We start from the raw sequence: 230,686 nt of genomic DNA on the forward strand, positions 1-230,686 counted from the left end.
GCCATTGTTATGCTGGGTATTCACGCTTGGCTGGGTGCGATGGTGTTTTTATCACTGGGCATCAGCATGATTTGGCCGAACCTCTTTTACGGAAGAGAAGCCACCGAACGATTCAAGCGGTGGTTCGATTTTTTTTGCCGGTGGTTATGACAAAGACGAAGCAGCCAAGCCGCGCTTGGCATTTGAACGTCAAACCTTTCGCGCCCAGCTGCCGAACATCACATCGCCGATGTACACACCTGAAGAGGCTGAACGCTCCTGATCCAGCCGCTCTTGCAGCGTTTCAATGTCGACTTCGCTTGCACTGGCTACTCCCAGTGCAACGATTCGCGGCAGGCAGGCACGCACAATGTTGCCTAGGGCGTAAGGCGTATCGGGCGTTTGGAGCACGCATTCGGCCCGCACGCTTTCCACGGTCAAGCCTGCCTGCGTAAAAATGCCATGCAGGTTGAAACCGATGTGCAGGTCTGCCCCTTCACGAGCGATCATTTCCTGTAGCCAGGTTTGCGCTTTCTTATGCAAAGGGAAAGGCGCCAGGCTTGCAGGCACCATCGTCGTATCGTGTTCCTGAAAGAGCACGACGCCACGGGGGCGCAAATACTTCGACAGCGTACGGACCGTTGCCACCGGATCTTTCTGATACATCAGGACGCGTCGCCCGACAATGGCGTCAAACGTACCGATCGAGTCCGGCAGGGCCTGTAGTTCGTATTGCAGAAATGTGGCTGAGGGCTGGTCGTGTGCCGCGGTTCGCTGGCGTGCAATGGCTATGGCTGAAGCGTCATGATCGACGCCAACGACCTCTCCTTCTTTTCCCACCAGATCGCACAACAGAAAAGTCACATCGCCCGAACCGCAGCCCACGTCCATTACTCGCATGCCTTTTCCGATGCCCGCGTCGATCAGCAACCGGGTGGTGAAATCAGGTTTCATGCGTGTCTCAGCCCTTCGCGCCCAATAGCGCTTCATCCTTCGCCACTGCCCGCTTATAGGCATCACGGCTCATCAACTTCTCGGCGTAAGCGAGAAACGCAGGCCTGTGCGGCAGGGTTTGCAGCCCCAAACCCCACCCGATGTGGGAGCCAACATAGACGTCGGCAGCAGTGAAGCGCTCTCCGGCAATAAACGGATGCGCCAACACCGCGCGCTCAAGTTGGTCAACGGTACGCTCGTAGCTTCCGTAACCGAAGAAAAACTCCTGCTCCGGCTTCGGGTTAAAGCCAGCACGGTGATTGGTAACAGCCTGTTCCAGGGGCCCCGCGGCAAAAAATAACCAGCGGTAGTAGGCCGCTCGTTTTGCCGCTGCAGGCGCCAATTCGGCCGCGGGGAAGGCGTCCGCCAGGTACGCACAGATGGCGGCAGTTTCTGTTATGGTTTGCCCGTTATGCACGAGGGCAGGAACCTTCCCTATCGGGTTCACGTCGCGAAAAAAAACGACGCGTGGATCATCTGCGTTATCCACCGTTGGCACTGCCAGCGCAGCACCGCCCCACCGATCAGCCTGGCTGGTCGGCTGGTAATCCAGAACGACCGACTCATACGCGCAGCCGATTTCTTCGAGCATCCAGCGCACCATGCGGCCGCGAGAATTGGGGTTGGTATAAAACGTCATTGTCATCGAGAGCCCCTCCTGGCTCGGTTGGTCGATAACAATGGTAAGGGCGAAGCTGCACTACCCCTTCGGCGGTGTACGCCAGAATACTCGCCAAACGCGCCATCTGTGGGGCGTCGCATCACGCATTGCCGCTCACCTGCGGTTCGGAGCATATAAATGTCGCACCTTCACACCAGCGCCGAGCGGTGTAAATTGCCCCGGGTTTTCTGGCAATCGATAGAGCAACTGGGGTTGGCCCCATCATTGATTCAGCGGCACGCCCAACTGCCCCATGACCTTCACCTGAACGAAGCCGCTGTTGTCAGCACGCATCAGCTCTTTGCCGTTTGGAACGCCATTGAGGCACTTTCCGCAGACCCCGCGTTCGCGATCAGGATGGTCCGCGATACGCCCAGTTCGAAACATAAACTGGCATTTCTGGCAGCGTTATACGCGGCCAGCTTTCGCGATGGGCTTGCAAGGCTTTCACGCTTCAAGCGTCTATGCAGCCCCGACCAGATTCGCATCGAAGAGCGCCAAGGCAAGGTGTCATTCACCATTGAGTGGCCTTCTGGCACAGGGCCGGCGCCCTATCTCTCGGTCGAGGCCTCTTTCGCGTTGGTACTGGAGCTCGGTCGACGAGGCACCGGTAAACACATCAAACCTGTGGCGTTGAGCTTGAGACGACCGGCGCACACCCTGGAAACTCACTCGAGCTATTTCGCTTGCCCCATTCACTATGGGGCAGCTCATGATGAATTGACGGTGAGCGCCGCCGACCTTGATCTACCGTTTCTGGAGCACAATCCGGAAGTGATGGACATGATGGCGCCCGGCCTGACTGCCGCAATGAGGGAGATAGAAAGCCCCGTTGGATTCCGCGAGCAGGTAATCGAAGCGCTGAAAAAAGCGTTAGGGGACGGACGGCCAAGTTTGCGGTACCTCGCCCGAGAACTGTTGCAGAGCGAGCGTACGTTGCAACGACGCTTGGCCTCGGAGGGCACATCGTTCAATGCGATGCTCAACGAGGCCCGGCGCCAAGTGGGCTTTCATCTGCTGGCGAACACGGCCCTCGAGCTGAAAGAAGTGGCGTATTTGCTCGGTTACGAGGACGTCAACTCTTACTATCGGGCGTTCCGGCAGTGGGAAAAGGTGTCCCCCGGTCAGTGGCGGCTGCTCAATACTTGACCCTCCCACCCTCTTTTGAGGGGCTATTACTGAGCCCGGCTCATGATTGCATTCTGCCTGAGGCCATTATCGCCGAGGGTCCCATCACTTACGCTCATCGCTCGTACGATTCGTTAGCACGCACCGTGCGTGTGATCTCAAGTGGCGGTGGTGTAGTACCGCGTCATTTCGCCCCTGTAGCAACGCAAATTTGCGAAAGGAGATGTGGACTTGAACCCTCAAAACCCTCCCGAAAACGGATTCAAGCTGTCCCGACGGCAAGTCCTGGTAAGCACAGCCGGCACAGCAATCACGGCCGCTCTAGCGTCAGCCGACAATTCGCAAGCGGCAACCGTCAGCCATTCTTCTGCAAAGGCTCCAGCCAGCTCGCAAGTGACGTTTACGCTCAACGGCCGGCGCTACACGCTCGATGTGGACAACCGGACAACGCTGCTGGATGTTTTTCGTGAGCGCCTGCACCTGACGGGTACGAAAAAGGGTTGCGACCACGGCCAGTGTGGCGCCTGCACAGCCATTGTCGAAGGCCGACGGATTAACACCTGTCTCACCCTCGCGATCATGCACGAGGGTGACAGCATCACCACTATCGAGGGCCTGGGCACCCCGGATCATCCACACCCGATGCAGGCTGCATTCGTGAAGCATGATGGGTATCAGTGCGGGTATTGCACACCCGGGCAAATTTGCTCAGCCGTTGCGATGCTTGAGGAAATCAAGGCCGGCATCCCTAGCCATGTCACGGAGGATCTGATCGCGCCGATGCAATACACGGCTGCCGAAATGCGTGAACGCATGAGCGGTAACCTCTGCCGCTGCGGTGCTTACTCGAACATCATCGATGCCATTCAGGAAGTCGCTGGGGGCGCGGTATGAAGTCTTTCACCTATGAGCGCGCAACCTCCCCTGAAAACGCCGTCGCAGCTGCCGCGCATACGCCGGGCGCGCGGTTTATTGCCGGTGGCACCAATCTGCTCGATTTGATGAAGCTGGAAATTGAAGCGCCCGAGCACCTGATCGATGTGAACGGCCTGGCTTTCGATACGATCACCCCTGCCCAGGATGGTGGACTCAGAATCGGAGCCTTGGTACGAAATACCGATCTGGCCGCAGCTGCAGAGATTCGTAGAGACTACGCGGTGCTGTCAAAAGCGCTACTCGCTGGAGCCTCAGGCCAACTTCGTAACAAAGCCACGACGGCAGGAAATCTCCTGCAGCGCACCCGCTGCCCCTATTTCTACGACACCCATCAGCCCTGCAACAAACGGCGCCCCGGTACTGGTTGCGCAGCGATCGGTGGCGTCAGCCGTCAGCAGGCCATCATCGGGGTCAGCGACACCTGCATTGCCAGCCACCCGAGCGATATGGCGGTGGCCATGCAGGTGCTGGGGGCAACGGTGGAAACATTGACTCCAAATGGTCAAGCCAGGTCGTTTCCATTGACTGACTTGTACCGGGCGCCCGGAGAAACGCCTCATCTGGAGACCACACTGGCTGCGGGCGAGTTGATCACTTCAGTGGTTCTACCGAAGCCCGTTGGCGGCAAGCACATTTACTACAAGGTCCGTGACCGTGCGTCCTACGCGTTTGCGCTGGTCTCCGTCGCAGCCATAGTGCAGCCGGACAAAACCGGTCGCGTCGCACTGGGCGGAGTTGCCTATAAGCCGTGGCGCAACGAGAAAGCAGAAGCCCTGCTTCCCGAAGGCGGAGAAGCGATGGCGAACGAACTGCTCGCAGAGGCACGCCCCACTGCTCAGAACTCGTTCAAGGTAAAACTTGCGCAGCGCACTATCTCGATGGCGTTAGCTCAAGCCGCCTACTGAAGCAGCCCATAAGCCAACCGCTCTGCCTGCGCGCCTGACGGGGAACCCGGCCCATGAAATTCGATACGCCAGCAACCATCAACCCTATCGACCAGTTGAAAGTGATTGGAAAGCCTACCGACAGAATCGACGGCAAGCTCAAGACGACTGGAACCGCGACCTATGCCTATGAACAGAACGCAGCAGTTACCAATCCGGCTTATGGCTATGTCGTAGGCGCAGCAATAGGCAAAGGGCGGATTTCGTCAATCGACTCGACGCAAGCGAGACAAGCCTCGGGCGTTATTGCCATCGTTACCTACGAGAACGCGGGAAAGCTCGCTAGAGGCGAATTTTATGTAAGCCGGGCGTTGGCAGGGCCAAGGGTCGATCATTATCACCAGGCTGTGGCCATTGTCGTGGCTGAAACATTCGAGCAAGCCCGGGCTGCCTCTGCGTTGCTTCGCGTGTATTACGTCCGTGAAGCCGGAACCTTCGAGCTGGCCGCTGCGAAGGACTCGGCTCGGACGCCACCGCCAGCGGCGTTCGGACCACCCGCGCAAACGCTTGTTGGCGACTTCGAAGGGGCTTTCAAGGCAGCACCAGTGACGGTTGACGAGACCTACTCTACACCCGACCACGCCCACGCGATGATGGAACCGCACGCCACTATCGCGCAATGGCAAGGTGATCGACTGACCCTCTGGACTTCGATCCAGCAGATGAACTGGGGCGTTCGCGATCTGGCGAAGACGCTAGGTATAGCGAAGGATAAGGTTCATTTGATTTCGCCCTATATAGGCGGTGGGTTCGGGGGCAAGGGCACCATCCTCTGTGATGCGGTACTCGCCTCCCTTGCTGCACGCGAAGCTGGACGGCCAGTGAAAGTAGCGTTACCCAGACCGCTCATGTTCAACAACTTGACCCATCGGCCAGCAACCATTCAACGGATCCGGATTGGCGCCCAACGCGATGGCACCATCACGGCAATAGGGCATGAAAGCTGGTCGGGTAACCTGGACGGTGGACGTACCGAACCGGCAACCGCATCGACTCGCGCGCTGTATGCCGGGGCAAATCGTATGACTCGCTTGAAACTGGCCGTTCTCGACCTGGCCGAGGGCAATGCCATGCGGGCACCCGGTGAGGCGCCGGGAATGATGGCGCTCGAAATTGCCATGGATGAGATGGCTGAAAGACTCGGCATTGACCCCGTCAAATTTCGAATCATGAACGACACCCAGGTCGATCCCGAGCAGCCAACAAGGCCTTTCTCGAAACGTCAGCTTGTAGAGTGCCTAAGCAAGGGCGCGGAGCACTTTGAATGGAGCAGGCGAAGCGCAGCACCAGGTAAAGTGCTACGAGACGGATGGTGGGTTGGGATGGGTATGGCGTCTGCCATACGGGGGGCGCCGACAAGCAAATCGGCTGCGCGTGTCCGCCTGGATCGACAGGGCATCATAACCGTCGAAACGGATATGACCGACATCGGTACGGGTACCTACACGATCATCGCTCAGACGGCTGCCGAGATGATGGGCGTTGGTGTTGGCCAAGTTGTGGTCCACCTAGGTGACTCTCGCTTTCCCGAATCGGCAGGTTCAGGCGGGCAATGGGGTGCTGCGTCGTCCACGGCAGGCGTCTATGCAGCCTGCCTCAAACTCAGGGATGCGGTCGCCGAAAAGCTCGGCTTCGACCCCCAAAAAGCCGAATTTACAGAGGGTGAGGTACGCGAGGGCGAAAAACGGGTTGCACTCGCTCAGGCCGCAGCCCATGGAGACCTTCATGGCGAAGACCTCATGGAGTATGGCGACCTTGCGAAGCAATACTCACAACAGACCTTCGGTGCCCATTTTGTCGAGGTCGGCGTAAACGCTGCCACTGGCGAAATTCGCATCCGTCGTCAGCTGGCAGTGTGCGCGGCTGGAAGAATCCTCAACCCCAAAACCGCTCGAAGCCAGATCATCGGTGGCATGACCATGGGAGCGGGAGCCGCGCTTATGGAGGAAATGGTCGTCGACCATCGACTGGGCTTTTTCGTCAATCACGACCTTGCAGGTTACGAGGTGCCGGTACACGCCGACATTCCCCATCAGGAGGTTATCTTTCTCGATGAGGTAGACCCGTATGCGACACCGCTCAAAGCGAAGGGCGTGGGCGAATTAGGTATTTCCGGTGCCGCCGCCGCAATTGCCAACGCGATTTACAACGCAACCGGCGTGCGTGTCCGAGATTATCCGATCACCCTGGATAAACTCATCGATCACCTCCCCCACTACGCTTGATACTCTATGGCAATCACGGACTCCTCAATGCAACTGAGCCGAACGAACCTGGCTGACATCGTCTACTTCCTCGCCATCGCCCGGCATCAAAGTTTCAGCCGTGCGGGCCTGGAAGTCGGGATAAGCGCCTCTGCGCTCAGCCATGCCATGAAGGGGCTTGAAGCAAGGCTCGGTGTCCGGCTGCTGAATCGGACAACACGCAGCGTCACATTGACGGCCGCAGGCGAGGAGTTGCAAGGGCTCATCAGTGCTCCTGTGAACGACATCGGGCAAGCCTTGGAGGCATTGAACCGCTTACGCGACGAGCCTGCGGGGCGCATTCGGCTTAATGTATTGAGCGACGGAGCAGAGCTATTACTGGGGCCAGTACTGCCGGTTCTCGTAAAGCGCTATCCCAAGATCGAGATTGATCTCACGGTGACGAACAAAATGATCGACGTGATCGGGGATGGCCACGATGCAGGGATTCGCTACGGTGGCACTGTACCCGAGGACATGATCGCTCAGCGGCTATCACCGGATGTCCGCTGGAGCGTCGTCGGCACTCCCGAATACTTCGAACGCTATGGCGTCCCTCGGCATCCCGAGGACTTGAACGATCACCGGTGCCTGCGCATCCGTCTAGGCAATGCGCGCCTATACCAATGGGAGTTCATCAAAGAGGGCGAGAAGTTCGAAGTCGATGTGCCTGGCGCCATCACTCTGGACGAAACACGTATCGGCATTGCGTTGGCCATACGTGGTGCGGGTCTGATGTACGTACCGGAAGCGATCATCGCACCACAGGTTGCGAATGGCACCGTGATACCCGTCTTGCAGGATTGGACCTATACCGATCCTGGCTTCCATATCTATTACTCAAGCTTCAGGCAACTGCCCGTCGGTCTTCGGCTACTCATAGAGTTGATTCGCGAGCTTGAACCGATGGGCGCCCTGCCCTGAAAACCGCCGGCCTGAGCTATCAGGTGGCATAACGCTGGGGTAACTTCGCAGCAGAGGCGTGGGGTGTCTCGCCGCCGGCATCCAGGACAAAGGCATGTCATTCACGCGACGGTGTAACCGCCGTCGACGGCTAACGCGTGACCAATTACAAAGCTCGCCCCAGGGCTACACAGCCACAAAACAGCATCTGCAATTTCGCGGGCCTCACCCAAACGGCCGATAGGTTGCAGTTTCATTAGCTCGGCCATCGCATCGGGCTGGGTTTCAAGCATGGTTGAAACCATGGGCGTGTTGATTATCCCTGGACAGATTGCATTCACCCGGATCCCTCGGGCTGCGTATTCCAGTGCCACACTCTTGGTCATTCCGAGCACGCCATGCTTACCGGCGTGATAGGCAGAACGTCCAGCGATACCCACCAGGCCACCCAGCGATGAACAATTTACTATTGCGCCTCCCGTGCCTTGTTCGCGCATGTGCAGGAGTTCGTATTTCATGCAATTCCAGACGCCCCGCATATTCACCGAATTCACTGCGTCGAAGTCCTCGCCGGTAGCATCGGCGACTTCAGCCACAGGGCTCTGTATTCCCGCATTATTGAATGCGAAATCAAGCTGCCCATAGACGGCCACGGTGCGCTCGACCATGGCTTTTACCTGCGCTTCGTCGGCAACATTGCAGCAGACCGCCATTGCATCGTAGCCATCGGCGATCAATTGATCCGCCGCCTGCGCCACCGCCATCTCATTTATATCCGCCATAACTACGCTTGCACCGGCCGCAGCAAAAGCTTTTGCGGTTGCCAGTCCCATGCCCGAAGCGGCGCCCGTTACCAATGCAACACTCTTCTCAAACGAATACACAACTGAAGAATTCATCAATAATTTTCCTATCAAGCCATTTGAAAATCCCCACACAGGGTCGCCACTGACGTTAAGCCAACGCCCCTCGAACAACTACCGCCAAACCGCTGATGAACCAATGAGCTCCGCTCAGTAATCGACTGTCGAGAGTTTTACGTCGCAGGATGCGCGCTCAACGCGCATTCATGAGCCCAGTTCAGCGGTTCATCCTCTTATGGCCTGTACTCGCTGAACTCACGCTGGGATAACCTCGGGACTTCAATTTCCATTACCAAACCGCTGGCCGGCGAGTGCAGCCAGAGACGCAAGACAAAAAGAGCGAAAGCGCAATGGGCAATGCCACTTCTGATAATTCGCTAACGGCCCAGCCAGGGGAGGCGTTGGCGTTGCAAAGCCAGGGCAACAGCCTTCGGACTCTGCTGATCCTGAGCATGCTCATGGCGTTCGCCTCGATCTCAACCGACCTGTACCTGCCTGCGATGCCGGCGATGGCTGCGGCACTACACGTCAGCGGGGGAACGCTGGAATTTACCGTCACTGGATACCTGATCGGCTTCAGCTCGGGGCAGTTGTTCTGGGGGCCACTCAGCGACCGATTCGGCCGTAAAACTCCCGTGGCGATCGGGTTGGTGCTGTTCATCGTGGGGTCAGCGGGCTGCGCGTTGGCCACTGACGGCATGCAGATCATAGCCTGGCGAATTGTTCAGGCACTGGGAGCATGCGCCAACGTCGTCCTCGCCCGTGCCATGGTTCGGGATCTCTATCAAGGGCGCATGGCGGCTCAGAAGATGTCTACGCTCATGACCATCATGGCCGTAGCGCCGTTGGCAGGGCCAACGCTAGGCGGGCAGATATTAAGGCTGGGATCGTGGCAGGCAATATTCTGGACCCTTGTCTTGATAGCTATCGCTACCTTGGCGAGTTTGATCCTTCTGCCCGAAACATTGCCTTTTAGCCGCCGTAGCCCTGCTTCCCTGAAAGAAATCGCCATTCGCTATGGAAGCTTTTTCCAGGACAGACGCTTTCTCGGCTACACCGCTGCGGGCGCGTTTTTCTATGCGGGAACATTTGCCTATATCGCCGCATCTCCCTTCGCCTACATCACCTTTCACGGAGTATCGCCACAGCTGTATGGCGCGCTCTTTGCGTCGGGGATCATTGGAATGATGGCGACGGCGCAAGTGAACGCAAGGATGCTGAACCGTTATGACACCCATACGATGCTGCTGATAGGCAGCGTTATTTCGGCTATCGCGGGGTTAATGCTTGCCTTCAACACAGGGGCAAACTGGGGTGGCCTGGGGCTGATGATTGCCTCCTGCTTACTGTTCGTTACGGCGACCGGCCTGGTGCTTGCGAACTCGGTGGCGGGCGCCCTGAATCGCTTTCCAGAAGCCAGTGGATCGGCATCTGCCTTGGTAGGAGCGCTGCAATATGGTTCGGCAATGCTCGGTTCCGCCGTTGTAGCCATCTCTGCCGACGGCACCCCTTGGCCGCTTGGCTGGGTACTCGCTGCGTGTGGGGTTGGCTGCTTTGTGTGCGCTGGCTGGGTTTACCGAGTGGAGAGGCGTAAACCCTAGTCAATCCGGGGTAGCAAAACGGTAGGTCGACACCGGGACCTGGTTATTCAGACAAATTCGGCCGACGGTGAACGGCTGCTTGGGGTTGTGGATTCAACCAGTGGACGCAAAGCACCGGCATCGACAAAATCGTGGATTGGATCAGAAGGCCACAGCACGAGTTGAACCTGGACTACCCTTGTACCGACCTTCATACAACAAGCCAGGCCACGCCACCGGTGCATAGGTACCCAGGCAGCAGCCGGCGAACCCGGGAGTTCCAATGGCCACTACCTACTTCAATGTCCGCGACTACGGCGCGGTTGGCGATGGTGTTACCGACGATACCCACGCTATTCAGGCAGCCATTGATGCCGCCAGGGCCGCCGTCGAGTCCGCCGACGCGATAATCGATGCCGAGGTGTACCTGCCTGAAGGCACGTACATCGTCAGCGGCAATCCTGAGCTGAGCGCCAGCAGCTGCTTGCAGCTGTATAACCGGGTGACCCTAGGCGGTGACGGGGCCGACGCCACCAGCCTAAAGCTTGCCGATGGCTGGGACAAGCCCGTTACCGGTATCGTGCGAACCGCCGGCGAAACACAGCACGTTGGCGCCCATGACCTCACCATCGATGGCAACAGCGCGGGCACCAGCGGGCGCGTGGATGGCTTTACCACTGGCGGGGAGAACCTGCGTGACAACCCGGACACAGGCGTCAGCCTCAGCGGTGTGGCGCTGGTCAATTGCAGCGGCAACGGGCTCAACGCCCAGGAGAACACCTACGGCCTGAGCGTTACCGATTGCGTGGCCAAGGGCAATGGCCTGGATGGGTTCTTCGCCCACTTGGTTGGCCAGTTCAGCGAATACGTAGACGCCGGCGGCTTCCAGGACAACCGCAGCGAAAACAACGGCCGCAACGGCTTCACCTTGCTGCTGGACAACTACGAGACCACCCTGGCCGACAACGACGCTGCCAACAACAATGGCCGCGGCCTGCTCATCCAGGGCCCTCCGGGCGAAGAGCCGAACGGGCGGGTGCAGATCACGGGTGGCGAGGTGTATGGCAACAGGGACGAAGGGGTGCTGCTCAAGCTCACTGACCAGAGCCGGGTCAGCGGCGTGACCGTGCACGACAATGGCGGCGCGGCCGTAGGCGTGGTCGGTAGCTCGGGAAACACCATCTCCGGCAATACCCTCTACAGTAACGTGCTGGACCATGGCAACGCGGAGGTGCTCATACAGGCCTCGGACGACACCGATGTAACCGCCCTGGGCGCGGCTCAGGGCAACGTGGTGTACAACAACATCATCAGCAGTGGCAGCGCCAGCTATGCGGTGGCCGAGCGCAATGAAGACCCTATTGGCTTCAACACGGTGTTTGATAACTACTTCAGCCGCCTGGGCGATCCCGCCACGCTGTTGTATGGCATCGACAGCGACGCCTTCGGTAACCACCTTGGCCTGGTTGTAACCGGCACCGCCAGCAGCGACCTGCTGCGCGCGAACCCGATAGCCGACACCCTGCTCTACGGCGGTGCGGGCGATGACCGCCTGGTTGGCGCTGCCTATGACGACCTGCTTTACGGCGGCGCCGGCATCGACCGGCTGACCGGCGGCACGGGCGCGGATACCTTCCGCTACACCAATGCCGGCGACAGCGTACGCGGTGCCAACGACGTGATCACTGACTTCAAGCCCGGCGAGGACCAGCTCGATGTGGCCAGCCTGGGCTTCAGCGGCCTCGGCAATGGCCACGATGGCACCCTGCGTTTGACCTATAACGCCAGCCTGGACCGCACTTACCTGCGCAGCCTGGACGCTGATAGCCAAGGCCACTACTTCCAACTGGCGCTGGCGGGCGATTACCAGACGCGGCTGCATGCCGGTGACTTTGAAACGCTGATCCAGGGCACCTCCGGCGCGGATGTCTCCACTGGCAGCACCGCCAATGAAACCCTCGTCGGCCTTGCCGGGGCTGACACCCTCAGCGGCGGCGGGGGCGCCGATTACCTCATCGGGGGCGCCGACGCGGACCGGCTCACGGGCGGAGGAGGCGTGGACACCTTCGTCTTCAGGGCGGTGACCGACAGCTACACCAACCCCACGCTGGGCGTGCAGGCCAGCGACGTCATCACCGACTTTGACTATGACACCGACGTGCTCGACCTCTCGGCCCTGGGGTTCACCTCCCTGGGCGACGGCCATGACGGCACACTGACCTATTCCAGAAACGGCTCGTCACAGTCCATCACCCTGCAATCGCTGGATGCCGATGCAAACGGCAACTTCTTCAAGCTGGTGCTCGAAAACGAGACCTACATCAATAACGCAGCCATTCGGTTTGGCGATCCGGTCGCCACCCATTTCAATCAGCAACCCGCCAGCTACGACGATTACTCCATCGACTCGCCAACCACCGGGGACGACACCGTCGTCGGCTATTACAGCGACGACCGTATCAGTGGCCTGGCAGGCAACGACACCCTGCGCGGTATGGCCGGTAACGATACGCTCGCAGGCAATGCCGGAGCCGATTTCCTGGATGGCGGCAGTGGCAATGACACCTTGGTCGGCGGCAGCGGTAATGACACACTCAGCGGCGGCGCCGGGGACGACTTGCTTACGGGAAATACTGGCGTAGACCAGCTGTTTGGGGGTTCGGGCGCCGATACGTTCCGCTATATCAGCAGCGCCGACAGCCTGCGCGGCGCCAGCGACATTATCGAGGACTTCTCAGGCCAGCGAGACCTGATCGATGTGTCGGCCCTGGGCTATACCGGCCTGGGAAGTGGCCACGATGGCACGCTCAAAGTCAGCTACAGCGCCGCGGGGGACCGTACTTATATCAAGGACTTCACCACCTTCGGCGACAACGGCCAACGCTTCGAGATTGTTTTGGCCGGGGACCACAGCCACGACCTGGGCGCGGACCAGTTCGTATTCGCCGATGCCGGTCCTGAGCTGACGCTGCTGGGGGTGTAGGGCACTTGTGAGTTACCCATGGGGATCAATTGGCGCAACACAGACCAGTTGAATAGCAGCATCCGCCTTCATCGCTCGATGGACAGTGTTCGCGTCAAAGGCCGCTGCTGCCAGGTATCGTCATTTGAACCCACGCTGAGAATGACGCTTAGCAGAGGGACATGCCTGGGGGTGAACGGCAATCAGACGACTGCTGCGACTTGCGGAAGAGCTCGCTAAGGGTCGATACCCTTATTAGCCGTGGCGCTCCAATCAAACCTGGGATATCGAGGCAAGGTACAGCTGAAATGCAGGCTGACCACCTAAACCTTGGCACTAAAGGCTTCTGAGGCCGCTCGGCGTCTCGATGTAGGCCTGCAAACCATATCGCTCACCGCGCAGAACAGTGACCGGCCCGGAGAAGCCAATAGCCTCCAAATTCTGTTCCACTAACTCCGAGTCAGGATGAGTGATTTCCAAGCGTTGCAATGCACAACCCTTATCGACCATCCCCTGCACTGGATGCGTCGAGGCTCCCCAGTCGATCAGGCTGGGGATAACCCCTTCCTGAGGTAAATGCCCGTCAGGTTGAATCGAGATAGTCCAGGACAGCGTTCCCCTGCTCATCGGCTCGACCTCTCCAAAAACCTTCCGCAGCCTTTCATCTATGTCAGCCAGGTGCTCTGTACGTGCTACCCAGTGCGCCAGATAAGGAGCGGCCTGTGCACTCAGCTCATCCAAGCCGAACCACCGTGGTCTAGTGGGTACGGGAGCAGCATGGTCAGGGGCAATGACCTCGAGATAGAAATGCTCCCCCAGCCGCAGCAGCAGATTATGCGTACTCATACGTGCATGCTTACCACCGGGCTGCAACTGCACACCCAGCGCCTGCTCGACAAGTTCCGCGCCTGATGCAAGCGTGGGTGACACGATGATCAGATGATCCAGGGTGGAACGCCTCATATGCACAGCTCCAGACAGGGCTCAGGCCGTGGGTTGGCTTTGCAGCAGCGGATACAGCGATAGCACCAGCAACGCCGCCATGCCCCAGTTGAACAGGCGCAACCAGCGGGGCACCCGCAGCACGTTACGCAAGGCGCTGCCGAAGCCTGCCCATACGCACACGCTGGGAAGGTTGACCAGCGCAAACACCGCGGCAATCACCAGCACGTTATAAACGTAGCCCTGAGCCGGAACATAGGTGGTGATAGCCCCCACGGCCATCACCCAGGCCTTGGGGTTCACCCACTGAAAGGCGGCGGCGCCCAGGAAGGTCACCGGCTTGCTGCCCTGCCCGCCCGCCTCGCTCATGCCCCCGGAGGTGGCGATGCGCCAAGCCAGGTACAGCAAGTAGGCCGCGCCTGCCCAACGCAGGGCGGTGTAGGTCCAGGGCACGGCGTTGAAGATTTCCCCCAGGCCCAGCCCCACCGCCACCACCAGCAGCATGAACCCCAGGCTGATGCCCAGGGCGTGGGGAATGGTGCGCAGGAAACCGAAGTTCACCCCCGAGGCCAGCAACATGGTGTTGTTGGGGCCAGGGGTGATCGACGAGACAAGGGCGAAAAGCGCGAAGGCAGGCAGCAGGTCAAGGAGCATATCCGTATGTTCTCTAGGAGTTGTAGCGTTGACAGTACCTCACAACGTGCGCGGCGGGACCGTACAGCGGCGTATGGATTCACCGCTACACTTGTTGCATTCAGAGGTTTGGCGTTGGCCCTTGAGCATGGTATGTGGAGCTGAGCTTGGCACAACCTCCGCCAACCTTCATCCTGACCGCCGCGCTCGCCAGGAAGATTGCACCATGCTGATTGCCCACCTCTCAGATCTGCACATCAGGCCCAAGGGCGTGCTCTATCAGGGTTTGGTCGACTCGAACAGGATGTGCGAGCAGGCGATTGCACACCTGAATCTGCTCAGGCCCCGCCCCGATGTCGTGATAATTACCGGCGACCTGGTAGATGAGGGCCTACCGGAAGAATACGAAATGGCGCGGGCGTTGCTGGCGGGTATCGAGCAGCCGTTGTTGATGATTCCCGGTAACCATGATGATCGGGCCTTGCTGCGTTCTACCTTTTCGCAACCGTCCCTCTCTTCAACCGCAGGGCCTATGCACTTCATTGCCGGCGACCTTGGGCCGGTGCGGATCATTGGAGTGGACGTGACCGTGCCAGGGGAACACCACGGCGACATGACCGAAGCGGCTCGGCTCTGGCTCGATACAGCACTCGCCGAGGAGCCCGCGCGCCCTACCCTGCTTATGCTTCACCAGCCGCCATTCCTAAGCGGCATTCCCTATATCGACACCTATGCCTGCCGAAACGCAGACAGGCTTCGCGAGGTCGTGCAGGGCTATCCCGCGATAGAGCGTGTGGTGTGCGGGCACATCCACCGCTCGATGCAGCTACGTTTTGGCGGAACAGTTTTGTGCACCGCCCCTAGTACCACCACTGCAATCGGGCTGGCGCTGGATGCTGAAGCTGAAGAGGCTTCCTATATCGAACCGCCTGCGCTGCTGCTCCATCATTGGAAACCGGACACGGGGCTGATTACCCACTGGGTTCCCATCGGCACGTTTCCCGGGCCACTGCCATTTGCCTGAGTGGCCAGCCGGATCGCTCGAAGCCCCGCAATCACAGCGTGGTGGTCTTCCCGTTGCGATCCAGTTCAAACACCTTGTTGCCTTGCAATGTCTCTTTCAACCAGCGCTCAGCCTTGCCCAAGGGCCTTTGGCGGGCCCATAAGAGGTCGACCCCAATTTGCCAATCGGTATGCGGGTAGGCCGAGAGTTGCAGTTCTACCAATTCGCCGTCGGCCAACTCACGTTGTATGAGTTGACGGGGCAACGTTGCCCAGCCGAGCCCGGCTCGCACCATTTCCAGCAGCACCGGGTAGCTTTCCGCTTGCCACAATTGGGTTGAGCAGGTATTCGCTGCTGGGCAGTTTGCTTGCGTGGGCACTGAAGGCCAGGCGCCGATGGACGTGAAGGTCGTCGAACGTCACGGTATCGAGCTGCGCCAGCGGATGGCTGGGATGGCACACGTGCAGCATGATCAATTTGCCCAATTGCTGGAACTCCAGCTCCTTGGGATAGCCCGGTTGTGAAAACGCCACGCCGAGCACCGCCTCGCCACTGCTTACCAACTCACTGACGTCGCCATGGACCGGATGGCGGATGATCAGGTCGACAAAGGGAAACGCCTGCTCGAACGCCTTGAGGGCCGGCATGACCGGCCCGTACGGCGTTTCAATGGCCAGCGTAAGGCTGGGCTCCACGTTTTCCGAAAGGCATTGGGCATGTGCCTCGAAGGTCATGCACCGCTCGAGCACGGCTTCGGCCTGGATCAGCAGTTTATGGCCGCTGGCGGTGAGTTGCGGGCTGCGGTTGGTGCGGTCGAAAAGGTCGACGCCAAGGTCGGTTTCCAGGTTGGCAATCGCTGCACTGATGGTCGATTGAGTCTTGCCCAAGGCACGACCCGCCGCGGAGAACGATCCGCTTTTAACCACTTGTATAAACATCTGCAGTTGGTCGACTGAGAAGCGCAACGGTATGACTCCTGCTCGTGAAAGGCGGTTCATATAAGGGCCGCCTGATTGTGCCGCCTGCGCACCATCGAAAAAAGCGATAGTTGCCAATTTGTTTCATCGCTGAAAACGCTCGACCATGGCCCCGCATCCCATCGGGCTCCCGGGCCAAACCCTCCCTGTATCCCCCGAGCCCTGTCCCCAATCCCTCCATATGCTGCACTTCAGGAGCTTGTGACATGAATACACAACGCATTCATCCGGTGGACGAGGTTCTGCCCTTGCGGCAACTGGTCACGTTCGGCTTGCAGCATGTGCTGGTGATGTACGCCGGGGCAGTTGCGGTGCCTTTGATTCTGGGAAGCGCGATGGGGCTGAGCTCGGCGCAGATCATTTTGCTGATCAATGCCAACCTGCTCACTTCCGGTTTAGCCACGCTGGTTCAGACGCTCGGCTTCTGGAAGTTCGGTGCGCGCCTGCCCTTGATCCAGGGCTGCTCGTTCATTGCGCTTGCACCGATGATCATGATCGGCAAAGAGTTCGGGCTCAGCCAGATCTTCGGCGCGGTGATTGTCGCAGGCTTCATTACCATTGCGTTGGCACCCGTATTCAGCCGCCTGCTTCGCTTCTTTCCGCCGGTGGTCATTGGCAGCCTGATCACGATCATCGGTATCTCGCTGATGCCGGCTGCGGCGATCTGGCTGGGGGGTGGCAACCCGGACGCAGCGGATTTCGGCAGCCCGGCCAACCTGCTGCTGGGCCTGGCCACGGTCAGTGTCACGCTGGTGGTTTACGCCCGGTTCAAAAGCTTCATCGGTAACCTTTGTGTGCTGATCGGTTTGTTCGTCGGCAGCCTGATCGCGGCAGCCTGTGGCATGACTCAGTTCAGCCGGGTGAGTGAAGCAGCCTGGTTTGAACTCAGCGCACCGATGGCATTCGGGGCACCGGAGTTTTCGCTGGCGCCCATCCTGATCATGACCTTGGCCATGCTGGTGATCATGGCCGAGACCACCGGCAACTGCCTGGCCATCGGCAAACTGACCGGCAAACCGACCACTCAGCAAACGTTGGGCAATGCGTTCCGCGCCGACGGCCTGTCGACCATGGTCGGTGGCTTGTTCAACAGCTTCCCCTACAACGCGTTTACTCAGAATACCGGCCTGATTGCGCTATCCAATATCAAGAGCCGCTTCGTCGTGGCCGCCGCCGGCGCAATCCTGGTGCTGATGGGGCTGTTCCCCAAGCTTGGCGCGTTGATCGCGGCGGTGCCCACTCCAGTGCTGGGTGGCTGCGCAATCGTCATGTTTGGCATGACCACAGTGGCGGGGATTCAGGAACTGTCGCGCGTGCAGTTCGAAGGCACTCGCAACGGCATCATCGTCGCGGTCTCGGTCAGTGTGGGTGTGCTGCCGATGTCCTTTCCGGCGCTGTTCGAACACGCCGGTTCCACACTGAAACTGGTCCTGGACAGCGGGATCTTTCTCGGTGCGCTTACGGCGATCGTGCTCAACGTACTGCTTAACAATGAAAAAAAATTGACCGACGACGTCGGCGTCTCAACGGCTGAACTGGCCGATTGAATGTTGTTTTCCCACTGCCCGGAGTTACCCATGAATCAATTCACTCAGCTCATTCCCGCTGGGGTCAGCGAGCTGGACCTGGCATTGCTGCGCCAGGCCATCACCTTGTCGCAGGCATCGAAACAGCGCGGTCGTCATCCGTTCGCAGCGTTGGTCGCTGACCGCAACGGCAAGGTCATTGTCGAAGCGGGCAACAACTCGATGCCGCCGGAGGGCGATCCTACCCAGCACGCCGAACTGGTCGCGGCAGCCGCCGCCGCCAGGCTTCTATCTCCGCAGGAGCTTGAACAATGCACGCTGTACACCAGCGCCGAGCCCTGCTGTATGTGCGCCGGCGCGGTGTATTGGACTGGGATTGGGCGAGTGGTTTATGCCTTGTCAGAGCACGCGCTATTGGAGCTGACGGGTGATCATCCCGAGAATCCCACCTTCGCCCTGCCCTGTCGCGAAGTATTTGCCAGGGGCCAGCGCAAAGTGAGTGTATTGGGCCCGATGCTCGAGGCCGAGGCCAGCGAACCCCACAGGGGGTTCTGGTCGTGAAGGGGTCTTGAACGGAGGGGCCTTGAGCGGGCCAACGCTGCCAATTACGACACGAAAGCCACAGCACATTACCCCAGGCTTCAACACGCAGGAAGTTTGGCCACCACCTTGATCTCGAAGTCGAAGCCGTACAACCAGGTCACTCCTACGCAGGTGATAGTCGGGAACGGCGCCTGCCCCCAGTATTCAGGTACAACTTGCCATATGGTTTCGAACCTTGATTCGGGGTTCACGATAAATACCGTCACGTCGACCACGTCATCGAACGTGCAGTCGGCGGCGGCGAGTACCGCGTTCAGGTTGGTGAAAGCCAGCCGCACCTGGTCGCGCAAGTCCGGTTCGGGGGAGCCATCTTCGCGGCTGCCAACCTGGCCAGAAACAAACAGCAAACCATTGCTGCGCACGGCCGGCGAGTAACGATTGCGCTCGTAAAGCGCTTGGCGGCCGGCGGGGAAAACAACATCGCGCTGGGTCATGGCATTAGCTCCATCAGGGGGTCGGCTGACCCGTTATCGACAATGGAGATACGGTAGAAGCTTGCTACCCCGGGATAAACGCGCAACCCTCATTAGCACTATTTGCGTATGCCAAACAATCCCCGTTCAAGCGAGGTGTCGATGGACCGTTTCGATGCAATGCAGGCCTTCGCTCGAGTGGTAGAGACGGGCAGTTTTACCAAGGCGGCCACTACCTTGCACATGAGCAAGACCACGGTGACGCAATTGGTGCAGCAACTTGAAGCGCGCCTGCGGGTAAAACTGCTGAACCGCACCACGCGCAAAGTGAATATCACCGCCGACGGCGCGGCTTATTACGAGCGCGTGGTGCGCCTGCTGGCCGATCTGGACGACGCCGAAACCGGGCTATCCAGTGCCGCCACCGCGCCGCGCGGGCGGCTGCGCGTGGACGTGCCCAGCCCGTTTGCCAGCCATGTGCTGGTGCCGGCGATGCCGGAATTCCACCGGCGCTATCCGGATATCCAGATCGACATGGGCGTGAGTGATCGCATGGTCGATATCATCGGCGAAAACGTCGATTGCGTAGTGCGCGGCGGCGAGCTTACTGATCAATCGCTGATGGCGCGCCGCTTGGGCAATCTACAGCTCGCGGTATATGCAGCGCCGAGTTATCTGCAACGGGTCGGCACGCCCAGCCACCCGAGCGACCTGGACGGCACCGATCATCGAGTGATCGGTTTTCTATGGGCGCGCACCGGCAAGGCCCTGACCTATACCCTGCGCCGCGGCGCAGAAAGCGTGAACGTGCAGGGCCAGCCGGTGCTGTCAGTGGATGACGGCAATGCCTATCTCGCCGCAGGCGTGGCCGGGCTGGGAGTGCTGTGGCTGCCGGATTACATGGCCAAGGCGCCCCTGGCTCGGGGAGAGCTGGTGCCGCTGTTCCAGAATTGGCGCCTGGATGCCATGCCGATGTATATCGCCTACCCACCCAACCGGCACATCAGCCTCAAGTTACGGGTTTTCATAGACTGGGTCGCCGAACTGTTGCCTGCGTGATCTGACCGGACCTTCCAATGAGGTAGCCACCGGGGCGCTATCGCTCGGCGCGCTGCTTGGCGACCTGCTCGGCAGTGGCCTGGCCCTGCTGCGCGCCGAACAGTGCGATGACATGATTGGCCAGTTGAGCGATTTCGGCGTCGGAGTATCGGTCAGCGAAGGCCGGCATCGCCTCCTGGCGGTCGCCTACGCGGAGCCTGCTGCCGTCGAGGATCGCCTGAACCACGCTGCGCGCCGAGGGGTCATTCACTGAGCGCGTGCCTAGCAGGTCGGCATAGTTCGATTGCCGCCCCTGGCCATCCCACAAATGGCAGCCAGCGCAGTCGCCAGCGAACAACCGCGCGGCGGGATCTGCATCACCTTCAACAGCCACCGGTAGCCCACTGCCCGGAATGATTTGGCGAGAGGGCTGCAGGTTGACCGCACTGCCCTCCTCCGAGGCCTGTGCGGGCACCGAAGCCAAGTAATGCGCCATTGCCGAAATATCCTCGGCGCTCAGGTACTGCAGGCTGTTCTCGATGACGGCCGCCATAGGCCCGGAGGCAGTGCTCCGGCCCGGCGCATGGCCACTGCTCAGGTATTGCTCAAGTTGTGCCAAGGACCAACTGCCCAGCCCGGCCTCACGATCGGCGCTGAGGTTGGGCGCTACCCAGCCCTCGATTTCGACACCCGCCAGGTATCGCCCGCGGCTCATCGCGAACCCCAGGTTACGCGGCGTGTGGCATTCACCGCAGTGGCCGAGCGCGTCGGTCAGGTAGGCGCCGCGGTTCCACTGGGCGCCTTGGCTGTCGACCGGCTGATAACGCTGGTCGCGGAAAAAAACCAGGTCCCAGAGGTGCAGGCCCCAGCGCTGATTGAACGGGAAGCCGATGGCGTTGGCGCGTCGTGGTTGGTCAACCGGCGGCAGGCTGAAGAGGTAAGCCTTGATCGCCAGCAGGTCGCGGTCGCTCACACCTGAGTAGGAGGTATACGGCATTGCCGGGTAGAGGTGGCCTTCCGGCCCGACCCCTTGCCGCACGGCACGAATGAAGGCCTCATCCGACCAGGCGCCGATCCCGGTGACAGGGTCTGGAGTAATGTTGGTCGAATAGAGCGTGCCGAAGGGCAGTGCGAACGCGCGGCCACCAGCGAACGGCCGACCGCCTTCGGCTGTGTGGCACGCCACGCAGTCGGCCGCCCGTGTCAGGTACTCACCGCGCTCAACGTCGGTGCGCAGCTGCGGCGGCGCGCCGTCCACCGCCGCCATGGCCAAGCTGGCCTGTGGCTGCGGCGTTCCAGCCAGCATCAGCACCGCCGCCACCGCCAAGATGCCGCCCGCTGCCAGCCATTTGAAGGTCGTTTTCATGTACACGCACCTGAGAGTCAACGGCTCATACCTTTGCGGACAGGCGTATGGGCAACGTATAGAAGCGCCTGCCGGTGGCGGCGTGTACGGCGTTTACAAAGGCCCCACCAACTCCCGCCGTACCGGCTTCACCCACGCCGCCCGGCGCCGCAGTGCTGGCAACGATGTCCACAAGGATCTGCGGCGCCTGATTCATCCTCAGCACCGGATAATCGTGAAAGTTGCTTTGCTGGACCTTGCCGTTCTTCAGCGTGATGTCGCCAAACAACGCCGCGCTCAATCCGAAATTGATACCGCCTTGCATCTGCGCCACAACGGTGTCCGGGTTTACCACCACACCACAGTCCACCACGCAGATCACACGCTGCACGTTGATGGTGCCGCCAGGTAAAACCGTGAGTTCAACCACCTGCGCCATGTAGGTATCCCAGGCATTGAGCAAGGCGATGCCACGGCCACTGCCCGCCGGCAAGGGCTTGCCCCAGCCGGCCAACTCGCCAACACGCCTGAGCACTTCATGAGCCCTGGCATTTTTACCCAGCATCGCCAGGCGGTAGGCCAGAGGGTCCTGGCCAAGGCGGGCGGCCAGCTCATCGATAAAGCTTTCCAGCACCACCAGGTTCCGGGTAGCCCCTACGCCGCGCCAGAAGCCGGTGACGACAGGGCCGTCCTCCTTGATGAATTCGGAGCGGTAGTGGGGAATATCATAGGAAAACTGCGTAGAGCCTTCGGCGGAGTTCCCGTCCAGGCCATCCTTGAGCGCTCCCGGCGCCCAACGTGCCAGGTTGGACGGCCCGGCGATCTTGTGAGACATCGCGACCGGAAAGCCGTCCGGGCCCAGGGAGGCTTGCACCGAGTGGGCATACAGCCCACGAAATATCCCTTGGCTGATGTCCTCCTCGCGGCTCCAGGTGATCTTCAGCGGCGCGTTTACCTGGCGACCGATCATCACGGCCTGCTCGACGTAGTCCGTCTCCAGCCGCCGACCGAAAGCACCGCCCAATAGATACCCCTGGAGGCTGACCTGTTCCACAGGCAGCCCAAGGATCCGCGCTGCGGCGTCCCGGGCCCGTGCCGGAACCTGGGTGCCCACCCAGATGCGCGCCCGCGCGGCTTCTATGTGCACGGTGCAATTGATCGGCTCCATGGGTGCATGGGCGAGCATGGGGTTGTAGTAGGCTGCTTCCACGCGCTGAGGGTCTGCGGCAATCACCTTCAGGGCGTCGCCGTCGTTACGCGCCAGCACCCCTGGCCGGTTCAGCGCGGCCTGCATGGTGCCCAGCAGGTTGGCCGTTGTCAGCCCGGCGTTTGGCCCGGGCGCCCAGGTGATGTCCAGCGCCGCCAATCCTTGGCCGGCATACCAGGTGTTGTCTGCCACTACCGCCACGGCGTTGGCGATCTTGATCACCGCGCGCACGCCTGGAAGCCGGAGCGCGCGCTGTTCGTCCACGGCGGCCACGGTGCCACCCAGTTCAGGGCAGGCGCGGACCATGGCGAAGAGCATCCCGGGCAGCACCGTGTCGATCCCGAACAACGCGCTGCCATCGACCTTGCCGGGGGTATCCAGGCGCTTTTGCGGCTGGCCGATCAGGCGAAACTCACTGGCGGGCTTGAGGGTGATCGCGGTCGGCAGCGGCAAACGCGCGGCAGCGTCGGCCAATTGGCCATAGCGCAATCGCCGCCCGCTGGCGGGATGGATGACCTCGCCCCGCCGGGCCTGGCATTCGCCGGCGGCAACACCCCAGCGCTGTGCAGCGGCGTCGATCAGGATCATGCGCGCGGCGGCGCCTATTTCCCGCATGGGCTGCCAGAGTGTCCTGATCGTCAGCGACCCTCCGGTGAACTGATCCATGCGCGGCCCTCCGTACAAGCGGGCATTAGGCGGCGCGTGGCGCAGTTGTACCTGGTCAAGGTCGACTTCAAGCTCTTCGGCGATCAGCATCGGAAGCGAAGTATAGGTGCCCTGGCCCATCTCGATCTTCGCCATGGTCAGCGTGATACGGCCAGTGTTATCGATGCTTACGAAGGCGCTGGGCTGGAACGGCGACGACTCCGCCGCTACCACGCTCGAAGGCATGAAGCCAAACCCCACCATCAGCCCGCCACCGAGCGCGACACCTGCCTTGAGCAGGCCGCGGCGGCTGAGGTTCACTTCGGGAAGGTTCACGATGCTCATGCCTGCTTCGACGCCTGCAGCCGGGCCGCGTGCTTGATGGCATCACGGATGCGAGGGTAGGTACCGCAGCGGCAAATGTTGCCGCTCATGGCATTGTCGATGTCTGCATCGGTGGGTTGGGCCGTGCTGGCCAGCAGCGTGGCGGCCGCGACGATCTGGCCTGGCTGGCAGTACCCGCACTGCACCACTTCGACGGCCAGCCAGGCGGCCTGCACCGCCTGGCCTGCCGCAGTGGCGCCAATGCCTTCGATGGTGACGATGTGCTTGCCTTCCAGCGAACCTACCGGCAGCACGCAGGCGCGCTTGGCGTGGCCGTCCACCTGCACCGTGCAGGCCCCGCAGAGTGCCATGCCACAGCCGAACTTGGTGCCCGTCAGCTGAGCCACGTCTCGCAGCACCCACAGCAGCGGTACATCGGGGGTGACGTCGAACTCACGTGTGCTTCCATTGATCATCAACTGGACCAACTGGCTCACTCCTGCAAAGGTCGGACTCTGGGCTGTTGCATACGCCACTGTACGTGCAGCCCTGTCGTCGCCCGTAGCGTGTTTGTGCTGAGGATGGAAGCCGATTGCTTTTATTCGAGCGCGGCAGGCTTCGGATTGGGGAGCGGCCGGCCGTCACCGGCGACAAGGTAGCCGCCGTCAGGAACGATTTTGCTCACCGCAGGCCATAGCACAGGGTGTCTATCAGGACCGTTGGGGCGCGCCCTACAGTACAAATGCCGTGGAACGTCATTCCATACGAGGCCGCAGATGGACGTGCTGTCACCACCGTTTTCTCGATGTTCACCATCGCCATCCTGATCTCTTTCTTCACGCGGCACCTGTCTTGATGCCCGTGGCCACATGTTCTGAAAAACAGCGAGGCGCACAATGAAAAAGTACACGGTATCGGCCAATGGCATCCGCCAGTTCGTCATCGAAGAAGGCGACGGCCCGCCAGTGGTATTGCTTCATGGTTTTCCGGAAACCAACTATGCGTGGCGCTACCAGATCCCGGCGCTGTCCAAACATTACCGAGTGATCGCCCCCGACCTTCGTGGCTACGGCGAAACCGACAAACCCGCAGGCGGGTATGACAAGCGCAACATGGCCAAGGACCTGCACGACCTGCTCGGCGAACTGGGCGTGTCTAAAATCGCGCTGGTGGGCCATGACCGGGGCGCCCGGGTCGCCACGCGCTTCGCCAAGGACTATCCGCAACTGGTAGACCGCCTGGTGGTGATGGACAACGTGCCCACCCGGATCGTCTCCCGAGACCTCAACGCCGAGGTGGCCAAGGCGTACTGGTTCTTCCTGTTCCACCTGGTCCCCGACCTGCCAGAGGCCCTGATTGCTGGCAAGGAAGAAGTATGGCTGCGCTATTTCTTCTCGGACTGGTGCTTCGATCCCACGACCATCTCCGGCGAAGCCTTCGACACTTATGTGCGGGCGTACAAGGCACCCGGCGCGGTACGTGGCGCCATGGCTGACTATCGCGCCAATGCGGTGGACGTCGCCCAGGACCAGGAAGACGCCGACGTGAAGATCGCCTGCCCGGTCATGGCGCTGTGGGGCGCGGACTTCCATGCCGTGGGCAAGCTGTTCGACATGGCCAAGGTATGGGCGGAAATGGCCGACAGTCTTGAGGCCCATCCCATCGCCAACAGCGGCCACCTTCCACAGGAAGAACAACCGGAAGTGGTCAACGGGCTGTTGCTGAAATTCCTCGAAGGCTGGCGCGGTTGATTCCTCAACGAAGGCAAAGGAGGCACCACCGAGGCTTTGACACCCCCACCCCAGCACCTCACTGTCGCCAGGGCTGGGCTTTATAGGCGTGTGGCATCAGTCCCAAGGCAGTACAAAGTCCGCCCGGTCCTTGTAGCGCTCTATTAAACAGGCGTTAGGTTCGTCCACTGTTTCAGCCCATGCCTGTGCCTGGGAACGGGTACGCCCGTAGCGCTGATGGCGCTCTACCAGGCGCGCCATCCGCGTTGCGCTGTCCACCTCAACATACCATCGGTCGTCGAAGAGCCCGGCGATCCGCGCCCAAGGGCCTTCAGGCAGCAATAGGTAGTTGCCTTCGGTGATCACCAATTGGACGTCGCGCCTTACCGGGATGGCGTTGGCGATGGGTTCTTCTATCCCCCGGGCAAAATGCGGCAGGTAGACGATGTCATCCTCACAGGCCCTGAGCCTCAGCAGGGCAGCCCGGTAGCCGTCCACGTCAAAGGTATCGGGGGCGCCTTTGCGCGCCTGTCGCCCGAGCCGCACCAGTTCCTGATTAGCCAGGTGATACCCATCCATGGGCGCTACCACTGCTCTTGGTCCCAACGCGGTTGCCAGCAAGTGGGCTACCGTGGACTTGCCAGAGCCAGGCGTGCCGGCGATGCCTAGCAGCGCACGCCTTCCGCTACGCATCAAGGCTTGTGCCCGTTCGAGGGCATGGGAGGGTAGCTGCAGGTTCAATAGCGCTGTCATAGGTTAGGTCCTTCTCTGTGCCGAATGGCTCGATGCGCTTTGATCCGCCAGCCGAGGGCGCCTGCATTCGCCGCTGTTCTACCGTTCCGAAACCATTGGTAGATTCCCGCGTTCTCCCCTGATACTCGGATTAGCCTGGTCACTAACGGTTCGGAAAACATGCTGATAAGCTTAGCCTGCAGGCCTGGCTGATGGCCTGCCTCGGCAGGCACGCTACCAAATCAGGCCAATACAGCCGCTCTAACCCGCGCTTCGCATCGACTGCGCTGATGATTACTATCGAGCGGCCCGCCTCTGGCCTTGCCTGAGTGCCCTCTATAATCCCCTACCCTTTCATCCCCCGCTTCCCCGCTCGCCCTCGGGCGACATTCTTTATCGGAACCGCACCATGCCAACCTCCAGTCAGGCCCCTCGCGGCCTACCCGAACATAACCAACAAAGCGTGAAACAGCAGTGGCTGGCGATTCTCTCGGTCGCCGTGGGCGCTTTCGCCTTGGTGACCAGCGAGTTTCTACCCGTAGGTGTACTCAACGATGTGGCCAGCGACCTGGGCATCAGCGCCGGCCACGCCGGCTTGATGGTTACCCTGCCTGGCATAGCCGCCGCCCTCGCGGCGCCCTTGCTGTCCGTGGGCATCGGCGCGATGGACCGGCGTTATCTGCTGATCGGCCTCACGCTGTTGATGGTCATCGCCAACTCGGTGGTCGCCTACGCCAGCGACTTCAGCCTGCTGCTGTTCGGTCGTGTACTGCTGGGTGTGAGCATCGGCGGCTTCTGGTCCACGGCCATTGCGCTCAGCGGCCGCCTGGCCCCCAAAGGCGTGGGTGTGGCCCAGGCCACCTCATTCATCATGGCCGGGGTGACCCTGGCGACCGTGCTGGGCGTGCCTGTGGGCACCTGGCTAAGCGGCCTGATGGGATGGCGCATGACCTTCCTGGTTACCGCGCTGGTCGGTGTGCCTGTGTTGCTGGCGCAAATCCTGCTGTTGCCGCGGCTCAACCCCGACAAGGCCATTCGCATCAGTGACCTGCCAGCCTTGTTCATCAATCCGCAAGCGCGGGTTGGGCTGATCGCCGTATTGCTGATTGGCCTGGCGCACTTCGCCGCGTACACCTATGTGGCGCCCTTCTTCAAACAAAGCGGTGGGTTCGATGGGCCGACTATCGGCTCGCTGTTGTTGCTTTATGGCATCGCCGGGGTTGCCGGTAACGTGTTCGCAGGCTTCGCCGCAAACCGCAGTGTGCGTTACACCTTGTTGCTGGTTGCGCTAATGATCGCCACCAGTACCGCCCTGTTCCCCTACTTCGCCACCGGCCTTACCGGCGCGGCCATGTTGATCGCGCTGTGGGGCTTTGCCTTCGGCGCCTTCCCGGCCTGCGCTAGTATCTGGATGTTCGTGGTAGCGCCCAAGGATGTGGAACGTGGGATGCCGCTGTTCGTGGCCCTGTTCCAGGTGATCATTGCTGTGGGTTCGTTCTTTGGCGGGCAGATTGTCGACCAGCTCGGTAGCTCAGTGCTGATGAGCCTGGCCACCGCCTTGGTGGGCTGCGGTTTTGTGTTGGTATTGGTCCTGGTGCGTAACGTCAGCAATAGCTTGGCGGCTCAGGCCCAGTAATGCTCAAAGCGGAGGGGCGAAGGCCTCCTCCGCCAGCGCTCACACGGTCTTCAGGCGCCGAGGTGGAGCAGCCCTCGAAAAAGATTTAAAAAATCTCTAGACGACCGGTCTAATCAGGACTAATGTAACCCCCACACCACCTCACAGCAGAAAGGAAACCGCGATGAAAACCCCGACCAGGCTGGCTGCCTTCATCTCTTCACTGGCCTTCATGGCCCACATGGGCGTCGCCTCCGCACAAGCAACATCGGCAAGCACACCCGCCAAAACCGTGGTGCTGGTACATGGGGCATTCGCCGACGGCTCGTCCTGGAACAAAGTCATCCCTTTGCTGCAGCAAGCCGGGCTGAAGGTGATCGCGGTGCAGAACCCGCTGGACTCGCTGGCAGGCGATGTGGCCTACACCAACCGCGCTATCGCAGACGCCGAGGGCCCCGTGGTGCTGGTTGGCCATTCCTGGGGCGGCGCTGTGATCACCGATGCCGGTGCGAACGAGAAGGTTCACTCCCTTGTGTATGTCGCCGCCTTCGCACCCGCTGACGGCCAATCTGCGCTGGACACTACCAAAGGCTACCCGCACAGCCCCGGGCAGGCTTCGTTCGTGAAGGACCAGGCCGGCTACGTGAAAGTCAGTGATGAAGGCGTGGCCAAATTCTTCGCTCCCGACCTTTCGCCCTCGGAACAAGCCCTTGTCGCTGCGGGCCAGGGCGCGCTGAACAGCCATGCGCTGGGCGAACCAGTGCAACATGTGGCCTGGCACAACGTGCCCTCCTACGCCGTGATCGCCACCAAGGACGCGATCATTTCCCCGCAACAGCAAGCCGACCAAGCCAAACGCATGAACGCCGTGTCCGTGGACGTGCCCTCCAGCCACGTCGCGATGCTGTCGTATCCCCAGCAAGTCGCGGACCTGATCATCAAGGCCGCCAAGTGACTTTTTATTTAGCCGATCTCTAGACGACCGGTCTATTCAAACCCTGAAACACTTGTTCTACTACAAACCACTCACTACAGGAAACGCAAAATGAAAATCCTCATGGTTCTGACCTCGCATGACACCCTCGGCAACACCGGTCGCAAAACCGGGTTCTGGCTCGAAGAGCTGGCAGCGCCCTACTACGCGTTCCTCGACGCCAAGGCGGACCTTGTCCTGGCGTCGCCCAAGGGCGGCCAACCGCCGCTCGATCCGAAGAGCAACGAGCCATCCTTCCAGACAGACCTCACCCGCCGCTTTGAAGCCGATGCCACCGCCACCGCCTTGCTCGCCAGCACCGTGCGCCTGGACAGCGTCTCGGTAGCCGACTTCGACGCCGTGTTCTATCCCGGTGGCCACGGCCCGCTGTGGGACCTGGCTGAAGACCCTACTTCCATCCAGCTGATCGAGGCGTTCCAGGCGGCCGGCAAACCTACGGCCCTGGTGTGCCATGCCCCTGGTGTGCTCCGCCATGTGAAAAACCCCGATGGCACGCCGCTGGTGCAGGGCAAAAAAGTCACCGGCTTCACCAACACCGAGGAAGAGGCGGTAGGCCTCACCAACGTGGTGCCCTTCCTGGTAGAGGACGTGCTCAAGGCCAACGGCGGCGTGTACTCCAAGGGTGCGGACTGGGCTTCTTATGTGGTCAGTGACGGCCTGCTGATCACTGGCCAGAACCCAAGCTCGTCCAGCGAAGCGGCGAACGTGCTGATCAACCAACTGGGAGCAAGCAAATGACTAACGTATCCCGCAGCGCAGTATTCACAAGCCTGTTCGACGGCCCGTACTACCTCAGCATCGCCGGCAAGCTGGTCCAGGCCGAGGATTCGTTCGACGTCATGAACCCCGCCACCGGCCAGGTGCTGGCCAGGGCCCCCGCCGGCACGCCACAGCAACTCGACGACGCGGTAGCCGCTGCCAAAACAGCCTTCAAGTCCTGGTCGGCGCTGAGCTATGACGAGCGCGAAGCCTATCTGGTGGCCTACGCCGATGCGCTGGAAGCACATCGGGACGAGCTCGCCGTGCTGCTCACGCTGGAGCAAGGCAAGCCTTTGAAAACCATGGCCGAGCCTGAGGTTGACCAGTCGATTTCCTGGATTCGCCAGATCGCGGCGCGGCGTATTCCGGTAGAGATCGTTGAAGAGAACGACAGCCATATCGTGGAGTTGCACCACACCCCATTGGGCGTGGTCGGCGCGATCACACCGTGGAATTTCCCCGTGCTGCTGGCGCTGTGGAAAGTGGCGCCGGCGTTGCTGACCGGCAATACCATGGTCATCAAGCCCTCGCCGTTCACCCCGCTGACCACCTTGCGTTTCGGCCAGATCGCTCAATCGGTGCTGCCTGCCGGCGTGCTGTCCGTGGTGTCTGGCGGCAATGAGCTCGGCCCGCAAATGACCGCACACCCGGACATCGCGAAAATCAGCTTCACCGGCTCTACCGAAACCGGCAAGCACGTGATTCGTTCGGCGGCGGGCACGGTCAAGCGCCTTACCCTGGAAATGGGCGGCAATGACGCCGCCATCGTTCTGCCCGACGCCGACTGGAAGGCCGCCATCCCCCAGCTGTTCTGGGGCGCGGTTGGTAACTCCGGCCAATGGTGTGTCGGCATCAAGCGGCTGTATATCCATCGCTCGTACCACCAGGAATTTGTCGCCGCATTCGTGGACTATGCCCGGCAGCAGAAAATGGGCGATGGCCTCGACCCGCAGGTCACTGTAGGCCCGGTGCAGAACAAGATGCAGTTCGACAAGGTCCGCGAGTTCCTGGACGACATCAAGGCCAACGGCCAAAAGATCGTGCTGGGCGGCGAAATCGACGAAAGCCGGGCGGGTTACTTCATCCCTGTCACTGTGGTGGACAACCCGCCGGAACAATCCCGGATTGTGCAGGAAGAGCAGTTCGGCCCGATTGTTCCGATCATCGTGTATGACCATGTAGATGATGTGGTGGAGCGTGCCAACAACAGCCCGTACGGGCTTGGCGGCTCGGTGTGGGGCCGCGATACCAGGGCGGCGGTGGCGGTCGCCAATCGGTTGGAAACCGGCATGGTGTGGGTAAACGAAATACATACCCAAGGCGTGGACGTTCCTTTCGGCGGCCATAAGCAATCCGGCGTGGGAACCGAGGGCGGGCACGAAGGGCGCCTGTTGTTCACCAACCCCAAAACCGTGCTGATCAAGAAGTGAGCCTGTGCACGGCCCCTGTCGCAGGGGCCGTTCGCTACCTTGCCCTGCCTGGAGACCGAATCATGCTGGCCACCGCCCAACTACCGCTCGCCGAGCCGGTGCCTGTTACAGCAAAAGAAGCCGCCCCGCACTTGACCCTCTGCGCACCGGCGCGCCTGCCAGCGGAAGCGCCCTCGCTGCTCGTTGCCATCCTCTGTATCACGCTTGTCGCCGTCACATTGCGCCCCGCGATCGTCTCGATCGGGCCGCTGTTGCCGTCGATGATCCAGGCGTTCGGCCTTTCCCATACTCAAGCCTCCCTGCTCACCGCCATCCCTACGCTGTTGATGGGGGTGATGGCCCTGCCGGCGCCTTGGCTGGCGCGGCGCTTCGGGCGCGATCGGGTGATCCTGGCCGCCCTGGCGGTGCTGCTTGCCGCCACAGCCTTGCGCGCCTTTGCCGGCACAATCGCCACACTCTTTCTGACAACCGTGGGTATTGGCGCGGGCATCGCGGTTGTCGGCGCGCTGCTGGCCGGCTTCGTCAAAGCCAGTTACCCGCGACAGGCCGCTGTGCTCATGAGCATTTACGCCACCGACCTGGCGTTGGGAAGCACGGTAGCCGCCGCCATCACCGGCCCGGTCGCGGTGGCCACCGGGGGCTGGAAGCTCGGTGCCAGCCTGTGGGCGTTACCGGCCATCGGTGCGATCGCCGCCTGGTGTTTCGTGGAGCGCCGCGGGCTTTCGCCAAGGCAAGATGGCCAGCAGCACCCGCGCTATTCAATGCCGCTGCGCAACCCCACCGCCTGGCTGATCGCGTTGTTCTTCGCCAGCAACAACATCGTGTTTTATGCCTACATCTCCTGGGTGGCGCCGATGTATGTGGAATACGGCAGAACACCGAACATGGCCGGGCTGATATTGGCCAGCTTTACCCTGGCGTTCATGATCGCCAACCCCGCTTTCGGCCTGCTCAGCCGAAAGGAAGACCGGCGCGTCGCCTTGGCGATCAGCTCGGGCATCTCTCTGGTTGGTACCCTGGCTATCGCGATCGCCCCCAATGCCATGCCGTTTCTGGCAATACCCATGGTGGCGTTTGGTGCTGGCGGCGCGTTCACCCTGGGGATGACGCTGCCGCTGGACAACGCCAAAAATGCCGAAGAAGCCAACGCCTGGAACGCCTTCATCCTGCTGATCAGCTACGTGGTTGCCGCGGCTGGCCCGTTGTTGATGGGGTACCTGCGGGACGTGACGGGAGGCTTCGAAGTGTCTCAATGGCTGATGGCAGGCGTAAGTGCGCTGATGTTGGTGGTGACGCCGTTTCTCAAGCCTCACCACCTCAAGGTGCGCCGGGGCGTGCTGAACGGCAAACTGCACACCGCGCAACCTGGCGCGCCCGCTTTGACCATCAACGGCTGATTCGCGCCCGCACCATGTCCAGCAGGTGCTCCCCTACGTCGGCTATCCCCTTGTTCTGCGCCACCACTTGCGCCCCTTCCAGCAAGAACGTGAGCTCCCGGGCCACAGCCTCAGGCCCGGGCAGTTTCGCTTGCTCACACAGCCCCACCAACCGCTCGAACTGGCGCTGCTTGTGGGCTTTGATCAGCAGGGGTGCGGGATGCTGCGGGTCTGCGAGCTCGGCGAGGCTATTGGTGAAGGGGCAACCCCGGTAACCCGCCGCAGCAATGTCACCCGCAATGAATTGCGCAAACCCTAGCAATTGCTGAGCGGGCTGCTCGGGCCATTGCGCGGCAAGATCGTCCAGTACCGCGCTGTAATGCTCGGTGAGCAATCGCAGCCACTCCATGACCAGCACATCCTTGGTCTGAAAATGCCGGTAAAGGGTCATCTTGGTCGAGCCGGCCTCGGCGGCAATGGCGTCCACGGTCACCCGGGTGATCCCTTGCTCCATGAACAGGGCATGCGCGGCATCCACGATACGTTCCCGGGGCGGCAATTGCGCGACGCGGGCGGGGCGGGTGATTTGATTCATGAGGGTTGGCTCGGTGATCTTTGTGCTTGACACAGATACTACCCAGTATCGCATGATACTAACAAGTATCACTCGATACCGATCAGTATCACACCGGAGCACTTATGAACCCGCACGAATACGCCGAACACGATGCCGTAGGTTTGGCACAGCTGATCACCGATCGGCAGGTCACCGCGGAGGAAGTCCGACACGCTGCGCTGGCCGCCATTGGCGCCATCAACCCTTCCATCAACGCCGTGATTGAAACCTGGGATGACGAAGCCGTGTCGGCATCCGGTGCGTTCCAAGGTGTCCCCCTGCTGGTGAAGGATCTGGGGTTGACCGTACGCAACCGGCCAAACGAATTGGGGAGCCGGCTGGCACACGGCTGTGTCGCCGCTGAGGATTCGGAGCTGATGGCGCGCTTTCGCCGGGCGGGCTTGGTGCCATTGGGGCGAACCACTACCCCGGAGCTGGCGGCGAGCACCACCACTGAAAACCGCCTGGATGGCCCCACGCGCAACCCCTGGGACGTGAACCGCAGCGCTGGCGGCTCCAGCGGCGGGTCGGCCGCGGCTGTGGCGGCGGGGCTGGTGCCGATTGCCCATGCCACCGACGGCGGCGGGTCGATACGTGTGCCCGCAGCCGCCTGCGGGTTGTTTGGCCTCAAGCCCAGCCGGGGGCGCCTGCCCATGGGGCCTACGGTAGACGAGGTATGGGCGGGGCTGGCCGTGCATGGCGTGCTCAGCCGTTCGGTACGGGACACCGCCGCCTTGCTCGATTGCCTTCACGGGCCGGCCATGGGGGACCCGTTCCATATCGCCCCGCCAGCCCGGGCCTACGCATCACTGCTCGACAACGCGCCCAGGCCGCTGCGGATCGCTGTGCAGGATCGGCCCCTGAGCGGCCAGGCGATCGCGCCCGAGGTGGGCGCTGCGCTGGAACAGGTGTGCCAGGCGCTCGAAGCCTTGGGCCACCGCGTCACGCCGGTGGCCGCCAACATCGGCGTGAGCTGGGAGGCGTTCGTGGAGCTCAATGCCCGCTTCTGGTCCAGCAACACCGCCGCGTGGATCGACGCGATCGCCGGGGCGACTGCTCGCCCCACCGATCACAGCACCCTAGAGCCCGCTACGCTGGCCCTCTACCAACTGGGCCGAGAGTTGACCGCCGTCGAACTGTTGGACGCCATGCACGAGCGCAACCTGGTTACCCGGCGCATGGGCCAGTTGTTCAGTGACTACGACGTACTCCTTACGCCCACGCTGCCAGACGTTGCGCCACCGCTGGGCCAATACAACAGCGGCCAGGAAAAGCTCGACGGGCGTGGCTGGATGCACCGTGTCTTCAATCACTCACCGTTCACTGCGGTATTCAACGTGAGCGGTTGCCCGGCCATGTCGATGCCGTTGGCAGAGAGTGCCTCGACGGGGCTGCCTATCGGGCTGCAGTTCGGCGCGGGATACGGGCGCGAGGACCTGCTGCTGACGCTCGCGGGGCAACTGGAGCGCGCCTTGCCCTGGCAAACCCGACGGCCTGCGGTGTGGGCCGGGCACCCCTGATCAGCCGGTTCACGGACGGCGCTGAGGTGGCAGCATGCGCTCGAGCATACCGTCGCGGCGTACCGCCACATGCCAGACAGTGGCAAGCACGTGCAGCGCGATCAATCCATACACTGCGAACTGGCACCACACGTGAATCGTGTCGGCGACCAGCCCCAGCCCATCGTTGCGGGCAAAGCCGGGCAGCGTGATCGCGCCGAAAAAAGGCACGCCCTGGCCGTTGCCTGCCATGAGGTAGCCGGTGACTGGCATCACTAGCAGCACCGTGTACAACAGGGCGTGATTGAGCCAGGCGATCCGTGACATTACCCGGCCGATGCCAGACGGCATGGCCGGGGGACGGTGCCGCCAGCGCCAGGTCAGCCGCAGCACTACCATCAAAAATACGCTGATGCCCATGGACTCATGGGCCATGTACCAGAACACCCGCACCGGCCCCGGCGGAAAATTCTCCGCAACCCATACAAACGGCAGCAACAGGCAAAGCGTTGCAGCAGTGAGCCAGTGCAGCGCCTGGGCCACGCCGGTGTAGCGCTCCATCGGTTGCAGAGCTAAGCCGCCACCGGCGCCGCTGCGCCGATCAGCTGGATCGCTTCGTCTTCAACGAGCCCGGCGAAGGTGATATTCAAGCCCCCGTACCTCGAATGATCGCCGAGCACGGCCACTTCGAACCGTGCCCCATTGGCATCTGCATCGTAGCTCTTCAAATAGGTCAGGGTTTTGGCCTCGTTGGTAACCACTGCCAGCGTACCGTTGTGGCCATCGCCCAGGCGGGTGAAGCCGAGTGCGGAGACGTCGATCGCGTCGTCGTAGGCCGCATAGTCGACGATCCGGTCGGCATGGCTCCGCGCTGCCGTGCGATAGCTGTCGGTCAGCGCCGCAAAGTGAAACACATCCTTGCCGCTGCCGCCTTCAAGCCAATCGCGGCCAGCCCCACCGGCCAGCACGTCATCCCCAAAGCCGCCCAGCAGTCTGTCCGCACCGCCAAGGCCTTGGATGATCTCGGCCCGCGCGGTACCTGTGAGGTGGTCCGCTGCGTCGGTGCCTTCGCGCAACGCCTTGCTGAAGAGGATATTGCGCTCGGTCAGCGCGCCGTTCAGGTCCCCATTCAGCACTACCTCGAAGCGCTGCCCATCGGCATCGGCATCCAGGCTTTTCAAATAGGAACGGGTGCCCGCCTCGTTTACCTGCAGGGTCAAGGTACCGCCCCGGCCGTTGCCCAGGCCACTGAACCCGAGCGCGGACAAGTCGAGCACATCCACCGTAGGGTCAAAGTCGGTAATACGGTCGCTGTTGGCAGTAGTTGCGGTCCGGAAGCTATCAGTGATTTCCTGGAAGCGGAACACATCAGCGTCCAGCCCTCCGCTGAGCACGTCCCGCCCTTGCTGGCCATCGAGCAGGTCGCGGCTGCCACCGCCGGACAACACATCATCGAAAGACGCTGTGCCGATCAGCACGTCGGCGCTGGTACTCCCCACCAAGTGTTGGTAACCGTCATTCGGGTTGCCAAAGGTCGTGTCCAGGCTGCCGTCGGTGTTCAATTGCACCAACGCCAGTACGCTGCCGTCGGCCGTGGTGTTCAGGTTGCCGGCGAGCAGTACCTTGCCGTTCGCCAGCAGGGTCATGTCCGCGATAGAAAACCCGTCCCCCGCGAACGGCAAGGCCACGCTGCCGTCGGAGCCGAATCGGCTATCCACAATGCCATCGGCATTTACCCGGGTAAGTACCGCCACGCCATCCTCACTGCCGGCCACCAGGATCTTGCCGTCAGCCTGTAACACCATGGCCTCCGCGCGATAGGCCAGGACCAGTGTTGCGTCGCCGCCGAAGGTGGTGTCGGCGGTGCCGTCGGGATTTACCCGGGTGAGCGTCGCGCTCCAAGTGGAATCGGTGAAGTCGAAGGCTGAGGCCCAGACCAGGATTTTACCGTCGGTTTGCAACGCCACATCAATGGGGCTGAGGCTGCGGATGCCCAACGAGGCGGGCAAGCTCAGCACGCCTGCCTCCCCGAAAGACGCGTCCAGCACACCGTTTGGCGCGAACCGGGCGATGTACACCTCGCCGGAGGAATACGTAGCCCCGGCGAAGAAACTGCCATCGCTTTGCACGCTGAAAGACGCTTGGTTCCCGAGCGAGTCTTCCCAGTTGAACGGCACCGAGGCGGTGCCCGCCTCCCCAAAGCTTGAATCCAGCCTGCCGTCGGCAAGAATGCGGCTTACGGCGGCAACGTATTCATCGCCCTGGCGAACGTAGTGGGCCTGGAGGTACTTGCCGCCCGGCTGCACCGCGCCGTTACCGCCGGACTCCAGGTCCAGCTCTACCGGCAAGAGGGTTTTACCGTCCTCGCTGAAACGGGTGTCCACCCCACCTTTGGCCGTGAACTTGACGAGGCAGCCGGTGAACGCCGAGTCCTCTTCCCCGCCCAGGCCCAGCCGGCTATACCCGGCTAGCCAGATCGCCCCGTTGGGGTCCAGCGCAAGGCCGGCGGCACTGTCCGCCCCTGCCACACCTACCAGAACCGTGCCGGTGGTCGTCGAGGCTTTGTTGTTCGATGCTGCTGTATGGCGCATGTCGTATTCCTCCTGAGGCGACCGCCTGGTTGTAGTCGTTCGGTGGCTTCGCCGTCAGCTCAGCGTAGATCCTCGCAACCTCGCCATAGCCGATTTACGAATCAAAGGTGGTGCCTTCTATCAGTCGGCCGCAACCAATGGAGGCACACTCGAAAATAATGCTTGCGCACTAAATAATTGAGAGCTAGATTAAAGCCATCTGGTTAGCGCGCAAAACTTTAGCGCTACCAGCGCTTACTATTTTCCCTACGACTATCAGCAAGGAGAGGCACCATGAACGTTCTCTATACCGCAGTTGCAACCGCTACCGGTGGCCGCGATGGCCGTGCTGTTTCCAGCGACAAAGTCCTCGACGTGAAACTGGCCACGCCCAAGGCGCTAGGCGGTGCTGGCGGCGAAGCCACTAACCCCGAGCAGCTGTTCGCCGCCGGTTACTCCGCCTGCTTCATTGGCGCGCTGAAATTCGTTGCCGGCCAACGCAAGCGCAGCATTCCGGCCGACGCGTCGATCACCGCAAAAGTGGGCATTGGCCAGATCCCCGCCGGCTTCGGGTTGGACATCGACCTGGAAATCAACCTGCCAGGCCTGGACAAGGCAGAGGCGCAGGAGCTGGTAGAAGCGGCTCACCAGGTGTGCCCTTACTCCAACGCCACCCGCGGCAACGTTGACGTTCGCCTGCATGTAAGCGTGTGATCCGGCGCTGCCGCCGGCTAGCGGCTAGGCAGCGGCCAGCAAGCCCCTGATGAACTGAGCAAACGCCTTGATGCGCGCCGACTCACGGTTGATCGGCAGGTACACCAGGGTGATAGAAGCATCGACAGAGGCCGGATTGATCTCGTATTGCGCAAGCAAGCGGGTCAACCGGCCTTGTTGTACGTCCTCGGCTACCAGCCAATCCGCCAGCAACGCCACCCCCTGCCCCGCTATCGCCGCTTGCCGTAGCACGTCGGCGTTATTGCTATGGATGCGCCCCTGCACCACCACCGGTATCGCCTCGCCCTCCACTTCAAAATCCCAGCCTCTGAGCGGGCCGCCGTAATCAAACTGGAGGCAGCAGTGGTTGGTAAGGTCGCCGGGCTCCGACAGGGCGGGGTGCTGCTCCAGGTACACGGGGCTTGCCACGAGCCAGCGCTGGAAATGGCCGATCGGGGTGCAGACCACGTCGTCGCTATTGACGGTAGAGCCCAGGCGCACGCTCAAATCGATGCGGTCCTTGAACAGGTCCACGCGGTCATCGGTGAGGTTGAGGCTTACGTCCAGCGCCGGGTGGTCCGCCAGAAAGCGCCCAAGGTGCGGAGCGATCACGCGGCGCCCGAACTCCACGGGCACGCTGATCCTGAGTTTCCCCCTGGCTTCGCTGCCCCGGTCCGTCACTACACTGTCGGCAGCGGCGAGGGCATCGAGAATGGCCACGGCTTTTTCGAAGTAAGCCTGGCCCAGGTCCGTTGGCTTGTTCTGCCGTGTGCTGCGGGTAAGCAGCGTGGTCCCCAGTTCCGATTCCAACGCTGCCACCTGGCGGGTAACGGACGACGTGGCCACGCCCAGCTTGCGTGCGGCTGCGGAGTAACCGCCGCAGCGCACGGTTTCGACGAACATGCTCAAGGCGAGAAACTTATCCATTTGTTTGCCCCGGTGGCTGAGGGCCCCGAGGCTGTAGTGGATGCTATCGAGTGTCAAGGCCTGTTGGTTTTCTTCAGCAGGAAAATCAGCAGCGCCAGGCCTGGCATCGCCGCCGCGCACAGCACAGTCGTGACCCAACCGAAGTGCTCGTAGATCGGGCTGGCCAGCAGCGAGCCCAGTGCACCGCCCACGAACACGCTGGTCATGAACACCGCGTTGAGGCGTGCCCGGCTGTTGGCGTCCAGGGCGTAGACCTCGCGCTGGCCAAGCACCAGGTTGAGCTGCACTGCAAAGTCCAGCGCGATCGCCGCAGCCACCAGCCCCAGGTAACCCAGGCCCGGAACGCCACCGATCAGCAACGCCGCCGGTGCCAGCACGAGTGCGAACAGCGTACTGATGCGACCGTGCCCGGCGTCGGCAAGCCGCCCGGCAATAGGCGCAGCGATTGCACCCACCGCCCCTACCAGCGCGAACAACGCCACACCGTTCTGGCTGAAGCCGTAATGGCGGATCAGCTCGATGGGAACGATGGTCCAGAAGAAGCTGAAGCTGGCAAAGAGCAACGCCTGGTAGAGCGAGCGCTCACGCAGCACCGCATAGCGCCGGGCCAGGCTGAACACCGAGCCGATCAGCCGCACATAAGTGGTGTGATGGTTCGGCAGCCGTTTCGGCAGCAGCGCGGCAACCAACGCCGCGATCACCACCATCAACACGGCGGCGCTGTAGAACACCCCTCTCCAGCCCAGGTACTCGGACAGCAGGCTGGAGATCGGGCGTGCCAGCAGGATACCGAGCAGCAGGCCGCTCATGATGTTGCCCACCATCCTGCCCCGGCTGCTTTCCGGCGCCATGTGCGCCGCCAGCGGCACCAGTATCTGCACGGCCACGGAGGTGAGGCCGATCATCAACGAAGCGACCAGAAACACCGAAGGGGACGTCGCACTCGCCGCGGCGACCAGAAACAGGCTGACCGCCAAGGTGAAGCCAATCACCAGCCGCTTGTTCTCCATCAGGTCGGCCAGCGGCACCAGGAACAGCAGGCCGGCGGCGTAGCCAAGCTGCGTCAGCGAAACGATCAGGCTGGCATGCTCGGGAGAAAGCCCGATGCTGGGCGCGATCAGCTCGACAATCGGCTGCGCGTAATAAAGGTTCGCCACCACCGCGCCGCAGCAGAAGGCCAGGAATACAACCAGCGCCGTGGACAGGGTGGCTGGGGCATCGGTATGCACCGACGGTGAAGCAAGTGTGTGAGGGCTGCTCGCGGGCATCACCATCTCTCCGGCTTGAGTGAATATTGAGTCACAAGCCTAGGGATGCAGGGTGAATGTGGGAATACGAACCTGGCGCAACGCACCTGAGCGTGATGCGCAATGGTGGGTCACAGGGCAGCCTATTCCTTGGCTGCGCCGGATGGCCGGCGTAAGCCAGGGAATGGACCGCCACGTACTTGCCGCCGCAGGCCCTACACCGCGGCGAACATCACATTCTCGTCATTCAATAGCCCGCCCTGATCGCCAAGCAGCTTGAGCTCGAACCGCGCGCCCTGGTTGTCGGGGTCCAGGCCTTGCAGGTAGGTGGTATCAATGTCGGCGCGGTAGGTCACTTTTAGCGTGTCGCTGTGCCCGTCGCCCAGCCCGGTGAAGCCCAGCGCTCGCAGGTCCAGCATGTCCTTGCTGGCGGTGAAATCCTGCACCGTGTCGGCGCTGGACGCACTGGTGGTGCGCTGGCTGTCGGCGATGCTGGTGAAGCGGAACACGTCCTCGCCCGAGCCACCCGACAGCTGATCGGCGCCTTTGCCTCCGGTGAGTACGTCATCCCCAACGCCGCCTGCCAGGCGGTCGTTACCCGCGCCGCCACTGAGCCTGTCATTGCCGGAGCCGCCGTTCAAGGTGTTGTCCGCGGTGCTGCCGGTCAACGTACGGTCCTGCGTGGGATAGCTGCTGGTGGTCCCCTCCCCGGCCGGTTTGGCGAAGATCACGCTGGTGGCGGCGGCGAGCACGTCCAGCACGTAGTGGTCGATCTCTATCTCGAAGGCATTGCCGTTCGCATCGGTTTCCAGGGACCTGAGCAAGGTGGAGCGGCGCCCGATGTCCTGCTCCAGGAGCAAGGTGTTGTCGTAGCCATTGCCCAACCCGGTGAAGCCCAGCGCGCTCACATCGATGCTGTCATTACCCTGAAGGTCGAAGTCGACAATCAGGTCACGATTGGCGATGCTGCCGTCGGCACCGCGCAGGCTATCGCTCAAGGCCCGGTAAACGAAGGTGTCACTGCCATCACCGCCGGTAAGGCGGTCGCCGCCCTGATCGCCGAACAGCCGGTCTTCGCCGGCCTTGCCGTCCAAGGTGTCGGCCCCTTTTGCGCCGAACAAGGACTCGCCCGCCGCAGTGCCCTTGAGCGAATCAGCGCTGTCGGTGCCTTGCTCGAACTGAACGAAGGGGAAGTCATTCATGCGTGACTTGTCGCCGCGCATCTGGAACTCGAAGCGCCGCCCGTCTTCGTCGGCGTCGTAGTTTTTGAAGTAGGTCACGTTCCTGGCGCTGTCGTACAGCGCGGCCAGAGTGCCGTCATGGCCATCCCCCATGCCGCGGATACCCAGCGCGGTGAGGTCCAGGCGATCCTCGAAGCCGGTGAAGTCGACGATCAGGTCCGAGTGGGCCGACGTGGCCGTGCGATAGCTGTCACTCAGGTTGTCGAAGCGGAACACATCAGCCTCCCAGCCACCGGTGAGGCGATCCCGCCCGGCGCCGCCCACCAGCACATCCATGTTGTCGCGGCCACCCAAATGGTCGTCGCCGTCGCCACCAAACAGCCGGTCCCGGGCACCCGTACCGGCCAGCGCATCCTTGCCGTCTCCGCCATAGGTATCGACGAAGGCCTGGTTGCGCGCGAATACGCTATGGGGCCCATTAGGCGAGATGGGCCTTGCGATCAGGCTGATCACGTTATCCGTAACGGTATTGGTAGCGTAGCTGCGGATGTCTTCGGAAATACCGATCGAGCTGCCGGGTGAATTGAGCCCGCTTATCTGGTTCCACTGCACCAGGTTGTCGTGGCTGCGTGCGGCGGCAATGTAATCCCCACCCCCCAGCTGAATTTCGCTGCCGCTGCTACCTATATTGTTGGCCAGCAAGCGGTTGTGCGTGATCTCCCCATCGTGCGTGTTCAAGGCGTAGATCCCTTGAGCCAGGTTGAGGGTCACGTCCAGACCATTGCCCCGATACCCGCCGATGTTTTCCAGGCGCACCCCTACCTGGCTATTCCACTGGGCCAAGCCGCCGTTCAATTCCAGGGCGCTGTCTTCGCTGTCGCCCAAGCCACCCGCCCCAAGGGAGAAGCCGTCGAGGGCGTTGTAGGTGGCATCGCTGTCCTGCACGCGAATCTCACCCGCCAGCGTATAGCCATTGCCCAGGTTGAGAGTGGCGAGGTTGTCCTCGAACAGGCTGTTCACCAGGCCGTCGGCGATAAAGCCGTCGCTGCCGTTGTTCAACGCGCTCGAGGCCCGCACCTCGACCTGGCTGCCCAGGCTGCGCAGGTCGAAGCCATAGCCGCTGGCTTCGCGCACCTCCACGCTGTCGATCAGCACGTGGCTGCTGTCGCCGTTCACGTATCCGTCCACGCGGCCGGTGGTAGAGGCATTGTTGCCGTCCAGCGTCAGGCGCGTGATGCCAATCCCGTCTCCGGCGCCACGCACAAGACCGGCCGCGCCGTCTTCGCCGTCCATCAGTTTGAGCTGGGTGGTCGCTGCACTGGTTCCGGCCAGGGTCACGCCCGCCTTGAGCAGCAGGCAGCCTTCCTGGGCCGCGGCCGAGGACGAAACCCGGTACGTGCCAGGCCCCAGCAGCACTGTGCCGCCGTCCACTGCTGCGGCGTCGATAGCCGCCTGTAGGGCCTGGGTGTCGTCGGTGAAGCCGTCGCCCTTGGCGCCGTAGTCTTTCGCGTTGAATACCGTTGCCATGGTGTCTCTCCCGGGCCACCGCGCGCGGCATGAAAGGAGGTGACACCGCAGCGAGCGAGGTGCTTATACGGTAGAAGACCGCCGCCCTCGCGCCGCCTGTTCGGACAGATGGCCATGGCGTACCTCTTCGCCGGTTTTCACCGGTTCCCACAAAAGCCTTCCGCTCGCGTTACTCGTGGGCAGCGGCCTGCTGCGGCAGAAACCAGTTCAGCACCAGCGCGCAGATACCACCGGTGGCAACGCCCGATTCCAGCACATTGCGCAGCGCTGCTGGCATGTGGGCGAGGAATTCGGGCACCTGTGCCACGCCCAGGCCCAACGCGAGAGATACAGCGATGATCAACAGCGCGCGACGGTCCAGGTCGATGCCTGCCAGGATATTGATGCCTGAAGCCGCGACGGCGCCGAACATCACCATGGCGGCACCACCAAGCACAGGCTCCGGCACGGCCTGGATTACCCCGGCCACGGTGGGGAACAGGCCCAGCACCACCAGCATCAAGGCGATCCACCCGCCAATGCTGCGGCTGGCGATGCCGGTGAGCTGAATCACGCCATTGTTCTGGGCGAAGATCGAGCTGGGGAAGGTATTGAACACACCGGCCAGCAGCGAGTTGACGCCGTTCACCAGCACGCCGCCCTTGATACGCTGCATCCATACTGGCCCTTCCACAGGCTGGCGGGACACCTTGCTGGTGGCGGTCACATCGCCGATGGCCTCGAGCGAAGTGACCAGGTAGATCACCAGCATCGGGATGAACAGGCCCCAGGAAAAGCTCAGGCCGAAGTGCAGCGGCGTAGGCACCTGAAACAGTGCGGCCTGGTGCATGCCGGTGAAGTCCAGGCGGCCCAGATAGCCGGCCAGGCCGTAGCCCACCAGCAATGCGATAACGATCGCCGCGCTGCGCATCCATACCAGCGGGATGCGGTTGAGCACTACGATCACGGCCAATACCACGCCCGACAGCAGCAGGTTTTCGCCATTGGCGAAGGTGCCGTTGGCCATGGCGCCGAAGCCGCCGCCCATGCTGATCAGGCCGACCTTGATCAGGGTAAGGCCGATCATCAGCACCACGATGCCGGTCACCAGCGGGGTGATCAGCTTCTTGATGAAGGGCAGGATGCGTGAGATGCCGATTTCCACGAACGAGCCTGCGATCACTACGCCGAAGATGGCTGCCATCACCCCTTCCACCGGAGTGCCCTGCTTCACCATCAACGCACCGCCGGCAATCAGCGGCCCCACGAAATTGAAGCTGGTGCCCTGCACGATCAACAGGCCTGCACCGAGCGGGCCGAAGCGGCGGCATTGCACGTAGGTAGCGATACCGGACACGATCAAGCTCAGCGAAACAATCAGGTTGGTGTCCCGCGGCGAAACGCCCAGCGCCTGGCAGATCAGCAAGCCAGGGGTAACGATCGGCACGATGATCGCCAGCAGGTGCTGCAGCGCGGCAAAAAAAGCCGCCAGCGGCCGTGGCCGGTCATCAAGGCCATAGATCAGCTCACCACTTTGGGTGGCCGGCTTGTTAGGGGTGTTGGCAGGTTGCATGGGAAGGCCTGGGCAGTAAAAGGCGCGGATTCTACAGAGGGCCGGGGAAAATTCTCAAACGGCAAATGCCAGAGCGGGCCGGCAGCGGGATGCCGGCGGTCAAGGGTCGCCCATCCGGTGGTGCTCCAGTAGAAAGTCCACGAACACCCTTACCCGCGCGGGCATTGCGGGCCCGCCCACGAATACGGCATGGATCGGCTCCCGGTCACCCGGGTTGAACCCCTCCAGCAGCGGCACCAGGCGCCCGTGTTTCAAATCTTCGGCCACGGTGAAGGTACCGATGCGCGCAATACCGGCGCCCAGCAAGGCCAGTTGCGCCAGCGCTTCACCGCTGCTGCATTCGATGCTGCCAGCGACCTTGAGCGAGAAGGCCAGCCCCTCCCGCACGAATGGCCAATCCGTGGTCGCCCGACGAAAGTTGAACCGCAGGCAATTGTGCCGGCCAAGGTCTTCGGGCTGTTGCGGTTTACCGTGGCGCTCAAGGTAATCCGGCGAGGCCACCACCACCTGGCCGGTATCGCCAATGTAGCGGGCGGTGAGCGGGCTGTCCGGCAGGTGGCCGAACCGCAGGGCCACGTCGGCTTGCCCGGCAAGGATATCGACCACCTCGTCGCCCAGCGCGAGGTCCACGCGCACTTCCGGATAGCGCTGCGTGAAGGCGGCCACCAGCGGTACAACGGCAAGCCGGCCATGACCCAGCGCGGCGCTGACCCGCAGCCGCCCCTTGGGTACGCCCTGAGCGGCAATGGCCTCTTCCACTTCCGCCATGTCTGCCAGGATGCGCCGCGCACCGCGTAAATAAGCCTCCCCTTCTGCGGTAAGCGTAAGGGCACGGGTTGTGCGCAGCAGCAGCCGGGTGCCGATTCGCTGCTCAGTGCGCGCGATGATGCGGCTGACCGCCGAAGGCGTCAGCCCCAGCGCACGCCCGGCGGCCGACAGGCTACCCGCCTGAACCACCCAGGCGAACACTTCCATTTCCCCGGACCGGCCATTGAAATCCATCTGTGCCTCCAGCGCAAAAGTGCTTCCCTTTTTGACGGCCTACCGCGCCATTTACCCGGATCGTACCATCTGGCGCATAGATAAGGAGCCGCTCATGCACATTAATCCCCCGCTCACAGCGCTTGCCATCGGTGCCTTTGGCATTGGTGTCACCGAGTTTGCCCCTATGGGCATGTTGCCCAGCATCGCCACCGACCTGGGAGTGTCCATCCCCTCGGCCGGCCTGCTCGTCAGTGCCTACGCCCTGGGCGTTCTGGTTGGCGCCCCGTTGATGACCCTAACCACGGGCAAGATCCCCCGCCGGTGGTTGTTGATCGGGCTTATGGCCATTTTCACCCTGGGCAACCTGATGTCCGCGCTGGCCAGCGATTATCAAAGCCTGCTCATTGCTCGTGTGGTGACCTCGCTCAATCACGGGGCGTTCTTCGGCGTGGGCTCTATCGTGGCCGCCAGCCTGGTGCCGCCCGACAAACGCGCGGGCGCAGTAGCGGCGATGTTCATGGGGCTCACCGTCGCCACGATTGGCGGCGTGCCGCTGGCCACCTGGTTCGGCGAGCTGTTGGGGTGGCGTACTGCGTTCGCCGGGATCGCTGGCCTTGGGGTGATCGCAATGGCAGCGCTGTGGATCGCGTTGCCCGATGTACCGCTGCCGAAAAGCGACGGCGTACTGGCCGAAATTCGTGTGCTGGGCCGCGGGCCCGTGCTGGCAGCACTGGCGCTGACGGTGGTGGGCTCCGGGGCGATGTTTACCGTGTTCACCTACATCGCGCCTATCCTGCATAGCCAGACGGGTGCTTCCACGACGTTTATCACCGGCATGTTGGTGCTGTTTGGAGTGGGGCTGACGTTGGGCAATATCTGGGGTGGCAAGGCGGCGGACCGTTCCGTGGACCGTACCCTGATCGTTTCGTTGGCGGTATTGGTCGTGGTATTGCTCGCGTTTTCAGTGATCACGCGCTGGGCCCTGCCGACCGCGCTGGCAGTGCTGGTATGGGGCGTCGCGAGTTTTGCGCTGGTGCCGCCGTTGCAGATGAGGGTGATGGAGGCCGCCAAGGCTGCACCCAACCTGGCATCCGCTGTGAACATTGGGGCCTTCAACCTGGGCAACGCGATCGGGGCGGCGCTGGGCGGCGCCGTGATCGACGCCGGGCTGGGGTATCCGGCGATCTCGGTGGCTGGCGCGATAATGGCGGCGCTGGGCCTGGTAATGGTCGTGGCGTTTGCCTGGTGGGGCCGGGAACAACGGCAGGGGCAAATGGGCGAAACGGTGCGCCTTGGTGAGGCAAGGTAACGCAGGCCGCACCGACAAGGCGCAGCGATCCTCACCAGCCGCCAGGTTTCAAGCGAAAAACGGACGCTCTACAGACTGGCACAGATATTTCATAGTATTTCACCAACCCCGCAAGCCGGACTCACCTCCTTAAGCCTTGCTACATCCGCGCAGCTCGCTGCGCCAGGTACCGAAGCCTGATCAACCCTTTGCCGGGTAGATCGGGCTTTTTTTATGGATAACAGTCATGCTCGATGCTCGCCCCGCTGTCACTGTCGGCTTTCTGCTTTCCACCGAGGGCACCTATCGACGCATGGGGCGCAGTGCATTGCAGGGCCTGCAGGATGCCCTTGCCGAGCTCAACGCCGAAGCACACCGCGATGTTCGGCTGCAGGCCATTTGTGTGGACCCCAAAGGCGAACCCGCCGAGTACAGCCGCGGCGTAGCGCGATTGCTGGGCGCTGGGGTGAGGCACATATTCGGCACCACGCTCTCGGCCAGCCGCAAGGAGATCATTCCGGACCTGGACCAGCACGGCGCCCTGCTCTGGTACTCCAGCCCCTATGAAGGTTATGAGAGCAGCGAGAGCGTGTTGTATCTGGGGGGCTGCCCCAACCAGACGCTGTTGCCGCTGCTGCGGTATGCCCTGACCCACTTCGGGCGCGGTGCGTTTTTGCTCGGCTCCAATTATGTCTGGGGCTGGGAAAGCAACCGTATCGCCCGGGAAGTACTGGAAGCCAACGGCGCCCAGGTGCTGGGCGAAAAATACGCGCACCTTGGCGCCACCCGCTTCGAGCCGCTGGTAGAAACGCTGATGCGAGAGCAGCCGGCTTTCGTGCTGAACAACCTGGTGGGCGAATCCTCCTACGCTTTTCTGCAGCAGCTGGACCGCGCCTGTACGCAACAGGGGCTGCGCCTGCCAGTGCTCAGCTGCAACCTTACCGAAGCCGAGCTGGATGCCGTGGGCCCGATGTACGCGCTGCGGTTGCTGTCGTGCGGGCCGTTTTTCGAAGCGCTCGACCGCGCCTTTTGCGCCCGGCAACAGGCTCATGGCCCGCGCCGCTGTTCGCACTACTACGCTGGGGCCTACGCTGCGTTGCGGCTGTTCGCCGATGCCTTGCAAGCCTGCGGTGACGCCACGCCCGCCGCGATCTGCGAACACCTCCATGGCCACGCGATGGCCAGCGTGCTCGGCACCTTGAGTGTGTCACCGCGCAATCATCACAGCGCGCTGGGCAGCCACATTGCCGAACTGCGCGAAGGCAGCTTCGAAATCGTGCATTCGGCGGCGCAACCGCTGGCCGCCGATCCCTACCTGACCGTTACAGATCTACACGCGGATGTGGCCGACCGACACGTTCGCGGGGCACCGCATTTGAGGATCGTCAAATGAAAGCACGCGCACTTCCCAACCTGGGGCAAGGCCACCTGCTATTGATCGACTGTGATGAACGCAGCCAGGCCAGCCTTGGTAAAAGCCTGCAGCGCCTGGGCATTCAAAGCCACGCACTGGAACAGGACGCGCCCTGCGACACCGCTGGCTGTTTCGCCGCCATTCTGGAAGTGGAACATTTCGCCAGCCCGCTGGCGGTGCAAGCACTGAATGCAGCTGCCATTCCTATCGTCGCGCTTACGGCGCATGAAACCCTGTCGCAGATCCAGCGAGCGTTGCAGCTGGGCGCCACTGCCCTGCTCAACAAGCCCATCAGCCAGGGTTCGGTGTACACAACACTGATGATGGCCGTGGGGTTACGCGACCGGCAGCGTGCAGACGCCGAGGAGCTGGCAACACTGCGCCAACGCCTGGCGCAACGGCCGCTGCTGGGGCAGGCACTGGCGCGTTTGATGGTGACTCAGCACATCGACGAGGCCACCGCGTACGAACGCTTGCGCACGCTGTCGATGCAGCTCAACCGCCCCATCGAAGCCCTGTGCGCAGACATCCTTGCAGTACGCGACGAGGGCCGGGCATGAACACGCTCAAGGCGTTGTTGCGTCGGCCGACCGTGGCCGTCTCGCTGTTGTTCATCACCGCCGTGGTGGCGCTGGCCGTACTGGCGCCCTGGCTCACGCCATTCGATCCGGACGAGCAATTCGTCGAGGGCCTGTCGCTGGAAGGCGCACCCCTGGCCCCTGCCACCCCGTACTGGATGGGCACCGACCTGCTGGGTCGAGATCTTTTCTCAAGGTTGATTTTCGGGGCGCGCACGTCGTTGTTCATCGGCGTGCTGGCCAACGGGCTGGCCGTGCTGATCGGCACACTGGTGGGGCTCACCGCAGGCTTTGTGCGCGGCTGGCTGGGCAGCGCACTGATGCGCCTGACCGACCTGATGATGGCCTTCCCTGCCTTGCTGCTGGCGATTGCCCTGTCGGCGATTTTCCAGCCCAGCGTGTGGATCGTGGCCATGGTGATCGCGATGGTGAACTGGGTGCAGATCGCGCGGGTGATCTACGCCGAAACCGTGGCCCTGAGCGCCCGTGATTTCGTGGCGGTGGAACGCACCTTAGGCGCCAGCTCGCTGAGGATTCTGTTCTCGCACCTGCTGCCGCACTTGCTGCCGACCATCCTGGTGTGGGCTACGTTGGGCATTTCCACCACGGTGCTGCTGGAGGCCACGCTGTCGTACCTGGGCGTGGGCGTACAGCCGCCTACGCCCAGCTGGGGCAACATCATCTTCGAAAGCCAGACCTACTTCACCTCGGCGCCCTGGCTGGTGTTCATTCCGGGCGCGGCGATCATTCTGCTGTCGCTTGCGTTCAACCTGGTCGGCGACGCCCTGCGCGACGAACTCGACCCCACACTCAAGGGGCGCCGCTGATGCTGCCGTTCATTTGCCGCCGGGTGGGCTATGCCCTGCTCATTCTGCTGGGCGTGACCCTGATCACTTACCTGTTGTTGTTCCTGCTGCCCGCCGACCCTGCCCGGCAGATCGCCGGCCGCAGCGCCACCCCGGAAGTAGTCGCGGCGATCCGTGCGCAGCTAGGGCTGGACCAGCCCTTCTATCACCAATACCTGAGCTACCTGGGCAACCTGCTGCACGGCGACCTGGGCCGCTCGTACATCCAGCGTACCGCGGTCAGCGAATTGATCGGCGCACGGCTGCGCCCTTCGCTGGAACTGATGGCAGCGGGCATCGGTTTCGAGCTGTTGATCGGCATCAGCCTGGGCATGCTCGCGGCGCTCAAGCGCGACAGCCTCGCGGACAAACTGCTGATGGCGTTCTCGTTCGTGGGCGTGTCCGCGCCGCAATTCATCGCCGCGATGCTGTTTCTGTACTTCTTCGCGGTGCAGCTGGGCTGGTTCCCGCTGGGAGGCTATGGCGGCGTGAGCCATCTGATGCTGCCGGCGCTGACCCTCGGCTTGCTGGGCAGCGGCTGGTACTCGCGCATGGTGCGCTCTTCGATGATCGAAGTACTGCATCAGGATTTCATTCGCACCGCCCGCGCCAAGGGCCTGAGCCGGGCCCGTGTGGTGTTCGTTCACGTACTGCCCAACGCCATCGTGCCGGTGATCCCGATGATCGGGATCGACATCGGCGTGTTCATGGGCGGCCTGGTGGTGGTCGAGTCGGTGTTCGGCTGGCCGGGCATCGGCCAGTTGGCCTGGCAGTCGATCCAGCAAGTGGATATTCCGGTGATCGTCGGCGTTACCACACTGTCGGCGGTGGCCATCGTTCTGGGCAACCTGCTGGCGGACCTTGTAATCCCGCTGGTGGACCCACGCATCGACATCAAGCGGCACTGAATCTGTCAATAAAACGGGGGCAAACATGAAGATCAAAGCGCTGACCCTGGCCATTGCGGCCACGCTGTTCGCCACGCCGCTGTGGGCCGAAACGCCTAAAAGCGGCGGCAATGTGGTGGTGACCTACCAGAACGATGTGGCCACCCTGGACCCTGCCATCGGTTACGACTGGCAGAACTGGTCGATGATCAAAAGCCTGTTCGGCCGGCTGATGGACTACAAGCCCGGCACCACCGAACTGGTGAAAAGCCTGGCCGAGGACTACAGCGTATCGCCCGACGGCACGGTGTACAGCTTCACCCTAGTGAAAGGCGTGAAATTCCAGAACGGCCGCGAGCTGGTGGCCAGCGACGTGAAGTACTCGCTGGAGCGCGCCGTCAACCCGAAAACCCAGAGCCCGGGCGCCGGGTTCTTCAGCTCCATCGTGGGCTACGAGGACGTTACCGGCGGCAAGAGCGAGACGCTCAGCGGCATCAAGGTGATCGACGACCAGCACCTCACCATCACCCTCAGCGCACCCAATGCCACCTTCCTGCACATCATGGCCATCAACTTCGCCTCGGTGGTGCCCAAGGAAGCGGTGGAAAAATGGGGCGCAGATTTCGGCAAGCACCCGGTGGGCAGCGGCGCGTTCAGCCTGGCCAACTGGCAGCTGGGGCAAAAGCTCGAACTGGTGAAGAACCCGGACTACTTCCAGAAGGGCTTGCCGTACGTAGACAAGATCACCTTCGAAATCGGCCAGGACCCCACCGTGGCCCTGCTGCGCCTGCAAAAGGGCGAAGTGGACATCGCCGGCGACGGCGTGCCACCCGCGCAGTTCCTGCAGTTCAAGAACGATGCGGCATCCAAATCTCTCGTGGTCACCGGCAACCAGCTGCAAACCGGGTACGTCACGCTGAAAACCACCCTGCCGCCGTTCGATAACCTCAAAGTGCGCCAGGCCGTGAACATGGCCATCAGCAAGGAGCGCATCGTGCGCATCATCAACGGCCGCGCGGTGCCCGCCAACCAGCCGTTGCCGCCCGCCATGCCCGGTTATGACATCCAATACAAGGGCTTGCCCTACGACGTGGAGGGCGCCAAGAAGCTGCTGGCCGACGCCGGCTTCGCCAAAGGCTTCGACACCGAACTGTACGTGATGAACACCGACCCGCAGCCGCGCATCGCCCAGTCGATCCAGCAGGACCTGGCCAAGGTAGGCATCCGCGTGCAGATCAAATCCCTGGCCCAAGCCAACGTGATCGCGGCGGGCAGCTCGAAGGACCAGGCACCGATGGTGTGGTCGGGCGGCATGGCCTGGATTGCGGACTTCCCGGACCCATCCAACTTCTACGGCCCGATCCTGGGCTGCAGCGGCGCGGTGGACGGTGGCTGGAACTGGGCGCTGTATTGCAACAAGGCGCTGGATGAGCGCGCCGCCAAGGCCGATGCCATGGCAGCGCCTGAACAGCAGGCCGAACGCACCGAGGCCTGGAAAAAGATCTTCACCGACGTGATGGCCGACGCCCCCTGGGTGCCGATCTTCAACGAGCAGCGCTTCACCGTGCGCTCCAAGCGCATGGGCGGGGACGACGCGCTCTATGTAGACCCGGTACACGTACCGGTGAACTACGACTACATCTGGGTGAAATAAGCCCTTTTTCTGAGCCGCAAGCTTGCCGTGGCCTGAACCAGAGTCGCCCCGCGTACAGGCCACTGCCATCATCGTATCGAGGACCGCTTCATGTGCCAGAACTGCCTGGTCAAGACCATCCACAGCGTGAACAGCCACTTTGGCTGGGACAACAGCTTCACCCCGGTGGAGCGCGTGGCGCCCGGGGCCATGCTGCAAATGAACTGCCGGGATTCGTCCAACGGCTACTTCACGGCCCAGTCCCAGGTGGCGGACGTGAGCACAATGCCGTTCGATCAGATCAACCCTGTGACCGGGCCGATCTACGTGGAAGGGGCTCAGCCCGGCGACATCCTCAAGATCACCCTGGACAGCTTCAAGCCCGGTGGTTTCGGCTGGACGGCTAACATTCCCGGCTTCGGCCTGCTGGCGGACCAGTTCCCCGACCCCGCCCTCGCCCTATGGCACTACGACACACAAACTCTGGCGCCCGCGGCATTTGGCGAGTTCGCCAAGGTACCGCTCAAGCCATTCGCCGGCACCGTAGGCGTGGCGCCCGCCGAGGCCGGGTTGCACTCGATCGTGCCGCCGCGGCGTGTAGGCGGCAACCTGGACATCCGCGACCTGGCCGCAGGCAGCGTGCTCTACCTGCCAGTGGAGGTCGAAGGCGCGCTGTTCTCCATCGGTGACACACACGCGGCGCAAGGCGACGGCGAGGTGTGCGGCACGGCGATCGAGAGCGCCATGGACGTGGTGGTGAAACTGGACCTGATCAAGCAGACGCCGCTGGCTACCCCCCGCTTCAGCACTCCAGGCCCGGTGACTCGCCACCTGGACAGCGCTGGCTACGAGGCCTTCACCGGCATCGGCCCCGACCTGATGCAGGCCGCCCGCCAGGCGGTGGCCAACACCGTGGACTGGTTGTGCCGCGAACACGGCATGCCCGCTGAACAAGCCTACATGCTGTGCTCGGTGTGCGGCGACCTGCGGATCAGCGAAATCGTCGATCTGCCCAATTGGGTGGTGTCGTTCTACTTCCCGAAGGTGGTGTTCAATTGATGGCCACGCCCGTACCCAGCCTTTCCGTGGAACGCCTGAGCATCGACGTGGGCGGCGGCGCCTCGCGCAGGCGGGTGGTCGACGAGCTGAGCTTCGCGCTGTATCCGGGGCGTACCTTGTGCATCGCCGGGGAATCGGGCAGTGGTAAATCGCTGTCGTCGCTGGCGATCATGGGCTTGCTGCCCAAGGCCGCAAGCGTGCCGGGGGGCGCGATCCTGTTCGGTAACCGCGACCTGCTGAGCTTGCCTGATCGCGACATGCAGGCTTTGCGTGGCAAGCGTATCGGCATGATCTTCCAGGAGCCGATGACCTCCCTCAACCCACTGCTCACTGTAGGCCAGCAGCTGGCCGAAACCCTGCGCCGCCACGAAGCCATGGGCCGCGCCGATATACGCAGGCGTTGCCGCGAGATGCTGGAAGCGGTGCGCATGCCCCAGGTAGACAAGCGCCTGACCCAATACCCTCATGAATTGTCTGGCGGCATGCGCCAGCGGGTGATGATCGCCATGGCGATGCTGTGCCAGCCCCAAGTGCTGATCGCAGACGAGCCCACCACCGCGCTGGACGTGACCATCCAGGCGCAGATCCTGGAGCTGATGCGCGAACTGCAGCAGCAATTCAAGACTAGCCTGCTGCTGATCACCCACGACATGGGCGTGGTGGCCGAGATGGCCGACGAAGTGGTGGTGATGAACCAGGGGCGCGTGGAAGAGCACGGCAGCCTGGAGCAGGTATTCACCGCTGCACAGGCCCCGTATACCCGCAAGCTGTTGGCCGCCGTGCCGGTGCTGGGCACTACCCCGCCGCCGGCCGCGCTCACCGAGAAACCAGTGGTGCTGGCCGTACAAGACCTGAATGTGCGCTTCGCCTTGCGCCATGGCTGGTTCGAACGGCCACGCACCGTGCACGCGGTGGAGGGCCTGAGCTTCGAGCTGCGCAAGGGCGAAACCCTGGGCCTGGTGGGCGAAAGCGGCTGCGGCAAATCCACCACCGGCAAAGCCGTAATGAACATGCTGGCCTACCAGGGCAGCATCAAATTGCTTGGCCAGGAACTCAACGGCCTCACCGGCGATGCCTTGCAGCGAGTGCGACGTGACGTACAGATGGTGTTCCAGGACCCCTACGCCGCGCTCAACCCGCGCAAGACCGTGTTCGACCTGGTTGGCGAGCCCCTGTTGATCCACGACCGTACGCCAGAGCCCGAGCGGCGGGCACGCGTCGCCGAGTTGCTGCAACAGGTAGACCTGCCCGCGGCCTCCATGGAGCGCTACCCGCACCAGTTCTCCGGTGGCCAGCGCCAGCGTATCTGCATTGCCCGGGCACTGGCGCTGAACCCCAAGGTGATCATCGCCGATGAATCCGTTTCCGCGCTGGATGTATCAGTGCAGGCCCAGGTGCTGGAACTGCTCGAACGCCTGCGCGCCGAGCATGGCTTGAGCTACCTGTTCATCTCCCACGACATGGCGGTGGTGGAGCGGATCTGCCACCGCGTAGCGGTGATGTATGCCGGGCGGATCGTCGAGATCGGTGCCCGCGACCAGGTGCTGCACAACCCTCAGCACGCCTATACCCAACGCCTGCTGGCAGCGGTTCCCGTGCCGCAGGTGGGCCGCCGACGGGACTTCAAAAGCCTGCTCAAGGAGTTCGTGCCACCCAACCCCATCAAGGACGCCGGCTTCACCGCCCCGCCGCAGCGTTTCTCGCCGGTGGGGGCCGACCACTGGGTGGCGATGGAGTGAGCGGGCCGCCATCCGTCCACGAGGAATAACGCTGAACTAAACGGCGTTGTTTGCCGGGCTGTCTATTACCGAGAGAAGCAGCCCGGAGCGCGCAGGGGATGGATGTCTTCAGAATCGAATTCATGAACGGGGAATGGACGCTGCTCAAGGCCCATGGCTATAAACCCTTGCTCACCGCCGCGGAGCAAGCCACGTTGATCGAGCATGTGCTTACGCTCACACATGGCCAAGGGGCGGTGATCCGCTTCGACGCCGAGGGCGGTGTGCGCGAGCTTCGTGTGGGGGCAATTGACGAAGAGGAACCGGGCTGACCGGTGAAGCCGCTAACATGGCGTGCATTCAGGTTCCCAAGGCCAACCACCGGAGCGCTCTACCACCGTGATCATTCGCCCGCAAAACCCCTCCGCCGCCACCCTGCTGTTCTCACTCAAGGGCTCCATCATCCCGGCCATCTGGCGCAAGGTGCTGTTTACCGTGCTGGTAAGCGCTGGGGTGGTGGCGGTGCATGGCACATTCTTCAGTTTCAAGTTCATCCTTACCGCCACCCCCTTCACCCTATGGGGCCTTACGCTGGCGATCTTCCTGGGGTTTCGTAACACCGTGGCCTACCAGCGCTATTGGGAAGCTCGCACATTGTGGGGCGAGTTGCTGATCGTGAGCCGTAACCTCACCCGCCAGACACTCAGCCTGATGCCAGCCCTGAGCGCGGCGCCTCGCAAGGCGCTTGCCTTGGGCCTGGTGGGCTTCGGGTACCTGCTCAAATTCCAGCTCAGGGGTGAGAACGCCGACCTGGCGCTGCTCGCGCGCCTGGAAGTGGACGCCGCACTGCTGAACAAGCAAAACCCCGCCAGCGCACAACTGGGCCGGCTAGGCCCGCAGTACCTGAACGCCGCCCGCCATACGCAAGCCAGCGACGTGGCCCAGATGAACATTGACCAACAACTGTCACGGTTGAGCTATGTACTCGGCGGCTGCGAGCGCATCAAAGGCACGCCCATCCCCTATCCCTACATACTGCTGCTACACCGCACAGTGTATGTGTACTGCTTCCTGCTGCCGTTCTGCCTGGTCGACAGCATCGGCTGGTTCACTCCTTTGGCGGTGTGCATCCTCAGCTACACCTTCTTCGGCCTGGACGCACTGGGCGACCAGATCTCCGACCCGTTCGACACCTTGCCCAACGACCTGCCGCTGGATGCCATGTGCCGGAACCTGGAAATTGCCGTGCTCGAATTGCTCGACGAGCCTACGCCCGAGGGGCTAAGGGCGGTGGATGGCGTGTTGCTATAGCAATTATCTCCGAAGCGCCAAAAAGCCGACATGCACGTCAGAATTATGTCCTAAACCGCTTCAGCCACCTCGTACATACCAGAACTGCCGCCAGCATACCGTCGCATTAATGGCCAAATGCCCAGTATGGTGATTTATTTGACGCGCCCGTCTAATAACTGAAATCCGCCCGTGAACTCTGTCATACAAAGTCGGTACCAATTGTCGACATTTTGGCATTGATCACTATTTTCCTCCCCGGGCGGACCAAGCACATGATCTTCAACGTAAAGGACTTCGGCGCCGTAGGTGATGGCGTCACGGACGACACCGCAGCCATTCAGGCAACCATTGACGCCGCAGCGGCGGCCGGCGGCGGCACCGTTTTCGTACCAACCGGGACCTTTATCGTTTCCGCCGGGGAGGAGCCTTCCGACGGTTGCCTGATGCTCAAAAGCAATGTGTACATGGAGGGCGCGGGCGCGGGCCTGACCACGGTGAAAGTAGCGGATGGCTCCGACACCAAGATCACCGGGGTGATCCGCTCGGCCTATGGCGAGGAAACCCACGACTTCGGCCTTAGTAACCTGACCATCGACGGCAACCGGGACAACACCACCGGCAAGATCGACGGTTGGTTCAACGGCTACATCCCTGGGAAGGACGGCCACGACAGCAACGTCACCCTCAGCGGCGTGGAAATCAAGGACTGCTCGGGCTACGGCTTCGACCCCCATGAGCAAACGATCAACATGCTGATCGAGAATTGTGTGTCCCATGGCAACGGCCTCGACGGCTTTGTCGCGGACTACATGATCGACACCAAATATGTGAACAACGTGGCGTACGACAACGACCGCCACGGGTTCAACATCGTCACCAGCACCAACGACTTCACCATGACCGGCAACGTGGCCTACGGCAACGGCGGCAACGGTATCGTGGTGCAGCGCGGCAGCGAGAACATCCCTTCGCCCTACAACGTCACCATCGAAGGCGGCGACGTGTACAACAACGGCGCCGAAGGCGTGCTGGTGAAGCTGTCCAGTGACGTGACCGTGACCGGTGTGAATATCCACGACAACGGCGGCTCGGGCGTGCGCATCTATGGCAGCACCGATGTCACCATTACCGGCAACACCCTGACCAACAACGGGCTGAAGGCACCGGTCCCGGAAGTGGTCATCCAGAGCTATGACGACACCGCCGGCGTGTCCGGCAAGTTCTTCCCCGGCAGCGACAACCTCATTACCGACAACACCATCACCGGCGGCGCTAATTCCACCTATGGGGTGGCCGAACGCAACGAAGACGGCACCGACCGCAATACCATCCTGGACAACGACATCAGCCATACCACCAAGGGCTCCACCCTGACCTACGGCGACGGCACCACTGTGGGCACCACACCGCCGGATACCGCGCCGCTGGGCACCGCTGGCGACGACACGCTGGTCGGCACCGCGGGCAACGATACCCTGATGGGCCTGGCCGGCGCCGACAAGATCAACGGCGGCGCCGGCAACGACATCATTAACGGCGGCACCGGCGTAGACACCCTCACCGGGGGCGCCGGGGCCGACACGTTCGCATTCACGGACCGCCTGGACAGTTACCGCAACTACAACACCGGTGGCGTTACCGCTGTGGACCTGATCAGCGACTTTGCCGCTGGCGAGGACCACATCGACCTGTCGGCGCTGGGCATCACCGGCCTGGGCGATGGCCGCAACGGCACCGTTTACCTCGCGCTCAATAGCGCAGGCGACAAAACCTACGTCAAATCCCTTGAGGTCGATGCCAACGGCAACCGCTTCGAGTTGGCACTGGCGGGCAACCTCCTGAACACGCTCAAGGCAACGGACTTTATCTTCGCCACCGCGGCGCCGGTGAACCATGCGCCAGTGGTCGCCGCCCCTCTGGCCGACCAGAGCGCCACCGAAACATCGCCGTTCAGCTATACCATCCCGGCCGGCGCCTTTACCGACGCGGACAACGACACACTGACCTTCACCGCCACCCTGGCCGACGGCAGTGCCTTGCCAGCCTGGCTGAAGTTCGACGCCGCCACCCGCACCTTCAGCGGCACGCCGGATTCGAACGCGGCGGGCAACTTCAACGTGATTGTCACCGCCAACGACGGCAAAGCCGGCACCGTGACCGACACCTTCGCGCTGGCGGTGCAAGACACACCTGCCGCGCCTGATACTACGCCTAAGGTGATCACCGGCACTTCCGGCAAGGACGCGCTGGTGGGCGGCGCAGGCGATGACGTGCTGATCGGCGGCGCCGGGAGCGATACCCTCACCGGCGGCGCCGGGGCGGACACCTTCCGCTTCACCAGCGTAACCGACAGCTACCGCACCGCCAGCACCAGCTACGCCGACACCATCACCGACTTCACCGTGGGCGTGGACAAGATCGACCTCTCCGGCCTGGGCTACACCGGGCTGGGCAACGGCTACAACGGCACGTTGCTGCTGCAGTACAGCGCCAGCGCCAACAAAACCTACATCAAGAACTACGACGCCGACGCCAGCGGCCAGCGCCTGGAGCTGGGGCTGACCGGCAACCTGGTGGGCACCCTGACCGCGTCGGACTTCATCCTCGGCGCCACGCCTCCGATCAACCATGCCCCCGTCGTGGCCGCCCCACTGGCCGACCAGAGCGCCAAGGAAGCCACGCTGTTCAGCTACGTGATCCCGGCAACCAGCTTCACCGATGCCGATAACGACACCCTGACCTTTATCGCCACCCTGGCCGACGGCAGCGCCTTGCCAAGCTGGCTGACGTTCGACGCGGCCACCCGTACCTTCAGCGGCACCCCGGATTTGAATGCCGCCGGTACTTTCAACGTGACCGTGACCGCCAGCGACGGCAAAAGCGGCACCATCACGGATACCTTTGCCCTGGCGGTGGAAGATACCCCCGACACCGGAAACAAGGTCATCACCGGTACCTCAGGCAAAGACACCCTCACCGGTACCGCAGCCAACGAGCAACTGCTCGGCCTAGCCGGGGTGGACACCCTCAATGGCGCTGGCGGCAATGACATTCTGGTTGGCGGCGCCGGCGCGGATAACCTCACCGGCGGCGCGGGCGCGGATATTTTCCGCTTCACCAACCTCACTGACAGTTATCGTAGCGCCACCACCAGCTACAGCGACCTGATCACGGACTTCGATGTCAGCCAGGACAGGCTCGACCTCGCGGGCCTAGGCTTCAAGGGGCTTGGCAACGGTTACAACGGTACCCTGCTGGTGCAGTACAACAGCAGCAATGGCCGCACCTACCTGAAAAGCTACGATGCCGACGCCAGCGGCAACCGCTTCGAACTCGCATTGCAGGGCAATTACGCCACCACCCTCACCGCGGCGAACGTGATCTTCAATAGTGGTTCGGTACCCGCCAATGCGGCCCCGGTGGTCTCCGACCCGCTGCAGGACAGCGCAGCGACCGAAAACAGCCCCTATACCTACACCCTGTCGCAGACGGCCTTCACCGACGCCGACAGCGATACCCTCACCTACAAGGCCACGCTGCAGGATGGTACCGCCCTGCCCGCCTGGCTGACGTTCGATGCCAATACCCTGACCTTCAGCGGCACGCCAGTGGACGACGCCGCGGGCGCCTATAACGTGCTGGTGACCGCCACCGACCCCAAGGGCGCGTCCGCCAGTGACGTGTTCGCCCTCACCGTGGCCGCCGCGCTCCCTACAACCATCACCGGCACTGCTGCAGGGGAAACCCTGAACGGTACCACCCACAGTGATCTGATCCTGGGGCTGGATGGCGCCGATACCCTTAAAGGCAACGCCGGCGCCGATGTGCTGGATGGTGGTGCGGGCCGCGATACGCTTACCGGGGGCGACGGTGCGGATACCTTCCGCTTCTCGGCACTCACCGACAGCTACCGGGACTACGACACTGGCGGTATCACCGCCAGCGATACCATCACCGACTTCACCGTGGGCGTGGACAAGATCGACGTGAGCGCGCTGGGCATCCTGGGCTTGGGGGATGGCAGCCACAACACGCTGTACATCACCACCAGCGCCGACGGCAGCAAAACTTACATCAAGTCGGCCGAGTCCGATGCCGACGGCAACCGTTTCGAAGTGACGTTGCAGGGCAATTATTCTTCCACCCTGAGCACCAGCGATTTCGTGTTTGCCGAACGGGCCCAGCAAGACATTCTGTTCCTTCCAACCCTGGGGCAATCCAACGCGCGCATGCTGCGCATGACCGATGACGATGACCAGTCGGGCATCACCGAACTGGTCAACGACTTGAGCAAGTACACCACCTACGACGTGCGCAGCCAGTTCACCGACGCCGATGGCAACGGTATCGACATCGCCGTGGGCGGCAGTACGGTGAACGGCTTGTCGACCGGCAACGAGGAACAGCTGCGGCTGTCGTGGTGGCTGACCGACACCAACCAGCCGGGCCCTGCCCTGCTGCGCGCCGTTGGCCTGCTGAAAGAACAGCTGGCCAGCCTCACGGCAACCGACAACGTGACCATGGGCATCATCTGGGGCCAGGGCGAAGAAGCCGCCGGGGAAATCGGCCGGTCGGCTGACGTGGCAGCTGCCACCGCCGCGTACAAAGCCGCCACCTTGAAGGTGTTCGATTACCTGCATGCGCAGCTGGGTGACTTCAAGGTCTACATCATGGAAACCGGCCACTACGACGCGGACGCCGCGCGGGTGCGTGGCTATGACGAAACCACGATCGCGCAGATCCAGAACGGCCTGGTGGCCGTGCGGGCTGCTCAGGAGGCGATCGCGGCGGAGCGCGCCGACGTGGCACTGGCGGTGGACTACACCGACCTGCCGTTGCGCGAGGAAGCGGACCCTGTGACCTACCCGGACGATGTGTGGCACTTGCATGAAGAGTCCGCCGAAATCGTGGGCCAGAGGCTGGCCGATTACATCGCCTCCGACCTGGGCTTCCAGGGCGATGCGACCGACAACCGCACCGCGCAAGATGTGTACGACGAGGTGGCCGCCCAGAAAGGCGGCAACATCCTGGGCACCGACCTGGACGACACATTGGTAGGCAGCGCCTACAACGACACGCTGGACGGCGACCTGGGCGCAGACACCATGACCGGGGGCGACGGCAAGGATGTGTATATCGTCGATAACTCCGCTGATGTGGTGATCGAGACCAACGCTTCCACCAGCCAGATCGACACCGTGCAGGCCTCGGTGAGCTGGACGCTGGGCAACAACGTGGAATACCTGGTGCTCACCGGCTATTCAGCCATCAACGGCACAGGGAACGCGCTGCGCAACTTCATCACCGGCAACGACGCGGCCAACGTGCTGGACGGCAAGGGCGGCGCCGACAGCATGACCGGCGGTGACGGTTCCGATACCTACTACGTCGACAACGCCGACGACACCACCGTGGAGAAGAACAGCGACAGCGCCACCGGCGGCATCGACACCGTATACACCAGCCTCGCCACCTGGACCCTGAGCAGCAACGTGGAAAACCTGGTGATCAATACCATCGGCGCAGCCAACGGCATCGGCAACGCGCTGGACAACACCTTCGTGGCCGGCGCGGGCAACAATGTGCTGGATGGCCGCGATGGGATCGACACCGTCTCATACGCGTACGCCACCCAAGGGATCACTTTGGCCTTGAACACCACCGCTCAGCAGAACACCGGTGGTTCGGGGCTGGACACGATCAAGTACATGGAGAACGTGATCGGTAGCCTGTACAACGACAAACTGACCGGCAGCGCTGTGGCTAACGTATTGGACGGCGGTGCGGGCGACGATGAACTCAATGGCGGTGCCGGTGACGACACCCTGATCGGTGGCGCCGGCAAGGACACCCTCACCGGCGGCACGGGCGCGGACGTTTACAAGTTCAATGCCTTGGGCGACCTGGGGCTGGGCAGCCTGCGCGATGTAATTTCGGGCTTCAAAACCAGCGAAGGCGACAAGATCGACCTCAGCGGCCTTGATGGCGACACGGCCACCGCAGTCAAGGACGGCTTCACGTTCATCGGCAGCGCGGCGTTCGACAGCCACAACGCAGCCGGCCAGTTGCGCCTGGAAAACGGCATCCTGTACGGCAGCGTAAACGCCGACGCCACTGCCGAGTTTGAAATCCAGTTGGTGGGCGTGACTACGTTGCACCAGAGCGACTTTATGGCGTAATAACGCGGCGTATCCGTTCTCGGGTCGGCACTTACTGCCAGCCCGGGAACGGACGGCCTGCTGTAGCACCCGCTGCCCGCTGGAAGCAGTGGCTTGGTATGGCCCCTCCCCTCCCCCCTCTGCCTTATCTCTGAGCCAGGCACTAATGGCCCCGCGCCATATAGCCGTCGAGCAATCAAACGCACGTTCGACAAATTATTGACTTTATTTTGAACTTTTTAATAAACCGTCAAAAACCCCTACGCAGAGGGCTCGCGGACAGGTATCATCTTGCCATCATTCGATTCCCAAGGAGGGAGAACGTGAACTCGAAAATAGTAGCGCTGGTGGCTTTAAGTGCGTTTGCCTCTTCAGCGGGTGCAGCCGACTTGAGGTTGCGCAACGTGCAGTTGGTGGACGCTGGGCACGTTACGAGCATCGTTGGAACCGTGGTCAACGCTTCGGACCATATGGTGAAGGGCGGCTACCTGGACCTCGAAATTACCCGCAAAGGCAAGGTTGTCGCCCGGGAAACGGTTGAAGTCCCGGATATGGATGCAGGCCAGGCCTGGCGTATCTGGCAACCCGTTCAACACGGTGATTCTTCTGCTGGGGTTGCGGTTCGCGCGCGCGATCCTGGTATGCGCGTAACCGGCTCTGTCGTGCCGTACCCGGGCACAGTAGTGGCGCAATAACCCGCCTGTGCCTTCAGCGACCTGATAACCAGGCCTGCTCAGCCAGAGATCCCTGGAAGAACCCCGTTGTAACAATGGAATGAATGACCATGCCTTTAGCCGCGATCATGTACGTCAGCCTCTGCGCTTCCCCTGGCCATTGCGAGCCACGGCAAATAGCCTACAAGCCCAGCTCGGGCTCTGCACGCGAAGAGCAGATGCGTGAATGTGAAGACGCCAAGCGAAACATCACGCTGTACCAGAACGACCCCACGCGCGTTTACGTGTGCGAATACCGGAAAAAGCAAGTAATGGCTAACGCTGCCCCGGCTACAGACAGCGAAGCCTCTCGTCAGCACCACGCGAATGTCGCTGCTGCCGACTAGTTCAGCTCAGGCCACCTTGATTACCACTTTTCCAAACGCGCCGCGTGCCAAGTGCTGGAATGCCTCGCGGGCCTTGTCAAATGCATAGACATGGTCAATTACCGGGTGGATCGCGTGCTGGTTCAGGAATGCGTTCATCCGGTCGAACGACGAGCGAGGCGCTACTGCAATGCCGCGGATGGTCGTTTGGCGGAAGATCATCGGCATCAGGCTCAGCGTAGTGGTCTGCCCGGTAAGAAAGCCGATCTGCGCGATCTTGCCAGCGGCTTTGGTGGCCAGGATCGATTGGTTCAGGCCTTCACCGCCGGCGACGTCCAGAAGGAGGTCCACCCCTTTGCCGTCGGTGAGTTTCAGCACTTCCTTTTCCCAATGCGGGAAGGTCCGATAGTTCACGCCGGCCACTGCGCCGAGTTTTTTCACCGCCTCAAGGTTTTCATCGCTGCTGGACGTCACAATCACCTTCGCGCCTAGTGCGGTTGCCAGCTGTACAGCGAAGACGGACACGCCGCCCGTGCCCTGCACCAACACGGTCTGGCCCGGTTGGACCTGGCCGTAGTCGACCAGCGAATACCAGGCCGTGAGCGCCGCGATGGGCAGCGTCGAGGCTTCTTCGTCAGACATATTCGCTGGCGCTGCCACGGCGCTTTCTTCGTGGATGATCATGTATTCGGCAAGGCCACCTGGCAGCGGCATTCCGAAGCAGAAGTCCGGTTCGTTCGGCCCCGGCTCGCCGTCGATCCAGCGGGAATAAAGGTGAGAGTTGACGCGATCCCCCACCTTGAATCGGCTTGTGCCCTCCCCGACCGCGACCACGGTACCCGAAACGTCGCTGACCGGGATCAGTGGCTTGGGTACCAGGTGGGGTTCATAAATCCCGTCAACGATGGCCTTGTCACGGAAATTCAGCGATACCGCACCGATCTTTACCAGCAGCTCGCCAGATTGGGGTTCCGGGGTGGCGGTTTCGCCAAGCACCAGGTTATCAAGACCGAAATCATTCAGAAGCCAGGCTTTCATGGGTTTCTCCCGTGAGTGAACAGTGGCGACATTGTTTCGGAGTGAGGCGGGCCGATAAATGCCGGGGATGACACAGGATTGTTATGCCGCTCGGCAACAATCACACTAAGGCCCTGCGTTTGACCGGCAACAAATCTACGCTGAGGGAGATGAAATGGAGCTGCTCCAATCCATGCAAGTGTTTGCCCGGGTGGCCGAGGTCTGCAGTTTTACCCGCGCGGCAGACGCCCTTCAGATCAGCCGCCCGCAGGTAACGCGTGCGATACAGGAACTGGAAACCTCTCTTGGCGTGCGGCTGTTCCAACGCACCACCCGAACAGTGCGGCTTACCTCCGAGGGCGAGCGATTTTATGAACGGGTTAGAACCCTCCTTGGCGAGGTCGCCGAGGTCACGGCAATGTTCGCCGCGCCGGGTTCGAGCCTGCGTGGCCGATTACGTGTCGATATCCCTACCGCATTTTCGCAACCCGGCCTGATAGACAGCTTCCGAGCCTTCAATACCCGGTATCCGGCCATCGAGCTGGCGTTAGGGGTCACTGATCGAACGGTCGACCTTGTGGCCGAGGGCGTGGATTGCGTGCTGCGCATCGGTGAGTTGCCCAGTTCAAGCCTCGTGGCCCGCCGTATCGGCCTGGCAACCATGGTCACCTGCGCGGCACCGCGATACCTGAAGGAATATGGCGAGCCCAAAGTACTGGCGGACCTCGACACACACCGCGGCGTTACTTTTCTGTCCGGAAAGGACCAGCGCCCCCAGGCCTGGCAATTCAAGGATAACCACCGCGAGCACGCCCATATCAGCCGCCAGGGCATTACCGTGAACGAGTCCAACGCCTATGTGCAATGCGGCGTGGCGGGGTTCGGAATCCTTCAGGCGCCGGGCATCGCCCTGGAGCGTTTTCTCGCTGACGGCACCTTGGTTGAAATACTACGGCCCTATCGCCCGCACCCACGGCCGGTATCCGTGCTGTATCCCAGCCGCTCGCACCTGGCGCCGCAAGTGGAGGCATTTGTAGAGTGGATACGCGAGGCGTTTCCAAAGCTCTATGGACGCTGGCTTGAGCAGTGAATAACGCTATGGCCGAGGCAGCCCCCCGCTCGAACTAACCGGGCGCAACGTCGACCCTTCAACCGCCTGACCGCAAAAAATAAATTTGCGCACCTGCGCCTGCCTGCTACATTCATCATAAATACGTTATATATCGTCATGCTTTTGATTGAGCGTATTGACTGGCTTCACAGTGCGTGTCACTGCCGCCTGCCACGGCGGCCCCCAATAACGAAAACAATCGGGTGGGCATATGCAGGTTTCAGAAGGGCATTCCAAAGAACTCGCGCGCAAGCTGGGCTTCTGGCCTGTGCTGGCGATCGCGGTGGGCACAACGGTGGGTTCGGGTATTTTCGTTTCAGTAGGTGAGGTGGCGAAGGCGGCAGGCTCACCGCTGCTCACCATCCTTGCCTTTGTGATTGGCGGGCTGATCGTGATCCCGCAAATGTGTGTGTACGCCGAGCTGTCTACCGCATACCCCGAGAACGGCGCCGACTACATCTACCTGAAGAAAGCCGGCAGCAGGCCCTTGGCCTTTTTATCCGGCTGGACGAGTTTCTGGGCCAACGACGCGCCTTCGCTGTCGATCATGGCCTTGGCCATTGTGAGCAACCTGAACTTCATCCTGCCCGTAAGCCCCTTGGCGGGGAAACTGCTCGCCACTGCCTTGATCCTCTGCTTCATGCTGCTGCACCTGCGTTCCGTAGAAGGTGGGGCAACCTTCCAAACGCTGATCACCGTGGCCAAGATCATCCCCTTTACTCTCGTTATCGGCCTGGGGATTTTCTATATCAACGGGGCAAACCTTACTGCTCCCGTAGTTTCCGGGCCTACCCTGGGCGCAGGTGCAGGCTTGATGGCACTGCTGGCCGGCATCTCCGCCACCAGTTGGTCCTACACCGGAATGGCCTCGATCTGCTACATGACTGGCGAGATCAAACAGCCAGGCAAGACCATGCCGCGGGCGTTGATTGGCTCCTGCTTGCTGGTGCTGGTGCTCTACTCGCTGCTGGCGCTGGTGATCACCGGAATGATGCCCTTCGACCGGCTGCTAGGCTCTGAAACGCCCCTGTCAGACGCGGTGACCTACCTCCCTGCCCTGGGTAACGTGGCGGGGATATTCATCGCGGTCACGGCAATCATCGTGATCCTCGGCTCGCTGTCCAGCTGCGTGATGTACCAGCCACGGCTGGAGTACGCCATGGCCAAGGACAACCTCTTCTTCAAGTGCTTCGCCCACGTACACCCGCGCTTCCACACGCCGGACTACTCCATCGTGCTGCAGTGCGCGCTGGGTATCGTGTTCATCTATGCCTCCAACCTCACCGCGCTGCTGGGCTACTTCACGCTGGTGATGTGCTTCAAGAACACCCTCACGTTCGGCTCGATCATCTGGTGCCGCCGCCAACCGGATTACAACCCCCTGTGGCGCACCCCGGCTTTTGGTCTGATGACCTTCCTGGCCTTGGCGTCGAGCCTGATTCTGGTGGCTTCCACATTCGTATGGGCGCCGGTTCCCGGCCTGGTGTGCGCACTTGTGGTGATTGCGACCGGCCTGCCTGCCTACGCGTATTGGGAGCGGCGGAACAAGCGCCTTGCCGCCCTCGAAGTACAACCGACCTGATCACCCCTGGAGAGAACGACATGCTGGATATCGATAAAAGCACCGTGGATTTTCTGGTCACCGAGAACATGGTTCAGGAGGTCCAGAAGGTGCTGGCCGTGGACGTACCCAAGGTCAAGGCCATCGTCGAGCAGATGCTCGCCCGCGGTGTGGACCGCTTCTATTTCGTGGCCTGTGGCTCGCCGCTGAACGCCGCGCAGACCGCCAAACACTTGGTGGACCGTTACTCGGGTTTGCAGTGCATGGCTTATTCGGGCTGGGAATTCTGCGACAACACCCCTTACCGGCTGGACGAGCGCTGCGCGGTGATCGGCGTATCGGATTACGGCAAGACCGAAGAAGTGATCGAGGCGCTGCGGATCGCCAAGGCGCGCGGCGCGCTGACCGCGGCTTTCACCAAGCGCCCCGACAGCCCCATCACCGAAGTGGCGGAACAGGTGGTGGCGTATGAAGCCGATTGCATCTGGGAAATCCACCTGCTGCTTTGCTACACCGTGGCACTGGAGATGATCAACCGGCTGGAGCCCTCCCCCCACCCCGACGTAGCCAGGATTGCCCGCGAACTCCAGCAACTGCCGACGGTACTGGGGGAACTGGTGCGGGGTTGGGAAGAAAAAGGCCGTGCGCTGGGCGAGCGCGCTGCCGCTTGGCCCATGATCTACACCGTTGCGGCGGGCCCATTGCGACCGCTGGCCTACAAGGAAGGTATCGTGACCCTGATGGAATTCACCTGGACCCACGGCAGCGTGCTGGAGAGCGGTGAGTTCCGCCATGGGCCGCTGGAAGTGGTCGAGCCCGGCGTGCCTTTCCTGTTCCTGCTGGGTACCGATGAAAGCCGTCATACCACTGAACGCGCCATCAAATTCGTGAAGCAATACACCGACGCCGTGATCGTGGTGGACTACGCCGAGATCAGCCACGGCTTGCACCCTTGGCTCGCGCCCTTCCTGATGTTCGTGCCGATGGAGTGGCTGTGCTACTACCTCTCGATCTACAAGGACCATAACCCGGACGACCGCCGCTACTACGGCGGCCTGGTGCAGTACTAAGGGGGCTCGGGGCGGCGTGGGTCGCCCCGTATCTTTTCTGCGAGGGGGAACAGTCATGAAAAGCCTGGTAACGGTTGGCGATAACTGTATCGACGTGTACCCGGCCTTGGGCCGAGGGTTTTCGGGGGGCAATGCGGTCAACGTCGCGGTGCACTGCAGCCGGCATGGGTTAAGCCCTGCCTATGTGGGCTGGGTGGGCGAGGACGACTATGGCCGGCAGTTGCGCCGTGAGATGGCGGCTGAAGGGGTGGATGTGAGCCACGTGCACAGCCAGCCTGGCAGCACCGCGCAAACGTTCGTGGAGCTGCTGGGCAGCGATCGCGTGCTGGGCGATTACCATGAGGGCGTGATGAGAAGCTTTTATCTGACCGATGAAGATCTGGCCTGGATCGCACGGTTCGACATGGTGCATGCCGGCATCTGGGGCCATGTGGAGCCTTACCTGCCCACGCTTAAATCGTGGAACAAAATCATCAGTTTTGATTTCGCCGACAAGTGGGACAGCCCGCTATGGGGCACGTTACCGCCAAGCCTGGATTACGCATTCGCCTCGGCGCACGAGGACACGCCCCAGCTGCGCGCCCGCCTGCGCGAAGTGGCATGCATGGGAGCAGGCACTGTGATTGCCACGCTCGGCGCCGGGGGCAGCCTGGCCTATCGCGGCGAGCGGTTTTACCATCAGTGCGCGATACCTGTGAACATCGTCGACACCATGGGCGCCGGCGATGCCTTTATTGCCGGTTTTCTAAGCGCAGTCGCCAAGGGCGCGGCCCTTGAGGAGGCGATGAGGCAAGGCGCCTGTGGCGCCGCGTTGACCTTGCAGTGCCAGGGTGCCTGGGGCTGAACGCCGGCCGGGGAAAAACTGGCGGCAAGGGCGCCGGCCTTTATACTGGCCGTTGTGTTCGTGATCCAACAAGGATGGTCCATGCCCAGCTTGCAACGCAACTCGTCCCAGCGGCTTTATGCGGTGGTCCGCCAGCGGATACTCGAGGCCATCGAGCAGGGCGTGTACCCGGTGGACGGGCAGATCCCCACAGAGCCCGAACTCTGTGAGCTGCACGGCGTGAGCCGGATTACCGTGCGCAAAGCCATTACCGACCTGGTGAAAACAGGTGTGCTCACCCGGCTGCAAGGCAAAGGCACCTTTGTGCAAGGCCGAAAGGTAGAAAACGCCCTGCTCACCGTCAGCGGCTTCACCGATTTCGGCGTGGCCCAGGGCAAGAACACTCGTGAAGAAGTGATCAAGCAGGAACTGATCCCGGTTGACGACTATGCCCAGCGGCTGGACGTGCCCGACGGTGGGAGGCTGTTCAAGCTGGTGCGGGTGATGTACCTCGAAGACGAGCCGCTGTTCATCGACCATTCCTACATCCCTTTGGCTCGCTACCCTGAGTTCGACCAGCGCTACCGACCCGGGGGCTCCACGTACCAGCTGTTCGATGAAGGCTACGAAACCTGCGTGCGCAGCGACCGCAAGCTCATAGATATCTACACTGCCACCAAGGCCGAAGCCAGGTGGCTGGGCTGCGAACTCGGCGAGCCGCTGTTTCGCATCAGCAAAACCGCCTACGACCAGGACGGCCGCCCCGTGCACTGCTCCGAACTGTATTGCCGCGCCAATCGGGTGAGTTTGACCATCGACAATACTCACCGGTGAAGGGTTGGCGCGGCTGCTGAACCGGTCGTTGGCCTGTTCGTTCCGGGTTTCACCCGGTCCCACAGCTACCCTCTCGCCACCTCCCCGAACCGCTCCACCCGCGCCGGGGTGCGCTGCATCAGCACTTTGCCGCTGCGGATCGAGGTCAGCACCTGCCCCTGGCTGCGGACCATCTCGTAGTCGTCCGGCGCGGACAGGATCACCAGGTTCGCCGGGCGGCCCACTTCAAGCCCGTAGCGCTCGCCCAGGTGCAGGGTGCGTGCGCTGTTGTCGGTGATCAGGTCGAGCGACCGCTGGAGGTCTTCGTAGCCAAGCATGTGGCAGATGTGCAGGCCTGCTTCGAGGATGCGCACGATATTGCCGTTGCCCAGCGGGTACCACGGGTCCACGATTGAATCCTGGCCGAAGCAGATGTTCATGCCGGCGCGATCGATCTCGGCCACCCGGGTAACGCCACGGCGTTTCGGGTACGTGTCGAAACGCCCTTGCAAATGAATGCTTTCCGTAGGGCAAGAGACAAAGTTGATCTTCGAGGCCTTGAGCAACCGGAACAGCTTGGAGCAATAGGCGTTGTCGTACGAGCCCATGGCCACGGTGTGGCTGGCCGTCACCTTTTCGCCCATCTCCCGCACCCGCGCCTCTTCGGCCAGCACTTCGAGAAACCGCGACTGCGGGTCGTCGGTTTCATCGCAATGCACGTCCACCAGGCAACCGGTGCGCTCGGCCAGGTCCATCAGGAACTTCACCGATTCCACGCCCTGATCCCTAGTGTTTTCGAAATGCGGGATACCTCCCACCACATCCGCGCCCATGGCGATCGCTTCCGTCATTAACGCGCGGCCGTTTTTGAAGGACTCGATGCCTTCCTGGGGAAACGCCACGATCTGCAAGTCGATCAGGTGCCGCGCCTCCTCACGCACCTCCAGCATGGCTTTGAGCGCGGCGAAGGAAGGGTCGGTGACGTCCACATGGGTACGTACATGCTGGATACCATGGTCCACCAGCATATCGATGGTGCGCCGGGCGCGGACCTTGGTGTCCTCGTGGGTCACCACCGCCTTGCGTTCGGCCCAGCGCTCGATGCCCTCGAACAGGGTGCCGCTCATGTTCCAGGCCGGTTCACCCGCCGTCAGGGTAGCGTCCAGGTGAATATGCGGCTCAACGAAGGGCGCGGTGACCAGGTTCTGGTTAGCGTCCAGGTCGCTGCCGTCGTTCGGCTGGATTGCCGTGGGTTGGGAAACGATGGCCGCAATCCGCTCGCCGTCGAGTTCAATGCGATACAGGCCAGTTTTGCCACGCAGGCGGGCGTTGAGAATATTCATGCTAACTCCTTGGTCGGGGCTTCGGTCGTGTGCCAAACCAGCAGCGCGACAGAGGCATTCATTCGGAAAAGAGGGTCGTCCAGCGACTGGCCACTTCGTTGTTCGATACGGTCCAGGCGCTGGTTGAGGGTGTTGCGATGGATGCCCAGCCGCCCGGCCGCCATCAGCGCGTTACCGTTTTCCTGCAGCAGCGCATCCAGGGTCTCGATCAGCGTAAAGGGTTGCTTGCGTGAGGTTTCTATCAATGCGCCAAGGGTGCGTTGCACAAAGTGGTCGATCACCGAGCGGTCACCAATGGCCTGTAGCAACCGCAGCACCCCAAGCTCGCTGAAGTCGCAGAACCCATTGGCAGGCTGCAGGTGCTCGGCCACATCCAGTGCCTGGCGCGCTTCGTTCAGGGCTTGACGATATTGGCCGCAATCGCCTGCAGGGTTCGCCACGCCCATGAACAGCGTGAGGTCACCGATGACCGGAGCCAGCGCTCTGTAAAGCCTCAGCAGCTCGGCCCGCAGGGTATCGGCGTCAGGCAATAGCACAATGAACAGGTCGCCCTGCTGCACCACCGGCAGCGGGGCGGGAAAGGCACGGTTCCAGGCTTCCAGTTCATCGCGCAACGTCTGGCGGATGTGCTGCAAGCGCTGCTCGGCTACCGCCGGAGTGTAGCGTTCGAACAGCATAGCCACCGACGACAACCGCAGCGCTACCAGGCGACGCGGCCCATCGACTGGCAATCGAGCATGCTCGGCGCGTTGCCGGGCGATGGCCAGGCTCGGGTAATCGCCACTGAGCAACTGGCTGAGGATATCGTGCCGGGACCGCTGCGCCTGATCCATGTGCACCAATGCCGTACCGATCGCGTGGGTGACCACCACCATTTTCAACAGGTAGGGCTGCTCGATCAGCGGCAAGCCGAGTTCGTCAGCCCGCTCGATCACCGCCGCCGGAATGCGCTGAATGAACGTCCCTCCCGTAAGGATCACAAGGCCGGCGATGCCCACGGCAACGCCATCCTCGACCAGGCTCAGCAGGTTCGCTTCATCACGGGTGTGGTTGATGCCCGTGACAAACACCAGTTCGTTCCCGATCACCCACTCGGCGATACCCTCGTTCTCGGCCACGTAGGGCCAGCGCACGCTGCGGTGCAACTGGTTGGCGCCGGCACGCACGGCCAGCTCTTCCAGCCCAGGCAGCTTGAGGATTTCTGCAACCGTGAGGCACATTGATCCCCCTGCAGGGCCGGCATTTCAGCGCGACGGCCGGTGAACTGAAGCAGCCCGATGTAGCACACCGCCGCCACTGCAATGCCTACCAACGGGGCGACCCAGGGCGAGCAGTACGCAAGCACCGCCCCTACGCCATAGGCAGCCAGCCCCTTGATGTTGTAGCGCGGCAGGCTGGCAGTAGCCAGCAACGGGTATTTACCGCGGTGGCGGTACCAGAAGTCCGCCATGATCACGCCACCCACCGGCGGGATGATCGAGCCCAGCAATACCAGGAACGGGATCAGCATTTCATACATGCCGCCGATGGCGAGCACCACGCCCAGCGCGGCGGCCAGGAGGGTCATGGTGCGACGGCGCTCACTGCGCAACAGATGGCATGCCGCGGCAGAGACGTTGTAAATGGTTGGCCCCTGAATCGTCCAGAGGTTGAGGCACAGCATGATCACCGCCGCGAACGACAAGCCCTGAAGGATCATCACCTCAACGATATCGGCCTGCTGGTACACGATGGCGCACCAGGCGCCGGCGACCACCATCAAGCCGTTACCGATCAGAAAGCTCACAACGCTTGCGATGATCGCCACACGCCCGGTGCGCGACAGGCGCGTCCAGTTCGTGGCCTGGGTAGCGCCGCTGGCGAAGGTGCCGAACACCATCGTAACAGCGGCGGAGAACGTCATCGTCTCATGCGGGATAACAGCGGCCAGCCCTTGAAAACCGCCGGCGTGGCCTGTGGCGATGTACATGGAAACCATCAGCAGGATAAACATCAAGGGCACCGATACCCGAGAGAGCACATCCAGGCCTTTATAGCCCACGATGGCGGTGATGCTGAAGCCAAGGCCGAACAGCACCATCAAGGGCGTGGTGAGGCCCTCGGTAAGGCCGAGTATCTTCACCAGCACGATCGCGACGGTCGCGGTCCCCCAGGCGTACCAGCCCAGCTCGGCGAAACCGAGCAAAAAATCCGAAAGCCGGCTGCCCGCTTCGCCAAAACAGAAGCGCCCCATCAGCACCGTGTTCAAACCGCTGCGCGAGGCGATGAGGGCAAGGCCCGCCGCATAAAGCGCCAGAAGGCTATTGCCGATAAAGGCGATCCACAGCATGTCCGTGAAAGCGAAGGCCATGCCCAACTTGCCACCGGCAAACATGGTGCCGGTGAAAAAGGTGAAGCTGAACAGCACCATGGAAATGGACAGCAGCCCTTTCCTGGCAGACGCGGGGGCCTCGCTTAACGGGAAATCTCCTGGTGAGCTCATTCTGTTCTCCTCTCGGGTGCGGGGTGGGTAACGAAGCGCATCGAGAAGAGAGCAAATCACAGGCCGTTTTGAGAAAAGCCTGAAATACCGAAAAATGAAGCAGTACCGACTGGAAACCCTGTGCAACAAGCACATTTTCCTTGGTTAAAAACATTTCCGCTGTGCGTGACGCCCTGCTTTGAGTCCATACCGCACCAATTGGGGACCTCGTTCAAACCCCGCGCCCTGGCTCACACGCACCGGTAGAACGTTCAGGCCGTTTCCAGCTGGGCTTCATACTCAGCCAGGTACAAGCCGGCCAGCGCTTCCTTTTGCTGAGGATCAAGCAGCTTGCCCGCCGCCTGAAAGAACTTGTGCTCTTCTTCCTTCAGGTGATGGTGCACTTTGTCGGAGAGCTTTTTGGCCGTAGCCAGCCAACTGGGGCTGGACATCTCGGTGCCGTCCAACTCCTCCATCATCTCGTCCATTTCGTGATGCTCGGAGATCGCATGCCTGCTGAGGTCAACGCCGTTGTCATGGGCCATCAACGGAATATAAAAGCAGCGTTCTTCTGCCGTTTCGTGCGCCTGAAGCTCGGCCTTCAATCGCTGGTAGGCTTCCTTGCGTTCGCTGCTGTCACCATGGGTTTGCAGCAGCGATTCAGCGTAGCCCCTTTGGCGGTCGTGACTTTCTCGTAATGCTTCGAAAATATTCATATCAACCCTGGTTATGCCTCTGATGGCGAGGCGTTAGACCCGGCCTGACAGGCGGCGTTCGCAGCTCGCGCTGCGACCTTTACGCCGAGCCCACCCCTACACCTGCATCGCCCACCCTTCCACATCCATCGCAGCCTGGCGCAGGGCTTCCGAGCGGGTGGGGTGTGGGTGGCAGGTCAAGGCGATATCTTCGCTGGAAGCCGAGAACTCCATGGCCACGCAGTATTCGCCGATCATCTCGCTCACCGACGGCCCTATCATGTGCACACCCAGCACGCGGTCTGTTTCTGCGTCGGCGAGTACTTTCACGAAGCCTTCGGTTTCGTGATTCACCTTGGCCCGGCTGTTAGCGAGGAACGGGAATTTGCCCACCTTGTAGGCACGGCCTTCAGCCTTGAGCTGTTGCTCCGTCTTGCCCACCGTGGCCACCTCCGGCCTGGTATAGATAACGCTCGGGATAGCGTCATAGTTGACCTCTGCCTTCTTGCCATGGATGCGTTCCACGCAGGCAATCGCTTCGTCTTCGGCCTTATGGGCCAGCATCAGGCCGGTTGTTACATCGCCGATCACCCACACGCAGTCAACGCCCGCTCCGTAGTGCCCATCATGGGCCAGCACGCCGCGTTGCCCGAGCTCAAGCCCGATGCTTTCGAGGTTCAACCCTTCGGTGTAGGGCTTGCGCCCGATGGCCACCAGCACATAGTCCGCGTCCAGCGGGATCGCATCGCCTCCCGCAGAGGGCTCGAGCGCCAGGGTCACGCCGGAATCGCTGGCAGTGGCCGAGGTCACCTTGTGGCCCAGTTTGAAGGCCATGCCTTGATTGGCCAGAACCTTCTGAAAAGCCTTGGCGGTTTCATCGTCCATGCCCGGGCAAATCCGATCGAGGTACTCGACCACGGTGACTTTTGCACCCAGCCTGCGCCACACAGACCCCAGTTCCAGCCCGATCACGCCAGCGCCGATCACCACAAGGTGCCCGGGCACTTCGGGGATCGACAGCGCGCCGGTGGAATCGAGAATGCGCCGGTTGTCGATGTTCACCCCGGCAAGCGGCGTGGGCACCGAGCCGGTCGCGATGATCACATCCTTGGCCTGCAACAGCTGCTCGGTGCCATCGATGGAGGCGACCTGTACCCGCCCCTGGCCGTCCAGCCGGCCCCAACCTTTGATCCAGTCCACTTTGTTCTTGCGAAAAAGAAACTCGACCCCTTTGGTAAGGCCGTTCACGCCTTCGGCCTTGTGCGCCATCATGCGTTCGAGGTCAAGGGTGGCCTGCCCTACGATGCCCATTTGAGCAAAGGCGCCCGAGGTGGAATCCTCATAGGCTTCGGAGGCGTGCAGCAGCGCCTTGGAAGGGATGCACCCCACGTTGAGGCACGTGCCGCCCAAGGTTTCACGACCCTCTACGCAGGCAACTTTCATCCCCAACTGCCCCGCCCGAATGGCCGCGTTGTAGCCACCGGGGCCGCCCCCGATAATCACCAGATCATAGTTGCTCATGTGCACCCTCGTCAGTCGCCATGGACGGTCATATGTCAGCCATAATCTATAAGAGCACACAAAATACCGTTGGGGAAAGTGGCTGACGCGGTATTGATCCTCTCCCCACGGTCATGGGAGTTAGTGGGCAGCCATGGTGCAATGGCGCAACGATCGCACCACGCGCTCGCATCGGTCTCCAGTATTAAACCAAAGCCTTGCTGGCCGGTGTCTGTTCGGCGATATCTTCTGTCAAGCTAGCGATAGACAGCCACGCTGTGGCGGTGTCAGATTAACCAGGTTATTTGAGTCGCCACCACCCCCCAGAACTTTCTTGCCCCGGCATGGAAAGATAAACTGTGACCGAATATATTATTCAGAACAACTTACAAGGAGTAACACCCGGATATTATCATTTAAAAATCGCCTGGCACGGCACTTGCTCAGAGGAAACTATCCTTCACGCACTGTGAGAACTTCCTATGAGTACCGAGCATGTTTTAGCCAACCCCGCCGAAGTTAGAACATTAAGCGCACGCTGGTATCAGTTGGTTATCGGCATTGTATGCATGATGGCGATCTCAAGCCCTCAATATGTCTGGACACTGTTCACCGGGCCACTCACCGAGAAGCTCGGCGTGTCGCTGGCGCAGGTTCAGGTCACCTTCTCTTTACTGATCATACTGCAGACGTTCTTTTCCCCCGTTCAGGGCTACCTGGTGGATCGCTTCGGCATCCGGACCCTGGTGGGCCTTGGCTGTTCGTTGTCCGGGCTGAGCTGGGTGCTGTCGAGTCAAGCCTCATCGCTTGGCATGTTGTACCTGACCTATGGCGTCATCGGCGGCCTTGGCACCGGCATTGTATACGTGGGTATCGTCGGCTTGATGGTGCGCTGGTTTCCTGACCGCCGTGGCCTGGCGGCAGGCGCGGTGGCAGCCGGGTACGGCATGGGCGCGATGGTGACCACGTTCCCCATCAGCAACAGCCTGAAAACCGCTGGCATGGAAACCACCTTGCTGACCTTTGGCCTGGCCTTGGGCGTGGTCGGCCTGCTGGCGTCGCGCTTCCTGCGCCAGCCACCGACCAGCATGTCTTCTGGGGATGCCGCCCTGGTGGCGGCACAGACCGTTGCCGATACCAGCCCTAAAGTAATGTTGAAGACACCGGTGTTCTGGCTGATGTTCTTGATGTTCACCTTGATGTCCACCTCGGGCCTGATGGTGACCTCACAGATGGCAAGCTTTGCCAAAGACTTCGGCATGACCACGGTCATGGTGATGGGTATGGCTGCCCTGCCCTTGGCGATGACCATCGACCGGATATGCAACGGCCTTACCCGCCCGTTGTTTGGCTGGATTTCCGACCGTTACGGCCGGGAGAACACCATGGCGCTGGCGTTCCTGTTCGAAGGCATCGCCATGACCCTCTGGCTATGGACGAGTGATAACCCGGTACTGTTCGTACTGTTGTCGGGCGTAGTGTTTTTAGGCTGGGGCGAAATATTCTCGCTGTTCCCCTCCACCCTCACCGATACCTTCGGTACCCGCCACGCCACCACCAACTACGGCTTCCTGTACATGGCCCAAGGCATTGGGGCCATTTTCGGCGGGCCGGTTGCCGCCCTGCTGCATCAATACACGGATAGTTGGTACCCGGTATTTGCCGTAGCCATTTGCTTCGACATTGTTACCGCGTTGCTGGCGTTCTTTGTTCTCAAACGCATGCGCGCCAACTGGATCGCCAGGCACGCACTTTGATCACGTACCGCTGAATCCGTTAATGAAACAAGGAACAACTCAATGTTGAATACCACACTTGCTGCCCGTGGCATCGCTGTCGCCCCTCACAGCCTGGCGGCGCAGTCGGCCTTGGCTGTGCTGCGTGAAGGCGGCAATGCTATCGAAGCGATGGTGGCGGCTGCGGCGACCATCGCAGTGGTTTACCCCCACATGAACAGCCTGGGCGGCGATGGCTTCTGGCTGATCATGCCGGCAAACGGGGCGCCCGTGGCCATCGACGCCAGCGGACCGGCGGGTAGCCTGGCTACCCTTGCCCGCTATGCTGGCAAGAGCAAGATCCCAACCCGCGGTGCCGAAGCAGCGGTCACCGTGGCCGGCACCGTTGGTGGCTGGCAGGAAGCGCTGGCGGTGGCCGCCGAGCTGGGCGGCACCACGCCGTTGCCGCGGTTGCTCGAGGACGCTATCTACTACGCAAGCGCGGGCATACCCACTACCCCGTCGCAGCACCTGGCCACGTCTAGCAAGCTGACTGAGCTGCATGGTATTCCCGGTTTTGCCGAAACTTTCCTGCATGAGGGTGCGCCGCCTGCCGCTGGCAGCCTGTTCACGCAGCCGCGCCTGGCGTTGACGCTACGCACCTTGGCTGAAGCGGGCCTGGACAGTTTCTACCGAGGCTCGCTGGCCGATTCCATTGCTGCCGACCTCAGCGCGCTGGGTTCGCCCGTCACCCGGGAAGACCTAGCCAACTATCGCGCCAGGCGCGTACGGCCGCTTGAGCTTGCCCACAGCGCTGGCACTGTGTACAACCTCACCCCGCCCAGCCAGGGATTGGTATCCCAATTGATCCTGGGTATCGCCGACCACGCAGGCCTTGGCGAATATCAGGCAGACAGCGCCGACCATATCCATACCCTGGTCGAAGCCACCAAGCTCGCCTTCGCCGTACGGGACGAACACATCACCGACCCTGCGCACATGACCATCGACCCACAAGCCTGCCTGGCGCCGGATTACCTGCAAGCACTGGCGAGCCGGATCAACCCGCAGTACGCAGCGCCCTGGGGTGAGGGCAAGGGCCCGGGAGATACTATCTGGATGGGCGTGATCGATAACGACGGCTTGGCCGTGTCGTTCATTCAAAGCATCTACCACGAGTTTGGCAGTGGCATCGTATTGGCCGAGTCGGGGTTGAATTGGCAGAATCGGGGTGCATCGTTCAGCCTCGACCCCAGCCACTTGCTGGTGCTCAAGCCCGGCAAGAAGCCCTTCCATACCCTCAACCCTGCGGCGGCTCGCTTGAACGACGGTCGCATGCTGGTGTACGGCACCATGGGCGGCGACGGCCAACCCCAAACCCAGGCCGCGGTATTCAGCCGCTACGCCGTGTTCGGTCAGCCCCTGCAACAGGCCGTAACCGCGCCGCGCTGGCTGCTGGGCCGAACCTGGGGCGAAAGCTCCGACAGCCTGAAGGTCGAGTCCCGGGTGGACGGCGCCGTGATCGACGAGCTCAAGGCGCGCGGCCACGACGTTGAAGTGCTTGGGCCCTTTACCGAGACCATGGGGCATGCCGCCGCCGCAGTGCGCTTGCCTAACGGCTCGTTCGAAGGCGCTTTCGACCCTCGCGGGAATGGAGCCGCCGCAGGTTACTGAGGGCGGCTTCAAGGAGCGTTACGCGCGACGCATCATCAACAGCGCCACCACCACCGCCAGGGCGGCGATCAGGGTGGCGATGATGCCGATCGAGCCCAAACCATAGTGGCCAATGCCAATACCGCCCAAGATCGCACCCAGGCCAATGCCTGCGTTGGCCGCTGAAATGTTCATGGTTGCCGCAAGCGCCTGGGCCTGTGCACCGGCCTGCATGACCCGCACCTGACACACCACAAACAGCGCGGTGTAACCGATACCCCACGCGACCAGTGCGACGATCAGCCAGAGGTGATACGGCGCCAGCGGTACCGCTGCCAGCATGCCGGCACCCGCCAGCACCAGGAACACTACCATGGCGGCCAGCGGCTTACGGTCGACCATGCTGCCACCCAGGTGATTACCCACCATGCCGATTGCACCGAAGCCCATCAGCCACCATCCCACCTGGCTGGCAGGCACCCCGCCCAGCCGCTCGAGCACGTCGGCCAGATAGGTGTACGCGGTGAACAGCGCGGTGAAACTGAGGATCGACAATAGCAGATGCGCCAGAAAGCGGGGCTGCCCCAGGATCGCGGTCTGCTTTTGGTCGGGGTTGGTGCTGGCAGACACAGGCAGTGTCGGCATCACCAAGTGCATCAAGGCACCAATGAACAGCGCAATGGCCGCCAGTATCCAGAAGCTTCCCCGCCAGCCCACGGCATCTGCCGCCAGGGTACCCAGCGGTACGCCGAACACCAGCGCTGCGGTAATACCGAGGTACACCCGGCCTACGGCCTTGCCCGACTGGCCTGGGCCTGCAAGCTGCCCTGCCGTTTCGCTGGCGGTACCCCAAAACACCGGCAGCGCCAAGGCGGGGATGAAACGGGCAAGCGCCAATACCCAGATATTGGTGGACACCGCTGCCAGAACGTTGGACGCCGCAAACACCATGAGGATGACGGTGAACAGCTTTTTGCGTTCCACGTGGGCCAGCTTTGCCGTGAGCACCGGCCCGAACAGCATCACCGTAAACGCGAACAAGGTGACTACCTGCCCCGCCAGGGCGATGGAAATGTTCAAGTCCCGAGCGAGCGCGGGCAACAGCCCCACGATCAGGAACTCGGTGGTCACAATGATAAAGGCGGCAACCGCCATGATCAGGATCTGAACCCCTGACCGTGAGGTGTCCGCAGCGGCCGCTGTGGCCTCTGCTGTGGCTGAGGACTGCATACAACTTAACTCCAAACAGGTTTTGGCATAGCCTATTGGAGAAATATGGAGTGATCTCGGCTGTTTTTTACGAAGTGATTGGAGCTGGATTCATCAATTGGAGGTTCAGTGTTTTCATCCGAACGCCTGAAGGGCATTGACGTGTTCGTGATCGTTGCCGACCTGGGCAGCTTTACCGCAGCGGCCGAGCGGCTGAACCTCACCAGTTCCGCGGTCAGCAAAGGGATCGCGCGGCTGGAGGCTCGGCTTGGCACCCGCCTGTTCCAGCGCACTACCCGGCGGCTGTCGCTCACCGAAGCCGGAGAGGCGTTTTACCGAACGTGCGCCACCGTGTTGGCTGACCTGGAAGAAGCCGAAGTCGCCATGACTTCAACGCAGACTGAACCGCAGGGCAAGGTTCGCATCGACTTGCCCGCCTCCTATGGCCGGTTGCATGTACTGCCGCTGATCATCGAGTTCATGAAGCAGCATCCAAGGCTGTCCCCGCATATTTCCTTTTCTGATCGCTACGTTGACCTGGTGCACGAAAATATCGACATCGTGGTCAGGATCGGCGGAGCAGGTGCGTGGCCCACCGCCGTAGGGCATAGGTTCTTCGGCACACCCAAGCTCATCTTCTGCGCTTCGCCGGATTACCTAACACGCCATGGCCACCCTGAGTCAGAGGCGGATCTGGACCGGCACTTGTGTGTGGGTTACGGGCTGAATGACGGGATGGCAATCCCTTGGTACTTCAAGGGGCGTCAGCAAGGTGACATCGAACGCCGGATCATGCACCCGCATATTGCGGTAGGAGATGGAGAGGGAGAAGTGATGGCCGTGCTGGCAGGGCTGGGCATTGCTCAGCTGCCCCTGTGGTTGGTTCATGCTCACCTGGAGACCGGCCGCATTGTGGAGGTGCTTCCCCATCTGGCTACGCAGGGGCAACCGATGAACCTGGTATGGCTAAAAAGCCGCGAGGCACTGCCGAAGGTGAACGCCTTGATAGCGTATCTGGGTGCCAACCTCACGCCCACGGGCCGGCGGTGAACAGGGAGCCCAGCGCAGCGGAGCGTAACCACTGCACTGACCATTCATCAACCTGCAACTCTGCAAGCGGTACTGGGTTGGAACTTATCAGAGAGCCTTTGCACCGAAAAAACAGGTGGTCTCGAACCCTGCTCCCTTGGCCGCCGTACCGACCACAACCCAGGAGGTTTATCGATGAAAGCATTACGCTGGCATGGAAAAAAAGACATCCGTTGTGATGACCATCTACCCGACCCCACCATAGAACATCCGCGGGACGCCATCATCAAGGTCAGTTCGTGCGCGATCTGCGGCTCGGACCTGCACCTGTACGATGGTTTTATGCCCGGGATGAAGCATGGCGACATCATGGGCCATGAGTTCATGGGCGAAGTGGTGGAAGTCGGCTCGGAAAACAAGAAGCTGAAGATCGGCGATCGCGTGGTCGTTCCCTTCACGATCTGCTGCGGGGAATGCGATCAGTGCCGCCGGGGCAACTTCTCCGTTTGCGAGCGCAGCAACCGTAACAAGGACCTGGCCGATAAAGCCTTCGGCCATACCACGGCGGGGTTGTTTGGCTATACCCACCTGACTGGGGGCTACCCGGGCGGGCAGGCTGAATACGTGCGCGTGCCGTACGCGGACTTCACCCCAGTGGTGATTCCCGACGGGCTTACCGACGAGCAAGTGTTATTCCTCGGCGACATCTTCCCGACCGGTTGGCAAGCGGCTGTGCAATGCGATATCCAACCTACCGACACCGTGGCGATCTGGGGCGCCGGCCCTGTAGGGCAATTCACCGTGCGCAGCGCGGTGATCCTCGGCGCAAAGCAAGTGGTATGCATCGACAATGTGCCCGAGCGCCTGGCGATGGCCAAGGCTGGAGGCGCCATCACCATCAACTTCGATGAAGAAAGCGTGCTGGACCGCCTCGCCGAACTCACTGGCGGCAAGGGCCCGGAAAAATGCATCGACGCGGTAGGCATGGAGTCCCACGCTACCCGCTCCTTCGACTCCGTTTACGATCGCGTCAAGCAGGCGGTAATGATGGAATCCGACCGCCCCCATGTGCTGCGGGAAATGATGTATGTGTGCCGCCCGGCTGGCACGCTGTCCATCCCCGGCGTGTATGGCGGCCTGATCGACAAGATTCCGTTTGGCGCCGCGATGAACAAGGGCCTCACGTTCAAGATGGGGCAGACCCACGTGAATCGCTGGACCGATGACCTGCTCAACCGTATCCAGGAAGGGCAGATCGACCCCAGCTTTGTGATCACCCACACCGTAAGCCTTCAAGACGGCCCGGACATGTACAAGACCTTCCGCGACAAGAAAGACGGCTGCGTGAAGGTAGTGCTCAAGCCCTGATCCGCGTGTTACTGCCCGCCGCTGCGAGCTGGCCCATGACATGGGGGCGGCTCGCTCATGGGGCCCCTACCCATGATCCGTCCGGGCTGCGAACACTTCCCTGGCCGCGAACAATCCGTTCAGCGCGGCCGGGAAGCCGGCATACACCGCCATCTGCATTAGCACTTCGGTGATTTCTTCCCGGGTAAGCCCGACGTTCAACGCCGCCTCGATATGCACCTTCAATTGCGGCGTTGCGTTACCCATCGCCGAAAGTGCCGCCACCGTGGCGATCTCTCTGTCACGCAGGCTCAAGCCAGGGCGGGAATAGATATCGCCGAAAGGGAATTCGAACAAGTAAGTGGCAAAATCGGGGGCGATGTCGGCAAGTGCGCTGACGACCTTGTGGCCGGCCTCGCCATCGATCTGTGCCAGGGCTCGTTTACCGCGTTCCAGCCGGCTCTCGCTGGCGTTGGGAAGGTGCTTGGTCATAGTCATTTATCCTCGAAGTGTGGCCGGCATAGCCGGCAATCTTTTGGTCGAGGACGAGCAGGCAGCGGGTGAGTTCGGCGACACGGGCGCGAACACGTTCGCGGTGTTGCACAAGCAACTCGCACCGCTCGGCTTCGGTGCCCGCGCCACGCGCTCTAAGGTCGGCGTAGCGGAGCATTTCCCGGATGGGCATTCCCGTCGTTTTCAGGCGGTCGAGAAATTCGATCCATACCAGAATGGCGGGGGCATAATCCCTTTGGCCAGCGTGGTCACGGTCGGCAAAGGGCAACAGCCCGATGCGTTCGTAATACCGAAGTGTGTGGGCCGAAAGCCCCGAGCGTTTTGCCAGCTCACCGATTTTCATAAGCACCCTGTCGTCCAGACACCCCGTAGGCTAGGACTTCGAGCGTACTCTAAGTCAAGCGGTATGTTGACGTCGGCCATCGGCATCGGTCGCCCGCCATGCCGGCGCGCTGAGCTAGGCTGGATAGACCCCAGCTTCCTCAAGGCCCAGACCATGCCCCATACCGAACCACTCACCATCGCGGTACTGCTCGGCTCCGTGCGTACCGAACGCCAAGGCATCAAGGCGGCACGCCTGTTGCTGGCGGCACTGGAAGCCCGGGGGCATGAAGCGGTGCTGGTGGACCCGATGGAAACCCGCCTCCCCCTGCTGGACCGGATGTACAAGGAATACCCGAAAGGCTCGGCGCCCGCAGACCTGGAGCGCCTGGCCACGCTGTACCGCCGTGCCGATGGTTTTCTGTTGGTGAGCGCTGAATACAACCACGGCGTGCCGCCCGCGCTGAAGAACCTGCTCGACCATTTTCTGGAGGAGTATTTCTGGCGGCCTTCGGCAATTGCCTGCTACTCCGCGGGCGGCTATGGCGGCGTGCGGGCAGCCATGCAACTGCGCGCCATCGTTGGTGAGCTGGGCATGCCCAGTATCCCTAGCCTGTTCGCCATCCCACGTATCGGTAGCGCCCTGGGCGATGACGGCCAGCCCACCGAGCCGCACATCACCAGCCAGATGAACCGCTTTCTGGACGAATTCGAGTGGTACATGCAGGCCCTGCGCCAGCAGCGGGCGGGGGGTACACCGTACTGAGCCTCAACCCACAGCAGGAGGTGATCGCTTCATGCATTGTCATCAAGGCTTACTGCTCGCGGCGGCCGTCGCCATACCACCACACTGTCAGAGCTGCCGCGCTGATCGAGGCGCCGAGCAGGCTGACGGCAGGCCATCCCCAGCGGACATACACCTGGGTGGCTGCCACCGCGCCCAAGGCGCTGCCTATGGAGTAGAAGCACATATACGCGCCTACCATTCGGCTTTGGGCGTGCGGCCGCGCCGCAAAGATCAGGCTTTGGCTGGTGACATGCACGGCCTGCACAGCGAAGTCGAGCGCGATCACGCCGCATGCAAAGGCAAACAGTGAGGTTTGCGCGAAACTGATGGGCAGCCATGAAAGCGTCAGCAGGCCAAGGCATAGACCGGTGACGTGCTGGCCGCGGCCTTGATCTGCCCAGCGACCGGCGCGTCTGGCAGCCAGCGCGCCAGCAACACCCGCCAGGCCGAACAAACCAATGTGGGTGGGACAACGAGAGCGGCGGAGCGCTCAAAGGCAGCACCATTCCTGTCCATAACACGGAAAACGCGGCGAAGATAAGCAGGGCCAGCAAACCCCGGGCCCTTAACACAGGCTCATAGAGCAACAGGCCGAACAGCGATCGGATAAGGCTCAGGTACGTGCTTGTGGACCGCACCGACACGGCAGGCGGAATGCGTTTCCACATCACCGCAGCGAGGATGAGCATCACCGCCGAAGACCCCAGGTATACGGAACGCCAACCCGCGAAGTCAGCAATCACCCCCGAGATAAACCTCGCCAGGAGAATCCCTAGCACGATGCCGCTAGTAACCGTGCCCACGGCTTGCCCACGTTGGGCCGGCGTTGCGAGCGTTGCCGCGTAAGCAACCAGGACCTGAGCCACTACTGCCATCAGGCCAACGGTCGCCATTGCGGCGAGCAGAGCCAGCCACGCCTGGGACATGCCAGCGACCATAAGCGCGATAGCCGACAGCACTATCTGGCTCAACACCAAACGTTTACGGTTGATCAGGTCCCCCAAGGGGACGATGAGCACCAGGCCCAGCGCGTAACCGAACTGCGTGGCCGTCACCACAATGCCGATCAGCCCGGGTGCCATACCGAGGCTGTCCGCGATTGAGCCGAGTAATGGCTGAGCGAAATACACGTTAGCCACTGCCATTCCACACGCAATCGAGAACAGCACGGTGAGCGAGCGTGACAGGCCTGCCAGCGGCTGATCGCTGGGCTGGCTTACGTGCGCCACTGTTGGATGTTCAGGGGCAAGGCCGCTCGAGCGAGCTGCCGTTGGGTCAATGTCAGCTGTCATGGCGGCGTCTATCCACGTAAACTGGTTTCGATTAGCAACCAGAACAGCATTGCCCAAACTTGTTTCAAATTGCAACCAGTTTTGCATCCTTACCGGATCGACTTTTCACACGAGACTGAAATACATGACCGAAAATGCCACGTCACTTCGTAGCGAATGCCCGGTCGCCCGAGCGCTGGACGCCATTGGTGATCGTTGGTCGCTGATGATCCTCCGCGATGCCTTCGATGGCATCCGGCGGTTCAGCGAGTTTCAAAAAAGCCTCGGCGTAGCGCGCAATATCCTGGCGTCGCGGCTCAAAGCGCTTGTGGAGGTGGGAGTATTTGAAATCTGCCCCGCCTCCGATGGCAGCGCTTACAAGGAATATGTGCTCACGGACAAGGGCCGGGCAGTGTTTCCGGTCGTGGTGAGCATGCGGCAGTGGGCCGAGCGGTTTGAGTTCGGCCCCGGGGAAGCGCGCTCGGTGCTGCTGGACAACACCGCCGGGCAACCGCTGATGCCCATGGTGGTGCGCGCTTCAAGCGGGAATGCAGTGGAGCCGTCGGACTGTCATCGCGTGAGGATTGCCGATGCGCTTCACTGCGACTTCGCCGCCAAGCCTTGAGCCCCTGCGCCCACAACGGGCGGGGGCACGCCCTATTGAAGAAGCGGGCCAGTCACGCAGCCGACTGGCCCGGCCCTCCAGGCAACTCCACCTCCGCGCACAGGCCTCCGCCCGCCCGGTTGCTCAGCCGCAACTGGCCACCCAGGCTGCCGGCCAATTGCGAGGCGATGGCCAAGCCCAGCCCGGTGCCGCCGGTGTCACGGTTGCGCGAGCTTTCCAGGCGGTAGAACGGCTTGAGCACGTCGCTCAATGCCTCTTCCGGTACCCCCGGGCCGCGGTCGAGTACCTGGATGGCGAGGCGGCCGCCGGGGTAATGTTGGACCTGTACCTGGGCCTCTCCGGCAAATTTGAGCGCGTTATCGATCAGGTTGGTCAGCAGCCGACGCAGGGCCTGGGGGCGGCTGGTGATCACCAGCTCGTGTGGGGCCGAGAGCTCAACCGCCTTGCCGGTATCGAGGTAATCGAATACCAGGCTTTCCAGGAACGCATTGAGCTGCAGGCGGATGGCGGGCTCCCGGGAGGGCTCGGTACTGCGGGCGAAGGCAACACCTTCCTTGACCAGGTGCTGGATTTCGGTGAGGTCGCTCCAGAGCTTGTCCTTTTCGACGCTGTCGTCCATGAATTCCACCCGCAGTTTCATCCGGGTGATGGGCGTTTGCAGGTCATGGGAGATTGCAGCGAGCAGCTGTACCCGTTCTTTCACATAGGCCGCGATCCGGCGCTGCATGGCGTTGAAGGCCACGGCGGCATGAGCCACTTCCGTGGGGCCACGCTCCTCCAGAGGCGCCGCAGGCTGGTTCGGGTCCAGGCTTTCCGCGGCCTGGGCCAGGCGTGTCAGGGGGCGGATCGCGGTGCGCACGGCCAGCCAGGTACCCGCCACCAGCAGGGCCAACTGCGCGGCCAGCAACAACGGCAACCAAGGCGACAGCGGCATGATGGAAGGCCGCACGTCGATGGTCAGCGGCTCGCCATCGCTCAGGCGCAGGTGGGCCTGGTAATGCGGCGGCGACTCCTCGATCGTTTCGAAGGCCACCGGGTAGCGAGCCCCTACCGTTGCCTTGATCGACTTCACCGACATGGGTTCGTCACCAGCACCCATGGGCGTGCCCGCCTGCCCCGCGCCCAACTGGTAGCGGTAATTGGAACGCTCCAGCCGCGATAACCAGCTGGCGCGTTCGGCCGCTGGCAGCCGATCCAGGATCGCGACAGAGGTGTCGATGTCATGCTCGAAGTTGCTGAGCATCAAGGACCTGGCGCTGTTGTAGCGTTCATAGGTTTGCAGCGCGAAGGACAGCCCCTGCGCAAGCAACAGGCTGGCCAGGAAAATCAGCGACAGCCGGGCAGCCAGGGTGCGGGGCCACGGTAGCCAACGCCTCACAATGGGTTCTCCAGCAACTGCACCGGGAAACTGAACACATACCCCTCGTTGCGCACGGTCTTGATGTACGCCGGTTGGCGGGCGTCGTCGAGCAGGCGCTGACGCAAGCGGCTGACCAACAGGTCGATGGAACGGTCGAACAGGTCCGCTTCGCGGCCTTGGGTAAGGTTGAGCAATTGCTCGCGGCTGAGCACGCGCTGCGGATGATCGAGAAATACCCGCAACATGCGGTACTCCGCCCCGCTCAGGGCCACCACGGTGCCCTGCGCATCAAGCAGGTGCCTGGCCGTGGTATCGAGCCGCCAGTCGCCAAAGCCCAGCAGCCGCGCCTGCTCACTTACCACCAGGTTGGGTGGCAGCATCCGTGTGCGGCGCAGCACCGCGTTGATCCGCGCCAGCAGCTCACGGGCCGCGAATGGCTTCACCAGGTAGTCGTCGGCGCCCATTTCCAGGCCGATGATCCGATCGGTTTCTTCGTCCCGGGCAGTGAGCATCAACACCGGCGTGGCGCGGTGCTTGCCGGCGCGCAACTCCCGGCACAGCACCAGGCCATCGTCGCCGGGCATCATGATGTCGAGCACGATCAGGTCGACCTGCGCAGTGTCCAGAAACGCCCGCATCTGGCGCCCATCCGCCGCCAGGGTGGTGCGCAGGCCATTCTTTTTCAGGTAGTTGCCTACCAGCTCTCTTATTTCTCTGTCGTCATCGACGATCAGAACGTGATCAACCTTGGCGTCCATCACTGGGCCCTTGCAGTCGTGGGGTGCTGGCAGTCTACCGGCAGCGCCTTTGGCTGACAGCTCGCTTTGTAGCCTTATGTATCAGCCTACCGGGCAGATACTCGGCGCAACATTAAAGGGCCACAGCGGACACAAGCGAGATACCTCCGGGGAGTGAAATGTGCTCAACAAGCCGCAACCAGGCTTGAACGGCCATCCCATCACTCTTGGAGAAACACTCATGAACATCAAAGCCCTCGCTACCTCGCTGTTCACCGTCGCCCTGTCGCTTGGTGCGGTCATGGCCCACGCCGACACGCAAACTCCTCACCAGAGCTACCAGTACGGTACTCACCTGGATATCCAGCACGTGAATTCGGTGACTGCGGACGACGGCCCCGCTTGCGGCGTGACCACCTATCACATGGCCTATGAGGACTCGCAAGGCCAGCAGCACGTGCTGGATTACCTGGGTGGTACCCCGGGCTGCACCAACCAGCAATAAGTGCGAGGCCATCCAGCGCTGCCGGAATGTACCGAGGCGGCCCCTGCTTTCACCGAAGTCGGAGAACGCCATGTTCATCATTGCATTCCTGGGCGGGATGCTGACCATCCTCAGCCCCTGCATTCTGCCGGTTGTGCCGTTCCTCTTCGCCCGGCTGCACCAGAGCCGCGCTTCCATCGTGTTCACCTTGAGCGGCCTGGTGATTACCTTCGCCGCAGTGTCCAGCCTGGCGGTGGTCGGTAGCAACTGGGTGGTGCGGGCCAATGCCGCCGGGCGCCACATCGCCCTGGCGGTGATGGTCGTGTTCGCGCTGTCGTTGCTCGCCCCCCGGCTTGGCACCTGGCTGGCCAAGCCGTTCGTAGCACTGGGCAACCGGCTGGCTCCGGCGGGGCCTTCATCGGCCAGCCCATTCACGTCGGTGTTGATCGGCGTGGCCACGGGGCTGCTTTGGGCACCCTGTGCCGGGCCTATTCTCGGGATTATCCTCAGCGGCGCCATGCTCAGTGGCCCCAGCGCTCAAACCAGCGCATTGCTGCTGGCCTATGGGGTAGGTAGTGCGGTGTCGCTGGGCCTTGTGATGCTGGCCGGCAAGCGCATGGCGACGCACTTGCGGCTTTCGCTTCCTGTGATGGCGTGGGTGCGCCGGGGTGTGGGGTGCCTGGTGTTGCTGGCGGCGCTCGGGATTGCCGGCGGCGGCACCGGAGCGGTGCTGGCTGGTACCTCTTCAGCCTTTTCTGCCCGGATCGAGCAAGGTGTGCTGCGCGGCGTTTCGGCCGTTGTGGATCGGTTCACCGCTCCCGCCGTGGCTGCGAGCGAGCCGGACCTGACGCCAATGGGCCAGATGCCTTCGCTGGCCGGGGCGGTGCAATGGCTGAACTCGCCGGAGCTCACCCCCGAAGCGCTGCGTGGGAAAGTGGTGCTGGTGGACTTCTGGACCTACGACTGCATCAACTGCCAGCACACCCTGCCCTACGTGAAGCAATGGGCCGAGCGCTACGGCAAGGACGGCCTGGTGGTGATCGGTGTGCATACCCCGGAGTACCCGTTCGAGCGAATCCTGGCCAATGTACGGCAACAGGTGGCGCAGCTGGGCATCACCTACCCCGTCGCTGTGGATAACGACTACGCGGTGTGGAAAAGCTTTGGCAACCAATACTGGCCCGCCCATTACCTCATCGACGCCAATGGCCAGGTGCGCTACAGCCACTTCGGGGAAGGGGCTTACGACACCCAGGAAAAGGCAATCCAGACGTTGCTGGCCGAGCGCGCTTCTGCTGCTCGATAAAACGTACCCACGCCCTTATCCGGCACGCCACAGGGCGGCTGGAACCCCGAGGAATTCCATCATGCACACACGCACCCGTGGGCTTCGCCGCCACCTTACCGCCGCCGCTGTGATGGCTACCGCCTTGCTTCAACCGGGGCTGCAAAACAATGCCCTGGCCAGCGAGGCCGATTCAAGCCAGGTTGCGCCCGCCACCGTGGGCAGCCACACCGACCTGGGCCCACTCAAGCACATCAAGGCCGGGCTGCTGAATGTGGCGTATGCCGAGGTTGGCCCTGCGGATGGCCCGGTGGTGATCCTGCTGCATGGCTGGCCCTACGACATTCACAGTTACGCTGACGTGGCGCCGGCATTGGCCGCCAAGGGTTACCGGGTACTGGTGCCCTATGCCCGCGGTTATGGCGATACCCACTTCCTCTCGGCGAACACCGTGCGCAATGGCGAGCCGGCAGCGCTGGCCACCGATCTGATCGACTTCATGAATGCCCTGCATATCCAGCGCGCCGTGCTCGGTGGCTACGATTGGGGCGCGCGCACTGCCGATATCGTGGCCGCGCTATGGCCAGAGCGCGTGAAGGCCTTGGTGGCGGTAAGCGGGTACCTGATCGGTAGCCAGGACGCAGGCAAGGCGCCGCTGCCCCCGGCGGCCGAGCTGCAATGGTGGTACCAGTTCTACTTCGCAACCGAGCGTGGCCGCCAGGGCTATGCGCAGAACACCCATGACTTCGCCAAGCTCATCTGGAAGACCGCCTCGCCACGCTGGAATTTCGATGACGCCACCTATGATCGCAGCGCGGCGGCGTTGCAAAACCCCGACCATGTGGCCGTCACGGTCTACAACTATCGCTGGCGCCTGGGCCTTGAAAAGGGTGAAGCACGTTACGCCCCGCTCGAGAAGAAGCTGGCGGCTTTCCCCTCCATCGGCGTGCCCACGATAGCCCTTGAGGGCGATGCCAACGGTGCGCCGCACCCACCCGCCGAAGCCTATGCCAAGCGCTACACCGGCGGCTACCAGTACCGGCTGATTGAAGGCGGCGTGGGCCACAACCTGCCACAGGAAGCACCGCAAGCCTTCGCCCAGGCGATCATTGACGCGGACCACCTTCAGGGCAAATAGGCAAGGCACCGGCAGTGGCAATCGAAGCCGTTCCAGCATCACCTACCTCTGATTTCCCTGCCCTGCCCTTAACCGCTACGCTGAGAGCGTCTCCCTCAGCCAACCGGTAATGTGCGTGGACAGATTTCAGGAAATGAAAGTGCTGCTCGCGGTGGTGGAAGCGGAGAGCTTCGCCGCCGGGGCGCGCTTGGTGGGTATGTCGCCGCCCAGCGTGACCCGGGTGATCGCCGGGTTGGAAAATCGGCTGGGTACTCTGCTGTTGGCACGTAACACGCGCGGCTTGCGGTTGACCGAGGCCGGGCGGCGCTATGTGGAAGACTGCAAGCGCATTCTGCTGGATCTTGAAGAAGCCGAGGAGCTGGCCACCGGCAGCCGCATTCGCGCCCGGGGCAACCTCACCGTGACGGCGCCGGTGATGTTCGGCGAATTGTTTCTGGTGCCCCTGATCACCGAGTACCTGGCCCAGCATCCGGAGGTGACGATCAATGCAGTGCTGCTGGACCGGCTGGTGAACGTGGTGGACGAAGGCATCGACGTGGCGGTGCGCATCGGGCGGCTGGCCGACACGGGCTTGCAGGCGATCAAGGTGGGTGAAATTCGCCCGGTGGTATGCGCCGCGCCGGCGTTTCTCGACCGAGTAGGCCGGCCGCAGGCACCCGAGGATGTGCTGGCGCTGCCGGTTGTGATGTCATCGGCGAGCAACCTGCTGACCGAGTGGCAGTTCATGGGCAACGACCGTGCCCTGGCCCTGCGCCCCGAGCCGCGCCTGCTGGTGAGCTCTAACCAGGCGGCCATCAATGCGGCGCGCCTGGGCTGGGGGCTCACCCGGGTACTCTCCTATCAGGTGGCGGACGCTGTGAGAAAAGGCGAGCTGGAAATCGTGCTTGAACCGTTCCAGACAGCGGCGCTGCCAGTGCACATACTTTTTCACGGTGACCGGCCCTTGCTCGCCAAGGTACGTACCTTCGTGGACTATTGCACCCGCCGGCTACTGGCCGACGCGGCCTTGCACACCGTGCCGGCTGCCTGAGCCATGGCCCGTTATCGCGAGCTGCAGGTGTTCGATGCAGTGGCCCGGGCCAGTAGCCTCGCGGCCGCGGCCCGGCAACTGGGGCTATCCCTCGCCACCGTGGCGCGCAGCGTCGCCGCGCTCGAAGCGCGCCTGCAAAACACCCTGTTGTCACGGGGCCCACGCGGGGTAAGCCTCACCCCCGCAGGCGAGCAGTTCGCGCACAGTTGCCGGCAGATCCTGGCGCAAACCGAGGTCGCGGAACGCTCGGCGGCGGGTATACACGCCCGGCCCGAGGGCCAGTTGACCGTCGCTTTGCCGCTGCTGATCGACTTGCAGGTGTTCACACCCATCGCCGTGGCCTATCTGGAGGCTTTCCCCGGGGTGGGCCTGGCGATCCAGGCCAGCGAGGGGCTGCCCCGGCTACTCAAGGACGGGATCGACGTGGCCATCGTGGTAGGCCAATTGCCTGATTCCTCCGAGTTTGCCATCCCATTGGGGGAGGTTCGGCCGATCGTGTGCGCCGCGCCTGCCTACCTCGCACGGTGGGGCCACCCTGCTACGCCGGAGGATTTGAAAGCCCATCGCGCGGCAGTGGCCACGTCAGTGAGCTACGACGCGCAGTGGCGCTTCTCGTCGAGGTGTGCCAGCCGTGCGGCCAAACCCGCTCACGTATTGAGCTGCACTACACAGCGCGGGGCCATCCGGGCAGCCACCCTGGGCGCTGGCCTGGTGCGCTGCCTCAGCTACGAGGCTCACGAAGAGCTGCGCACGGGCCAGTTGGTCCAGGTGCTTACGGGCTATCCGGGCATGGGCGTGCCCGCTCAGCTGATCTATCGCCACGGCCGCCGCGCCGAAGCCCGGGTGCGCACCTTCATCGACTTCGCTACCCCGCTGCTGCGCGCCCACCCAGCGTTTTCAGGCTGAGGCAGAATAGCCCCGGCGGGTGATTATTCCGCAAAGTGGACTTATGGATTGCCAACCGTGGTGATTCTGCCGAGGCCGGGATAGGCGCAGCATGGCTTCACCAGCGTAGCCGCCCAGCCGGGCTTGCCAGTGCGCTGCCAGCCCTTCCCTACCCCACGGAGCCACGAGCATGCCAAACCTAGTGAAATTGTACCGCCACTCGCTTTCCGGCCATGCCCATCGCGTGCAATTGCTGCTCTCATTGCTCAACGTGCCCACAGACCTGGTAGACGTGGACCTGGCCCGCGGCGAGCATAAGCAGCCAGCGTTTCTTGCGATCAACCCCTTCGGGCAAGTGCCGGTGATCGACGACAACGGCACCTTGCTCGCCGACTCCAATGCCATCCTGGTATACCTGGCGAAGACCTACGGCAGCGGCAGCTGGCAACCCCAGGACGCGCTCGCCGAAGCGCGGATTCAACGCTGGCTGTCGGTGGCGGCTGGCCAGGTGGCGTACGGCCCCGCAGCGGCACGGTTGATTACCGTGTTCGGCGCGGCCTTCAATGCCGACGAAGTGATTGCCCGCGCGCATACCTTGCTCAAGTTGATGGACAGCGAATTGGCCGACCGCCCCTTCCTGGCGGGCACTGAACCCACCATCGCCGATGTCGCCAATTACAGTTACATCGCCCACGCCCCCGAGGGCAATGTGTCACTGGAACCCTACCCGAATGTAAGGGCGTGGCTGTCGCGCATCGAAGCCCTTCCTGGCTTTGTGCCGATGGCGCCTACTGCGGCCGGCTTGCTTGCCGCTTGAGCGCGAACGCCTGACTGCCGGGCCGCCGGCAACCTGTTCAAGGAGGTGAGCCATGGACACAGTGCGCCAACCACCAGCATCGCCCTGGCATGCCGGCGAGAAACAACTTCAGCAGACCTTCAACGCATCCGAACGCATGGAAGAGCTCGGCCGCCGGGTGATCCGGGACTACATGCCCGACCAGCATCGCGCTTTCTACCAGCAATTGCCGTTTATGGTGGTGGGCGCGGTGGATGCCAACCGGCGCCCCTGGGCCACCTTGCTGGAAGGGCCGGAAGGTTTTATCACCAGCGCCGACCCACACCACCTGAACCTGGCCACCGAGCTGGACCCGCAAGACCCCGCCACCCCCGGCCTGCAAGCCGGCCAGGCCATCGGCATGCTGGGCATCGAACTGCATAGCCGCCGACGCAACCGGGTGAACGGTGTTATTCAGCACGCCTCGGCCGCCGGGCTAGAGGTAACGGTGGAGCAGTCCTATGGCAACTGCCCCAAATACATTCAGGAACGGGCCTACAGCCGGGTTGCCTGGGCGATGAGCGACAGGCCGCTGGCGGTGCACGCTGTTGCCCTCAACGACCAGACCCGCGCGTTGATCCGTGCAGCCGACACGTTCTTCGTCGCCAGCTATGTGGAGAACGAGGATCGCAACCCCGCTGTGGACGTGTCTCACCGTGGCGGGCGCGCCGGGTTTATCAAGGTAGACGGCAATCGGCTGACGGTGCCCGACTACGCGGGCAACCTGTTTTTCAACACCCTGGGTAATTTGCAGGCGAACCCGGTGGCAGGCTTGCTCTTCATCGACTTCGCCAGCGGTGACCTGCTGCAACTGAGCGGTCGCACCGAGTTGCTGCTGGACAGCCCGCTGACCCTGGCGTTCGAAGGGGCCGAGCGGCTGTGGACGGTCGAGGTGGAGCAGGTGGTTGTGCGGCCAGCGGCGATCAACCTGCGCTGGCTGTTTCATGACTACGCCCCTACCAGCCTGGCCACCGGCACTTGGGCGGAAACGGAAGGACGCGCTCGGCAGCAGGCACAGCGTGGGCAATGGCAGCGCTGGCGGGTGGCGCGGGTGGAACAAGAAAGCAGCGACATCCGTTCGATCTACCTCGAAACACCCGGCGCCATCCCGGTCCCCTTCGCGCCAGGCCAGCACCTCCCCATGCGCATCCATACCGACCAGGGCGCGTTGATCCGGACCTACAGCATTTCCAGCGCGCCCGGCGAGGACCACATCCGTATCAGCATCAAACGGCAGGGCCCGGCGTCGAGCCATCTGCATGATCGAGTGCAGGCAGGGGACCTGTTGGAGGTGCGCCCGCCGGTGGGCGGCTTTACGCTGGTCGACAGCGACCGGCCGGTGGTACTGCTGGGCGCGGGGGTGGGAATCACGCCGATGATCGCCATGGCCAAGGCACTGGTTGCGCAGAATCAACAGCGGCAGAGCGCCCGACCTGTGCACCTGTTCCAGAGCGCTCGCAGCCTCGAGGAACTGCCCTTCCGGGAGGAGCTCGCGGCGCTTCAGCTCGGCTCAGCGGGCCAGTTGCACATCCATCGCATATTGAGCAGCCCGGGTGAGTTGGCCGTGCTGGACCGGGACTACCAATTGGCTGGGCGGCTGGAATTCACACAGGTGAAAGCGCGGCTGCCACTGGATGACTACGACTATTACCTATGCGGCCCTGCGAGCTTTTTACAAGCCATGTACGACGGCCTGCGCAGCCTAAACATCCAGGACCTGCGCATTCATGCGGAAGCCTTTGGCCCTTCGGCGCTGCGCCGCTCGGCAACCGAGGCTCCACCCACGCTGGCCCAACCACCGGCGGCTACCAGCCCGGTACCGGTGCAGTTCAAAGCTTCTGCCGCCGAAGCTCGCTGGATACCCGGCGGTGGTACCTTGCTGGAGCTGGCCGAAAGCCGCGGGCTCAACCCTGAGTTCAGTTGCCGCGGCGGCTCGTGCGGCACGTGCAGCACGCGGTTGATCAGTGGTGAAGTGAACTACCCTACCCCGCCAGCGCAGATGCCGCCTGCCGACCAGGTGTTGATCTGCTGTGCCGTGCCGGCCCAAGGCAATGGCGAACCGCTGGTGCTGGATCTATGAAAACAACCACTGAGAAGGAGCCCCCGATGACCGACACCGAAACCCGCCCACCGCTGCCGCCGTTCACCCGCGACACCGCCATTCTCAAGGTGCGCCTGGCAGAGGATGGCTGGAACAGCCGCGACGCTGCCAAAGTCGCGCTGGCGTACACCCCCGATACCCGCTGGCGCAACCGCGCGGAATTCGCCACCAACCGCGATGAGGCCGAGGCCTTTCTGCGGCGCAAATGGAACAAGGAGCTGGAGTACCGGCTGATCAAGGAACTGTGGGCCTTCACCGAAAACCGCATCGCCGTGCGCTATGCCTACGAATGGCATGACGACTCCGGCAACTGGTTTCGTTCCTATGGGAACGAGAACTGGGAATTCGCTGACAACGGGCTGATGGCCCACCGCTTCGCCTGTATCAATGACCTGCCGATCACCGAGGCGGAGCGCAAATTCCGCTGGCCCCTCGGGCGCCGGCCGGATGACCATCCGGGGTTGTCTGAGCTGGGGTTGTGATGCGCTCGGGCATTCGGTCTTGGGCTAGGCTCGATGAAAGATTTCCGATCGACAGGAAAAGCGCCTTGAGTGTGAATGCCGCGCGTCACTAGAATTGCGCGGCATTTTACAAGGAGGTTTCAATGCGCACCGTTCGTTCGCTCCCCCTCGGCACCGCTGGCGTGCTGGGTGCTTTCATTGCCGTACTATCAGGCTGCTCCACCGCACCCACAGGCCCCCTGAGTGCGGCGCAGATAGCGGATATCCACAAGGGTGTGAGCACAGCCCTGATCCCGCTCATGCTGGCGGCTAACAAGCGTTGGCTCAACGGCACCGTTGCCCTGGACCTCGTCATTGACCGTGATAACCAATTGCTGAGCTGCAAGGCAACGCGTATGGAAGGTGCGCCTGAGCTGGTCCCAGTGGTCGAGCAAGCCTGCTGGGCTACGGTACTTCCATCGCTGCCGCCCGAGGCTTTCAGAGCGGATGGGAAGGCAAAGCTGCGTACGCCGGTATCTGTAAGGATGAACCATGACGGTAACCCCACACAACGCGCCTATTTCGAAGCCGTGGTGTTCCCGATGTTCGCCCAGAATCAGTACTTCTGGGACCACGGCATCTCCCGGGTGGCGTTCGGGAGTGTCGGTGAAGCGGGCTTTCGCTACGTGGCCGACCGCGAAGGGCGAGTGCTCGCGTGTACGGCGAAGATCACGGCCAACGAGGCGCGAAAAGAGGCGTTCAAGCAGAACCCTCAACTGGTGGCAAACCTTCAGAAGGCCTGCCTGGGAATGAACCTGGCCAAAATGCCGGGGTTCCAGGTTGCGGACAATGGCCTTGCCGCCGGCACGGTGTGGACAACCTACGCGCCATGGCGCAAGGCCGCGCCACGGTTCCAAGGCCAGTGACGGCGTGCCGGTGAACTCACCGCACCGCCTTGTAATTTCATGGACTCGCCCTGGCCGGCCATCCGGCGCAGCCGTAGGCGGAGCTCGCGAATAATTGCCCCGCCACCCCTCAAAGGCTACACTGCCCGCCCTTTGTCCAATGGGCCCTGGCCCCCCAGCGCGCCATGCCTTCTATAGAGCTTCTCGCCTTCCGTGTTTGGCACAACGATGCCGGCCTCAGCCGGCGCCGTAGCGTGCTGTTCGCGTTCACCTTCTCCCCGCCCGTCCTCTAGCGTCGATCTTCGGCTGGCGCACCCTGCGCCGGTATCCGTTCGCTTGCCGTGTAGGAACAGCATGAACCGCAATAAAACTGTATTAGGTGTTTTGATCCTCGCCGTGTCCGTGGTGGGGCTGGGGATGGGCGCGACCTTGCCGGTGGTGGCGTTGCGCATGTATCAGGCGCAGGCATCGTCGCTTGCCATCGGCTTGCTGGCGGCAATGCCGGCGGTGGGGATGATGATCTCGGCGTTCATGGTCGACGGCTTGTGCCAGCGGCTGAGCCGGCGTGGTATCTACCTCCTCGCACTGGGCTTGTGCGCGGCCAGCGTGGCGGCCATCGACCCACTGGCGAACTGGCCATCGTGGCTGGCGGCGGCGCGCCTGGGCATGGGCATCGGAATGGGCGTGGTGATCATTCTTGGCGAAGCCTGGGTCAACGAAATCAGCGCCGATAACGTACGGGGCCGGGTGGTGGCGCTGTACGCCACTAGCTTCACCGCGTTCCAGATGCTGGGCCCGGCCACCGTGGCGTGGCTGGGGGCGGACGGCCCCTGGGTGAATGCGCTGGTGCTGGCAAGCCTGGGCGTGGCCCTCGGCCTGGTTGCCTTGATCATGCCTGCGAGCGCGGCGGTACACGAGGAGAAGGCAGGAGGCTTCTCGGTGCTGGGGTTCGTGCGCGTAGCGCCGGCGCTGTGCATGGGCGTACTGTTTTTCAGCTTCTTCGATAGCGTAGTGCTGTCGATGTTTCCGGTTTACGCCGCCGGGCTGGGGCATAGCCTGGCCGTAGCGGCACTGATGAGCAGCGTGATCCTCGCTGGAGACGCGGCCTTTCAATTGCCCCTGGGCTGGCTGTCCGACCGTTGCGAACGCGGCGGGCTGTACCTGGGGTGCGGCCTGCTGGTGCTTGGCCTCGGCGCGGGCCTGCCGTGGCTGATGGGCAGCGGCAACTGGCTATGGCCGGCGCTGTTGCTACTGGGCGCTGTGGCCGGAGGGATCTATACCTTGGCCATTACGCTGATTGGCGAGCGCTTCGAAGGGCCGGAGCTGGTGACTGCCAACGCAAGCGCCGGCCTGATCTGGGGCCTGGGCAGCCTGTTGGGGCCACTGGGCAGCGGCGCCTTGATGAGCGCCGGGCCACAGGGGGTGCCTCTGGCCCTAAGCGCACTGGCGCTGGTGTTTGTTGCCGGTGCATGGAGTTATCAACGGCAGGCGCGGCGGCAACTCCAGGCTGCGCAATAGGCTGCCGCAGGGCCGGGCGGTTATTCACTTTTGGCGCCACCGTTATCCCGGTCGGTCTGGGCATCCTGATCCGAGCCCGGGTTGCCGGGCGGCGGGTTCCAATCCTCCAGGCGTTCGCCCGTGCCTTGCTTGGGCTCGGAATCGGCTTGTTCAAGGCCAGAGTCGTGGCCCTCACCCGTATCAGGTATGTTGTGCTCGATCGCCATAACGACGCTCCTTTTGGGTTACACGCAGTGCATCTGCGCTTATCAATCGGAGCGGCGTTGGCGCGCCCGAGTGCCGGATGGCCGACAGGCGGGGCTGATATACCCGCGGTGGTTCAACCGATTGACGTATGGGTGTCCGGCGCCACCGCGCCGATCAACGACACTTCAACCTCCGCCATGGGCGCAGCCGTCGACGGCGCGAACAGCACATTGCTTGCGGTTAGCGCGCCTGACACATCCCCGTTGAGCGTGAGTTCGAAGCGGTGGCCTTCGGCGTCGGCCTCGAAGCTTTTCAGGTAAGTGCGGCTGTCATCCGCGTTGGTCCGGATCGCGACAGTGCCGTCATACCCATCGCCGAAGCCGGTGAACCCCAGGGCGCTGAGATCAATCCGGTCCTGGCTGGCATCGAAATCGACGATCCGGTCGCTGCCATTGCCGGTTGCGGTGCGAAAGCTGTCGGCCACGCTGGCGTAGCGGAACACATCGGCCCCTGCCCCACCGGACAGCAGGTCTCGGCCCAGGTTGCCCTGCAGCACATCGTCCCCAGCCAACCCGCGCAGAATCTCGTCGCTGCCCAAGCCTTGCAATACATCGGTTGCGGATGAGCCCACCAGCCTGGTGCTGCCGTCGGCGCTGCCAAAGGTGGTATCCAGGCTGCCATCCGCATTCAGCCGCACGGTCGCGAAGTCGCTGCCGCCATTGGCGTAGGCATCCCCGGTGAGCAACAGCTTGCCGTCGTCGAGCACGGCGATGCCACTGGCCTGTGCATAATCGCCAGGAAGGTCGATGCTCGCCAGGCCGTCGTTTCCAAAGCCGGAATCCGTGCTGCCATCGGCGTTCAAGCGCAGCACGGCGAAATCGTCGAACGCGCTGGTGCTGGCGATCACAATCTTGCCGTCGGCCTGCACGGCCATGTCGGCGCGATAGCTGGCGAAGTCGGTCAACGCCACAGCCCCGTTATCGCCGAATGCCGTGTCCAGTTCCCCGCTGGCGGTGTAGTGGGTCAGGCTGTTCTGCCCGTGCAAGGCGCCCTGAACCAGCACACTGCCATCTGCCAGGCTGACGATGTTTTCCAGAAACAGAAAAGTACCGTTAGCCTGGAGCGTGAGCAGGCCGTTCGTGCCGAAGCTCGTGTCCCGGGTGCCGTCGGCGTTCAATTGCGCCAGCGCCAAAGTATTGCCCTCTACCGCCCCTACCAGCACGCGCCCGTCCGCTTGAGTTTCCACCAGCGGTGTGTCCCCGAATGCGCTGGGCAGGCTGGCGTCGGCGTTAGTGTTGAACACGGGATCGGCCTTGCCGTCCGCCCCCCAACGCTGAACGATCACCGTAGCGTCGTGGCCTTCGTGCGCCGTGATCACACCACCGTTCGCTTCCACGGCCAGGCTGTAGTCTTTTTCCAGCGGGATCTGCTTGTGGATAACCAGCCGACCGGCATGGCCGTAAGTGGTGTCCACAGCGCCATCGGCCCGCAGCTTCACGAGGGAGAAATCCCGGCCGTCGTCCAAATCGTCGCTGTACTGGCTGAAGCCGGCGATCAGCACGGAGCCGTCAGCCTGTACGGCCACGCCTTGTGCGTTGTCAGTGTGGCCGGCAATGTCGACGATCATGCTGCCGGGGGCGCTGTAAGTGGTTGCCATGGTTCTGCCCTGAGGTGGAGTGAACCCTTGATCTTAGCCATGGCTGGGTGCTGTGCCAGGGTATCGCTCAGGCTTTGAACATCTCCTTCAATCGGTCACGCAAGGCATCCAGGCCAAAGGGCTTTACCATCAGCCGCATGTTCTTCTCCAAGCGGCCTATATGCCCGGTCGCGTCATCGGCATAGCCGGTAATGAACAGCACCTTGAGCTCGGGGCGCTTGTGTCGGGAGCCAGCGACCATTTCCAGGCCACTGCGCCCTCCCGGAAGGCCGATATCGGAGATGAGCAGGTCGATCGGCACGTCCGAGTCCAGAATGCGCATTCCCGCTACGCTGTCCGTGGCCTCGATAGTGGCGTAGCCGAGGCCATGGACCACCTCGGCCAAGAGCATGCGAAGCGCTGCATCATCTTCGACGATCAGCACGGTAAGGGCCAGGCTGGCCGGGAGGAATGGCTCACCGCTTTTGAACGGCTGCGCTGGCTCCAGCTCACCCTCGAAGCGCGGCAGATACAACGCTACGGTGGTCCCGCGGCCTGGCGTGGAGGTGATGCGCGCCTGGCCACCGGACTGGCGGGCGAAGCCATACACCATCGAAAGCCCCAGGCCGGTACCCTTGCCCATTGGCTTGGTGGTGAAAAAGGGCTCGAACGCCTTGTCGATGAGCGAAGGCGGCATACCGATACCGGTGTCACTGACGCTGATTCGAAGGTACTGACCTTCAGGCAGATCCAGTTGCCGCGCAGCAGCGGCGTCCACCACATCGTTATCGCACCCAATGGAAATGCGCCCGCCATTGGGCATGGCGTCCCGCGCGTTGATGCACAGGTTCAGCAGCGCATTCTCAAGCTGGCCAGGGTCGATAAGGGCCAACCAAAGCGGCTGGCTACTGGCGACCTGAAGCTGGATGGAAGGCCCTACGGTGCGTTCTACCAGAGGCTGCAGCCCGGTGATCAGGGCGTGCACGTCCGTTGCCTTGGGGGCCAGGGCTTGCCGCCGGGAGAAAGCCAGCAAGCGATGCGTAAGGGCGGCCCCTCGTTGCGCCGCTCCGAGGGCAACGCTCACATAACGATCCAGCTCCTTGTATTCGCCCTGGGCAAGCTTGGCTTGCATCATCTCGAGGCAACCGGAAATCCCGCCCAACAGGTTGTTGAAATCGTGCGCGATGCCACCGGTCAGCTGGCCAACAGCTTCCATCTTCTGAGACTGCCGCAACGCCTCTTGGGCTTCTTCACGTTCCTTGATCGCCTCCTTCACGCGCTGTTCCAGCGTGGCATTGAGCTCGTGGATAGCCGTTTCGGCGTTTTTGCGGTCGGTCACATCCACCGATGAGCCGATAAGCCCTATCACCTCGCCGGCGTCGCTGCGCAGCGGCTCCTTGGTGGACAACCACACGCTGACCGTACCGTCAGGCTGGCTGACCTGTTCTTCGATAACCTCCGCCACACCCGTGGACATGATGCGCTGGTCGGTTTCGGTAATGATCCGGGACTGCTCGGTATCAGCAAGAAATTCGGCGTCTGTCTTGCCCAGGTATTCCTCAGGGGGCCTACCGATCAATGCGGTTGTACCCCGATTGGCCACCAACATGCGGCCTTCCCGGTCCTTGGCATACACCACGCCCGGAACCGCCTCGGTAAACATCCGCAGTAAAGCCGTGGCGCGGTCACGTTCCGCTTCAGCCGCCCGGCGAGCTTCGATGTCGAGCAGTATCCCAGGGAAAAGCGTGGGCGCGCCCTGGTCATCGGTGTCCACCCGCCCCAGCGCTTCAATCCAGCGGTAGGTCTGGTCTGTTCCGCGGATTCTATACTCGCACCGGTAAGGTGCCCGCTTGATCAGCGCTTCCTGAACGGCCGCTTGAACCCTTGGAAGATCCTCTGGATGAATCGAAACGAACATCTCGGTCAATGGCAGGCCGCGGCGGCAATCCTCCACCGCAATGCCAAAGGTTTTCGAGAAGCGCTCATCAGCGGTGACTCGGTCGTTGGGAACGTCCCAGATCCAGGTACCCACGATTGCGGCGGCATCCAGCGCGAGGCGCAACCGCTCGAATGCGTCGGCTGCCGAGCCTTCACCGGCTTCGTCTTCCAACAGGCGTGGCGGAAAAATACCCATGTTTATGGTGACCTTAATGAAGCAAGCCGTTTTGTCAGGAAGAGGTTGAGGGATACCAGGATTTTCGAACCACTTAGCATGGCTGAACGTCGGACGTGTGTCTTGTGTAGTTACCGCGGGTTCGTGGCTGATTTTTCCAGTGTTTTCTCCACGCTACAAGCCACCGCAAGGATTAACCGGCAGCGCTTTAAAAATCCGGGTTGTACCTCCACCATTCCTGATCTAGCGAGGCTCCATGGCTACCTACAATGACAACGTGTACTGGTACGGCACCCCCTAGGACGATGCAATTGTAGATGTGTTCGGGGTACGCAACGTGATGTATGGCGGTGCGGGAGACGACGAGCTCAACGGCGGATTCAGCAGCGACAGCTTATCGATACTGATCGGAGGAAGCGGCCGCGACGGACTGAACGCGATCAGTGCTGTGAACATCCTGCGGTTCAACAGCGTGACCGACAGTTACCGGGACGCTACAACCGGCCATTGGGATTCCGTTTACAACTTCGATACCACCCGCGACAAGCTGGACCTCACTGCGCTGGGCTACACCGGGATCGGCGACGGCCACGGCAGTACGCTGAAGGTGATGTACAACGAAACCACGGACACTACCTACCTCAAAAGTTTCGATGCCGACGCATCCGGCCAGCGCTTCGAGCTGGCATTTGGCGGCCACGACTACGCCTTCAGCGATGTCAACTTTGTCACGTTGCTCGCTGGCACCGACCATGCCGATCGACTGAGCGGGAGCGATCAGGCCGCTACGCTGGCTGGCTACGAGGGAAGAGACACACTGGTTGGCGGCAGCGCCGATGAGCGTCTCGATGGAGGCGCCGGTGGGGACACCCTCACTGGTGGCACCGGGGCCGATGCCTTTGTGTTCCGAAACGTTAGCGACAGTGTGCGAGCCGATGGGCCTGGTGGGACCGGTGGTCGGGATCTGATCACGGACTTTTCCGCCGCAGAGGGTGATACGTTGGATTTGTCGTTGCTGGGGTTCACCGGCTTCGGAAATGGCCTGAACGGCACCCTGAAAGTGTCGGTAAACGCCGCTGGCGACAAAACCGCGCTCAAGTCACTGGAAACCGACAGCGCGGGTAACCATTTTCAGGTGTTCTTCAATGGCAACCTTGCCGACGACTTGAACCGGGATACGGTGATCTTCGCCAATACCACAGGCGACAGAGTGATAAACACCCTGACCCGCGACGATCAGGAAATCGTGGGCACCGACAAAGGCGAAACGATCGTGGGTGGCGATGCGCGGGACGAGATCCTCGGGTTTGCCGGCAACGACAGGATCAACGGCGGCACCGGCGACGACTCCATGGCCGGCGGCAAGGGCTCAGATATTCTGACCGGCGGCGAAGGCCGCGACGACTTCGTGTTCTACAGCATCGAGGAAAGCTACCGTACCGCAACGGCCGACCACTCGGACACCATCACCGACTACGAGAAGGGCGACATTCTCTACGCCCTGGACCTGGGCTTTGACGACCTGGGCGATGGCACGGGCCGCACGCTGGCGCTGGACTACGACAGGGCCACCGACAAGACCTTGCTGCACTCGTTGGAGGCGGATGATCAGGGCCGGTATTTCCAGATCACCTTGGCAGGGGAACACACCACCGTGTCGATCGCGCTGGACGGCTTGTATGTGGATGAGCAGCCGATTTCCATCCTTGGCGTAGACCCTTATGGGCCTGCGCCGGTTTGATGCTGGACCGACGAACACTCCTCAACTCGGACGGCACGAAGCCCGCGTGTGCGGACTCCTTCGTTAGCCGCTCAGCGCAGTGAGCGCATCATCGTCACAGGCGACAAATCAGGACAGACGCGAAAGGCTGCGTATTTCTCATAGAATCGTGCGACGTCATCACTTAGTGGGTGGACGACCAGAGCCACAGAGCCGATTACTTCGCAAGCTACAAGCGCACGCTCAATAGCGGCGATCGACGGCTGACCGCAGTCGGAATGCGAACGTCATGCAGGCCATTCAGTCGTTGAGGAGGGCTCAGCTCCAGGGTTTGGGCTTTACGAGAAGTCTCTTCACACATTCGTTACTCCTGATAGGGTCTGCATCAAGAGCCTGTTCGAAGCGGTCAAATGCCTCATCACCGAGCAGAAAAAGCCGTCGATCCAGAATCACTTCCTCCGCACGCTTGCAAGCGGCATCCAGAATGAAACTGGTTCGATCCACGCTCAGAATTGCTGCAGCCGTGTCGATCAGTTCTCGTTGTTTCAAGTTCACTTTCATGTTGATCTGGACGGGTTTATTGGATTTGAGTTCGGTCAAAGTAGTCATGTTGAGCTTCCGAAATCGGGGGGTTTTTAGGTTCATATCTCCTGATCCTGACAAGGCAAGCATAACCATCCATGTATCTATCGGCTTTACACATGTTATCGGGGTCCGATGAATCCAAAACCCGCGCATTACGGAATAGGCAAAGAAGCAGCTGGGCAGACTTGAAGATCCCAAGGGCAGGAAGTATGGCACTCTCGTCACGTTTGGAAACCAAACGGACGTATCGCCCACCCATTACCTTGGCGCCCTCCAATGCTCCATGTGCAAGCCGTGTTCAAAAGCTACCCCACCGCCCAAGGCCCGCTGCCCGTTTTGCGCGGCGCAGATTTACACATGAGCCAAGGCGAGAGCTTGGCGTTGATGGGCGAATCCGGCAGCGGCAAAAGCACCCTGCTGCACCTGGTGGCCGGGCTGGACCAGGTGGACAGCGGCAGTATCGAAGTCGCTGGCCAGCGGCTGGACCGCATGAGCGAGGCCCAGCTGGCCAACTGGCGGCGCACGCAAATCGGCCTGGTGTTCCAGCAGTTCAACCTGATCGGCAGCCTGCGGGTGGAGGACAACCTGGCGTTTCAGGCGCGGCTGGCGGGCCGGGTTGATAACCCCTGGCAAGCGCAGCTGGTGGAGCGGCTGGGGCTGGGGCCCTTGCTCAAGCGTTACCCCGAACAGCTTTCCGGCGGGCAACAGCAACGCGTTGCCATCGGTCGGGCATTGGCTTCGCGCCCTGCCCTGCTGCTGGCGGATGAGCCCACCGGCAACCTCGACGAAGCCACCAGTGACGACGTGCTGCAATTGCTGCTGGACCTGTTGGCCGACAGCCCGACCAGCCTGTTGATGGTCACCCATAGCCCACGGGTGGCGGGACGCTTGTCGCGGCAGGCAGTGCTGCATCACGGGCGGCTTGCCGCCGAAGCCGGGCGCTGACATGCGCGTGTGCTATTGGGCGCTGCGCGCATTGGTCAGCCACTGGCGCCGCCATCCCGTGCAGTTTTTCAGCGTGCTTACCGGCCTGTGGTTGGCCACCAGCCTGCTGACTGGCGTGCAGGCGCTCAACACCCAGGCCCGGGACAGCTATGCCAAAGCCAGCCAGTTGATCGGCGGCGCGCCACAAACCCGCCTGGTACCGGCAAAAGGCGAAACGGTGCCCCAAGCCCTGTTCGTAAGCCTGCGGCGCGCAGGCTGGCCGGTGTCGCCGGTGCTCAGCGGGCGCGTGGTACTGAAAGGCAAACCTGACCAGCGCCTGCGCGTGATGGGGATCGAACCGGTGTCCATGCCCAGCGGCACCGCGCTCGCCGGGCAGGCGCTGGACACGGCGCAGATCGTGGAATTCTTCACCCCGCCGGGGGCTACCTGGGTCGCGCCGCAAACACTGCAACCGCTGGGGCTGAGTGAAGGTGACCAGCCCTTGAATGAAGCCGGCCAACCGCTGCCGCCGCTGCGGGCGAAAGCGGATATGGCACCCGGGCTGCTGTTGATGGACATCGGGTTCGCCCAGCAGGTAATGAACCTGCCGGATCAAGTGTCCTACCTGCTGGCGCCCAGGGAGTTTGCCCTGCACCTGCCGCCATTGCCGGATAACGCCGCAGGGCAACTGGTGCTCCAGCAGAGTGGCGAAGAAAACGACCTGAGCCGGCTTACCGAGAGCTTCCATCTGAACCTCGACGCGCTGGGTTTCCTCTCCTTCGTGGTGGGGCTGTTCATTGTGCACGCCGCAATCGGCCTGGCCCTGGAGCAGCGTCGCGGTTTGCTGCGCAACTTGCGGGCGTGCGGTGTAAGCGCGCGGGCGTTGATCCTTTGCCTGGCACTGGAGCTGGGTGGCTTGTCGTTGCTCGGTGGCATCGCCGGCGTGGTCAGCGGCTATTGGTTGGCCAGCCTATTGTTGCCCGATGTGGCCGCCAGCCTCAGAGGCTTGTACGGCGCGGAGGTGGCAGGCCAACTTACCCTCAGCCCGTTGTGGTGGCTCAGCGGCCTGGGGGTCAGTTTGCTGGGGGCCTTTCTGGCTGGGGGTAACAGCTTGCTGCGCGCCGCCCGCCTGCCTCTGTTGGCATTGGGCAATGCACAGGCCTGGCATGAAGAACATGCCCGCTGGCTGCGCCGCCAAGGCTGGCTTGCCGGGGTGGGGATGGTAACGGCGGTGGCGGCTGCGTTATGGGGTAACAGCCTGGCACTGGGGTTTGTGCTGATGGCGGGCCTGCTACTGGGCGCCGCGCTCGGGTTGCCGGTATTGCTCAACGGGCTGCTCAAGGGTTTGCTGGGGCGAAGCCGCTCGGTGCTGGGGCAGTGGTTTCTGGCCGACTGCCGACAGCAGTTGCCAGCGCTCAGCCTGGCGTTGATGGCGCTGCTGCTGGCCATGGCCGCGAACATTGGTGCCGGCAGCATGACTTCCGGCTTTCGGCAAACCTTCAGCGACTGGCTGGAACAACGCCTCACCGCCGAGCTGTACATCAACCCCGCCGATGCCGCCCAAGCGTTGCCGCTGCAGCGCTGGCTTGATCAGCAAGGCGCGATTGATGCCGTGCTGCCGAACTGGCAGGTGTCCCTCCAATTGCAGGGCTGGCCGGCTGAGCTGTACGGCATTGTCGATCACCCCAACTACCGGGCGCATTGGCCGTTGCTAGAGGCGGCCAGCGGGGATGCCTGGGCGCAACTGGCGAACGACGAAGCTGTGATGCTCAGCGAGCAGTTGGCGAGGCGGCTCAAGGTGGGTATCGGTGACGCCGTGAGATTGCCTGCCCCTGATGGCGACTGGGCGCTGCGCGTGGTCGGCATTTACGCAGACTATGGCAACCCCAAGGGGCACGTTCTGGTAAACGCGGCCCACTTGCTCGCTCACTGGCCCGACCTTATGCCCAACCGCTTCAACCTACGGATTGCCCCGGAGAAGGTGGCCCCACTGCTTGAGCAGCTGCATGCGCATTTTGCGCTGGATGACAGCCACATCATCGAACAGGGCCAGCTCAAAGCCTGGTCCACGCAGGTGTTCGAGCGCACCTTTGCCGCTACCGCCGCGCTCAACAGCCTTACCCTGGGGGTAGCCGGCGTGGCGCTGTTCATCAGCCTGCTCACCCAGAGCCAGAGCCGGCTCGGGCAGCTCGCACCGCTGTGGGCGCTGGGGGTGACACGGCGCCAGCTGATGCTGTTGAACCTGGCGCAAACCTGGCTGCTGGCGGTGCTCACGCTGGTACTCGCCGTGCCACTGGGCTGGCTGCTGGCCTGGTGCCTGGATGCGGTGATCAATGTTCAGGCCTTCGGCTGGCGCCTGCCGCTGCGGATCTTTCCGCTGCAGGTATTGCAGCTGCTGGCGCTGGCATTGCTGGCAACGTTGCTTGCCTCGGCGTGGCCGCTGTACCGGCTGTTCCGCACCCAGCCCGCCGACCTCCTCAGGACCTTTGCCAATGAAGATTGAATGGGCACTGTGCGCCTGGGCACTGCTGGCACTTGCCGGTTGCGACAACAAGCCCGAGGCCGGAAAAGGCTTCGCGGGGCTGGCCGATGATGCCGCCAGCTATAGCCAGGTTAGCCCGGGCAAACGTTTTGAATTCCCCAAGGACCACGGCCCCCATGACGGCTTCCGTATCGAGTGGTGGTACATCACGGCCAACCTCACCAGCGCCGAAGGTGAGCGCCTGGGTGTGCAATGGACGCTGTTCCGCAATGCCCTGCCCCGCGCGGCCGGCGTGGCTGGCGCCAGCACAGGCTGGAGCAATCGCAACCTGTGGATGGGCCATGCGGCCGTGACTGCCGCCAACCGGCACTACGCCGCCGAGCGTTATGCCCGTGGTGGCGTGGGCCAGGCAGGGGTGGAGCTACAGCCCTTTGCCGCGTGGATAGACGACTGGGCGTTGAACAGCCAACCGGGCCTGCCCGACCCGTTGACCAGCATGCAGCTGACGGCGGCAGGCCCTGGTTTCAATTACCGCCTGCAGCTCACCTCAACCCGCCCGCTGGTGCTGCAAGGCAATCAGGGTTTCAGCCAGAAGTCCGAAGAAGGGCAAGCGTCCTATTACTACAGCCAACCGTTCTTTCAAGCCGAGGGCAGCGTCACCATCGACGACAAAACCTACCAGGTGTCGGGCTCGGCCTGGCTGGACCGCGAGTGGAGCAGCCAGCCGCTCACGGCCAACCAGACCGGCTGGGACTGGTTCTCCGTGCATCTGGATAACGGCGAGCAGGTGATGCTCTACCGCATGCGGCAAAAGGAAGGCGCGCTTTACCTGACAGGCACCTGGATAAACGCCGATGGCAGTACCGAACCTCTGGCCAGTAAGGACATTGTGCTGGTGCCCGGCGAAACCACCCGGGTCGAAGGCCATGACATGCCTACCCGTTGGACAGTGAAAATCCCCGGCAAGGGCGTAGACATCACCGCCGCCGCACTGAACCCCAAGGCTTGGATGAACCTGCGTATTCCCTACTGGGAAGGGCCGATCACGCTCAGCGGCAGCCACAAGGGCATGGGGTACCTGGAGATGACCGGGTATTGAGTCGGTAGCTGACAGGTGGCGCTCTGCGGATGACGCTTGTGGGACCGGGCGTAAGCCCGCGAATACCAGGCCATACCGCGGGAGCAGGTGTAGGGCCCTCCGCTTCCGTCCTCGCGCTGCCATTCCCTGGCTTCGCCCAGCCCTACTCTGAGCGAAGCCTGGGTATGGCAAGAACAGTTATCGCCCGCGCGCCATGCTGCGCAGCACCCCGTCACGGCGGATCAAGCCGTGGTACAGCGCCGCTGCCAGGTGAACCAACACCGTGCAGAACAACAGGTACGCCAGGTAGCCATGGGCCGTGCGCAGCAGCGCGAAGGTGGCGGCATCCGGGGCGAGCAATGGCGGGAGTTGAATACCCGCGCCAAGGCTGACGGGGTCGCCTGCGGCGGACAGCATGGCCCAGCCGAGCAGCGGCAGGCTGAGCATCAACCCATACAACAACCAGTGCGAAGCCTTTGCCGCCAGGCGTTGAACGGCGGGCAGGTCCGCTGGCAAAGGTGGCTGGCGGGTAGACAGGCGTACGGCCAGGCGAATGACTGCCAGCGCCAGCAGGGCAATGCCCAGCGGCTTGTGTAGCTCGATCAGCTGCTCGTGGCGTGCGGACACCGAGGCGACCATGCCGGCGCCGATGAACAGCATCGCCAGCAGGCCCGCCGCCATCGCCCAGTGCAGCCAGCGGGCCACGGGCACAAAGTGTTCAACAGGCTTGGTCATGGGCGGGGCTCCTGGGCGGCGTGCAAGCTGTTCACCTCGCCGGTGCGGCGCAGGTACGAATCGGCATATGCCGCCGAGCGGGCCGGCAGCAAGGGGTCGCCCGAGATTTCAATGCCCTGGGGCAGCACGGTCGGGTCATAGTTGATATCGCGGCAGGGGCCATCGTTCTGCGCCACGGCGCGGTCCAGCACCAGGGTGCCCGCCTCGAGCGTACGGCGGTCAACTGGCCACGCCTTGCTGGCGTCGTCCACCGGATCGCCGGGGTTGGCGAAGGTCATCTGCAAGGTCCAGCGCAGTGGCCCGGCAGCCAGCCGTTGCTCAATGTCCTGCGCAAGGTAGTCGGCGCCCTCCCCTGCGCTCGGGGCCGGCGTAACGCCCTCAGGCACCACGCGCCAGCGCACCGCCTGGCGCGTACCGTCCGCCGCCACCAGATAGAACGCATTCAGGCCGTCGTAGCGCTCGGTGGCAAAGCTTGCGGACGGTTTGGCGGTTTTTACCCACGCCAAGAAGGCCGCGGTTTCCGGATGGCTGGCAAAGAACGCCTGCTGCGCCGCCGGGTTCGGCTTACCGGTGGCGGGGTCCGGGCGACTGGCTTGCAGGCTGTCGAAAAACGCCTGGGTGGTGCCCACCGGGAACACCGGCATGCTGTTCATCCCGGTACGCCATTGCTGCCCATCGGCCTGAGTGAAGCGCAAGGCCAGGCTGCGAATGGGCACGCTGTTGTCCGGCGCGTACGGGTTACCGCCGGGCAAGGCGAAGCGGCCTACCACCGGCGTGCGCCCGGGTGCGAACACTTCGGCCTTGGAGGCTTGCGCCAGTTGCCCGTTGCTCTCGAACCAACCGGTTACGCATACCCCTTTGGCGTGATTGCGGCGGTAGCCTGGATGGTCGCCACCAGTGGCTTGCAAAGTATCGACGATCTTGACCGGGGTAAGGCGAGTAGGGTCCAGCCAGCCGCGCACATAGGCGAAGGTAATGCCCAGCAGCAGCACCGGCAGCGCGATCAGGGCAAACCGTGCCAACGTGGCGGCGGTACCAAGGGGTGGGGGTCTGGACGTCATCTAAGGCTCCGGGCTGAGTTGGATCAGCAGCCGGACGCCCCGCGAGGCTGATTTATTCCCCGGCTCGCTATCAAACAGTTATTGGCTCACTACCTGAAAAGATTTTCAAAAAGCCGTAGACGACTGGTCTAATCAGGCGTAATGTCCCTGCCATGAAAACATCAAACGCACTCCAAACCAGCGACGTCCGGGACAGCATCCTTGCCCATGGCCAACGCATCATGGCCGGCAAAGGGTTTTCCGCGGTGGGCATCAACGAGGTACTGACCGCCGCCAGCGTTCCGAAGGGTTCGTTCTACCACTATTTCAGCTCCAAGGACGCCTTCGGCGAGGCGCTGCTCGAAGACTACTTCGAAGGCTACCTCGCCGAGATCGACCAAACGCTGAGCTTGCCTGGTTTGAACATGGCCGAGCGCTTGCTGAAGTACTTCGAGAGCTGGCAGGCCAACCAATCGTTCTTCGACTGCCAGGGCAAGTGCCTGGCGGTGAAACTGGGCGCTGAGGTGGCAGACTTGTCCGAAGCCATGCGCATGGCCTTGAAACGCGGCACGGCGGGCATTACCGAGCGTTTGGCGGCAGCCATCGAAGCCGGGCTGGCCGAGGGCTCACTCAAGGTGGATGGCGCGCCGGAGGACATCGCCAAAAGCCTGTACCAGATGTGGCTGGGCGCCAGCGTGATGGTAAAGATCAACCGCAATACCCTGCCGTTCGACACGGCGATGGTGGCAACCCGTCAGTTGCTGCGCGCTGCTGGCTGATACGCCCCTGAAAAAGCACTTCCCTATGAGTGCTTTTTTTTGGCCTTTTGACATAGACGACCGGTCTAATCAATTCATAATCAATGGAGGCATCCCATGACTTCTCACGTGATCAACGCAACGAACACGCTCGAACAGATCAAGGCTGACGGCTGGCTGCGCCAAGCCAACTTCATCGATGGGCAATGGGCCCCGGCGGATAACGGCGCTACTCACACCGTTGAAGACCCCGCCACGGGCGAACGGATCGGCACTATCGCCTGGGCAGGCGCGGCGGACACACAGCGCGCCATCGATGCCGCCCACGCCGCCTTCCCCCAATGGTCGCTGACCACAGCCGCAGAGCGGGCCGAACGCTTGCAGGTCATGGCGCGCACGGTTCGGGAAAACCTCGATACGCTCGCCGCCATGCTCACGCTGGAGCAAGGCAAGCCGCTGGCCGAAGCCCGGGCTGAAATCAAACTGGGCGCTGACTACATTCAGTGGTTTGCCGAGGAAGCACGCCGGGTCAATGGCGAGATCATTCCTTCACCATGGCCAGGCCGGCAGATCCAGGTTACCCGGGAACCGGTCGGCGTGGTCGCGGCTATTTCGCCCTGGAACTTCCCGTTCTCCATGCTCGCCCGCAAAGTGGCCCCTGCCCTGGCGGCGGGCTGCACCATCGTGGTCAAGCCCTCCGAATTCACCCCGTTCTGCGGCTTGCTCTGGGGCGTGCTGGCAGAAAAGGCTGGCGTGCCCGCCGGCGTGGTGAACGTGCTGACCGGCGACGCGGCGGCCATCGGTAATGAGCTCACTTCCGATGCCCGGGTACGCAAGCTGACTTTCACCGGCTCCACCCGGATCGGCAAGCTGCTGTACCAGCAATCCGCCGCCACCATGAAAAAGCTCTCGCTGGAACTGGGTGGGAACGCGCCCTTCATCGTGTTCGACGACGCCGACCTGGACAAGGCCATCGAAGGCGCGTTGGCCTCCAAATACCGCAACAGCGGGCAGACCTGCATTTGCACCAACCGGTTCTATGTGCAGGACGGCATCTACGATGAGTTTGCCCGCCGGCTGGCCGAGCGGGTTCAAGCGCTCAAGGTGGGCAACGGTTTCGAGCAAGGCGTGCAGCAAGGTCCGCTGATCAACGAGGCGGCCGTGGCCAAGGTACAAAGCCAGGTCGAGGATGCCCAGGCCAAGGGGGGCCGGATACTGGCAGGCGGCAAGCGGTCCTCGCTCGGCGCCACCTTCTACGAGCCTACGGTGATCGCGGACGCCACCGCCGACATGGTTATCGCCCGCGAAGAAACCTTCGGCCCGGTGGCTGCGTTGTTCCGCTTCAGCACCGAGCAGGAAGCGATTAACGCCGCCAACGGCACGGAGTTCGGCCTGGCGGCCTACTTCTACAGCCGTGACCTGGCCCGGGTGTTCCGCGTGTCGCGGGCGCTGGAAAGCGGGATGGTGGGCATCAACGAGGGCCTGGTCACCACCGAAGTAGCACCCTTCGGCGGCGTGAAGGACAGCGGCCTGGGTTCGGAAGGCTCCTCCCACGGCATCAACGAGTACCTGCACCTCAAATACGTGAGCCTCGGCGGCCTCTGATACGGAGTTAAGGCTCTACCGCGTTCACCTTCTCGAGCTGGCGGCTCATGCGGTGCAACAGGTCGATCAACGTATCAACCTCGCGCTCCGACAGATCTGCCAGCAACACCTCTTCGCGCCGCACCGCCGTTTCCAGTACCCGGTCATGCAACTGCCGACCGCTCGGGGTAAGGGACACGGTGTGGCGGCGCGCATCTTTTGTGTCGACTTCGCTGGTCACGTACCCCTCACGCTCCAGCGCCTGCAACGAACGGCTGATCGCACTCTTGTCCAGCCCGATCACCTGCCCTACCCGATTGGCGGTGATGTGGTTTTCCACCGCCAGCATGGCAAGTACCCGCCATTCCACGATGCCAATGCCGTAGTGCTTGCGGTAGCACGCCGAGGCGCCGCTGGACAGCTTGTTGGTGAGGGACGTCAGCAGGGCTGGAACATAGCGCTCCAGGTCCAGGGGGGCGTGAGGCATGACGAAAGGTTCCTGAACGGCGCAACCAATTGGTTGACACCGCAACTAAATGAGATAGGATGAATTCCAGGCAATGACCCGAGCCGCATCATAAACGCACCGGGCCGAACAATAATAATCCGAGGTTGACTGCCATGCCGCGCCTGCCACCCCTGTGGGGGTCCGCCCATGCTTGAAGTTCGCATAAGCCGCAAAATCATCGAAGCCCAAGGCGTGTGCAGCTTCGAACTGGTGCCCCTCGATCAAGCCGAGCTGCCGCCGTTTACCGCTGGCGCGCATATCGACGTGCACCTGGGTTCCGGGTTGACCCGCCAGTATTCATTGTGCAACCCGCCCCACGAGCGCCACCGTTACATGATCGCAGTGCTTGAGGAGCCCGCCTCGCGCGGGGGTTCGAAGCACCTGCATCAACGGATTGAAGAAGGCACACAGTTATCGGTCGGCCTGCCCCGTAACCTGTTCGAACTGGACCTTACCGCCGAGCGTTATCTGTTGTTCGCGGGTGGTATCGGCATCACGCCGTTGCTGGCAATGGCCCATGTGCTGGAAGCGGCCGGCAAGCCATTCGAACTGCATTACTGCGGCCGCGATCTGGGCCGCCTGGCCTTCGTCGAACACCTGAAGGCTTCCACGCTCGCCCATCATCTGCACGTTCATGTGGACAATGGCCCACCTGCGCAGCGGCTCGATGCGCAGCGCGTACTGGCAGCGCCACAACCTGGGGATCAGCTGTACACCTGCGGGCCGGCTGGCTTCATGGCGTTCGTGGAAGCCAGTGCCAAGGCCTGCGGCTGGGCCGACTACCAGATTCACCGGGAAGATTTTGCCGCCGCCCCGCAGGTTCAGGCAGGGGACGCTCCGTTCGACATCCACCTCGCCCGGTCCGGAAAAGTGCTCGAAGTGCCCTGTGACGAAACGGTGCTGGAGGTGCTGCTGCGCAACGGCATCGACGTGGACAGCTCGTGCGAGCAAGGCATCTGTGGCGCCTGCATCACGCCACTGCTGGACGGCGAGCCGGACCACCGCGACCAGTTCATGACCGCCGCCGAGCACGCGGCGAACGACCGCTTCGCCGTCTGTTGCTCGCGCGCGCGAAGTGCCCGCCTGGTGCTGGACCTCTGACAATAAAAACCGATACAGGAGAAGTTCATGAGCGCTTCAACCGCCCAACCGCTGGCTTATGAGCCAGGTACGCCCGCGGCCCTGCCCGCGTTCCCGCTCGATCAATGGTATGTGGCCGCCCTGGCGTGGGAGCTTGAGGACAAGCCCCTCGCCCGCACGTTGTTGAACAGGCCAATCGTGCTGTTCCGCACGGCTGACGGCACGCCGGCGGCGCTTGATGACCGCTGCTGCCATCGGGCGCTGCCGTTGTCCCAGGGCACACTGGAAGCCCGCGGGCTGCGCTGCGGCTACCATGGCCTGCTGTTCGACGGGGCCGGGCAATGCCTGGAAGTACCCGGCCAGGCCAAGGTACCCAGCAAGGCGCGGGTAGGTGCCCATCACGTGCGCGAGCAAGACAAAATCATCTGGATCTGGTTTGGCAGCGCGTCTTGCCCAGTGCCCGACCACGAGCCGCCAGCGTATGAGTTCCACACCAATCCCGCCTACCTGTTCGACGGCGATGTGTACCACTACGACGCGCCCTACCAGCTTATCCACGACAACCTGCTGGACCTGAGCCACTTGGGTTACGTGCACCTGCGCACCATCGGCGGCAACGCCAGCATTCACATGAACGCCCAGGTACGGGTAACCAGCGATGAGCGCTCTGTGCGGGTGACCCGCCATCTGCCCGACTCGGTGCCACCGCCCACCTATACCGCGGCGTACCCGTTCAAGGGCAACGTGGACCGCTGGCAGGAAATTGAATTCTGCGTCAGCCACCTGCGTATCTGGACTGGCGCCGTGGACGTAGGTACCGATTCGCTCGATGACCCCGCCCGGCGCGGTTTCCATATGCGCGGCTTCCATGGGGTAACGCCCGAAACCGACACCACCAGCCACTACTTCTGGACGATGGCCACCAACCCGCAAAGCAACCACGACGAGGTCAAGGCCAAGGTGGTGGACCAGACCAAAATGACCTTCGATGAAGACAAGGTGGTGATCGAGGCGCAGTACAGGAACATGCTCGATTTCGGCCCGTTGCCGATGGTGGACATCCACGTGGACGTGGGCGCCAACCGTGCGCGAAGGATCATCGAACAGCTTCGCCAGGGCGTTCAGGAACGCACATCAAAGCTGGACACGCGATCATTCGCGAGCTGGCGCCCGCACAACAGACGGCGACTACGACCCGCGATAGGTGCTGAAGCCGTACGGGCTGAGCAACAGCGGGATGTGGTAGTGCTGGTCGGTCTGGCGTACTTCGAAGATCACCGGGATCTCCGGGAAGAAGGTGTCCTGGTGCAGCTTCTGGTAGTACTCGCCGGTCTTGAACACCACGCGGTACTCACCCTTGTCGATCGCCATGTTGGCCGGGAACAGCTCAGGGATGCGGCCCTGTTCGTTGGTGGTGCCTTGGGCCAGCGCCTGCCAGGTGGCACCGGTGTGGCGCTCCAGGGTGACCTGGATGCCCGCCGAAGGGGTGCCGGTTTGCAGGTTGAGCACATGAACGCTCAGTGGGTTCGGCGCGGCGTTGGCGAGGCCGGCAAGGCTGGTGAGCGCCAGGGTGCAGGCCAGAGTGCGAAGTTTCATGCTGAGGCTTCCTTGTAATGAAGGTGGAAACAAAGGTTCAGGGATGAGTCGCCAGGCCGACCTTGGTGGCCGCGTCCATTGCGCAGCGTTCGTCCGGGGCAGGCCCGCCGGCACCGGCAACGCCGAGCGCGCCTACCAGGTCCGCGCCTTGGTACAGCGGCACGCCGCCGCCGAGCAACAGCAGCTCTGGGAAGGTGTTCAGGTTGGCGGTTTCAGGGTTTTGTGCGGCTTTCTCGGCCAGGGCACGGGTGGGCGTTTTGGTGGACAGGGCGGTGTATGCCTTGCGCCGGGCGGCGTCAGCGTTATGCGGGCCGGTGTTGCGGTCGCGCTGGATCAGCAACAGGTTGCCGCCACGGTCCAGCACGGCGATCGCAGCAGTGCACGGCGCGGCATCGGCAAGCTGCCGAGCGGTGGCCAGGTCCAGTTCCGGCTGTTGGGGCAGGGCCGCCTGGGCCTGGGCGGCAACCAGCGTCAACAGGCCGAGGCAAAGGGTTTTGATAGGGGGCATGGCAGGCTCCTTGGTTGGGCTGCGCCTACCCTAACCCCCTGCCCCGCTCCCAATTCCGTCACACGGATTACAAGTTTGTAATGGGAAACGGCGCCCAGTCCGCATAGCCTATGCGTACTGCAAGCGAGGTAGCCATGCGTGTATTACTGGTAGAAGACGAGCCCAAGACGGCGCATTTCCTGGCCAAGGGCTTGACCGAGGCCGGCTACGCCGTGGACGTTGCGCTCGACGGGCTCGATGGCCGCCACTTTATCGAAGAGGCCGATTACGACCTGATCATTCTCGACGTGATGCTGCCGGGCCTCGATGGCTGGCAGTTGCTCAAGCTGGTGCGCCAGCGCGGAGACACGCCAGTGCTGTTTCTCACTGCGCGCGATTCAGTAGAAGACCGCGTCAAAGGCCTTGAACGCGGCGCGGACGACTACCTGGTCAAGCCATTTGCCTTTATCGAGCTGCTCGCCCGCGTGCGCACCCTGCTGCGCCGGGGCCCGCCCCGTGAGCTGGAACACTACCGGGTCGCCGACCTGGAGCTGGACGTGATGCGCCGTCGGGTAACCCGCGGCGGGCAGCGGCTCGTCCTCACCAACAAGGAATTTGCCTTGCTGCACCTGCTGGTCAGCCGGCGCGGGGAGGTGTTGTCGCGCACCTTCATTGCCTCCCATGTGTGGAACCTCAATTTCGACAGCGATACCAACATGGTGGACGTGGCGGTGCGGCGGCTGCGGGCGAAGCTGGACGACCCCTTCTTCCCCAAGCTCATCCATACCGTGCGCGGCATCGGCTATCAGTTGGAGGCCAGCGATGAGTGACCCTGGCCGTCGTGGATCGTTGATCTGGCGAGCCGCGCTCGGCGTGGCGGTCACCTGCGCCGGGGTACTCGCCTTTTCGGGGTGGTTCTTGTACCGCAGCCTGGAAGCCGAACTGGCCTACCGCGACGACATGGCCCTGATGGGGCGGCTGGAACAAGTACGGGCACTGCTTCAGGACAGCGATGACCTCAGCGCCCTGCAGGCGCGGCCACGGTTGTATCAGAACATGCTGGGCAACCGGGACAGCCTGTTGCTGGTAGGGCGGGATGCTCAGGCCGATATCATTGACATCAACCCGCATACCGACGCCATCCCTGCCCTGCAGGCGCTGGCGGTAAACCAGCCGCCGCGCCGGGAGCACGTCGTCACCTGGCAGCCTGACAGCGGCAGCGGCTTGCTGCTGTTGGCGGGTGATGGCACAGGGCGCAACGGTGAACGGCTGCGGGTGACGGTCGGCAAACGCCTGGATGAGCGCACGGCGATGCTTGCCAGCTACCGCTTGAGGATCTATGCCGCGGTGGGCCTTGGCGCGTTGTTGGCGCTGTTGCTGGGTGTACTGGTGTTGCGGCGCGCGTTGAGGCCGGTACGGGCGATTGCCGCCCAAGTGGCTGGCATCAGCCCGCGCACCCTTGGGCAACGATTGAGCGTGGCGCAAATCCCTCAGGAATTGTACGAGCCCGTGCAAGCCCTCAATGGCATGCTGGACCGCCTCGATGACAGCTTCGCCCGCCTGTCGCAGTTTTCCGCGGACCTGGCCCATGAAATGCGCACGCCGTTGCACACCCTGCTCACCAGTAACGGCCAGATGCTCAACCAGGCCCGCTCGGTCAGCGAATATCAAGACCTGCTCGCTTCCAACGTAGAGGAATTCGAACGGCTCAACCGGATGGTCGCCAACCTGTTGTTCCTGGCGCGGGCCGACCATGGCGACTGCCCCATCGTTCGCCAGCCGGTGGACCTGCAGCAACTGGGCGACGAGCTGTGCGAGTACTTTGAAGCCCTGGCCGAGGACCGCAACCTTGGCCTGCACAACACCATGAGCGGCACGCTCCAGGCAGACCTTCCACTGCTCCAGCGGGCGTTGGGCAACCTACTCGCCAACGCGGTAAAGCATGCCACCCCGGGCAGCACAGTGCAGCTGCGCAGCGAGCGGCCTGGCAATGAAACCCGCCTAGTGGTGATGAACCGGGGGGACACACTGCCACCTGCCGTGATACCGCGGTTGTTCGAGCGCTTCTACCGCGCCGACGAAACCCGTACCGACCCCGGCGACTCGGGCGGCCTGGGGTTGGCGATCGTGCAGTCGATCATGGCGTTGCACGACGGGCGTGCCGCCCTGCGCAGCGAGAATGGTGTTACCGAGGCTTCGTTGCACTTTCCCACGGTCGAGCGTTAAGCAGCGCCCGTTGATTCAGGCAGCCACGGGGCCAAACAGGCCGGCCGTGCGATAGCTGTCCATCATCGCGTCGAACAGGGAAATATCTGCGCGGCTCCGAGCAACCAGTTGAGCCCCCGCGACCGCCGCAAAGATAGCCCTGGCGCGCGCTTCACTTTCGCCCGCGCCGGCGATGCCCGCCTCCTCCAGCACCTTGCCAAGCCAGGCCACGTTCACGTCGGTAAAGGTTTGCACCTCCTTCTTGACCGGGTCTGGCAAGTCGTCGTACTCGGCGGCCATGAAGCTGCACAGGCACAAACGGTTCTCGTTCTCCAGGGAGATGCGGAACACCCGCGGGTAGGCCGCCAGCGCAGCGGCCGGGCTTTCATGTTCGGCCCGCAAGGCTTCCAGCGTGGCTGCGGTGTCTTCCCAATACCGCTGTGCGACCGCCGCGCCAAGGTCGGCTTTGCTCGGAAAGTAGTAGTGAATGCTGGCGCTCTTGATACCGACCTCTTGTGCAAGGTCGCGAAAATTCAGCCCGCAATACCCGTGCACCTGGGCGCTGCGCCGGGCCGCCGCAAGGATCGCTTCTCGAGAATTCGTACTCACGTGTGGGTGTCTCCGCCGTTGCGACTGCCGGCATGGCAGATCCGAAGGGCCAAGTATGCCTTCGAAATATTCATCTATCAATTGGCAGGTAGGCCTTGACTGGGCCGGGAGACACGCCTAGCTTTCTTACCTACCAACTGATAGATAGAGGCTCCTGTGATGACGACTGATCTTGTTCGTTTCGATGCTACTCAACTGGCCGAGCTTATCCGCAGCCGAGCGGTATCTCCTGTGGAAGTGGTGCAGGCGCACCTGGACCGCATCGAAGCCGTGGACCCGAAGGTGAATGCCATCGTCAGCCTAGCCCCGGATGCCCTGGCGGCCGCCAAAGCGGCAGAAGCGGCGATCCTGGCCGGTGAGGCAGTAGGGCCGCTGCACGGCGTGCCCTTTACTGTGAAAGACTCCATCGACACGGCTGGCGTATTGACCCAGCACGGTTCGCCGATCTCCAAGGGCCGGGTGCCCGAGGCCGACGCCACCAGTGTTGCCAGGCTGAAAAGCGCCGGCGGCATCCTGCTGGCCAAGACCAACCTGCCGGAGTTCTCCTACTGGATCGAGAGCGACAACCTGCTTTCGGGGCGGACCAATAACCCCTGGAATCTGGAGCGCACCCCGGGCGGTTCGAGCGGCGGGGAGTCGGCCGCGATCGCCGCTGGCATGTCACCCTTGGGCCTGGGCACTGACCTGGCGATTTCTGTACGCGGTCCGGCGGCGCAAACCGGCATCACCTCGCTCAAGGCAACCCACGGGCGAGTGCCCATGACCGGGATCTGGCCACGGGCGCCGCGCCGGTTCTGGCACGTAGGGCCCATGGCGCGCAGTGTTCGCGACGTCGCGCTGGCCTATTCGCTCATGGCCGGCCCCGACGGCGCAGACGCATTTTCCTCTGGTATAGGTGCATTCCAGCCAGGCCAGCCGCCTCAGCTTGCCCGCCCCCTGCGCGTGGGCTGGCTGATCGAGCCCGGGTTCGGGCCCATCGACCCCGAAGTAGCGGCCACGGTAAAGGCCGCCGCCGAGGCGCTGAAAAGCGTGGGCTGCGTGGTCCAGCCCGTGCGTATCCCCGCGCTGGAGCAGGACTTTGCGCTGGACGTGTTCAACCGCCTTCACGTCATGGAAATGAAGCCCGCCTTCGCCCAGGCCGTGGCAGGCCGCAATGAAGCCGAGATCTACCTGATGGCCAGAACGATGCTGGGCCTGCCGGATACGTCCATGAGCGATTTCATCGAAGCCGAGCAGGCGGCGGAACGGCTGCGGGACGGCTTTGCCGATTATTTCGCCCGCTACGACATCCTGCTCACGCCTGTGCAGCCGATCCCGGCGCAGAAACATGGCGTGTCGCAATTCACTATCAACGGCCAGACCGTAGACGCCACCTACCTGCAAGGCTCCACTGTGCCACTGAACCTGACGGGCCTGCCCGGCATGTCAATCCGCTTCGGTACCAGCCACGACGGCATGCCCATTGGCGTGCAACTGGTAGCCACCTGGCTGGCGGAAAATACCCTGCTCCATGCCGCATCGCTGCTCGAAGGCGTGAGTCCGGTACGGGGGCTTCATCCAAACCTTTGAAATACAGGCAGGGGTTCTGCGAAAGTGGGCATCGAACCGCCCGCTTTCGCGAAGGAACCCGCGCAATGGAAAGCCTCCCCACCTTTCACACGGACCGTTTGCTGCTCACGCCGCTGCAACTGAGCGATGCGCCCGATATCCAACGCTGCTTTCCTCACTGGGACGTGGTGCGCTACCTGGACAGCCGGGTGCCATGGCCCTATCCGGATGACGGCGCGCTGACGTACGTGCGCGACGTTGCCCTTCCGGCTATGGAGGCCGGCCAGGAATGGCACTGGATGATTCGCCTTGCCGCAACCCCCGCTCACAGCATCGGCAGCATCTGCCTGTACGATCAGCCCGGTAACCACCGGGGCTTCTGGCTGAGCCCGCCCTGGCAGGGGAAGGGGTACATGCGCGAGGCCTGTGAAGTGATCAACGCCTATTGGTTCGAAACCCTGAAGCGCCCGCTGATGCAGGTGCCCAAGGCGGCGGGCAACCATGCCTCCCGCAGGGTTTCAGAGCGCGAGGGCATGCGCAGGATCGATGTACGCGAGGGAAGCTTTGTAGGCGGCCCGATGCTCAAGGAAACCTGGGAGCTCACCCGTGAAGAATGGCTTCGCGAACATTCCCGGCCGCTGTAGCAACGGGGCCGGCCATCCGGCGAAGCCACAGGCTAGCTTACGAACGGCTTCCAGAAGGCGCTCGATCGAACCCCGTTACGCCAGCACTTCTTTGATCCAGTGCACCTGGCGCGTGAGGCTTTGCAGTTTATCCTCGGGCACCGCCTGGCGCGCATGGGCGAAGCTGGCCAGGGTGCGCTGCCTCAGGCGCAGTTTGCGTTGCCACTTGGCCAGGAAGGCCGGACTGCGTGCCTGCAAATGCACCGGGCCGAAATACAGTTCCTGGGGGGTATAGGTCACAGGGCCCACGCGCTCGGCCACGATGATTTCGTAGTCGAAGCGGTTTTCTCGCAGCACCTCTTCGTGGAGTATCGAATAGCCATTGACCATCAGCCACTGGCGAAGAGGCTGCTCGCCGCCGTTGGGTTGCAGGATCAAGCGCTCGGTGCCGTTCAAATGCGCCCTGCCCGCCTCAAGGATGTCGCGGATCGTCTCGCCGCCCATCCCGCACATAGTCACTGCGTTAATGCCATCTTGCAGCTCGATGGCGGCCAGCCCATTGGCCAGGCGCACGGTAATGCCCTCGCCCAGGCCGTTATCGCGCACGGTGCGTTCAGCCGCCAGGAATGGCGTTCCCGCGATTTCTCCCGCCACCGCTGCCGTGATCACACCGCGGTGCATCAAAGCCACCGGCAGGTAGGCATGGTCCGAACCGATGTCGGCCAGGCGCGCGCCTGCAGGTACCAGCGCCGCCACACGCTCCAGCCGCATGGACAAACTGTGTTCGTTCAACCGTTACCCCTTGTCATCGCCCGCAGGGCTTCGATCAACTGCTTCATATCGCTCACGGTGGTGGTGAAACCAGGCGTTACCCTGATGCAGGGGCCGCACGCCGAACCCTCGCGCAGCACGGTAAACACGTTGAACTCATTGAGCAACCGCTCTACCTGCACCTGCTGGTCTGCTGCATCTACGAACCTGAACGCCGTGATGCCGCAATACAACCGGGGATCATCCGGGGTGAGTACTTCAATGCCGGGCAGCTTGCGCGCCTCGGCTACCCAGAGGTTGCGCAGGTAGCGCAAACGCGCGCCTTTCACCGCCCAGCCGCCAATTGCCTGGTGCTCGGCGAACACAGTGGGAAGCGCCATCAGCGCAGGCACATTGGGCGTGCCGTAGGGTGCCAGGCAACGAACGTCATCGGCGCCGAAGCTCGGATTGCCCATGTCCGGCGTGAAGTCGCCCAGCCGCTCCTCGCGTACATGGATAACCCCAAGGCTGAAAGGCGCGCCGATCCACTTCTGCAAGTTGAAGCCGGCGAACTCGACGCCGATGTCCGCGAGGTTTACCTCAAGCTGGCCCAGCGAGTGAGCGCCATCAAATATGACATCAATGCCCCGAGCCTTGGCCGCTTGGGCGATCGCCTTTACCGGCATTACCAGCCCAGTGCGATGGGTCACGTGGGTAAGCGCCATCAATTTGAGCCGGGGGTGCGCCTCGAATGCGTCGATATAAGCGCGCAGTAGTGCGTCGTGGCTGGGGGGGTGAGGATGAACGATCCTGATCAGCTCCACCCCCCTGGCGGCCTGCAACCAGCTGAACGCGCCCTGTACCGAGCGGTAGTCAAGGTCGCTGATCAATACCTGGTCCCCGGGCTTGAGCCGGCTGTAGTTCCGAATCAGGGAATACAGCGCCTCGGAGGCGCTGCGCGCAAAGGCCAGGCTCTCGGCGGGCAGGCCCATGAGTTCTGCCAGCTGCTGGCGAATGTCGAGCAGTTGGTATTCGTCGAATTCACGCCGAACCTGTACGGCGTTCCTTCGGTTGACCTCCCTGATGGCGCCTTCGTAGGCGTGAAGGGCATTGTGCGTCATCTGCCCGAAATAGCCGTTTTCCAGGTTGATCGGCCCGTCACGCTCCGGATAGCGCGCCGCAATGTCGGCCCACCAGGCTTCATCCGTAGCCAGTTGGTCTGGGGTCTTCACCGTGTTTGCCATACGCCTGCCTTCCTGACAATGAGGGCTCGAAGCATCGGCTCGCGCGGCAGGATGCGCAAGCCCGTTTGCATCCGATCAACGGCACCCCCTCACCCTTAAGCAAACGCCAAAAGCGACGATAACTACTTCGAAGGTTATCCAGGCCACACCCGGCACCGCCAGGGCCGGAAGCCAAGTACATCACCGCTGCCCTGAGGATTTCGTCATGTCGTTGACCGTTAACACCAACATTGCTTCCCTGACCGTACAGAACAACCTGAACAAGGCTTCGTCCGCCACCAGCACCTCGATGACTCGCTTGTCCTCGGGCCTGAAAATCAACAGCGCCAAAGACGACGCCGCCGGCCTGCAGATCGCTACCCGTCTGACCACCCAGATCAAAGGCCTGACCGTTGCGACCAAAAACGCCAACGACGCTACCTCGATCGCCCAGACCGCTGAAGGCGCGCTGCAAGAAACCACCAGCATCCTGCAGCGTATGCGTGAACTGGCCGTTCAGTCGCGTAACGACTCCAACAGCACTTCGGACCGTACCGCTCTGCAATCTGAATTCAGCCAGATGAGCGACGAACTGACCCGTATCTCCACGTCGACTACCTTCGGTACCGGCATGAAGCTGCTCGACGGTTCGGCTTCGGGCCTGCAGTTCCAGGTGGGCGCCATGACCGGTGACGACCAGCACATCGACCTGGGCATCAGCCTGAACGCTTCGGCCTCCGGCCTGGGTGTTGCCAGCGTTGCAATCACCGGCGGCAGCACCAGCGCCGCGCACACCGCGATCGACTCGGCCATCAGCGCCATCGACGCCGCGTTGAACACTGTGAACACCACCCGTGCCGACCTGGGTGCCAAGCAGAACCGTCTGGAAAGCACCATCAGCAACATCAGCAACATCATCGAGAACGCTACCGCCTCTCGTTCGACCATTCAGGACGTAGACTTCGCCGCTGAAACCGCTGAGCTGACCAAGCAACAAACCCTGCAACAGGCTTCCACCGCGATCCTGTCCCAGGCCAACCAGATCCCGTCCGCTGTACTGAAACTGCTTCAGTAATATCGGCCGCTGGTTAACGATGAGCCCCGCTTTCGAGCGGGGCTTTTTCGTTTGTGATCGGGCCCTCCCACACTGCTCAAGCACCGTCCATCCAGCGGGTATAGCGGCGCTCTACCTCACTGATGGAGTCGTCAGGCAGTGGGTCCGGGATGAAGCCACACTTGCCAAGCACCTTCTTCGAGCCGGCATTCGCCTCATACACATACGCCACAAGCCGCCTCAGGCCCCAGCGTAGGCGCGCCTGTTCTATCAGGTGTTCAAGAGCCCGGGTCGCCAGCCCTCGCCCGCACATTTTTCCGGCAATTCGATAGCCCACTTCCGCACGCTTCGCAGAAAGGTCGATGTCTTTGAGGTTGGCGCGGCCCACGATCTGCCCGCTCGCCTCTTCAATTACAAACGGGTGCCAGGTACCGGCAGCCAGCCCTGAGAGGTACGCATCGATCTGCACGGCTACACCCTCCAAGCAATAGAACGTCGGCGGCCGCGCCTCGATGTGGGTTTCGAACCATTCACGGTTCTCCCGCTCGAAGGCCAGTAACGCTTCGGCATCGGTGGCCACCAATTGGCGAATAACGAATCCTTCCATGTGCGATGCATCCCTCTGCGATGGGCCATGCCCGGAAGGCGGATAGTGGCGGCTGCGCTTGCGCCGATCAATGCTCCAGCAACGCTCAGCCTGTATGCTGCCTGCCATCGCAGGGAGATGTCTGATTGAACGTATTGAAACGGATTGCGCTGTCGACATTAGTGATGGCGCTGGCGGCCTGTACCCACCAACCACAACCCCCCGCCCCGACGCCCGAGCAGGTCCGTGGCACCGTGCAGCGCTTGTTGCCGCCTTCGGTCGGCAATCGCCAAGGCTGGGCGACGGACATTCAAACGGCGTTCGACACCCAGGGGCTCGAACCTACCGCGCAAAACCTGTGCTCGGTGATTGCGGTGATCGAACAGGAATCCAACTTCCAGGTAGACCCCCAGGTACCAGGCCTGGGCCGTATCGCCCGGGAAGAAATCGACCGCCGTGCCGGGCGCCTGCATGTTCCAGGGTTTCTGGTAGATGCCGCCCTGGCTATCAAGTCCCCCACGGGTGATACCTATGCCAAGCGCATTGCGGGTGCACGCACGGAGCGTGAGTTGAGCGAGGCCTTCGAAGACTTCATCGGCATGGTGCCGCTGGGTCAGCAATTGTTCGGAACGCTCAACCCCGTGCATACCGCAGGCCCAATGCAAGTGGCGGTTGCATTTGCCGAGCAGCACGCCCGGGACTACCCGTACCCACGCCAGGGCTCCATTCGCCAGGAAGTGTTCAGCCGCCGTGGCGGCGTGTATTTCGGCACGGCGCATTTGTTGGGCTACCCCGTCAACTACCCGGAGCCCTTGTACCGCTTCGCCGACTTTAACGCCGGCCACTATGCCAGCCGTAACGCGGCCTTCCAGGCTGCCCTTAACCGCCTGGTGAAAGCGCGGCTGACGCTCGACGGCGACTTGATCGACTACGGCTCCTCCACCCCTGGGCAGACGGAATTGGCCGTGCGCTCGCTGGGTTCACGCCTGAACATGAGCGACAGCGCCATTCGCCGTGCGCTGGAATCGGGCTCGGAACAAGGCTTCGAAGACACAGGCGTTTATCGGCGGGTGTTCGACTTGGCCGACCAGGTGGCGGGCCGACCTGTGCCACGGGCAGTGCTCCCCGGGATCACGCTGGAAAGCCCGAAGATCACCCGGCATCTGACCACCGCCTGGTTTGCCAAGCGCGTGGACGAGCGCCGCGCCCGCTGCGTGGCACGTGAATGAGGCTGGCCGTTTATTTTCAACGAAACGGCGAAAGTATTCCCGCAAGCGCCGGGTTTTTCCAAACGGATTACGACGCTAGCCTGACTTCAGGTCAACACTCATCAGGACAGCTACAGATGAAAGCCATTGTTTTCAAGCAACCGGCCTTGCCGATCGAACATCCCGAGTCCCTTTTTGAAATGGACCTGCCCAAACCTGTGCCCGGCGCCCGTGACTTGTTGGTAGAGGTGAAAGCCATCGCGGTCAACCCGGTCGACACCAAGGTGCGCGCGCGCAGCGGCGGCGGGGAACAACCGCAGGTACTGGGTTGGGACACGGTAGGTATCGTGCGGGAAGTCGGCGAAGGCGTTTCGCTGTTCCAGCCAGGCGATGAAGTGTTTTATGCCGGTGCGATCGATCGCCCAGGCAGCTACAGCCAATTTCACCTGGTGGACGAACGCATCGTTGGCCACAAGCCGCGCACCCTGGACAACGCCAGCGCCGTGGCGTTGCCGCTGACCTCCATCACCGCCTGGGAGCTGCTGTTCGATCGCCTCGGCATCGAAGAAAACGGCGGCCAGGGCAAAAGCCTGCTGATCATCGGCGCGGCCGGCGGCGTGGGCTCGATCCTTGTGCAACTGGCGCGCAAGCTCACTGGCCTCACGGTTATCGGCACGGCCTCACGGCCACAGACACAACAGTGGGTAACCGAACTGGGTGCCCATCATGTGATCGATCACTCGGCTGCGCTGGCGCCTCAACTGGACGCGATTGGCCAGGGCTCGGTGGACTATGTGATCAGCCTCACCCACACCGACACCTACGCCGCGCAGATCGTTGACGTGCTGCGCCCTCAAGGCAAGCTGGCGCTGATCGACGACCCGGCCCAACTGGACGTGATGCCCTTCAAGCGCAAATCCCTTTCGGTGCATTGGGAGCTGATGTTCACCCGCTCGCTGTACCACACCGAGGACATGATCAAGCAGCATGAGCTGCTGGAGCGCATTGCCAACCTGGTGGACACGGGCGTTATCAGGACCACCCTGGGCGAGCATTTCGGCGCCATCAACGCCGATAACCTCAAGCGTGCTCATGCATTGATCGAAAGCGGCAAGGCCAAGGGCAAGATCGTGCTCGAAGGGTTCTGATTGGAACGGGTACAGCGAACCCGCGCTGCGCCTGGGTTCGCCGGCTGTGCCGGAAGGCCGGCCCCCGGCTCCTACGTGGCCTGCGCAACATAGCGTTCGAACTGCCCCGCCAGAAACGCCCGCAACGCTTGCACCGCCGGCCTGAGTGACGCGCGGTGCGGGCATACCAGTTGCAAGGGCGCGGGCTGGCCGTAATCCGGCGGGAATACCTCGGCCAGTCGGCCGCTGCGCACGTCATCCCTCACATCAAGCCCGGACTTGTAGGCGATCCCGAAGCCGGCGACGGCCCAGCGCCGAACGATATCGGCATCGTCGCTGATGCGATCGCCACTGATCTGAACGGTCTTCACCCCAACCGGCGTGTGAAAGCTCCAGCGTTCGAATGTCTGCTCGCCCATCACATAGCGCAGGCAATTGTGCTCGCTCAACGCCTCTGGCGTTGCGGGTAGCCCATGCCGCGCAATGTAGGCTGGCGATGCGCACAGGGTTCGCCTGTTGAAAGGCGCCAATGCCAGCGACACCAGGCTGGAGTCGGCCAACTGGCCATAGCGAATGCTGGCGTCCAGGTGCTCGCCAAACAGGTCGGCCACCTGATCACTCACCTGCAAGTGCAGCAGCACGCCGGGGTGCAGCCGCTGGAATTCGTCCAGCCATGGCAACAGCAGGTTGCGCCCGATATCGGAGGGCATCGACAGGCGCAGTGTGCCGGAGATCTCGTCGCGCCCCAGCGTAAGGGCAAGCTCTCCATTTTCCAGGGTTTCCAACGCCGAACGGGCATGGGGCAGATAGCGCTGGCCATCGTCGGATAACCGCAGCCGGCGGGTGGAGCGCACGAACAACCTCACTCCCAGGCAAGCCTCAAGGCGCTGGACAGCACCACTTGCCAAGGCCGGGGAGATATCCAGCAAGCGCGCCGCCGCCGAAAAGCTACCCGCCTCAGCGGTCGTGGCAAACACCTGCAGGTCATCGATGCGGATTATTTTTTTCACGTTCACGGCAAACTGATCAGGGCACGAGGCGTTGCAGCGTAAGGGGAAACGCGGGCCTTGCCCAGCTAGCGGATAAACGGCCGTACGCCCGACCATTGCCCCAAAGCCCCGCCGCCTGCTGCGTTGCGCCGCTTCGCTGGCGGTTCGGCCAATTCAAGCTACTTTGGATGCACCGCAACACCAATGCAGTGCCTTCCGGCGGTCGACGCGGCCCCCAATTCGGGCAAAGGACTGTATGACATGACTACCACAAGCTCCGACGGCGTGCGGGTGATCCGCTCCGCCACTGGCAACACCCAGATAGACATCGCCAACGAAAACGACCCCGGCCGAACCGTCGCGGTACAGGCGGACGGCAAGATATGGGTCGCAGGCTTCACCCATAACTTCGGTGAGTTCTATCAATACGCGGTTACCCGGCTGAACCCCAACGGCACCCTGGACACTACCTTTGGCGACGGCGGCAAGCAGGTGATTGCCGAGCAGATCATGCTGGGTGACGAGTACAGCATGGCCGTGCAGAACAACGGCAAGCTCCTCGTCACGCATGTGACCGCAGACGGCATGGACCTGGGCCTTGAAGTGACCCGCTACAACAACGACGGCACCCTGGACACGTCGTTCGGCAGCAACGGCGCGGCCCAGGTAAGCGGCGAAGTGAGCTACACCGACACCGGCACCACTGTGCTCAGCGACGGCAAGATACTGATTTCCGGGCGCGACGGCGGCACCTACACCGTGGCCCGGCTCAATGCCGATGGCACACCCGATACCACCTTCCATGGCACCGGCGTGCTCGAGTTTACCGGCCCCACCACAACCACCGGTTCCTTTGACTTCCCCATGAACGTGCAAGCCGACGGCAAGATCCTCGTGCCAGGCATGGACAACGACAAGTTCGGGCTGTACCGCTACAACACCGACGGTAGCCTGGACACCACCTTCGGCAGCAACGGCCACGTGAGCTATAGCGTGGGCTCGGGCATCGACTGGGCTTACACCGTCACCGTGCAGCCAGACGGCAAGCTGCTGCTGGCCGGCTCCAGCGACACCGGTGACTTCAACCGCGACTTCAGTGTTGTTCGCCTGAACGCCAACGGCAGCCTCGACACCACCTTCAGCAGTGACGGCAAGGCCGCGTTCGCGGTGGGCCTGGAGGACGACAGCGTGCGTTCCGTTGCGGTGCAAAGTGACGGCAAGATCCTGCTGGGCGGCGGCACCGATGGTGACTACGGGGTGGTGAGGCTGAACGCGGACGGCAGCCTGGACCGCGGCTTCGGTACCCTCCTCAATGGCTTCGAAACCGTGATCGGTACCAACGGCAACGACGTGATCATTGGCAGTGACGTTCGAGACAATATCACCGGCAACGCAGGCAAGGACCTCATCGACGGCGGCGCTGGCGCCGACAGCATCAGTACCGGAAGCGGCGCCGACGTGATCCGCTACGCCGATATCAGCGACAGCTACCGCTCCCACAGCGACTTGATCCTGGACTTCAACGCCAACCAAGACCGTATCGACCTGGCGGCCCTTGGTTTCACCGGGTTTGGTAATGGCCGCGGCGGCACCTTGGCGGTGGTGGAGAACGAAAACAGCGAGCGTACCTACCTCAAAAGCTATGACGCCGACGCCGATGGCAACCGCTTCGAACTTACCTTGAACGGGCTGTATGAAGGTTTGCTGACCACAAGCAATGTGCTGTTTTCCGCCCTTACCCTCAACGGCACGGCCAGCGCCAACACGCTGACTGGTACCGCAGCCACCGAGGTACTGAATGGGCTGAAGGGTAATGACACGCTGAACGGCGGTTTCGGCGATGATGTGCTGGCGGGCGGAGCCGGCCGCGACAACCTTACCGGCGGCAGCGGTGATGACGTGTTCCGGTTTGCCAATGTGGACGACAGTTATCGTACCGACGCCACCGTTTTCAGCGACCTGATTACAGACTTTGCATCCGGCACCGACAGGCTGGACGTTTCCACGCTGGGCTTCATTGGCCTGGGCGACGGCCACGACGGCACGTTAAAGGTGCAGTTAAGCGGCGATGGCAGCCGTACCTACCTTAAAAGCCTGGATGCCACCGCCAACGGCCACCGCTTTGAAGTGTCCCTGACCGGTAACCATGCCGACCTGGCGGCCGCGGATGTGATTTTCAGCGCGCCGACCACTGACACGTCGGTAGCATTGCTGGGCACGCCTGTAGCTGAGCATGTCGCTTGAACAGGGCCGGCATATAATCAGCACGCCGGGGCCGGCATGATGTTGCCGGGCCTGGCGTTTCGGAGCCTGATATTTCTGTGAATACGGACGGGGCAAGGGCTCGCCTTTCCGAACCTTTCCTCTTCGAACGAGCCCCTTTCTGGCCATGGACACACCGTCTCTCATCGTTTTCAGCGGCCTCCCTGGCACTGGCAAGACCACTATCGCCAAAGCCATTGCTCAACAAACAGGCTCGGTATACCTGCGCATCGACACCATCGAACAGGCACTTCGAAACGCGGGTGTGCTGGCTGGGGACGTTGGCTCAAGCGGCTATCAAGTGGCCAACGACGTCGCGCTTGGCAACCTGCAGATAGGCAACAGTGTGGTGGTTGATTGTGTGAATCCGGTGGCCGAGAGCCGGCACGCCTGGGCCGTTGTCGCAACGAAGGCCACTGTCAGTCTGCTAAACGTTCAGGTCGTGTGTTCCGACAAGGCCGAACATCGACGCAGGGTTGAAACCCGCCACGCAGATGTACCAGGGCTGGTTCCGCCCAGTTGGCTATCTGTTCTGCAACATGAGTATGAGCCATGGCTAGAGGCGCCTTTCACGCTGGACACAGCCGAGCTGTCGCCGTACTCGGCGGTAGCGGCGCTGCTCGAGCACATCACGCGCTCAGCAGTGCCGCGGGGTTAACGCCTTACACCATGTCGTTGCGAATCCACTCGATCACCGACGTACGCTTGGGCGCCCAGCCCAGCAATTCGCGAGCATTCTTGCCGCGCACCCGGCTATTGGAGCCCAGGCCATAATTGGCCATTTCATAGCCCCATTCCGCTTCGGCGTCAGCCAGGGGCCAGTCTTGCGATTTACCCAACCCTAGGGCTTCGGCCATCGCATTGGTCATGTCGACGAACGACGCCTCGCCGCTTTCGGCGAAGTAGAACGTACCCGCCGGGTTCTTCTCCAGTGCCAGCGCGTACAGTTCGACCACATCTTCGATGAACACGTTGGACCACACGTTTTCACCCGGCCCCACGTGGCGTACCACGCCGCTTTTGCGGGCCTGCTTGAGCAGCCGCGGTAGCTGCACGCTGTCCCGCTTCACACCTAGGCTATGGCCGTAAATCAACGTGTTGCAGTTCACCGCCGAACGTACGCCCTCTTTGGCCGAAGCAATCACCAGATCGTCGATGGCCACGCGCGCTGCCTTGTCAGGCGTCGCTTCCGGCAGTTGGCCCTCGTAATAGATGTGCCCGCCGCCTTTGCCGCCGGAGGCATCGCCCACGATGCTGGAGCCGCTGGTGTGCAGGAAGGGTTTGTTGGAACCCTTCAGCCCTTCGATCAATGCCTCTACCGCGCCGCGATGGTCGCTACTTGCGGCATTGATAACGCCGTCGGCTGCACGGGCCTGCTCGGTGAGCAAGGCGCTGTCCTCCAGGGTGCCGATCACTGGAACGATCCCGAGGGCTTTCAGCTCCTCGGCTTGCTCCGCGCTGCGTACCAGCCCGGTGACCTGATGGCCGCGCTGGGCAAGGCCTGTTGCGATGGAACCGCCGATAAACCCTGCAGCGCCGGTAATGAAGATATTCAAGGGCTGACTCCCGTGTAATGAATGATGGAGCCAGTATGTGCGTTAGGTTTTTGGCTAAAAAGGCGCGAATTGCCAAATGAATTTTGCGCTGAAGTCATGAAACACCCGGCACGTCCATATTGATCTTTCGCCACACCGCCTCGGCGAAGCTGTACACGGAAAACGCGATCAACCCCAAAGCCATGAGCATTAGCAGCACGCCGCCGGCTGGCAGGTTTTGCAAGGCCGCGAGGGCCTCTTTCATCCCTGGCGGGTCCATGGCCTGGTAGCTCGAACCGCTTACCAGCAGCAACAGTGAGATCTCGATGAACACCACGCCGCGCGCGATCAGGCCGAACCGGGAAACCGGGCGCACGTACTCCATTGCCTCATGTGCATCGAAGTACTTCTCGAACGAAGCCTTCCAGCCCTTGATGATGTGTGCGATGCCTACGCCCAGCGGCACCAGCGCGATGAGATAAACCAACAGGTTCGAGTATTCCCACGAGAGCAGATGGGCAAGCAGGTCGCGGGTTTGATCGCCCCCGCCGGAGCTTTTCGATTTACCGACCAACAACCCCAACGCAAACAGGGCCAGCGCACCGTTGACCATACCCCCGGCCAGCAAACCTGCCCGAATGGTCACGCCCTTGAGCCCCGTGCCATGGTGGTCCACATCGCGAACCGCTTGCACCACCCGCCAGCCGGCGAAGGCGAGCAAACCGATTACAACCAACCCCACCAGCACATCGCCAAGCGGGTGGGTGAGCACGGCCATCAGCGTGCCGTGGCTGTCTTTCGGCCTGGCCGAATCACGCGCGGCCAGCAAGGCGAAGATGCCCATGATCAGATAGATAACGCCCCGGGCGGCATAGCCGCTGCGGGCCAACAGGACAAGTGTATGTTGCGGGGACATGGTACCTGGCTCTATGCAATTGATAGACGGCAGACCCGGCGCAAGCGGAGGGGTTCGATCCGGGATTAGCACCGCACGTACTTTGGCTTGCAACCGCCCTCTGATGTGCGTGAGTGCACATCCGCCTGGTTAACTGTAGCTATGGCATTAGGCGTTACTGTCCCTGTTTCCCATGCCCCTTGCGAGGTAGTGTCGAAGGCCAACTGCGCCCAAGGAAGAAATACAATGCTGGATGCCGCCAACCTTTACCTTTTCGTCCTTGCAAGCCTGCTTTTGTTGATCGTCCCCGGGCCCAACATGGCCTTCGTGACCAGCCATGGCTTTTGGCGACCATCGCGCTCGCTTTCCACATCGCGCTCGGTGTGTATGCGGCGAAGATTGGCAGCGCGCTCGGCAGGCAACGGGGCTCCCGGCTGGGCAACTATGCCTTTGCATCGGTAATGGCAGGGCTGGCGGCGCGGCTGTTGCTGGTTCAGCGGCCGGTATAGTTCAGGCGCAGCGTCCCCTTCGCGAGCTCCGCCTGCGGCTTCGCTTGCTCCTACGATAGCCGGCGCAATCTGTTCATCTTCATGCCTAAAGCATTCAAGGAACTCACCATGCACACCTTGGCCTGGCTCGAAGACCATATGGAGCACTGCCACACGATGGCGCAGTGGCTGTACGAGCAGTTCACTTATGAATTCGAGCCCCTGCCTCTGGCGGCATGGCAACAGGAGTTCGCTGAGGGCCAGCACAACGGCGCCTGGAAGTGCCTCATCGCGCTTGAAGGCGAGCGGCTGTTGGGTGGGGCATGCCTTGCGGCCGATGACCTTCCGGGCCGTGCGGATCTGGGCCCTTGGCTGGCGTGCGTATACATCCACCCCGCCGCCCGTGAACGTGGGCTGGCGGGGGCGCTGATCGAGGAGATCTGCCGTCACGCGAAGGCAACCGGCGCGCGTACGCTCTACCTTTATACCCATGACCGCCAGGCGTATTACGCCAAACGCGGCTGGGTAACGCTGGAGCCGTTCCAGGCGTGGGGCAAGCAGCACTGGCTGATGTCACGACACATCGACGACCAGGGCCCCCGATGATCAGGCGCCGAAGCCGCCGTCAATGGTCAAGTGGGCACCGGTGATATAGCCCCCTTCCGGCCCGGCAACGTGCGCTACCAGCGCGGCCACTTCTTCGGCGCGGCCATAGCGGTCCAGCGCCATGAGCGCCAGCATGCCTTCGGCGAAGTCGCCATTCGCCGGGTTCATGTCGGTGTCGATGGGGCCCGGCTGCACGTTGTTCACGGTAATCCCGCGGGGGCCCAGGTCTCTGGCCATCCCCTTCACCAGCCCCACCAGCGCCGACTTGCTCATGGCATACACACTTCCGCCGGGAAAGGGCATGCGGTCTGCGTTCACACTACCGATGTTGATGATGCGCCCGCCTTCCTTCATATGGCGGGCGGCCGCCTGGCTGGCCACGAACACGCTGCGCACATTCACCGCCAGGGTGCGATCGAAGTCTTCCAGGCTGATGTCTTCGACAGACCCCAACACCAGCACGCCCGAATTGTTGACCAGGATGTCGAGGCGGCCAAAGCTGGCCACTGTCTTTTCCACAGCAGCGCGTACCTCCTCTTCCCGGGCGGCATCGGCACGGATGGCCAGAGCGTTGCCGCCCTCGTCGTTGATGCTGGCCGCCAGCGCCTGGGCTTTCTCCGCCGAGTTCACGTAGGTAAAGGCCACGCTTGCACCCTGCTCCGCCAGGCGTCGAACGATCGCTTCCCCGATACCCCGGGAGCCGCCCTGCACCAGGGCTACCTTTTCACTGAGTGTGTGGCTGATTTGCATGATGATCTCCTTTGAATAACGGTAAGCCCCGGGCAGCCGAGGATGAACCTGTGCGGATGAACGAACCGGATCTCGAGCGAGAAACAGCGAAAGGAAGGCAGTAACGGCTGTGCGCAGCGCGAGGATCAGACAATCTCAGGGCATGCATGCCGGATGGGCAATGAGGTGCATGGCTTTTGCAGCCTAGCAGCAAGTTGCACAGCGTGACGGGCACCCTCCGGCTGCACGTTGTGCGCTTGGGTATATTTACAGCCGCTGACTGGCTCTGTTATGTTCGGCTCACTTAACTGTGGTAACCCTTCCATGTTCTCAACCACCCACATCGCGCCTTTCGCGAAGCCCGCCGCCTCCCGGCAGCCGGGCAGCTGTGTGGTTGCCACTTGTGTTGTAGCAGCGGTCGCCTGCGTATCTCCTGCTCCGCCACGGCGGGTTGCGCTGGCCTGACCGGCCGACTGTCACAGCTCCAGCCTCAGAGCCTTCGAAACGCTGCCCCTGCATGGGGTGCTGGAGCCTGTCTGTTCTGAACACAGGTGATTCACTTCATGAGTATTTCCCGCTCTACCCTCGCCACTTATGGGGCCATGGGTTCTTTCGTACTGCTGTGGGGCAGCGCCGCAATCTTTACCCGTTGGGGGTTGGACCACGGTTCGCCTTTCGGGCTGCTGATCGTGCGCTTCAGCCTGGCCTTGTTCGCGTTGTTGTTGATAGGCGGTGTTCGCGGGCGTTGGTTGTCCGCCTCGGGCACCCGAATCTCGGTAGCGGCCACCGGCTTCATGCTCATCGGCGGGTATTCCATCTGTTACTTCAAGGCCATGGCCTACGGCATCACCCCCGGGGTGATCGCTACCCTGCTCGGTATACAGCCCATTCTCACGTTATTACTGCTTGAGCGTCGCGCGTCACCGGCAAGGCTGGCAGGGCTGCTGGTGGCGCTCACCGGGCTGGTATTGGTGGTGTACGACAGCGTGATGGCGGCGCATGTGTCTGTGCTGGGGTGCGTTTTCGCGCTACTGGCGCTGGGCTTCATGACCACCGGGGCGATCCTGCAAAGGCGTGTCAGCCAGCACCCTGCCGAGGTGATGCCGCTGCAGTACGTGGTCAGCCTGCTGCTGTGCCTGGGGTTCAGCCCCTTCCAGCCCGTAGCGGTCAGCCTGGACATCGGCTTTATCGTGCCGGTGATGTGGTTGGGGTTGGTGATTTCGGTAGGGGCGCAACTGCTGCTCTACCGCATGATCCAGGGTGGCAACCTGGTGAACGTCACTAGCCTGTTCTATCTGGTTCCGGTGGTTACCGTAGTGCTGGATTACCTGGTGCTAGGCAACACGCTTGCGGCCATGAGCCTGGCGGGAATGGTGCTTATCCTGCTGGGGCTGGCAGTGGTTTTCCGCAGCAAGTGATGCGGTTTGGGGGCTGCATGTGCGGTGCAGGTGCAGCCCCTCGCCTGTTAAGCGTGCCGATGTGAAAAAAATGTCGACGGTTTGTTACCGCTGCGTCTAGTTCTCATTTGCGTTTTCATTCAGAATCGTGCGCTTCCATTCACCTCCAGGAACCGCGACCTTGAAACCTCGTCTCCCCGCCACCTTGCTGTTAGTCAGTGCGTGCAGCGCGCTGCCGCTTGCCCACGCCGCCGATGTGGTCACCTTGCCAACCACGCAAATCGAGGACACGGTCGCGGCCAGCGAAGGGGAACCTCAGGGCTATCAGGGCCAGCCGTCTTCAAGCACCACCAAGCTTGGCCTCACCAAGCAGGAAACACCGCAAGCCATCACCACCATCACGCGCAAGCAGATGGACGACTTCAAGATGAACAGCGTGAAGGACGCCATCCGCGCAGCGCCCTCCGTCACCGTGGAGCAAAGCGAAACCGACCGAACCGAGTTCACGTCCCGCGGCTTCGAGATTGGCACCTTTGAGTTCGATGGCATGGGCATGCCCTTTACCCAGTCGATCCAGAACGGCGACCTGGACATGGCCGAGTTCGAGCAGATCGACATTCTGCACGGCGCCAACGGTTTGATGAGCGGCACGGGCAACCCTTCGGCCACGGTGAACTACGTGCGCAAGCGCCCCACCGAAACCTTTCAGGCGCAGATCAACACCAGCGTGGGCTCGTGGGACAACCGCCGGGTAGACGTAGACGTGTCCGGCCCGCTCACCCCTACCGGCAACGTACGTGGGCGCTTTATCTATGCCCACGACAAGGGCAACTCCTGGCTGGACCGCTACAGCCATGAAAAGAACGTCACCGCCGGCTTGCTGGCCTTTGACCTGTCCGACGCCGACACGCTGACCGTAGGCTTTACCCAGCACAACAGCGATTCGAACGGCAGCACCTGGGGCAACCTGCCGCTTACGGATTCTTCTGGCAACGCCATTCACTACAGCGGCCGCAGCTCAAGCGTGGGCCAATCGTGGACCTACTGGAACATCCATACCCAGCGCGCCTTCGCCGAGCTCAAGCATGAGTTCGACAACGGCTGGAATGCGACCGTGACGGCGACCGGAGTTACCGAGTACCAGGACACGAACATGTTCTACGTCTCCAGCGTGACCGGCGACGATGCTTACGTGTACGCGGCGGATACCTCGGGCAAATCCCACCAGATAATTGGCGAGGCGAAGGCGTCGGGGCCGTTCAGCCTGTTCGGCCGCGAGCACGAGCTGACGATTGGCGCGAGCTATGGCCGCACCCATCAGAAAGCCCGCGAGTACGACCCGGCCCGCGCGGATGTTGACCAATTCGGGTACTACCACACGTCGTTCGCCGGTCTGTTGGCGGGCACGGCGGCGAAACCTGACTTCGTGTACACCAGCGCTACCAATACGCAGAACTTCGAAGATCGCCAAAAGAGCCTGTTCGCGGGTGCGCGCTTCAGCCTGGCCGATGACCTGCACTGGATCGCCGGTGCACGAATGATCAGCGCAGACGGTTCAGGCCTCAGCTACGGTTCAGACCACTCCATGCGCGAACATGGCAAGGTTACCCCGTACACCGGCCTTGTATACGACCTGAGCAAGCAGTGGGCGCTTTACGCAAGCTGGACCGAGATCTTCAACCCGCAGTACAACACGGTCGGCCTGGACAAGAGGCCGCTCGACCCGCTGGAAGGCAAAAGCCTTGAAGCGGGTATCAAGGGCCGCCTGATGGACAATCGCCTGGACCTTACTGCCGCTGTCTTCAAAACCAAGCAAAGTAACGTCGCGGGCGCGTACGTATTCGATGGTTCTCAGTACCTCTACGAAGCAGTGGACTACAAAAGCCACGGCATCGAGCTGGAAGCGTCCGGCGAGGTCTACCCAGGCCTGGACCTGCTCGCTGGCTACACCTATGTACGCATTGACGACGACAACGGCGACAAGGCGCGCAGGTTCATACCGACTCACAGCTTCCACGGCCTGGCCACCTACCGCCTGCCCTTCATGCCGAAAGCGACCGTGGGTACCCGCGTGAGCTGGCAGAGCGGCATCCAGAACGACACCACCAGCGTGATTCGCCAGAATGCCTACGCCGTGGTCGACCTGATGGCTGGGTATGACATTGACGAAAACTGGAGCACCGCGCTGAACTTGAACAACATCAGCGACCGCAAGTACCTTACCTCCCTCTACAGCGGGACCGCCAGCAACTACGCGGCACCTCGTAACGTGACCGCTTCGGTCAGCTGGAAGTACTGACCCTCCCGCCCCGCTTCGCCTTGGCCCACCTGATGGGCCCAGGCTGAAGCGCCTCAGGCCACCGGCGCCTGCCCCTCGGGCGCCGGGTCGGCCAGCCGTAAACTGTCACGCCCGCCTCGCTTGGATTCATAAAGCGCGGCGTCGCCTTGTTCGATGAGTGCCGCCAGGCTTGCAGGTGGCCGCACGAACAGGCTGGCGCCGATGCTGAGGGTAACCGCCTCGGCGGTAGGGAATGCCTGGGCGGCAAACTGTTGGAACCGCTCGCGCAATTGCTCGCCCAGCGACAGCACCTGTGCCTGTGACGCCCCGCCCAGCAGCATGATGAACTCGTCCCCGCCCAGCCGGGCCGCCAGTGCACCCTCGGGCAATACTGCGCGGATCATTTCACTCAACGACACCAGCAGGCGGTCGCCCGCACTGTGGCCGTACAGGTCGTTCACCGGTTTGAAGTTGTCGATGTCGATCAGTAGCGCGGCGCCCGGCCTTGCAGCGCTGGCGGTGCTCAGCAAACGGGGTGCCTGAACATCCAGCGCACGGCGGTTATACAAGCCGGTGAGCGGATCCCGCGCGGCCAGGCGGGCGATGCGGGTTTCGCGCCGATAGCGCTCCGTACCGGTCATCGACAGCGCAATCAACATGATCGCCATCGCACCCTCCACCAGGGAGATCTGAATGATCTCGCCTCGGAACGCCGTAAGGTCGATCACGGTGCCGGGGATACCCGCGCTCAGCGCCTTGGCGAAATAAAACGTGCCGTGGGCCAACAGCACATATCGCAACTGCACCGCGCCCACCGTGAGGGATTTCCCATGCGGGCGCAGCAGCAGGCCAGCCCTGAACATCAGCACGGCCACCAGCAGGGAGTTGGCGGCGAGCATCAGTTTGGACCACGAAGGGTCTTCGGGTAGCAACAACAGCCCTGCCCAGCCCACGAACATCAAATACCAGGCCCGTGATAGCCGCGTCTGGGTGAAGCGTGCCACCCCCAGCAAAAACAGCCAATGCGCAACCACCAGCAAGCCGTTGGCGAACCAGATGCCTACCAGTAACAAGCCGCTGCCGCGCAGCAGGGCAAGCGTGGACCCCACAGCAATAGTGGCAAACCCGCTGCTCCAGAACAGTAGCGAGGGCTGACGCACGCTGCGCCATTCCATCGCCAGGTACAACGCGGCGGCGGCCGCGAGGGCGATCGTGATGGTGAGCATGGTTGGGGGGTCGAGCGCGATAAACACGGGCGGGCCTGAAGTCGACAAAAAAGAGGGGGATTGTAAGCCGTTGCGCTTGGTTTTCAGAGCGCCGGTTCGCCTCTGGCCGACGGCAGGCGGCCGCGCAAGCAAGCAAGCAAGCAAGCAAGCAAGCAAGCAAGCCACGGCCGAGCCTGCGCCCTTCACTCCCGATAGGGGTAAGCTGGTAACTCAGCCAGTGGCTGGAGAGCCAAAGATGTCTAGGTCCAGCACCACTTCGCGCAAAGGCTCGAGCCTTGCGTGCGCACGGTCCGCCTGCTCCAGGCAATAGGCTGCGTCGGCGGTGTGCCCCGCCTCGCTGGCAAGCTCCGCCATCTGCCGTAGCAGCAGGATGCGTTCTTCCAAGGCTCGCAGCACATCCCAAAGGCCTTCATCCACGCTTTCATTGATCGCGCCGATAAGGGTTTTCAAGGAGTAGGCATGGCCCGTGTGGCAACGGAAGCGGATGATCCGCCCTTCTTTGATTTCCACCAGTGCGCCATGGCATTCGGGGCAGGTGTACCTGGACACTTTGCCAAGCCCGAACACCCCTTCTTCAAGGCCCTTGCCACTCATGCTGATCCGGTTTTCGATCACCAAATGCTCATTCACGGCGTCCGGTACAAGCGCCTGAGTGAGCGCTCGTTCGCTGACCAACTCGCCTATCCGCTCCGCCAACAAGCGAACCGGGGCAACGAAGTCCACCTTCACGTGATCGATGGCACTCTGCGGCATGGAACTGTGCATGGCTTCGGCAGGGTCCTGCACCAGTGCAAAACCGTTGCGGTCCTTGATCGCCCACAGCCCGGCGGTGCCATCGTCCAGGGCTCCGGTGAGCACTACTCCGATAGCGTTGTGCCCATAAGCGACGGCGGCGGACCTGAACAACACGTCGATGGCCGGCCGAGCCCTGCACTCCCGCGGCCCGCGGGTCACCCGCACCCCCTGCGCGTCGAGCATGAGATGGCGGTCGGGCGTGGCCACGTACACCGTGCCAGGTTTCAGCGCCTGATCCTCATAGGCCGCGATCACCGGCAGCCGGGTGGCCCGGGAAAGGATGCGGTCAAGGTTGCTCCGGGCTTGGGGAGGTATATGCATCACCACCAGAAAGGCGGCCTGCGTATCAGGGTCGATGACCTCGAAAAACTGCTGCAGCGCATCCACGCCCCCCGCAGACGTCCCGACTACAACGACCTTCCGTGCCTTGCCAGGTTTATCCATGCTGCTCACGTTCCTTCGAACCATGCCGAGGCGGGAATCCCCGCCGGTTGGGTGCCGGCCAGCCAAGGGTGTAGTGCGAGAAACTGCAGGTTGGCTCGCCTGGCAAGGATTTGGACCACTGCGTGAAGGTGGTGTTCGGTACGTATGGTGCCTGCAAAAACTAGAAGGGCCAGGTGTTACAATCCGCTTTTGCAATTCCTCGAATCAAGCATTAGCTTGCAAACCGGTCAACAATCAAATGACAGGCCCCAATTGCGAGACAGACACGCAACAGAGCATTGGGTATTCGTCGCTCCTTTGCTCAGCCCGCCGCGCAGCGAGGCGGAGTACGACGCCCTGGTGAATGCTCTGGACAAGCTCCAGGAAATTACCGGCTACGACAATGACCATCCCCTGGATGGCATGGTCAGCCTCATGGCGACCCTTATAGAAGCCTACGATCACCAAGTACGGCCTATGCCATGCGCGTCTGGCATTGATGTACTACGTTCGTTCATGGAAGAGCATGAGTTGACCCAGCGCGACCTGCCAGAGTTGGGCAATCAGTCGACTGTGTCGCAGCTGCTCTCCGGCAAACGAAAGCTGAGCGTCAGGCAAGTCAAGGCATTGGCAAATCGCTTCGGCGTCACTGCAGAGACGTTCCTCGGATAGCCCTGGCGTGACCCTCGAGCACCCATTCCTTGGCAGGCTTTGCACACGGACGCCGTGATGACGCAGCAAGTACCCCGTGCTGGGGTCACGTCGCAAACGGCTACTGCACCGTTGCGCCCTGCCCCGCGCCCTTCTGCGCCGTGAGTGCCTTGAGGCTGCCATCGGCGCGCATTTCGGCAATGGCCCGATTGAAGCCCTTGATGATCTTGCCGTGGTCTGGTGTTTTGAGGCTTACCAGAATACGCAGGTCGGCTTCGGCCAACGGCGTGGGCAGCGGCTCCACCTGGCTTTGAATGGGAGCGGGTTGCCGTTCCAGCACATAACGGCCCACGCGCTCGTCTTCCACCGCCAGGGCTACCCGCCCGGCGGCGAGCATTTCCGTCGCCATGGCGAAGTTCTTCACGGGTATCTTCAGCAGGTTGCTGTTGCGGGTGAAGGCCGGGCTGTAGGCGTAGCCCCTCGCAACGGCGATAGGATACTCAGCCAGGCCGTCGAGGTCTCCATCGAAGTCGACCGCAGCCCCCCGTTGGCGCCAGAACAGAATGCGGTTGGCCAGGTATCCTTCGGAATGCTCGCCGATGCGGGTGCGGTCGTCGTTGTACCATACCGTGACCAGTACGTCGTAACGCCCATCTCCGAGGCCTTGCACCGCGCGCGCCCAGGGTACCTGCTGAAACTCACAGGGATAGCCCGCACGGGTCAGCGCCGCCGTGACCACGCTGGTAGCTACCCCGCTGCCGGGCAGCGAAGCATCCACATAGGGTGGCCACAGATCGCCTACCAGCCGCAGCGGCGCGGGCCATGCCGCTGCGGGAAGCAACAGTGAAACCATCAGGCAACCGCCGAATAACAGTGTGCGCATGTACTTCTCCCGCGCGTGGCCAGCCCATGGCTGAAAGCGCCTGCGCCGACGATAGGCTGTGCGGTGACTGCACGCCAGCCCCTGGCGGAAAGATCCTGCTCAATGGCGCTTTAATAGCATGGTGACAGGCACCTACATGCAGCGAGAGTTTGCTTTCCACCGCAAGGCTCGGTTCAATGACTCCAGTGCAACTGCCGAGGCCCGGCCAGCCATACGGCCCGGGGCTCGCTCAAAGGGAACCGAGTATGACCGCACGAGCCGTAATCAACGCTTCGATCAGCCCAAAGGGCAGCCTGGAAACCCTCTCGCAACGCGAAGTGCAGCAACTGAGCGAAGCGGGCTCAGGGAGCATCTACACGCTTTTCCGCCAATGCGCCCTGGCCATTCTCAACACTGGCGCCCATGTGGATAACGCCAAGACCATCCTCGATGCCTACAAGGATTTCGAGGTACGCATTCACCAGCAGGATCGCGGCGTTCGCCTGGAACTGCTCAACGCACCGGCCGACGCCTTCGTGGACGGCGAAATGATCGCCAGTACCCGGGAGATGCTGTTCAGCGCCCTGCGCGACATTGTGTACACCAAGAGTGAGCTGGACAGCCAACGGATCGACCTGAGCAACTCCGTGGGCATCACCGACTACGTGTTCCACCTGCTCCGCAATGCCCGCACCTTGCGCGCCGGGGTAGAGCCGAAAATGGTGGTGTGCTGGGGTGGCCACTCCATCAATAGCGATGAGTACAAATACACCAAGAAGGTGGGCCATGAGCTGGGCCTGCGCAAGCTTGACGTGTGTACCGGCTGCGGCCCGGGTGTGATGAAGGGCCCGATGAAAGGCGCCACCATTGCCCACGCCAAGCAACGGCTTACCGGGGGCCGCTACTTGGGCTTGACCGAGCCAGGGATCATTGCCGCCGAGGCGCCGAACCCCATCGTGAACGAGCTGGTGATCCTGCCGGACATCGAAAAGCGCCTCGAAGCGTTCGTGCGTGTCGGCCACGGCATCATCGTGTTCCCGGGCGGCGCGGGCACCGCCGAAGAGCTGCTGTACCTGCTCGGCATTCTCATGCACCCGGAAAACCGCGACCTGCCCTTCCCCTTGCTGCTCACCGGCCCACGCAGCGCCGCCAACTACTTCGAGCAGCTGCATGCGTTCATCGGGGCTACCCTGGGGCCGGCCGCGCAGGCGCTGTACACCATCATCATCGATGACCCGGCCGAGGTGGCCCGGCAAATGGCCCAAGGCCTCAAGGACGTGAAGCTGTTCCGCCGCGAGCGCGCCGATGCCTTCCACTTCAATTGGCTGCTGCGCATCGAAGAAGGCTTTCAGCGCCCGTTCGACCCCACCCACGAAAACATGGCCGCGCTGCAGCTAAACCGCGACATCCCTCCACACCAACTGGCGGCAAACCTGCGCCGGGCATTCTCGGGGATCGTGGCGGGCAACGTGAAAGAGCACGGCATCCGCCTGATCGAAGCCCACGGCCCGTATGAGATCCACGGGGACCCTGCGATCATGCAACCCCTGGATAAACTGTTGCGTGCCTTCGTGGCGCAGCACCGGATGAAGCTCCCTGGTGGAGACGCCTACGTGCCCTGCTATCGGGTAGTGCAATAACCTTGTGAGGCAGTGCCCCGTCGCGCACTGCCTCAGCTTTCAGGAAACATCATGATTTCGATCCGCCCCATGCAGCCAGAAGATTTCCCTCGCTTCTGGCCTACCTTCCAGGCCGTGGTCAGCGCCCAGGAAACCTACGCGTACGATCCCAACCTGACCGAAGCTCAGGCCCGGGCGCTGTGGCTCGACCTGCCGCTGCACACCTTCGTGGCTGAAGAGGATGGCGTGCTGCTAGGCAGCTATTACCTCAAGGCCAACGCTGCCGGCCCCGGCAACCATGTGTGCAATTGCGGCTACATGGTCACCGAAGCCGCGCGTGGGCGTGGCGTGGCGCGGTTGATGTGCGATCATTCGCAAACCCAGGCCCGCGACAGCGGCTTTCTTGCCATGCAATTCAACTCGGTAGTAGCCACCAACGAGGTGGCCGTAGCCTTGTGGCAGAAGCTGGGCTTCGAGGTGGTCGGCAGGTTGCCGAAGGCTTACCGCCATGCTCGCAAGGGCCTGGTGGATTGCCTGGTGATGTTCAAATGGTTGGCCCCCGCCCCGGCCGAAGCTCCCCCTACGCCGCTGATCGGTCGCAAGAATATCGAGTCGGTGGTGTCGCGCCCTCGCCGCCGCTAAAGCCTTCACGCGGTCGCCCGCACGTCGGGCGCACGGCCGCTGCGCTTTAATTTGCTCAAGTATCGCCGATGCTTATGGCCATCGGCAGGCGGTGCCTGCGCGTTCGATTTAAAGCACGGAAAAGGGCTGAACCACCATGGGCTTTATCAACAACGCCAAGTTGGCGACTAAACTGCTAAGCGCGTTCATCCTGTGCGCACTGCTTACGCTGATCGTAGGCATCATCGGCGGCCGAGGCATTGGCCAGATCAGCGATAACCTTAACAGTGTGTTTAGTAACAACGTCGTTTCCATTACCAGTACCAATAAAATACGGACCAACCTTATCGCTCAGAACCGCGACCTGTACCGCTACCTGTCCTTGACAGCCTCCAATGCCCCCCTCGAAGCTCGCCGCGAGCTGCTTGGCAGCATGAACGCTAGCCGCGACGAAGCCTGGAAGGCGTTCTTGAATTACCGGACCACGCCCCTGGCCGATGACGAACGCGCCGCAGGCGATGCCTTGCAGCAGACCGACTGGGCCAGCTTTCAAGCGGCCGTGGATCGCGCGGTGAGCCTGATCGACAAAGGCGACATGGACATGGCACGTCAGGCGCTCAACGGCCCGGTACTGGAAGGCTACCGCCGCGTACTCGCCGAAGTGACCACTATCAACGACTCCAATGTGCGTCAGATCGATGAAGCCGCCACGGCTTCGGAAGCGACCTCTAAGAAGGCGACCTACCTCCTGATCGCCGGTATTGCGATCGCGTTCATCATGGCCATCGGGTTGGGCATGCTTATCACGCGCGTCATCGTGAGGCCGATCAACCTGGCCGTCTCGACCGCCCGCCGTGTGGCCGATGGTGACCTGACTGTGCCCATCCGGGCCGACCGAACCGACGAAACCGGCATGCTGCTGACCTCATTGGGTACGATGCAGACCAACCTGAAAAACACTATCGAAGAGATCGCCAAGGCGTCCGACCAGCTGGCGTCGGCGGCTGAAGAATTGAGCGCGGTGACCGAAGAAAGCACCCGTGGCCTGACCCGTCAGAACGACGAGATCCAACAGGCCGCCACGGCGGTAACGGAGATGACCAGCGCGGTGGAAGAAGTGGCCCGCAATGCGGTATCCACCTCCGAAGCCTCGCGCAGCACCAGCCAGGAAGCGGAAACCGGCCGTAGCCAGGTGCAGCAAGCGGTAGGCGCAATCAATGGCATGGCGCGGGAGCTCAATGGTTCGACCGAAACCGTGCACACCCTGGCCGACCAGGTGCGCAATATCGGCAACGTGGTGGACGTGATTCGTGGCATTGCCGAGCAAACCAACCTGCTGGCCTTGAACGCGGCCATCGAAGCGGCACGGGCTGGCGAGCAAGGACGAGGCTTTGCCGTAGTGGCGGATGAAGTACGGGCGCTTGCGGCGCGCACTCAAACCTCCACCGGCGAAATCGAAACCATGATCGCCACTGTACAAGCCACGGCGGACCAGGCGGTGCGAGCCATGGGCAACAGCCAGTCGCTGGCGCAAAATACTCAGCACTTGGCCGAAGCCGCGGACCAGGCCCTTGAACGTATCACCGTGGCGGTGGCGGGTATAAACGAGCGTAACCTGGTGATCGCCAGCGCGGCCGAAGAGCAGGCCCAAGTGGCCCGCGAGGTGGACCGCAACCTGGTGAACATCCAGGACCTGTCCAGCCAGACCGCCGCCGGTGCCAACCAGACCAATGCGTCCAGCCAGGACCTCTCCCGCCTGGCCACCTCCTTCAGCCGCATGGTTGCCCGCTTCAAGCTTTGAGCGGCAAGCGGCAAGCGGCAAGCTATAGCCATGGGCCTTTTAGCTTGTGGCTTGCAGCTTGGGACGCGTAGCGGCCGCTTAAAACGCTAAAGTAAGGCCAAGGTTGAGGCCTTGCTGCTGGCTGGCGTCGGTGCGGCGCCAGTTGTACATGCCGCTCACGCTCAGGCCCGGCGCCAGTTGATGGCGCAGCCCGAAGCTGGCGCGATCTAGGTTGCGTTGGGCACTGTAGCCCTGCAGCGTAAAGCCATTGGCGGGCAGGCTACGCAGCGCGAGGTCAAGTTGCTGGGCGTCATCGTTGAACTCCCGCTCATGGGCCGCTTCGGCGAATAGCTGGGTGGCATCGCCCAGGCTTCGGCTCACCTTCAGGCCAAGGCCAAGGCGTTTGGAGTCGCGGCGCTGGTCGCCGATATCCAGTGCAGTGGCGCGCTCGGTGCGCTCGGAATAACCGTCCACTTTCACGCTGGCGTAGTCTGCGCTTACGAACGGCGATACCCGCCATGGGCTATCGGCTGGCGCTACTTCGATCCCCAGCCGGCCGGTTACCGCCCACAGCTCACCCTGGCTGTCGCCTTTCTCCGAACGCTGCCCTACACCCAGGTCGAACGTGCGCTTGAGGCTGTCGTAGTCCAGCGAGCCACCGGTGGCGGCCAGGTCACCCCACAGGCGCCCTTGCTGGTACTGGGCGAACGCCGTGCCCAGGTAGCTGTTCAGGCTATAGTCGGAATCCGCCACGCCGGCCTCCATTCGCTGCCGGTAATAACCTGCAGCTACACCCACACGCCATGCTGTATTCAGGCGATAACTGCCGCCTACCGTAAGCGTATAGCCATTGCCATCACCCTTCGCGCCGCCATGCTGGTTATCGAAAGTAAGTTGTTCGCCACCGGTATCGATCAGTGCCTGCCAGCCACCCACGGGCTGCCACGGCTGCTGCCACTGGTTGCGCAGTGCGTCCTGATGGCTTCGCAGGCCGGCATGGGCCATTTCCGGCAGCAGGGTAAGCTCCCACGGCGCGGACAGAAGTGAGTACGCATAGTCGGCGATCAGCTTCTGGCCCGTGGTGGTGGGGTGCACGCTGTCGTTGAACAGCAGCTTGGAGGGATCTGGCGCGGCGCTGCCCAGCCCGTAGTTGGCGTTAGCCGTGCAGCCATTGCCGTTGAAGCAGGTACCTACCAGGTTCTCGCCGGTGGCAAGCCCGTAGCGCGCCGGGTCTGCGACCACTTCCGACAGCAACAGCGGGACGTTCAACGGGATCACCTCGGCGTCGATCTGCGCCAACTGCGCTACCAGTGCCTGGTTGAACACGCTGCTCAGTGCCGAAACGCCGGACTGGTTTGCCGTGCCGTAGTTGAACGGGGTAAGCCCCAGGTCGGGCAGCAGCCATACCATGATGTAGCGCGCGCCGGCCTGCTGCAGTGCCTGCGCACTAGCAGCGAGGCGCCCGGCGGCGGCGGCGGCCGTAGCCACAGAGGTCACCTGCCCCTGCAGGAAGTCATTGCCGCCCCCGGTGAGGTAATACAGGGCCTTGGCGTCGGCACGGTTGCCATTGGCCAGGTAACCGGGGCGCTGTCGCAACACAATGCCGCCGGTTTCGACCGTGGACTGGCCCGTGATGGAGTCCAGGATCTGGTCGGTACGGTAGCCGCCTACTGCCCAATTGTTGCCATCGGCCAGCCCCAGCGCCTGGTTCACCACCGAGGTGGAGGCGCCCAGCTCAGTGGAACCCAGGCCCAGCCGGTCGCCCAGCAGGGTTGGCGAAACCTGCCCATACACTTCACCGCTGCCGTTCTGATAGGTGGGCCCGGTGCGGTTGGTAAAGCGGGTGGCAGAACCCAGCGGCCCGCCCGGGTCAGGGAACTGCCCGGCATCGCTGAGGCTATCGCCGAACACTACCATGGTGGAGTAAGGCGAAGGGTTCGCCCAGGCAGGCGCCGAAGCAACGGCCAGGGCTAACGCGGTGGCGCAGGCAAGAGGAAACGCTTTGTTCATGAAGGTATCGTCCTTGTATTTTTATTGTTACAGCATGGACGATAGTACTAATTGGCGAAGATTTACACCCCGATGGATTTAATTATCAAGCAATTGAATTCAAACGAATATTTTTGAATGTGGGCGTGAGACCGGTTAAACCACCAGCGGCCACTCTTGCAACGGCACATAGGAGCCCTTGCGGGACTCGAACAACGTGAAGTGGGTGGCCTTTAGTAGAAAGTCCGGCGCACTGGGCGCTTCGGGTACCTCGGTTCGGTAATCCCGCGCAAGGGTGAGGTGGGGGCGGTAATCGCTGTGCTCAGGCAACAAGCCCAACGGTTGCATGGCTTGCTGCAGGTCGTAGGCCAACCGCAGCAGTGCCCGTGGCCGTTGCTCGGGCGCCAGCAGCAGCACACCCGAGCGGCGCCAGGCATCGAGCCGATCCAGCGGCACGCGCAGCGGCTCTCCCGGTGGCTTCACCGCACTAGCCGCAGCTAGGATCGCGGGCAGCAGATGCAGCGGCACTTCCCCTAGGAACAGCAACGTGAGGTGGAAATTATCCGCAGGCACCCGTCGGCCGTTGCCGATCGGCAGTTCCTTGCGCCAGCGTGCAATCGCCTGGCGTTGCTCAGGGGTGCACGCCAGCGCGAAGAACAGCCGCTTGAAGGGTTCGCCCGGTTCGCGTGGATGAGGCATGGCGGGTGCTCCCGTTGTGCGTCAGGCCCCCATGTTGAAAGTTTCCGGATCCGGACCCAGCCGCTCGCCCCTGTCCAATGAAGCGATCTGGGCGCGGTCGTCATCGGTAAGCTCGAATTCGAGCACGTCGAAGTTCTCTCGAATGCGCTCGGGTGTCACCGATTTGGGAATCACAATATTGCCGCTATCCAGGTGCCAGCGCAGGGTGATCTGGGCGGGGGTCTTGCCATATTTGGCGGCAAGGGCTTGCAGCACGGGGTCCTGGGCTACCTTGCCCTGAGCCAACGGGCTCCAGGCTTCGGTATGGATATTCAACGAACGGTGCACCTCGCGCAGGTCGGCACGCTGGAAATACGGGTGGGCTTCCACCTGATTCACCGCCGGAGTGACGCCGGTCTCCCTGATCAGGCGCTCCAGGTGGGCCGGGTTGAAGTTGGATACGCCGATGGACAGCGCCCGGCCTTCATCGCGCAGGGCGATCAAGGTTTCCCAGGTTTCCAGATAACTATCCGCCTGGGGCAGCGGCCAGTGAATCAACAGAAGGTCGACATATTCCAGATCCAACCGCTCCAGGCTGCGCAAGGCGGCATCGCGCGAAGGCTGTGCGCCTTGGTCGGCATTCCACACCTTGGTGGTGACGAAGTAGGATTCCCGCGGCAGCGCGGCTTCCTTCAGGCCTAGGCCCACGCCGCGCTCATTCTCATAAATAGCCGCCGTATCAATGGAGCGGTAGCCCACTTCGAAGGCATGCAGCACAGCCTGGCGGGCCTGGTCGTCGGTCGCTTTCCAAACCCCCAGCCCCAACTGAGGCATCATCTTGTCGTCGTTCAAGGTCAATAAAGGTACGGACTTGCTCATGGCGGCTCCTCACTCGAAATTGATGGCGCGATGGGTTAACGACAGCGCCGAAGCCCGTTGGGTTCGCAAATTCAGCCGGCTGCCGCCAGGTTGCGTAACCCCATTACAGCCACCAGAATAAAGCTGACCTGATGTTTCCCAGCGGTATGGCGGCCGAAATGACCCAGCATTCTTTCGACGAAAGCACTCTTAAAATCCGCAAGCTGTTCCCTACCCCTCTGGTGAGCTGCCCGGTGCCGGACGCTCAGGCCCTGAACGAACGCCTGAGCGCCGCGATTTTTGCCGAGGAAGCGCGCTCACGCGGGGTGCAGCACAGCAATCAGGGCGGCTGGCAATCGCAGGGCGATTTCGCGAGCTGGTCGGGGGAAGCCGGCGCGTATCTGCTGGGGTTCGCTCAAGACATGGCCCGCAGCCTCACCGCTGTGCACACTGCCGACAACACGCTCGTACATGCCACCTTCGAGTGGCATTTCAACGCCTGGGCCAACATCAACCGCGCCGGCGACAGCAATGGCGTGCATGGCCATGCTGGTGCCTTCTGGTCGGCGGTGTACTGGGTGGACGACGGCGGCCGCGCTGAAGATCCGAGCGTAGGCGGCGATCTTGAATTCCTCGACCCTCGTGGGCTGGTCGCCTCGGCCTACCGGCCGGAATTGCGCATGCGCATCGAGGAATGTGTGGCCGCCGGCTGTGCAACCACCGAAGCGGCCCGCAGCGGCACGCTGGTGATGTTCCCCTCCTGGCTGTTGCACAGCGTAAGGCCATTCAAAGGCGCGCGCCCTCGCGTGTCGATCGCCTTCAACTTCGGGCTGTGAGCCCTCTCGGCACACCCGCTGGCAACTGCCCGGCGCGAGGTTGAATGGCCGTGCGCGCTATTCGGAGAAATCCGCTCACAAATGTGAAAAAAAGTTGAAAAAACTGATAACAGTTTGCAATGACTGCTGCTAGCATTCGCGCCTGAGATTCATTCCTATTGCCAGGAAGGCACTTCCCTGACCTGACCCGTTCCAGGAACCATCCGATGGCCGTTCGCTTCCCGTCCCGCCCTACCCTGCTTGCCCTGTGCTGTTCCGTTGCCTTCGCTGCCCACGCCGCCGAGGACGCCGTGGACCTCAGCGCTATCGACGTTACCGCACAAAAAACCGAAGAACAGACCCCCCTGCCGCCCGAATTCGCCGGTGGCCAGGTTGCGCGCGGTGGCCAGCTGGGCATTCTGGGCAACAAGGACATCATGGATGTGCCGTTCACCATGACCAGCTACACCTCGAAACTGATCGAGGACCAGCAGGCCGAGGACGTGGGCGACGTGTTGATGAACGATGCGTCGGTAAGGCAGGCGTATGGCTACGGCAATAACTCCCAGCTGTTCGTGATTCGCGGCCTTACCCTCAACGGCGATGACATTTCCTATAACGGGCTTTACGGCGTATTGCCTCGGCAGATCCTGTCTACCGATGCGTTGGAGCGCGTGGAAGTATTCAAGGGCCCGAACTCGTTCCTCAACGGTGTATCCCCTACGGGTACCGGTTTGGGCGGCGCGGTGAACCTGGTATCCAAGCGTGCCAGCGATACCCCGATTCGGCGGTATACGCAGGACATCTCCAGCGATGGCCGCGTTGGCGAGCACCTGGACATCGGTCAACGCTTTGGCGAAGACAATCGTTTTGGCGCGAGGGTTAACTTGAGCCAGCGTGAGGGCGAAACGGCAATCGACGATCAGGACCAGCGCAGCAAGTTGTTCGTCGCCGGGTTGGACTACCGCGGTGATCGCTTCCGCGTGTCGACCGATTTTGGGTACCAGAAGCAGCGGATCAACCACAGCCGCAACTCGGTACAGTTGGGCTCTGGCCTTACCCGCATTCCTAGCGCGCCCGATGCCAGCAAGAACTACGGGCAGGACTGGAGCTATACCGAAACCGAAGACACCTTCGCCATGATGCGTGGCGAATATGATCTGAATGACAATTGGACGGCGTACGTAGCGGGCGGCGGCAAACATACCCGGGAAACCGGCTTTTATGCCACGCCCACACTCACCAACGCCTCTACAGGCGCGGCCACCGTTGGCGGATCGATCATTCCTCACGATGAAGACAACATAAGCTTGCTGGCCGGCTTGAACGGCAAGTTCCAAACCGGGCCGGTTAGCCATCAGGTCGCTATTGGTGCCGCCGAGATATGGACTCGCCAGGAAAGCGCGTTCGAGTTCTATAACGGCAACGGTGGTGTTACCAACATCTATCATCCGACCGCGCTGTCCAAGCCGACCAATGCCTGGTTCACCGGTGGTGACCTGGGTGATTTGTCTGTTACAGGCCGTACGAATAATCGAAGCGTGGCGATATCCGATACCTTCGGCTTCTTCGATGACACCGTGCTGTTGACCGCAGGGCTGCGACGCCAGGAGCTGATCGTTAAAGGCTATTCATACGAAGGCGGCACACTGGCGAGCTACACCGGCGACAGAAATGCCAGCTACGATGAATCGATCACTACGCCTGTGTACGGCATAGTCTACAAGCCTTGGGACAGTGTTTCCTTCTATGCGAACCGCATTGAAGGTCTGGCGCAAGGCCCTACACCGGCCGCAACGGCCAGTAACAGTAATACGACCTTCGCTCCAGGGCGTACTAAGCAAATAGAAGCCGGTGTGAAGTTCGATGGGGAGACCTATGGCGCAACGTTCGGGGTATTCCGTATCGAGAAGCCTACTGATGGCTATGTAAACTCGAGCAACCTGTTCGTTGCAGAAGGAGACCAGATTAATAAGGGCGTCGAACTCAACCTGTTCGGCGAACCTGTTGACGGCCTGCGCCTGATGGCAGGTGCCACGCGCATCTTCACCGAAGTGCGGAACACCAATGATGCCACTACAGAAGGCAAAGACGCCGTAGGCGTACCAACCTTCACCATGAACGCCAGCGTGGACTGGGATGTACCGGGCCTGGAAGGCGTGGCCTTGAACGCCCGTATGCTGCGTACTGGCGGCCAGTATGCCGACGCCAAGAACACCCTCACCCTACCCACCTGGAACCGCTTCGATGCCGGTGCCCGTTACAAATTCAAGGTCAGCCAGAAGGACGTGACCTTGCGCATGAACGTGGAAAACATCACCGACAAGAACTACTGGGCGTCGGCCTACGGTGGCTACCTGACCCAGGGCGAGCCTCGCCTGGTGAAGTTCTCCGGTACCGTGGACTTCTAACCCCCGTTCGCCAGTTTCACTGGCTCCTACAACGCGGCGTGTGGGAGCTGGCGGGGCCTGCGAACATTACTGTCCGTCAGGACACCTTGCGCAGCGGAATGTACGCCGAGTTCTGCTGCTCCAGGGCAGCGGCGATCAGCGCGCCGGTGTCCTCCAGGCGCGCCACCAACTCCTCGCTCGGCGCATGCAGCGACCAAGGCTGATCCGCCGCCAATGCCGCCAACCCCAATGCCTCCACGCGCTCTGCCGCTTGCATGAAGTGGCGCATGTCCGGCATGAACGCTGTGAACCCCTCGCCCTTCAGCGCCATGGTGCGTATCCCCAGCAGTTTGCAGATAGCGGCCTTGGCGGCGATGTCGTCACGGTCTGCCTGGCGCGAGCGCTCAATCAGTTGCTCCAGTTCAGTCGCCACTGCCTTCCCGCCATGGATCAGTACTGGCCCCTGCTCCCACGCCTGCGGCGGGCAGTCTTTGTTCTCGGCGCGCAGCGGAATGTGCGGGTTGATTTCCGCCGGATAAATGCGGCATACCAATGGCCGGCGGTCGTAGATCCGGCACATCAGGTTTTCGTCCAGGTTGCGGCAGGGCCCCACGTTGAAGGCGGCAAAGGTAATAGCCACATGGGCATGGGTGCTGCCACAGGGTACCCGCAGCGAACGCCGCTGCGCATGCTGCAGAGCTGGGTCTAGCGCCAGGCGCTCATCGTCCAGGAAGCCTTCGGTCAGCACGATCAACGTGCCCCCGTCAGCCGCCCACTGCTTTGCCTCATCGAGGGTGAGCGGAACGTGATGATCGTTACAGCACTTGCCACAACCCACACAGGAAAACCGCATGCGCTACCTCAGCCAATTGAGCCCGCGCCGGGAAACCGGCGACTGGGCGGAGATGGAGGTAGGTAGAGCAGATTGTGTGCCAGTTGGTACACGCAAGGTAGAACTGTCAGGCTCTCAAGTAATAGTCCTACCCGATACGATTCGAGGGTAGTTCCCTGGGCCGCCCCATTCGTCGTCGGAATCAGATGAGTCCGTACGGCCCGCAGGCCTATCGATCGGAGACCTGGACCGCAACCGGGCGCGAGAAGGTTCCCGTATAAGATCAGGCACAGGTGACCTTGGCGGAGTTGCACCGCGCGGCCTAGAAGGCGAAGGCACCTCCGAACCATCCACCTTAATTGCGATAGGAGGTTTGTTTGGCAATACCTTCCCGACCGGCTTAGAGGCCAATCGCGTGGTAATCGGATGCTGTGATGGCAGCTCCAATGGTAAGCCGACCCGTTTCATATATTTGGCGATCCAGAATAGTAAGCGAGCAGATTCGCCTCTCGGATCGTCATGGTTCATTGGCTCACCCCTGCAATATGCATAAGCGTTCGTGCCACCCGCTCCAAACGGGCTCCAGTCATCCGGCCTGGTAAAGCGAAGCAGGGTTGGGGAATACCCCCGATATCCATTACCTAATAGAAACACCCCCTCGGGCTCCAGGTGCAGGGCCCCATAGCCAACAGGCCAACCTTGCTCCGGCGAATAGCCAAAAGGCATAAATGACGCAGATCTGGAAGTGCCCAGCCGCATCAACACAGACTGCCGCGGGTCAGTTGCCAGCAGCTGCAGGGCGGTATCAGGCATGGGGCGACTCCGAAGGGGCTATGCTTCACAGAGTCTGTACAGTTGGTTGGCCCTGTATAGCTGGCAGAACTGTCAGGTAGGCGCCTTGGAGATAGCCGATGAAAGATTTGCACTTGCTGCTCGAGCGGCTGGATCCGCCTGTGAAACACACGGTAGAAGCCCGCGGCGAGCAGGTGTTGCTGACCCTGGTGGACCCGCAGATACCGGCCAAGGTGCAGCGCAGCCTGGAGTCGCGCCAGTGGCACAACGACAAGGTGCTGGTGGTTATCCTGCTTCACGCCATCAATGAACTGCGCGGCAAGGGCTCCCACGCCCCGCTTGAAGTGTTCCAGACGGTGTAACAGCGTCCGTTCAATACCCTGCCTCAGTACCCTGCCTCAGGATCTGCCTGGTTCAGCAATGTTTCCCCCGCTTTAAGCCGCTGAACATTGGCTACCACCTGCCGGGCGATACCCTCGACCGAAGCCGACGACGCCATGTGCGGGGTGATGATCACTCCCGGCGTACGCCATAGCGGATTATCCGCCGGCAACGGCTCGTGTTCGAACACATCCAGCACCGCGCCACGCAATTTCCCACCCTCCAGGGCGGCCAGTAGGTCCGGCAGCACCACATGCTCGCCGCGCCCGCAGTTGATCAGGGCCGCGCCAGGGGCAAGATGCTCGAAGGCGCCTGCATTCAGCACGCCGCAGGTTTCTTCAGTAAGCGGCAGCAGGCACACCAGGATGTTCACCCCGCTCAGAAATGCCGGTAACTCAGCCGGCCCGGCGAAGCTGGTAACCCCTTCGATGGCCTTGGCCGACCGGGCCCAGCCACGCACCTTGAAGCCCAACCCCACCAATGCCGAAGCAGCATGCGCCCCCAGAGCGCCCAGCCCGAGGATACCCACCGTTCGAGCGCTGGCCGGGTGCTGGGGTGGTTCAGCCCATACCGCCCGCGCCTGGTTGGCGACCACTGTATCGAGATGGCGGTGATAGTGCAGCACGGCCCAGATCACGTACTCGGTCATGCCCTGACGGTGGTCTGCATCCACGATTCTGCACACCGGCACATCCGCCGGCCGGCTGGGGTCGCGGAGCACGTTGTCGATCCCGGCGGCGATGGATTGCACCAACCGCAGCCGCGGGTAATTGCCCAGGCTCCCCGGCGCGGGGCACCAGCAGGCGGCAACGTCGGCATGCTCGGCCCCAGGCTCTCCATGCAGGTACACCGGCAGGTCGGGTGCCAGTGACTGGATCGCCGGGCGCAGTTCGGCCAGGTCGGCGGTACCGCTTACCAATACCACCCCGCTCATGAGCAGTAGTCCTCGCGCTGATGTGCAATCAACTTGAGCGCGGCATCCCAGGCCAGCTGGATCAACGCCATACCTTCTTCATCGTCGGTGAACTGGCTGGCGGTCAGGCGGCACACCTCATCGGAGGGGTAGATCAGCTCACTGCCACCCGCCAGCGCTTGCACCTGTGCCTGGCAGGCACGCTCGAGGAAGTGAATCTCATGGAAGGCTTCGGCCACGTTACGGCCGCCGGCCAACAAGCCGTGATTACGCAGGATCATTGCCCGATGCGGGCCCAGGTCGCGTACCAGCCGCTCCCGCTCGCTCAGGCACAGCGCCACGCCTTCGTAGGCGTGATAGGCCAACTTGCCGTAGAACTTCAGCGCATGCTGAGTGATGGGCAGCAGGCCCTGAGCCTGGGTGGATACGGCCATACCAGCGGCGGTATGGGTGTGGATCACGCAGTTCATATCCGGCCTTGCCATATGAATGGCCGAGTGAATCACGAAGCCGGCTTCGTTGACGTTGTGATCCTTATAGGCCGGGTTTACCCGGCGGCCGTCGCGGTCGATCAGTACCAGGTCACTGGCACGCATGTGGTCGAACAGCACGCCGTATCGGTTGATCAGGAAATGATGCTCCGGGCCCGGCACGCGCAGGCTGATATGGGTGTCGATCAGGTCGGTCATGCGAAAGTGTGCGATCAGCCGGTACAGCGCGGCCAGTTCGCAACGCAGGGTCCATTCCGTTTGATCGATGTTTTCGGGGCAGCTCATGTAGGGGCTCCAGGCGCGGCAGGCAAAGAACAAACCCGTTGCAAGGCTCGCGCCAGCGCAACGCTCCAAGCGTAGCGGCCCCAAGGCTTGCCCGCAGGCCTACCTCACGTCGGGAAGTCGACGCAACGCCCGTGAGAACACCGCTGCGCCTGTGTCCTATGGTTCAGGGCAGCACACAGGGACCAACCCACATGGACAACCCATTTACCGCACTGGACTCGTCCTCGCGCGACCACAGCATCGCCATCAATTCCTACACCACCGTATTACGCCACCCCAAGGTTCCCCATGAGCTGTTCGCGGCGTACTGGCGTGACGTGCACGGCCCCCTGTGCGCGCGCATCCCCGGGCTGGGGTGGTACGTGCAATACCACTTCGCCCGCGAGCACGATGCGCATTTATGGCCCTTGATCGAAGGGATTGCACCGTTGCCGGGCTATGTACTGGATGGCGCAGTGGAAATCGGCTTCGCTTCGGCGGCTGATCAGCAACGCTTCAAGGCGGCGAGCAAAGTGTTGTTCGTGGACGAGCAGAACGTGTTCGAGGAAACCCTCTGCTACGACTTGCCTGAAGGCTCAACCACCCTCGTGGATTACCTGGCCGACCCCTGCCCCAACGAAACCGTACCGCTGGACCGCCTGCATATCCATTTCCACGGCGAGGCCGGTAACAGCGACGCGTTCAAGGCCTTCCTGCGCCAGCAAGTGGCCGCCGCGCTGGTGGCAGACCCCGCCGTGATGAAGGTACGCCTGCACCTGCCTGTACCTTACGATAACGCCCGCCCCAACCCCCCGTCCCCGAACGTGCGGCACGAATCGCCGGCGGCCCGCCTGCACCTGGCAATGTTGGAAGTGGTGTTCGAATCGGCATTGGCGCGGCGGCGGCTGTTCGAGTCCACGGCGTTTCGCCAGGCTACCCGGGGGCTGGCCGAGCATATTCGCTATGTGACAGCGTTTTCGGTGAGCGGCGTATTCACCTATGTGCGCGACGGCGAACTGACCCTGGCGGGCTTGCGTGGCAGCCGCCCGGCGCAATTGATACATCAGCTGGGGGCGATCAACCAGACCGAACCGGAAGCCACGGGGCTGTTCCTGGCCCATGAAAACGGGTCGAACGGCTCGCGGGCGCGTGGGTGATAAATCGCAGGCAATAAAAAAGGCGACCGGTTAAGGTCGCCTTCTTCAGTAGCTCAAGGGTGTTCAGTGGGCCCTTGAAGCAAATATGGCGCAGCGGACGGGACTCGAACCCGCGACCCCCGGCGTGACAGGCCGGTATTCTAACCGACTGAACTACCGCTGCGCGATACACACGAGTGGTGGGTGATGACGGGATCGAACCGCCGACCCTCTGCTTGTAAGGCAGATGCTCTCCCAGCTGAGCTAATCACCCTTTGTCTCTCGGTGTGGCGCGCATTCTACGGACGGCCTTCCCTGCTGGCAAGCGTTTTTTTAAAAAGTTTTTCCTGCCCTTCCAAAGACTTAGCCCACGCTTGGCCTGAGGTGAAACAGAGCGAATAATGCGCGGCTTGTGTATTAACAGAGACACCCGCCCATGTGGTTCAAAAACCTGCTTGTCTATCGCCTCACCCAGGATGTGCCGTTCGACGCTCAAGCGCTGGAAGACGCATTGGCCAGCAAGCCGGCGCGCGCCTGCGCCAGCCAGGAACTGGCCACTTATGGTTTTGTGGCACCGTTCGGCAAGGGCGAGGATGCGCCGCTGGTGCATGTAAGCCAGGACTTCCTGCTGATCGCCGCTCGCAAGGAAGAGCGCATTCTGCCCGGCAGCGTGGTCCGCGACGCGGTGCAGGAAAAGGTCGAAGAGATCGAGGCCGAGCAGATGCGCAAGGTCTATAAGAAGGAACGCGACCAGATCAAGGACGAGGTCATCCAGGCCTTCCTGCCGCGCGCCTTTATTCGTCGCTCCAGCACCTTCGCTGCCATCGCCCCCAAGCAAGGGTTGATTCTGGTGAACTCGGCCAGCGCCAAGCGCGCCGAAGATTTGCTGTCTACCCTGCGCGAGGTGATGGGCTCGCTGCCGGTGCGGCCGCTGTCGGTGAAGATCGCCCCTACCGCCACCATGACCGACTGGGTGAAAAGCCAGCAGGCGGCGGCAGACTTCTTCGTGCTGGACGAGTGCGAACTGCGTGACACCGGCGAAGATGGCGGCATCGTTCGCTGCAAGCGCCAGGACCTCACCAGCGATGAAATCCAGCTGCACCTTAATACCGGCAAACAGGTCACCCAGCTGGCCATGGCCTGGCAGGACAAATTGTCGTTCGTGCTGGACGACAAGATGGTGGTCAAGCGGCTGCGTTTCGAGGAGCTGCTGCAGGATCAGGCCGAGGAAGACGGCGGCGAAGAGGCGCTGAGCCAACTGGACGCCAGCTTCACCCTGATGATGCTCACCTTCGGTGACTTCCTGCCGGCGCTGTTCGAGGCGCTGGGCGGCGAAGAAATCCCGCAAGGCATCTGAACCACCCTTACCCGGTCATTACTATAAGAAGGACACGTCATGCGCGCCCTGGCCGCTTTCAGCCGTTTCGTGGGGAATACCTTTGCCATCTGGGTGTTGTTGTTCGCCCTGCTGGCATTCATGCAGCCAGCTTGGTTCATCGGGCTGAAGGGCGCGATCGTGCCGTTGCTGGGGCTGGTGATGTTCGGCATGGGGCTTACCCTGCGCCTGGACGATTTTGCCGAGGTGTTCCGCCACCCTTGGCGGGTGGGGCTAGGCGTGGTCGCGCATTTCGTGATCATGCCGGGCGTGGCGTGGGTGCTGTGCCAGGCGTTTCACTTGCCGCCCGACATCGCCGTGGGTGTGATCCTGGTAGGCTGCTGCCCAAGTGGCACCTCCTCGAACGTGATGACCTGGCTGGCCAAGGGTGACCTGGCGCTGTCCGTGGCCATCGCCGCGGTTACAACGCTGCTCGCCCCATTGCTCACGCCTACGCTCATCTGGCTGCTGGCGTCGGCATGGATGCCGGTGAGCTTCTGGGACATGTTCTGGTCCATCCTGCAGTTCGTGATGCTGCCGATCGTACTGGGCGTGATCGCCCAGCGCCTGCTGGGCGCCGCGGTGGCCGTGGCGGTGGATGTACTGCCGCTCGTGTCGGTGGTGAGCATCGTGATGATCGTGTGCGCGGTGGTGGCCGCCAGCCAGGCACGCATTGCCGAATCCGGCCTTCTGATCATGGCTGTAGTGATGCTGCACAACGGCTTCGGGTACTTGCTGGGCTACTTCACCGGCCGCCTGTGCGGGCTGCCGCTGGCCCAGCGCAAATCGCTGGCGCTGGAGGTGGGCATGCAGAATTCCGGCTTGGGCGCGGCGCTGGCTGCGGCGCACATTTCTCCCATTGCCGCCGTGCCCAGCGCGCTGTTCAGCGTGTGGCACAACATCTCCGGGGCGCTGCTTTCTACCTTCTTCCGAAGGATGAAAGGGACGGAGTAATCCGCCCATTCGCGAGTTCCACCCGTCTCCCACAGGGCATACATCACCCTCGTGGGACTCGGGCGGAGCCCCACTATCGTTCCATCCCTCGCAACGCCTGCACCCTCTCCCGCAACCGCCCCGGCAAGTGCTCTCCCTCGTTCACCGCTGGGCCGGCGACCACGGCTACCCGCGACCAGAAGCGGCGGAACAGCCCCTTGTGCGGCGCGCGGCTGAAGAAGCTGCCCCACAACCCACGCAGTGCCATCGGGATCACCGGCACAGCGGTTTGCCCCAGAATGGTGGTGGTGCCGCTTTTGAAGGCGTCGATCTCTCCATCCGTGGTCAGCTTGCCTTCCGGGAACACGCACACCAGTTCACCTGCCGCCAGGTAGCCGGCGATGTCGCGGAACGCGCGCTCATAAATAAGCAGGTCTTCGGAGCGCCCGGCGATTGGAATGGCGCCAACGGTGCGGAAGAAGAAGTTAAGTACCGGCAGGTTGTAGATCCGGTAATACATCACGAAGCGCACCGGCCGCCTCACCGCGCCAGCGATCAGCAGCGCGTCCACGAATGACACGTGGTTGCACACCAGCAACGCTGCGCCCTCGTCGGGGATGTTATCCAGCCCTTCGTGGCGCACCCGGTACATCGAGTGGCTGAGTAGCCAGATCAGGAAGCGAACGCTGAACTCGGGCACGATCTTGAAGATGTAGGCGTTGACGGCGATGTTCATCAGCGACACCACCAGGAACAACTGCGGAATGCTCAAGCCTGCCCCGCTGAGCAATGCCACCGCCACGATGGCCGATACCACCATGAACAATGCGTTGAGGATGTTGTTGGCCGCGATGACCTGGGCGCGCTGGTGCTCGGGCGTGCGCGACTGGATCAACGCATAGAGGGGCACGATATAAAAGCCGCCGAATATCCCCAGCCCGAGAATGTCCAGCAGCACCGGCCATACCGCAGCCGTTCCCAGCAATTGGAGCCAGCCCAGGCTCTCGCCGTGCTCAGGCGCTGGCACATTCCCCGAATGCCACCACCACAACAGGCCGAACAACGTCAGGCCAAACGAGCCGAAGGGCACCAGGCCGATCTCCACCTGCCGCCCCGACAGCCGCTCGCAGAGCATCGAGCCTGCGGCGATACCCACCGAAAATACCGTGAGCACCAGCGTGACCGCGGTTTCATCGCCGTGCAGCCACACCTTGGCGTAGGTGGGTATCTGGGTGAGGTAAATAGCCCCTACGAACCAGAACCAGGAGTTACCCAGCAACGATCGCGACACAGCCTGGGTTTGCCCCAGCCCCAGCCGCAAAGTACGCCAGGTTTGTACCGGCACATTCCAGTTGATTCGCAGGCCGGGGGCGGATGCCGCAGCCGGCGGAATGGCGCGGCTGGCCAGGTAGCCCATCGCCGCGACGGTCACAATCGCGATGGCCACCCCCGGCGCATATACCTGCTCGGCCATCAACACCCCGGCGCTGATCGTCCCGCCCAGAATGGCCAGGAACGTACCCATTTCAACCAGGCCGTTACCGCCCAGCAACTCCCTGGGGCTCAAGGCCTGGGGGAGGATGGAATATTTAACCGGGCCGAACACGGCCGAATGGGTACCCATGGCAAACAAGGTCAGCAGCAGCAACGGCAACTGGCCGTAGAAGAAGCCAGCCGCGCCAATTCCCATGATCAGCACCTCCGCCAGCTTGATCGCGCGGATCAGGCGATCCTTGGCGAAGCGTTCGCCGATCTGCCCGGCCAATGCCGAGAACAGAAAGAAGGGCAGGATGAACAGCAATGCGCAGAGGTTGATCCAGAAGGTGCGATCGCCCTCGATACTGAGCTTGTAAAGGATGGCCAGGATCAACGACTGCTTGAACACGTTATCGTTGAAGGCACCCAGCGCCTGGGTAAGGAAAAACGGCAAAAAGCGCCGCGTACGCAACAGCTGCAGCTGTGAACTCATCGTCCTTGGGTCTCATGGTGGGCCAGTGACTGGCTTTGCCCTATTGGAACGCCCGTTTGAGAAAAAAGCCACACGTGTAAGTGTGCTGGTTCGGGATAGACCATGGTCGCGCCTGACGAACCGGCCCGGCCATGCCAGACTCCCCGTTTGCGCTTATTGCCACCATGGAGCCGCAATGTCGCTTTCCAGCGGGCTGATCGCCGCGGTCGCCCTGGCCTATATGGCCGTCATGTTCGCCATCGCCTATTGGGGCGACCGTCGGCAAACCACGTTATCGCCTCGGCTCAGGGCCTGGGTGTATAGCCTGTCGTTGGCTGTGTACTGCACCAGCTGGACCTTCTTCGGCGCAGTGGGCCAGGCCGCCGAGCAGCTTTGGGCCTTCCTCCCCATCTACCTGGGCCCTGCCCTGCTGTTGCTGCTGGCGCCTCGGGTGCTGCAAAAGATGGTGTTGATCAGCAAGCAGGAAAACATCACATCCATCGCCGACTTCATCGCGGCGCGGTACGGCAAATCCCAATCCCTGGCGGTGGTGGTGGCGCTTATCTGCCTGATCGGGATGCTCCCTTATATTGCGCTGCAGCTCAAAGGCATCGTGCTGGGGGTGAACCTGTTGATCGGTGCCAGTGCCGATGCTACCGGCCCTCGCGTGCAGGACACCGCCATGGTGGTGTCCCTGGTGCTGGCGTTGTTTACCATCGTGTTCGGCACCCGCAGCCTGGACGTGACCGAGCACCATCGCGGCATGGTGCTGGCCATTGCGTTTGAAGCCTTGGTCAAACTTTTCGCGTTCCTCGCAGTGGGCGCTTTCATCACCTACGGCTTGTATGACGGCTTCGGCGACCTGCTTGCCCAGGCGCGCCTGGCCCCAGCGCTGGAAAACTACTGGAGCGAAACGATCAATTGGCCCTCGATGCTGGTGCAGACCGGGGTGGCGGTAATGGCGATGATCTGCCTGCCACGCCAGTTTCAGGTCACTGTGGTAGAGAACATCGAGCCGCGGGATTTTCGCCTGGCGCGCTGGGTATTCCCGGGTTACCTGCTGCTGGCGGCGTTGTTTGTGGTGCCGATTGCCCTCGCCGGGCGAATGCTGCTGCCTGAAGCGGTGATCCGCGATTCCTTCGTGATCAGCCTTCCCTTGGCTGAAGCGCACCCGGCCTTGGCGCTGCTTGCATTCATTGGCGGCGCTTCCGCGGCTACGGGAATGGTGATCGTGGAAAGCGTGGCGCTGTCGACCATGGTCTCCAATGACATCCTGTTGCCCTGGCTGCTCCGGCGCCAGCGCACCGAGCGCCCGTTCGAAGCCTTCCGCCACTGGATGTTGTCGGCACGGCGGGTAAGCATTCTGGCCATTCTGCTGCTGGCCTACGTGAGCTACCGCCTGCTGGGCTCTACCGCCAGCCTGGCGACCATCGGGCAGATCGCCTTTGCCGCCGTGGCCCAGCTCACACCCGCGATGGTTGGCGCGCTGTACTGGAAACAGGCCAACCGCCGTGGTGTATTCGCGGGCCTGGCCGCAGGCAGCTTTCTGTGGTTTTACGCCCTGGTATTGCCCATTGCCGCGCACAGCCTGGGGTGGCCGCTGGCGGCCTTCCCGGCCCTGAGCTGGCTACACGGCAACCCATTGCATTTGCCTATTTCCCCACTCACTCAAGGGGTGGTGCTGTCGCTGGCGGGTAATTTCATCCTGTTCGTGTGGGTGTCGGTGCTGTCGCGCACCCGGGTGTCGGAGCACTGGCAGGCGGGGCGCTTCGTGGGCCACCAGCAAAGCCTGCGTCCCAACAGCAAAGGCCTGTTGGCGGTACAGCTGGACGACCTGTTGAAGCTGGCGAGCCGCTTTGTGGGGGAAGAGCGCGCGCAACAAAGCTTCAGCCGCTTTGCCTACCGCCAGGGCAAGGGCTTCAACCCCAGCCAGACCGCCGACCCGGAATGGATCGCCCATACCGAACGGCTGCTGGCCGGTACCCTGGGCACCTCCTCCACCCGGGCCGTGGTGAAAGCCGCCATCGAAGGCCGCGACATGCAGCTGGAGGACGTGGTTCGCATTGCCGACGAAGCCTCCGAGGTGCTTCAGTTCAACCGCGCATTGCTGCAAGGCGCGATCGAAAACATCACCCAAGGCATCAGCGTGGTCGACCAGCACTTGCGCCTGGTGGCCTGGAACCGCCGCTACCTCGAGCTGTTCAACTACCCCGAAGGGCTGATCGCGGTGGGGCGCCCCATTGCCGAGATTATCCGGTTCAACGCCGAGCGCGGCTTCTGCGGCCCCGGAGAGGCGGAAGTCCACGTGGCGCGCCGTCTGCATTACATGCGGCAGGGGCGCGCGCACACCTCGGAGCGGGTATTCCCGAACGGCCAGGTGATCGAGCTTATCGGCAACCCCATGCCCGGGGGCGGCTTTGTGATGAGCTTCACCGACATCACCGCCTACCGGGAGGCGGAGCGTGCACTCAAGCACGCCAACGAAAGCCTGGAGCTGCGCGTAGCTGAACGTACGGGTGAACTGTCCGCACTCAACCACGCACTGATCGAGGCCAAGGCACATGCCGAAACCGCCAACCGATCCAAGAGCCGCTTCCTCGCTGCGGTAGGCCATGACCTGATGCAGCCAATGAACGCGGCCCGGCTGTTCTGCGCCGCCCTTGGCCACCATGGCGCCGACCTACCGGCAGACGCTGCCCAACTGGTTCGGCACATGGATAGCGCGTTGCGCTCGGCCGAGGACCTGATCGGCGATTTGCTGGACATTTCTCGACTTGAAAACGGGCGAGTCACGCCGAACCGCAATGCGTTTTCCGTCAGCGAGTTGTACGGCGCGCTGGGCACCGAATTCACAGCCTTGGCCCAGGAACAAGGCCTGAGCTTCCGGTTACGTGGCAGCAACCTGCGGGTGGACAGCGACATCAAGCTGGTGCGGCGCATTCTGCAGAATTTCCTCACCAATGCCTTCCGCTACGCCAAAGGGCCGGTACTGCTGGGCGTGCGCCGGCAGGGCAACGCGGTACGGCTAGAAGTGTGGGACCGAGGCCCAGGGATACCCGATGACAAACTGGGGGTGATTTTCGAGGAGTTCAAACGCTTGGACAGCCACCAGACCCGCGCCGAAAAAGGGCTTGGGCTGGGCCTGGCTATCGCCGATGGGCTGTGCCGCTTGCTGGGGCATCGCCTTGAAGTGCGCTCCTGGCCAGGCCGGGGCAGCGTGTTCAGCGTGACCGTGCCAGTTGCCGAATCCGAAGCAGCGCCGCAGCGGGCCGCGCTGCCCGCCACACAACCCCTGAGCGGGTTACGCGTACTGTGCGTGGACAACGAAACCAGCATCCTTACGGGCATGGCCAGCCTCCTCACCCGTTGGGGCTGTACCGTGTGGACCGCGACCGACCGCGCCGGCTGCGCCGCGTTGCTGGCAGAAGGCGCCCAGCCCACGCTGGCGTTGGTGGATTACCACCTGGATGACGGCGAGACCGGGACAGCGCTGGTAGCCTGGTTGCGCACCCAGCTCAACGCGCCAGTGCCCGGCGTGGTGATCAGCGCCGATGGTCGCGCCGAGACCATCGCCCAGGTTCATGCCGCCGGCCTGGACTACTTGTCCAAGCCGCTGAAACCCGCAGCATTGCGCGCGTTACTTGGTCGGTACCTCACCCGCCATGATCTGGCGCGGGCTTGAGTCATTTTCCAGCGGGCCTGCCGCGCCGTCTTCGGCCGCCGCCAGCGCACGGTCGAGCAGGTCTGCCGGCAGGCTCTTGCTGGCTCGCGCGCCGAGCAACTTGAGCTGTTCACTGCGGCTGACCAGGTTGCCACGCCCTTCGGTCAGCTTGTTGCGGGCGCTCGCGTAGGCCTTGTCCAACTGTTGCAGGCGGTTGCCCACCTCATCCAGGTCCTGGATAAACAGCACGAACTTGTCATAAAGCCAGCCGGCGCGCTCCGCGATTTCGCGGGCGTTCTGGCTTTGGCGCTCCTGCTTCCACAAGCTGTCGACCACCTTCAGCGTGGCCAATAACGTTGTAGGGCTCACTACCACGATCTGCTTGTCGAAAGCCTCCTGGAACAGGCCGGGGTCGTGCTGCAAGGCCGCAGAAAACGCCGCCTCGATAGGCACGAACAGCAGCACGAAATCGAGGCTGTGCAGCCCTTCGAGGCGGCTGTAATCCTTTCCGGCCAGCCCTTTGATATGCGAGCGCAGGCTGTGCACATGCTGCTTGAGCGCGCCCTGCGCCACGTCCGCTTCAGAGGCCGCGATGTACTGCTGCCAAGCAGTCAGGCTGACCTTTGCGTCGACTACCACTTGTTTATCGCCAGGCAGGGTGACCAGCACGTCCGGCTGGAACCGCTCACCGTCAGCGCTTTTAAGGTTCACCTGAGTGCGGTATTCCCGGCCTTTTTGCAGGCCGGCATGTTCCAGCACGCGTTCGAGCACCAACTCACCCCAGTTGCCTTGGGTTTTCTGCCCCTTCAATGCCTGGGTGAGGTTGGTGGCCTCGTCACTCAAGCGCAGGTTGAGTTGCTGAAGGCGTTCGAGCTCCTTGGCCAGCGAAAACCGCTCACGCGCTTCATTGTTGTAGCTGTCCTCTACCCGCTTTTCGAACGCCTGGATGCGGTCGCGCAGCGGATCAAGCAGCTGCCCGAGCCGCTGCTGGCTGTTTTCGGCGAAACGTTGCTCGCGCTCCTCGAAAATCTTTCCCGCCAGCTCCGCGAACTGTGCCCGCAGGTCATCGCGCGCGTTCTGCATGTCCTGCAAACGCTGCTCGTGCCCTTCACGTTGCTCCTGCAACTCCGCGCTCAAGCCAGCGCATCGGGCCTCAAGCTGGCGCAGCTCGCCTTCACGCTGCCCTCGTTCATGTGCCCACGCATGGGCGGCATCGCGACCGTTGTCCACCTCCATGCGCAGCAGCTCGAGTTCGCGGCCGGCTGCGGCAAGCTCGGCGCGTACGCCGGCTTGCTGTTCGCCAAGCGACGACAGCTCCAAGGCCTGCGCTTGCACCCGCTGCTCCAATACCTGTTCACTGAGCTGCGCTACCCGTAAACGCTCCTCCAGCAAGGGCAACGCTTCGCGCGCAGCTTGAGCCGTGCGATGGAAATGCCAGGCAACGCCAATGAACGGAACGGCCGCAGCCAGGGCGGCGATAAGCAGGTGAAGGGCTTCATCAGGCATGAGGGAATCGGTCAAAAGGATGACGCGCGCGCCAGGCGCGGGAACGTGGCTGAAGCATTCTACCCGTGAGCGAGGTTATGCCGAAAAGTTACAGCGATGGCCTTGACAGTGGTAATTGGCCAGAGCGCGCGTTTGCCTCGTTTCGCTGGGAACATCGGCCTAGAGCAATCTGCCCTCACAATCCACAGAAGCTGTGGATAACTCAGTGGACAACACCCCCCGGGCGTCCGCAAAGCCCGATAAACCGGGGCCTGCAGACAAACTGTCCATTTTTTCACCAGCTCTAAAAACTGTTTTTTTTCATTGACTTAAAAAATAAACGAAGGGTACGGAACCTTGGCCAATACGCCCGTCGGGAATATGACAATCCTGCTTCATCATGTGCACAACGCCCTAGGTTGGCGCAAGTCCCTGCACTGCCGTGGGCACTGACACATCGCAAGGAACTCGCCGAGCGCGCCCACCGTTCGTCGGGTTGAACATTTGAACGTTGCAGAGCCGACTATTTACCTGTAGGTTTCGCCGCAGTTTGTACAAAAGCTGAAAGCAATTTCGGCCGCTCAAGTCCCTCCAGCTTTATCGCAGGCCGCTTTGGCCTTGCATCCCGCTGTTTTCTCGGACCCCACTCGGCCTTCAGGCCAGCGCCAAGCGTCCCTCGTGTCACGCCCCGCTGTCTCGCTTCCCCAGGCTTTCCCCGACCTTCCGTAACCTGGGTCGTGGCGCCTCTCGTCTTGCGTACTTACCGCCGCCTGCCGTGCGTTCATATTGACGTCACAGGCGAGCTGTACTGTTCTGGCAGGTTTCCCGCACATACGTTATTGCGGGCCGGAACAAATTCAATGCCGCACGGCTCTGATCCGTGTCAATCGCAGGAACACAATAATGACCTTCAATACCCAGACCCAATCCGCTATCCATACCTTGTCCCAAGCATTCGCTCCACTGCGCTGCGTGATCCTTGCCGCTCGCAATGACAGCTTCAGCTTCTCTGTAGTGAACGAGCACGGCGTGGCACGCCACACCCAGCGTCTCTACCCTGAACAATATGCAGCGCCCGCACCGCTGCAAGCTGTGATCGAACGCGCCCGCCAGTCTCTGGTTGCCTAAGCAGTAGATCCGCGCACGGCCCGCCTGCGAACCTTCCGACAGACGTCACTTTACGCGGCAAAGTTAAAGCTATGCTTTAACTTGAGCGTACGGCGAGCGGCCGGCCGCTCCCAGGCGGTCCCCGTCCGATTGATCGCTGCCACGCGTGGGGGCCGCCTGTTTTTCTCCCTTGTTACAAAAAAATCGCTGAAGTATGCCGACCGGCAAGCGCCCTCCGGTCAGATTGCCCTCTGCCGCTTCGCAAAATGCTGAAACGTGCCTTCCTACAGCGTCAATAAACCTATCAGCCCGGCCAAACCCAGCTGGCATGCCCCTTCCAGCCCTGAGTGGAAGTTTTCCGGCGGCTTCTCGTCAAAAAAACGTTGTCAAAACGTGATCCCCTTGTTGTACCCCATCGAGCGAAACTGACCAGCCAGACAGCCCAATGATCGGATTGTCCTACAAAAAGGCTCTATCTAGCCTGATACAGGGCTATGGCGCCGTGTGGGTTTTATTGGTAATTTGCGGCGGTGATCACCCACGGAGTAACAACAACAATGAAAAAAGTCATGATCAGATCGAGCCTCGGCCTCGCAGTCACGCTTGCCTCCACTCAACTCTTCGCGAGCGGCTTTGCCATCAATGAGCAAAGCATCAGCGGCATGGGCGTGGGCTTCGCGGGTCGATCGTCATCGGCAGAGGACGCCAGCACCGTAGCCGGCAACCCGGCGGGCATGGCCTTCCTCAAGCGTGAGCAATTTACCGTAGGCGCCGCAGGTATCTATGCGGACACGGATATTGACGATTCCAGCGCCCGCTTGGGCGGAAGCAACAAAGGCGATATGGTGCCGCTGGTTGGCGTGCCCATGGGCTATTACGTAAAGCCGCTCAATGACCAGTGGGCTGTTGGCTTCGGTGTGTATGTACCGTTCGGGCTGGCAACCGACTATGAAAGCGGCTACGCCGGCCGTTACGAAGCGGACAAAAGCGTTGTAAAAGTCATTACTTTCCAGCCCACCATCAGCTATGCGTTCAACGATAAGGTGTCGATCGGTATCGGCCCTACGTTCAACCGTATCGAAGGTGAGCTCACCTCTCGCACCCCAGACGTCTACAGCATCGCTCGCGGCCAGGCTGGCAGCGACGGCGAAGTGAAGATCAAGGGCGACGATACTGCAGTGGGCTTCAACGCCGGTATTCTGGTGCAGGCCACGGACAGCACCCGCATTGGCCTGACGTACCACTCGAAAGTGGACTACAAGCTGGACGGTAATACGAAGGTGCGCAATCTGCGGCCTACCCCGCTGGCCCCGATCTCCTTCAACTTCAAAAGTGATGCATCTCTGGACCTGACCACGCCAGAGTCCGTGGACCTGTCCTTCACTCATCAGCTGAACGATCAGTGGACTATCTACGGTGGCAGCACCTGGACCCGTTGGAGCCGCCTGAAGGACATCACCGTCGATAACTCGAACGTGCCTGCGGCAGTGGCACCAGCTTTGGGGACCATCACCGAAGAACAGAACTGGCACGACACCTGGGCACACGCCATCGGCGCTGCCTACAAGGTTAACAAGGAATGGACGCTGCGCACCGGCTTCAGCGTGGACCAGTCGCCCACCAACAACACCAACCGTTCGCCGCGCATCCCGTCGGGTGACCGTCGCATCTTCAGCTTGGGTGCCGGTTACAGCCCAACCGACAACATCACGGTGGACTTCGCTTACTCCTACCTCAAGGAAGAAAGCGTGGACGTGAAATCCGATACCTACAACGCTACCTACCACAACAGCGCTCACGGCTTCGGTAGCTCGCTTACCTACAAGTTCTAAGCAGCCCGCAATGCAAAAACCGCCCTTTCCGGGCGGTTTTTTTATGGCCTATGCGCCCATCAATGCACGGGCAGCTCTACCCCGTCGAACAGCTCTTCGAGCTCCTGCTTGTTATGGCAGGCAATCGCCTTGGCCATCACTTCGCGCGTGAGGTGCGGGGCGAAGCGCTCGATGAAGTCGCACATGAAACCACGCAGGAAGGTGCCGCGGCGGAAGCCGATCTTGGTGACACTGGCTTCGAACAGGTGATCGGCGTCGAGCACCACCAGATCGCTGTCCTGTTTGGGGTCCACTGCCATATGGGCAACGATCCCCACGCCCAGGCCCAGCCGCACATAGGTCTTGATCACGTCCGCGTCGGCGGCGGTAAACACCACCTTGGGCGTAAGGCCCCGATGGCTGAAAGCTTCGTCCAGCTTGGACCGCCCCGTGAAGCCGAACACGTAGGTCACGATAGGGTGTTCGGCCAATACCTCAAGCGTGAGCTTGGGCAGCTTGGTCAACGGGTGGCCTTGCGGCACTACCACGCAGCGGTTCCAGCGGTAGCAAGGCATCATGATCAGGTCGCCGAACAGCTCCAGCGCCTCGGTGGCGATGGCGAAATCCACTGTACCGTCTGCGGCCATTTCGGCGATCTGCATCGGCGAGCCCTGATGCATATGCAGGGCAACTTCCGGGTACTGCTTGATGAACGCGCTGATTACCGGGGGCAATGCGTACCGGGCCTGGGTGTGGGTAGTGGCAATGGACAGCGTACCCTTTTTCTCGTTGGAAAATTCCTGAGCGATTTGCTTGATGCTTTCGACCTTGCGCAGTATTTCGCCTGCCGTGGTAATAATTCGCTCACCTGCAGGGGTCACGCGCGTCAGGTGCTTGCCGCTTCGGGCGAACACTTCCACACCGAGTTCGTCTTCAAGCAGGCGGATCTGCTTGCTGATGCCTGGCTGAGAGGTATAGAGGCTCTGCGCTGTGGCGGAGACGTTCAAATCATGGTGAGCGACTTCCCAGATATAGCGCAGCTGCTGAAGCTTCATTCGCGACCCCCCAAGGCCCAATGCTCCGTTCCCCGCTTGCAAGTAAGGGGGTGACGGCAAGGGTTATAACTATATTGATGGTCTGGGCGAGAATCTAGAACATTTTGAAAACATATTTTATGTTTTTCGCCGCCCCGGGGCCTGGGTGAGCGGCACGAGGTACACCGGAACCTCGGCAAGCTGCAGCACTCTGGCTGCGGTTCGGCCCAGCGGCAATTCCGCTTCGGTAACCCGGCTGTGGCTGCCAAGCACCAGCAGGTCTACCTGCAGCCTTCGGGCCTGGTCGAGGATGACTTCGGCCGGGTCCCCTTGGCGCACCCGCACAGCCTGGATCAGGTCCAGATCCCGCTCACCGTCGGCGAGGTCTTCACAGAAGTTGTCCAGTACGCGCTTTTCGATGTTAGCCATCATCACGCTCACCCCCGTGCCATGCAGCTCGCTCAGCGTAGGCGCGTCGAGGTAACTCTGCAGTACCGACTCCGCGAAGCTGCCCATCGGCTCCACGGCATGGATCACGTGTAACTCCGCCTCGAACTTGCGCGCCAGGGCCAGCGCATGTTGCAACACAAGCGGCGCGTAGGCGCCCAGGTCGGTGGCGTACAACATCGAACGAATCATCTGCGCTCCCGCGCCGCCCTCGTCGGCGGCGATACGGCCAAGTCTAGCAGCGGCACGGTAAAGCGGCAGGTATCCCATCGCCCGCGGCCCGCCTCGTCCAAAGGGCAGCCCAAGGCATTGTCGAAGGGCCGCAGAACGCGTTAAGGTTCGGCACCCCCGCGCCCACCGCTCGCCCGGTCGCGCCTGACCTGCCTGATAACGAGTACCACCATGGCCGATTTACCGATCAACGATCTAAACGTCGCCTCGAACGAGACGCTGATCACCCCCGATCAACTCAAGCGCGACATCCCTCTCAGCGACGCAGCGCAAGCGACCGTGGCCAAAGGCCGGGATGTGATTCGCAACATTCTGGACGGCAACGACCACCGCGTGTTCGTGGTAATCGGGCCGTGCTCGATTCACGATATCGAAGCCGCCCACGACTACGCCCGACGCTTGAAAGCCCTGGCCGAGGAAGTGTCCGACACGCTGTATCTGGTGATGCGAGTGTATTTCGAGAAGCCGCGCACCACCGTAGGCTGGAAGGGCCTGATCAACGACCCTTACCTGGACGACTCCTTCAAGATCGCCGATGGCTTGCATATCGGGCGCCAGCTGTTGCTTGACCTGGCTGAAATGGGCCTGCCTACGGCCACTGAAGCGCTGGACCCGATTTCGCCGCAATACCTGCAGGACCTGATCAGTTGGTCCGCCATCGGCGCCCGCACCACCGAATCCCAGACCCACCGCGAAATGGCGTCCGGTTTGTCTTCGGCAGTTGGCTTCAAGAATGGCACCGACGGCGGCCTCACCGTTGCGATCAACGCCTTGCAGTCCGTTTCCAAGCCCCATCGTTTCCTGGGCATCAACCCGGAAGGCGGCGTGTCCATCGTCACCACCAAGGGCAACGCCTATGGCCATGTGGTACTGCGCGGCGGCAACGGCAAGCCCAACTATGATTCGGTGAGCGTGGCACTGTGCGAGCAAGCGCTGGACAAAGCCGGCATTCGCCCTAACATCATGATCGACTGCAGCCACGCCAACTCCAACAAGGATCCGGCGCTGCAGCCTCTGGTGATGGAGAACGTGGCGAACCAGATCGTCGAGGGCAATACGTCGATCATCGGCCTGATGGTTGAAAGCCATATCAACGCCGGCGCCCAGGCGATCCCCAAGGACCTTTCCGAGCTCCAATATGGCGTATCGGTGACTGACGCCTGTATCGGCTGGAGCACGACCGAGCAAAGCATTCGGGCGATGAGAGACAAGCTCAAGCCACTTCTGGCGGGGCGTCAGCGCGGCTGAGGCAGTTCTGGGCTGGCCACGATGAAACGCCGGGATAACCCGGCGTTTTCGTGTAAGGCGCTCGCTTACAGCTTGGCGGCCCGCCGCTGGTGGCGTTCCATATACCGCTCTACATACGAGCAGGAAGGAATGACCGTGTAGCCCATGCTTTCGGCGTACTCAAGGGCTTTTTCGGTCAGGGCGGCGGCTATCCCCCTGCCTCGCAGGGCATTGGGAACAAACGTGCGGTAGATATCCAGCGTCTGCTTGCCCAGATCCATGTAGGTCAGGTAAGCACGATGGCCGTCCACGTTGGTCTCGAACTGATGACCTGCCTGGTCATGATGAATGGACAACGCCTCGCTCATTTCGAATCCTCGCGGGTCTTGGAATTAGACCCCTACCATACCGCTGTTTCATCGTTGTTGGAACTGCTGTCGCAATCGGGCGATCGCGCTCGCGGACCGGGCGGGACCGTTACGGCATTTGACAGCCCATGGCCCCCGAACGGTTCCGCGGACATCACGCGCCGAACGTCCGAGGGTTGGACTGCGCCTAGACCCTGAAAGTCACTGCAAGTTCCAACTAGTGGCAAGTTCGATAAGGTGTAACTGCTGATCCCCTAGTTGCCCCACTGATATGGATCCTGAGCCGCAACTACGCCATCAGCCTTTTCGCAGGCGTTGAACCGATAGATTTTTTAACCGTTCTTGCGCAGTTCCAGTTTACTTACTACAAGTAATGAGTACTATGTACGCCGGCTATTTTCTCGACCTCGAGAAATGGCTACTAAATAGAAAGTCCTTTGAAGGGGAACACGATGAACAACGTTCTGAAATTCTCTGCTCTGGCTCTGGCTGCCGTTCTGGCTACCGGCTGCAGCAGCGCGTCCAAAGAATCCGAAGCTCGCCTGACCGCTACCGAAGACGCTGCCGCTCGCGCACAAGCCCGTGCCGACGAAGCGTATCGCAAAGCTGACGAAGCTCTGGCCGCCGCTCAGAAAGCCCAGCAGACCGCAGACGAAGCCAACGAGCGCGCTCTGCGCATGCTCGACAAGGCTAGCCGCAAGTAATCCTTCGGGATAGCTGCAAAAAAAACCGGCCTATGCATGTAGGCCGGTTTTTTATTGCCACCTTGTTACAGCGGCTGCGCAGGCGCCGTGCTCAATGCCGGGCTCCCGGGAGCGCCAATAACTACCGGTAGCCCGTCCTCGGCACCGATCACATCCCGCACCCGGTCCCAATCCACGCTGACTACACCGGTGAGTTCCTTGCGATTGAGCAATGCATTGATCACCGCAGTGTGCTTGTCCTCGCCAGACGGAGCGCCCTGGGCATCCAGCGGCGTGTGCGCCTCCAGATACACCTGCCCGCTTGCCACACCGAACTTGTAAGGCTCATTGATGATTCGCACCGGAGTGCCTACGGGTACCAGGGTGGAGAGTTCGAGCACATTCTCGTTGTACATGCGGAAGCAACCATGACTGGTGCGCGTGCCAATCCCAAACTTTTTGTTCGAACCATGAATCAGGTACCCAGGCAGGCCCAGGGAGAACTTGAAGGGGCCCAGCGGGTTGTCCGGGCCTGGCGGCACCACGTTCGGCAGCGGATCGCCATCGGCCGCATGCTCGGCCTTGACCGAGGCAGGCGGCGTCCACGACGGGTTGGCCGTCTTGGCGATGATCTTGGTGGTCGCTACCGGCGAGCCCCAGCCTTCGCGCCCGATACCCAGCGGGTAGGTGCGCACTGTGCCCTGCCCTTTCGGGTAGTAGTAAAGCCGGTATTCAGCCAGGTTGATGACGATCCCCTCGCGAGGACCAGGCGGCAGAATGAACCGCGTGGGCAATACGATTTCGGTCCCCGGCTTGGGTAGCCAGGCATCCACGCCGGGGTTGGCCGCGAGCATCTCGTTGTACCCCAGATCATAGGCCTGGGCGAGGTCAGCGAAGGTGTCTTCATATTTGGCGGCCACCGTCTGCACCTGGCCGACGATATCTTCCCCCGGCGGGGGCAGCGGAAACTCCAGCGCTGTCGCGGGCCCTGCCACGAGGACAGCGGCCAGGGACAGGCAACGGCTAAAGGCTGGGAAGCGCGGCAACATCCTGGAAAATCCTTAAATGCAATGAACCAAGGCACAAACCGGCGATTGTACACCTGGCCCCAGCGCGGCGGGAACGCCGCAGCCCAACGGCAGACTTAATCGTAGTCGTTCTGTAGGCCCGGCCATACGGGCCGGGTTCCCTTGCGCTGGGCAAAAAGAATGGCGCGGCACAACGGGCACAGCCGGGTATCACGGAAGATGCCCCGAGCCACGTTCTGCCAGCGCGGCTGGGCCGGCAGCAGGCCACCACACAAGGTACGGTCGATGGAGCCGCCCAGTTCCAGTTGCCGGGCGGCCACGTGCACCCGCACTTCCTGGCAGGCGAACAGGTCGAGCTGTTCGTCAGGTTCGATCAATTGGTAGGCGTGCAGGGACCAGGCAGGACGTGGCATAGGGGCTCCGGAAGGGGGCGCAACCTTAGCTCAAAGCCTGCCCGGAGAAAAGTCTCACAACAGGGGTTTGAGGCTTGGCCATACATTTTCCAGCAAGCGCGGCTGTGCCTCGGCGCGGGGATGGATGCCATCCTCCTGCATCAGGGGCGCGACACCACCTACGCCGTCCAATAAAGAGGGCACCAGGGGAACCTGCTTCTCGCTGGCGACCTGCTGATACACCCGGCTGAACGCATTGATGTAAGCCGCCCCGTAGTTGGGCGGAAGTGGAACACCCAGCAACAACACGCGAGCACCGCTCTGCTGGGCACGATCAACAATCCACGTAAGGTTTTGTTGCAATTGCGCTGGCGGCTGCCCGCGCAACCCATCGTTGCCGCCAAGCTCCACGATCAGCAGGTCCGGCTTGTTCGCCGCAAGCAGCGGTTCCAGCCGCGCGCGCCCGTTGGCACTGGTGTCGCCGGTGATCGAAGCGTTGACCACCTGGTCGGCATAACCCTCTTCTTTCAGCCGCTGCTGCAGCAGGGCAACCCACCCTTTGGAGGTATCCAGGCCGAAACCGGCGCTGATACTATCGCCCAGCACCAGCAAGGTCCCTGCGCCAGCGGTCTCAGCCATGCAGACCGCCCACAGCGCGGCGGCCACTTTCCACATACGCATCGGAATCTCCATGGGCGCAAGCATTCTCACAGCGCGGAACCTTAGCAAAGTGGTTTCCGGCACGGAAGGCGATTTGCACATTCTTCACGCGCTCTCACTCGAACTGGCCGCGGGCGACAGCCTGGCCATCGTGGGCGCGTCTGGCTCGGGCAAATCCACTCTGCTGGGGCTTCTGGCCGGCCTGGATCAGCCCAGCGACGGCGAAGTAACACTGGCGGGCCGCGCCCTCAATGGGCTCAGCGAGGACCAACGCGCCCAGGTAAGGGCCGAGCACGTGGGCTTCGTGTTCCAGTCGTTCCAACTGCTGGAAACCCTCACGGCACTGGAAAACGTGATGTTGCCACTGGAGTTGCACGGCCGTACCGACGCGCGTGCCCAGGCCACCGCCCTGTTGAGCCGGGTGGGGTTGGGGGAGCGCCTGGGGCATTGGCCGCGGCAGTTGTCCGGTGGCGAGCAACAGCGGGTGGCTATTGCGCGAGCGTTCGCTGCCGAACCCGCGGTGCTGTTCGCCGATGAGCCCACGGGTAACCTGGACACCCACACTGGCGAGAAAATCACCGAACTGTTGTTCACGCTCAACCGTGAACGCGGGACCACCCTGGTACTGGTAACCCATGACGAGCGCCTGGCCCACCGCTGCCGGCGCTGGATACGCCTGGAGGCGGGGCAACTGGTTGCTTCGGGGGCCAACTGATGGCGCCCGGCAGGCTGGGGCTGGGCCACCTCTGGCGCCTTGCCGCGCGGCAACTGCGGCGCGATGCACGCGCCGGTGAGCTACGGGTGCTGTTCTTTTCCTTGCTGGTGGCGGTGGTAGCGAGTACAGCCATAGGCTATTTCGGTGCTCGCCTGAATGCCGCCATGCAGTTGCGCGCGACCGAATTTCTGGGCGCCGACCTGGTGTTGCAAGGCAGCACACCGGCACGGCCGGAACAACTGCGTACCGGGCGAGAGCTGGGGCTGGATCACGCGCAGGTGGTGGAATTCAGCAGCGTGGTTGCGACCGACCAGGCCATCGAGCTGTCCAGCGTGAAGGCTGTGGACAGTGATTACCCGTTGCGCGGCAAGTTGCGCAGCGCCGCCCAGCCTTACGGCGAGGAGGTCGAAGGCGGCGCGCCGGCCCCGGGCGAGGCGTGGGTAGAGCCGCGCTTGCTCAGTGCGCTCGGGCTGAAGATCGGCGACAGCGTGGACATCGGTTCGAAGCGGCTGACCCTGGCCCGGGTGCTCACCTACGAACCGGACCGCGCCGGTAATTTCTACAGCCTTACCCCGCGCGTGATGATCAACCTGGACGACCTGGCCGCCACGGGGGTTGTGCAGCCCGGCAGCCGGGTGACCTTCCGCGACCTGTGGCGCGGGGATGCCGTGAACCTGGAGCAGTACCGGGAACTGGTCAAGGTAGGGCTGAACCCGAACCAGGCCTTGCGCGATGCGCGCGACAGCAACCGCCAGGTCGGCGGCGCACTTAGCAAGGCCGAGCGCTACCTGAACATGGCCAGCCTGGTGGCGATACTGCTTGCCGGAGTTGCCGTGGCATTGTCGGCAGCCCGATTCGCCGCTCGCCGTTACGATGCCAGCGCGCTGCTGCGCTGCCTGGGGTTGTCACGGCGTGATGTGTTGTGGGTGTTCTCGCTGCAGTTGGCGATGTTGGGCCTTGCCGCTGCGGTCGCGGGGGCGGCGGTGGGTTGGCTGGCGCAGTTCGGCATCTTCGCACTGCTGCAGGGCCTGCTGCCGAGCGTGATCCCCGGCGGCGGCCCCTGGCCGGCGCTGGCGGGCATGGCGACCGGCATGGTTGCGCTGGCTGGCTTTGCCTTGCCGCCGCTGGCTGCCCTTGGCCGCGTGCCGCCACTGCGGGTATTACGGGGCGACCTGTTGCCGCTCCCGGCCAGCACCTGGGCCGTTTACGGCAGCGCATTGCTGGCGCTGGGGCTGATCATGTGGCGGCTCAGCCTGGACCCACTTCTCACCGTTGCCCTCGGAGGCGCCGGGGCCTTGGCAGCCCTGCTATTGGGGGGGCTGCTGGTGCTGGGCCTGCGCCGCTTGCGCACCGCCCTGGCGGGCGCTTCGCTGCCTTGGCGCCTGGGCGTCGGGCAGTTGTTGCGTCACCCATTCGCTGCGGCAGGGCAGGCGCTTGCCTTCGGCCTCATCCTTTTTGCCATGGCGCTGGTGGGGTTGCTGCGCGGTGAACTGCTGGACTCCTGGCAGCGACAGCTTCCGGCCGACGCGCCTAACTACTTTGCGCTGAACATACTGCCCGACGAGCGCGATGCGTTCGCGGCGCGCCTGCGGGAATATGGCGCGGTGGCCGCCCCGCTCTACCCCATCGTTCCGGGGCGGCTGACCGCGATCAATGGCCAGCCCGTGGCCGACGTGGTAACGGAAGACAGCCAGGGCCAGCGCGCGGTGCAGCGTGACCTCAACCTCACCTGGGCCGCCGAACTGCCTGAGGGCAACCGGCTGCTGGCGGGCCAATGGTGGGCGCCTGCGCCAGGTGCGTTGCCGGGCGTGTCCGTGGAGCAGAAGTTGGCCGAGAGCCTGGGCGTGAGCGTGGGCGATACCTTGACCTTCAACGTTGGCGGCGCCGTTCGGGATACCCGCGTGGCCAGCGTGAGAACGGTGAGTTGGGACAACTTCCAGCCCAACTTCTTCATGATCTTCGAGCCGGGTACCCTGCAGGACTTCCCGGTCACCTACCTCACCAGTTTCTATCTGGCGCCAGGCCAGGATGCCCAGGTCGTCGCCCTCGCCCGCGCCTTCCCGGCGATGACGCTGTTGCAGGTGCAGGCGCTTCTCGAACAACTGCGCAGCATACTGGCGCAGGTCACCCTGGCTGTCGAGTACGTGCTGGTGTTCGTGCTGGCGGCGGGGCTGGCCGTGTTGTTCTCCGGCCTGCAAGCCACACTGGATGAGCGGATTCACCAAGGCGCCCTCCTCCGAGCGCTTGGGGCCAGCCGGGCGTTGCTTATCCGGGCACGGCGTATCGAGTTCACGGTGCTGGGGCTGGCCAGCGGCGTACTGGCCGCGGTGGCCGCCGAAGCCGCCAGCTGGGCGCTCTACCGCTTCGCCCTGAACCTCACTTGGCACCCCCATGCCTGGCTGCTGTTGCTGCCGCTCGCCGGCGCGCTGGTCATTGGTATCGCAGGGGTATTCGGTACGCGTCGGGCGCTCAATGCCAGCCCGCTGCAGGTGCTGCGCGAGGGCTGACCAACCGCCGCAGGGCTTCGGGTGCCGCCACCTGAAGCCCTGTGGTAGGGTGGCGCGCATCAGCGCATGCCAGGAGGTTGCTTGAGTACCAACATCATTACCCGCGCCGGGTTCGACACGCTCAAAGCCGAGCTGGACCAGCTGTGGCGCGTCACCCGCCCTGAGATCACCCAGAAGGTGCAGTGGGCTGCCTCGCTCGGCGACCGCAGCGAAAACGCCGATTACCAGTACAACAAAAAGCTGCTGCGCGAGATCGACCGCCGCATACGCTACCTGCGCAAGCGGCTGGAAGACATCCGGGTAGTGGACTACGCCGCCGAGCAAGAAGGCCGGGTGTTCTTCGGCGCCTGGGTGGAGGTTGAAAACCTGGAAGGTGAGTTGCGCCGCTTCCGCATCGTGGGCTACGACGAAATCTACGGGCGCAACGATTACATTTCCATCGATGCGCCCATGGCCCGGGCCCTGTTGAAGAAAGAGGAAGGCGACGAGGTGATGGTACCCACGCCCACCGGGGAAGTGTGCTGGATCATCAACCGGATCGAATACACACCCTGAGGGCCGTTCACCCGAACGTCAGCAGCCCTTGCCTTGCCACCCGAGTGAGCGCGGCGATCACGGCACGCGCCTGCTCCGCAGGCGGCGACTGCACCACGGCAAGATCGAAACGGTTATCGGCGAACTGTTCCAGCGGTTGGCCCGGCTCCAGAAAGCGGACAGAAAACGGTGCCGATTTACCGTTGCGGCGAGGCCAGCCATCGAGGCAACGCAGCAGCGTAGGCTGATGGCGACCTACCAGCAGAATGCTTGGGATATGTGAAGCCAGTGAAGAACCAGGCAGGGGGGCAAGGCAAACGATAGGGCGCGGACAACTCATGGATACGGACTCCGCCTCACGGGTTTCGCGGGCAGGTGCGAGGCGACACCGAGCCAGCGTTTTAGCGGTATTTCAGGCTTTTGTGAAAGCCCAGGCGCCCCGCAAGTAGCTGTCTAAATCGGCGCATGGAGGGATCCTAGTAGCCGTGGTGGCGGGTGTCAACGGTGGTTCCATTCGCTAGCGGGCGAACAAGCTATCTCGGCTCGAGCGACTCGCGTGCGCGGTCGAACGCCAGGTAATACTTGTTTACGTTGTTCACGTAACGCACCGGCGCCAGGCCTACGTTTTCCGTGGCCACGCGCTCTACCTGGAAAAACCAGCGGTTGGGGTCCAGCCCGCGCTGCTTTGCCTGGGCCCTGAACCGCTGCACCCGCTCCGGGCCCATGTTGTAGGCCGCCAGCACGAACGCCATGCGCTCACGCTCTTCCATACCCTTCTCGTTAAAGAAATTACGGCGGATCAACGCCAGGTAACGAGCGGCGGCCTTTACGTTATCGTCCAGCTCGCTCACGCTTTTCACCCCCACGCGGCGTGCCGCTGCCGGGGTGATCTGTAACGGCCCGCTGGCGCCGCTGCCGCCCTTGGCATCGGGCTCCAGGTCCGATTCCTTGTACGCCAGCGCCGCCAGGTCCAGCCAGTCCAGGCCTTGCTGCCGGGCATTGCGTTGCAATACCGGCCGCAGTGCTTCGAGCCGCGCGCGATCGTCGTGTTGCAACGGGTTCTGGGTCTGATAAAGCGCACGGCAGGCATCGAGCAGCGCCTTGTCCTGGTTCGCCGGCGCGCGGTATTGCCCCAGAAACTCACGTACGCTGTCGCTAAGCTGCGGCGCGTCTTCGCGTACATACCAACTCATGGGCGCAGGTGCATGGAACGGCACACGGCGGTCAATGCGCAGGTCTGGCATCAGCTTCACCCAACGCTCGGCGATCGGCTGTTCCACCAACGTGACGGCGTACACACCGGCGCTGACCATGTCCAGAACGTCTTCCACACCCAGGCTTGCATCAGCCCACTCCACGGTGATCGGCGGGCGGTGCCGCGCCGCCAACTGAGCATTGGCCCGATTGACCGCTTCTTCTGCCGCGCTTCCGGCAACCAGCACCAGCCGTTTGCCCGCCAGTTGGTCGAGCGTGGTGATTGCGCGATGCCTGCGAGGCTGCACCAGGACCAGCGCCGTGTCGGCAACAGTAGTGGCGGCGGTGACGGTGTGCGCACTGGCTGCCACCGGAAGGGCCTCTCCCGGGGCGGCAAGGTCGGCCTCGCCCCGCTGCAGTGCCGCCAGCAGCTGCCCCTTGGGGCGAGGCACGGCCTCGAGGCGCACCTGAGGATGGCGCCCGGGCTGGCCGTTGAGGTAATCCTCGAAGGCTTTGAGGCGCTGATCTTCCACACCGAGGGCTGCACCTGCAACGGTGGTGGAACTGTTACGGCTTTGGTTGACGACCACCCGCAACACCTTAGCCTGGCGGATCTGATTCAGATCGCGTGCCGGGGGCGTGACGCGGCGGGGCTCTGCCAGCGCAGCGGTGCTGGCGAAAACGAAAAGCGCGAGTGTGGCCAGGCGCAACGCCCGGCCAACAGCGGGACCTTTCATAGGTGCTCCGAGGTAAAAAGCCCGCCCCCTCCGTACCGCTGGGGGCTACCAAAACCGCGCTGGCTTGCCAGCGTCGGGTTTTATTTATAAGGGTGTAGCTTTGGTATGCTTTCCGGCCTCAGCCTGAAAGGAGCCACCATGCAACTCATCGACATCGGCGTCAACCTGACCAACCCGGCATTCGACGAGCAGCATGCAGAACTTTTACGCAGGGCCACCGAAGCGGGCGTGGCGCAAATGATCATCACCGGCACCAGCGCCGACGTGAGCGAGCAGGCCATCGAACTGGCCGAACGGCTGGACCCGGCCGGCCAGGTTCTGTTCAGCACTGCCGGGGTGCACCCACACGATGCCAAAGCCTGGGACGCCGATATCCGTCGCCGTATAGAAGCGTTATTGCGCCACGAACGGGTGCGTGCGGTAGGCGAATGCGGGCTGGATTTCAACCGCGACTTCTCCCCTCGCCCGCAGCAGGAACGCGCACTTGAAGAGCAGCTCGCCCTGGCGGCTGAACACCGCCTGCCAGTATTCCTTCATGAGCGCGATGCCGCCGCGCGGTTGCTGCCGATCCTGCGGGAATGGCGAGATCGCCTCCCGGCGGCGGTCGTGCACTGTTTCACTGCGGGCCGGGACGAACTGTTCGGCTACCTTGACCTGGACCTTCATATCGGCATCACGGGATGGATCTGCGATGAACGCCGCGGCAGCCATTTGCACCCGCTGGTAGGCAGCATCCCGCGCGGCAGGCTGATGCTTGAAAGCGATGCGCCCTGGCTGTTGCCACGCACCCTGCGCCCAAAGCCCAAGAATGGTCGCAACGAACCGGCGTTCCTTACCGAGGTGCTACGGGAAGTGGCGCGCCATCGCGGCGAAAGTGAAGCCGAGCTGGCCGCGCACACCAGCGCCTGCGCCAAAGCCTTCTTCACGCTTCCCGAGGCGCCGGCATCGCTGGGATAAAAACGGCCACATGGCATGCCACTTGGCGAATGGTTGAAACTTAAGCAGCAGCTATAAGGCCAATAGGAAAGGACGATTCGCTCGAACCTGAGCGCTGGACTAATCTTGTATCCAGAATCATTCGCATCCATTTGGAGTTCACGCCATGTTTAGACGCCTCGCTTGCCGTACCGCGGGCCGTATGCCCGGGAACTGTACCCTGGACACCGGCGGTACTTCGGCCTCGATGTTCACCTTGCCATTACTGGTTATCGCCCTGGCCCTGGTGGGCCTTGGGTTCGCCACCGCCAATGCGCTGGAAGTGGTGATCGGCGCGATCTGCCTGGTCGCTGCCCTGAGCAAACCGCATCAGCAAGCGCACTGACGCTAGCCGAATACCGTTACGGTCTGCCGGCTGAGGGCGAGCAGTTCGCCCTCGGCGCTCCACAACGCGGCTGAGGTATGGCCATAGCCATCGGCCGCATGTTCGATCAACGCCCGATATCGATACCAGCCCTGCCCGTCCAGGTTACGCACGGGCTGCATGAATTCGATCGTCCAGGTGAGTGTGCTGCCAGCCGCCGGTGCCGCGAGGTGCGGCAAGACAGCCGGTGGCCAGGCATCTACCAGCGCCAGCAGATGAGCCTCGTTCAGCGTCGAAGGCTCGCTTTCTCCCCTCAACCGAACCCACCCTCCAATTGCCGGCGAGGGCGTATTGCTGAAGGGCAAGCCACCTATCCCCCAGCGCATATGCAGGTGCTTGAGGTATTGGGGTGTGAGCCCTTCGATGTACTCCAGCGAAACGCACTGCTCCAGCGGTTTGAGCTCTGGCGCGGGCATGGCGCTTGTGGCAATCCGCGAGGCCCGGGGCGCGCCGAAGCTGCCCTGAATCAGCGTGACCACGCCTCCTGCCTGTACGGCCCTGCCCAGTGCCGAGACTACGGACTTACCTGAGCGCAGTACCTCCACCTCGAATGAGGTGGGCATATCCAGAGCCGCCGGCGCCACGAAGCTGATCGCCAGCGAGCGCACCGGACGGTCGCCCAGCCCCTGCTCTGCCAGCCGCAGCCGTATGGCTTCATACAGCAAGGCCGCCATCAGGCCGCCGAAACCGGCCCGGCCCTGCGACCAATCCTGCGGGATGCACACCGACCCGGCGTTATCCCGTACGGCATGCAACAGTTCACGAAATTCCATCTGGCGCCCCTCGGCCGCTCACGCAAGTCAGCGTTTTGCCATGGCCCGCTCGAGGCGCGCAAGGGCCTTATCCGCCAAACCTTCGGCTTTGTGCAGCTCTGTTTGCCATTGGGGCCGATAGCTGGCCAGCGCCGGCTGTGCATCGGCCTGATGCAGCCACTGAACACGGTCATGCCAGTCCCCCAAGGCGCCCTGCGCGGTTTTCAGCGCCTTGGCCAAACCCTTGGCAACCGGATCATGTTCGGGATAGGCCTCACCGCCGTAACGAACCCGCTTGATCAGCAAGCGCAGGCGATGGCGGTCGTGGCCCGGATCTTTCATGGCCTTGGCCAGTTTGCGCCACTGTTTGCCTAGAGACTTCTTCAGCGTGCGGTCGAGCTTGTCGCCCACCCCATAGCTGGCCGACGTGCGCAGCAACGGAACGATGGCGTCGAGCAGCCTGAGCAACTGGCTAAGTTCGGTACTCTGTGCCACACCGGGGTACACCGATTCGGACGGTTGCGGCGCGTGCGGAAGGTGACTGGCCAGCACCTCCTGATCACGCAGCGGCGTGGTGAGGCTGCCCAAGGCTCGTGCAGCCTCTTCGAGGCGGTCGATCCCAGGCAACCCGCGCAATGGCCGCAGCAGGCTGCGCAGGCGGCGGGTAGCGGTGCGAAGGTCGTGCAGCGCTTCGCTGTCAGTGGCCACTGACAGCCGTGCCTGGCACGCCAACAGGCGCACCTGAGTGGCAATCAACCGGGCAATCACCCGGTCCAGGGTAGAAGACATATCAACTCCGATCATGTTGTGAGTGTCGCGGGCGCGGCAGTTGGCGCTTGAGTGCGCGCAGCGCGGCCAGGGCCTCTTGCTCGGCCAGCGGCTCGGCGCCATAGCGCTGTCGGCTGAAGGCTTGAGTAAAGGCTTGAATGTACGGCGCCTGTTCCGGTAGTACCTGGCTCGCGCGCGTGGCGAACACTTGAGGGCCCTCTGCTGGGGCGCGAACAAGGCCATGACGCCGCAGCGCTTTCTCGAAGGCCCGGTACTGACGTAACTGCGGATCGAGGCGTTGCTGCCAGGGCCGCAATATGGCCAGAGCCATGATCAATAGCGTAGCGCCCCCGCCGACCGGCAACAGCCAATCCACCGCACCGGCGAACCATTGGCTGAGCCACTGCCGCTGCTGGTTCTCCTGATAACCCAGCACCCAGCGCTCCCAGCCGTAGTTAAGGTTCTCCCAGCCAAGGCGCAGGTCGTTCAGCCAGGCGAAGTTGCGGTACCGCAGGGCTGAAAAGGGTGACGCCGCCAGGAACGGTTCATCGGCGGCCAGGGCCTCGGCCAGCCCGGCTTCCACCCGCTGCGGTGCCACGGCAGCGGTGGGGTCGGCGCTCGCCCAACCGGTGCCCGGCGCCCAATACTCCACCCAGGCATGAGCGTCGTATTGGCGCACGCTGAGGTAGTTGCCGCGCGGGTTGAATTCCCCGCCCTGGTAGCCAATCACGATGCGGGCTGGCACACCCATGCTTCGCAGAAGGAAGGTCAGCGCGCCGGCATAGTGCAGGCAAAAGCCCCGGCGCGTGTCAAAAATAAAGCCGTCGATGCTGTCGCTGCCCAGCGGGGACGGGCGCAGGGTGTAGTGGTAGTCCTGCTGATTGAATAACCGCAACACGGCCCGCACCCGCCGCGCGGTCCGCGGTGCTGGCGGCGAGGCTGGCGGCCAGCTCACGGCTGCGAGGGTTGCCACCTGCCGGCAGCGCGAGGGCCTGGCGACGGGCCGCCTCGCTGAGGCCGGGCTCGCGCACAGCTTGTGGCCAGCCACTGGCTTCATAGCTGTAGGTTTGGTCGATCACTCTCGGCCGTTGCCAGCGGAAGTCATACCCCTGGCGCGCGCCTGTCCCCTCCAGGCGGCCGGTGTCCAGCATGAATAGCCAAGGCTGGCCGCTGGCTTCTTCGATCACTCGATAACGGTACGCCGTCCCCTGGGGTTGCCAGGCAGCCGGCTGGCGCACCGCGCCGGGGTCACTTTGGGCCCAGCGGGTGCCATCGAAGCGGTCAAGGGTCAGCGCACGCCAGTACAGCGCCTGGCGCGGCGGTAGCGGGCCGTCGAATGCGGCGCGAAACGCCAGTTCCGCCGACTGGGCGAGCTCTGCGATGTCGCCGGGCGCAACCGTGTCGCTGAGCCCCGTGCGGGCGCGGTCACCCGGCATGGGCAGCGACCACAGCGGCCCCATGCGAGGGAAGAGCACGAACAGCACTACCAACAATGGCAACGCCTGGGCCAACATGCCGCCAGCCCGGCGCAGTGGCATCAGTACCGGCCCCGGGGGGCTTTCAAGCACAACAAGGGTGGCCAGTAACGCGCTCAGCGGCAGCAGGCTGTACAAGGCCCAGGCCAGGCTGGCGTCGAACAGGTACCCCACGCACAGGCAAAAGAAGCCCAGCATCACCACCACCCGTGCATCCCGCGTGGTGTTGACCTCCAGCAGCTTAAGCACCGAAGCGGCTACCAGCAGGGCCGCGGCGAACTCCAGCCCGATGACCGTGCCCACCGATACATATAGCCCAGCAACGGTTGCGCTCAGCAGCGCGCCCTTTACCAGCCACCCGGGGCTTGCCTTGCGCCGGCGGCTCAGCCATGCCCGCCAGAGGCTGCACCCCAGCCACAGCCCCAGCAGCCAGAGCGGGACGTTCAACCATAGCGGGACCATCACCAGCGCTTCGGCCCCCAGCAACCAGAGCAAGCCGGGCCAGGACAGCACCGGCGCCTTCACGGGCAGGCTGTGTTTCATGGTGCGGCCCCATAAAGTGCCAATGCCCGCAGGCTGGCTTCACGATGTGGTTCATCGGCGGCGGTGGCCAGGGCGGTGCCGGGCAGGCGTAACGAAAATGCCCGACCTTCGCGCGCCAGCTCCAGCACCCAATGGCACAACACAGACAAGCGCTCTTCGAGGGGCCCGTCGAGGGCGTCGAGGTCCAGCGCGGGATCGCGGCCGCGCACCTCGGCGAAGGCCTTGATCAGCAGGGCCTGGTTCTTTGAATAGGCCTTCCAGTGCAGCCGACGCCAGGAGTCCCCGGGGCGGTACTCTTGCAAGCCCTGAAAATCATCCACGCCGGTATCCAGCACATGCCAGCCGTGGTCTTCGGCATCGCTTGCCGGCCCGCTGCGTGGCGGCAGGGGCCCCGGCAAAGGCGCGGGATATACCAACGTGCGCTGGCCGAGGTCGACCCAGCTCCATGCCCGTATCAACCCCAGGGGAAAGCGGGTTTCCAGACGGATGCGTGGCGCGGATAACCAGCCACGGCGCTCTGTAGGCAGCGACAAGGTCAGCCGCTGGCCTTGCCCTGCGGGGATATCGCACCGCTGCAGGCGCGTGGCCGCCCAGCCCACCTGAATACCCAGGTGCTCGCGCCCGTGGCTTTGCAAGGCCAGCCCGAAATGCGCAGGCTCCCCGGCGAATACCGAGGCAGGCGGCTCACCGGACAGCTCCAGCCCACCCAGGTTGCGGTAGGTATGAAGGATGGCGACCACGAATAACCCGCCCAAGGTGAAGGCCAGGGCGTAGGCCATGCTGTTCTGGTAATTGATGGCGGCCAGCAGCACCAGCCCGACGGTGAGCAGGTAGCCGTACCCCGCCGAGCTGGGAAGGATGTAGATACGCCGGTGGTCGAGTGTGACACGAGGCGCCGCAGGCGACCTGCGCGCCTGCCATTGCGCCAGGCGCCCTCGCCAGCGCTCGATCACAGCGCCGGCACCTCGCTGAGCAACCATTGCACCAGCGCCCCGCCACTCTGCCCGCCTGGGTCGGCGCGCTCCCGCAAACGATGGCCGGCCACGGCAGGCAATACCGCCTGAATGTCTTCCGGCATCACAAAATCACGACGATCGAGCAGGGCCCAGGCGCGGGCCGCAGACAGCAACGCCAGGCTGCCCCGAGGTGATAGCCCCACGGCGAAGCGCGGCTGGGTGCGCGTAGCCTCGACGAGGCGCAGCACATAGTCCACCAGCGCCTCACTGACCTTGATCGCCTTGGCCCGGGCCTGCGCCTGGGCCAATTGCCCGTGGTCCAGCACCGGCGCCAGCCGCGGCAGCATGTCCCGGCGTGCTTCGCCCAGCAACAACGCCCGCTCCGCGGCATGGGCCGGGTAGCCCAGCGACAGGCGCATCAGAAAGCGGTCCAGCTGGGACTCGGGCAGCGGGAAGGTCCCGCCTTGGCTGCTGGGGTTTTGCGTGGCAATCACGAAAAAAGGCTGCGGCAAGGGGCGCGTGGCGCCTTCGATGGTGACCTGGCCTTCTTCCATCGCCTCCAGCAGCGCACTCTGGCTTTTGGGCGTGGCACGGTTGATTTCGTCGGCCAACACCAGCTCGGCAAAGATAGGCCCGGGATGGAAGGCGAACCGGCCGCTGTCCTTGTCGAACACCGAGGTGCCGAGAATGTCACCTGGCAGCAGGTCAGAGGTGAACTGAATGCGCTGAAAACTCAGCCCCAGCACCTTGGCCAGGGTGTGGCTGAGTGTGGTTTTGCCCATGCCGGGCAGGTCTTCGATCAACAGGTGACCATCGGCGATCAGGCAGGTCAGCGCGAGCCGGACCTGAGTGTGCTTGCCCAACAGTACTTCGTTGACGGCCCCCAGGCAGGCCTCCAGTGGATCAGCCATGGTCACCCCTCTCGCGTTGGCGGTATGGCGGCCCGAACGCGTACGTCAGCCAGGCAAGGAGGGATCAGCCCGCATTGGTGCTTAGCGGCCCGCCCTCGATTCACGAATATAGAACCGCGCTTTCTCGGCCTTGGTGCTACAGCCTTCGAACGCTTCGAACTGCTGCTGGGTCTTGGCGCCGGTCAACAGCGACAGTGCCTTGGAGTAGCTCACGGTCCCGGCAAACCCTTCGGCCTTGGCCAGGTCCAGTTCGTGCCAGGCGGCGTCGAGCTGGGTGGCGCAACTTTCGCGGTAGGCGGTCTTGGCGGCGCAGCCGGTCAACAGTACAGCGAGCAAAGGCAGACAGACCCAGGCTTTCATCGATTCGAACACTCCAGAATTCATGCAACGTGCAGATAAGACGGTGCGGCGGTTGAAAAGTGCCTGCCGCACGCGGGGCCGGCGGATTGTTCCTGGCCGACGAACGGTGCATTGTTAGCACATCGTCCGCGGGAAACCTATCCAAAGGGGGCTTGATGAAACAATCCGTGGCATTGGTACTGGGTTCGGGCGGCGCGCGGGGCTATGCGCACATCGGCGCCATCGAGGAAATCGAACGCCGCGGCTACGACATCAGCTGCATCGCCGGGTGCTCCATGGGTGCGGTGGTGGGCGGTATCTATGCGGCGGGCAAGCTGGAGGAGTACCGCCACTGGATCGAGCGCCTGGACTACCTCGACGTGCTGCGGCTGGTGGACGTGAGCTTCAGGATGGGGGCGATCCGCGGCGACAAGGTATTCGGGCAGATCCGCCGCATCGTGGGCGAGCTGAACATCGAAGACCTGCGCATTCCCTATACCGCCGTAGCGACCGACCTCACCCACCAGAAGGAAATCTGGTTCCAGGAGGGCTGCCTGCACCAGGCCATGCGCGCGTCGGCGGCCATCCCTAGCCTGTTCACGCCGGTAATGATGGGCAACCGCATGCTGGTGGACGGCGGGCTGCTCAACCCGCTGCCGATCGTCCCCGTGGTCGCCAGCCATTGCGACCTGGTGGTGGCGGTAAACCTCAACGGCGCGGGAACCTTGCCGTTCGAGATGCCAGTGATCGAACGTCCCCCGGCGTTCCGCAACCGTTTCGATCGCCTGCTCGATTCCCTGGGATCGCGCATGCCCCTGCGCCGTCGACAGGCTGAAGCGGTGCTGCAGATGGAGCGCAACGTACTGGCTCCGGTGAGCGCCTCGCCCGAGCCGTGGTTCACCGCAGGCCTGGCGGACGACCTGGCCGCCAGCCTTGCCGACAGCATGGGGGACCCGGTAATGGAAGCCCGCCCCAAGCGTCGCCGTAATCGGGCCGGCGCGGACGAAACCGTCCCCTCCTCGGCCACCGGCGCTGTGGTGGTCGACACCGTGAGCCCTGCGTCCTTGCTGGACCTGATCAACCAGAGTTTCGAGGTGATGCAAACCTCACTGTCACAGTACAAGATCGCCGGCTACCCACCCGATGTACTGATCGAGGTGCCCAAGCGTGTGTGCCGCTTCTTCGAGTTCTACAAGGCGCCCGAATTGATCGCCCTGGGCAGGCGTATGGCCAAGGACGCCTTCGACCGCTACGAAGGGAAGGCCTGATCGGCCGCCGTGGCCTCCAGCAGCCGATAGCCCACCCCGGGCTCGGTCTGGATGTAGCGCGGCCTGGCCGGGTCGTCGCCGAGTTTGTGGCGCAAATGGCCGATCACGATTCTCAGGTAATGGGTGTCCTCGGCATGTGACGGCCCCCAGATGTCGATCAGCAGCTGCCGTTGGGTGATGACCCGCCCCGGGTGCCGAGCCAGCTGTGCCAGCACTGCGTACTCTTTTCGCGTGAGGCTCAGCGACGTGCCGGCAAGGGTTACCCGGCGCCCGGCCAGGTCCACATTGAGCTCGCCAAGCCGTACCGTCGCCGCCTCGCCTTGCCCGGGCGTGGCCTGACGCAGCAAGGCCCTCACCCGCGCCAGAAACTCCTGGATGCCGAACGGCTTGGTCACATAGTCGTTGGCGCCCGCGTCCAGCGCTTGCACCTTCTGCGCCTCGCTTGCCCGTACCGACAGTACCAGCACGGGGGTTTGCGTCCATTCGCGCAGTTGCGCCAGCACGGCCTGGCCGTCCATGTCCGGCAGGCCCAGGTCCAGCACGATCAGGTCGGGGCGGCCCAGCGCAGCCTGCTCGAGGCCTTGGGCGCCGGTTTCGGCTTCCAGCACTTTGTAACTTTGGGCGCCCAGCGCAATACGCAGGAATTTACGGATCTGTGGCTCGTCATCCACGATCAGCACAGTGGCAAGGTCGGGCATGTTCAGGGTTCGCTGTGCGGGCCAGGTGGCGGGTGAAGCGGCAAGCATAGGGCGATGCGGGTACCCTGGCCACCCTCGGCATCGCTTACCAGTACCTGCCCCCCGTGGGCGCCTACCATGCCCTGGCAGATAGCCAACCCCAGGCCCGTGCCCTGGCCGCCACGGTCCCCCCGGGCGGCGGTGTAGAACATGTCGAAGATCCGCTCACGCTCTTCGGGGGGAATGCCAGGCCCCTGGTCGCTCACCGTCAGGCATAGCCGGTCATTGTCCTGAAGGGCTTCGATGAGGATGCGCCCGCCTGACGGAGAAAACCGCGCGGCGTTTTCCAGCACATTGATCAAGGCCTGCTCTATGAGCGCCGGATGTACCCACAGCAGTGGCAGCGCCGCTGGGGCCACCACATCGACCGCGAACGGCGCCAGTACCGAGCGCAAGCGCTGCAGCGCCGCTCCGATCAGCTCGTCGGCCGCGATCCAGTCCCTGGCGAGCGTCAGCGCGCCATGGCCGAGGCGGGTCATGTCCAGCAGGTTCTGGATATAGCGGTCCAGACGCTCGCATTCCAGCCGAGTGGTCTCCAGCAGCTCGGCGCTGTCCGCAGGGGACAGCACCTCCCCCAACGATTGCAAGCTTTCGATGCTGCCGCGCATGACCGTGAGCGGTGTGCGCAGGTCATGGGAAACGGATGCCAGCAGGGCGCTTCGCAGTTGCTCGGTTTCGCCGTGCAGCCGCGCCGCTTCCAGTTCCTCGGCCAGCCGGGCGCGGGCCAGCGCCTGAGCCAGAGGCTGTGCAAGAGCCATGGCCAACTGGCGCCGTTGCCGGCTGATAGTCCCACCCTCGACAGCGGCCAACCCCACCACGCCGAGGGTGCGGCCGTCGGCTACCAGCGGCCACCACCACCAGCGGCTGCCGGGCAGGGTTCCACTGCCCTCACCTGCGGCCTGGCTGTGCTGCCAAGCCCAGTCGGCCGCCGCGCGCTCCGTGGCGCTGAGGTTTACCGATAGATCACCACTGGCCTGCAAGGCGTTATCAGCGCCACGCTCCAGCAGGCAGGCGCGAACGTCGGCCCAGCGCGCCAGATGCCCAGTGGCCGCGGCCGAAACGGCCTGATGATCGCTGGCAGCCGCCAGCCCCCGGGAGAAGTCCAGCAACTCGGCGGTTTCCGCCTGGGCTTCGCGCAGCGCCTGCAATTGTCGGCGCTGGCGCCCCGCGAGCTGCCCGGTCAAGGTCGCCATGACCAGGAAGAACAGCAGCGTGAGCACATCCTCCCCGCGCTGGATCATCAGCGAATAGCGCGGCGCGATGAACAACAGGTCATACATCACGAACGAAGCCACGGCGCACACCAAGGCCGGGCCGGTGGCGCTACGTACGGCTATCAACAGCACAGCCGTGAGGAAGATGAGCGATACGTTAGGTAACGCCAGCCAACCGGCTACGCCATAGGCCAGCACGCTGGCCACGGCGGCGGCCAGGATCGCCAGCAGGTAAGGCCCTGCCGGCTGAGGGTTCAGCGGTGTACGCGTGTTGCTGGCAGGTAAGGCCTGATCCCGCTCCAGCACGCTGATTTCGAGACCAGGGGCATCCTGCAATAACCGCATAGCGACACCTTGCCGCCAACGGCGCCGCGCCGTGGATTGCCCCACCAGCAGCAGGCTGGCGTGGCGCTCATGGGCATGTTCCAGAAGCGTGCGAGCGGGGTCGGCGCCACGCAATACCACAACCTCGCCGCCCAACCGCTCAGCGAGTTGCTGGGCCAAGGCCAATCGTTGCCGGCAGGCTTCGTCCTTCGGTTTGCCGTCTTCCACATGCACCATGCTCCAGGGCAAGTGTCGCCGCTGGGCAACCAGGCTGGCATGGCGGATCAGGCGCTCGGCCTGGTTGTCTGCTGCAACGCCTACCAGCAAGCGGCCGCGCAGGCGTGCAGTACGTAGCGGTTGGCCACCGCCCTCGCGGTCGAGGGCGGCATCCACCTGCGCGGCCGCGGTTTGCAACGCCAGCTCACGCAGGGCGGCCAGATGGTGGGGCGTGAAAAACGCTTCGATGGCCGCCCTGGCCTGCTCGGGCACGTACACCTTGCCCTCGCGCAGCCGCTCCAGCAGATCATGCGGCGGCAGGTCGATCAGCACCAGTTCGCTGGCGGTCAGCACCAGCCAGTCCGGGACGGTCTCGCGCACCCGCACGCCAGTGATTGCGCGTACCCGGTCGTTGAGGCTTTCCAGGTGCTGAACGTTCACCGTGGTGTACACATCGATGCCGGCCGCCAGCAGCTCCTGCACATCCTGCCAGCGCTTGGCGTGGCGGCTACCCGGTGCGTTGTCGTGGGCCAGTTCGTCGATCAATGCCAGTTGCGGCCGGGCCTGCAGCAGGGCGTCGAGGTCCAGCGCTTCCAGCCAGCGGTCGCGGTACTGCACCTTACGCAGCGGCTGCCGGGGCAAACCGGTCAGCAGCGCTTCGGTTTGCGCCCGGCCATGAGTGACCACCACCCCGGCGACCACGTTCACACCCTGGCGCTGCCGGGCCTGGGCCGCCTGCAGCATGGCGTAGGTTTTACCCACGCCAGCGGCGGCGCCCAGGAACACTTTCAAGCGCCCCCGGCCAGGCTCCGGGAGCGCAGCCAGCAAGGCGTCCGCGCGGGCGGCATCGCTAATGGTCATGGCTGCACTTCATAACGGGGCGGCGCTCACGGCTGTCGGGAAGGCGACGTTAACCTATCCAGCGCCAGGTTCAAGGCCAACACGTTCACCACCGGTGGGCCGAACACGGGCTGGCGGACCTGATCCGCCACCAGCGCCTGCACAGCGTCTTGCGCCACGCCCCGGGCGCGAGCCACCGCAGGCACCTGATACAACACAGAGGCGGGTGGCAGGTCCGGGTCCAAGCCGCTGGCAGACGTGGTCAGCAAGGCCAGCGGCACCGGGCCAGCCAAAGGGTCATGCAAGGCCTTGGCGGCATCGGCAACGCGTGAAGCCAGCGCCGGATTGGTGGCCGCCAGGTTACTGGCCGAACTGGAAACAGTCGCAAAATCCCCTGCCGACGGCCGAGGCTGGAACCAGCCGGCCCCCTCGAACTTTTGCCCCAGCAGCGCGGAGCCGCGCACCTGGCCCTGGCTATCGCGCACCAGGCTTCCCTGCGCCTGAGGCGCAAAAGCGAGCTGGGCCACTGCGGTCACCAGCAGTGGGTAGGCCACACCGGTAAGTGCAGTCATGATCAATAACAAGCCCACGGCGGGGCGTACGAACGACAACATGGCAAACTCTCCAGATAGCGGGTTACACCAGGCCCAGCCCGGTGAGGCACAGGTCGATCAGCTTGATGCCCACGAACGGCACCACCAGCCCGCCCAGGCCATAGATCAACAGGTTGCGACGCAGCAGGTGCGCCGCGCTGCGGGCTTGTACCCGCACCCCTCGAAGCGCCAGCGGCACCAGCACGATGATGATCAGGGCGTTGAAGACGATGGCGGACAGGATCGCGCTCTGCGGGCTGGCCAGGTGCATGATGTTGAGCACGTTCAACTGCGGGTAGATGCCAGCGAACAGCGCCGGCAGGATGGCGAAGTATTTGGCTACGTCGTTGGCGACCGAAAAGGTCGTCAGCGCACCGCGGGTGACCAGCAGCTCCTTGCCCACCCGCACCACATCCAGCAGCTTGGTGGGGTCACTGTCCAGGTCCACCATGTTCGCCGCTTCGCGCGCTGCCTGGGTGCCTTCGTTCATGGCCACCCCCACATCGGCCTGGGCCAGTGCCGGGGCATCATTGGCCCCATCACCGCACATGGCCACCAGCCTGCCCTGCTCCTGCTCGGCCCGGATGCGTTCAAGCTTCCTCAGCGGCGTCGCTTCTGCGATCACGTCATCCACCCCGGCCTCGGCGGCAATGGCGGCGGCAGTCAGCGGGTTGTCGCCCGTCACCATCACGGTGCGGATACCCAGCGCGCGCAGGGACGCAAAGCGCTCACGAATACCGGGCTTTACCACGTCCGTGAGCTCGATCACGCCCAGCAGGTTGTTGTCCCTGCTCACCAGCAGCGGCGTACCACCACGTTGAGCAATGCGATCGACTTCCCGGGCTATGGGCGCAGCGAGCTCGCTACGGGTGCTGCCGACGAAGGCCAGCAAAGCATCCACCGCGCCCTTGCGATAGCGCATGCCGTTGAGGTCCATGCCCGAGAGCCGGGTTTCGGCGCTGAACGGCACACCTGTACCGCCTTCTGCCACCGGCGGCTGGCCACCCACAAACTGAAGGATGGACTTGCCCTCGGCCGTGCTGTCGGCCAGTGAGGCAAACGCAGCGGCGGCAGCCAGGGCGTCCCGGCTTACGCCGGGTGCGGGCAAGAGGGCAGTACAGCGACGGTTACCGAAGGTGATGGTGCCAGTCTTGTCCAGCAGCAGCACCTGCACATCGCCCGCCGCCTCCACGGCCCGGCCGGACTTGGCAATCACATTCAGGCGCACCAGGCGGTCCATGCCGGCAATGCCGATGGCCGACAGCAGCCCGCCGATGGTGGTGGGAATGAGCGTGACCAACAGCGCCAGCAGGTACACCGCTGGCAGGTCCCCGCCTGCATACAGCGCGAAGGGCTGCAGGCTGGCAACCACCATCACGAAAATGAGCGTGAGGCCGATCAGCAGGCTGTCCAGAGCAATCTCGTTGGGGGTCTTCTGGCGACGGGCGCCCTCGACCAGAGCGATCATGCGGTCTACCGTGGATTCACCCGGGTTGCTGGACACCCTCACCAGCAGCCAGTCCGAAACCACCCGGGTGTTACCGGTCACCGCCGAGCGGTCACCGCCCGATTCCCGGATCACCGGTGCCGATTCCCCGGTGATCGCGGCTTCGTCTACTGCGGCAATACCATCGATGACTTCGCCGTCGGCCGGGATCATTTCCCCGGCTTCCACCCTCACAATGTCACCCACGCGCAATACGCCGGCGGGCACGGGCTGGAAGGCACCGGCAGCATCCTGGCGGCGGGCCAGCAAACCCTGGCTACCGCTGCGCAGGCTATCGGCCCGGGCACGTCCGCGGCCTTCGGCGAGGGCCTCGGCAAAGTTGGCGAACAACACGGTAAACCACAGCCAAAGCGCCAGTTGAGCGCCAAGGCTGGCGCTTACCGCCGCGTTCGGCAGCAGGCACAGTACGGTGGTGGCCACGGCAGTGAGCGCAACCACCAGCATCACCGGGGCACGACGTAGCTGGCGTGGGTCGAGCTTTAGAAAAGCCTGGCCCAGGGCAGGCAGCCAGAGCCCTTTGAGGTGAGTGCTCGCGACCGGCTGCGCTGCAGCCACCGCGGCGGTTTCAAGCGGCATATTCATGGCAGGTTCTCAAAAGGCGTGGGTGAGTTGGTCGGCGATCGGCCCCAGCGCGAGCGCAGGGAGGAAGGTCAACCCACCCACCAGCAGGATGGTGAGGGTAAGCAGGGTGACGAACAGCGGGCCGTGGGTGGGGAAACTGTCTATGCCAACCGGCGCGGGCTTCTTCGCTGCCAGGCAACCGGCCAGGGCAATCACCGGCACGATGTAACCGAAGCGCCCTACCAGCATGGCCGCGGCCAACAGCAAGTTATGGACGGCAGTGTTGGCGCTGAAGCCGCCGAACGCCGAACCGTTGTTGGCCGCGGCCGACACGTAGCCATACAACAGCTCGCTGAAACCGTGGGCGCCTGGGTTGGCCAGCGCGGCGGGCGTGCCTGGAAGCAAGGCCGCGACGGCCGCAGGCACTAACGCCGCCAGCGGCATCACCAGCAAACTGACCACCAGCAGGCGCACTTCGCGGGCCTGGAGTTTCTTGCCCAGGTATTGCGGCGTGCGGCCGATCATCAAGCCCGCGAGGAACACAGCGGTGAGTACGAACAGCAGCATGCCGTAGAGGCCGGCGCCCACTCCGCCGAAAATCACTTCGCCCAGCATCATGTTCACCATCGCCACCATCCCGCTCAGGGGGTTGAGGCTGTCATGCATACCGTTCACCGACCCGTTCGAAGCGGCCGTAGTGACCACAGCCCATAGCGTGGTCGCCGTGGTGCCGAACCGGGCTTCCTTGCCCTCGAGCGAGGGCTCTGTGGTTGCCAGTTGGGATAGCAGCTGCGGGTTGGGTTGGTATTCGGCCCATAGCGCCACGCCGGTGCCAAGCGCTAGCAAGATCAGCATCGTGGCCAGAATCGCCCGGCTTTGGCGCAGGTCTTTCACGTAATGGCCAAACATGAACACCAGCGCGGCGGGAATGTTCAAGATCGCCGCCAGCTCGAACAGGTTGCTCAAAGCCGTGGGGTTCTCGAACGGGTGCGCGGAGTTCACGCCGAAAAACCCACCGCCATTGGTGCCCAATTGCTTGATGGCGATCTGGCTGGCGACCGGGCCGAGCGGAATAAGCTGTTCGGCGCCCTGCACGGTGAGCGCGGGTACATAGTTGGAGAAGGTTTGTGGCACGCCCTGCCACACCAGCACCAGGGCGAACACCAGGCACAGGGGCAGCAGGCCATAGAGCGTGGCGCGGGTGAGGTCCACCCAGAAGTTGCCGACGGTCGCCGAGTTGCGCCGGGCGATCCCGCGACACAGCGCGGCCAGCACGGCCAGGCCCGTGGCGGCGCTTACGAAGTTCTGCACGGTAAGCCCGGCCATCTGGCTCAGGTAGCTGAGCGAGGCCTCGCCGCTGTAGGCCTGCCAGTTGGTATTGGTGACAAAGCTTACCGCTGTGTTGAATGCCAGCGTCCACTCCAGCCCCGGCAGCTGCTGCGGGTTGAGCGGCAATGCCCCTTGCAGCATCAACAGTCCGAACAGCAACGCCAGGCCGGCCAGGTTGAACGCGATCACCGAGCCCAGGTAGGCCTGCCACCCCTGCTGGCGTGTGGGGTCGATCGCCACCAGCCGATAACAGGTTCGCTCGACGGGGTCCAGCAGCCGCCCCAACGTGGTGGGCTCGCCTTCCATGATCCGATAGTAGAAGCGCCCCAGCCAGGGCGCCGGGCCCAACACCAACAGCGCCACGCCCAGGATGAGCCAATAGTCATAACTGTGCATAATGGCGCTCCCGGTGGCTTGCCCATCCCCGCTCGCGGCACGAGCACCCTGCTCTCCCGTCCATCTGATAATTCCTTCGCCAATGTGTGATCGAGGTGATCATTGTCGGGCGCCATGCCGTAAAGGAACGAGGCCGAGGGCCCTGCCCCCGCGTAAAATCGCCGTAAAGTTTGGCTTGCGTCCGGCTACCGACCGGTGGCGTTCAGCGGGTTTGTATCGGGGCCGATACATTGAAGAAACCGAGGCGACACGCAGCGCCCCTAAGCTGCCGCCACCCCGCACAAGCTCTGCACTGATTCCGCTTCGGCCGCGCTTTGGTCCGTATTGGCCGACCCTTGGCGAGCGCCTGCGCGGCCCTTCCAGCTATCGCCGTTCAACCTGGCCCGAGACGATCCCCGAAATGAACACACCCCTGAGCCCCGCCCCCGGCCGAGACAAGTTGAGTGCCATGGATGACGAAAAGCGCTGGAACACCCGCGCCCTGATCGTTGACGACGATGTGCCGATTCGGGAACTGCTGATCGACTACCTTGCCCGCTTCGGCATCCTGGGATTTGGCGTAAGTGATGGCGAAGCCATGCGCCAGGCCATGAAACATGAGGCCTTCGATGTGGTGGTGCTGGACCTGATGCTGCCAGGCGAAGACGGCCTGTCCCTGTGCCGGCACCTGCGGGCGGAATCGGACATTCCGATCCTGATGCTCACCGCCCGCTGCGAGCCTACCGACCGCATCATCGGGCTGGAGCTGGGGGCCGATGACTACATGGCCAAGCCCTTCGAGCCCCGCGAGCTGGTGGCACGCATTCAAACCGTATTGCGCCGCGTGCGTGACGACCGTACCGAGCAACGCGGCAACGTGCGCTTCGACAACTGGCGGCTGAACAGTGTGCTGCGCCAGCTCACCTCGGCCGAAGGCCTGGTGGTACCGCTATCCAATGCCGAATTCCGTTTGCTGTGGGTATTCCTCGAGCGGCCACGCCGCGTGCTCAGCCGTGAGCAGCTGCTGGACGCCGCGCGCGGGCGCTCCATCGAAGCGTTCGATCGCAGCATCGATTTGCTGGTGTCGCGCCTGCGGCAAAAGCTGGGCGACGATCCCAAGGCGCCTCAGCTGATCAAGACCGTTCGCGGCGAGGGCTACCTGTTCGACGCACGGGAAATCGGCTGATGAGCAAGGCCGATACGCTGTTCGCGAGGCTGTTCGGCGTCTCGGTGATTGCCATCATCCTGGCCCATCTCCTGGCGGTGATGTGGTTCCACTACTACGGCTTCCCCGGGCCACCCCCCGGCGGGCCGCATCCGCCTGCGCCGATGACGCAGCAACAGCCGCGGCCAGCGCCCGGCGCAATGGCGGAGCAACCGCCGCGGCCTGAAGAACTCGGCGGCCCCGGCCCTGGCGGCCCGGAACCCTTCGAACCCCCTCACGAGCGGCGATTCTTCGAAGGGCCCGTGGTGCCACTGACGTTCCAGATCATCATGCTGGTGATCGCAGCGTGGTGGGGCGCGCGTTGGCTGTCGCGGCCGATCCGCCGTTTCAGCGAAGCAGCCGAGCGGCTCAGCGAAAACCTCGACAGCCCGCCCATGGAAGAGACAGGCCCTGTCGAAGCGCGAAAGGCGGCGCATACGTTCAACCAGATGCAGCAACGCATCCGCGAACAGGTGCAGCAACGTGCTCGTATGCTGGGCGCCGTGTCCCACGACCTGCGCACGCCGCTGTCGCGGCTCAAGCTGCGGCTGGAGCAGATCGATGACGAAAAACTGCAAACCCAGATGCGCCAGGACCTGGACGATATGATCGGGATGCTGGACGCCACCCTGACGTACCTTCACGAGCGGCGCACCAGCGAAGTGCTGCAGTGGTATGACGTTCAGGCGCTGGTGGAGTCGCTGTGCGAGAACGCCCAGGACAACGGCTTGCCGGCAGATTCACGAGGCACATGCGCCCCTTTGCGGACCCAGCCAATGGCCTTGCGTTCCTGCCTGAGCAACCTTCTGGATAACGCACTCAGGTACGGCGGGCACACGCTGGTAGAACTGATCGATAGCCCTGGGCATGTGGTCATCCGGGTGATCGACCATGGCCCGGGGATCAGCGCCGAGAAGCGCGAAGCCGTGTTCGAGCCCTTCTTCCGGTTGGAAGGGTCGCGCAACCGCAACTCCGGCGGCGTAGGCCTGGGCATGACCATCGCCCGGGAAGCCGCGCAGCGGCTGGGGGGCAGCCTGGCGCTGGACGAAACGCCGGGCGGTGGCCTTACGGCCGTGGTTCGTTTGCCACGGGATTGATAGCGGCGGCGATACAGGGGCACACACCTGGCAGCCCCTGACCTGCCGCTACGCGCCCAATCAGGTAGCCACAGGCTCCTTTGCCCAATCAGTCATCAGCCGGTAGCCAACCGCCAGCAAGGTGGGCCCGAGGAACAGGCCGATAAAGCCGAACGCCAACAGCCCACCAAACACCCCCAGCAGTACGATCACAAGCGGCAGGTCGCCGCCGCGGCTGATCAGGTAGGGCTTGAGCACGTTGTCCACGCCGCTGATCACGAAGGTGCCCCACAGGCCCAGGAACACCGCCATGCCGTAGTGCTCCTGCCACACCAGCCAGCCCACGGCAGGTATCCAGGCCAGCGGCGGCCCCATTGGAATGAGGCTGAGCAGGAAGGTGCCAATGGCCAGCACCAGCGCGCCAGGTACGCCGGCGATCATGAACCCGATCAGCGCCAGCAGCGCCTGGGCGGCCGCAGTACCGATCACGCCGTTGACGACCCGCTGCACGGTGTCTGCCACGAGGTCCAGATAATACTTTCCACGCTCCCCCATCAGGCGCTCCAGCAGGCGCAGCACGAATGCCGAGATGCGCGGCCCGTCGCGGTAGAAGAAAAAGGTAAAAACCAAAGCCAGAGCGAGCTCGACGAGGCCGCTGCCCAGGCGCGCGCTGCGGCCCAGCAGCCAGTTGCCCACTTGCCCCAGGTGCGGCCGCAGCCCTTGGAAAAACGCCGCGCCCTGGGCATCCATGGTTGCCCACAAGCGCCCCAGCCGGTCGCCCACCAACGGCACGTTGGCCACCCAATCCGGCGGTGGTGGCAACCCCTCAAGCTGAACGTCGCGGACGAACGCCGTGGCGTCGCGTACGTGGTCCGCCAGGTTGAAGCCCAGCCACACCAGCGGCAGCAATACCAGCAGTATCCAGACACCCGTGAGGATTGCCGCCGCCAGGGTGGGCCGGCCACCCAGGGCAGCGGTGAGCCGGCGCATCAGCGGCCAGCTGGCGTAGGTCAGGATCGCCCCCCATAACAGCGCCGAAACAAAAGGCAGCATCACCCAGATGCACGCCACCAGCATCAGCAGCAAGGCAATCTGCATCAACAACCGATCGGTGCTGATCATCGAACAATCTCCATCTTCAACCCCTGGCCTGCTGTGTCTCCGACACTGAGGCGACTCGCCCGCACCCCCGAGCCCGCCAGAGCAGCTACCCACTGATCCGCCGCAGCCCCGCTCAGGCGAAGGCGCAACGCGCTGTCGAAGCTGAGCACACGCGCCAGCAGCGCGACCCAGTCCGCAGCCGGCGGTGGCACCAGTTCAGGGAAAGACACCTCTCCAGCCTCTCGCAATTCGCGCAACACAGTGCCAGGGGTAGGCAGCACCTGCCCCAAGGGAGCACTCGGCGCAAAGGTTTCGACATGCAAGGCAACCCGGCGGTTGCCGCGCAGTACACAGTAGACCGCAATCAGGGTATCGGCGCCCTCACGTGCCTGGCGAACGAGCAGGAACCCCTGCTGGTCATCACTGCCAAGCAGCCGGGTATTGGCGAGAATGTCATTGGACCAGAGGTTGCTTTCGCCACACTCGCGGCCTTCGCACCAGAACAGCGCCCGGTTGCCTTCGCCCTGAAGCGCCAGCCGCGCGACCTTGAACACGTCTGCGGCGTTACGCTCTGCGGGCAGTTCCCAGGTTGCCGAGGCGAGTTCGCCATGGGCCTGCAGGCGGCCATCCATGCGCAACGCCCCGCCGATCCGCCGAAGCGCGCCAAGCGGATACAAGCGCTCGGCGGCCTCAGGGCCTCGCTGGTCCAGCAACTGCCCGTCTTCAGGCTGAAGGGCGGTTACCGCGCTGGGCGCGACATCGGCCTGGGCAGTAACCGCGCACAAGAGCAGGCTGGGCAACCACAGCAAGCGGCGCCCGTCGAGGGCGCGGGCGAAGGCGAGACGGATAGAAGGAAACGGCATTGAGGACTCCCTGTTAACCGGGCAAGGGTCGGCAGTCCATGCCATCAAGTCAAGGCGGGGTAAAGAAACGATTGATACAGGCTGCTACAAGGTCAGCCCCCGCGTCATCATCAAGGTGCAAATGATGCCCCCCTGGCAAACGGACCCGCTCGAACGGCAGGCGTTCCAGTAAATCTCCAAGCCCGGCCAGCAGCCCCGCCTCGGCCAGCATCAAAAGGGTGGGGCATTCGATACGCAGCACCATCTCCATGGCCTGTGCGCGCTCCAGCCGCACCGGCGTGGTCAGGGTAAGGCGGTTGTCGCTGCGCCAGGTGAAACCACCTTCCACCGGTTGCAAGCCGCGCTCTACCAACAGCCGAGCGGCGCTTTCAGTGACCGGCAACCCGCTCAGGCTGCGTGCGCGCACTGCCTGATCGACGCTGGCATAGAACGGTTTGCGCCGGGTGCCGTGCGCCAGTTGCTCACGCAGGGCCTTGCCCAGCCGCTGCGCGGGATGGCCGGGAGCGCTTTCGGGGGGAACCACACCTTCGATCAACACCAGCCGCTCCACCCGCTCAGGCATAGCAGCGGCCAGCTGTGCGGCCACGATCGCGCCCATGGAATGGCCGATCAGCGAGAAGCGTTCCCAGCCCAGCTGGTCGGCCACTTGCAATACATCCCGGGCGTACTCCCAATGAGGGTACAACCCGCCGGCAGGGCGATGTTCAGACAGCCCGTGGCCGGCCAGGTCCAGTGCCAGCACGCGCAAACCCGGCAGGCGAGGCATCAGGCGAGCGAAGGAACTGGCGTTGTCCAGCCAGCCATGCAGGGCGATTACCGGCGTGCCGTCTTCCGGCCCGTGGAGCCTGCCCGCCAGCGTGATATGGGGCAGGCGCAGATGTACTTCTTCAAATATCCCTGTCATGCGGCTTCGGCCTTCCAGCGGCGCAATACTGCGCGGATCAGTTCAGCGGTCTCCAGGGGCCGCTCCAGCGGAAACATATGCCCGCCAGGCACCAGGTGGAACTCTCCTCGCGGAAGCCGGCGGGCATTGCGGGCGTGGTGGCGCAGCACTACGCGGCTTGCCTCGCCGCCGATAACGGCTAACGGAAGTGCCAGGCGGCTTGGCCGACCCGGGCTTACGTGAGGCACGCTACGGTAGATGCGGATTTCCGTATCAGGATCGAAGGCAAGCCGCAGCCCCTCCCCGTCCGGCTTGAGCCCATGCTGAAGATACGCCTGAAGGCAATCGGGGTCGAAACTGCGAAACAACGCCTTGCTACGAAAATACGCCAACGCGCTCTCTCGATCGCTGAAACGCTCCCGGCGCCCCAGCGTGCGCCCTGCGGGGGTGATCCGATCGATCAGGCCGAAGTGCTTGGCGGCGCGGATCAGCCACTGGTCACTGCTACCCAGCAGCGGCGAATCCAGCATGATCACGCCCCGATAACGGCCGGGTTGGCGCAGCGCCGCGTGCAGATGCAGCACCCCGCCCAGCGAATGGCCTACCCCCCACACCGGCTCGGGCTCGCCTTCCAGATGGTGCAGCAGTTCGTCTACCAGGGCGGCCCAGTTGTCCTCCACCGGAAAGCGCGGATCGTGCCCGTGCTGCTGGAGGTGCTTGACGGTGAACTCGGGCGCCAGCGCCGAAAACAACTTGCCGTAGGTGGCTGAAGGGAAGCCATTGGCATGGGCAAAGAATAGCGTTTCCGGCATGGGCGCAGGCTCGGTGGGCGGATGACCCGCCGATTGTGGCCAGCCCGTGCCCTGGCCGACAACGCGCGAATCGGCCATCGGCAAGGGCGTACAGGTCACCCTTGGGTTTGCCCCGCCGGTGGCACCTGACCCAGCGGCACCACCGCCACCGTGAGCCGTGAGATGCAGCTGGGCTTGCCCTGCTCGTCCACCAGGCGAATGTCCCACACATGAGTGGTGCGGCCGATGTGCACCGGCCGGGCCGTGGCGGTGACCCTGCCGCTGCGTACGCCTCGCAGATGGTTTGCGTTCACTTCCAGCCCCACGCAATAAAAGCGGCTGGTGTCCACGCACAGCATGCTGGCCATGGAGCCAACGCTTTCGGCCAGCACCACCGAGGCGCCGCCGTGCAGCAGGCCGAAAGGCTGATGGGTGCGTGCGTCCACCGCCATGCTGGCGGTCACGAAATCTTCGCCGATGGCTTCGAAACGAATATCCAGCAGCTCGCCAATGGTGTTTTTCTGGCGGGCGTTGAGGGCGTCCAAGTCAGGAACTGTTTGCCACAGGCTCATGGGTGAAGGTCCTTGTCAGTGACTATGGCGCAGGCTGCGCAGGGTCATCAGGCCAGCCAGGGGCGCGGGGCCTTCCAGCCGGGCCAGGCTTGCCGTGCCCATGGCGTGCACGCTTGCGCGCTCGCCTCGGTCCAGCAAGCCAAGCAGCATGCCTACCAAAGGCTGGTGGCTTACCAGCAACACTTGGTCCAGGCCAAGGCGGTCGAGCTCGGCCACTACGCGGTCAGGGTCGCTGTCAGGCGTAAGCCAATCCACCGTTTCCAGCGCCACACTCTGGCCCAATGCAGTCTGCACCAGCCGAGCAGTTTCCTGAGCGCGGGTGTAGGGGCTTGCAAGAATTTTCTGCAACGGCTCGGCCATCAGGTGGGCGGCGCTGCGCAGCACTTCCTCGCGGCCGGTGCGGGTAAGCGCCCGTGCCGGGTCCGGGGCGGTGTTGGCCGCTTCACCATGGCGCAGGATCCATACGGTTTTCAGACGGGCTTCGCTCACAGATGAGGCTCCCGGTCACGCACATCGGTAGGCGCAGGCGGCACCGAATGCGGCACCTCGCCTTCGGCCGGCCGCGCGGCTGGCCACTCGGAGAACGGCCAGGGCTTGCGCTCGCTGTGAAAACAGCCAAAACGGCCAATGTCGGCCATGTATTGGCTGAGGCTGTCGCCGAAGCTCATCAGGCCCGCGTTCGGTGCGCTATAGATAAGGCGGTACAGCAGCTGCAGCAGCACAACGGCACCAAGCACCAGTTGGGCAACCTGCCAGACCAACAGGAACAGCAGCATCCACACGATGCGCAGGGCAATGGATTCCTGCTCGGGCTGGAAACGGGGGGGCGTAGTCATGGTAAGTCCTCAGGCGAAGCCGCTATCGGGGATGAAGTCCACGTCGGTCTTGGGGTCGCCGGTCATCAGCGCGCCGATCACCTGATCGAGGGTGCGCCCCTCGAACAGGATCGCATGCAAACCGGCGACCAACGGCATGTAGATCTGCAGCTCGTCGGCCCGGGCCTTGAGCACCTTGAGTGTGTTCACCCCTTCGGCCACTTCCCCCAGGCGGGTGACAGCGGCTTCCAAGGTAAGCCCCTCACCCAACGCATGACCTACCTGGTAGTTACGGCTTTTAGGCGATGAACAGGTAACGATGAGGTCGCCCACCCCGGCCAGGCCCAGGAACGTCATGGGGTTGGCGCCCTGGCTCACGGCAAACCGGGTCATCTCCGCCAGCGCCCGGGTAATCAGCATGCTACGGGTGTTTTCACCCATGTTCAGGGCGGCCGCCAGCCCGGCGATGATGGCGTATACGTTCTTCAACGCGCCGCCCAGTTCCACGCCAAAGCGGTCACTGCTGGCGTACACGCGAAACCGCCGCCCGTGCAACGCTGCCTGGACGGCCCGGCACAGGGCTTCGTCCGCGCTGGCGACGACGGTAGCAGTAAGCTCGTGCTCGGCGATTTCGCGCGCCAGGTTAGGGCCCGAAATCACCCCAAGGCGCGCCGCCGGTGCGATTTCCTCGAGGATTTCGCTCATCAGCTTGAAGGTGTTGGCTTCTATGCCCTTGGTAAGGCTGACCAGCATTTTTCCCGCCAACACCCCAGCATGGGGGGCCAGTACCGATCGCAAGGCGCTGGACGGCAGCGCCACGAACAGCAACTCGCTGCCTTCAAGCACGCTGGAAAGGTCAGTGGTGGGTTCCACGGCGGGATGGAGCTTTATTCCCTTCAGGTACCGCGGGTTCTCCCTGGCCGTACGCATGGCCTCGGCCTGCTCGGGGTCGCGCATCCACTGCCGTACCCGATGGCCGTTCTCGCCCAGCAGGTTGGCCACCGCAGTGCCGAAGCTGCCTCCGCCGAGTACCGCGATCGGTTGCTGTTCAGACATATAGACTTCCATTGGGACCTGAGTAGACGGTTCGTCATTATACGGAGCGATACTTGCAGAGCCACCCCCGGCGCCGCCGACCTGGCCGCGCCGACCATCGCCGGAAACCTGGAAGGACGCCGGCAACTCTGGAAATGTTCCGGATCCCGGGTAAGATGCCCGCTTCCGAGCCGATGCCATTAAATAGCGATCAGCATGCCACGCCCTCGCAACAGAGTAGCCCGCCCGTGAATATACGTTGGAGCGGGGATATTCACGCCAGAACACAGATCATCAGCCTGGGCCCGGCCCTGTTGCTGACGCTGCTGTTGATCTGCTTCTTTACCTACGTACGAATCCAAGACCTGCGCCAGGAAATGACCCACACCGGTCAACTGATCGCCAGTCAGCTGGCACCGGCGGCGGAGTATGGGGTACTGGCCGATAACACCGAAGTCCTGGACGGCCTGCTTCGAGCCACCCTGAGTATTCCGCACGTGCGCTTCCTTGAAGTGCAGGATCGGGACGACGACATCGTGGTGTACCTGGAGCAACCGGCCAACGGCAATGCGTCGGTGACCCCGGTGCAGGTGTTCCAGGCCCCTATCCGGCTGCAGCGGTACGCCAGCAGTGGGGAATTCAAGCGCAGCGTGAGCGGCGGTGATCACGCGGACGACTACCTGGGGCGTGTGGTGGTCGGCATGTCCGACGATGCCTTCAATGAGCGGCAGCAGGAAATTCTTATCAAGGCCGGCGTGCTCGCGCTGTTCACCCTGGCCGCGACGTTCCTGATGGCACGGCGCCTTTCCCGCGGGCTGTCTCAGCCTATTCGCAACATGGGCGCGGCAGTGAAGGCGATTCGCCAAGGGGACTTCAAGGCGACCCTTCCAGTAGAGGTCAACAGCGAACTGGGTGCCCTGGCGCAGCATATCAACGACCTGGCCCAAGGGCTGGAGCAGGCCAGCCGCGAACAGCGCGAAGCCATGGAGCAATTGATCCATACCCGGGAAGAGGCGGAACGGGCCAACAACGCCAAGACCGAATTCCTGGCGATGATGAGCCATGAATTGCGTACCCCCATGAACGGCGTGCTGGGCATGTTGCAGCTGCTCGAAACCACCCCGCTCAACGACGAACAGCACGAATACGCGGTACTTGCCACGCAGTCCACCGAGCATTTGCTCAAGGTGATCAACGACATTCTCGATTTCTCCCGCATCGAGCGTACAGGGCTGGAACTCGAACACATCCCCTTCAATCTCGGGGAGTTGTTCAGCGAATGCGTGCATTCCTTCCAACACAGCGCGCAACAAGGCGGGCTCGCCCTTACCCTTGACGCCGAGCCGGGTTTCAACGAATGGCAGGTGCTGGGCGATCCTACGCGTATCCGGCAGATCCTGGTGAACCTCATCGGCAACGCATTGAAATTCACCGAGCACGGCGGCGTGAAGGTAGAACCGCGTTGCCAGGTGCTGGACGACCGGCTGATCTGGCTCAGTTGCCGGGTGGCCGATACCGGCATCGGCATCGACCCCGAAGCGCTCGAGCGTATGTTCGTGGCGTTTCAGCAGGCCGACAGTTCCATTTCCCGGCGTTACGGCGGCACGGGCCTTGGCCTTCCGATTGCCCGCAACCTTGCCGAACGCATGGGTGGCACCTTGCGTGCCCAGAGCAACGAAGGACGCGGCTCGGTGTTCACCCTCGAAATGCCGTTGGCCTTGAGCCACAAGCCGGCCCCGGCCAAGCAGAGCAATGCCCTCGTGCCACGAACCAATGCCCCGGCGCAGGGTCAGAATCATCACGTATTACTGGTGGAGGACAACCCGGTCAACCAGACAGTCATCGAGGCCATGCTGCGCAGCCTGGGTTACGAGGTAAGCGTGGTAGGTGATGGAGCGCAGGCGGTCGACAGCGTGCGCCAGCAGACCTTCGACGCGGTATTGATGGACTGCCGGTTACCCATTGTGGATGGTTATGAGAGTACCCGGCGCATTCGGCGCTTGCCAGAGCGCAACGGGCTCCCCATCATTGCGCTTACTGCCAATGCCCTGCTGGGTGACCGCGAAGCCTGCCTGGAGGCCGGCATGGACGATTACCTGGCCAAGCCGTTCAAGCGTACTGATCTGCAGCAGTTGCTGCAGCGCTGGCTGGCGTGAGTGGCGCAGTATCACCTCTGCAAAGCGGCGCACAACGGTGGTACAGTGCGCCGCCTTGAACTGCACGCCTTGCGGCGCGCCGCGTCAGCGGGTCACGTATTCAAACGGATTGGCAGGGATCAGACCGCCATCCTGTGACTTTAACCACAACGCATTAGTCTATGACTAGGCTGCCGGCCTGGGGAAACACGCCCCTTTTTCAGCCGGCCGGGATGATTTGCCCCCTGCCCGGCAGGGACCATTGAGGAGCTCGCATGACCAAACAACACGCCTTTACTCGGGAAGACCTGCTGCGCTGCAGTCGCGGCGAGCTGTTCGGCCCAGGTAACGCGCAATTGCCCGCCCCTAACATGCTGATGGTGGATCGCATCACCCACATCAGCGAGGAAGGCGGCAAGTACGGCAAGGGTGAATTGGTCGCCGAACTGGATATCAACCCCGACCTGTGGTTCTTTGCCTGCCACTTCGAAGGCGACCCGGTAATGCCGGGCTGCCTGGGCCTGGATGCCATGTGGCAGCTGGTCGGTTTCTTCCTGGGCTGGCAAGGCCTGCCGGGCCGCGGCCGTGCCCTGGGGTCGGGCGAGGTCAAATTCTTTGGCCAGGTATTGCCTGAAGCCCGCAAAGTGACCTACAACATTCATATCAAGCGCGTGCTCAAGGGCAAGCTGAACATGGCCATCGCCGATGGCACGGTCAGCGTTGACGGCCGCGAGATATATACCGCCGACGGCCTGCGTGTCGGCGTGTTCACGTCCACCGAAAACTTCTAAGGGTTACTCGCATGCGCCGCGTCGTTATCACGGGTCTAGGCATCGTTTCATGCCTGGGCAATGACAAAGACACCGTTTCCGCCAACTTGCGCGCAAACCGCCCCGGCATCCGCTTCAACCCGGAATACGCCGAAATGGGCCTGCGTAGCCAAGTCTCCGGTTCGGTAGACCTGAACCTCGAAGAACTGATCGACCGCAAGGTCTACCGCTTCGTTGGCCATGCCGCCGCGTACGCCTACCTGGCGATGCAGCAGGCCATCGCGGATTCCGGCCTCAGTGAAGATCAAGTGTCGAACCCGCGTACCGGGCTGATTGCCGGTTCCGGGGGCGCCTCCACGCTGAACCAGATGGAAGCGCTGGACATCCTTCGCGAAAAAGGCGTGAAGCGCGTTGGCCCGTATCGGGTCACTCGTACCATGAGCAGCACGGTATCGGCCTGCCTGGCCACGCCTTTCAAGATCAAGGGCCTGAACTACTCCATCGCTTCGGCCTGCGCCACCAGCGCGCATTGCATCGGTGCGGCCATGGAGCAGATCCAGCTCGGCAAGCAGGACGTGGTATTCGCCGGCGGCGGTGAAGAAGAACACTGGACCCAGTCGTTCCTCTTCGATGCCATGGGCGCGCTGTCTTCGCAGTACAACGAAACGCCGGAAAAAGCCTCCCGCGCCTACGACGCCAAGCGTGACGGCTTCGTCATCGCAGGCGGCGGCGGCATGGTAGTGGTCGAGGAGCTGGAGCACGCCCTGGCCCGCGGCGCGAAGATCTACGCCGAAGTGGTCGGCTACGGTGCTACCTCCGACGGCTATGACATGGTAGCCCCGAGCGGCGAAGGCGCGATCCGCTGCATGCAGCAGGCCCTGGCAACGGTCGATACCCCGATTGACTACCTGAACACCCATGGCACTTCCACGCCGGTAGGTGATGTGGCGGAAATCAAGGGCATTCGTGAAGTATTCGGTGACAAGGCTCCGCCCATCAGCTCTACCAAGAGCCTGTCGGGCCACTCGCTGGGCGCCGCAGGCGTGCACGAGGCCATCTACTGCATGCTGATGATGGAAGGCAACTTCATCGCCGGTTCGGCGAACATCGACGAGCTGGACCCTACCGTGGCCGACATGCCAATCCTGCGGGAAACCCGTGAGAACGTGCAGCTCAACACCGTGATGAGCAACAGCTTCGGCTTCGGTGGCACCAATGCCACCCTGGTGCTCAAGCGCTGGGAAGGCAAATAAGCGGCAAGCTGCAAGCTGCAAGCTGCAAGTAGAAGCTAAAAGCAAAAGCAGCATGATGACGGCGCTCCCATGGGGCGCCGTTTGTTTGTGCGCTACACTGCTGCCACTTGCCATTTGCAGCCTCATCAGGAGCCTTCATGGCCATCGCGTCAGTGATTACCCCTCGGCAGGAGAGCGTCGGCGGCCAACCCATTCTGCGCCCCCTGCCCTCCGCTCAATGCCGCAGTGTGGGCCCATTCGTCTTCTTCGATTACATCCTGCCTCATGACTACCCGCCCGGGCAGGGCATGAACATCCATCAGCACCCCCATATCGGCCTTTCCACGTTGACTTACCTGTTCGAGGGTGAGCTGCTGCACAAGGACAGCCTGGGTTCCGAGGAGCGGGTGGCGCCTGGCCAGGTGAGCTGGATGACCGCAGGTAATGGCATCGCCCACATCGAGCGCACCCCTGACGACCTGCTGCAAGCCGGCAGCCGGCTACATGGCCTGCAGGTGTGGCTGGCCATGCCCAAGCCCAAGGAACAGGACGACCCGACCTATTACTACTTCGAGGCCGACGAGCTGCCTTCCCACGAGGAAGGTGGCGTACGCATCACGCTAGTGGCGGGCCACGGGTTCAGGCAGATTTCACCCGTGCCGGTGCTCTCCCCTACCCTGTATGCGATCGTGGAAATGACTGCGGGCAGCTCGCTGTTGATTCCCGACGAACATTCGCAACGGGCGGTGTTCCTGCTCGAAGGCGAAGCCTACCTGGGTGCTGACCCTTTGCAGGCCCGTACCCTGGTGGTTCTGGAGGAAGGGGTGGAAGCCAGCCTGAGCACTACCAGCAGCGCACGCCTGGCAGTGATAGGTGGCGCGCCACTGGACGGCCCTCGCCGCATGAACTGGAACTTCGTGGCCAGCGACCCGGCCCTGATAGAGCAGGCTCGCGCTCGCTGGGCCGTAGGGGACTGGCCGGAAGTGCCAGGCGAGGCCGGGCGCATTGAGCTGCCCAGCCCGTCACGCCGGGATTAAAGCTGGGGCTGGAACACTTCAGCGAACAGGTTGTGCATCGCCTGGAAAGCCCGGTCCGAGATCTTCTTGTCGTACATCTGCTTGCCCGGGTTGTTGGCTTCGGGGTCAGTGAACGAGTGGTAGGCACCGCCGTAGCTGATCAACTGCCAGTCCACGTTCGCGGCGTTCATTTCTTCAGTGAACGCCGGCAACTGCTCCTTGGGTACCAGCGGGTCCGCATCCCCGTGCATCACCAGCACCGCGCCCTTGATATTGCTCGCATCGGCCGGGTTCGGGGTATCCAGGGTACCGTGGAACGACACCGCGGCCTTCAGCGCAGCGCCGTCGCGGGCCAGTTCAAGCGCGCAGCAACCGCCGAAACAGAAGCCGAAGCTGGCCAGGTTGGCGCTGTCCACGGTCGCGAAGCTTTGCTCGGTGAGTTGCTTGAGCGCCGCCTGCATGCGAGTACGCAGCAAGCCACGATCGTTTTTCAACGGCATCATGGCGGCCAGCGCGCCGTCGGCATCCGAAGGGCGTACAGCCTGGCCGTACAGGTCGGCCACGAGCACCACATAGCCCTGCGACGCAACAGCCTGGGCGATGCGCTCCGCGCCTTCGGAAACGCCCATCCAGTTCGGCGCCATGACCAGGCCCGGGCGCGGTGATTTGATATCGGCATCAAAAACCAGCCGGCTTTCGTAAGCCGCGCCGTCTACCTGATAAACCAACGACTCAACGGTGATGGTGCTCATTGATTGCTCCTGATTGCCCCAAAGGTATGTCTCAAAAAAGAAGCCCGCCGTAGCGGGCTTCCATCACACAGGCGTTAAGCTGACAACTCGATCAACAGCTTGTTCAGGCGCCGCACGTACGCAGCCGGGTCTTTCAGGCTATCGCCGGCAGACAATGCAGCCTGGTCGAACAGGATGTGGGCGAAGTCCGCGAAGCGGTCTTCATCGGGTTCGTGGTCCAGCTTTTCCACCAGCGGGTGGGAAGGGTTGAACTCGAAGATCGGCTTGGAATCAGGAACCTTCTGCCCGCTTGCCTCAAGGATCTGACGCATCTGCAAGCCCATGTCGTGCTCACCAATGGCCAGGATGGCTGGCGAGTCGGTCAGGCGATGCGATACACGCACCTCGCTCACGGTATCGCCCAAGGCGGTTTTCAAGCGCTCTACCAGGCCTTCCTTCTCCTTGGCTACAGCTTCCTGGGCCTGCTTGTCTTCTTCGCTGTCCAGTTTGCCCAGGTCAAGGTCGCCGCGCGCCACATCGGTCAGCGCCTTGCCGTCGAAATCGGTGAGGTAGCTCATCAGCCATTCGTCGATGCGATCGGTGAGCAACAGCACTTCGATGCCTTTCTTACGGAAGACTTCCAGGTGCGGGCTGTTTTTGACCTGCGCGTAGCTGTCGCCGGTGAGGTAGTAGATCTTGTCCTGCCCTTCCTTGGCCCGGCTCAGGTAGTCGGCCAGCGAAACGGACTGCTCGCCGCTCTCGTCGTGGGTGGAGGCGAAGCGCAGCAGGCCGGCGATCTTTTCCTTGTTGGCGAAATCTTCGGCGGGGCCTTCCTTCAGTACCTGGCCGAAGTTCTTCCAGAAGGCCTTGTACTGCTCGGGCTCGTTCTTGGCCAGCTTGTCCAGCATGTCCAGCACGCGCTTGGTGAGCGCGGACTTCATCGAGTCGATGATCGGATCTTTTTGCAGGATTTCACGGGAAACGTTCAGCGACAGGTCGTTGGAGTCCACCACGCCCTTGATGAAGCGCAGATACAGCGGCAGGAACGACTCGGCCTGGTCCATGATGAACACGCGTTGCACATACAGCTTGAGGCCACGCGGGGCTTCGCGGTGATACAGGTCGAATGGCGCGCGCGCCGGCACATACAGCAGCGAGTTGTATTCCAGCTTGCCTTCGACCTTGTTATGGCTCCAGCTCAGCGGGTTCTCGAAGTCGTGAGAGATGTGCTTGTAGAACTCCTGATACTCCTCGTCCTTGATCTCGGTGCGAGGGCGGGTCCAGAGCGCGCTGGCACGGTTCACGGTTTCCCAGCCAGGCTCGGCAGCTTCTTCGCCTTCGGCCGCGGCTTGCTCCTTGGGCAACTCGATCGGCAGCGCGATGTGATCGGAGTACTTCTTGATCACGTTGCGCAGGCGCCAGCCATCGGCGAACTCGCTTTCGTCCGCTTTCAGGTGCAGCACGATACGGGTACCCCGCTCGGCCTTCTCGACGGTGGCGACTTCAAACTCGCCCTCGCCCTTGGAGGACCAGTGCACGCCTTCGCTGGCAGGTGCGCCGGCGCGGCGGCTGAACACCTCTACCTGGTCGGCGACGATAAAGGCCGAGTAGAAGCCCACACCGAACTGGCCGATCAGGTGCGAGTCCTTCTTCTGGTCACCGGTGAGGTTTTTCATGAAGTCTGCGGTACCGGACTTGGCGATGGTACCGAGGTGGGCAATGACTTCGTCACGGCTCATGCCGATGCCGTTGTCATCGATGGTCACGGTTTTCGCATCCTTGTCGAAGGTCACGCGGATTTTCAGTTCCGCGCCGCCCTCAAGCAATTCAGGCCGTGCCAAGGCTTCGAAGCGCAACTTGTCCACTGCGTCGGAAGCGTTGGAGATCAGTTCGCGAAGGAAGATCTCCTTGTTGGAATACAGCGAATGAATCATGAGGTGCAACAGTTGTTTCACCTCGGTCTGGAAGCCCAGGGTTTCCTTTTGAGTTTCCACACTCATTTGTTCGAACTCCAATGCTGATTGGCACAAGCCGCCAGGCGGCGCGGACTGCCCGGCTCACGGGCGGGATGTTCAGCAGATGGGGGCAGCGCGGCCGATTTCAAGGGCCAGGGGTGCAAGGCGCCGACGCCCCGGAAGGCAGGAACTTAACGGACCCGGCTGCGTTCGAAGGCACGTAATGATTAACCATAAGGAGAAACACCCCATGCAAAAGACTTTCGCCTATGCCTTGATGCTGGCCGCGACCCTGGGCCTTGCCGCCTGCGATAACGCGTCCGACAAAGCCAAGGACGCCCAGGACCATAAAGAAAACGCCCAACAGCAAATGGACAAAGCTCAGGACCACGTGAACGACGCGGCCAAGGAAAACGCCAAGGCCAACCAGGACGCCGCCGAAGCCCATCAGAAGGCTACCGAGGAAAGCACCCCGGCCAACGGCAACGCCCCTGCTCCAGAAGCTGCTCCAAAGCAGTAATACGCTCCGGCCTGCCCTGCAACCCGGCCCGCCTCAAGCAACACAGGCGGCCGGGCTTTATATCAGCGCCTGGTTCACTGCTTCGATCAGCCGCGCCATGTGGGCTTCGCCATACCGCTGATCGATCGGCAAGGGCAACATGCATTCAGCCCACTGCCGGGCCACCTCGCAACTCCCGCCTGCTTCCAGCACATCCTTCCAGTACGTCGCGATATAAATCCGTTGCCGTGCGAGTTCGCCACGCACCCGCTCTGCTTGAGCCGCGCTGTCGAGCAGCAGCGGATAGCACATGGGTGCAAGCCCGTCGTGCAGTGCTATTTCGTAGCGGTTGACCTTTGCAAACGCCGTGTGCAAGCAGCCAAGGTTGGCCCGCCGCCGCGCCGCGATGGCTGCATAATCGACGCCTTGCAGCAGCCGGGCGGTCAGCGAAGACATGCCGCGCATACCCTCCTCCCGAATACCTCGCTCCACGTCAACATAACTGCCGTACCACGGTTCGGGGCCGTCTTCGAGCCGGCCGAGCAATGCGCCGAAGCGGCCCTTGCTGAGGGTAGCCGCAGGCGGCTGAGTTGCAGCAGGCCCGTTGAGCAGCCAGCCGCCATCGGGCACACCCATGAACTTGCGCGGCGAATACAGCGTAGGCACCCCTTTGGGAGGGCTTGCGAACAGAGCTTGGGCGTGGTCGGCAATCAGCTGCCCCGTATACCGCGGGGCCAGCTCGCCTTCGATAAAGGGGGTTTTATAGCCGAAGTAATTGACGTAGAGGAGCGCTTCGCCTGTATCCAGCGAGGGCAGCTCGGTAGGCTGCAGCCGGTTATCGAGAGCGTATCGCCGCAGCTCGACACTACTGCGCTGCGCGGCCTCGACCATGGTGCCGCAGGTGTACCAGGGGAGATAAAGGCGCCGGGTGCCGCTTTGTAGCAGTAGCGCCTCGAAGGCATAACGCGCGCTGTTGTACCCCAGCGCCGCGGGGTACAACGCTTCGCCAGAGGGAACCTCCAGCTCGAAATAACCACCGATGGCATCGCTCATGATCCCTCCCTGGGCCCGACGGTTGCCGGTTCGCTGTAGCAGCGTAGCACTCGCCTTCGGCCAAGGGTAAGGCCTTGCAGTAAACAAGGCCTTGTAAGGGAGGCTAGCCCTCGGCGCGTTCGGCGCGGCCGGCAAGCACCCGATCGCACACCGCCGCGATGGCCAGGGTAGCGACGGACGGGATCAACCAGGCCAGGTTCTGCTGGCTCAGCGGAAGGTTTGCCAGTGCCACGGGCAGGTGTTCCGCCCATGGTGTGGCCTTGAACGCATCGATGCCGCCAAACAGCAGCGAGACAACCGCCACGGGCGCAACCACGCCCATGGGAGAGCGCCAGAGGTTTTGCACGAAACTCAGCGCTACCAGCACGATGCAGGGCGGATAGATTGCCGTGAGAATCGGAATGGATACCGCGATCAGCCGAGTAAGCCCAAGATTGGAAACCAGCAGCGAGAACGCCGCCAGCAGCAGTACCAGGGTGCGATAGGACAGCGGCAGCAAGCCGCTGAAATATTCGGCGCAGGCGCAGGTAAGGCCAACCGCGGTGACGAGGCAGGCCAGCGATATCAGCACTGCCAGGAACATGCTGCCCAGGTCACCAAAGGTATGTTGCACGTAGGCATGCAGCACTTCAGCGCCGTTAGCCGCGCCAGTGGCGATGATGTGGCTTCCCGAACCCAGGCGGAACAGGCTCAGATAAACGAGCACCAGACCTATGCCGGCAATCAGCCCGGCGATCACGGCATAGCGAGTCACCAGGCGCGGCGACTCGATCCCACGCGAGCGAATGGCATTGACGATCACGATGCCGAACACCAGCGCGCCAAGGGTATCCATGGTCAGGTAGCCATTGATGAACCCCAGCGAGAACGGAGCGGCCTGATACTCGGCGGTGGCTTCCCCAACCGGGCCGGCGGGGTGCAGGAAGGCCACGGTCCCCAGCGCGGCGAGCGCCAGGATCTTGAGCGGAGCGAGGAAACGACCCACCGTGTCCAACAGGCGGCCCGGGTACAGCGATACCAGCGCGACCACGCTGAAATACACCACACTGTAGATAAGCAGCGGCAACGGCCCATCACCAGTGAGCGGCGCCAGGCCTACGGTGAAGGACACGGTAGCGGTACGCGGGGTAGCGAACAACGGGCCTACCGCCAGGTAGCAGACCACCGCAAGCAAAACGCCGGCAAAGCGCCCCAGGGGGCTACTGAGTGCGTCGATACTGCCACCTACCTTGGCCAGGGCTACCACGGTGAGCACAGGCAGGCCCACGGCGGTCACCAGGAAGCCAAGCGCGGCAAGCCACACATAGGGCCCGGACTGCAAACCGACGATAGGGGGGAAAATGATGTTGCCAGCGCCCACGAAGAGGGCGAATGTCATGAAACCGAGTGCCAGAATATCCTGGCCTTTAAGCACTTTCATTTTGCGGGACCATACTGCAGACGAACGAAGGATAGGGAGATTTCCCGCAAGGTCGAGGGAAAGGGGGCCACCGGGTTCGGCAGACGCTTCCAGAGGCCCTTGTGGGGCTTTTGGAAGGTGGCGAAGGATAGCGAAAACACCGGGCGAATGCACCCGCCCAGGGCAGCTGCGCGACCGACGCACCGGGATTGTGCGGCGATCTGCCGCAGTAATTTTTTACCGAATGTAAAACCTTAAGGCAAAACAAGAGTCTATGGTGTCAGACACTTGCGCCGCACCGCTCGGAGGATGTAACCATGGCAGCACAGATGGTGGCCCAGTTTCACGCAAGGGACGCTGAAGGGCGCGTGTACCCTGTTCAAGCCTTCCAGAATGCCTTTCTGCCCGACGGAAGCACTGACGAAGCCTCCCCACTCACGTATCGCCTGGCCATTGGCGATCGCGTAAACCACTTGGGTGATGACCGCTTCATGCTGGTGCAGAGCGGCATCGAGATCGTCCGTATTCCGTAAGCTGTGAAGAGGCTGGCTTCAGGTCTCTTCTACCCATAGCGCCGCACCGCCCGCCGCCTTGGCGATTCGCTCCAGGTGCGCAACGTGAGCGGCCAGCTCTGCTTCCGTGGCCATGATGATACGGCCCAGCGGCCGGTTGGCTGGTAGCCTGCGAACCTGGCTACCCTGCTCATCTCCACCCTCCTCGGTGTCCCCGTTGCCGGCCAATGACAGGCTGGTCTGGCCGCCTGTCATTGCAAGATACACGTCTGCCAGCAACTCGGCGTCCAGCAACGCGCCGTGAAGCGAACGCTCGCTCAGGTCAATGCCATACCGCTTGCATAACGCGTCCAGGCTGTTGCGCTGGCCAGGATGGCGCGCCCGCGCCAGGCCGAGCGAGTCGACGATGGTGCAGTACTGGCTCAGGTCGGCGCGATCGGCCTGGCCCAGCAGGGCGAACTCGTTGTTGAGGAAGCCGACGTCGAACGCCGCGTTGTGGATGACCAGGGTGGCGCCCCGGATGTATTCGTAGAACTCGTCCGCCACTTCGGCAAAACGGGGCTTGTCGCGCAGGAACTCGGACGTGATGCCGTGAACCCCGATTGCGCCTTCGTCGCTGTCGCGGTCCGGCTGCAGGTAAATGTGGAAATTGCGCCCGGTCAATCGACGCCCCACCACCTCGACACAGCCGATTTCCAGCACACGGTGGCCGTCGGTCACTGGCATGCCGGTGGTTTCGGTGTCGAGTACGATGATCCGCTGCGCGGTTATGGGCATGTTCATGGCGCTACCCCCGGCTGGCCCTGCCGCAGCCTGCGTACATCGTCAACGCCACGATTGGCCAGGTCGTCTGCCCGTTCGTTGCCATGATGGCCGTTATGCCCGCGTACCCACTGCCATGTAACCTGGTGGCGAGCCACCTGCGCGTCCAGCTCCTGCCAGAGGTCGGCATTCTTCACCGGCTCGCGGGCAGCGGTTTTCCATCCGCGTTTCTTCCAGTTGGGCATCCATTGCTGAATGCCCTTCATCACGTATTCGGAGTCGGTTACCAGGTTGACCTGGCACGGCCGCTTGAGCTCTTCGAGCGCGCGGATGGCGGCGGTGAGCTCCATCCGGTTGTTGGTGGTGGAGGTTTCACCGCCCCACAGCTCTTTCTCCACACCCTTGTAGACCAGCAGCGCACCCCAGCCGCCCGGGCCGGGATTACCTTTGCAGGCCCCATCGGTGTAAACCTCGACAACATCGCTCATTGATCGACCTGTACCGAAAACGTGAACCGCTCACTGCCCGCCATCGCGCCGGTTGAGTTTGGCCAGCGGCAGGGGGAACAACTTGCCCATGGGCTCTCTTCGTGCCTGGCGCAGCGGGCGCAAGCCAACTACCAGCTTGCGTGCCACCAACACATAGAAGCCGCCGCCAGCGCTTTGCCAGCGCCCGGCGACCCGCTCCCAACCGGCCATGCGCGCCTGCCAGGCAGGCGAGGCAAGCGGCGGACAATAGCATCCGAAGCGTTTTTTCTCCAGCGCGAAGCCCAGCAGGTTCAGCCAATCCCCTACCCTGGAAGCGGAAATACAGCGGGCCTTGCGCAGCGCCCCTTTGGCGAACAGGTGCCTGGCGCCCCAGGGGCTCCAAGGGTTGATGCCCACGATCACCAGGTGACCACCGGGGCGCACCGCCCGTGCCGCTTCGCGAAGCAGCCCGTGGGGCGAGAGGGAAAAATCCAGCCCATGCTGCAACACCACGAGATCGGCCGCATGCTCGCCCAGGGGCCAGGCCTGCTCCTCGCAGGCAATGTGCACCCCCGGCCAGGGCGCGCCCAGCCGAACGTGGTTCTGTATACGGGCAGCGACGGGCGGCGCGTCGGCGTGCGGGCCATAGTGAACAAGGTAGCCACCGAAGAACTTGCCCAGCTCGGCGCTGAGCACGGCGTGCTCCTCACGCAACAACAGCTGGCCCAGCGGGCCCTCGAACCACTCCCTGGCCTGGCCGATAAGCTCGACCCATTGCTGATCCGCCTGCGCGAATGGCTTGTCTGTCATTGCCGCTCCCTCCGGGTTCTCGCCGGGATCGTCCAGGCCTACTATGCAACCTATCTCAAAGCGTAGCGAATCTCGCCATGATACAGATCACAGCTCTCTCCGCGTTCTCCGATAACTACATCTGGCTGTTGCAGGATGATACAAGCCGTCGCTGCGCGGTCGTGGACCCGGGCGACGCCGGGCCCGTGGAACGCTGGCTGGACGCCCATCCAGCCTGGAGCCTCAGCGACATCCTGGTCACTCACCATCACCATGATCATACCGGCGGCGTTGCCGCACTCAAGGCCCGCACAGGCGCCCGGGTGGCCGGCCCCGCCAGGGAAACCATCCCGGCTCTGGATCTGGCGCTCGAAGATAACGCGCAACTGAGCGTGCTAGGCCTCACACTGCACGTGATCGACGTGCCAGGGCATACCGCCGGGCACATCGCATTCGTTCACCGAAGCGCCTCGCAACCGTTCGTGTTGTCCGGCGATACGCTGTTCGCCGGCGGATGCGGGCGGCTGTTCGAGGGGACCGCGCAGCAAATGCATGTTTCGCTCGGTCGCCTGGCGGCACTCCCGGACGACACGCTGGTGTACTGCGCTCACGAATACACGTTGAGCAATCTGCGCTTTGCCCGGGAAGTAGAGCCAGCCAACGTTGCGCTCGCCGAGCGGTTCGCTCAAGTGCAGGCACTGCGCGAGCGAAACGAAATCACGCTGCCCAGCAGTATCGGCCTGGAAAAGGCCACGAACCCGTTTTTGCGCGCTGGCGAAACATCCGTTAAAGAAAAAATGGACCAGCGGGCAGGCGCTCCGCTTCCCAGCGAAGCCGCGGTTTTCGCGGCAATCAGGGCCTGGAAGGATACGTTCTGAGCAGGATCACGCGAGGTGACTGAAGGATGAAAGGTTGACCGCCCTACCCCCCCTTTCTAGAATCGCCGCACATTTTTGCCCGGATAACATCGCCGCCAATGTCTCCCACCACTCCTCGCACGTCATCCTCCCGCGCCTTTACCCGGCTTGGTCAGGCCATTGCCCTGGCCCTGTCCGCCGCGCTGGTGGGCTGCCAGAGCGCGGCGCACGTGGAGCAAGCCCCGGCACCCGCGCCCTCGGCCTCGCTGGCCAAACGGGTCAAGCCCAGGCCGGTGTTCCAGGTGGAGCGAAACAAGCAGCAGCCGCCGCAGGACCTCTGGGCACGCATGCGCGAAGGGTTCCAGATGCAGGACGGCATCGATGTAAACCCACGGGTCGAGCAGCAACGGTTATGGTTCGTCAGCAATCCGGAATTTCTCCTAACCTCCGCTGACCGCGGCAGCCTGTACCTGCACTACATCATCGAGAGGCTCGAAGAGCGCAACATGCCGCTGGAGCTCGCGCTGCTGCCGGTCATCGAAAGCGCCTACAACCCCATGGCGCTTTCGCGGGCCAACGCGGTAGGGCTGTGGCAGTTCATCCCGTCCACGGGGCGATATTTCAACCTGCGCCAAACCAACCTCTACGATGGCCGGCGTGACGTAACCGCGTCCACCAACGCGGCGCTGGATTACCTGAGCAAACTGCACGACATGTTCAACGGCGACTGGCTGCTGGCGCTGGCCGCCTACAATGCCGGTGAAGGCACGGTCAGCCGGGCGATCGAGCGCAACGAGAAACTCGGCCTGCCCACGGACTACTGGAACCTGCCGTTGCCACAGGAAACCCGGGACTACGTACCCAAGCTGCTGGCGCTTTCCGAAGTGGTGTCCTCGCCCCAGGCGTACGGGATAGATCTGGAGCCCATCGCCAACCAACCCTACTTCAAGGTGGTGGAAATCAACCAGCGGCTCGATCTGGCCCGTGTGGCTGCCCTTGCCGACATCGACGAAGACGAGCTGTATCAGCTCAACCCGGCCTTCAAGAAACGCATGACACTGGACCGGCCACAACACCTGCTGGTACCTACCGCCAAGGCCCAGCTGCTGGCCGACAGCCTGTCGTCGATGAAGCCCGAAGAATTGCTGACCCTGCGCCCGCGCGAGCAAGTGTTCGAGCAAGTTGCCAGCACTACCCCGTCGCCACGCCGGGATTACCGGGTGCGTTCGGGCGACAACCTCTCGTCCATCGCCAAGGCGAACAAGGTCAGCGTGAGCGACCTGCAGCGCTGGAACAAGCTCACCGGCAAGCGCCTCAAGGCTGGCCAGATGCTGGTCATGCAGGGTGGCGCCAAGGCAGCCAGCCCAGCCGCCAGCGACAAGCGCAGCACCCGCTACACCGTTCGCAAGGGCGACTCCTACGCGCTCGTGGCCAAGCGGTTCAAGGTTCAACCGCAGCACCTCAAGCGCTGGAACCCACGCCTGGGCAAGGCGCTGCGCCCTGGCCAAACGCTTACCGTCTACATCGATCGCTGAGTTCCAGCCTCGGCCGGTTACCTGTCGAGGCCGCATCGAGTCTGGTAATGTACGCGCCTGGCCACTTCGAAGCTGTGACCTGATGCGCGTTCTCCCCCTTCTTCTGTTTGGCCTGGCGTTCGCTGGCCCGGCCATGGCTACGCGAATCGAAAGCCATGGCTATGCACAATTCGGCACGCTCAAATACCCTGCCAGCTTTACCCACTTCGATTGGGCGAACCCGGCCGCGCCCAAGGGCGGAACGCTGCGGATCATGGCTGCGGGCACCTTCGATACCCTCAACCCTTATACCTTCAAGGGCACCAGCCCAACCTCCACCGCCAACTTCCTGCAATATGGGGTGAGCGAGCTGAGCGAGCCGTTGATGGTAGGCACCGGGCAATACGACCCCTCCGGCGATGAACCCACCTCCAGTTATGGGCTGATCGCCCGCTCGGTGGAATACGCCGACGACCGCAGCTGGGTGGTGTTCAACCTGCGACCAGAAGCGCGCTTCAGTGATGGCCAGCCCATTACCGCAGCCGACGTCGTGTTCTCGTATCGCACCCTGCTCAAGCAAGGCCACCCGCAATACCGCACCAGCCTCCAGGAAGTACAGCGGGTAGACCAACTGGGCCCTCACCGGGTGCGCTTCGTGTTCAAGCGCAGCGGGAACCCTTTACTGATCCTTCGCCTGGGAGAAATGCCGGTACTGGCGCGGCACTACTGGCAAAGTCGAGACTTCCAGGCCACCACCTTCGAGCCGCCGGTGACGAGCGGCCCTTACCGCATCACCGAAGTTGTGCCCGGGCGCCGCCTGGTATTCGAGCGGGTGCGCCGATGGTGGGGCAAAGACCTCCCGGTGAACCATGGCAAGTACAATTTCGACCGAGTCGAAGTGGAGTTCTACCGAGACAGCAACGTGGCGTTCGAAGCGTTCAAGGCGGGCGAATTCGATATCTACATCGAACACCAGGCCAAGAACTGGGCCACCGGGTATGACATTCCCGCGGTAGCGAGTGGCGACATCATCAAGCAGGAAATACGCCATCGCATCCCCACCCAGACCCAAGGGCTGTTCATCAATACCCGACGCGCCCGGTTCAGCGATGTGCGGGTTCGCCAGGCTCTGGGCATGTTGTTCGACTTCGAGTGGACCAACCGGGCGCTGTTCAGCGGCGCCTACCAGCGGGCGGCCAGTTATTTCCCCAACAGTGAATTCACCGCGAGCGGCCTGCCCACCGGGCAGGAGTGGTTATTGCTGGCGCCTTGGCGCGAGCACCTACCGCCGCGCCTGTTCACAGAGCCGTTCGAGGTGCCGCATACCGACGGCAATGGCATTCCAAGAGATACCCTGCGCAATGCCATGGCCCTGCTGGCCGAGGCAGGTTGGAGCTATCGCGACGGCCAGCTGAGAAACCGCGCCGGCCAACCATTGCAGCTCGAGCTGTTGCTGGTGAACCCGGCGCTGGAGCGCATCCTCGAGCCCTACGTGGAAAACCTTGCCCGCGTGGGCATCGAAGCACGGCTGCGCACTGTCGACCGCGCGCAATACAAACAGCGGCTGGACCAGTTCGACTTCGACATGATCCTGATGACGCTTCCACAAACGCTAAGCCCGGGCCTGGAACAATGGCAGTACTTTCATTCCAGCCAGGTGGCCATCAAAGGCAGCAAGAATTACGCCGGTGTCGGCGACCCGGTGGTGGACCGGCTGCTTGACCAGTTGCTGGCGGCGCATAGCCGCGAGCAGCAGGTAGCCGCCGCCCGGGCACTGGACCGGGTACTGCTATGGCAGCATTACATGGTGCCCAACTGGTACCTGGGCTATCACCGCCTCGCCTACCGCAACCGCTTCGAGCACCTCCCTACTCCGCCCTACGCCTTGGCATTGAACACCTGGTGGCTCAAGCCTCTGGAGAACGACCGATGACGTTTTACCCCGCCATGGCTCGTATGGCCTGTGCGCTGCTTTGGCTGACCACGGCCGGCCTGGCGCAGGCTGGCAACGAGCACACGATCACGCTGTACGACGAGCCGCCGCGCTACCCGGCCAGTTTCACCCATTTCGACTACGTGAACCCCGACGCCCCCAAAGGCGGCACCTTCCGCCGCGCGGCCATCGGCGGTTTCGACAGCCTCAACCCGTTCATCAACAAGGGTGTGCCAGCCACGGGCGTGGAGCAGATCTACGACACCCTGGCGGTACAGAGCCTTGACGAGCCGATGACCGAGTACGGGCTGGTGGCACAGCGGATCGAGAAAGCCCCCGACCATACCTGGGTGCGTTTCTACCTGCGGCCCGAAGCGCGCTTCCATGACGGGCACCCGCTGCGGGCCGAGGATGTCGCGTTTACGTTCGAGGCACTGACCACCCACGGCGCGCCGTTTTATCGCAGCTATTACGCCGACGTGGACAAGGTGGTCGTCGAAGGGCCGCTGCAGGTGCTGTTCAAGTTCAAGGGCAACGCCAACCGCGAACTGCCGCTGATCCTGGGCCAATTGCCCATATTGCCCAAGCATGCCTGGGAAGGCCGGGACTTCGAGCGCGGCAACCTGGACATTCCGCTGGGCAGCGGGCCGTATCGAGTCGCCGAGGTGCAGGCCGGCCGCTCCGTGCGCTATGAGCGGGTAAAGGATTACTGGGCCAAGGACCTTCCCGTGAACCGGGGGCAATACAACTTCGACACGCTGGTATACGACTACTATCGGGATTCCACCGTGGCCCTGGAGGCGCTCAAGGCGGGGCAATTCGACTACTGGCAGGAGATGATTGCGAAGAACTGGGCCACAGCCTACGACGTGCCTGCCGTGAAAGCCGGCCGCCTGGTGCGTGAGGAAATACCCAATGGCAGCCCCAGTGGCATGCAAGGCTTCGTGTTCAACCAGCGTCGGCCCTTGTTCACTGACGTGCGCGTGCGTCGCGCGCTAGCGCTGCTGCTGGATTTTGAATGGACCAACAAGCAACTGTTCAACGGCGCCTACATCCGCAATGGCAGCTTCTTCGAAAATTCCGAAATGGCCGCCGAGGGCCTGCCCAACGCCGCCGAGCTCAAGCTGCTCGAACCGTTGCGAAATCAAGTGCCCCCGCAGGTGTTCAGCGAGCAATGGCGCAACCCGGTGACCGACGGCAGCGGGATCATTCGCGACCAGCAACGTGAAGCATATCGCCTGTTGCAGGAGGCCGGCTGGCACATCGTAGGGGACCAAATGCTCGATGCCCAGGGCCAACCGGTGGTGATCGAGTTTCTGTTGATGCAGCCGGATTTCGAACGGGTGTTGCTGCCCTACAAGCGCAACCTGAAGGACTTGGGCATCGACCTGGTGCTGCGCCGGGTAGACGTGTCGCAGTACGTCAACCGGCTGCGTTCCAGAGACTTCGACATGATCGTTGCCAGCTTTCCGCAGTCCGCATCGCCTGGCAACGAACAGCGGGGCTACTGGTCCAGCGCGGCGGCTGACAATCCCGGGAGCCGTAATTTCATGGGCTTGAAGGACCCCGCCGTGGACACCCTGCTGGACGGGCTGATCAATGCCGAGACCCGCGCCAGCCTGGTGACCCATGCCCGCGCTCTGGACCGTGTGCTGCTTTGGAACGCGATCCTCATTCCAAACTGGCACCTGGACAGCTGGCGCGTCGCGTACTGGAACCGCTTTGCTCACCCGGCCACCCCGCCCCGGTATGACATCGGCCTGAACACTTGGTGGGCCAAGCCGGCCACGGAGGCAAACTGATGCTCGCTTACCTGCTGCGGCGTTTGCTGCTGATTGTCCCTACCCTGCTTGGCATTCTGGTGATCAACTTTGTGATCATCCAGGCCGCGCCCGGGGGGCCGGTGGAGCAGATGATCGCCAAGCTCGAAGGCTTCGAAGGTGCCACCAGCCGTATCGGCGGCGGTGGCGCCGAGGTTGCGGTCGCGGGTGCGACCTATCGAGGTGCCCAGGGGCTCGACCCAGCCCTTATCGCTGAAATCGAACGGCTGTACGGGTTCGACAAGCCGGCACCTGAACGCCTGTGGATCATGATCAAGAACTACGCCCGCCTGGACTTCGGCGATAGCTTTTTCCGAGACGCCAAGGTCACCGACCTGATTGTGGAGAAGATGCCGGTGTCCATCTCCCTGGGGCTGTGGAGCACACTGATCATGTACCTGGTGTCTATTCCGCTGGGGATTGCCAAGGCCACCCGCCATGGGTCCGCTTTCGACGTGTGGACCAGTTCGGCGATCGTGATCGGTTACGCCGTGCCGGCCTTCCTGTTCGCGATCCTGCTGATCGTGCTGTTCGCTGGTGGGAGCTACCTGCATTGGTTCCCCCTGCGCGGGCTCACTTCCAATGATTTCGATCAATTGAGCCTGGGCGGGAAGGTGCTGGACTACTTCTGGCATCTGGCGTTGCCGGTCACTGCATTGGTCATCGGTAACTTCGCCACCATGACCCTGCTCACGAAAAACAGCTTCCTGGACGAGATCGGCAAACAGTATGTGATCACCGCCCGCGCCAAGGGCCTTAACCAGCGGCGCGTGCTGTATGGCCACGTGTTCCGTAACGCGATGCTGTTGGTAGTGGCAGGGTTTCCTTCGGCGTTCATCGGCATTTTCTTTACCGGTTCGCTGTTGATCGAGGTGATTTTCTCCCTCGATGGCCTGGGGCTCATGAGCTTTGAGGCGGCAATCAACCGCGACTACCCGGTGGTATTCGGCACGTTATTCATTTTCACGTTGGTGGGCTTGCTGGTGAAGCTGATTGGAGACCTGACCTATACGTTTGTGGACCCCCGCATCGACTTCGAAGGCAGGAAGCACTGATGGCCCTTTCTCCGTTGAATCGACGCCGGCTGCAACGCTTCAAGGCGCACAAGCGCGGCTGGTGGTCGCTATGGCTGTTCAGCGTATTGTTCGTGCTGAGCCTGGGCGCCGAGTTGATCGCCAACGACAAGCCGTTGCTGATCCATGTAAACGATGCCTGGTATTTCCCGGCTTTCGAGCGTTACCCGGAAACCACTTTTGGCGGAGAATTTCCGTTGGAAGCTAATTACAAAAGTCCCTATGTCCGCGACCTGTTGGAGCGGCAAGGCGCCTGGACGCTGTGGCCGCCTATCCCCTTCAACTACCAGAGCATCAACTATGACCTGAAGGTCCCGGCGCCGGCGCCGCCGTCCTCGCAAAACTGGCTGGGCACCGATGACCAGGGGCGCGATGTACTGGCCCGGGTGATCTATGGCTTTCGCATCTCGGTATTGTTTGCCCTCACCCTTACCCTGCTCAGCTCGTTGATCGGGGTGCTCGCCGGCGCGCTGCAAGGGTTCTATGGTGGCTGGGTAGACCTGGCCGGGCAGCGTTTTCTGGAGGTGTGGTCCGGCTTACCGGTGCTCTACCTGCTGATCATCCTTGCCAGCTTCGTACAACCCAACTTCTGGTGGCTGCTCGGCATCATGTTGCTGTTTTCCTGGATGAGCCTCGTGGACGTGGTACGCGCGGAGTTCCTTCGCGGGCGCAACCTGGAGTATGTGCGCGCCGCCCGGGCGCTGGGCATGCGCGACGGGCCGATCATGTTCCATCACATACTGCCGAACGCCATGGTGTCGACCATGACCTACCTGCCTTTCATCCTCACGGGCGCCATCGGCACCTTGACCGCGCTGGACTTTCTCGGCTTCGGGCTGCCCGCAGGCTCGCCTTCGCTGGGAGAGCTGGTAGGCCAGGCCAAGGCCAACCTTCAGGCGCCCTGGCTCGGTATCAGCGCGTTCTGCGTACTGGCCCTGATGCTCAGCCTGCTGGTATTCATCGGCGAAGCCGCCCGTGACGCATTCGATCCAAGGAAATGACATGACCACCGATACCTTGATCGAAATCCGCGACCTGGCCGTGGAGTTCCATGGCAACGAGCAGGTCCAGCGCGCCGTGGCCGGCGTGAGCTTCGACATCCGCAAGGGCGAAACCCTGGCGCTGGTGGGCGAAAGCGGCTCGGGAAAATCCGTGACCGCGCATTCCATCCTGCGCCTGCTGCCCTACCCGCTCGCTCGCCACCCCAGCGGGGAAATCCGCTACGGTGGCCAGGACCTGCTGCGCGCCAGCGAGCGAACCTTGCAGAAGATTCGCGGCAACCGCATCGCCATGATCTTTCAGGAGCCCATGACCTCGCTGAACCCGCTGCAGCCCATCGAAAAGCAGATCGGCGAAGTGCTCGCTCTACACAAGGGGCTGACCGGTGCGGCCGCCCGCGAGCGCATCCTCGAACTCCTGGCGCTGGTGGGCATTCCCGAGCCTGCCCGGCGCCTGCGCGCGCTGCCCCATGAACTGTCCGGCGGGCAGCGCCAGCGGGTGATGATCGCCATGGCCCTGGCCAACGAACCAGAGCTGCTGATTGCCGATGAACCTACCACTGCCCTCGACGTGACGGTACAGCTGCGCATCCTTGATCTGCTCAAGGATTTGCAAGCCCGCCTGGGCATGGCCATGCTGTTGATCAGCCATGATTTGAACCTGGTGAGAAGAATCGCCCACCGTGTATGTGTCATGCAGCGCGGTTGCATCGTCGAACAGGCAGCATGTGAACAATTGTTTCGTGAACCGCAGCATCCGTACACCCGCGAATTACTTGCCGCTGAACCCGCTGGCAAGCCAGTTGCCAGCCCTCAGGCTGAGCCATTGCTCGAAGTGAGGGACCTGCGTGTGTGGTTCCCGGTCCGCAAAGGCCTGCTGCGGCGCACCACGGACCACATCAAGGCAGTAGACGGTATCGGCTTTTCGTTGCCCCGAGGGCAAACGCTTGGCGTGGTGGGAGAAAGCGGCTCGGGCAAGTCCACGCTGGGCCTGGCGATCCTTCGCCTGATCCAGAGCCAAGGGGGCATCCGCTTCCACGGTACGGACCTGCAAGGGCTTGACCGCGGCGAAGTACGCCCGCTGCGCAGAGAGATGCAAGTGGTGTTTCAGGACCCCTTCGGCAGCCTCAGCCCGCGCATGAGCGTAGGGCAGATCGTCGGAGAGGGGCTGCGCATTCACGGTATCGGCACTGCGCAGGAGCAGCAGGCGGCTATTGTTGCCGTGCTGCGGGAGGTCGGGCTGGACCCGGACACCCGTCACCGCTACCCTCACGAGTTTTCCGGGGGCCAGCGGCAACGAATCGCCATCGCGCGGGCGCTGGTGCTGCAGCCAGCCCTGATCGTGCTGGACGAGCCTACCTCCGCGCTGGACCGAACCGTGCAACGTCAAGTGGTGGAGCTGCTGCGATCGTTGCAGGCCAGGCATGGCCTGACATATCTGTTCATCAGCCATGACCTGGCCGTGGTCAAGGCCCTGAGCCATCAGCTGGTGGTCATGAAGCAGGGCCAGGTCGTAGAACAAGGGGAGGCAGCGGCCATATTCGCCGCGCCGCAACACCCCTATACACAACAGCTACTGGAAGCTGCCTTCATGGCCCCGGTCGCTGTCGATTAATTAGAAGAGGAACAAACACATGGGTTTTCTCGCCGGTAAGCGCGTACTGATCGTCGGTGTTGCGAGCAAATTGTCCATCGCATCCGGTATCGCCGCAGCGATGCATCGCGAAGGTGCGGAGCTGGCTTTCACCTAT

At 62.6% G+C, this 230,686-nt stretch carries 200 protein-coding genes, 2 tRNA genes and 8 pseudogenes (2 of these 210 only partly in view); 114 read left to right on the top strand and 96 right to left on the bottom strand.

Going from position 1 to position 230,686, the window contains the following annotated elements; all coding sequences use genetic code 11:
- Positions 1-150, top strand: the 3' portion of a protein-coding gene (locus LG385_RS13395) for a hypothetical protein (protein WP_225774695.1). It extends 75 nt beyond the left edge of the window; 150 of the gene's 225 nt are visible here — the last part of the coding sequence; its start codon lies off the left edge, out of view; it ends in the stop codon at positions 148-150.
- 39 nt (positions 151-189) lie between these two features.
- On the opposite strand, the gene LG385_RS13400 is transcribed toward LG385_RS13395, so the two are convergent.
- Positions 190-933, bottom strand: a complete 744-nt coding sequence (locus LG385_RS13400) for a methyltransferase domain-containing protein (RefSeq protein WP_263974695.1) — start codon at positions 931-933, stop codon at positions 190-192.
- 7 nt (positions 934-940) lie between these two features.
- Positions 941-1,618 (bottom strand): glutathione S-transferase family protein, encoded by a 678-nt coding sequence (locus LG385_RS13405; protein ID WP_225774697.1) that lies wholly within the window; start codon positions 1,616-1,618, stop codon positions 941-943.
- Positions 1,619-1,771: 153 nt separating this feature from the next.
- Between LG385_RS13405 and LG385_RS13410 the strand changes: the two genes are divergently transcribed.
- The 5 genes from LG385_RS13410 to LG385_RS13430 all read left to right on the top strand — a co-directional run bounded on the left by LG385_RS13410 (position 1,772) and on the right by LG385_RS13430 (position 7,808).
- On the top strand, positions 1,772-2,782 hold the full coding sequence (locus tag LG385_RS13410; protein ID WP_225774698.1) for an AraC family transcriptional regulator: 1,011 nt from the start codon (positions 1,772-1,774) through the stop codon (positions 2,780-2,782).
- 210 nt (positions 2,783-2,992) lie between these two features.
- Complete coding sequence (gene paoA, locus LG385_RS13415) at positions 2,993-3,655, top strand: aldehyde dehydrogenase iron-sulfur subunit PaoA (protein WP_225774699.1); 663 nt, start codon at positions 2,993-2,995, stop codon at positions 3,653-3,655.
- Positions 3,652-4,602 (top strand): FAD binding domain-containing protein, encoded by a 951-nt coding sequence (locus LG385_RS13420; protein ID WP_225774700.1) that lies wholly within the window; start codon positions 3,652-3,654, stop codon positions 4,600-4,602. Before paoA ends, LG385_RS13420 begins: the two co-directional genes overlap by 4 nt.
- A 53-nt stretch (positions 4,603-4,655) precedes the next feature.
- A complete protein-coding gene (paoC, locus tag LG385_RS13425) occupies positions 4,656-6,866 on the top strand; it encodes an aldehyde oxidoreductase molybdenum-binding subunit PaoC (protein WP_225774701.1) in 2,211 nt (736 codons plus the stop codon).
- Positions 6,867-6,893: 27 nt separating this feature from the next.
- Positions 6,894-7,808: a LysR family transcriptional regulator gene (locus LG385_RS13430; RefSeq protein ID WP_225774702.1), complete on the top strand. Its 915-nt coding sequence runs from the start codon at positions 6,894-6,896 to the stop codon at positions 7,806-7,808.
- 101 nt (positions 7,809-7,909) lie between these two features.
- Here the strand turns inward: LG385_RS13430 and LG385_RS13435 are convergent, their stop codons facing one another.
- Positions 7,910-8,686 (bottom strand): SDR family oxidoreductase, encoded by a 777-nt coding sequence (locus tag LG385_RS13435; RefSeq protein WP_225774703.1) that lies wholly within the window; start codon positions 8,684-8,686, stop codon positions 7,910-7,912.
- A gap of 314 nt (positions 8,687-9,000) precedes the next feature.
- Here LG385_RS13435 and LG385_RS13440 point away from each other — a divergent pair, with 314 nt between their 5' ends.
- Together LG385_RS13440 and LG385_RS13445 are read left to right on the top strand one after the other, a co-directional pair.
- Entirely contained in the window at positions 9,001-10,251 is a 1,251-nt protein-coding gene (locus LG385_RS13440; protein WP_225774704.1) for a multidrug effflux MFS transporter, read from the top strand.
- A gap of 262 nt (positions 10,252-10,513) precedes the next feature.
- A complete protein-coding gene (locus LG385_RS13445) occupies positions 10,514-13,213 on the top strand; it encodes a M10 family metallopeptidase C-terminal domain-containing protein (RefSeq protein ID WP_225774705.1) in 2,700 nt (899 codons plus the stop codon).
- A 315-nt stretch (positions 13,214-13,528) separates the two neighbouring features.
- Here LG385_RS13445 and LG385_RS13450 read toward each other — a convergent pair whose 3' ends face one another.
- Positions 13,529-14,155, bottom strand: a complete 627-nt coding sequence (locus LG385_RS13450) for a VOC family protein (protein WP_225774706.1) — start codon at positions 14,153-14,155, stop codon at positions 13,529-13,531.
- 21 nt (positions 14,156-14,176) lie between these two features.
- Positions 14,177-14,788 carry a LysE family translocator gene (locus LG385_RS13455; protein ID WP_181116106.1) on the bottom strand — a complete coding sequence of 204 codons (612 nt, stop codon included), beginning with the start codon at positions 14,786-14,788 and terminating at the stop codon, positions 14,177-14,179.
- 205 nt (positions 14,789-14,993) lie between these two features.
- On the opposite strand from LG385_RS13455, the gene LG385_RS13460 reads away from it, so the two are divergent.
- Positions 14,994-15,791, top strand: coding sequence for a phosphodiesterase (locus LG385_RS13460; RefSeq protein WP_225774707.1), 798 nt, complete (start codon positions 14,994-14,996; stop codon positions 15,789-15,791).
- Between the two features lie 31 nt (positions 15,792-15,822).
- Here LG385_RS13460 and LG385_RS13465 read toward each other — a convergent pair.
- A pseudogene (locus LG385_RS13465) lies at positions 15,823-16,735 on the bottom strand (LysR family transcriptional regulator).
- A gap of 218 nt (positions 16,736-16,953) precedes the next feature.
- On the opposite strand from LG385_RS13465, the gene LG385_RS13470 reads away from it, so the two are divergent.
- Positions 16,954-18,294, top strand: coding sequence for a nucleobase:cation symporter-2 family protein (locus LG385_RS13470; RefSeq protein WP_225774708.1), 1,341 nt, complete (start codon positions 16,954-16,956; stop codon positions 18,292-18,294).
- A gap of 30 nt (positions 18,295-18,324) precedes the next feature.
- Positions 18,325-18,834, top strand: coding sequence for a nucleoside deaminase (locus LG385_RS13475; RefSeq protein ID WP_225774709.1), 510 nt, complete (start codon positions 18,325-18,327; stop codon positions 18,832-18,834).
- An 80-nt stretch (positions 18,835-18,914) separates the two neighbouring features.
- Here the strand turns inward: LG385_RS13475 and LG385_RS13480 are convergent, their stop codons facing one another.
- Positions 18,915-19,310: a RidA family protein gene (locus LG385_RS13480; protein ID WP_225774710.1), complete on the bottom strand. Its 396-nt coding sequence runs from the start codon at positions 19,308-19,310 to the stop codon at positions 18,915-18,917.
- A 141-nt stretch (positions 19,311-19,451) separates the two neighbouring features.
- Here LG385_RS13480 and LG385_RS13485 point away from each other — a divergent pair, with 141 nt between their 5' ends.
- Positions 19,452-20,348 (top strand): LysR family transcriptional regulator, encoded by an 897-nt coding sequence (locus LG385_RS13485; protein WP_225774711.1) that lies wholly within the window; start codon positions 19,452-19,454, stop codon positions 20,346-20,348.
- Between the two features lie 37 nt (positions 20,349-20,385).
- Here LG385_RS13485 and LG385_RS13490 read toward each other — a convergent pair whose 3' ends face one another.
- The 3 genes from LG385_RS13490 to LG385_RS13500 are packed head-to-tail and all read right to left on the bottom strand — an operon-like array spanning position 20,386 to position 24,336.
- Complete coding sequence (locus LG385_RS13490) at positions 20,386-21,693, bottom strand: c-type cytochrome (protein ID WP_225774712.1); 1,308 nt, start codon at positions 21,691-21,693, stop codon at positions 20,386-20,388.
- A 25-nt stretch (positions 21,694-21,718) separates the two neighbouring features.
- On the bottom strand, positions 21,719-23,869 hold the full coding sequence (locus LG385_RS13495) for a xanthine dehydrogenase family protein molybdopterin-binding subunit (protein WP_225774713.1): 2,151 nt from the start codon (positions 23,867-23,869) through the stop codon (positions 21,719-21,721).
- Positions 23,866-24,336, bottom strand: a complete 471-nt coding sequence (locus tag LG385_RS13500) for a (2Fe-2S)-binding protein (RefSeq protein WP_225774714.1) — start codon at positions 24,334-24,336, stop codon at positions 23,866-23,868. The genes LG385_RS13495 and LG385_RS13500 overlap by 4 nt, the downstream gene beginning before the upstream one ends.
- A 408-nt stretch (positions 24,337-24,744) precedes the next feature.
- Between LG385_RS13500 and LG385_RS13505 the strand changes: the two genes are divergently transcribed.
- The gene (locus LG385_RS13505; RefSeq protein WP_225774715.1) at positions 24,745-25,599 is read left to right on the top strand and encodes an alpha/beta fold hydrolase; all 855 of its coding nucleotides are present in this window, start codon (positions 24,745-24,747) and stop codon (positions 25,597-25,599) included.
- Positions 25,600-25,695: 96 nt separating this feature from the next.
- Here the strand turns inward: LG385_RS13505 and LG385_RS13510 are convergent, their stop codons facing one another.
- Entirely contained in the window at positions 25,696-26,331 is a 636-nt protein-coding gene (locus LG385_RS13510; RefSeq protein ID WP_225774716.1) for a nucleoside/nucleotide kinase family protein, read from the bottom strand.
- A gap of 388 nt (positions 26,332-26,719) precedes the next feature.
- Between LG385_RS13510 and LG385_RS13515 the strand changes: the two genes are divergently transcribed.
- The 5 genes from LG385_RS13515 (at position 26,720) to LG385_RS13535 (ending at position 32,505) form a co-directional block, all read left to right on the top strand.
- Complete coding sequence (locus LG385_RS13515; protein WP_225774717.1) at positions 26,720-27,946, top strand: MFS transporter; 1,227 nt, start codon at positions 26,720-26,722, stop codon at positions 27,944-27,946.
- Between the two features lie 163 nt (positions 27,947-28,109).
- Entirely contained in the window at positions 28,110-28,880 is a 771-nt protein-coding gene (locus LG385_RS13520) for an alpha/beta fold hydrolase (RefSeq protein WP_225774718.1), read from the top strand.
- 90 nt (positions 28,881-28,970) lie between these two features.
- A complete protein-coding gene (locus tag LG385_RS13525) occupies positions 28,971-29,657 on the top strand; it encodes a type 1 glutamine amidotransferase domain-containing protein (RefSeq protein ID WP_225774719.1) in 687 nt (228 codons plus the stop codon).
- Positions 29,654-31,108: an aldehyde dehydrogenase family protein gene (locus LG385_RS13530; RefSeq protein WP_225774720.1), complete on the top strand. Its 1,455-nt coding sequence runs from the start codon at positions 29,654-29,656 to the stop codon at positions 31,106-31,108. Before LG385_RS13525 ends, LG385_RS13530 begins: the two co-directional genes overlap by 4 nt.
- A gap of 62 nt (positions 31,109-31,170) precedes the next feature.
- Positions 31,171-32,505 (top strand): CynX/NimT family MFS transporter, encoded by a 1,335-nt coding sequence (locus tag LG385_RS13535; protein WP_225774721.1) that lies wholly within the window; start codon positions 31,171-31,173, stop codon positions 32,503-32,505.
- On the opposite strand, the gene LG385_RS13540 is transcribed toward LG385_RS13535, so the two are convergent.
- Complete coding sequence (locus LG385_RS13540) at positions 32,495-33,079, bottom strand: TetR/AcrR family transcriptional regulator (protein ID WP_225774722.1); 585 nt, start codon at positions 33,077-33,079, stop codon at positions 32,495-32,497. The genes LG385_RS13535 and LG385_RS13540 overlap by 11 nt on opposite strands.
- A gap of 104 nt (positions 33,080-33,183) precedes the next feature.
- On the opposite strand from LG385_RS13540, the gene LG385_RS13545 reads away from it, so the two are divergent.
- Positions 33,184-34,620 carry an amidase gene (locus LG385_RS13545; RefSeq protein WP_225774723.1) on the top strand — a complete coding sequence of 479 codons (1,437 nt, stop codon included), beginning with the start codon at positions 33,184-33,186 and terminating at the stop codon, positions 34,618-34,620.
- 9 nt (positions 34,621-34,629) lie between these two features.
- Here the strand turns inward: LG385_RS13545 and LG385_RS13550 are convergent, their stop codons facing one another.
- Both LG385_RS13550 and LG385_RS25465 read right to left on the bottom strand, forming a co-directional pair.
- Complete coding sequence (locus tag LG385_RS13550) at positions 34,630-35,160, bottom strand: cytochrome b (RefSeq protein ID WP_225774724.1); 531 nt, start codon at positions 35,158-35,160, stop codon at positions 34,630-34,632.
- An 11-nt stretch (positions 35,161-35,171) separates the two neighbouring features.
- Entirely contained in the window at positions 35,172-37,190 is a 2,019-nt protein-coding gene (locus LG385_RS25465) for a M10 family metallopeptidase C-terminal domain-containing protein (RefSeq protein ID WP_263974698.1), read from the bottom strand.
- 273 nt (positions 37,191-37,463) lie between these two features.
- On the opposite strand from LG385_RS25465, the gene LG385_RS13565 reads away from it, so the two are divergent.
- Complete coding sequence (locus tag LG385_RS13565) at positions 37,464-37,883, top strand: organic hydroperoxide resistance protein (RefSeq protein ID WP_181116178.1); 420 nt, start codon at positions 37,464-37,466, stop codon at positions 37,881-37,883.
- A gap of 24 nt (positions 37,884-37,907) precedes the next feature.
- Here LG385_RS13565 and LG385_RS13570 read toward each other — a convergent pair whose 3' ends face one another.
- The 5 genes from LG385_RS13570 to LG385_RS13590 all read right to left on the bottom strand — a co-directional run bounded on the left by LG385_RS13570 (position 37,908) and on the right by LG385_RS13590 (position 45,319).
- The gene (locus tag LG385_RS13570; RefSeq protein WP_225774725.1) at positions 37,908-38,810 is read right to left on the bottom strand and encodes a LysR family transcriptional regulator; all 903 of its coding nucleotides are present in this window, start codon (positions 38,808-38,810) and stop codon (positions 37,908-37,910) included.
- A 53-nt stretch (positions 38,811-38,863) separates the two neighbouring features.
- Positions 38,864-40,078: an MFS transporter gene (locus LG385_RS13575; protein WP_225774726.1), complete on the bottom strand. Its 1,215-nt coding sequence runs from the start codon at positions 40,076-40,078 to the stop codon at positions 38,864-38,866.
- Positions 40,079-40,272: 194 nt separating this feature from the next.
- A complete protein-coding gene (locus LG385_RS13580; protein WP_318781396.1) occupies positions 40,273-42,765 on the bottom strand; it encodes a glycosyl hydrolase family 28-related protein in 2,493 nt (830 codons plus the stop codon).
- Between the two features lie 169 nt (positions 42,766-42,934).
- A complete protein-coding gene (locus tag LG385_RS13585) occupies positions 42,935-44,317 on the bottom strand; it encodes a uracil-xanthine permease family protein (protein WP_225774727.1) in 1,383 nt (460 codons plus the stop codon).
- 99 nt (positions 44,318-44,416) lie between these two features.
- Positions 44,417-45,319 carry a LysR family transcriptional regulator gene (locus LG385_RS13590; protein ID WP_225774728.1) on the bottom strand — a complete coding sequence of 301 codons (903 nt, stop codon included), beginning with the start codon at positions 45,317-45,319 and terminating at the stop codon, positions 44,417-44,419.
- Positions 45,320-45,413: 94 nt separating this feature from the next.
- Between LG385_RS13590 and LG385_RS13595 the strand changes: the two genes are divergently transcribed.
- The 13 genes from LG385_RS13595 (at position 45,414) to LG385_RS13655 (ending at position 63,234) form a co-directional block, all read left to right on the top strand.
- A complete protein-coding gene (locus tag LG385_RS13595; protein ID WP_225774729.1) occupies positions 45,414-46,610 on the top strand; it encodes an MFS transporter in 1,197 nt (398 codons plus the stop codon).
- Between the two features lie 226 nt (positions 46,611-46,836).
- Positions 46,837-47,982, top strand: a complete 1,146-nt coding sequence (locus tag LG385_RS13600; RefSeq protein WP_225774730.1) for a transporter substrate-binding protein — start codon at positions 46,837-46,839, stop codon at positions 47,980-47,982.
- Complete coding sequence (locus LG385_RS13605; RefSeq protein ID WP_225774731.1) at positions 47,979-48,563, top strand: ANTAR domain-containing response regulator; 585 nt, start codon at positions 47,979-47,981, stop codon at positions 48,561-48,563. The genes LG385_RS13600 and LG385_RS13605 overlap by 4 nt, the downstream gene beginning before the upstream one ends.
- On the top strand, positions 48,560-49,408 hold the full coding sequence (locus tag LG385_RS13610) for an ABC transporter permease (RefSeq protein ID WP_225774732.1): 849 nt from the start codon (positions 48,560-48,562) through the stop codon (positions 49,406-49,408). Before LG385_RS13605 ends, LG385_RS13610 begins: the two co-directional genes overlap by 4 nt.
- On the top strand, positions 49,408-50,334 hold the full coding sequence (locus tag LG385_RS13615; RefSeq protein ID WP_225774733.1) for an ABC transporter permease: 927 nt from the start codon (positions 49,408-49,410) through the stop codon (positions 50,332-50,334). Before LG385_RS13610 ends, LG385_RS13615 begins: the two co-directional genes overlap by 1 nt.
- A gap of 25 nt (positions 50,335-50,359) precedes the next feature.
- The gene (locus LG385_RS13620) at positions 50,360-51,967 is read left to right on the top strand and encodes an ABC transporter substrate-binding protein (protein WP_225774734.1); all 1,608 of its coding nucleotides are present in this window, start codon (positions 50,360-50,362) and stop codon (positions 51,965-51,967) included.
- A gap of 90 nt (positions 51,968-52,057) precedes the next feature.
- Complete coding sequence (locus tag LG385_RS13625; protein ID WP_225774735.1) at positions 52,058-53,005, top strand: acetamidase/formamidase family protein; 948 nt, start codon at positions 52,058-52,060, stop codon at positions 53,003-53,005.
- Positions 53,005-54,744 (top strand): ABC transporter ATP-binding protein, encoded by a 1,740-nt coding sequence (locus tag LG385_RS13630; protein WP_225774736.1) that lies wholly within the window; start codon positions 53,005-53,007, stop codon positions 54,742-54,744. The genes LG385_RS13625 and LG385_RS13630 overlap by 1 nt, the downstream gene beginning before the upstream one ends.
- Before the next feature lie 98 nt (positions 54,745-54,842).
- Positions 54,843-55,055 (top strand): hypothetical protein, encoded by a 213-nt coding sequence (locus LG385_RS13635; RefSeq protein WP_225774737.1) that lies wholly within the window; start codon positions 54,843-54,845, stop codon positions 55,053-55,055.
- Between the two features lie 67 nt (positions 55,056-55,122).
- Positions 55,123-56,034, top strand: coding sequence for a bestrophin family protein (locus tag LG385_RS13640; RefSeq protein WP_225776241.1), 912 nt, complete (start codon positions 55,123-55,125; stop codon positions 56,032-56,034).
- Positions 56,035-56,288: 254 nt separating this feature from the next.
- Complete coding sequence (locus LG385_RS13645) at positions 56,289-62,195, top strand: putative Ig domain-containing protein (protein ID WP_225774738.1); 5,907 nt, start codon at positions 56,289-56,291, stop codon at positions 62,193-62,195.
- A gap of 302 nt (positions 62,196-62,497) precedes the next feature.
- Entirely contained in the window at positions 62,498-62,869 is a 372-nt protein-coding gene (locus LG385_RS13650) for an FxLYD domain-containing protein (protein ID WP_225774739.1), read from the top strand.
- Positions 62,870-62,952: 83 nt separating this feature from the next.
- Positions 62,953-63,234, top strand: a complete 282-nt coding sequence (locus LG385_RS13655; protein WP_225774740.1) for a hypothetical protein — start codon at positions 62,953-62,955, stop codon at positions 63,232-63,234.
- A 6-nt stretch (positions 63,235-63,240) separates the two neighbouring features.
- On the opposite strand, the gene LG385_RS13660 is transcribed toward LG385_RS13655, so the two are convergent.
- Positions 63,241-64,251 carry a zinc-dependent alcohol dehydrogenase family protein gene (locus LG385_RS13660; RefSeq protein WP_225774741.1) on the bottom strand — a complete coding sequence of 337 codons (1,011 nt, stop codon included), beginning with the start codon at positions 64,249-64,251 and terminating at the stop codon, positions 63,241-63,243.
- Between the two features lie 154 nt (positions 64,252-64,405).
- Between LG385_RS13660 and LG385_RS13665 the strand changes: the two genes are divergently transcribed.
- From LG385_RS13665 to LG385_RS13685, 5 genes are all read left to right on the top strand, one after another.
- On the top strand, positions 64,406-65,320 hold the full coding sequence (locus LG385_RS13665) for a LysR family transcriptional regulator (protein WP_225774742.1): 915 nt from the start codon (positions 64,406-64,408) through the stop codon (positions 65,318-65,320).
- A gap of 232 nt (positions 65,321-65,552) precedes the next feature.
- Complete coding sequence (gene frlA, locus LG385_RS13670) at positions 65,553-66,923, top strand: fructoselysine/psicoselysine transporter FrlA (protein ID WP_225774743.1); 1,371 nt, start codon at positions 65,553-65,555, stop codon at positions 66,921-66,923.
- Positions 66,924-66,943: 20 nt separating this feature from the next.
- Entirely contained in the window at positions 66,944-67,972 is a 1,029-nt protein-coding gene (gene frlB / locus LG385_RS13675) for a fructoselysine 6-phosphate deglycase (protein ID WP_225774744.1), read from the top strand.
- A gap of 55 nt (positions 67,973-68,027) precedes the next feature.
- Positions 68,028-68,816: a fructoselysine 6-kinase gene (gene frlD / locus LG385_RS13680; RefSeq protein WP_225774745.1), complete on the top strand. Its 789-nt coding sequence runs from the start codon at positions 68,028-68,030 to the stop codon at positions 68,814-68,816.
- 81 nt (positions 68,817-68,897) lie between these two features.
- Complete coding sequence (locus tag LG385_RS13685; protein ID WP_181116233.1) at positions 68,898-69,629, top strand: GntR family transcriptional regulator; 732 nt, start codon at positions 68,898-68,900, stop codon at positions 69,627-69,629.
- 65 nt (positions 69,630-69,694) lie between these two features.
- Here LG385_RS13685 and codA read toward each other — a convergent pair whose 3' ends face one another.
- The 5 genes and pseudogenes from codA to lpdA all read right to left on the bottom strand — a co-directional run bounded on the left by codA (position 69,695) and on the right by lpdA (position 75,628).
- Positions 69,695-70,951: a cytosine deaminase gene (codA, locus tag LG385_RS13690; protein ID WP_225774746.1), complete on the bottom strand. Its 1,257-nt coding sequence runs from the start codon at positions 70,949-70,951 to the stop codon at positions 69,695-69,697.
- Complete coding sequence (locus LG385_RS13695) at positions 70,948-72,171, bottom strand: PucR family transcriptional regulator (protein WP_225774747.1); 1,224 nt, start codon at positions 72,169-72,171, stop codon at positions 70,948-70,950. The genes codA and LG385_RS13695 overlap by 4 nt, the downstream gene beginning before the upstream one ends.
- Before the next feature lie 29 nt (positions 72,172-72,200).
- Positions 72,201-73,433 (bottom strand): annotated as a pseudogene (codB, locus tag LG385_RS13700) (cytosine permease); the annotation flags it as partial.
- Between the two features lie 251 nt (positions 73,434-73,684).
- Complete coding sequence (locus tag LG385_RS13705; RefSeq protein ID WP_225774748.1) at positions 73,685-74,128, bottom strand: hemerythrin domain-containing protein; 444 nt, start codon at positions 74,126-74,128, stop codon at positions 73,685-73,687.
- 96 nt (positions 74,129-74,224) lie between these two features.
- Positions 74,225-75,628 carry a dihydrolipoyl dehydrogenase gene (gene lpdA / locus LG385_RS13710; protein WP_225774749.1) on the bottom strand — a complete coding sequence of 468 codons (1,404 nt, stop codon included), beginning with the start codon at positions 75,626-75,628 and terminating at the stop codon, positions 74,225-74,227.
- A gap of 461 nt (positions 75,629-76,089) precedes the next feature.
- Between lpdA and oxlT the strand changes: the two genes are divergently transcribed.
- Together oxlT and LG385_RS13720 are read left to right on the top strand one after the other, a co-directional pair.
- Positions 76,090-77,364 (top strand): oxalate/formate MFS antiporter, encoded by a 1,275-nt coding sequence (oxlT, locus tag LG385_RS13715; RefSeq protein WP_225774750.1) that lies wholly within the window; start codon positions 76,090-76,092, stop codon positions 77,362-77,364.
- A gap of 42 nt (positions 77,365-77,406) precedes the next feature.
- Positions 77,407-78,996, top strand: coding sequence for a gamma-glutamyltransferase family protein (locus LG385_RS13720; protein ID WP_225774751.1), 1,590 nt, complete (start codon positions 77,407-77,409; stop codon positions 78,994-78,996).
- 18 nt (positions 78,997-79,014) lie between these two features.
- On the opposite strand, the gene LG385_RS13725 is transcribed toward LG385_RS13720, so the two are convergent.
- Positions 79,015-80,205: an MFS transporter gene (locus LG385_RS13725; RefSeq protein ID WP_225774752.1), complete on the bottom strand. Its 1,191-nt coding sequence runs from the start codon at positions 80,203-80,205 to the stop codon at positions 79,015-79,017.
- A gap of 108 nt (positions 80,206-80,313) precedes the next feature.
- Here LG385_RS13725 and LG385_RS13730 point away from each other — a divergent pair, with 108 nt between their 5' ends.
- Together LG385_RS13730 and LG385_RS13735 are read left to right on the top strand one after the other, a co-directional pair.
- Complete coding sequence (locus LG385_RS13730; protein WP_225774753.1) at positions 80,314-81,234, top strand: LysR family transcriptional regulator; 921 nt, start codon at positions 80,314-80,316, stop codon at positions 81,232-81,234.
- Between the two features lie 174 nt (positions 81,235-81,408).
- A complete protein-coding gene (locus tag LG385_RS13735) occupies positions 81,409-82,581 on the top strand; it encodes a zinc-dependent alcohol dehydrogenase (RefSeq protein ID WP_225774754.1) in 1,173 nt (390 codons plus the stop codon).
- 66 nt (positions 82,582-82,647) lie between these two features.
- On the opposite strand, the gene LG385_RS13740 is transcribed toward LG385_RS13735, so the two are convergent.
- The gene (locus LG385_RS13740; RefSeq protein ID WP_225774755.1) at positions 82,648-83,052 is read right to left on the bottom strand and encodes a carboxymuconolactone decarboxylase family protein; all 405 of its coding nucleotides are present in this window, start codon (positions 83,050-83,052) and stop codon (positions 82,648-82,650) included.
- Positions 83,003-83,416, bottom strand: a complete 414-nt coding sequence (locus LG385_RS13745) for a MerR family transcriptional regulator (RefSeq protein ID WP_225774756.1) — start codon at positions 83,414-83,416, stop codon at positions 83,003-83,005. Before LG385_RS13745 ends, LG385_RS13740 begins: the two co-directional genes overlap by 50 nt.
- A 63-nt stretch (positions 83,417-83,479) precedes the next feature.
- On the opposite strand from LG385_RS13745, the gene LG385_RS13750 reads away from it, so the two are divergent.
- Positions 83,480-84,160: an NADPH-dependent FMN reductase gene (locus LG385_RS13750; protein WP_225774757.1), complete on the top strand. Its 681-nt coding sequence runs from the start codon at positions 83,480-83,482 to the stop codon at positions 84,158-84,160.
- A gap of 49 nt (positions 84,161-84,209) precedes the next feature.
- Here LG385_RS13750 and LG385_RS13755 read toward each other — a convergent pair.
- A pseudogene (locus LG385_RS13755) lies at positions 84,210-85,473 on the bottom strand (MFS transporter).
- A gap of 124 nt (positions 85,474-85,597) precedes the next feature.
- On the opposite strand from LG385_RS13755, the gene LG385_RS13760 reads away from it, so the two are divergent.
- Positions 85,598-86,077: a winged helix-turn-helix transcriptional regulator gene (locus tag LG385_RS13760; protein WP_225774758.1), complete on the top strand. Its 480-nt coding sequence runs from the start codon at positions 85,598-85,600 to the stop codon at positions 86,075-86,077.
- A 52-nt stretch (positions 86,078-86,129) separates the two neighbouring features.
- Here LG385_RS13760 and LG385_RS13765 read toward each other — a convergent pair whose 3' ends face one another.
- Both LG385_RS13765 and LG385_RS13770 read right to left on the bottom strand, forming a co-directional pair.
- Positions 86,130-87,455 carry an ATP-binding protein gene (locus LG385_RS13765; protein WP_225774759.1) on the bottom strand — a complete coding sequence of 442 codons (1,326 nt, stop codon included), beginning with the start codon at positions 87,453-87,455 and terminating at the stop codon, positions 86,130-86,132.
- A complete protein-coding gene (locus tag LG385_RS13770; RefSeq protein WP_225774760.1) occupies positions 87,452-88,195 on the bottom strand; it encodes a response regulator in 744 nt (247 codons plus the stop codon). The genes LG385_RS13765 and LG385_RS13770 overlap by 4 nt, the downstream gene beginning before the upstream one ends.
- 220 nt (positions 88,196-88,415) lie before the next feature.
- On the opposite strand from LG385_RS13770, the gene LG385_RS13775 reads away from it, so the two are divergent.
- The 10 genes from LG385_RS13775 to LG385_RS13820 all read left to right on the top strand — a co-directional run bounded on the left by LG385_RS13775 (position 88,416) and on the right by LG385_RS13820 (position 98,795).
- A complete protein-coding gene (locus LG385_RS13775) occupies positions 88,416-88,679 on the top strand; it encodes a DUF2790 domain-containing protein (RefSeq protein ID WP_225774761.1) in 264 nt (87 codons plus the stop codon).
- Positions 88,680-88,749: 70 nt separating this feature from the next.
- Positions 88,750-89,964 (top strand): cytochrome c biogenesis protein DipZ, encoded by a 1,215-nt coding sequence (locus LG385_RS13780; protein WP_225774762.1) that lies wholly within the window; start codon positions 88,750-88,752, stop codon positions 89,962-89,964.
- 61 nt (positions 89,965-90,025) lie between these two features.
- Positions 90,026-91,081 carry an alpha/beta fold hydrolase gene (locus LG385_RS13785; protein WP_225774763.1) on the top strand — a complete coding sequence of 352 codons (1,056 nt, stop codon included), beginning with the start codon at positions 90,026-90,028 and terminating at the stop codon, positions 91,079-91,081.
- Between the two features lie 115 nt (positions 91,082-91,196).
- Positions 91,197-92,111: a LysR family transcriptional regulator gene (locus LG385_RS13790; protein ID WP_225774764.1), complete on the top strand. Its 915-nt coding sequence runs from the start codon at positions 91,197-91,199 to the stop codon at positions 92,109-92,111.
- Positions 92,112-92,114: 3 nt separating this feature from the next.
- Positions 92,115-93,017, top strand: a complete 903-nt coding sequence (locus LG385_RS13795; protein ID WP_225774765.1) for a LysR family transcriptional regulator — start codon at positions 92,115-92,117, stop codon at positions 93,015-93,017.
- A 169-nt stretch (positions 93,018-93,186) separates the two neighbouring features.
- Positions 93,187-93,813 carry a glutathione S-transferase family protein gene (locus LG385_RS13800; RefSeq protein WP_225774766.1) on the top strand — a complete coding sequence of 209 codons (627 nt, stop codon included), beginning with the start codon at positions 93,187-93,189 and terminating at the stop codon, positions 93,811-93,813.
- 52 nt (positions 93,814-93,865) lie between these two features.
- Positions 93,866-95,911 (top strand): pyridoxamine 5'-phosphate oxidase family protein, encoded by a 2,046-nt coding sequence (locus tag LG385_RS13805; protein ID WP_225774767.1) that lies wholly within the window; start codon positions 93,866-93,868, stop codon positions 95,909-95,911.
- 26 nt (positions 95,912-95,937) lie between these two features.
- The gene (locus LG385_RS13810; protein WP_225774768.1) at positions 95,938-96,414 is read left to right on the top strand and encodes a DUF1348 family protein; all 477 of its coding nucleotides are present in this window, start codon (positions 95,938-95,940) and stop codon (positions 96,412-96,414) included.
- Positions 96,415-96,536: 122 nt separating this feature from the next.
- Positions 96,537-97,298, top strand: coding sequence for a hypothetical protein (locus tag LG385_RS13815; protein WP_225774769.1), 762 nt, complete (start codon positions 96,537-96,539; stop codon positions 97,296-97,298).
- Positions 97,299-97,631: 333 nt separating this feature from the next.
- Positions 97,632-98,795 carry an MFS transporter gene (locus tag LG385_RS13820; protein ID WP_225774770.1) on the top strand — a complete coding sequence of 388 codons (1,164 nt, stop codon included), beginning with the start codon at positions 97,632-97,634 and terminating at the stop codon, positions 98,793-98,795.
- A 20-nt stretch (positions 98,796-98,815) separates the two neighbouring features.
- Here the strand turns inward: LG385_RS13820 and LG385_RS13825 are convergent, their stop codons facing one another.
- The 3 genes from LG385_RS13825 to LG385_RS13835 all read right to left on the bottom strand — a co-directional run bounded on the left by LG385_RS13825 (position 98,816) and on the right by LG385_RS13835 (position 102,751).
- On the bottom strand, positions 98,816-99,001 hold the full coding sequence (locus tag LG385_RS13825) for a hypothetical protein (protein ID WP_225774771.1): 186 nt from the start codon (positions 98,999-99,001) through the stop codon (positions 98,816-98,818).
- A gap of 113 nt (positions 99,002-99,114) precedes the next feature.
- The gene (locus LG385_RS13830; protein ID WP_225774772.1) at positions 99,115-100,638 is read right to left on the bottom strand and encodes a M10 family metallopeptidase C-terminal domain-containing protein; all 1,524 of its coding nucleotides are present in this window, start codon (positions 100,636-100,638) and stop codon (positions 99,115-99,117) included.
- Positions 100,639-100,705: 67 nt separating this feature from the next.
- Positions 100,706-102,751, bottom strand: a complete 2,046-nt coding sequence (locus LG385_RS13835) for a PAS domain-containing sensor histidine kinase (RefSeq protein WP_225774773.1) — start codon at positions 102,749-102,751, stop codon at positions 100,706-100,708.
- Between the two features lie 298 nt (positions 102,752-103,049).
- Here LG385_RS13835 and LG385_RS13840 point away from each other — a divergent pair, with 298 nt between their 5' ends.
- Positions 103,050-104,471, top strand: coding sequence for a type I secretion C-terminal target domain-containing protein (locus LG385_RS13840; RefSeq protein WP_225774774.1), 1,422 nt, complete (start codon positions 103,050-103,052; stop codon positions 104,469-104,471).
- 297 nt (positions 104,472-104,768) lie between these two features.
- On the opposite strand, the gene LG385_RS13845 is transcribed toward LG385_RS13840, so the two are convergent.
- Positions 104,769-105,059, bottom strand: a complete 291-nt coding sequence (locus tag LG385_RS13845) for a DUF1778 domain-containing protein (protein WP_225774775.1) — start codon at positions 105,057-105,059, stop codon at positions 104,769-104,771.
- Positions 105,060-105,311: 252 nt separating this feature from the next.
- Here LG385_RS13845 and LG385_RS13850 point away from each other — a divergent pair, with 252 nt between their 5' ends.
- From LG385_RS13850 to LG385_RS13860, 3 genes are read left to right on the top strand one after another with little or no spacing between them, the layout of a single operon-like run.
- Complete coding sequence (locus LG385_RS13850; RefSeq protein WP_225774776.1) at positions 105,312-105,980, top strand: ABC transporter ATP-binding protein; 669 nt, start codon at positions 105,312-105,314, stop codon at positions 105,978-105,980.
- A gap of 1 nt (position 105,981) precedes the next feature.
- The gene (locus tag LG385_RS13855; RefSeq protein ID WP_225774777.1) at positions 105,982-108,462 is read left to right on the top strand and encodes an FtsX-like permease family protein; all 2,481 of its coding nucleotides are present in this window, start codon (positions 105,982-105,984) and stop codon (positions 108,460-108,462) included.
- Positions 108,452-109,540, top strand: coding sequence for a lipocalin-like domain-containing protein (locus tag LG385_RS13860; RefSeq protein WP_225774778.1), 1,089 nt, complete (start codon positions 108,452-108,454; stop codon positions 109,538-109,540). Before LG385_RS13855 ends, LG385_RS13860 begins: the two co-directional genes overlap by 11 nt.
- 177 nt (positions 109,541-109,717) lie before the next feature.
- Here LG385_RS13860 and LG385_RS13865 read toward each other — a convergent pair whose 3' ends face one another.
- Both LG385_RS13865 and LG385_RS13870 read right to left on the bottom strand, forming a co-directional pair.
- The gene (locus LG385_RS13865; RefSeq protein WP_225774779.1) at positions 109,718-110,254 is read right to left on the bottom strand and encodes a cytochrome b; all 537 of its coding nucleotides are present in this window, start codon (positions 110,252-110,254) and stop codon (positions 109,718-109,720) included.
- Positions 110,251-111,315: a catalase family peroxidase gene (locus LG385_RS13870; protein ID WP_225774780.1), complete on the bottom strand. Its 1,065-nt coding sequence runs from the start codon at positions 111,313-111,315 to the stop codon at positions 110,251-110,253. The genes LG385_RS13865 and LG385_RS13870 overlap by 4 nt, the downstream gene beginning before the upstream one ends.
- Before the next feature lie 152 nt (positions 111,316-111,467).
- Between LG385_RS13870 and LG385_RS13875 the strand changes: the two genes are divergently transcribed.
- Both LG385_RS13875 and LG385_RS13880 read left to right on the top strand, forming a co-directional pair.
- Positions 111,468-112,073, top strand: coding sequence for a TetR/AcrR family transcriptional regulator (locus LG385_RS13875; RefSeq protein WP_181116339.1), 606 nt, complete (start codon positions 111,468-111,470; stop codon positions 112,071-112,073).
- Between the two features lie 96 nt (positions 112,074-112,169).
- Positions 112,170-113,657 (top strand): NAD-dependent succinate-semialdehyde dehydrogenase, encoded by a 1,488-nt coding sequence (locus tag LG385_RS13880; protein WP_225774781.1) that lies wholly within the window; start codon positions 112,170-112,172, stop codon positions 113,655-113,657.
- Between the two features lie 7 nt (positions 113,658-113,664).
- Here the strand turns inward: LG385_RS13880 and LG385_RS13885 are convergent, their stop codons facing one another.
- Positions 113,665-114,123 (bottom strand): MarR family winged helix-turn-helix transcriptional regulator, encoded by a 459-nt coding sequence (locus LG385_RS13885; RefSeq protein ID WP_225774782.1) that lies wholly within the window; start codon positions 114,121-114,123, stop codon positions 113,665-113,667.
- A 168-nt stretch (positions 114,124-114,291) separates the two neighbouring features.
- Between LG385_RS13885 and LG385_RS13890 the strand changes: the two genes are divergently transcribed.
- Positions 114,292-115,245 carry a PDR/VanB family oxidoreductase gene (locus LG385_RS13890; RefSeq protein ID WP_225774783.1) on the top strand — a complete coding sequence of 318 codons (954 nt, stop codon included), beginning with the start codon at positions 114,292-114,294 and terminating at the stop codon, positions 115,243-115,245.
- Positions 115,246-115,272: 27 nt separating this feature from the next.
- Positions 115,273-116,337 (top strand): annotated as a pseudogene (locus LG385_RS13895) (Rieske 2Fe-2S domain-containing protein); the annotation flags it as partial.
- Positions 116,338-116,412: 75 nt separating this feature from the next.
- On the opposite strand, the gene uraH reads toward LG385_RS13895, so the two are convergent.
- Both uraH and LG385_RS13905 read right to left on the bottom strand, forming a co-directional pair.
- Positions 116,413-116,820, bottom strand: a complete 408-nt coding sequence (uraH, locus tag LG385_RS13900) for a hydroxyisourate hydrolase (RefSeq protein WP_181116353.1) — start codon at positions 116,818-116,820, stop codon at positions 116,413-116,415.
- Between the two features lie 37 nt (positions 116,821-116,857).
- Positions 116,858-117,328: a GlcG/HbpS family heme-binding protein gene (locus LG385_RS13905; RefSeq protein WP_225774784.1), complete on the bottom strand. Its 471-nt coding sequence runs from the start codon at positions 117,326-117,328 to the stop codon at positions 116,858-116,860.
- A gap of 134 nt (positions 117,329-117,462) precedes the next feature.
- Between LG385_RS13905 and LG385_RS13910 the strand changes: the two genes are divergently transcribed.
- Together LG385_RS13910 and LG385_RS13915 are read left to right on the top strand one after the other, a co-directional pair.
- Positions 117,463-118,137, top strand: coding sequence for a heavy metal response regulator transcription factor (locus LG385_RS13910; RefSeq protein ID WP_225774785.1), 675 nt, complete (start codon positions 117,463-117,465; stop codon positions 118,135-118,137).
- A complete protein-coding gene (locus LG385_RS13915; protein WP_225774786.1) occupies positions 118,130-119,533 on the top strand; it encodes a heavy metal sensor histidine kinase in 1,404 nt (467 codons plus the stop codon). Before LG385_RS13910 ends, LG385_RS13915 begins: the two co-directional genes overlap by 8 nt.
- 15 nt (positions 119,534-119,548) lie before the next feature.
- On the opposite strand, the gene LG385_RS13920 is transcribed toward LG385_RS13915, so the two are convergent.
- On the bottom strand, positions 119,549-120,121 hold the full coding sequence (locus LG385_RS13920) for a TetR/AcrR family transcriptional regulator (protein WP_225774787.1): 573 nt from the start codon (positions 120,119-120,121) through the stop codon (positions 119,549-119,551).
- A 159-nt stretch (positions 120,122-120,280) separates the two neighbouring features.
- Here LG385_RS13920 and LG385_RS13925 point away from each other — a divergent pair, with 159 nt between their 5' ends.
- Together LG385_RS13925 and LG385_RS13930 are read left to right on the top strand one after the other, a co-directional pair.
- Positions 120,281-121,690, top strand: a complete 1,410-nt coding sequence (locus LG385_RS13925; protein ID WP_225774788.1) for an amidase — start codon at positions 120,281-120,283, stop codon at positions 121,688-121,690.
- Between the two features lie 65 nt (positions 121,691-121,755).
- Positions 121,756-122,313: a GNAT family N-acetyltransferase gene (locus tag LG385_RS13930; RefSeq protein ID WP_225774789.1), complete on the top strand. Its 558-nt coding sequence runs from the start codon at positions 121,756-121,758 to the stop codon at positions 122,311-122,313.
- A 75-nt stretch (positions 122,314-122,388) separates the two neighbouring features.
- Here LG385_RS13930 and LG385_RS13935 read toward each other — a convergent pair whose 3' ends face one another.
- A complete protein-coding gene (locus tag LG385_RS13935) occupies positions 122,389-123,084 on the bottom strand; it encodes a tRNA (adenine(22)-N(1))-methyltransferase (RefSeq protein WP_225774790.1) in 696 nt (231 codons plus the stop codon).
- Complete coding sequence (locus LG385_RS13940; protein ID WP_225774791.1) at positions 123,081-124,286, bottom strand: aminotransferase class V-fold PLP-dependent enzyme; 1,206 nt, start codon at positions 124,284-124,286, stop codon at positions 123,081-123,083. The genes LG385_RS13935 and LG385_RS13940 overlap by 4 nt, the downstream gene beginning before the upstream one ends.
- Positions 124,287-124,491: 205 nt before the next feature.
- Here LG385_RS13940 and LG385_RS13945 point away from each other — a divergent pair, with 205 nt between their 5' ends.
- Complete coding sequence (locus LG385_RS13945) at positions 124,492-125,340, top strand: flagellin domain-containing protein (RefSeq protein WP_225774792.1); 849 nt, start codon at positions 124,492-124,494, stop codon at positions 125,338-125,340.
- Between the two features lie 76 nt (positions 125,341-125,416).
- On the opposite strand, the gene LG385_RS13950 is transcribed toward LG385_RS13945, so the two are convergent.
- Positions 125,417-125,926: a GNAT family N-acetyltransferase gene (locus LG385_RS13950; protein ID WP_225774793.1), complete on the bottom strand. Its 510-nt coding sequence runs from the start codon at positions 125,924-125,926 to the stop codon at positions 125,417-125,419.
- Between the two features lie 164 nt (positions 125,927-126,090).
- Between LG385_RS13950 and LG385_RS13955 the strand changes: the two genes are divergently transcribed.
- Both LG385_RS13955 and LG385_RS13960 read left to right on the top strand, forming a co-directional pair.
- Complete coding sequence (locus tag LG385_RS13955; RefSeq protein ID WP_225776242.1) at positions 126,091-127,134, top strand: DUF1615 domain-containing protein; 1,044 nt, start codon at positions 126,091-126,093, stop codon at positions 127,132-127,134.
- Positions 127,135-127,250: 116 nt separating this feature from the next.
- Complete coding sequence (locus LG385_RS13960; protein WP_225774794.1) at positions 127,251-128,261, top strand: zinc-binding alcohol dehydrogenase family protein; 1,011 nt, start codon at positions 127,251-127,253, stop codon at positions 128,259-128,261.
- Positions 128,262-128,332: 71 nt separating this feature from the next.
- Here LG385_RS13960 and LG385_RS13965 read toward each other — a convergent pair whose 3' ends face one another.
- The gene (locus LG385_RS13965) at positions 128,333-129,241 is read right to left on the bottom strand and encodes a LysR family transcriptional regulator (protein WP_413247381.1); all 909 of its coding nucleotides are present in this window, start codon (positions 129,239-129,241) and stop codon (positions 128,333-128,335) included.
- A gap of 249 nt (positions 129,242-129,490) precedes the next feature.
- Between LG385_RS13965 and LG385_RS13970 the strand changes: the two genes are divergently transcribed.
- Together LG385_RS13970 and LG385_RS13975 are read left to right on the top strand one after the other, a co-directional pair.
- Entirely contained in the window at positions 129,491-131,473 is a 1,983-nt protein-coding gene (locus LG385_RS13970) for a M10 family metallopeptidase C-terminal domain-containing protein (RefSeq protein WP_225774796.1), read from the top strand.
- A gap of 145 nt (positions 131,474-131,618) precedes the next feature.
- Positions 131,619-132,149, top strand: coding sequence for an AAA family ATPase (locus tag LG385_RS13975; protein ID WP_225774797.1), 531 nt, complete (start codon positions 131,619-131,621; stop codon positions 132,147-132,149).
- A gap of 4 nt (positions 132,150-132,153) precedes the next feature.
- Here LG385_RS13975 and LG385_RS13980 read toward each other — a convergent pair whose 3' ends face one another.
- Entirely contained in the window at positions 132,154-133,047 is an 894-nt protein-coding gene (locus LG385_RS13980) for an NAD-dependent epimerase/dehydratase family protein (protein ID WP_225774798.1), read from the bottom strand.
- 94 nt (positions 133,048-133,141) lie between these two features.
- Positions 133,142-133,942: a DUF1206 domain-containing protein gene (locus LG385_RS13985; RefSeq protein WP_225774799.1), complete on the bottom strand. Its 801-nt coding sequence runs from the start codon at positions 133,940-133,942 to the stop codon at positions 133,142-133,144.
- Between the two features lie 225 nt (positions 133,943-134,167).
- Here LG385_RS13985 and LG385_RS13990 point away from each other — a divergent pair.
- The 3 genes and pseudogenes from LG385_RS13990 to LG385_RS14000 all read left to right on the top strand — a co-directional run.
- A pseudogene (locus LG385_RS13990) lies at positions 134,168-134,264 on the top strand (LysE family translocator); the annotation flags it as partial.
- Position 134,265: 1 nt separating this feature from the next.
- On the top strand, positions 134,266-134,430 hold the full coding sequence (locus LG385_RS13995) for a hypothetical protein (RefSeq protein ID WP_225776310.1): 165 nt from the start codon (positions 134,266-134,268) through the stop codon (positions 134,428-134,430).
- 108 nt (positions 134,431-134,538) lie between these two features.
- Entirely contained in the window at positions 134,539-135,015 is a 477-nt protein-coding gene (locus LG385_RS14000; protein WP_225774800.1) for a GNAT family N-acetyltransferase, read from the top strand.
- On the opposite strand, the gene LG385_RS14005 is transcribed toward LG385_RS14000, so the two are convergent.
- Complete coding sequence (locus tag LG385_RS14005) at positions 135,016-135,765, bottom strand: 3-oxoacyl-ACP reductase family protein (RefSeq protein ID WP_181114640.1); 750 nt, start codon at positions 135,763-135,765, stop codon at positions 135,016-135,018.
- Between the two features lie 542 nt (positions 135,766-136,307).
- Here LG385_RS14005 and LG385_RS14010 point away from each other — a divergent pair.
- Together LG385_RS14010 and LG385_RS14015 are read left to right on the top strand one after the other, a co-directional pair.
- Positions 136,308-137,162 carry a DMT family transporter gene (locus LG385_RS14010; protein WP_225774801.1) on the top strand — a complete coding sequence of 285 codons (855 nt, stop codon included), beginning with the start codon at positions 136,308-136,310 and terminating at the stop codon, positions 137,160-137,162.
- Between the two features lie 160 nt (positions 137,163-137,322).
- Positions 137,323-139,440, top strand: coding sequence for a TonB-dependent siderophore receptor (locus LG385_RS14015; RefSeq protein ID WP_225774802.1), 2,118 nt, complete (start codon positions 137,323-137,325; stop codon positions 139,438-139,440).
- Between the two features lie 53 nt (positions 139,441-139,493).
- Here LG385_RS14015 and LG385_RS14020 read toward each other — a convergent pair whose 3' ends face one another.
- Positions 139,494-140,666 (bottom strand): GGDEF domain-containing protein, encoded by a 1,173-nt coding sequence (locus tag LG385_RS14020; RefSeq protein WP_225776243.1) that lies wholly within the window; start codon positions 140,664-140,666, stop codon positions 139,494-139,496.
- Positions 140,667-140,855: 189 nt separating this feature from the next.
- Positions 140,856-141,884 carry a chemotaxis protein CheB gene (locus LG385_RS14025; RefSeq protein ID WP_225774803.1) on the bottom strand — a complete coding sequence of 343 codons (1,029 nt, stop codon included), beginning with the start codon at positions 141,882-141,884 and terminating at the stop codon, positions 140,856-140,858.
- 252 nt (positions 141,885-142,136) lie between these two features.
- Here LG385_RS14025 and LG385_RS14030 point away from each other — a divergent pair, with 252 nt between their 5' ends.
- The gene (locus LG385_RS14030; protein WP_225774804.1) at positions 142,137-142,535 is read left to right on the top strand and encodes a helix-turn-helix domain-containing protein; all 399 of its coding nucleotides are present in this window, start codon (positions 142,137-142,139) and stop codon (positions 142,533-142,535) included.
- A 100-nt stretch (positions 142,536-142,635) separates the two neighbouring features.
- Here LG385_RS14030 and LG385_RS14035 read toward each other — a convergent pair whose 3' ends face one another.
- The gene (locus tag LG385_RS14035; protein ID WP_225774805.1) at positions 142,636-143,397 is read right to left on the bottom strand and encodes a substrate-binding periplasmic protein; all 762 of its coding nucleotides are present in this window, start codon (positions 143,395-143,397) and stop codon (positions 142,636-142,638) included.
- A 245-nt stretch (positions 143,398-143,642) separates the two neighbouring features.
- On the opposite strand from LG385_RS14035, the gene ppnN reads away from it, so the two are divergent.
- From ppnN to LG385_RS25770, 4 genes and pseudogenes are all read left to right on the top strand, one after another.
- Positions 143,643-145,016: a nucleotide 5'-monophosphate nucleosidase PpnN gene (ppnN, locus tag LG385_RS14040; protein WP_181114648.1), complete on the top strand. Its 1,374-nt coding sequence runs from the start codon at positions 143,643-143,645 to the stop codon at positions 145,014-145,016.
- 51 nt (positions 145,017-145,067) lie between these two features.
- On the top strand, positions 145,068-145,637 hold the full coding sequence (locus LG385_RS14045; RefSeq protein ID WP_225774806.1) for a GNAT family N-acetyltransferase: 570 nt from the start codon (positions 145,068-145,070) through the stop codon (positions 145,635-145,637).
- Positions 145,638-145,773: 136 nt separating this feature from the next.
- Positions 145,774-146,559: pseudogene (locus LG385_RS25765) on the top strand (MCP four helix bundle domain-containing protein); the annotation flags it as partial.
- A gap of 258 nt (positions 146,560-146,817) precedes the next feature.
- A pseudogene (locus LG385_RS25770) lies at positions 146,818-147,417 on the top strand (methyl-accepting chemotaxis protein); the annotation flags it as partial.
- A gap of 78 nt (positions 147,418-147,495) precedes the next feature.
- Here the strand turns inward: LG385_RS25770 and estP are convergent.
- The 3 genes from estP to LG385_RS14065 all read right to left on the bottom strand — a co-directional run bounded on the left by estP (position 147,496) and on the right by LG385_RS14065 (position 150,942).
- Positions 147,496-149,406: an esterase EstP gene (estP, locus tag LG385_RS14055; RefSeq protein ID WP_225774808.1), complete on the bottom strand. Its 1,911-nt coding sequence runs from the start codon at positions 149,404-149,406 to the stop codon at positions 147,496-147,498.
- Between the two features lie 135 nt (positions 149,407-149,541).
- Complete coding sequence (thpR, locus tag LG385_RS14060; RefSeq protein ID WP_225774809.1) at positions 149,542-150,084, bottom strand: RNA 2',3'-cyclic phosphodiesterase; 543 nt, start codon at positions 150,082-150,084, stop codon at positions 149,542-149,544.
- A gap of 21 nt (positions 150,085-150,105) precedes the next feature.
- Positions 150,106-150,942, bottom strand: a complete 837-nt coding sequence (locus LG385_RS14065) for an aldo/keto reductase (RefSeq protein ID WP_225774810.1) — start codon at positions 150,940-150,942, stop codon at positions 150,106-150,108.
- 158 nt (positions 150,943-151,100) lie between these two features.
- Here LG385_RS14065 and LG385_RS14070 point away from each other — a divergent pair, with 158 nt between their 5' ends.
- Positions 151,101-151,757: a TIGR02466 family protein gene (locus tag LG385_RS14070; protein WP_225774811.1), complete on the top strand. Its 657-nt coding sequence runs from the start codon at positions 151,101-151,103 to the stop codon at positions 151,755-151,757.
- Positions 151,758-151,963: 206 nt separating this feature from the next.
- Positions 151,964-154,147 (top strand): TonB-dependent receptor, encoded by a 2,184-nt coding sequence (locus LG385_RS14075; protein WP_225774812.1) that lies wholly within the window; start codon positions 151,964-151,966, stop codon positions 154,145-154,147.
- Positions 154,148-154,223: 76 nt separating this feature from the next.
- Here LG385_RS14075 and LG385_RS14080 read toward each other — a convergent pair whose 3' ends face one another.
- A complete protein-coding gene (locus LG385_RS14080; protein ID WP_225774813.1) occupies positions 154,224-154,979 on the bottom strand; it encodes a YkgJ family cysteine cluster protein in 756 nt (251 codons plus the stop codon).
- Positions 154,980-155,093: 114 nt separating this feature from the next.
- On the bottom strand, positions 155,094-155,771 hold the full coding sequence (locus LG385_RS14085; RefSeq protein ID WP_318781397.1) for an RHS repeat-associated core domain-containing protein: 678 nt from the start codon (positions 155,769-155,771) through the stop codon (positions 155,094-155,096).
- Positions 155,772-155,869: 98 nt separating this feature from the next.
- On the opposite strand from LG385_RS14085, the gene LG385_RS14090 reads away from it, so the two are divergent.
- On the top strand, positions 155,870-156,112 hold the full coding sequence (locus LG385_RS14090; RefSeq protein ID WP_225774814.1) for a hypothetical protein: 243 nt from the start codon (positions 155,870-155,872) through the stop codon (positions 156,110-156,112).
- 23 nt (positions 156,113-156,135) lie between these two features.
- Here LG385_RS14090 and LG385_RS14095 read toward each other — a convergent pair whose 3' ends face one another.
- Positions 156,136-157,065: a 2-hydroxyacid dehydrogenase gene (locus LG385_RS14095; RefSeq protein WP_225774815.1), complete on the bottom strand. Its 930-nt coding sequence runs from the start codon at positions 157,063-157,065 to the stop codon at positions 156,136-156,138.
- Complete coding sequence (locus LG385_RS14100; RefSeq protein ID WP_225774816.1) at positions 157,062-157,820, bottom strand: class II aldolase/adducin family protein; 759 nt, start codon at positions 157,818-157,820, stop codon at positions 157,062-157,064. The genes LG385_RS14095 and LG385_RS14100 overlap by 4 nt, the downstream gene beginning before the upstream one ends.
- A gap of 191 nt (positions 157,821-158,011) precedes the next feature.
- Here LG385_RS14100 and LG385_RS14105 point away from each other — a divergent pair, with 191 nt between their 5' ends.
- A complete protein-coding gene (locus tag LG385_RS14105; RefSeq protein WP_225774817.1) occupies positions 158,012-158,956 on the top strand; it encodes a hypothetical protein in 945 nt (314 codons plus the stop codon).
- An 86-nt stretch (positions 158,957-159,042) separates the two neighbouring features.
- Here LG385_RS14105 and LG385_RS14110 read toward each other — a convergent pair.
- Positions 159,043-159,119, bottom strand: a tRNA-Asp gene (locus tag LG385_RS14110).
- A gap of 14 nt (positions 159,120-159,133) precedes the next feature.
- A tRNA-Val gene (locus tag LG385_RS14115) sits at positions 159,134-159,209 on the bottom strand.
- A gap of 162 nt (positions 159,210-159,371) precedes the next feature.
- Here LG385_RS14115 and rdgC point away from each other — a divergent pair.
- Entirely contained in the window at positions 159,372-160,292 is a 921-nt protein-coding gene (gene rdgC, locus LG385_RS14120; protein ID WP_225774818.1) for a recombination-associated protein RdgC, read from the top strand.
- Positions 160,293-160,331: 39 nt separating this feature from the next.
- Entirely contained in the window at positions 160,332-161,264 is a 933-nt protein-coding gene (locus LG385_RS14125; protein ID WP_225774819.1) for a bile acid:sodium symporter family protein, read from the top strand.
- Positions 161,265-161,337: 73 nt separating this feature from the next.
- Here the strand turns inward: LG385_RS14125 and LG385_RS14130 are convergent, their stop codons facing one another.
- Positions 161,338-163,212, bottom strand: a complete 1,875-nt coding sequence (locus LG385_RS14130; RefSeq protein ID WP_225774820.1) for an MFS transporter — start codon at positions 163,210-163,212, stop codon at positions 161,338-161,340.
- A 175-nt stretch (positions 163,213-163,387) separates the two neighbouring features.
- On the opposite strand from LG385_RS14130, the gene LG385_RS14135 reads away from it, so the two are divergent.
- Complete coding sequence (locus tag LG385_RS14135) at positions 163,388-166,873, top strand: hybrid sensor histidine kinase/response regulator (protein WP_225774821.1); 3,486 nt, start codon at positions 163,388-163,390, stop codon at positions 166,871-166,873.
- On the opposite strand, the gene rmuC is transcribed toward LG385_RS14135, so the two are convergent.
- Positions 166,829-168,358 (bottom strand): DNA recombination protein RmuC, encoded by a 1,530-nt coding sequence (gene rmuC / locus LG385_RS14140; protein ID WP_225774822.1) that lies wholly within the window; start codon positions 168,356-168,358, stop codon positions 166,829-166,831. The two genes, LG385_RS14135 and rmuC, sit on opposite strands and share 45 nt — an antisense overlap.
- An 882-nt stretch (positions 168,359-169,240) precedes the next feature.
- Here rmuC and LG385_RS14145 point away from each other — a divergent pair.
- Together LG385_RS14145 and LG385_RS14150 are read left to right on the top strand one after the other, a co-directional pair.
- Positions 169,241-169,465, top strand: a complete 225-nt coding sequence (locus tag LG385_RS14145; protein WP_181114683.1) for a hypothetical protein — start codon at positions 169,241-169,243, stop codon at positions 169,463-169,465.
- 536 nt (positions 169,466-170,001) lie between these two features.
- Positions 170,002-171,276, top strand: coding sequence for an OmpP1/FadL family transporter (locus LG385_RS14150; RefSeq protein WP_225774823.1), 1,275 nt, complete (start codon positions 170,002-170,004; stop codon positions 171,274-171,276).
- A gap of 59 nt (positions 171,277-171,335) precedes the next feature.
- Here the strand turns inward: LG385_RS14150 and cysB are convergent, their stop codons facing one another.
- Positions 171,336-172,310 carry an HTH-type transcriptional regulator CysB gene (cysB, locus tag LG385_RS14155; protein ID WP_225774824.1) on the bottom strand — a complete coding sequence of 325 codons (975 nt, stop codon included), beginning with the start codon at positions 172,308-172,310 and terminating at the stop codon, positions 171,336-171,338.
- A gap of 117 nt (positions 172,311-172,427) precedes the next feature.
- Entirely contained in the window at positions 172,428-172,928 is a 501-nt protein-coding gene (locus LG385_RS14160) for a universal stress protein (protein WP_225774825.1), read from the bottom strand.
- Positions 172,929-173,138: 210 nt separating this feature from the next.
- On the opposite strand from LG385_RS14160, the gene LG385_RS14165 reads away from it, so the two are divergent.
- The gene (locus LG385_RS14165) at positions 173,139-174,215 is read left to right on the top strand and encodes a 3-deoxy-7-phosphoheptulonate synthase (protein ID WP_225774826.1); all 1,077 of its coding nucleotides are present in this window, start codon (positions 173,139-173,141) and stop codon (positions 174,213-174,215) included.
- Between the two features lie 65 nt (positions 174,216-174,280).
- Here LG385_RS14165 and LG385_RS14170 read toward each other — a convergent pair whose 3' ends face one another.
- Positions 174,281-174,562, bottom strand: a complete 282-nt coding sequence (locus LG385_RS14170) for a GNAT family N-acetyltransferase (RefSeq protein WP_225774827.1) — start codon at positions 174,560-174,562, stop codon at positions 174,281-174,283.
- A 452-nt stretch (positions 174,563-175,014) separates the two neighbouring features.
- Between LG385_RS14170 and oprI the strand changes: the two genes are divergently transcribed.
- Positions 175,015-175,266: an outer membrane lipoprotei OprI gene (gene oprI, locus LG385_RS14175; RefSeq protein ID WP_181114699.1), complete on the top strand. Its 252-nt coding sequence runs from the start codon at positions 175,015-175,017 to the stop codon at positions 175,264-175,266.
- Positions 175,267-175,331: 65 nt separating this feature from the next.
- On the opposite strand, the gene LG385_RS14180 is transcribed toward oprI, so the two are convergent.
- The 3 genes from LG385_RS14180 to LG385_RS14190 all read right to left on the bottom strand — a co-directional run bounded on the left by LG385_RS14180 (position 175,332) and on the right by LG385_RS14190 (position 177,346).
- Positions 175,332-176,294, bottom strand: coding sequence for a L,D-transpeptidase family protein (locus LG385_RS14180; protein ID WP_225774828.1), 963 nt, complete (start codon positions 176,292-176,294; stop codon positions 175,332-175,334).
- A 95-nt stretch (positions 176,295-176,389) separates the two neighbouring features.
- Positions 176,390-176,686 carry a hypothetical protein gene (locus LG385_RS14185; protein WP_181114704.1) on the bottom strand — a complete coding sequence of 99 codons (297 nt, stop codon included), beginning with the start codon at positions 176,684-176,686 and terminating at the stop codon, positions 176,390-176,392.
- Positions 176,687-176,740: 54 nt separating this feature from the next.
- On the bottom strand, positions 176,741-177,346 hold the full coding sequence (locus LG385_RS14190) for an arylesterase (protein ID WP_181114706.1): 606 nt from the start codon (positions 177,344-177,346) through the stop codon (positions 176,741-176,743).
- Positions 177,347-177,356: 10 nt separating this feature from the next.
- Here LG385_RS14190 and LG385_RS14195 point away from each other — a divergent pair, with 10 nt between their 5' ends.
- The 3 genes from LG385_RS14195 to greB all read left to right on the top strand — a co-directional run bounded on the left by LG385_RS14195 (position 177,357) and on the right by greB (position 181,102).
- Entirely contained in the window at positions 177,357-178,040 is a 684-nt protein-coding gene (locus LG385_RS14195; RefSeq protein ID WP_225774829.1) for an ABC transporter ATP-binding protein, read from the top strand.
- Positions 178,040-180,547, top strand: a complete 2,508-nt coding sequence (locus LG385_RS14200; protein WP_225774830.1) for an ABC transporter permease — start codon at positions 178,040-178,042, stop codon at positions 180,545-180,547. The genes LG385_RS14195 and LG385_RS14200 overlap by 1 nt, the downstream gene beginning before the upstream one ends.
- 81 nt (positions 180,548-180,628) lie before the next feature.
- Positions 180,629-181,102, top strand: coding sequence for a transcription elongation factor GreB (gene greB, locus LG385_RS14205; RefSeq protein WP_225774831.1), 474 nt, complete (start codon positions 180,629-180,631; stop codon positions 181,100-181,102).
- Positions 181,103-181,109: 7 nt separating this feature from the next.
- Here greB and LG385_RS14210 read toward each other — a convergent pair whose 3' ends face one another.
- Together LG385_RS14210 and LG385_RS14215 are read right to left on the bottom strand one after the other, a co-directional pair.
- A complete protein-coding gene (locus tag LG385_RS14210) occupies positions 181,110-181,421 on the bottom strand; it encodes a class I SAM-dependent methyltransferase (protein ID WP_225774832.1) in 312 nt (103 codons plus the stop codon).
- A gap of 193 nt (positions 181,422-181,614) precedes the next feature.
- The gene (locus LG385_RS14215; RefSeq protein ID WP_225774833.1) at positions 181,615-183,012 is read right to left on the bottom strand and encodes a transglycosylase SLT domain-containing protein; all 1,398 of its coding nucleotides are present in this window, start codon (positions 183,010-183,012) and stop codon (positions 181,615-181,617) included.
- A gap of 138 nt (positions 183,013-183,150) precedes the next feature.
- Here LG385_RS14215 and LG385_RS14220 point away from each other — a divergent pair, with 138 nt between their 5' ends.
- Complete coding sequence (locus LG385_RS14220; protein ID WP_225774834.1) at positions 183,151-183,969, top strand: TatD family hydrolase; 819 nt, start codon at positions 183,151-183,153, stop codon at positions 183,967-183,969.
- A gap of 145 nt (positions 183,970-184,114) precedes the next feature.
- Positions 184,115-184,333 (top strand): hypothetical protein, encoded by a 219-nt coding sequence (locus tag LG385_RS14225; protein ID WP_225774835.1) that lies wholly within the window; start codon positions 184,115-184,117, stop codon positions 184,331-184,333.
- Positions 184,334-184,335: 2 nt separating this feature from the next.
- On the opposite strand, the gene LG385_RS14230 is transcribed toward LG385_RS14225, so the two are convergent.
- From LG385_RS14230 to LG385_RS14255, 6 genes and pseudogenes are all read right to left on the bottom strand, one after another.
- On the bottom strand, positions 184,336-185,145 hold the full coding sequence (locus tag LG385_RS14230) for an acyl-CoA thioesterase (protein ID WP_225774836.1): 810 nt from the start codon (positions 185,143-185,145) through the stop codon (positions 184,336-184,338).
- Positions 185,146-185,172: 27 nt separating this feature from the next.
- On the bottom strand, positions 185,173-185,913 hold the full coding sequence (locus LG385_RS14235) for a CHAD domain-containing protein (RefSeq protein WP_225774837.1): 741 nt from the start codon (positions 185,911-185,913) through the stop codon (positions 185,173-185,175).
- Between the two features lies 1 nt (position 185,914).
- A pseudogene (locus LG385_RS25775) lies at positions 185,915-187,910 on the bottom strand (DUF3488 and DUF4129 domain-containing transglutaminase family protein).
- Positions 187,907-188,890, bottom strand: a complete 984-nt coding sequence (locus LG385_RS14245; RefSeq protein ID WP_225774838.1) for a DUF58 domain-containing protein — start codon at positions 188,888-188,890, stop codon at positions 187,907-187,909. The pseudogene LG385_RS25775 and the gene LG385_RS14245 overlap by 4 nt, the downstream one beginning before the upstream one ends.
- The gene (locus LG385_RS14250) at positions 188,860-189,777 is read right to left on the bottom strand and encodes an AAA family ATPase (protein WP_225774839.1); all 918 of its coding nucleotides are present in this window, start codon (positions 189,775-189,777) and stop codon (positions 188,860-188,862) included. Before LG385_RS14250 ends, LG385_RS14245 begins: the two co-directional genes overlap by 31 nt.
- Positions 189,778-189,858: 81 nt before the next feature.
- Positions 189,859-190,137, bottom strand: coding sequence for a hypothetical protein (locus LG385_RS14255; RefSeq protein WP_181118935.1), 279 nt, complete (start codon positions 190,135-190,137; stop codon positions 189,859-189,861).
- Positions 190,138-190,292: 155 nt separating this feature from the next.
- On the opposite strand from LG385_RS14255, the gene LG385_RS14260 reads away from it, so the two are divergent.
- Positions 190,293-191,384 carry a patatin-like phospholipase family protein gene (locus tag LG385_RS14260; protein WP_225774840.1) on the top strand — a complete coding sequence of 364 codons (1,092 nt, stop codon included), beginning with the start codon at positions 190,293-190,295 and terminating at the stop codon, positions 191,382-191,384.
- Here LG385_RS14260 and LG385_RS14265 read toward each other — a convergent pair.
- The 5 genes from LG385_RS14265 to kdpA are packed head-to-tail and all read right to left on the bottom strand — an operon-like array spanning position 191,366 to position 199,101.
- Positions 191,366-192,082, bottom strand: a complete 717-nt coding sequence (locus LG385_RS14265; RefSeq protein ID WP_225774841.1) for a response regulator — start codon at positions 192,080-192,082, stop codon at positions 191,366-191,368. The two genes, LG385_RS14260 and LG385_RS14265, sit on opposite strands and share 19 nt — an antisense overlap.
- Positions 192,083-192,084: 2 nt before the next feature.
- Positions 192,085-194,730 carry a sensor histidine kinase gene (locus LG385_RS14270; protein WP_225776245.1) on the bottom strand — a complete coding sequence of 882 codons (2,646 nt, stop codon included), beginning with the start codon at positions 194,728-194,730 and terminating at the stop codon, positions 192,085-192,087.
- A 32-nt stretch (positions 194,731-194,762) separates the two neighbouring features.
- The gene (gene kdpC, locus LG385_RS14275; RefSeq protein ID WP_225774842.1) at positions 194,763-195,329 is read right to left on the bottom strand and encodes a potassium-transporting ATPase subunit KdpC; all 567 of its coding nucleotides are present in this window, start codon (positions 195,327-195,329) and stop codon (positions 194,763-194,765) included.
- A gap of 22 nt (positions 195,330-195,351) precedes the next feature.
- Complete coding sequence (gene kdpB / locus LG385_RS14280; RefSeq protein WP_225774843.1) at positions 195,352-197,397, bottom strand: potassium-transporting ATPase subunit KdpB; 2,046 nt, start codon at positions 197,395-197,397, stop codon at positions 195,352-195,354.
- A gap of 9 nt (positions 197,398-197,406) precedes the next feature.
- Positions 197,407-199,101 (bottom strand): potassium-transporting ATPase subunit KdpA, encoded by a 1,695-nt coding sequence (gene kdpA, locus LG385_RS14285; protein WP_225774844.1) that lies wholly within the window; start codon positions 199,099-199,101, stop codon positions 197,407-197,409.
- 400 nt (positions 199,102-199,501) lie between these two features.
- Here kdpA and LG385_RS14290 point away from each other — a divergent pair, with 400 nt between their 5' ends.
- Both LG385_RS14290 and LG385_RS14295 read left to right on the top strand, forming a co-directional pair.
- Positions 199,502-200,266, top strand: coding sequence for a response regulator (locus LG385_RS14290; RefSeq protein WP_318781400.1), 765 nt, complete (start codon positions 199,502-199,504; stop codon positions 200,264-200,266).
- Complete coding sequence (locus LG385_RS14295) at positions 200,263-201,381, top strand: sensor histidine kinase (RefSeq protein ID WP_225776246.1); 1,119 nt, start codon at positions 200,263-200,265, stop codon at positions 201,379-201,381. Before LG385_RS14290 ends, LG385_RS14295 begins: the two co-directional genes overlap by 4 nt.
- A 60-nt stretch (positions 201,382-201,441) precedes the next feature.
- Here the strand turns inward: LG385_RS14295 and LG385_RS14300 are convergent, their stop codons facing one another.
- The 8 genes from LG385_RS14300 to LG385_RS14335 form a co-directional block, all read right to left on the bottom strand.
- Positions 201,442-202,482: an AI-2E family transporter gene (locus LG385_RS14300; RefSeq protein WP_225774845.1), complete on the bottom strand. Its 1,041-nt coding sequence runs from the start codon at positions 202,480-202,482 to the stop codon at positions 201,442-201,444.
- A complete protein-coding gene (locus tag LG385_RS14305) occupies positions 202,479-203,324 on the bottom strand; it encodes a DUF4892 domain-containing protein (protein WP_225774846.1) in 846 nt (281 codons plus the stop codon). The genes LG385_RS14300 and LG385_RS14305 overlap by 4 nt, the downstream gene beginning before the upstream one ends.
- A 49-nt stretch (positions 203,325-203,373) precedes the next feature.
- Positions 203,374-204,228 carry an alpha/beta fold hydrolase gene (locus LG385_RS14310; protein WP_225774847.1) on the bottom strand — a complete coding sequence of 285 codons (855 nt, stop codon included), beginning with the start codon at positions 204,226-204,228 and terminating at the stop codon, positions 203,374-203,376.
- On the bottom strand, positions 204,225-205,019 hold the full coding sequence (locus LG385_RS14315) for an alpha/beta fold hydrolase (RefSeq protein ID WP_225776247.1): 795 nt from the start codon (positions 205,017-205,019) through the stop codon (positions 204,225-204,227). The genes LG385_RS14310 and LG385_RS14315 overlap by 4 nt, the downstream gene beginning before the upstream one ends.
- Positions 205,020-205,114: 95 nt before the next feature.
- The gene (locus LG385_RS14320; RefSeq protein WP_225774848.1) at positions 205,115-205,570 is read right to left on the bottom strand and encodes a hotdog fold thioesterase; all 456 of its coding nucleotides are present in this window, start codon (positions 205,568-205,570) and stop codon (positions 205,115-205,117) included.
- Between the two features lie 15 nt (positions 205,571-205,585).
- Positions 205,586-206,059 carry a phosphohistidine phosphatase SixA gene (gene sixA / locus LG385_RS14325; protein ID WP_225774849.1) on the bottom strand — a complete coding sequence of 158 codons (474 nt, stop codon included), beginning with the start codon at positions 206,057-206,059 and terminating at the stop codon, positions 205,586-205,588.
- Positions 206,056-206,406: a DUF4389 domain-containing protein gene (locus tag LG385_RS14330; RefSeq protein WP_181118928.1), complete on the bottom strand. Its 351-nt coding sequence runs from the start codon at positions 206,404-206,406 to the stop codon at positions 206,056-206,058. Before LG385_RS14330 ends, sixA begins: the two co-directional genes overlap by 4 nt.
- A 9-nt stretch (positions 206,407-206,415) precedes the next feature.
- Positions 206,416-207,441 carry an NAD(P)H-dependent glycerol-3-phosphate dehydrogenase gene (locus LG385_RS14335; RefSeq protein WP_181114760.1) on the bottom strand — a complete coding sequence of 342 codons (1,026 nt, stop codon included), beginning with the start codon at positions 207,439-207,441 and terminating at the stop codon, positions 206,416-206,418.
- A 227-nt stretch (positions 207,442-207,668) separates the two neighbouring features.
- Here LG385_RS14335 and LG385_RS14340 point away from each other — a divergent pair, with 227 nt between their 5' ends.
- The 4 genes from LG385_RS14340 to LG385_RS14355 all read left to right on the top strand — a co-directional run bounded on the left by LG385_RS14340 (position 207,669) and on the right by LG385_RS14355 (position 212,594).
- The gene (locus tag LG385_RS14340; protein WP_225774850.1) at positions 207,669-209,576 is read left to right on the top strand and encodes a response regulator; all 1,908 of its coding nucleotides are present in this window, start codon (positions 207,669-207,671) and stop codon (positions 209,574-209,576) included.
- Between the two features lie 254 nt (positions 209,577-209,830).
- Entirely contained in the window at positions 209,831-210,346 is a 516-nt protein-coding gene (gene fabA / locus LG385_RS14345) for a 3-hydroxyacyl-[acyl-carrier-protein] dehydratase FabA (RefSeq protein ID WP_181114762.1), read from the top strand.
- 11 nt (positions 210,347-210,357) lie between these two features.
- Positions 210,358-211,578, top strand: a complete 1,221-nt coding sequence (gene fabB, locus LG385_RS14350; RefSeq protein WP_225774851.1) for a beta-ketoacyl-ACP synthase I — start codon at positions 210,358-210,360, stop codon at positions 211,576-211,578.
- A gap of 137 nt (positions 211,579-211,715) precedes the next feature.
- Positions 211,716-212,594 carry a pirin family protein gene (locus tag LG385_RS14355; RefSeq protein WP_225774852.1) on the top strand — a complete coding sequence of 293 codons (879 nt, stop codon included), beginning with the start codon at positions 211,716-211,718 and terminating at the stop codon, positions 212,592-212,594.
- On the opposite strand, the gene LG385_RS14360 is transcribed toward LG385_RS14355, so the two are convergent.
- Both LG385_RS14360 and htpG read right to left on the bottom strand, forming a co-directional pair.
- Positions 212,591-213,325 carry a dienelactone hydrolase family protein gene (locus LG385_RS14360; protein ID WP_181114770.1) on the bottom strand — a complete coding sequence of 245 codons (735 nt, stop codon included), beginning with the start codon at positions 213,323-213,325 and terminating at the stop codon, positions 212,591-212,593. The two genes, LG385_RS14355 and LG385_RS14360, sit on opposite strands and share 4 nt — an antisense overlap.
- Before the next feature lie 74 nt (positions 213,326-213,399).
- Positions 213,400-215,304: a molecular chaperone HtpG gene (gene htpG, locus LG385_RS14365; RefSeq protein WP_225774853.1), complete on the bottom strand. Its 1,905-nt coding sequence runs from the start codon at positions 215,302-215,304 to the stop codon at positions 213,400-213,402.
- 205 nt (positions 215,305-215,509) lie between these two features.
- Here htpG and LG385_RS14370 point away from each other — a divergent pair, with 205 nt between their 5' ends.
- Positions 215,510-215,779 (top strand): hypothetical protein, encoded by a 270-nt coding sequence (locus LG385_RS14370; protein ID WP_181114774.1) that lies wholly within the window; start codon positions 215,510-215,512, stop codon positions 215,777-215,779.
- 57 nt (positions 215,780-215,836) lie between these two features.
- Here the strand turns inward: LG385_RS14370 and LG385_RS14375 are convergent, their stop codons facing one another.
- Entirely contained in the window at positions 215,837-216,811 is a 975-nt protein-coding gene (locus tag LG385_RS14375) for a hypothetical protein (RefSeq protein WP_225774854.1), read from the bottom strand.
- A gap of 103 nt (positions 216,812-216,914) precedes the next feature.
- Positions 216,915-218,231: a branched-chain amino acid transport system II carrier protein gene (gene brnQ, locus LG385_RS14380; RefSeq protein WP_225774855.1), complete on the bottom strand. Its 1,317-nt coding sequence runs from the start codon at positions 218,229-218,231 to the stop codon at positions 216,915-216,917.
- 296 nt (positions 218,232-218,527) lie between these two features.
- On the opposite strand from brnQ, the gene LG385_RS14385 reads away from it, so the two are divergent.
- The gene (locus LG385_RS14385; protein WP_181114781.1) at positions 218,528-218,743 is read left to right on the top strand and encodes a hypothetical protein; all 216 of its coding nucleotides are present in this window, start codon (positions 218,528-218,530) and stop codon (positions 218,741-218,743) included.
- An 18-nt stretch (positions 218,744-218,761) separates the two neighbouring features.
- On the opposite strand, the gene dnaQ is transcribed toward LG385_RS14385, so the two are convergent.
- Genes dnaQ through LG385_RS14400 form a run of 3 tightly spaced genes read right to left on the bottom strand, consistent with a single transcriptional unit; the run spans position 218,762 to position 220,761 of the window.
- Positions 218,762-219,499 (bottom strand): DNA polymerase III subunit epsilon, encoded by a 738-nt coding sequence (dnaQ, locus tag LG385_RS14390; RefSeq protein WP_225776248.1) that lies wholly within the window; start codon positions 219,497-219,499, stop codon positions 218,762-218,764.
- Between the two features lie 2 nt (positions 219,500-219,501).
- A complete protein-coding gene (gene rnhA, locus LG385_RS14395; protein WP_225774856.1) occupies positions 219,502-219,972 on the bottom strand; it encodes a ribonuclease HI in 471 nt (156 codons plus the stop codon).
- Positions 219,973-220,002: 30 nt separating this feature from the next.
- Positions 220,003-220,761 (bottom strand): class I SAM-dependent methyltransferase, encoded by a 759-nt coding sequence (locus tag LG385_RS14400; protein WP_225774857.1) that lies wholly within the window; start codon positions 220,759-220,761, stop codon positions 220,003-220,005.
- A 77-nt stretch (positions 220,762-220,838) separates the two neighbouring features.
- Here LG385_RS14400 and gloB point away from each other — a divergent pair, with 77 nt between their 5' ends.
- The 8 genes from gloB to fabI all read left to right on the top strand — a co-directional run.
- Positions 220,839-221,618 (top strand): hydroxyacylglutathione hydrolase, encoded by a 780-nt coding sequence (gloB, locus tag LG385_RS14405; protein ID WP_225774858.1) that lies wholly within the window; start codon positions 220,839-220,841, stop codon positions 221,616-221,618.
- A gap of 98 nt (positions 221,619-221,716) precedes the next feature.
- A complete protein-coding gene (locus LG385_RS14410; protein WP_225774859.1) occupies positions 221,717-223,132 on the top strand; it encodes a lytic transglycosylase domain-containing protein in 1,416 nt (471 codons plus the stop codon).
- 82 nt (positions 223,133-223,214) lie between these two features.
- Positions 223,215-225,044 (top strand): extracellular solute-binding protein, encoded by a 1,830-nt coding sequence (locus LG385_RS14415; protein WP_225774860.1) that lies wholly within the window; start codon positions 223,215-223,217, stop codon positions 225,042-225,044.
- Positions 225,041-226,846, top strand: a complete 1,806-nt coding sequence (locus LG385_RS14420; protein WP_225774861.1) for an extracellular solute-binding protein — start codon at positions 225,041-225,043, stop codon at positions 226,844-226,846. Before LG385_RS14415 ends, LG385_RS14420 begins: the two co-directional genes overlap by 4 nt.
- Positions 226,846-227,919, top strand: a complete 1,074-nt coding sequence (locus LG385_RS14425; protein WP_225774862.1) for a microcin C ABC transporter permease YejB — start codon at positions 226,846-226,848, stop codon at positions 227,917-227,919. Before LG385_RS14420 ends, LG385_RS14425 begins: the two co-directional genes overlap by 1 nt.
- On the top strand, positions 227,919-228,938 hold the full coding sequence (locus LG385_RS14430) for an ABC transporter permease (protein WP_181118918.1): 1,020 nt from the start codon (positions 227,919-227,921) through the stop codon (positions 228,936-228,938). The genes LG385_RS14425 and LG385_RS14430 overlap by 1 nt, the downstream gene beginning before the upstream one ends.
- Before the next feature lies 1 nt (position 228,939).
- Positions 228,940-230,550, top strand: coding sequence for an ABC transporter ATP-binding protein (locus LG385_RS14435; RefSeq protein ID WP_225774863.1), 1,611 nt, complete (start codon positions 228,940-228,942; stop codon positions 230,548-230,550).
- Between the two features lie 19 nt (positions 230,551-230,569).
- A protein-coding gene (gene fabI, locus LG385_RS14440; RefSeq protein ID WP_225774864.1) for an enoyl-ACP reductase FabI crosses the window boundary here: on the top strand, positions 230,570-230,686 show its 5' portion. Its footprint extends 678 nt past the window's final position; 117 of the gene's 795 nt are visible here — the first part of the coding sequence; its start codon is at positions 230,570-230,572; its stop codon lies off the right edge, out of view.

The organism is Pseudomonas sp. Marseille-Q5115 (genome assembly GCF_916618905.1).
Lineage (GTDB): Bacteria > Pseudomonadota > Gammaproteobacteria > Pseudomonadales > Pseudomonadaceae > Aquipseudomonas > Aquipseudomonas japonica_A.

Bases quoted from the DNA above. Each gene is read 5' to 3' on its own strand.
- LG385_RS13400 (WP_263974695.1), bottom strand. From the start codon at position 933: ATGAAACCTGATTTCACCACCCGGTTGCTGATCGACGCGGGCATCGGA.
- LG385_RS13405 (WP_225774697.1), bottom strand. From the start codon at position 1,618: ATGACAATGACGTTTTATACCAACCCCAATTCTCGCGGCCGCATGGTG.
- LG385_RS13410 (WP_225774698.1), top strand. From the start codon at position 1,772: ATGTCGCACCTTCACACCAGCGCCGAGCGGTGTAAATTGCCCCGGGTT.
- LG385_RS13420 (WP_225774700.1), top strand. From the start codon at position 3,652: ATGAAGTCTTTCACCTATGAGCGCGCAACCTCCCCTGAAAACGCCGTC.
- paoC (WP_225774701.1), top strand. From the start codon at position 4,656: ATGAAATTCGATACGCCAGCAACCATCAACCCTATCGACCAGTTGAAA.
- LG385_RS13430 (WP_225774702.1), top strand. From the start codon at position 6,894: ATGCAACTGAGCCGAACGAACCTGGCTGACATCGTCTACTTCCTCGCC.
- LG385_RS13435 (WP_225774703.1), bottom strand. From the start codon at position 8,686: ATGAATTCTTCAGTTGTGTATTCGTTTGAGAAGAGTGTTGCATTGGTA.
- LG385_RS13440 (WP_225774704.1), top strand. From the start codon at position 9,001: ATGGGCAATGCCACTTCTGATAATTCGCTAACGGCCCAGCCAGGGGAG.
- LG385_RS13445 (WP_225774705.1), top strand. From the start codon at position 10,514: ATGGCCACTACCTACTTCAATGTCCGCGACTACGGCGCGGTTGGCGAT.
- LG385_RS13450 (WP_225774706.1), bottom strand. From the start codon at position 14,155: ATGAGGCGTTCCACCCTGGATCATCTGATCATCGTGTCACCCACGCTT.
- LG385_RS13455 (WP_181116106.1), bottom strand. From the start codon at position 14,788: ATGCTCCTTGACCTGCTGCCTGCCTTCGCGCTTTTCGCCCTTGTCTCG.
- LG385_RS13460 (WP_225774707.1), top strand. From the start codon at position 14,994: ATGCTGATTGCCCACCTCTCAGATCTGCACATCAGGCCCAAGGGCGTG.
- LG385_RS13470 (WP_225774708.1), top strand. From the start codon at position 16,954: ATGAATACACAACGCATTCATCCGGTGGACGAGGTTCTGCCCTTGCGG.
- LG385_RS13475 (WP_225774709.1), top strand. From the start codon at position 18,325: ATGAATCAATTCACTCAGCTCATTCCCGCTGGGGTCAGCGAGCTGGAC.
- LG385_RS13480 (WP_225774710.1), bottom strand. From the start codon at position 19,310: ATGACCCAGCGCGATGTTGTTTTCCCCGCCGGCCGCCAAGCGCTTTAC.
- LG385_RS13485 (WP_225774711.1), top strand. From the start codon at position 19,452: ATGGACCGTTTCGATGCAATGCAGGCCTTCGCTCGAGTGGTAGAGACG.
- LG385_RS13490 (WP_225774712.1), bottom strand. From the start codon at position 21,693: ATGAAAACGACCTTCAAATGGCTGGCAGCGGGCGGCATCTTGGCGGTG.
- LG385_RS13495 (WP_225774713.1), bottom strand. From the start codon at position 23,869: ATGAGCATCGTGAACCTTCCCGAAGTGAACCTCAGCCGCCGCGGCCTG.
- LG385_RS13505 (WP_225774715.1), top strand. From the start codon at position 24,745: ATGAAAAAGTACACGGTATCGGCCAATGGCATCCGCCAGTTCGTCATC.
- LG385_RS13510 (WP_225774716.1), bottom strand. From the start codon at position 26,331: ATGACAGCGCTATTGAACCTGCAGCTACCCTCCCATGCCCTCGAACGG.
- LG385_RS13515 (WP_225774717.1), top strand. From the start codon at position 26,720: ATGCCAACCTCCAGTCAGGCCCCTCGCGGCCTACCCGAACATAACCAA.
- LG385_RS13520 (WP_225774718.1), top strand. From the start codon at position 28,110: ATGAAAACCCCGACCAGGCTGGCTGCCTTCATCTCTTCACTGGCCTTC.
- LG385_RS13525 (WP_225774719.1), top strand. From the start codon at position 28,971: ATGAAAATCCTCATGGTTCTGACCTCGCATGACACCCTCGGCAACACC.
- LG385_RS13530 (WP_225774720.1), top strand. From the start codon at position 29,654: ATGACTAACGTATCCCGCAGCGCAGTATTCACAAGCCTGTTCGACGGC.
- LG385_RS13535 (WP_225774721.1), top strand. From the start codon at position 31,171: ATGCTGGCCACCGCCCAACTACCGCTCGCCGAGCCGGTGCCTGTTACA.
- LG385_RS13540 (WP_225774722.1), bottom strand. From the start codon at position 33,079: ATGAATCAAATCACCCGCCCCGCCCGCGTCGCGCAATTGCCGCCCCGG.
- LG385_RS13545 (WP_225774723.1), top strand. From the start codon at position 33,184: ATGAACCCGCACGAATACGCCGAACACGATGCCGTAGGTTTGGCACAG.
- LG385_RS13550 (WP_225774724.1), bottom strand. From the start codon at position 35,160: ATGGAGCGCTACACCGGCGTGGCCCAGGCGCTGCACTGGCTCACTGCT.
- LG385_RS25465 (WP_263974698.1), bottom strand. From the start codon at position 37,190: ATGCGCCATACAGCAGCATCGAACAACAAAGCCTCGACGACCACCGGC.
- LG385_RS13565 (WP_181116178.1), top strand. From the start codon at position 37,464: ATGAACGTTCTCTATACCGCAGTTGCAACCGCTACCGGTGGCCGCGAT.
- LG385_RS13570 (WP_225774725.1), bottom strand. From the start codon at position 38,810: ATGGATAAGTTTCTCGCCTTGAGCATGTTCGTCGAAACCGTGCGCTGC.
- LG385_RS13575 (WP_225774726.1), bottom strand. From the start codon at position 40,078: ATGCCCGCGAGCAGCCCTCACACACTTGCTTCACCGTCGGTGCATACC.
- LG385_RS13580 (WP_318781396.1), bottom strand. From the start codon at position 42,765: ATGGCAACGGTATTCAACGCGAAAGACTACGGCGCCAAGGGCGACGGC.
- LG385_RS13585 (WP_225774727.1), bottom strand. From the start codon at position 44,317: ATGCAACCTGCCAACACCCCTAACAAGCCGGCCACCCAAAGTGGTGAG.
- LG385_RS13590 (WP_225774728.1), bottom strand. From the start codon at position 45,319: ATGGATTTCAATGGCCGGTCCGGGGAAATGGAAGTGTTCGCCTGGGTG.
- LG385_RS13595 (WP_225774729.1), top strand. From the start codon at position 45,414: ATGCACATTAATCCCCCGCTCACAGCGCTTGCCATCGGTGCCTTTGGC.
- LG385_RS13600 (WP_225774730.1), top strand. From the start codon at position 46,837: ATGCTCGATGCTCGCCCCGCTGTCACTGTCGGCTTTCTGCTTTCCACC.
- LG385_RS13605 (WP_225774731.1), top strand. From the start codon at position 47,979: ATGAAAGCACGCGCACTTCCCAACCTGGGGCAAGGCCACCTGCTATTG.
- LG385_RS13610 (WP_225774732.1), top strand. From the start codon at position 48,560: ATGAACACGCTCAAGGCGTTGTTGCGTCGGCCGACCGTGGCCGTCTCG.
- LG385_RS13615 (WP_225774733.1), top strand. From the start codon at position 49,408: ATGCTGCCGTTCATTTGCCGCCGGGTGGGCTATGCCCTGCTCATTCTG.
- LG385_RS13620 (WP_225774734.1), top strand. From the start codon at position 50,360: ATGAAGATCAAAGCGCTGACCCTGGCCATTGCGGCCACGCTGTTCGCC.
- LG385_RS13625 (WP_225774735.1), top strand. From the start codon at position 52,058: ATGTGCCAGAACTGCCTGGTCAAGACCATCCACAGCGTGAACAGCCAC.
- LG385_RS13630 (WP_225774736.1), top strand. From the start codon at position 53,005: ATGGCCACGCCCGTACCCAGCCTTTCCGTGGAACGCCTGAGCATCGAC.
- LG385_RS13635 (WP_225774737.1), top strand. From the start codon at position 54,843: ATGGATGTCTTCAGAATCGAATTCATGAACGGGGAATGGACGCTGCTC.
- LG385_RS13645 (WP_225774738.1), top strand. From the start codon at position 56,289: ATGATCTTCAACGTAAAGGACTTCGGCGCCGTAGGTGATGGCGTCACG.
- LG385_RS13655 (WP_225774740.1), top strand. From the start codon at position 62,953: ATGACCATGCCTTTAGCCGCGATCATGTACGTCAGCCTCTGCGCTTCC.
- LG385_RS13660 (WP_225774741.1), bottom strand. From the start codon at position 64,251: ATGAAAGCCTGGCTTCTGAATGATTTCGGTCTTGATAACCTGGTGCTT.
- LG385_RS13665 (WP_225774742.1), top strand. From the start codon at position 64,406: ATGGAGCTGCTCCAATCCATGCAAGTGTTTGCCCGGGTGGCCGAGGTC.
- frlA (WP_225774743.1), top strand. From the start codon at position 65,553: ATGCAGGTTTCAGAAGGGCATTCCAAAGAACTCGCGCGCAAGCTGGGC.
- frlB (WP_225774744.1), top strand. From the start codon at position 66,944: ATGCTGGATATCGATAAAAGCACCGTGGATTTTCTGGTCACCGAGAAC.
- frlD (WP_225774745.1), top strand. From the start codon at position 68,028: ATGAAAAGCCTGGTAACGGTTGGCGATAACTGTATCGACGTGTACCCG.
- LG385_RS13685 (WP_181116233.1), top strand. From the start codon at position 68,898: ATGCCCAGCTTGCAACGCAACTCGTCCCAGCGGCTTTATGCGGTGGTC.
- codA (WP_225774746.1), bottom strand. From the start codon at position 70,951: ATGAATATTCTCAACGCCCGCCTGCGTGGCAAAACTGGCCTGTATCGC.
- LG385_RS13695 (WP_225774747.1), bottom strand. From the start codon at position 72,171: ATGTGCCTCACGGTTGCAGAAATCCTCAAGCTGCCTGGGCTGGAAGAG.
- LG385_RS13705 (WP_225774748.1), bottom strand. From the start codon at position 74,128: ATGAATATTTTCGAAGCATTACGAGAAAGTCACGACCGCCAAAGGGGC.
- lpdA (WP_225774749.1), bottom strand. From the start codon at position 75,628: ATGAGCAACTATGATCTGGTGATTATCGGGGGCGGCCCCGGTGGCTAC.
- oxlT (WP_225774750.1), top strand. From the start codon at position 76,090: ATGAGTACCGAGCATGTTTTAGCCAACCCCGCCGAAGTTAGAACATTA.
- LG385_RS13720 (WP_225774751.1), top strand. From the start codon at position 77,407: ATGTTGAATACCACACTTGCTGCCCGTGGCATCGCTGTCGCCCCTCAC.
- LG385_RS13725 (WP_225774752.1), bottom strand. From the start codon at position 80,205: ATGCAGTCCTCAGCCACAGCAGAGGCCACAGCGGCCGCTGCGGACACC.
- LG385_RS13735 (WP_225774754.1), top strand. From the start codon at position 81,409: ATGAAAGCATTACGCTGGCATGGAAAAAAAGACATCCGTTGTGATGAC.
- LG385_RS13740 (WP_225774755.1), bottom strand. From the start codon at position 83,052: ATGACCAAGCACCTTCCCAACGCCAGCGAGAGCCGGCTGGAACGCGGT.
- LG385_RS13745 (WP_225774756.1), bottom strand. From the start codon at position 83,416: ATGAAAATCGGTGAGCTGGCAAAACGCTCGGGGCTTTCGGCCCACACA.
- LG385_RS13750 (WP_225774757.1), top strand. From the start codon at position 83,480: ATGTTGACGTCGGCCATCGGCATCGGTCGCCCGCCATGCCGGCGCGCT.
- LG385_RS13760 (WP_225774758.1), top strand. From the start codon at position 85,598: ATGACCGAAAATGCCACGTCACTTCGTAGCGAATGCCCGGTCGCCCGA.
- LG385_RS13770 (WP_225774760.1), bottom strand. From the start codon at position 88,195: ATGGACGCCAAGGTTGATCACGTTCTGATCGTCGATGACGACAGAGAA.
- LG385_RS13775 (WP_225774761.1), top strand. From the start codon at position 88,416: ATGAACATCAAAGCCCTCGCTACCTCGCTGTTCACCGTCGCCCTGTCG.
- LG385_RS13780 (WP_225774762.1), top strand. From the start codon at position 88,750: ATGTTCATCATTGCATTCCTGGGCGGGATGCTGACCATCCTCAGCCCC.
- LG385_RS13785 (WP_225774763.1), top strand. From the start codon at position 90,026: ATGCACACACGCACCCGTGGGCTTCGCCGCCACCTTACCGCCGCCGCT.
- LG385_RS13795 (WP_225774765.1), top strand. From the start codon at position 92,115: ATGGCCCGTTATCGCGAGCTGCAGGTGTTCGATGCAGTGGCCCGGGCC.
- LG385_RS13800 (WP_225774766.1), top strand. From the start codon at position 93,187: ATGCCAAACCTAGTGAAATTGTACCGCCACTCGCTTTCCGGCCATGCC.
- LG385_RS13805 (WP_225774767.1), top strand. From the start codon at position 93,866: ATGGACACAGTGCGCCAACCACCAGCATCGCCCTGGCATGCCGGCGAG.
- LG385_RS13810 (WP_225774768.1), top strand. From the start codon at position 95,938: ATGACCGACACCGAAACCCGCCCACCGCTGCCGCCGTTCACCCGCGAC.
- LG385_RS13815 (WP_225774769.1), top strand. From the start codon at position 96,537: ATGCGCACCGTTCGTTCGCTCCCCCTCGGCACCGCTGGCGTGCTGGGT.
- LG385_RS13820 (WP_225774770.1), top strand. From the start codon at position 97,632: ATGAACCGCAATAAAACTGTATTAGGTGTTTTGATCCTCGCCGTGTCC.
- LG385_RS13825 (WP_225774771.1), bottom strand. From the start codon at position 99,001: ATGGCGATCGAGCACAACATACCTGATACGGGTGAGGGCCACGACTCT.
- LG385_RS13830 (WP_225774772.1), bottom strand. From the start codon at position 100,638: ATGGCAACCACTTACAGCGCCCCCGGCAGCATGATCGTCGACATTGCC.
- LG385_RS13835 (WP_225774773.1), bottom strand. From the start codon at position 102,751: ATGGGTATTTTTCCGCCACGCCTGTTGGAAGACGAAGCCGGTGAAGGC.
- LG385_RS13845 (WP_225774775.1), bottom strand. From the start codon at position 105,059: ATGACTACTTTGACCGAACTCAAATCCAATAAACCCGTCCAGATCAAC.
- LG385_RS13850 (WP_225774776.1), top strand. From the start codon at position 105,312: ATGCTCCATGTGCAAGCCGTGTTCAAAAGCTACCCCACCGCCCAAGGC.
- LG385_RS13855 (WP_225774777.1), top strand. From the start codon at position 105,982: ATGCGCGTGTGCTATTGGGCGCTGCGCGCATTGGTCAGCCACTGGCGC.
- LG385_RS13860 (WP_225774778.1), top strand. From the start codon at position 108,452: ATGAAGATTGAATGGGCACTGTGCGCCTGGGCACTGCTGGCACTTGCC.
- LG385_RS13865 (WP_225774779.1), bottom strand. From the start codon at position 110,254: ATGACCAAGCCTGTTGAACACTTTGTGCCCGTGGCCCGCTGGCTGCAC.
- LG385_RS13870 (WP_225774780.1), bottom strand. From the start codon at position 111,315: ATGACGTCCAGACCCCCACCCCTTGGTACCGCCGCCACGTTGGCACGG.
- LG385_RS13875 (WP_181116339.1), top strand. From the start codon at position 111,468: ATGAAAACATCAAACGCACTCCAAACCAGCGACGTCCGGGACAGCATC.
- LG385_RS13880 (WP_225774781.1), top strand. From the start codon at position 112,170: ATGACTTCTCACGTGATCAACGCAACGAACACGCTCGAACAGATCAAG.
- LG385_RS13885 (WP_225774782.1), bottom strand. From the start codon at position 114,123: ATGCCTCACGCCCCCCTGGACCTGGAGCGCTATGTTCCAGCCCTGCTG.
- LG385_RS13890 (WP_225774783.1), top strand. From the start codon at position 114,292: ATGCTTGAAGTTCGCATAAGCCGCAAAATCATCGAAGCCCAAGGCGTG.
- uraH (WP_181116353.1), bottom strand. From the start codon at position 116,820: ATGAAACTTCGCACTCTGGCCTGCACCCTGGCGCTCACCAGCCTTGCC.
- LG385_RS13905 (WP_225774784.1), bottom strand. From the start codon at position 117,328: ATGCCCCCTATCAAAACCCTTTGCCTCGGCCTGTTGACGCTGGTTGCC.
- LG385_RS13910 (WP_225774785.1), top strand. From the start codon at position 117,463: ATGCGTGTATTACTGGTAGAAGACGAGCCCAAGACGGCGCATTTCCTG.
- LG385_RS13915 (WP_225774786.1), top strand. From the start codon at position 118,130: ATGAGTGACCCTGGCCGTCGTGGATCGTTGATCTGGCGAGCCGCGCTC.
- LG385_RS13925 (WP_225774788.1), top strand. From the start codon at position 120,281: ATGACGACTGATCTTGTTCGTTTCGATGCTACTCAACTGGCCGAGCTT.
- LG385_RS13930 (WP_225774789.1), top strand. From the start codon at position 121,756: ATGGAAAGCCTCCCCACCTTTCACACGGACCGTTTGCTGCTCACGCCG.
- LG385_RS13940 (WP_225774791.1), bottom strand. From the start codon at position 124,286: ATGGCAAACACGGTGAAGACCCCAGACCAACTGGCTACGGATGAAGCC.
- LG385_RS13945 (WP_225774792.1), top strand. From the start codon at position 124,492: ATGTCGTTGACCGTTAACACCAACATTGCTTCCCTGACCGTACAGAAC.
- LG385_RS13950 (WP_225774793.1), bottom strand. From the start codon at position 125,926: ATGGAAGGATTCGTTATTCGCCAATTGGTGGCCACCGATGCCGAAGCG.
- LG385_RS13955 (WP_225776242.1), top strand. From the start codon at position 126,091: ATGGCGCTGGCGGCCTGTACCCACCAACCACAACCCCCCGCCCCGACG.
- LG385_RS13960 (WP_225774794.1), top strand. From the start codon at position 127,251: ATGAAAGCCATTGTTTTCAAGCAACCGGCCTTGCCGATCGAACATCCC.
- LG385_RS13970 (WP_225774796.1), top strand. From the start codon at position 129,491: ATGACTACCACAAGCTCCGACGGCGTGCGGGTGATCCGCTCCGCCACT.
- LG385_RS13975 (WP_225774797.1), top strand. From the start codon at position 131,619: ATGGACACACCGTCTCTCATCGTTTTCAGCGGCCTCCCTGGCACTGGC.
- LG385_RS13985 (WP_225774799.1), bottom strand. From the start codon at position 133,942: ATGTCCCCGCAACATACACTTGTCCTGTTGGCCCGCAGCGGCTATGCC.
- LG385_RS14000 (WP_225774800.1), top strand. From the start codon at position 134,539: ATGCACACCTTGGCCTGGCTCGAAGACCATATGGAGCACTGCCACACG.
- LG385_RS14005 (WP_181114640.1), bottom strand. From the start codon at position 135,765: ATGCAAATCAGCCACACACTCAGTGAAAAGGTAGCCCTGGTGCAGGGC.
- LG385_RS14010 (WP_225774801.1), top strand. From the start codon at position 136,308: ATGAGTATTTCCCGCTCTACCCTCGCCACTTATGGGGCCATGGGTTCT.
- LG385_RS14025 (WP_225774803.1), bottom strand. From the start codon at position 141,884: ATGGATAAACCTGGCAAGGCACGGAAGGTCGTTGTAGTCGGGACGTCT.
- LG385_RS14035 (WP_225774805.1), bottom strand. From the start codon at position 143,397: ATGCGCACACTGTTATTCGGCGGTTGCCTGATGGTTTCACTGTTGCTT.
- ppnN (WP_181114648.1), top strand. From the start codon at position 143,643: ATGACCGCACGAGCCGTAATCAACGCTTCGATCAGCCCAAAGGGCAGC.
- LG385_RS14045 (WP_225774806.1), top strand. From the start codon at position 145,068: ATGATTTCGATCCGCCCCATGCAGCCAGAAGATTTCCCTCGCTTCTGG.
- estP (WP_225774808.1), bottom strand. From the start codon at position 149,406: ATGAACAAAGCGTTTCCTCTTGCCTGCGCCACCGCGTTAGCCCTGGCC.
- thpR (WP_225774809.1), bottom strand. From the start codon at position 150,084: ATGCCTCATCCACGCGAACCGGGCGAACCCTTCAAGCGGCTGTTCTTC.
- LG385_RS14065 (WP_225774810.1), bottom strand. From the start codon at position 150,942: ATGAGCAAGTCCGTACCTTTATTGACCTTGAACGACGACAAGATGATG.
- LG385_RS14070 (WP_225774811.1), top strand. From the start codon at position 151,101: ATGACCCAGCATTCTTTCGACGAAAGCACTCTTAAAATCCGCAAGCTG.
- LG385_RS14075 (WP_225774812.1), top strand. From the start codon at position 151,964: ATGGCCGTTCGCTTCCCGTCCCGCCCTACCCTGCTTGCCCTGTGCTGT.
- LG385_RS14080 (WP_225774813.1), bottom strand. From the start codon at position 154,979: ATGCGGTTTTCCTGTGTGGGTTGTGGCAAGTGCTGTAACGATCATCAC.
- LG385_RS14085 (WP_318781397.1), bottom strand. From the start codon at position 155,771: ATGCCTGATACCGCCCTGCAGCTGCTGGCAACTGACCCGCGGCAGTCT.
- LG385_RS14090 (WP_225774814.1), top strand. From the start codon at position 155,870: ATGAAAGATTTGCACTTGCTGCTCGAGCGGCTGGATCCGCCTGTGAAA.
- LG385_RS14095 (WP_225774815.1), bottom strand. From the start codon at position 157,065: ATGAGCGGGGTGGTATTGGTAAGCGGTACCGCCGACCTGGCCGAACTG.
- LG385_RS14100 (WP_225774816.1), bottom strand. From the start codon at position 157,820: ATGAGCTGCCCCGAAAACATCGATCAAACGGAATGGACCCTGCGTTGC.
- LG385_RS14105 (WP_225774817.1), top strand. From the start codon at position 158,012: ATGGACAACCCATTTACCGCACTGGACTCGTCCTCGCGCGACCACAGC.
- rdgC (WP_225774818.1), top strand. From the start codon at position 159,372: ATGTGGTTCAAAAACCTGCTTGTCTATCGCCTCACCCAGGATGTGCCG.
- LG385_RS14125 (WP_225774819.1), top strand. From the start codon at position 160,332: ATGCGCGCCCTGGCCGCTTTCAGCCGTTTCGTGGGGAATACCTTTGCC.
- LG385_RS14130 (WP_225774820.1), bottom strand. From the start codon at position 163,212: ATGAGTTCACAGCTGCAGCTGTTGCGTACGCGGCGCTTTTTGCCGTTT.
- LG385_RS14135 (WP_225774821.1), top strand. From the start codon at position 163,388: ATGTCGCTTTCCAGCGGGCTGATCGCCGCGGTCGCCCTGGCCTATATG.
- rmuC (WP_225774822.1), bottom strand. From the start codon at position 168,358: ATGCCTGATGAAGCCCTTCACCTGCTTATCGCCGCCCTGGCTGCGGCC.
- LG385_RS14145 (WP_181114683.1), top strand. From the start codon at position 169,241: ATGACCTTCAATACCCAGACCCAATCCGCTATCCATACCTTGTCCCAA.
- LG385_RS14150 (WP_225774823.1), top strand. From the start codon at position 170,002: ATGAAAAAAGTCATGATCAGATCGAGCCTCGGCCTCGCAGTCACGCTT.
- cysB (WP_225774824.1), bottom strand. From the start codon at position 172,310: ATGAAGCTTCAGCAGCTGCGCTATATCTGGGAAGTCGCTCACCATGAT.
- LG385_RS14160 (WP_225774825.1), bottom strand. From the start codon at position 172,928: ATGATTCGTTCGATGTTGTACGCCACCGACCTGGGCGCCTACGCGCCG.
- LG385_RS14165 (WP_225774826.1), top strand. From the start codon at position 173,139: ATGGCCGATTTACCGATCAACGATCTAAACGTCGCCTCGAACGAGACG.
- LG385_RS14170 (WP_225774827.1), bottom strand. From the start codon at position 174,562: ATGAGCGAGGCGTTGTCCATTCATCATGACCAGGCAGGTCATCAGTTC.
- oprI (WP_181114699.1), top strand. From the start codon at position 175,015: ATGAACAACGTTCTGAAATTCTCTGCTCTGGCTCTGGCTGCCGTTCTG.
- LG385_RS14180 (WP_225774828.1), bottom strand. From the start codon at position 176,294: ATGTTGCCGCGCTTCCCAGCCTTTAGCCGTTGCCTGTCCCTGGCCGCT.
- LG385_RS14185 (WP_181114704.1), bottom strand. From the start codon at position 176,686: ATGCCACGTCCTGCCTGGTCCCTGCACGCCTACCAATTGATCGAACCT.
- LG385_RS14190 (WP_181114706.1), bottom strand. From the start codon at position 177,346: ATGCGTATGTGGAAAGTGGCCGCCGCGCTGTGGGCGGTCTGCATGGCT.
- LG385_RS14195 (WP_225774829.1), top strand. From the start codon at position 177,357: ATGGGCGCAAGCATTCTCACAGCGCGGAACCTTAGCAAAGTGGTTTCC.
- LG385_RS14200 (WP_225774830.1), top strand. From the start codon at position 178,040: ATGGCGCCCGGCAGGCTGGGGCTGGGCCACCTCTGGCGCCTTGCCGCG.
- LG385_RS14210 (WP_225774832.1), bottom strand. From the start codon at position 181,421: ATGAGTTGTCCGCGCCCTATCGTTTGCCTTGCCCCCCTGCCTGGTTCT.
- LG385_RS14215 (WP_225774833.1), bottom strand. From the start codon at position 183,012: ATGAAAGGTCCCGCTGTTGGCCGGGCGTTGCGCCTGGCCACACTCGCG.
- LG385_RS14220 (WP_225774834.1), top strand. From the start codon at position 183,151: ATGCAACTCATCGACATCGGCGTCAACCTGACCAACCCGGCATTCGAC.
- LG385_RS14225 (WP_225774835.1), top strand. From the start codon at position 184,115: ATGTTTAGACGCCTCGCTTGCCGTACCGCGGGCCGTATGCCCGGGAAC.
- LG385_RS14230 (WP_225774836.1), bottom strand. From the start codon at position 185,145: ATGGAATTTCGTGAACTGTTGCATGCCGTACGGGATAACGCCGGGTCG.
- LG385_RS14235 (WP_225774837.1), bottom strand. From the start codon at position 185,913: ATGTCTTCTACCCTGGACCGGGTGATTGCCCGGTTGATTGCCACTCAG.
- LG385_RS14245 (WP_225774838.1), bottom strand. From the start codon at position 188,890: ATGGTTGCTCAGCGAGGTGCCGGCGCTGTGATCGAGCGCTGGCGAGGG.
- LG385_RS14250 (WP_225774839.1), bottom strand. From the start codon at position 189,777: ATGGCTGATCCACTGGAGGCCTGCCTGGGGGCCGTCAACGAAGTACTG.
- LG385_RS14255 (WP_181118935.1), bottom strand. From the start codon at position 190,137: ATGAAAGCCTGGGTCTGTCTGCCTTTGCTCGCTGTACTGTTGACCGGC.
- LG385_RS14260 (WP_225774840.1), top strand. From the start codon at position 190,293: ATGAAACAATCCGTGGCATTGGTACTGGGTTCGGGCGGCGCGCGGGGC.
- LG385_RS14265 (WP_225774841.1), bottom strand. From the start codon at position 192,082: ATGCCCGACCTTGCCACTGTGCTGATCGTGGATGACGAGCCACAGATC.
- kdpC (WP_225774842.1), bottom strand. From the start codon at position 195,329: ATGTTGTCGTTCGTACGCCCCGCCGTGGGCTTGTTATTGATCATGACT.
- kdpB (WP_225774843.1), bottom strand. From the start codon at position 197,397: ATGAATATGCCGCTTGAAACCGCCGCGGTGGCTGCAGCGCAGCCGGTC.
- kdpA (WP_225774844.1), bottom strand. From the start codon at position 199,101: ATGCACAGTTATGACTATTGGCTCATCCTGGGCGTGGCGCTGTTGGTG.
- LG385_RS14290 (WP_318781400.1), top strand. From the start codon at position 199,502: ATGAACACACCCCTGAGCCCCGCCCCCGGCCGAGACAAGTTGAGTGCC.
- LG385_RS14300 (WP_225774845.1), bottom strand. From the start codon at position 202,482: ATGATCAGCACCGATCGGTTGTTGATGCAGATTGCCTTGCTGCTGATG.
- LG385_RS14305 (WP_225774846.1), bottom strand. From the start codon at position 203,324: ATGCCGTTTCCTTCTATCCGTCTCGCCTTCGCCCGCGCCCTCGACGGG.
- LG385_RS14310 (WP_225774847.1), bottom strand. From the start codon at position 204,228: ATGACAGGGATATTTGAAGAAGTACATCTGCGCCTGCCCCATATCACG.
- LG385_RS14315 (WP_225776247.1), bottom strand. From the start codon at position 205,019: ATGCCGGAAACGCTATTCTTTGCCCATGCCAATGGCTTCCCTTCAGCC.
- LG385_RS14320 (WP_225774848.1), bottom strand. From the start codon at position 205,570: ATGAGCCTGTGGCAAACAGTTCCTGACTTGGACGCCCTCAACGCCCGC.
- LG385_RS14330 (WP_181118928.1), bottom strand. From the start codon at position 206,406: ATGACTACGCCCCCCCGTTTCCAGCCCGAGCAGGAATCCATTGCCCTG.
- LG385_RS14335 (WP_181114760.1), bottom strand. From the start codon at position 207,441: ATGTCTGAACAGCAACCGATCGCGGTACTCGGCGGAGGCAGCTTCGGC.
- fabA (WP_181114762.1), top strand. From the start codon at position 209,831: ATGACCAAACAACACGCCTTTACTCGGGAAGACCTGCTGCGCTGCAGT.
- fabB (WP_225774851.1), top strand. From the start codon at position 210,358: ATGCGCCGCGTCGTTATCACGGGTCTAGGCATCGTTTCATGCCTGGGC.
- LG385_RS14355 (WP_225774852.1), top strand. From the start codon at position 211,716: ATGGCCATCGCGTCAGTGATTACCCCTCGGCAGGAGAGCGTCGGCGGC.
- LG385_RS14360 (WP_181114770.1), bottom strand. From the start codon at position 213,325: ATGAGCACCATCACCGTTGAGTCGTTGGTTTATCAGGTAGACGGCGCG.
- htpG (WP_225774853.1), bottom strand. From the start codon at position 215,304: ATGAGTGTGGAAACTCAAAAGGAAACCCTGGGCTTCCAGACCGAGGTG.
- LG385_RS14370 (WP_181114774.1), top strand. From the start codon at position 215,510: ATGCAAAAGACTTTCGCCTATGCCTTGATGCTGGCCGCGACCCTGGGC.
- LG385_RS14375 (WP_225774854.1), bottom strand. From the start codon at position 216,811: ATGAGCGATGCCATCGGTGGTTATTTCGAGCTGGAGGTTCCCTCTGGC.
- brnQ (WP_225774855.1), bottom strand. From the start codon at position 218,231: ATGAAAGTGCTTAAAGGCCAGGATATTCTGGCACTCGGTTTCATGACA.
- LG385_RS14385 (WP_181114781.1), top strand. From the start codon at position 218,528: ATGGCAGCACAGATGGTGGCCCAGTTTCACGCAAGGGACGCTGAAGGG.
- dnaQ (WP_225776248.1), bottom strand. From the start codon at position 219,499: ATGCCCATAACCGCGCAGCGGATCATCGTACTCGACACCGAAACCACC.
- rnhA (WP_225774856.1), bottom strand. From the start codon at position 219,972: ATGAGCGATGTTGTCGAGGTTTACACCGATGGGGCCTGCAAAGGTAAT.
- LG385_RS14400 (WP_225774857.1), bottom strand. From the start codon at position 220,761: ATGACAGACAAGCCATTCGCGCAGGCGGATCAGCAATGGGTCGAGCTT.
- gloB (WP_225774858.1), top strand. From the start codon at position 220,839: ATGATACAGATCACAGCTCTCTCCGCGTTCTCCGATAACTACATCTGG.
- LG385_RS14410 (WP_225774859.1), top strand. From the start codon at position 221,717: ATGTCTCCCACCACTCCTCGCACGTCATCCTCCCGCGCCTTTACCCGG.
- LG385_RS14415 (WP_225774860.1), top strand. From the start codon at position 223,215: ATGCGCGTTCTCCCCCTTCTTCTGTTTGGCCTGGCGTTCGCTGGCCCG.
- LG385_RS14420 (WP_225774861.1), top strand. From the start codon at position 225,041: ATGACGTTTTACCCCGCCATGGCTCGTATGGCCTGTGCGCTGCTTTGG.
- LG385_RS14425 (WP_225774862.1), top strand. From the start codon at position 226,846: ATGCTCGCTTACCTGCTGCGGCGTTTGCTGCTGATTGTCCCTACCCTG.
- LG385_RS14430 (WP_181118918.1), top strand. From the start codon at position 227,919: ATGGCCCTTTCTCCGTTGAATCGACGCCGGCTGCAACGCTTCAAGGCG.
- LG385_RS14435 (WP_225774863.1), top strand. From the start codon at position 228,940: ATGACCACCGATACCTTGATCGAAATCCGCGACCTGGCCGTGGAGTTC.